The following is a 230,686-nucleotide window of genomic DNA, read 5'->3' on the forward strand; positions in this document are numbered from 1 at the left end:
TTGCTCTAAGCGTTTTGCTTTTTGTTCTAACCATAAAGAGTAATTTCCTTTCCATGGAATTCCTTCTCCGCGGTCTAACTCTAAAATCCATCCTGCTACATTATCTAAAAAATAACGGTCGTGAGTTACGGCAATTACAGTCCCTTTGTATTGTTGTAAATGTTGCTCTAACCAATGAATTGACTCCGCATCCAAGTGGTTGGTAGGCTCATCCAATAATAGAATGTCAGGTTTTTGAAGTAATAAGCGCGTTAATGCCACACGGCGACGCTCACCTCCAGAAAGATGTTCAACTGATTGGTCGTTTGGTGGACACCTCAAAGCGTCCATTGCTCTGTCTAATTGAGTGTCTAATTCCCAAGCATCAACAGCATCAATTTTATCCTGAACCTTACCTTGGCGGTCAATTAGTTTTTCCATTTTTTCAGGATCATTCAAGACTTCCTCATCCATAAAAGAATTGTTGATTTCTTCATATTCTTTAAGAATATCAACCGTTTCTTGAACACCTTCCATTACGATTTCTTTTACCGTTTTTGTAGGGTCTAATTCTGGTTCTTGAGGTAAATAACCTACAGTATAACCATCTGCAATTGTTAAATCACCAATAAATGATTTGTCAATTCCTGCAATAATTTTCATCACAGTAGATTTACCAGATCCGTTTAAACCGATAATACCGATTTTCGCACCGTAGTAGAACTGTAGAGAAATATCTTTTATAATTTGCTTTCCTGCTGGAGTGGATTTACTCACTCCCATCATTGAAAAAATGATTTTTTTATCGTCTGACATATTCGAAATTTTGAGTTTCAAATGTAGTCATTTTTATTGAGTTGACAATCTTGAAGAATGGACGTTTTTCTAGGTGAAAAAATCGATAGTTTAGCACTTGGTAGATTTATTTAACCTCTACAATTTTTTGTTTTAAGCACTTGCTCACTTGGTCAAAATCTTCTTCCTTGTCGGTAAGAACTACCAAAATGTCATTGGCTTCAATAACCGTAGAACCATCTGGAGTGATGAATAAGTCTCCTCTTTTAATCATGGAGATTACCGCAGAGTTTGGAAAACCTAAATTTACAATCTTGTTTCCTATCGCAATGCAATTATCTAACACATGTACTTCTTGCATCATCATTTTAGGTTCATTGGAGATGAATAAATCATGTTCGGTTACTATTTTCTCTCCTTCTGGTAAGTCTACTTTTAACCATTTCGCAAACATACTTAAGGTTGTACCCTGAAGAACGATGGAGGTGACAGAAATAAAGAATACGATGTTAAACATCATGTCCGCCTTATCAATTCCTGCGATTAAAGGATAAGTTGCAAAAACGATAGGAACAGCCCCCCTAAGTCCAACCCATGAAATGAAAAGTTTACGTTTTACTTTCATTTTGAATGGAATTAAACTGATAAAAACAGCCAGCGGACGAGCAATGAAAATTAAGAAAAGGGAAATTAATAATCCAATTCCCATAAATGGCATTACATGTGAAGGAAATACCAGTAATCCCAGCGTTAAGAACAGAATGATTTGCATTAACCAAGCCAATCCGTCATACATTTTGAGAATGGTCTTTTTGTAAATCAAATCTTGATTTCCTAGGTAAACAGCACAAATATAGATGGCTAAAAATCCGTTTCCACCTAAAGCATCTGTTGCCGAAAAGGTAATAAACATGAGTGCAATTACAAGAACAGGATAAAGCCCTTCAAAGCCCAGTTTAAGATTGTTGATGATGTATTTGCTCAAAATTCCAAAGCCAAATCCGGCTATTCCTCCCAAAATCATTTGTAGAAGGAATATTGGAATAATGGAGAGTAAACCTTGATCTTGATTGATTACCAAAGTTAGAAATGAAATTGTAAGTACATAAGCCATTGGGTCGTTACTCCCACTTTCAAGCTCTAGGGTAGGACGAATATTCGATTTTAGAGCTATACTTTTGGAACGTAAAATGGAGAATACAGCGGCAGCATCCGTAGAGGAAACAATTGAACCTAAAAGTAAACTTTCATAAATAGTGAAATCAGTTAACCAAAAAACGAAAAGTCCGAGAGACATTGCGGTGAAGAAAACTCCAATTGTGGATAAAACAACTCCTTCTCTTAAAATTGGTTTTACTGTTTTCCAGTTGGTATCTAATCCACCAGAGAATAAAATGAAGTTTAATGAAACAATACCAATAAATTGAGCAATTTTTGGATTGTCGAATTTAATTCCTGCTATTCCATCAGAACCAGCCATCATACCAATGGTGAGGAAAAGAAGTAAGGTTGGAACACCAAATCGAGAAGAAGTTTTCCCTATTACAATACTAATGAATAGTAACAATGAACCAATCAGTAAAATATTCTCACTCGTTAGAAACATATTAAAGTTTATCAAATTTGTGGCGCTGGAACTTTCCTGAAATCACCAATTCGTAAAAATAAGAATTTAAAACTAGTATAGTATTAGACCCTTGGGAACTGAAAATGGAATATTACAAATGACTGTAATTAGAGGAAAAGTCGTTCAAAATTGAAAATAGTGTACTTTTCCAATCAGCTTGTCTTCCTTCCTTAGTTCATATTCTTTATTCTATTTTGTTTTTCAACGCTTTCACTGTTTATCCTAATTTAGCTTTCATTGTTTCTTGTTTCACTTTGTAGCGAAAAAACAATCATCGTGAAAGCCCAACGCATTATACATTAAAGCTTAGAATCTACCTCTTTTTTCATCAAAAACGAATGAATTATCGTTATTACAATCAAAACGGCATATAGAATCTTATCGAAAAATGAAATATCTTCTACAAAGTATTGGAAGCCCAAAACGATAAACATGTAGGTAAAATGGGCGGCCAAACCACCCAAAATAAAGAATGTATAGATTCTTTTCTTGCGATACATTAGGGCAAGACCAAAGAAAACAAAAAGCCATATAAATAAATTATTGAAGTAGAATGTGGTAATGGAGATCAGAAATTCTTCGCCGTTAAAACCAAGATTTTGACCATTCTTGATTATCACTTCATCAACAGAAAAACCTTTATTCTCTTTAATGATATCTGAAGTGAGGAGAACAAAATAACTTACAGCATTCCAGACGACCAGTAATAACCAGGATAAGAGTGAAATTGAGAATGTGATTTGCGTAAAACCATCGGGCTTTTGCTTGCCTAAAATTATGTTTTTTAAACGTACAAATAATGGGATTGCATCTTCAGGTTTTAATTCTGTTAATGGTTTTTTCATTAAGTATAGAATAAAAAAGAAATGAAAATAGCTGCAATTATTCCAGCCGCATCAGCGATTAATCCAGCTCCAGCGGCATAGCGCGTTTTCTTAATTCCCACCGAGCCAAAGTAAACAGCCAATACATAAAATGTAGTTTCGGTAGAGCCTTGGAAGGTAGCTGCCATTTTACCAATAAAGGAATCTACTCCGTGTGTAGCAAAAGTTTCTAACATCATTCCCCGAGCTGCACCACCACTAAATGGTTTCATAAATGCGGTGGGTAAAGCTTCTATGAATTCTGTATTGGTTACAGAGGCTTGAATCAATAGCAATCTTATTCCATCAAAAAGAATTTCCATCGCTCCTGATGCTTTAAAAACTCCAATTGCAACAAGAATTGCGACTAAATAGGGGACAATTTTAATGGCTACATCAAAACCTCCTTTTGCTCCGTCAATAAACACTTCATAAACATTGATCTTTTTCCGAATTCCCAACCCTAAAAAGGTGATGATTACGGAAAATAAGAGCAAGTTCCCTCCAACACTTGAAACAGGTTCCACCATGTCGGGATTGTTGTATAGCCAAATCAATAATCCAACAATCAATGCGGTTAACGTTCCTAAATAGGCAAGAACGGTTTTGTTGAGTAAATTTATTTTCTGTTTAAAGGCAACAACAAATAATCCAACCAATGAAGCGAAAAACGTAGAAATTAAAATGGGTAAAAATACTTCTGATGGGGAGACTGAACCAGCGCCACTTCGGTAGGCTAAAATGCTTACAGGAATGATCGTTAATCCAGAAGTATTCATGACCAAAAACATAATTTGCGCATTTGAAGCGGTGTCTTTTTTTGGATTAAGTTCTTGTAATTGTCCCATTGCTTTTAAACCAAGTGGAGTAGCGGCGTTATCTAATCCAAGCATATTGGCACTGAAATTCATCATCATAGAACCCACTGCAGGATGGTCTTTTGGAACGTCTGGAAATAATTTTCCGAATAAGGGCGCAACTAAGCGGGTTAATGCATTGATCGCACCGCCTTTTTCACCGATTTCCATAAAACCCATCCAAAGACATAATGCACCAGTTAGGAAAAGGGCAATTTTAAAAGCCAATTCTGCACTTTCGAATAAAGCATCGACCATCTCCTTGAAAATAAGCATGTCACCAAAGAAAATCAATTTCCCTAGTCCCACAGCCAAAGCTGAGAAAAACAATCCAATCCATAAACGGTTTAATAACATGAGCGCTAAGTTCTTAAATTATGTGGAATTCAATCTGATTTGTGCAGAGAAATATTCACAAAGTTATCCATGATTACCGCTCCAAGATTTCCAGAAACTTCGGGAATAAACTGAACTCCATAAATGGGTTTGTCGTGTTTTTTCATCGCCTCATTAATACTGAAATCTGAACTGGCTAACAATTGAAAACCGGGAGGAATAGAAATGGTTCCAGCATTGTCTTTTATCAATTGGACTTCATACGGTAATTTATCAAAGATTCCTTCGGTTTGCAGAATACCAATATCCACTAATTCATTTCTGTAAGGTTCGAAAGCAGGTCGGGCATTAAAACAAACTCCTATTAAATGATGTCCGACGCCTATGCCCAAAACAGGAATTTCTAATTTAAAAACCTCCTCAATCTTCTCAATGTATTTTTCAACATTGGTTTCGTTGATTGAAATGTGAGCATGACTAATTATCGCTCCTTTCGGATTAATTTTTTGAAGCTCTTCTAGTTGAATGTCGTAAATAGATACAGTCTTATAATCGCTGTACTGATCCACTAAATCTTCCAATTTATAAATAGAACTATATCCGCAATCAACAATGAGAATCATATTTTTGGAGCTTTTAAAGTGTTAAATTCCCAAATGGCCGCTGGGTTAAGACGGGCTTTGACAACTAACTTTGAATTACTAATGGAATGAATGCTTAACTTTAATGTTTCCTCATTCGAATAGTTCAATAGAATTTCGTAATTAGAATCTTTTTCTGCTTTTTTGATTTTGTATTTACCTGTTTGTCCTCTGTTACTCCCTAAGTGGATTAACTCTTGGTCTCTAAAAGTGTTGTTTGAATGAAAGGTAAGTGTTTTTCTGTAATTTTCGAGCGATGAAAAATAGGGATCAGTTGAAATATTGCTCTTGGAAAGTATCCATACTTTTGCGCTATTACCATGAAGTAGCTGAATTGGAAAAGAAAAATGGGAATTGTTTTCGTTTTTACATGAATAGAGCAGAAGAATTGATATTATGAAAACCACATTTTTCAAAAGATGAGTTCTTTTTCGTTTATACGCTCTAATATGGCCTTAGAAGCCCTTCTTTTTAAATCTTCTGACTCGAATTTTCCTTTCAAATCTCCAATAGCCTCAACAAAATGATATTTTCCGTCCTTGTATCTCAGTAAAACATCATATCGATCAAATTTATCGTTGCCTAAATCATCAAATACTGCGACAATTAAATCATCTATTTCGTTGGGACGGGAAATTCGTTCAACTAAATAGCCTACTATACCATTCATTAAAACAAGTTTTCCCCTTTCTCTCACAAAAATTAAAAGCCTTCTGTAGGGATAGTTGTTAACTCCTGCTTTAATTTGCAAAAGAAAGGCGTCATCAATTTTCCGTTTGTGGTTGTAAGGGTAAAAATTGAAAAAACGCGAACTGCATGGCGTTGAACCATCACTTATTGAATCGCTGTAGTTTGGATTGCATAAATGGGTCTCAATCAATAAATCATAATAGATTTTGTCATCAAAACCTCCTATTTTAAATAAAGCATCGGTTTTTATGGTGTCTGGGTTGAAATTTTCGGGTAAATCATCGGGTGAATGAATTGGAGCGCTATCGCTATTTAGCTCTTTCTTTTGTTCTATTTCACCAGGGTACTCCATAAATGCAATGGTGTCCTCATTCTTTTCCTCTGAATCATCAGTACAAGAGAAAAGTAAAAATAGAATTGATATGGAAATGAGTCTCAGTTTCATATTTTTTCAATAGTTCCACCGAGGGTTACTTTTTGCGTTACCTTCGGATTACCCGTATAGCTTATTGTCCCACCGCTGGTTACATTTGCATTTAAAACTTCTATTGGAGCACATATGATTTCACCCCCTAAAGCAACGTTTGCATTCACTTCTTTAGAAATTAGTCTTACAGAAGCTATGGTTCCGCCTGTTTTAACTGTGGGTTCAAAGATTGGAGTTTCTCCATTGATACTTATGGAGCCTCCTTTTGTTACTTCCGCCTTTACTAGGGGTGCATAAACTTTATCCACCACAAATTTACCGCCGGAGTCTGCTTTGTAACTAACCGTGGAGGTAAAAGTTCCTGCATCTCTTACTTTCACCTGAGCACCTCTTCTTGCTTCTATTGCTGAAATTAAACCAGGGTGAAAGAGCGTTAATTCAATACCTACTTCTTCAACGAAACTGCCGCTATATTTTATCGTAAGCGTTTTTTGACTATAAGAAAAAGATAAATTGTCCAAGTTTGCTTTGGATCCAATTTTGTCAACGATGGCTTCTTTTCGATCTGAGCTTATAACTTCAAGGGGAAAGTTTCCTATCACTATCAAACGTTCAAAATTAGACAGTTCGAATGCGGTCACTTCCTGTGCATAATGGGATGAAAACAAGCCAAATGAAAAGGCGATAAATATTAAAAACTTCATTTAATCGCTAGTTTAGAATACGTAATTACTTTGGTTAACTGCATCGTTTAATGCGGTTAAATTGAGGTTGGTTCTAATGTTGTTGTTTGAAAACCATTCAACCATTTTTTCTGTAGGCATATTTCCGACCAAATCATCTTTTGCCATAGGACATCCGCCAAAGCCTCTTATTGCACCGTCAAATCTTCTGCACCCTGCATCATAGGCTGCTTTAACCTTCTCTTGATAAGTGTCAGGAGTGGTGTGTAAATGAACTCCAATCTCAGCATTTGGTAGTTCAGGAAGTATTCCATTCAAAATACTAGTGATTGTTCCAGGTTCTGAAACACCAATTGTGTCAGAGAGTGATAAAATATCGATTCCTAGTTCTTTGTTGAGTCTTGAAGCCCACTTTAGGACTGTTTCAGTGTTCCAGTCGTCACCGTATGGATTTCCAAATCCCATGGATAGATAAACAACTAGTTTTTTGTTTGAATTGATTGCTGTATTTTGAATGTTCTCCAGTCGATTCAAGCTTCCCTCAATGGATGTGTTTGTATTTCGCTGTTGAAATGTTTCCGAGATAGAGAAGGGGTAGCCTAAATAATCAATTTCTTCAAATGTAGCTGCGTCCTTAGCACCTCTTTCGTTAGCCACAATAGCTAATAATTTTGATTGTGTTTTTGAAAGATCTAGTTTGTCTAAAACACTTGCGGTGTCTCTCATTTGAGGAATTGCTTTTGGAGAAACAAAACTTCCAAAATCTACTGTGTCGAAGCCCACTTTTAATATTTCATTGATGTATGAAATCTTCGTTGTTGTTGGAATGAATTCACTAATTCCTTGCATAGCATCTCTAGGACACTCAATTATTTTTAAATTTTCCATAGTTACGAATATAGTAAAAGCTTATGATTTTAATAAGGCTTCGTTTATTTTCTTGATTAATTTAGGGCCTTCATAGATGAATCCAGTGTATAATTGTACAAGTGATGCGCCAGCTTCAAATTTTTCTAAAGCGTCTTCTGCAGAATGTATTCCACCAACACCTATGATTGGAAAACTAGCATTGGAATTTTTATGTAGATAACGAACAACTTCTGTAGATCTTTTTGTTAAAGGTTTTCCAGAAAGACCTCCAGCTCCTATAGATTCGACATTTTTTGTCTTTAAGTTAGACCTGTCAATTGTTGTATTTGTTGCGATGATACCATCGATTTTTGTGGTGGCAACAATATCTATAATATCGTCTAATTGTTCGTCGGTGAGATCAGGAGCAATTTTTAATAATATTGGTCGCTGAACGCTTTTGGAAGCATTTAACTTTTTAAGCGTAATAAGGAGGGCTGTTAGTGGCTCCTTGTCTTGAAGCTCACGCAAATTAGGCGTGTTTGGAGAACTCACATTGACAACGAAATAGTCTACGTATTGATAAAGTGCTTCAAAGCATTTTACATAATCATCGACCGCGTTTTCATTTGGAGTAATTTTATTCTTACCAATGTTTCCTCCAATAATAAGTTTAGTTTTTCGGTTTTTCAGTTCTTCAACCAGTGCCTCCAAGCCGTCATTGTTGAAGCCCATCCTGTTGATGATGGCCTCGTCTTCCACCAATCTGAACAAGCGTTTTTTGGGGTTTCCATCTTGCGCTTTAGGTGTAACGGTTCCTACTTCGATAAATCCAAAACCAGTATATTCTAAATCATTAAAAAGCTTTCCGTTTTTGTCAAAGCCAGCCGCCAAGCCTACTGGATTTTTAAATTTCAAACCAAATAGTTCTCTTTCAAGCCTTTTGTCTTCTAACACAAACCACTTTTTCCATAGAGCTTTCATTCCAGGAATGGAGAGTGTTGTTTTGATAAGTTTAAAAGTAAAATAATGGATTTTTTCTGGGTCGAAAAGAAAAAAGAAGCGCTTAATTGATGCGTACATATTAAACTGAGTTAATTGTTTTCACAAAAATAGAAATAAAAAAAGGTGAGGGGTCACCTCACCTAATAATATTTCATTTAATCCGATTTTAGAATTTCGTTCTACCGTTCCATCTACCTCTAGACATTCCTCTAGTTTTCTTGTAAGTGATGTTTCTGGTTACGGTCAGGTTTGTGAAAATATAAGCATCCTTATCATCCGGGTTTCCTCTTTGTTGTCCAGCAGTAAACCAAGTGTGATTTTCTATCGATGGATCTGCTGCGTAAACTGCATCTTTCCCTACTTTTTTGGCTAATACTTCAGGGTCGTAGTAATCCGTACTTACGTCATCTATGTAATCGGTGAATGTTTTGTTGAATGAAACTTCCATTCCCAATCTCCAGAATTTTCCAATTGCGAATTTTAAACCAATTCCCATGGGTATGGCTATACTAAATTTACCATATTCTTCCTGACCTCCTGGTAAACCTTGTCCTTCGGTTCTAAGCGGTCTTAAATTTGTCCAAGAACCATTGATTTGCGTCTGTGGATTGTAATAAAACCCTGATATTCCCGAGAAAACGTATAGCATATCGGCTTTCGTTGACCTTCCTTTAGTACCTAGTCGAGAGTATCTTGCTCCTCCTTCCTCTTTTGATAATACTATAAACTCAACACGTTGACTTAATTCTAAAATTGGGGATCTAAAAGATAGGTTTCTACTTCTTCTAATTACTTCATCTGTATTCGCATCTGCTCCAGAGACAATTCCAAATTGCAATTGGGTTGAGGTAGCCCATCTTGGATGAAATCGAAATCTATATCCAATTCCACCACCTATTCTAGTGCTAGATAAATCTAAATCGACCAATGATTTTTGCGTACCCTCTCTGTTTAATCCTCCTAAATCTCCTAAGAAATGAGTAGAACCGATATTGAAAAATACCTCATGTTTGTTTAGAGACCAATTTTTGGAATTCCCGAAACCACCACTGTTTTGGCCAAAGACGATGCTTGAGCTGAGCACAAGGAAAAAAAGTAGAATTCTTCTCATTTATTGTTTTTGACGAGTTTCTTAGTATTTAAAGATACAAATATATAAAGTAATCTTCAAAAAATCAAACTAAAATATTCAATTCAAGCCAATTATTGCTTAATTCAAATACGAGTTTTTTAATAATTGCTTTGTAGTTCACTACTTAATTAATCTGTAATTCATTCAAGTTAGCGTAAACACCGTTCTCTTTCACTATCAGCTCTTCGTGAGTTCCTTGTTCAACTACTTTACCATTTTCCATTACTAGAATAGTGTCCGCTTTTCTAATGGTTGAAAGTCTGTGTGCAATGATAAATGAAGTTCTATTTTCCATTAATCGGTCCAGTGCTTCCTGCACTAATCTTTCTGATTCAGCATCAAGTGCTGATGTAGCTTCATCTAAAATTAGAATGTTTGGATCTTTTAGAATAGCCCTAGCAATAGCAATTCTTTGTTTTTGTCCACCTGAGAGTTGTATTCCGCGATCACCAACTTCGGTTTCAAATCCTTCTGGAAAAGAAGAAATAAAGTCAAAGGCATTGGCTTTTTTTGCAGCCATTTCAACTTCTTCATCAGTGGCGTCTTGCTTTCCAAATAAAATATTTTCTTTTATTGAACCACTAAATAGAATAACTTCCTGTGGAACAAGTGCCATGTTTTTTCGTAAATGATTTAAATCGTAATCTTCCACATTGTGTCCATCTATCGTATAGGAACCAGAAGTAGGGGAGTAGAACCTTTGTAGTAAAGATGCAATTGTCGATTTTCCAGCTCCTGATGCTCCTACCAGGGCTATCTTGTCTCCGCGTTTAGCAGAAAATGAAAGCTCATTTAATACCTTAAATTCAGGTCTCTGAGGATAATGGAAAGAGACTTTCTTAAATTCAACATCTCCATGAATTGCTGCTTCGTTTTTACCCGTGTGAATTTGTTCTTCTGTTTTTTCTGCAATAATATTCATTAAGTGCTCAGTTGACCCGATTGCTTTTTGCATAGATGCATAGAGATCCGGTATTGATCCTATGCTTGCGCCCATGAATACGGTAAACATGACAAAAGCAAAGAAATCTCCTTTGTCTAGCGTAGCGTCTGGTCCTACAGTCATATGTAGTCCTTGCCAAATGATGAAAATAATGGCTCCGAAAAGACATGTAATTATAAAAGAAATGAATAGACCTCTCCAGTTTCCACTCTTAATGTTTAATTTCTTAATCGTTTCAATTGAATTTCTGTATTTCGCAATCATGAATAATTCATTCGTAAATGTTTTTACGTTGGTTATTCCCATTAAACTTTCTTCAATGATTGAGTTCGAGGTAGCTGAGTGATCTTGTGCTTTTTTGCTTAGTTTTCGTATGAATCTTCCAAAAACTACTGCTATTAATGCCATTACAGGTACGGTTGCTAGCATTATTAAGGCGAGTCTCCAGGAAACAATAGTAATGAAAATAATAGATCCTATGATGATGATCACTTGTCTGAATAATTCTGCAACCGTAGTTCTTAAGGTGTCTTGAATTAAAGTGATATCTGCTGCAATTCTACTTGTTAATTCACCAACCTTATTCTTGTTAAAGAAGTCCATTGGCATATATATCAATTTATCGAAAGCGTCTTTACGAATGTCTCGCATTGTTCTTTCTGTTACTTTTGTGAAGATAACGACCCTAAAAAAAGAAGCAACACTTTGTATTATTAGTAGGACGACGAGTAATAAGGCAACACTATTAATGTTATCTAGGTTTAATCCGTTGAGCAGATCTTGGTTGCTTGGATTTGATGTTTCTGATGGAAGGTCGCTACCAAGTAATTGCCCTAGTAGATAAGGAAATAGCAAGCCAGCAGAAGAGGAAATAATTAAAAACACCCAGCCCAGTAGGAAATAGGCTCTGTAGGGTTTGAGGTAGCTAAAGATTTTCTTCGCTTTTTGTACGGACTCTTTACTTAGTTTGATTCGTTCTTTTTTCTTGCCTTTTGGTTTAAGCATGCTTAATGATATATGTAATTGTAACTAAATTTAATTTGCAAAGTTAATGTAAGAAGTGTGGATATCGATTAAAAAATAATATTTTTGCATTTGCGTTTTGTTTAATACAAAAAAGCACTATCTTTGCCAACCTTAAATAGAAAGAGAATTTTAATTTATAATAAAATAGGTCATGAAAAGAACATTTCAACCATCACAGCGTAAAAGAAGAAACAAGCATGGATTCCGTAGTCGTATGGCTACTAAGAATGGACGTAGAGTATTAGCTGCACGTCGTAAGAAAGGAAGAAAAAGTTTAACAGTTTCTAGCAATAAGTTAGCAAAACGCTAGGCACTTATAGATAATATTGTTAATAGTCCATCAATTTCAGGTGGGCTTTTTTTGTTTAATAGTACTTTTTTTATTATTCCACTCAATACTACAGAATTATGTGGCTTTTGATAATTTTAAGTGTCATAATCTTGAAATTTGGTTGAAATAAGATTAATTTAGTGCCGAAATAAATAAGTCAAATAATGAATTTACACGAATATCAAGGGAAATCAATTTTAAAAAGTTTTGGAGTAGCTATTCAGGAGAGCGTTGTTATTGATAACGTTGCTGATTCTGTAGCCAAAGCAAAAGAATTAACGGAAAAAACAGGTACTGAATGGTATGTTGTTAAAGCGCAAATTCACGCAGGAGGTCGTGGGAAAGGAACGATTGAAGAAACAGGTTCTCACGGAGTTGTTTTAGCGAAAGGAATTGACAAAGTAGAGGAGGTTGTGAAAGGGATCTTAGGTGGTCACCTTGAAACAGCTCAAACAAACGGAGTAGCTAAAAAAGTGAATAAAGTAATGATTGCTGAGGATGTTTATTATCCTGGTGAGAGTGAAACTTCTGAAATCTATATGTCTGTCTTGATGGACCGTGATAAAGGTAGAAACGTTATCATTTATTCTACAGAAGGAGGAATGGATATCGAAACTGTTGCTGAAGAGACTCCACACCTTATCTTTAAGGAGGAAGTAGACCCACGTGTAGGTTTGCAAGGTTTTCAGGCAAGAAAGGTAGCCTTCAATTTAGGATTGAGCGGAAAAGCATTTAAGGAAATGACAAAATTTGTTAGTTCTTTATATAATGCATACATCGGTTGTGATGCATCAATGTTTGAAATTAACCCAGTGCTGAAAACATCTGACGATAAAATTATCGCAGTTGATGCGAAAGTAACTTTGGATGCATCTGCATTATACCGTCATAAAGATTATGCAGAAATGCGTGACAAAACAGAGGAAGATCCTGCGGAAGTTGAAGCGGATGAGGCTGGATTGAACTTTGTGAAACTAGACGGAAACGTTGGTTGTATGGTAAATGGTGCAGGACTAGCGATGGCGACAATGGATATAATCAAGCAATCAGGTGGTAATCCAGCGAACTTCTTGGACGTTGGTGGTACTGCTGATGCTGCTCGTGTTGAGAAGGCGTTCGAAATCATTCTTAAAGATGATAACGTGAAAGCCATCCTAATCAATATCTTTGGTGGTATCGTAAGATGTGATCGTGTAGCACAAGGTATTGTTGATGCATACAAAAACATGGGTGGAATTCCTGTTCCTCTTATCGTTCGTTTGCAAGGAACAAATGCTGTTGAAGCAAAGCAATTAATTGATGATTCAGGTTTAGACGTTCACTCTGCTGTTCTTTTACAAGAAGCTGCGGATCTAGTGAAGAAGGTCTTATCTTAAATCTTAGGATGTAACATATTAAAATTAGGGAGCATTCATTTGTTCCCTTTTTTCTTTTAGGAGACTTTTTTAGAAATTTTATTAGCTGGAAAATGATAATTTATAAAACAAAAGAAGAAATAGAGTTGATGAGAGCAGCTGCTCAGGTAGTGAGTAGAACGCTTGGGAAAGTTGCTGAGGCAATTGATGTAGGTGTGACCACACTGGAGTTAGATACGATTGCTGAAAATTATATTCGCTCTCAGAATGCTGAGCCTGGTTTCCTAGGTTTATACGATTTTCCTAATACTTTGTGTATTTCTGTAAACGATGAAGTTGTTCATGGATACCCAAGAAATGAGCCCATAAAAGATGGTGATATTGTCTCTGTAGATTGTGGTGCTATTTTAGACGGATATTATGGCGATCATGCCTATACTTTTGCAGTGGGTAATGTGTCGGAGGAAAAGTTAAGGTTGCTGAAAGTAACTAAAGAATGCTTGGAGATCGGAATAGCTCAAACTAGAGTAGGTAACAGATTGGGAGATATTGGTTACCATATTCAAAAACACGCCGAAGATAATGGATACGGTGTGGTTAGAGAGTTGGTTGGACATGGAATAGGACAAACTATGCATGAAGAGCCTCAAATTCCAAACTATGGTCGTAGAGGCAGGGGTAAAAAAATTAAAGAAGGGTTAACCATTGCCATTGAGCCCATGATAAATATTGGTACCGAGCAAATTAGGTATTTAGAAGATAATTGGACGATTGCAACAGGAGATGGACAGGCCAGTGCGCATTTTGAACATGATGTTGCGGTTGTAAATGGAGAACCAGATGTGCTGTCTACTTTCAAATATGTTGAAGAGGCATTAGCAAAGAAAGATAATGTCTCTTAACCTAAGGTTTGAGCTGAAATCGGCAGATGTAAAAATTGAACTGTTTTTAAAGAAAGTTGTTCATATTTTAATGTGCTGATGTTTTCGCATCAGACGGTTAAAAATTAGGGGAGCAACAACAAAAAGGAATGGTTTCAATTGTGATAAGTTTTTGTTCAGGTACTAGTGAGTAATTATGTAAATTTTTAAGGATATGGAAGCTTTACGAAAGTCGGTTATTATAGGTAGTTTGATTTATGGGTTGTATGGTTTGGTAAGTCTTTTTGATTTGGGGACTTTTATTCCACCAATTCCGCTTAAGCCTTTTCTTTTTGCTGCCTTTCTTATTGCCTATGTTTCTGTTTCACGGAATGACTTCTCTCCATTATTAAGAATTTCTCTTTTGGTTTGGATGGTGTCTTTGATTTTTGTTGGGCAATATTTCGTGGAAATCTTTTTTGATTATGAAATGGTCGACTTTTACATTAATAATGTAGAGCCTTTTGTGCTAATGGGAGCCATTGCCGCATTTATTGCGTTAACTTATATGTTAGTGCTTGAGATGGGGTATAGGTCAACAAAATTTTATTTACCACTTATTATTTCTTCTGCGATTATTCCTTTAACGATTATCTTGAAGGATCAAATTGTATTTGATTGGGGGATGATTTTAGTGGCTATTTTATTTTTTATATTCGAAAGGTTGGGTAAAAACGAAGAAAGAGAAGAAAAGTATGAAAAAATATTGTTGGTTTTAAATGGAGTTGCAGTAATAACTATCATTGAACGAATAACTTACATTTTGTAGGTATTTATTTTTAAAAAAAACATCTACTTTTTTCATTAAAATGATTTGAATAGTCTAAGTAATTCGTATTTTTGCAGTCCGCAACGGAACAGGTTGCGACAAACATTCAAACGGAATGTTTGGTTTTGAAAAACGGAGAGATGGCTGAGTGGCTGAAAGCGGCACCCTGCTAAGGTGTTATACGGGCAACTGTATCCAGGGTTCGAATCCCTGTCTCTCCGCATCGTGTCGACAAATTGAGTTTTAAGAATAGCAACTATTCGAAAAATAAACAAACAGTAAAGAGTTGATTTTAAATCAAATAAAAAAGATTTAAAAATAATTAAAAAAACTGCTTGTTAACTTAAAAAGAGTTACTATCTTTGCCGTCCGCAAGTGAAACATTAACATGCGTCACTTTGAAATAATAGAATTAGAATCTGCGCTTTCGCCCAAGAAAGTCAGATAGTTCGGTAAAACGTTACTGAATAAAAATTTTAATCAAAAGACCAGTTCGGGGTGTAGCGTAGCCCGGTCATCGCGCCTCGTTTGGGACGAGGAGGTCGCAGGTTCGAATCCTGCCACCCCGACAAGGGGATGATTGATTTCATCCCCTTTTTTTGATTAAAAGTGTGTTTCGCACTAGTTTAAAACTAGGGCTCGTAGCTCAGCTGGATAGAGCACCTCCCTTCTAAGGAGGCGGTCAAAGGTTCGAATCCTTTCGGGCTCACTAAGAATAAAAGCTTTCACGATAGTGAAGGCTTTTTTCGTTTTGTAGAAGTCTGTAAGCTTGAAAAGCTTACAAGGTTCTACAAAACGAAAAAAGACTAGTGTTCCTTAAGAACACAAAGCTTTTATTCGGAATTCGGAGCCGTTAAGGATCTATAATCCTTTCTTTCTGAATGGCTCATCATTTTTAGAAAAGCTTACAAGGTTCTACAAAACGAAAAAAGACTAGTGTTCCTTAAGAACACAAAGCTTTTATTCGGAATTCGGTGCCGTTAAGGATCTATAATCCTTTCTTTCTGAATGGCTCATCATTTTTAGAAAAGCTTACAAGGTTCTACAAAACGAAAAAAGCCTAGTGTTCCTTAAGAATACAAAGCTTTTATTCGGAATTCGGTGCCGTTAAGGATCTATAATCCTTTCTTTCTGAATGGCTCATCATTTTTAGAAAAGCTTACAAGGTTCTACAAAACGAAAAAAGACTAGTGTTCCTTAGGAACACAATGCCTTTTTTTAGAATCAATAGGGGACTGTTCTCTCTAAGCTTCTTAAGATTGCTCCAATTAAAGTTTTATCGTAATTTTTAAAGAATATCTTTCTGTTCATTGTACACAAATAAAAAGAGCCTCCTCACGGAAGCTCTTCTTTATATGGTTTCTTACTTTTAGCACGTAAGGCTTTAAATACTTTTCTTTGCCAGGTACCAAGTTGTTTTTTCAACGGAATCATCAACTAATCTTTCGTCTAATGCTTCCAGTGTGCTTGGTGCAGGCACAATTACTTTATCTCCGCGCTGCCAGTCTAATGGCATTGCTACTTTGTGTTTATCTGATGTTTGCAGCGCATCCAACGAACGAAGTATTTCATCCATATTACGACCTACGTTTAATGGGTAATACATGATTAAACGTATTTTCTTTTCGGGATCGATAAAGAAAACTGCTCTTACTGCAGCCGTTTCACTTTCATTGGGTTGCAGCATTCCGTAAAGCTTTGAAACATTCATGTCGATGTCTGCAATAATTGGAAAGTCAAAATATACTCCCGTGTTTTCTCTCACATTTTGTACCCATCCCAAGTGAGAATGAATACTGTCTATACTTAGGCCTAAAAGCTCTGTGTTTAAAGCATCGAATTCAGGCTTTCTTACTGCGAAACCACTCATTTCAGTTGTGCAAACCGGTGTGAAATCAGCAGGGTGAGAAAACATGACTACCCACTTGTCTTTGGCGAACTCTGACATTTTCATTTTCCCTTTTGTGGTCACCGCTTCAAAATCTGGTGCAACATCACCTATTCTTGGCATTGGATAAACTTTTTCAACGCATTCTTCTTGATTTTCCATCTCTATTTATTTTTTAGTTAATTATCTATTTCTTATTTATGCTAAGGTACTGGATTCTTTGCTCTTGCACGGTAACCTTTGATACTTTGGGAAGTACATACCAATTCGCTAAACATTAATAATTAACCTAAACGTTCTTCCCTTTCATCATTCTGTTCCAATATAAATAAGGCAACATGAATTTCTTAAACATCCACAGTCTCCAATGTTCTTTTGAGCTGTCCGTGATCAGCATTCGCTTTAACTTTGGATCCGGTGTAAAGTTTCCTTCGTAATCGAATTCAGCGAGAACCATTTTACCATAGTCTGTTACTAAAGGGCAGGAGGAGTAGCCCTTGTAAGATTTTGAACCTAATTTTTTATGATTAATAAGCATTGCTATATTATCCGTAATGATAGGTACTTGTTTTCTCACAGCAGCTCCAGTTTTGGCCGTTGGCAAGGCGGCTACATCACCAATCCCGAATATATTAGGATACTTTTTATGTTGTAAACTATGAATATCAACATCTAGCCATCCTGCTTCATTTACCAAATTGGACTCTCTTACAAATTTTGGCGCTACAGAGGGTGGTGCGGTATGAAGCATGTCAAAATGAATACCATAAAGGCCATCTTTCTTCGTTACTTTCACATCTTTGTAATTATATTGGAATGATTCATCGATGTATTTTCCGTCATTTTCCCCCGACATGACAATACAGCCACCGGCTTTGATATCTTTGGTTAAATCATACCAAGCGATTTGTTTTTCACCGTCAACTTTTACAAGTTTGTGATTGAATCGTAAATTAATATCCTTTCGCTCAACTACTTTCATTAGGGTGTCTGCAATGACCTTTGTTCCAAAAATAACTGTTCCAGCGGTAGCAAATAAAATTTCTGATTTAGATCTAATGTTATTTTTACGCCAATAGTCCTCTGCTAAATACATGATTTTTTGAGGAGCACCTCCGCACTTGATTGGGGTTGCTGGTTGAGTAAATAATGCAACGCCTCCTTTAAAGTTTTTCACCACATCCCAAGTGTGCTTTGGGTTGGTATAATTACTGCAAACAACACCTTTATCCATTGCGTCTCCCAATCCAGGAACAAGACTAAAGTCATAGGCCAATCCAGGAGCTACAACTAAATAATCGTAACTAATATCTCCAGAATTGTCGGTTTTTATGCTGTTTTTATCTGCTTCAAATTCAGTAACTTTATCCTTAATCCAATCAGCGCCTTTCGGAATCATTTCAGCCATTGGTTTTGCGGTTTTGTCAAAGCTATAAGTTCCGGCTCCAACCAAGGTCCAAGCTGGCTGATAATAGTGTGTATCAGCAGGTTCAATAATGGCTATGCTTTTCGATTTTTTTTGTCTTAAAAGTTGAGCGGCCGACATAATACCAGCGGTTCCACCTCCTATAATTAGGATTTCGTAATGTTTTTTCATTGAGCTTTTAGTTTTATGATTTAAATCATAAACTTAACTGCTTTAAAACCAATTTAATGTAACTATTGTTACTTTGAGTTGAATTTCTTAGTAATTCATTAACCGAAATGACGTTGTTTTTTTCTCGTTTATCCGCTAACTCTTAAAGCGATCATCCTTTCCATCGTTGAAAATCAAAATTTTCAACAAGGGAAAGGATCCTGCCAAATTAAAGAGGAAACCATTTTCTATTTTAATTTATTAAGCTGATGGTAAAATTTCCGACAAGCATTTGTATTAATTTTTCACTATTGTTTTAATCCACTGATTCCCCGTGTTATTCGTTATTTTTACGATGTAAAAACCAGATTCATAATTACTTATGTTAATTTTTGTTTGGATGTTAAAGCTTTTTGAAAGAACCGATTTCCCTTGCATGTTAATGAGCTGAATATTATTTTTACCTTGATTGTTTATCGTTATATTAATCTCATTGCTCGACGGATTAGGGAAAACATCCAATGTTATTGCTTCTGATTCCTTTTGTGTTGATAAATAATTTTCATCTTTTACATTAACTCCCACATTGTTGATAATCCAATTATTTGGATCTATTTCAGCACTGGTCACTTCCCCACCAATGCTTGGAATAACAAAGTGATCACTGTTACTGGAAATATTGATTCTTATGGTTGTATCCGCTAGTCCTATTCTGCTAAACTTAATTTCTAAAGGATTGGTGAATGTAGGGGTAGAACTAGAACTGGTGTGGCTAATTTCAAAATATAAGTCGTTACCTATTGTGTTATACCTTGTGCTATAAGTGGGGAAACCTTCACCAAAATACCATTGGTCAAACGCATCATCAAAATTAACAGTTGACATCATATTTAATTGATTTCTTACATCTAAGCCTATGGCTAGACTGTCTTTATAATTTATTTGAAATTCTTTTAGCGCTTGAAAAAACAATGAATCATCATTCATTAAAAATCTTAATGTATGAACGAAGGCTGCTCCTTTGTCATACGACAAGCGCCCGCTAAAAATGGCAGCTGCATTTAAACTATCGGTTACCCAAATACTACCACCCGGAATACTTTTTACATTATCATGCACATCATTCATATTTGCTGGTGCTTGAGCTGGATATAGATACTCAAGTACTAAATGACTTGCATATGAGGCGAAGCCTTCATTCACCCAAATGTCTGACCACGAAGCACAAGTTACATTGTTTCCCCACCACTGATGTCCTAGTTCATGTGCGGTTAAACCTTTTTCGAAAAATCCTTGAGTGGTCATTGTTTGGTGCTCCATACCACCACTCAAAGGTGCCATGCAATGACCGTATTTTTCGTCATCATAAGGGTATCTACCAAACAATTCAGCGAATAGCTCCATAAAGTTCACAGTTTCGTCTATATCACTTTGGAAATAAGGAAGTGTTGAAGGATTGTTGTAAATATAGTTTTGGATGACTACTGGATTTGGAGAGCCTACAGGGTTAGCAGTAACATTATACTCAACATATTCGGCAACCGCAACAGAGATCAAATAGTAGGCAATAGGGTGTCTGTGAAACCATTCGTAACGAGAAGTTCCATTTCCTAGATTAACAACATTTTCTAATACACCATTTGAGCCTGCTTTACAGTTATTTGGAACAGTGATTTTTACTGATACACTGTCTGCTTTATCTCTTAAATCTTGCTTAACAGGAAACCATTCATAGGCAGAAAAGGGTTCCGATAAAGACCAAGTAACTTGATTTCCCCAAGAAGGAGAGGAATCGTTCGACATTCCCGATCCGCCAAATGGAGTGGTGGAGGAGTTGGGAGGCGTTCCATTATAATCTACCGCAATTTTAAAGTTTTGGTTTTGTAATAAATTCACAGGAACCTTTATTGTAGAACCAATTCTATTGAAAGGAGTGGGAGAGTTGTCTACTCTAATTTCAGAAATAGTAAAGCTTGAAAAAAGCTCAAAAAGAACAGAATCTAAATTTTCATTAGTTATTCCATGAATCTCACTTGTTCCTGCAATATCTGTTGATAGGTTATCCATGGTCACATCTAAAGCATAAAAGTGCACATCGTACTTTTTAGCTTGTGCTATTTCCTGAAGATTCAAGTTTGGACTTTTTAATTGAGCGTTCAAAAAAGCGTCTCTTTTAGAGCAGTATCGGTGGTTTTCTTGGGATAATACCGAAAAGTTGAATAATATGGAAATGGTGATCAAAAGAAAACCGCGATTATATGTGTTCATAGCTACTTTTTTGTTTAAAAATTGAGTTTAAAATTATTGTTTGTTCTCCTTTTTGCCTGTAATGCTAATATGGAGAGGAATCGGGCTGAGCTTAAAGTTTCAACTGATAGCGTCTTTTTCAGAATTTGCTTAGCTCGCATTTGTTATTTACTGAGTTGGTACTTACTATTTTTACTGGCTCCTAAATTTATTTAAAAATGTGGTAAATCTCCTCCGGCGCACTACTTATTTGAATTTTAGTCGCTTTAAAATGATTAATTGTCTTCTTTATCGTCGTTTGTGAATAAGCCTTTAAACTTTTCCCAGAAAGTTCTATCGTCTTGTTCTTTGGCTATGTCCTTTAGACTTATGGTGTTGTCTACTTCTGCTTCATAGGCCTTGATGAAAGCATTTCTAAAGATATTCACAATTGTAGCTCCTATTTCAATGTTGGGATCATCTATTTTCCCTGAGATTGGAATTTTTGTTCCTGTTCTGTCCTTTTTTAAGTTTTTAGTGATGTTAAATGTTAGACCTACAAACGCTTGCCAAAAACCGTTTAAGACTGGCGTGTCATCTTTAAAATTGAGGACTTTAACTTCGTTTAAAATAGGTTTGACATAGCCTTTAGCTTCTCCATCCAACATTGCGAATTCAGAAGCAAGTGCAAATTCTCCACGTTCAAAATCGAAATTGGCATAAGCCATTGTAAAAGCATTCAACTCTAATAAATCTACTTTTTTGATGTCTATATTTAAGTCCATATCAGGTAAATCCTTCAGGATATTTAAATCTCCTTCAACATGGAGGTTTCCGTTGTTTAAAACCTTAGAAGTTAATTTCAAATGAGAAGGTAAGGCCTTCTCTTCGTCTGTGGAGTTTGTGAGGTTTTCAACAGCCAGTTGAATCTCTGTCAATTTTAAGTTTACTGGTGGCTCAGAAACCATATTTTCAAATTCAATTTGGCCTTTGTTAATTACAAATCGGTTGATTTTAAGTGGTATAAAGTCTATAATTGGTTCAACCCATGAAGCATCTCCTGTTTGTTCTTCCTCTTCAGTTTTACCATCAGCAAAATAAAGTTCTAGTTGATCTAGAATAATCTCACTAACAATGGAACCGTGAAAAATGGCTCTCCATTCAACAGAGATATCTGCATTCTTACAATAAACAAAAGGTTTGGTTACAGCATTTTCAGTAATTTTTATTTCAAACTCTTGTAAAACCATGGCACCACGAAAAATAGATAAATCAAGATCTCCCAATGTGCATTCATAACCTTCAACTTCATTTACTGCCGCTACTAGTTTATCTTTTAGAAAAAAGGGAAGCCAAATTCGAACGCCTATAATGAGTAGAATAAACACAAATAGTATGGTTCTTCTTCTTCGTTTTTTTGGATTTGAAGGGTAGATGGTTTCTTTTAATTGGTTCATAAATGTTATTTGTTAAATTTTTCCTTAAAGTTATTATGGGTAATTTGTTCGCTGACAATTAGTTCCTTTCTAAAATAGTAATTTTATTTAAAATTATAACAAGACAAAAAGACAATGACCTTTGGATTAATCAATTACTCACTCCAAGGAAAAATCACCGATTTGGATTTTATTGCATTTATTTTCAGTAGCTTGTGTTTTGTAGTGAGTGAAGATTCAGGAGAGCAAGAAATACGTAACTGATGATAAAAGCTGATTTCAATTAACACTTTTTATCTGTTTTATGTTTTTTTTTGCTCAGAAAAAAGTGCTTTTAATTTCAATCTAACAATTTACACTATTTAGCATTATGCGCTCGCTTAGGTGAGCACAAATCTCTATATTTGATGAAAAATTTAATTATTATGAAGAAAACATTGTTTTTATTAGGTGGATTATTGATTAGTGTAGCAACTACAGCTCAAGTAAAGACTCCAGCGTTGAGTCCAAAAGCTGAAGTTGAGCAAACTGTTGGTCTTACAGAGATTGAAGTAGACTATTATCGTCCTTCATTGCGCGGAAGAGACATGCATAAGGATATTTTACCAGAAGGAAAAAAATGGCGTTTTGGTGCAAACAAAAATACTACAATATCTTTTGATACTGAGGTGAATTTTGGAGGAACTAAAGTTGCTGCGGGAGAGTATGCAATGTATGCTTTAGTCGGAGAGAAAGAATGGACAATTACACTTTATAATGGAACTGACAATTGGGGATTGCCTGCAAATTGGGATGCATCAAAAGTTGTGGCTGAAACGGTTGTTCCTGTAACAAAGAACAAAAATAAAGTAGAAACTTTCACGATTTCTTTTGATAATTTGGATGTTGACTATTTTGATTTAGTAGTTGAATGGGAGCACACTAAACTACCTATTAGAGTTGATTTGCCAACTAAGGAATTAGCAACTGCATCTATTCAGGCAGCCATGAAAGGAAGTCCATCTGGTCGTGATTATTACGATGCGGCAAACTACTATTTAAATGCAAACATAGAATTAGAAAGTGCGTTGGAGTATATTAATAAATCAATTGCTATGCACGACAATGCACCTTTTTACTACATCAGAAACAAAGCCTTAATTCTTGGTGCAATGGGAAGAAATGAGGAAGCAATTGAAACTGCAAAATTGTCTTTGAAAATGGCTAAAGAAGCAGGAAGCGAGGAGTACGTTCGTAAAAATGAAGAGTCAATCAAAAAATGGAGTAAATAAAACTTGGCTGGAGGTCAGTTGATTTAATTCATTGATGAAAATCAGCCCTTTCGAAGCAGGCAGTATTTCGTTGATTGAGATGAAGTTGTAAAAAAAGGGGCGATTGTAAAATCGCCCCTTCGTCTTTTCTGATAGAGAAATATAAACCCTAGTCAATATTTTCAATAACCATTGCAGAGGCACCACCACCACCGTTACAAATACCAGCAGCTCCATATTTACCACCGTTTTGTTTTAACACATTAATTAGTGTTACAATGATTCTAGAACCAGAGTTTCCAAGAGGATGTCCAAGCGCAACAGCACCTCCATTTACATCAACTTTTTCTGGGTCTATTCCTAAAATTTTAGTGTTTGCTAAACCAACCACAGAGAAAGCTTCATTCAATTCCCAAAAGTCAACATCGTCTTTAGAAATACCTGCTTTATCCAATGCTATAGGCAATGCTTTTGCTGGAGCAGTTGTAAACCATTTTGGCTCTTGTGAAGCATCAGCATATCCAACAATCTTAGCGATTGGCTTTAATCCGTGTTTTTCAACAGCTTCTTTGGATGCCAAAATCAATGCAGAAGCTCCATCATTTAATGTTGAAGCATTTGCTGCGGTTACTGTTCCTTCTTTATTGAAGGCTGGACGCAATGTTGGTATTCTGTCTAATTTTACGTTTGTATATTCTTCATCCACTGAAACAACAACCGGTTCTCCTCTTCTTTGAGGTACTTCAACAGGAACTACTTCTTCTTTGAATTTTCCTTCTTCCCAAGCTTTTGCTGCTTTTTCGTACGAGTTGATAGCAAATTTATCTTGATCTTCACGTGAGAATTTGTATTCTGTTGCGCATTCATCTGCACAAGAACCCATGTGAACTTGACCATATACATCAGTTAAACCATCTTTAATCATTCCGTCGGCCATCTTAATATCACCTAGTTTCTGACCATTTCGTGAATTAACGTAGTGAGGAACTTGGCTCATGTTCTCCATTCCACCAGCAACAACTATATGGTTGTCTCCTGCAAGAATTGTTTGAGCAGCTAATGATAATGCTTTCATTCCTGAAGCACAAACTTTGTTGACCGTTGTGGCAGGAACTTGATCAGAAATTCCGGCAAACATAGAGGCTTGGCGGGCAGGTGCTTGACCTAAATTTGCTGAAAGAACATTTCCCATGAAAACTTCATTGATGTCTTCTGTTTTAATGTTGGCTTTTGCAATTGCTCCTTTGATTGCAGTTGCTCCCAATTGTGTCGCTGAAACAGTAGATAAAGCTCCAAGGAAGCTTCCCATCGGTGTACGCACAGCTGAAATAATATAAACTTCTTTCATGATTCTGTTAATTTTCTTTTTAATTGGCACGAAAGTACAAAATTCTTCACTTTTAACATCATTATAAGTGAATAACTGCTTGTTGTGTCTCTTAAATGTTTAACAATTAGGATTTATTTAAAAATATCATCAATTTTGCGCCGATTTTAAATTACTGACATTTATACAAAAATATTGAGAATGAATTTTAAAGAAATTACCTTCCTAGGACTATTAAGTATTTTCACAATTCCAGCAATCATAGCTCAGGATGATTCGGAGTTACCACCTACAATAAAAGAACCTTCGAATTGGAAACTGGAAAGTAAATTTTCTTTGAATGTTACGCAATCCACTTTTACCAATTGGGCAAGCGGTGGTCGAAATAATGTTTCTGGACTAGGTTTTATCAATGCGATGGCAGATTATAAAAAGGACAGAATAAGATGGGCAAGCTCCTTATCAGCAGGTATTGGTGGAATTCAATATTTTGATGAGGATATTGAAAAAACAGACGATGTTTTGGATGTTCAATCAACTTTGTCCTATGGATTAAAAGATCCTTGGTTTCTTTCCTTTTTAGGTGGTTTTAGAACTCAATTTATAGATGGTTATTCGAATCCAGGAGATTCTGTCCGTTCCTCAACTTTTATGGCCCCTGGTTATGTGAATATCTCTTTGGGTATTGAATATATTCCTAATGACAATTTAAAAGTGCTGCTTTCTCCTTTGTCAGGAAAGCTTACATTTGTTCAAGACCAAGCATTGTCTGACTCTGGTGCATTTGGCGTAGCACCTGCAGAATTTAATAGTATGGGAGATTTAGTGAAATCTGGCGAAACTTTTAGAGCTGAATTAGGAGCGTATTTACGTATCATCTATAAGAAAGAATTAATGGAGAATATAGGGTTGAGATCTCGTGTTGAGTTCTTCTCTAACTACATGGAAAACCCGGAGAATATCGATGTTAACGGAGAGTTGATTCTTGATTTTAAAGTAAATAAATGGTTTTCTGCTAACTTACAATTGAACTTGGTTTACGACGACGATGTGAAGATTGAAGACAGAGACGGAAATGTAGGTCCAAGAACACAGTTTAAACAAGTTATTGGTCTAGGAATTAATTATCGTTTAGCTAATTTTGAAGAAAAGAAAAAGTAGGGAAACCTCCTTTTTAAACTTAAAGCCTTGACGTAACTGTTGGGGCTTTTTTCTTTTAGGAAAATGATTTGCGCTTGCGACCTTGTGAAGCACACGCAAATAATATTGACTAAATAAAAAGACAAGTAAACTAAAGTTTGGAAGCGGAAATGGTGGCTAAAATAGGCAACTAAAAATTATTTTCACCAACTTGATTTTTGTATCGTAATTTGTTGTAAAATTGAACCATGAATGACAGCCAATGGGATACTGTCGATTAGTTTAAACAATTAAAATTTCGAGTCATGGCAAAAAGTCAAGATGCTAAGAAAACTGAAAAAAAAGCGCCGCTAAAAACTCCAAAGGAGAAAAAAGCAGCAAAGCGTGAGAAGAAAGCGGGCAAATAATAGCCCTTATAAATGAGGAGATGCTACTTCAAATTTGGAGTAGCATTTTTATTTCCGGAAATCATACCAGAACTTCATTAATTCACTCCACTTGATTATCTTCGTGCTTATGAACAAAATAAGGATTCCTGCGAAAAATAGTATTGATGGTACGCTTACAATTCCTTCCTCCAAAAGTTATGCGCAAAGAGCAATTGCATTGGCGGGTTTGTCGAAATCCTCTGTTGTGATACGTAATTTAACAGACAGTGATGATGTGCTTGCAGCGCAAGGGATTATTGCTGCTCTGGGAGCTATATTTGTTCGGTCGGGAAAGGATTTGATTTTAAAGAGTGGAATTGATATGAATTGCGATTCCGAAATTTCGATTAACTGCAAAGAGTCTGGCCTGAGCACGCGCTTATTTAGTTCCTTCTCACTGCTGTTTGATGAAGACTTTACGGTAAATGGAGAAGGTTCAATTGCCCAAAGAACTATGGAGATGGTGATTGATGGATTGGCGGCTTTTGGCAAATCGATTGATAGTAATAAAGGGAAAATACCTTTGAAAATTTCTGGAAAAACCTTAAAAAAGAAGGTCGAAATAGATGGAAGTATTAGCTCTCAATTTCTTACTGGAGTTTTGATTGTTACCTCTTTTCTAAAACGGGATACAGAAATTAGAGTACCCAAATTAAAGAGTAAGCCCTATATAGAGATGACCTTAGATTTAATGCGGTATTTTGGTTTGAAAGTGGAGCATAAGGATTTTGAGATTTTTCAGATTAAAGGAAATCAAAGTATAGGTGAGGAGCTTGTTTATGAAGTGGAGGGAGATTGGAGTGCGGCTTCTTTTCACATTGTGGCTGCAGCTGTAGGCGGACATATTCAGTTGAAAGGACTAAAGGCAGATTCTCGACAGGGTGACAAGGTGATTTTGGATGCGGTAAAGCGAGCTGGAGCTTCCGTAGAGTGGAGGAATGGTGATTTGATTATTCAAAAAGATGAGCTTCTTCCTTTCGAATTTGATGCTGGGGAATGTCCAGATTTGTTTCCTCCATTGGCGGTTTTGGCGGCTTATGCCAGTGGAAAATCGACTATTTCTGGAGTTCACCGACTAAAGCACAAGGAAAGTGACAGAGGAATAACATTGCAGCAGGAATTCGCTAAAATAGGAGTGAGGATTGATTTGAATGGTGATGAAATGGTCATTCATGGGAAAGGAACTCCTATTGTACAGAAAGAAGTTACTTTCTCTTCTCATAATGACCATCGAATTGCCATGGCGATGAGTTTGTTGAGTATTGGAGCAGAAAAATCAATTTACATTGAACACGCTGGGGCTGTAGATAAGTCATATCCTGATTTTTATAAAGACTTTTTAACAATTTAGGAGAGCTATTTAGAGTATAGTGAATTAAAAAAATCGACATTAGGGAAATATGGAAGCGGTAAAAAAAGAGGTGATCACGGCAATAGAAAAGGAACTGGATGAAAGACTTGAAATTTCAACTCAAACTTTCAATGATGCTTTAGAGGCCCGTAATAACGACACGAAAAGCAGCGCTGGAGATAAATATGAAACCAGTAGAGCGATGATGCAACAAGAAATGGACAACGCCGATGCAATTATTCACCAAGTAAAAATGTATAAGAATGAACTGCGTAGATTGCCCATCGAAGAGAAGTCTGATCGGGTAATTTCTGGTAGTTTTGTTGAGACCGACAAAGGATTCTATTTTATAGGATTAAGTGTGGGGAAAATCGAGGTTCAAAATCAAATTGTTTATGCTATTTCGACGGCTTCGCCCTTGGGTAAGTTGTTGTTGCATAAGGAAGTGGGAGATGAAGTGGTGTTGAATAATAGGGTGCAGTCAATCAAGCGCATCATTTAATTCTCTTATTAAAGAATAAAAATCAGCTACTGCGGGCTTTTGGCATGCGATAGCTGAGTTTAGATTATTCTTTTAGTTTATCTCAAAGGAACTGGTTGATTTGCTGTTGTTTTCAATATTCCTTTTGGTGTAACCACGTAATGCAGTGGAATATCGTATTCATTGGGCTCTAAATCATCATGAATGTCAAACATCGTGAGTCCAATGAAGAGGGTTTCGGGAGCGCATTCTGCTAGAAATCTATCGTAAAATCCTTTGCCGTACCCTAATCGATTTCCATGTTGATCCACGGCGAGTAATGGAACGATGACAACCTGAATTTTCTTAACGTCGACATCTTCACCTGTAACGGGTTCTGGTATTCCGTATGCATTGTCTTGAAATTGCGTGTGGTCATCCAAGATTTTGTGGGTCATATTGTTTTTATCAAAATTGGAAACTGGAATACACACCCTGTTGTTTCGTCTTAATCTTTTCACCAAAGGAATTGTATCTACTTCTCTTAAGCGGTGAATGGGCAAGAAACAATGAATCAATTTGTGATTAAACATCCAGTTTCTTAAGAAATTATTGGTGATCTGCTGTGAATAGTAGATGCATTGTTCCGACGTAAAGTCTTTTCTCAATGCTCTATATTGATTGCGAATTTCTTCTCTTGTCATTACATTCCTGGTATTAGTCCTTTGGCAGAGTTGGCCATTTCTTTCTCGTTTGCTGCATCCGCGGCTTGTATTGCACGATTTAAGGCTACGCTTAAAAGGTCTTCTAGATCTTCTTTTTCCATTTGGTCTAAAGAAGTGTTGATGGAGAGCTTCGTTAATTTTCTGTTTCCATTCATTTCTACCTCAATGAGATTTCCTCCCGCTTCGCCTCGTACAATTATTGTGTCTAATTTCTCTTTTGAAAGTTGTGCTTGTTCTTGCATTTTTTGCAATTTAGCCATCATGTCTTTTCCGAACATATTTTTTGATTTTTGTTTTACAAAGATATAAAATGTTTGTGATTTCGTGGGTTTTGGGTGATTCGCTGCCGCTCATGGTTTTCTCGCAGATTTTCGCGGATTTTATTTGTTGGGTGATTTTTTTGAATAGGTGTAAAGTTGTTTCCAAAAAAAAGCCCTCACAATGTGGAGGGCTTTTAATATTTTTGGGAATGAAGTTTATTGAAAAACACCCATGTCTATAAATTTATTCATTCTTTTTTCACATCTTTCTTCTGGGTCAAGCTTCGAGAGTAAAGTGATTTGACGTTTGACTTCACGTTTTACTGTGGCAAACATTTCTTCTTTATTTCGATGTGCTCCGTTGATTGGTTCTTTGATTACGCCATCAACCAACTTTAACCTTTTCATGTCCTCCGAAGTTAGTTTCAAGGCTTCTGCTGCTTTTTCTTTGTAATCCCAAGATCTCCAAAGGATTGAAGAACAAGATTCTGGTGAAATAACAGAGTACCAAGTGTTCTCCAACATAATGACTTTATCGCCGACACCAATTCCTAATGCTCCTCCAGAAGCTCCTTCTCCGATAATAATACAGATAATTGGAACTTTAATGTTCATCATTTCATAGATGTTGCGCGCTATGGCTTCTCCTTGACCACGCTCTTCTGCTTCAAGACCAGGGAATGCTCCAGGTGTATCTATAAAAGTAACGATAGGTTTGTTGAACTTTTCTGCCATTTTCATTAATCGCAAGGCTTTTCTGTAACCCTCAGGATTCGCCATTCCGAAATTGCGGTACTGACGCATTTTGGTGTTCATTCCTTTTTGTTGACCTACAAACATCACTGTTTTTCCATCAATAGAACCCCAACCGCCAACCATGGCTTTATCATCAGCTACATTTCTATCGCCATGTAATTCTTGGAAATCACCATGTGTAATAGCATCAATGTAAGCCAATGTGTATGGACGTTCTGGGTGACGCGATAATTGTACTCGCTGCCATGGAGTTAAGTTAGAAAAAACCTCAATGGTCTTTTCCTCTAGCTTTTGTTCCAAAGCCTTGATTTTATCTGTCATATCCAACTCTGCATCCTGACCAATTTCTTGTGCTTTAGCAATTTGATCTTCCAATGCTTTCAACGGTTCTTCGAAATCTAAATATGTTGACATTTTTTATATTCTTTTTGAGCGCGGAAAGTTACAAAAAATTGTCAGCTATTTCTAAATTTGTACCATGATATCATTTCCAATTTGTAAAATTAACCTCGGATTGAGCATTCTTGCGAAGAGAAAAGACGGCTACCATGAAATAAATTCTTTAATGTATCCCGTTCCTGTAAAGGACGTGCTGGAGATTGTTCCCGCCGATGAATTTAAATTTCAGTCGGCTGGTTTGCCTATTCCCGGAGAGACAAAAAATAATTTGGTTTTGCGTGCTTACGAACTAATGCAAAAAGAATTTAATCTTCCACCAGTTTCTATTTTTCTCTATAAAAATATTCCCATGGGTGGTGGATTGGGCGGCGGTTCATCCAACTGTGCAGAGACGCTAAAGGTTTTAAATGAACTTTTCGAATTAGGATTAAGCACAAAGGATTTACAAAAGAGGGCAGCTAAATTGGGGTCTGATTGTGCTTTCTTTATTGCTTCAACGCCACAAATTGCAAAGGGTAGAGGGGAAGAGTTAAGCTCTTTTGACCTCAATTTGAAGGGCAAAACTTTGGTTTTGGTGAATAATGGAACGCATATTAGCACAGCGGATGCTTATGGTCGAATTATACCGCAAACTCCAGTGACTCTGTTGGAAAATGTTTTAAATGAATCCATGGAGGATTGGAAAACTTCTTTAATCAATGATTTCGAAGCACCTACCTTATTGGTTTATCCGGAACTGGCGAAGATTAAGCAAGAACTCTATGATTTAGGTGCAATTTACTCGGCTATGACGGGTTCAGGGTCTACAATGTTTGGGATTTTTGATAGTGTGCCAGCATTGAATGGACAATTTAATTTTAAAAACGGTTTTGTTGAGGTAGTGGAATTGTGATTTTTTGCGCCGACGGGGCGCAATGTTGCCCGTAGAGGCGCAATGTTGCCCCGTAGAGGCGCAATGCATTGCGCCTCTACGGGGCAAAAAAATCACTGAATAATTATCTTGCGTGTTGATACAAATTGGGATGAATTGCTGAAAACAACGGTGTAAATTCCTTTGGCAGCCGAAGACAAATCTAACTGAGCATTTCCTAAAAGTGGCTTGCTTTCTTTTATCAACTGGCCTAAATGATCGTAAACCAATACGTTTAATTCCTGATTAATTCCTTTTAAATCAATAGTAAACCATCCGCTGCTACTGGGATTTGGGTAGATGTTAATTTGCTGATCTATTTTTTCTAGTGCGTTGGCGTTGAGAATGTCTTCGCTGTTTACTCCAGCAGTATACGCCCAAATCCCACCCAAATCTGTACCTACGAACATATCAAACCGACCATCCGCGCGAATTTTATCTATGTATGGTGCCGAATATGCTCCAGTTTCTATAAATGAATAATGGTCGGAGAGTAAGGTGAACGCATCTCCATCTGCTAGGTTATTGTCAATATCTCCGAAATAATAAATTGTTCCTTTCCTGTTTCCTGCAAATAAATGGGTGGTGTCGTTGTTTCTAAGAAAGGCGGGAACGGTATAATTGTCAGGTAAAAAAGCTTCGCCCATATCTACATTTCCCAAATCTGTTGTGATCAATTCAAAGGAAGGCATTGTGGAAGATCCTATGTTTTTGTAATAAGTAATCCCTGCTGATTTTCCACCGATTACAATGTCTAATAGTCCATCATTATTTAAATCAAAAAGTTGGGGAGAGGCGAAAGCGCTCACTTGGATGGGTTGATTTAAATGATCTGTCATATTTATTTGTTGAAGCACGAAATCTTCTGGTCCATTGCCTGTTTTAGTGTATAAATGGAGTTTTCCATTGGCAGATCCTAAGATCATTTCATTTTTTCCATCGCCCAAAAGATCGCCGAAAGTGGGATGCATTCTCAACCCATATCCCGCAGTTGACAGCGATAACCAATCATCAGAAATAAATGTAAATTCTGGTGTTGTTGCTGTTCCCGTGTTTTGATAATATTGAATCTTTGAAATTTTATCGGACGGATCTAGGTACCTGAAATTTGTTGAAACCAGTAAATCTTTGAGTCCATCTTCATTTAAATCTACCAATACAGGGATAGCTCCTTTACCGTTTTCAATCATTTGATCTTGCAAAAAGTTTTCCTTTACAAAAGAAAAGTTGGGATTTTGATTCGTTCCTAGATTTTTATAGAACCAAACACTTTCCGTATTTTCAGACCCTCCGCTGGCATTGGTTCCTACAATTAAATCTTTAACGCCATCATGATTGACATCTTCATAAAAAGCGGCTGGAAAAATGGGCAGATTTAAAGGGGTTGTGTTGCTCGGGAAATTCGCATCCATGCTGGTCATTAGGGCATCAGCTCCTGGAGCGGAACCGTTGATTAACGCTGTTAAATTACGGTGCGAAACATCTCCCAAAATTAAATCCATGGAGTTGTCGTTATTTAAGTCGAGCGAGAGTAAACTTGATCCGGCATGGCGTACACCATTTTGTGGTGGGTGGATGTTGGATGGGTCACAAGGGCCCACATTTGAATCGAGTTGAATGTTGTTGTCTGTATCGCTTTCTATGAATTTCCCCCAACAACGATCGCTCAATTCAAACTTGAGCGAATCGGGAATCCCATAATCTTCAATGGATTGGTTTTTGTGGAATTCGACCTGTTGACCATTGATGTTAAAAGTCAAAACATCCATATCTCCGTCTCCATCTATATCTTCAAATGCTGGAATATCGATAGAACTTACATATAAGTTTGAATAGTTTCCGTTAGAATAAATGGATTGTAGTATTTCGTGTTCCAGCGTCCATTGCAGTCCGATTGAAGAATTTCCTACATTTCGATACACTTTTACACCGCCTATTCCATAGGTAAAAAGGTCCTTTTTTCCATCTGCGTTAAAATCAACCAGAGCAACTTTATACCGAAGTTCCTCTGGAAATAGATCTCTGCTATTGTAGAGAAATTCATATTTTTTCTCTCCGTTTTCCTCCATGGCTTTAAATATGCGAATTTGGTTGGCGCTTCTATCAAAAATAAATAAATCATCCATTCCATCAAAGTTGACATCAATCGTTGAAAATTGCGCATGATTCAGACCTCCAGCCCAAGGAAAAGCGAGTGTATTTCCTCCTTTTTTTACTTGAATACTGTCGTTGTAAATGAATCCAAATTGTGAAAATGTAGTGTTGATGAATAAGAATAGAAATATTTGAAGTGTATATAGGGAAGGAGCGCTCAGTTTCATTTTTAAGAACTTTATTAAATAGTGTCTGGACGGAAACACATCAAAATTAAAAATATTTCTTTTTGCGATAGTTCCCTTGATTTTTAATCGCCTGATGCTAAGGCATCACCTCATAAAAATAAATTCAACTCTCATCAAAAATAATCTATTTTATAAAATTCGTCTGTTTCCGACCAACCACTAAATAGATTTCGATTAGGTAAAATTATGGAATAAAATCTTTCCAGCCTAATGATCATTTATAGCGCCATTGGTTTTGATTTTCAGAATGTATTCTCAAAACCTTAGCCAATTTCATTTTTTATCTCTTTTTCCACAGCTTGAAAGACCTTATTGATGAAATCGATTTTTTCTTCCAATTCAGAGGAAGATCTATTTTTTGATTCGTTTTCAAGCACATCAATGCTGGGATAGAGTTCTTCAATTTGAAAAAGCTTAATGCTGGTTTTTAATTTATGCGCAAGAAATGAAATTTGATCTAAGTCTTTATTTTTGAGTTTTTCATAAAGCTCATTGATGTGAGACTGAGTTTCAGTAGTGAACACATTTAATATTTCAATTTTGTCCGTTTGAGATTCCATCATGTCTAGTACATCTAAAGAGTAGGAGTAGCTCATCTTTTGAATTTTTAATTTGATTTTAATGTTGTTTGAAAAACGTGTTTTTGTATTAAGTTGATTAGCTCCGATTCTACATAGGGTTTGGTGAGGTAATCCACCATTCCTGCGTTATAACAACTATCAATTTCTGCTTTAAATGCATTAGCGCTTAGGGCTATAATGGGTGTTGTAATGTTCATTTCGTTAATTAGAGTCTTGGTTGTTTCTATACCATCTTTTAACGGCATTTGGATGTCCATTAGAATCAAATCAACTTCTAAACTTTTTAATTGTTGAATGGCCTCAACCCCATTTTTAGCTTCAAATATGTTGACTTTATATTTTTCCAATGTTTTTTTTGTAAGCATCAGGTTGAGGGTATTGTCCTCTACAATGAGTATTTTTTTATCCCGCAACTCTTTAGAAACAATACTTTTTGTGGTGGTGGTTGTGTTTGCTGCATTGTCGCAACCTACTGGAATATCCATTCTTATTGTAGTACCTTCATTTTGCTTGCTATCAATAGAGATAGATCCTTTCATTAATTTAATAAACTCATGGCTGATACTCATTCCTAAACCAGTGCCAGATTCCTTGCGAATATTAGAACTGTCTTCTTGAGCGAACTTAGTAAAGATGGTGGATATAAACGCTTGGCTCATACCAATCCCAGTGTCTTTGACGGTTATAATAAGACTTTGATTTTTTTCAACTACAGGAATAGCATTCACTTCAAAGCTTATGATTCCTTTTTCTGTAAACTTGACAGCATTTGAAAGTATGTTGATGATTATTTGCTTTATTCTTGTTCTGTCTCCAATGACTTGTTTGCATACGGAAGAAGATAGTGTGCGATTAAACTTTAGTCCTTTTTCCTTTGCAAGTGGAAGGAGAATAGAATTGATTTCATCAAAAACTTCTTGAAAATTAAATTTTGTTAGGTTTAAGCTCAGTTTACCCGCATTTATTTTTGAAAAATCTAATACATTGTCAATCAGTGACTGTAAATGATTTCCAGAACTTATTAAATGATTGATATACTTTTGAGCTTCCTCTTCCTGTTGGAAGCGTTTTAGCAGATTGGAGATACCTAAAATGGCATTCAAAGGTGTTCGTATTTCATGACTCATATTGGTAATGAATTGTTCCTTGGCCAAATTTGATTCCTCTGCTGTTTTTTTTGCTTCTTCAAGCTTTTGTTGTATTTGTTTTTGCTCAGTGATGTCAATAATTACACCAATTACTCCGTCTATTTTTCCATGCTCATCTATCTTTGGTGTAGAGTGTATAAGCCAAGTAGCTTTGTTTTTTGAAGGTTTATTCACAGTTATTTCGAATATCCTATCTTTACCACGCATTGCCCTCTCATGCTGATGAAGTAAACTGGCCTTGTCAATCTCGTTGAGCTGATATCTGTTTTCAATCAGTAGCTCTTTTATATTTTTACCAATTAAGGTATTTTTCATATCACCATGAATTTTCTGGAAACTTGTGTTGACATAGGATATATTTAGATTCTTGTCTATTTCTATAAGTCCTAAATCGATATTTTCTATGATTCCACGGAACCTTTTTTCTTGAGACTTTAGGTTTTCCTCTAGTTTATGTTGGAGTGTAATGTCAATAATGTATCCGTCCAACCTTAGGATTTCGCCATTGCTGTCTTTTTCTGCTGTAATTCTAAGGTTGATCCATTTTTTTTTGCCCTCTATGTCTAAACAAACAGCACGTTCAACATTTCCTTTATGTCTTATGGTTCTGGAAATGTTTATTAAATCATCCTTATTTAAGAATTTTAAAATTCTTAGGTTTTTGATGTGTCTTTTCACCTCTTTTACTGATAAACCAATCAGTTCTTTTATTGCTGGTGAGATAAAAAGAACCTCCCTATTCTCAAGGTTAACAGACCAGATAACATCATGAATATTGGTGACGATGTTGTCTATGATTTTTTGTGCATTTTCTAACTTTGATTTTGCTTGAACAAGGGCCGTGATATCATTGAAATAAAGGTTAATATGTCCTTTGTCTTTAATGAACTTTGGGTTAAGCGTATAGTGAGTTGTGTTTTCCGTGATGACATTGTATTGCCTTTCAACATTATTGACCTTGATATCTTTGATTACTTGATTGGCCAGTTGTTTGAATGCTATTTTGTTTTTACCATCTATGCAAATCTCTTGTTTTTCTATTTCATTGCTGGTTTGATTTTTTAGGATAATGTTTCCTTCTAAATCAATTCTAATTACCGGATCTGGACTTTGTAGTGGGAAGTCTGCAAGATTGGACAAAAGCTTTAAGTTTGCCTGTCTCTCTAAGTTTTGAGCAATATTGGAAGAGAAGGCGCTTAAGATTGAAATTTCGGACTCATCCCAAATCCGCTTTTTTTGACAATCATCGTAACCAACCATTCCCCAAAGTTTATTTTTTTGGTAGATGGGTATAATTAAAACCGTTTCTATGTCTTGAGAAGCTAAGTAGGGTTTCATCTTTGAAGTTTCCGGCAATTCAGAAATTACAGCTTGGTAGGGTTCGTTGATGATCATGTAGTCTATAAACTCATTAAAATCATCTACATTTAAATTTTGTAATTCTTTGTTGTTGATTTGAGGTTTAGCTGTTCCTGAATTCCACTCTAAGCGCTGAGAAGTTAGTTTTTCTCCTTTTTCGTTATCATGAAATTCAAATAAGTAAGTTCGATCAACATTAACCGCTTTTCCCAAGATTGGCAGAGACTTAGAAATAGAATCGAAAAAATCATCGTTGAAAGAAAGTATTTTGGTAGCCTCAGCAATTGCTTTTAACATCTGCTCTCGGCGAAAGAGTTTGTTTTCTGTTGCAAGTACGGTTTTGATGTCTTTACTAATTGCTAAGATATATTCCTTTCCTTCAAAGTTTTTAAGAAAAACATCAACTTCAACGGGAAAAACTTCTTTTGTTTCTAAATTGATGTTTTCCGTCCTAATAATTACATGGCCAAGATCTCTTATTTTTTTGACATGCTTATCCCAATCACTTTTGTTTTGAAGAGAAGTTTCAAAGTCCACAACATTAAGGTGTTGATACTCTCGGTGTATACCAAGTCTATTTTTAGAAACAGAGTTTAAATAGACCAGGTTTCCCTCAATATCTGAAACTTGAACTCCGTCGGTATACTGGTTTACTAATTCGAATATTAAACTTTCCATTTCTAAATTTTTATTTTCCCTTGTTTTATGTAGCGATAAATTGTTGATTTACCGACGGCTAATTTTGTAGCTGTTAAAACCACGTTGTTGTTGTTTTCTTCCAATTTTTTTTGAATGATTGCAATTGTATAGTCCTCCAGAGTGGTAGCGCTTTTGTAATTTATTTCAAAATTGTCTGCCATGTCTACTTGGAGGTCAGTCGCCATTATTTTATCTTCTTCTCCCATTAAAATGGCCGTTTCAATAACAGCTTTTAACTCTCTTACATTACCAGGGAATTTGTACTTTAGCAGTAGTTTTTTTGCACATGTATTCAACTCTTTAATTTTTATTTTATTCTTTCTAGAAAATTGCTCTATAAAAAACCTTGCCAAAAAAAGAGTATCTTTTCCACGTTCTCTAAGAGGTGGGAGGTCTATTGAAAACCCCATGAGTCTATAGTATAAATCTTCTCTAAACCTACCTTCTTTAACCTCTTGTTTAAGATCGCGATGTGTAGCGATGATTAACCTAAAGTCGAGTGGGATATTTTTATTTCCACCTACACGATTGAGTTCCATTTCTTGAAGCACACGCAATAATTTAGCTTGAACAGGCAGTTCCATTTCTCCAATTTCGTCTAGAAAAAGCGTGCCTCCTTTGGCTTCTTCAAATTTCCCTATTCTTTGCTGGTGTGCACCCGTAAAAGCACCTTTTTCATGACCGAACAGCTCACTTTCTACTAATTCTTTAGGGATAGCGGCCACGTTTACAGCGACATAAGCTTTTTTGCTTTTGTTGGAATTGAAGTGTATTGTTTTGGCGACTAGATCTTTACCTGTTCCTGTTTCACCGCTAATGATTACGTTAATATCTGAAGTAATTGCCTTTTCAATTTTGGAAAAAACATTATTAATTTCCGTGCTTTCCCCTTTTATAAAGGTTTTTAAATCATGTTTTTTATTGACCACTTTTTCTAGAACACTAATTTCTTCTTTTAACTCAATTTGCTTGGCTGCATTGTGAGCCACGTTCCAAATACGTTCAAGTGTGTTTTCATCTTTTACCAAATAATCATAAACCCCCATTTTGAACATGGATGCGGCTACCTGTATGTTATTTTGACCAGAAATAACCAATAAAATCGCCGCAGGCAGTTTTTCTTTGATGAGCGGAATGAGCGCATCGCCTTGCATGTCGGGTAGATTAATGTCTATGGTGATAATGTCTGGTGCGTTCCTTAATGACTCGAGTAGGTCATTTGCCGTATTGAATATACTCACCTCAAAGTCTGGATTTAAGCTTAATTTATATTTTAAGAATTTAGAGAAAGTTAAATCATCCTCGACACAATAAATCTTTATTTTTTTTTGGTTGTTCATTTAACGCCTGCAATAAGTTATGTACTATATTCCAAAATTGGGAAAATAATATTTGTCTTTTTTGATTGATGTTTTCTTGGGCAAATATAGATAATTAATCTTTAATAAACTTGTGTTCATAGAATTTTATATTGACTTTTAAAGACAATTGCAGCTGAGTTGTTGATTTTATATTTTCCTAATTTGGGAATTAGTACCTATGGTTTCGATACTTTTATTAGAAAAATACTTGGGCTTTCTTTTAAGACCGAATAAGTATTTTAGATCAACCCTGTATTCTTTTATTTAAAGGATTGCTTATGTTAAATGGGTTGCGCTATTTTGTTCTATAATTAAAGTGAAGATTTGGCGCTTTCAGTTAGCTCTTCTTAGTTCCGCAAGTGTTTGTGGGGTTTTAGGGGCTTGTAGACTGAGGGGCTTTCTGTTAAATGCTTATCGGGAACTTTACCAGCTATTTAATATGCTACAATAAAAAGCACTTACTTTAACTAGGCCAGATCCTTCCAGAGATGAAAATCTTGATTTTCAACTCTGGTCAGGATGACAGTTGGGGGCGCTGGTAAGCAAGTGAGGAGGGAACCTAGCTTAATGTCATCCTGAAGCGATTTTCTTTTTTCAACTGCTTGGAAATAGAGATTTGCGAAGGATCTTGTCAGTTCACCACTGAATCACATTATGCTAGGGTTAGATATTTGCTGGTAAAGTATCGGATAGGCATTTTCTGTTATTGGGAAAGATTCCCATGTTGGGACGTCATTTGTGTTATGTTGTTTTTTTTAAATGTTTTGAAATCAGATGGTTAGCGATTTTCGACTTTAGGGCATGTTTCTTTCTGAGGGCTCAGCGCAGAAAAGATGTAGTGGTTTTTTTCGCACAATAGAACGGTTAGGTTGCGATTGTTAGGACTCTGTTGCATTATCAATAAATGGAGTTCTTTCAATCGCTTTTTTATGATCAAAAAACAATTAACAATTATTTAAGTTTAATCACTTAATGTACTAATTTCGCCTCCTTAATCTAAGTGATCTCATTATTATTTTAATTATCAAAAAAAACATGAAAAACTCAATGAAACTATTTTTAGCATTTTTTGTATTTGGAATTATTTCCATCTACAATCTAAATGCGCAAGTTAGGCTTACTCACAGTAACTCACTAGTCCCAAGTCAAGGTATTAGTATTGCTTGTGGTGCAGGTTATACCGATGATAATAGGTATTATCGTGTCTTTGACTTGACCAACGACTTCAATATTAACGCTCCTTTTAGAATCGACTCCGTAGAGTTTGCAATTGAACTTTTAGAATTTGCTCCTGTGGGAGGTTACCCAGTAACCGTTAGGCTATACTCGGTGGATACTGGGGTTTTTCCTTCAGGCACAACTACCGTATTAGATTCAACAGTTGTTAATTTATACGATCAAAGTCTTACCTTGGTGGCTTTTCCACTTCAGGTGTTTGCCGCTGCAAATGATGTAATCGTGATGGAGGTAGATGTACCATCCGGTTTGGCAACTAATACACGATTTTATCATGGAGCAATAGCTGGGGGTGAGCCTTCACCCTCTTATATTGCTTCTGATGGGTGTGGTTTATCGGCGCCTGTAGACTTGTCTGATATAGGTTTTCCGAATTTGCATTACATAATGAGCCTAAAGCAAGGGATGTGTGCCACATCTGATCGTCCCGTGATTACGAGCTCTACAAGTGATGTTTGTTTTGGAGAGACCCTAAGCCTAAATATTGCTGGGAATCTTAATGATGCGGCTTATTGGGCGGTGTATGCCGACTCTTGTGGGGGTGATTTATTGGGGACAACAAATACAAGTTCTTTTGTTTTACCTGCCAACGATACCAATACAAAGTACTACGTTAGAGGTGAGGGGAATTGTTATGGTGTTGGAGCTTGTGTTTCGATATCAATCAATAGGATTCCAGAATTACTTGGTTCGTTTAACTCAGCCATTTGTACGGGACAATCTTTAGTAATTAACGGCACAACTTACAATGCTTCCAACCTTTCAGGAACAGAGGTTTTTACAAATGTTGGGAGCTATGGTTGTGACTCCACTGTGGCTGTTAATTTGACTTTGAGTAGTGCTTCCGTTTCAACAGGAACAGATATACAAGTAGCTTGTGATTCTTACACATGGATTGATGGAAATACTTATACTTCATCAAACAATTCTGCAACGCATACTTTGGTGAATGCAGCAGGGTGTGATTCATTAGTAACTTTAGATTTAACAATCAACTATTCAAATACAGGAACGGATGTTCAAATTGCGTGTGATTCTTACACTTGGATTGATGGGAACACATATACTTCATCAAACAATTCTGCAACACATACTTTGGTGAATGCAGCAGGTTGTGATTCATTAGTAACTTTAGATTTAACAATCAACTATTCAAATACAGGAACAGATACACAAATTGCTTGTGATAGTTATACTTGGATTGATGGAAATACTTATACTTCATCAAACAATTCTGCAACACATACTTTGGTGAATGCAGCAGGTTGTGATTCATTAGTAACTTTAGATTTAACAATCAACTATTCAAATACTGGAACGGATGTTCAAGTAGCGTGTGATTCTTACACATGGATTGATGGGAACACTTATACTTCATCTAACAATGTTGCAACGCATACTTTAACGAATGTCGCAGGTTGTGATTCAATTGTAGCTTTAGATTTAACAATCAACAATTCTACAACAGGAACAGATATACAAGTAGCTTGTGATTCTTACACATGGATTGATGGAAATACTTATACTTCATCAAACAATTCTGCAACGCATACTTTGGTGAATGCAGCAGGATGTGATTCATTAGTAACTTTAGATTTAACAATCAATTACTCAAATACTGGAACAGATGTTCAAGTAGGGTGTGATTCTTACACTTGGATTGATGGAAATACTTATACCGCTTCTAATAATTCTGCAACGCATACTTTGGTGAATGCAGCAGGTTGTGATTCGATTGTGACTTTAGATTTAACGATAGGAGAGTTCAATTACGCAGGATTGGATACTTCTGTGGTAATTTGCCTTAATCAAGCAATTGATTTAGCAGATCTTATTAGTCCTGATGCACAGTTGGGAGGTGTCTTTTTAACGCCGGCTGGAGATCAGATTTCAGGATCTGTAATTATTTCTAACGCAGAGAATGTTTACGATTATACTTACGAAGTGTCCTCTGAGGTTTGTCCAACAAGCTCTGCTACAATCTCTATTACTGTAGACGCTGGATGCGATACTTTATCGGTGAATGAAGAGGCGCTATTTGATATCTCAGTTTTCCCAAATCCAACTTCAAGTATTTTGACGATACTTAATCCTTCTAATGAAGCTTCTTTAAAGGTTGAAATGTTGGATATGAAGGGTCGTGTGGTACTCATTGAAAACAGCGCATTAAACAATGCTTCAAAAGTAACTTTAGCGATAGACAAGCTGGAGACAGGAGTTTATACCTTGCGTATTTACAATGCTCACTCAAAAAAAGTCTTTAAAATCGTAAAACGATAAAACGATAAAACAAATTAGAAAACGGCCCTCACCTGAGGGCCGTTTTTTTTATGCCTTCTGAAAGATGGGAGGGGATAAAATGGACAGAATAAAAATTGGAGGAAAATCAGGAATTTCCCTGATCTAAGGAAGGCTTGGTTAATTCGAATTTTGGGAAATTGTAAAGTGAGATATCAAACGCACTATTTTAAAGGTGCCTGCGCTCAGTAAATTCAATTGACCAAGTTAACCTTCATCCGGCCTTTCGTTATCCTATAATTAGAATGATCAAATCAATCCGCTTAGTTATTTTTCATTTTGCTAACGACTTGTGCTAAAATATTAAAATGAGGGTAAAAGCTATTTTTATGATTTTAGTTATTGATATATGCTTAACAGCTGCTTTTTAAGCTCAAGAGAGTTTCCCGCATTGCCAGCTAATAAGACTTTAGTTTGTATCACGTTTTTTTGTCATACTTCCTTAATGAGATGAATGGATGGTCAACCTTATAAAGGAAAAAGCTTGAGTTATAATTGAGAATTTAAGTTCAATAATTTCTTGATTTTATTTTCCCAATTTGGAATTTATTCCAATTATGGGAAATAATAACTTTTTTGTCATTATGTATTCTATTGTTTGATAGTATTTTATTGTTTAGGCGCATGTTTTGGTAATGGATAATCATGATTAATATCATGTAATAGTAGTGTTAGGTTACGATTGTTGGCGTTTTTTTAAATCTTTTTCTATTGAATTTTTGGATTCATTTTGAATGAGCTTTTTAAAAAATGCTGGCAATCGTTTTTTCTTTTTTTAGTGCTCCTAACATCTTGTAAATCATTCTTTTCATTAAAGAAGAAGCGAAGATTAGAGGTTTAGATGCAAGTCCTTGCTGTAAATCCCTCCAATGCGATAGATTACATTTTAATTAATAGAATGACTCTTTTTTATACTCAGCTTATGCTTTGGCTTTTCGATGAATGACCTCACCAAAGTACTTGTTCTATGACAATTATAAATTTTATCAACCACCAATAAATCATATAAAGGAGGGGAGGTGCTTACTTCTCCTCTTTTGATGGTTTTAAAAATATAAGCCAAAGGTAATTTAAAGACAGCCTTTTTGGTGACTATAAAACTTCAAATTATTGAGAGGTAATTCAATAAATTTCGAATTAGTTTCGCCTGTGAATGACCTCTATTGATTTTCAAATTAAAGTTACGGGAATGAGCGGATGATTGTATGTTGTGACCGCCAAGAAATCTATGAACACATAAATGAGCAAATGAGGATTTCCTTGCGTGTTTTATTTCTCCAAGATAAGCTGTTTAAATAGCCACCTTTTGCTCTTTAGGAGTTAAGGCTTGGTCAACTTTATTAATGATGTTTCAAAAAATGGACAGAAGCTTCTATAAGGCTTGGCTTGTACTCGTTAGTTTTGGTGTGCCTTCAAATGTAATGCTTTTATGCGATAAGGTTGGTCTTTAATTGAATTTGGGGTAACTTTTGAGTGCTTTTATTCCACAGACATGGTAATAAAATCAAAACAATATTGTTTGAAAACTTCATCATTAATTCTTTACTCTACGGTAAATGTATTTCTAATGAAGTTTTCATTAAACTAAATTTGCGGGGTATGAGATAAGGTAGAATTACCTTTGTAGCATTAGGCCTGTCCTCCTTCGATCACTATCACTTTATGTGTTTAGCTATAGTGTTAATTAACTCGTTTTCTATGAAAGGCTTAGCGACCCAGTCCACCATTCCTGCTTCAAAATATTCTTTTATTTCACTTTTATAGGCATGAGTAGTCAATGCTACTATTGGAGTTTTTAAGCCTTTCTCATAAATTAACTCCTTGGTTGTTTCAATACCATTTTTTAGAGGCATTTGTATGTCCATCAAGATCAGGTCTACTTCAAGATTCTCCAACATTTTTATGGCCTCAACCCCATTTCTGGCTTTAAAAGTTTTTATTCTATATAATTCTAATACCTTAGAGGTTAACACCAAGTTTAAAATATGGTCTTCGATAATTAAGATTTTTCTATTTTCAAGTAACTTGAAATTAAAATTCTTACTTGTGTATTTATCGTCCGAATGAGTATTGTGTTCTACATTTGTCATTATTGATTGGTTTTATGCTTAGGGTAGGAGGATTGGCGGCATTGGAGACGTCAATGTTTTCCCATCGGAGCTTCCTTAATTCTATTTTATTTATCATATTATTTTGTTTTTTATTTCGACCGAATGTTCTATTGCCTCTTGTACAATGAGACCTTTGTTGTCTAGAAAATAAATTTTTTAAGTACCTTATGAAGCGGTTTTACTTATTCCTATGTTCAAGTTTTAGCTATTGTATTTATTATCATGTGACGATCTAATCAATTTTAAACTACTCTAATTATCCTATGTTTAGTTCAAGGAAATAAGCCTTTTACAATGAAAGATTTAAATTTTTACGGCCTTGTTCAATAAACTCCAGTAACAATTTTGAATAGAACTAATTCAAACTTTTAAAATAGTTCTGAAGCCACGTGAAGTATAGCTAGTTTTAGCTGGGTTAAAGTGTATAAAAACTCTACCAAAGCTTGATTGTCCATACAGTGCTGCACCTGAATTTCGAATATATTCAGGAGTTTTAATCCAGGAGGATGATTTATTATCAAGGCTTTCTATGCTTTGTAAAAGGAGGTATTCTTTTTCAGTAAGTAGTTGTGCTCCATATTTTAAGCTTTCATCCATTGCGTTAGTGTTTTTCGTTCTCACTGAGCTAATTTGGGCCATGTAGTCGTAAAGTAGAGACCTTCTGTTTAGTGGACTTTCTTTGGAACAGTCCACAATGGAGTAGGTGTTGGTAATAGGGTTAAAGTCTATTACATCTGGCTCTCCTCCAGTGGCTTCCATGTTATATATGCTTTTTATAATTCTATCGCTTTTTATTATTTTTTTTTCGACATCTGTCCAAGAAATTGATTTGTGTCTAAAAGTATTCTCTTCAAACCTCTTTCTTAGTGTAATCAATGTGTTTTCTATTTTTCTTTGGTTCAATTCCATCGTGTTGTTCATTTTCTGAGGATTTTAAAGTTTTTCAAATAATTGATTTTCGGAGTTGATTTGTTCTCCAACACAATTGGTTAAATAGTCTTGCTCCGTCCACTTTTGCAAAAGATCGAAATGATTAAGTAGCTCCATGAAGTTGTGCGTATTTAATTTTATCACACTTTTTAATTGCTCGAATAGGGCTTTAGATATTACTTGATGCTCAAAGCCCATTTCTTCGTTAGGATAAATATTTAATAAGTTTTCTATTTCACTTTTCTTAAGGTTTTTATTCGTTTCTAAAATGTGTTTAATATCCAATTCTAGTTTTTTGATATTTGTGTGTACGCTAATCATTTTACCACTTACTTTTTTGCATGAACAAAGATAGCTATGGAAAAATATGCCAAACTTCACAAATGTTTAATTAGAAGTATATGAGAGTGTTAGGATTTATTCAGATTCTAATCCCATCTTTTAAATTCCCAAAATTGGAATAATTCCCATTGGTGTATCGTTGTGAGTGGTTAATTGGGTTTCACTTTTCAGAGCTTAAAGTTGCGAATGGGCCAATTAAGGTTTAAGGTCTACTTCAAAATAAAAACTATTTGCTCATTATGGTTTAGCCCAATGATATAATTACTTGGAGAATAAGCTAGGGCTAGGAGAGAATGTTAAACTTTACCATGACCAAAACATAGCTTCTGTTTTCAAATTCTCTTCGGAGCATCACCTCATGTCAAATACAATTTCTCCATCTACAATAGTTACCCAAGAATAGTTGGGTAAAAAGCTAGAACTGCTAGAAACAGTTTGATCAAAAACAGAAATATTGGCTGTTTTTCCCTTTTCAATTGTTCCGAAGTCTGCTTCACCAAAACAACCATAGGCAGCCCATAGTGTCATCGCCTTTAAAGTTGTTGGTAAGTCAACAGCTTCTTTTTTCAAAAAACCTTGAATGGGTTCATTATTTATGTTTTTTCTTTGGACTGCAGCGTGAATAGTGGCAAATGGATCGTAATGTTCTATTGGGAAATCTGTACCAAATAAAATCATCCCTGTTTTTTTCTGTAAGCTCTTGTATGCGTATGCACCATTGTTTAGTCGCTCTGTTCCAATATGATGTTCGGCCCATCGTTGGTCTGATGTGGCATGTGTGGGTTGAACAGAAGGCAGCACATTGGCCGAGGCAAAAAGTTCAAAGTCATCTGGGTGAATAACTTGCGCATGTTCTATTCTCCATCTGTGGTCTTGCTCATCCCTCATTAATGTATCAATTGTTTTTAAAACTAAACGATTTGCTGAGTCTCCAATGCAATGGCTGTTGACTTGGTATTTTAACGATTTTGCAATCTTGAATGCGCTTTGAATTTCCTGAGGGCTTTTTAATAAAATTCCTGATGTTGTAGTGTCATCAGCATAAGGTTCAATCATACAAGCGCCATGCGACCCTAAAGCCCCGTCAGCAAGCACTTTAAAACTTCGAATGGAAAGCTTATTGTTTTTGTAATGGCCATTTTCTTTTGCGAAAGCGATGTTTTCTTCTGTAGGAAATAGCATGGCATAAACATATATTTGTAAAGCCTTTTCCTCGGCTAGTTCAATAAATAGATCAAGGTCTTTTTTGTGAAGTCCAGCCTCATGAACGTGAGTTATGCCATTGGCCAAAAGTTCGTCTTGAATTTCTAAAATGGCTTTCTTTAAATCTTCTTTTTCAGGCTCTGGTATACGCGCATGAATCAAATCTAAAGCATGGTCAAGCAGTATTCCTGTCATTTCCCCATTTTCTATTTTTATTACACCACCATTCACGACAGTATTTTCTGTAATTCCAGCATACTCAAGCATGGCATTATTCACCAGCATGGCATGTCCATCAATTCGTGTTAGCGCGACAGGAATATTGGGAAAGCTTTCGTTAAGTAAATCATTGGTGGGCAGCTCTTTTTCATTCCATAAACTTTGGTCCCAGCCTCTACCAAACAATATTTTTTGAGGAGATTTGGCTTTGTGTTTTTCAAGTTTTGCAATCATTTCATAGTAGGAACGTGTTGCTGTCAGGTCTGCGTTTAGCCTTTGTTTGGCCAAACTAATGATATGTCCGTGTGCGTCGTGAAACCCCGGGAAAACGTCTTTTGACTGCGCATTAATAATGGTTTCTGCCGTATATTTGTTGAGTATTTGTCTTTCAGGTCCAACTTCAACAATTTCTCCATCCTTAATGGCAAGCGCTTCTGCTATTTCGAGTTTGTCATTCATTACATGCACCTTGGCGTTGTGAATGATCAAGTCGACCGTTTTTCCTTTATAACAAGAACTAACCACAAACAAGAGGATGAAAAGCGCGAAATATTTCATAATTACATTTTTTTGGAGTTGTAAAAATAATAAGATTTATAATGATGCGCGAAGAATGTAAAAGACTAAATAGAAATTGATTAAATTTGGCTCTTGTCTCTTTCAGCAGAAGCGGAACGCTGATGAGTCGAGGAGGGGCATTAACGAAACTTATATTTTGAAATACCTACATTTTATTTTGGGAATTGCCTTGTTTTTTGGGATTAGACAATTCGAAATTACGGCTTTTGATAGTTCGGCCTTGGGTTTGGCCTTGTGGATGGTGTATTGGTGGATCACACAACCTGTTCCGCTTTATCTTACCGCCTTATTGCCAATTGCAGTTGGTGTACCATTTGCGCTTATTCCTAACGATATTCTGGCACAATCTTACGGAAATCAGATGATTTTCCTTTTTCTGGGAGGTTTTATTTTGGCTTTGGGCATTGAAAAATGGAAGCTTCATGAGCAAATAGCCTTTTCAATCCTCAGGTTGTTTGGGAGAAGTCCGCAAAGAATAATCGGTGGTTTCATGGTTTCAACGGCATTGCTAAGTATGTGGATCAGTAATACAGCCACTGCATTAATGATGTTGCCGATTGCCATGTCTGTTATTCAGGCTATTCCACGTTTTAGAGAAAAGCGTTTATTTTCAATTGGATTACTGTTGAGTATTGCTTTTTCTGCTAATATTGGAGGTACGGCAACATTAATTGGAACGCCACCCAATATTCAAATGGCTGGAATATTAGAACAAGAATTTGGTATGTCTATCAGTTTTTTTGAGTGGTTTTTGATAGGAACTCCTTTTATGCTCATCATGTTGCTCATTACCTTTTTTACGGTAAGATTTTATTTTATTAAGAATGCAAAATTTGAAATGGGAGCCATTGAACCAAGAAAATTAGACCCTAACCAGAAAAGGGTGCTCTATTTATTTCTCACCGTTGTTGGCTTGTGGATGGGAAGAACTCTCTTGAATGATTATATGTCCATAGTCATCAATGACACTGTTATCGCCTTGTCTGGTGCAATACTTTTGTTTGTGCTTCCTTCTACAGAAAAAAGACCTTTATTGATTTGGGAAGATCTTACACAATTGCCATGGGGAATTCTCTTTCTTTTTGGAGGAGGAATGGCACTGGCTGCAATTTTAGCTGAGGCAAACATAGTTTCTTTTCTGGTAGATGTAATGAAGCCGCTTGCTGGTTTTCCCATCTTTATTTTGTTGCTGGTCATTTTTACGGTGGCACTTTTTGCTACAGAGCTTATGTCTAATTTAGCATTAGTGAGTTTGCTTATTCCTTTAATCGCGAAGTTTGCGCTTGAATTAGATTTGCCTTTGTTGGGAATTTCTGCCGGAGTGGCATTGAGTGCAAGTTGTGCTTTTATGCTGCCTGTTGCGACACCACCAAACGCCATTATCTATTCTTCAAACATGATCAAGATCAAAGAAATGGTAAAATACGGCTTCCTTCTGAATTTAATAGCCTCCTTAGTGGTAACATGTGTTATTTATGTCCTTTTTTTTATTTAACTTGGTAAGATATCATAAAAAGAAAAGCGCTTTCGTTGTAAAATAGCTATCGATTGACGTCTTATTTTTATCTTTGCTTCACAATTAATTTGCATGATTCAAACAAAATATATATCATTAATTTTTACAGCACTTTCCTTGTTATTATTGGGATCGTGTAAAATAAATAAGGGCTTCGAGGCGCTGGATTCTTATAATTATTTCGAGGCGAAAAAATACCTCGAAAAATCATTGAAGAAAAATGAGTCTCCTGCTGCTTTTGGTTTGAGTAAAATTTATTTTAGAACAGACAACCCTTTCCATAACTTAGACTCTGCTTATCATTATAGTTTACTGTCCGTCGAGTCTTATAAAGAGTCCAAAATAAAAAAGCAGGAAAAATGGAAGAAAAGTTTAGATTTTTCTTTGGATAAAGCAAAGCTTCAAAGAAAGCAAATCAGTGATCTTGCATTCAAAAGTGCAGTAACAGAAAACTCGGTGGTTTCCTATCAGTACTTTATCGCTAAATATCCTTGGTCCAAATTTCAAGAAGTAGCAGAGAAAAGAAGAGATTCTTTAGCCTTTTTGGAAGTTGAAGAAAATCAAAGCAGTAAAGCTTTAGAGGAATATTTGAACAAATACGAAAACAGTGCTTACAGACACAAGGCAAGATCCTTACTGTTTCTTGCCCAATATGAGGAAACTGTAAAAAGTGGCAACAGCAGAAGTTATGTGCTTTTTATTAATAAATTTCCCGATAACCCTTTGGTGAGAGATGCCCATTACCAGATTTATTTGATCGAAACGAAAAATGGAACTGTTGCAGATTATAGGAGTTTTATTAGGCGTTTTCCAAGTAATCCTTTTGTAGAAGATGCTTGGACGAACTTGTATCGCTTGTCAATTGCTGACTATCGAAAGGAAACCATAGAAAAGTTCGCTAAAGATTACCCAGACTTTCCATTTCAGCATTTAATCGCGCAAGATTTAAAACTTGTAGGAAAGCAATTGTTTCATTATGCTGAAAATGGTAAGTATGGTTTTATGGACGAAAAAGGAGGAAGGGTTATTGATCCCATTTTTGAATACGCTGGACAATTTAACAACGGTTTAGCAGTTGTTATAGAGAATGGATTGTATGGTTATATTAATAAAGATGGTGAGCATTTGATTGAAGCGAAATTTGAAGAAGCAATGGATTTTGATCAAGGACGAGCAATTATCGTGGAAAACGATAAGTATGGATTGATTGATGTTTCAGGCGCCTATATTTTAGCGCCAGATTATCTGGATATTGGTGAATTTTCTGATGGAATAGCTTATGTTCAAAACGAGGAGGGGTATCAATATTACACCTTGGAAGGAACCTTGGCCTTTTCAGCGGTCTTTGATGAAGCGTTTAGTTTTGAGAAAGGAATAGCAAAAGTGAGAAAAGGAGACGAAAAAGGATTTATTGGTTTAGATGGTGCATTCATCGTTTCAACAACTAACGGAAGTTTAAACCATTTTAAAGATTCTATTTTTATTCATGAATTGCGAGACAGTATGAACTTTATGTATGCCAGTGGGGCTTATGTTTTTGAGGAAGGTTTTGATAAAATTGGTGCATTAAACAGCAACAGAGCAATTGTTGAAAAAGACGGGCTATTTGGTTTTGTAAATGGTCAAGCGAAAGTAGTCATTCCTATTGAGCATACGCCTTATCCGAATTATATGCAATTCTCTCAATTTAAAAAAGGACACGTTATTCTTCAAAGATTAAATAAATATGCCATGATAGATAGTCTTGGAAAATCTGTTCTTCCCGCAATATTTAATGGAATAGGAAGTTATGGTGAGTTAATTCCGGTAAGCAAAGGTCAGGGCTGGGGTTACTCTAGTAAAGATGTTAGACTTAAAATAGAATATCAATATGAATATGCGTTTGGTTTTGAAAACGGAAATGCCATTGTAGAAAAGAATGATTTGACGGGATTAATTGATCTCAAAAATGAGGTCATCGTTCCCATTGTGTATGAATCAATCAAAAGAATTTCAAATACTACACTTTTAGTGAAGAAAGACGGACTTTATGGATTACTTTCAACTTCTAATGCGACTATCTTAGCAGCAGAATATGAGCGAATTTTGGAGATTTCTCCTCATTTTTTTCAGTTGATTAAAAATAAAGAGATTACCTATTTTGACATGACTAATAATCGAATAATTAGTTTGAGGGAATAATGGATAAAATTCTTGACTTTATTGAAAAACACAAATATGGCATTCTGATTACAATTGTAGTCCATGTTGCGCTGTTTGTATATTTTCAGTTGGCAACATACAAAGAAGCGATTCTTTTTGAACCTTGGAATTTTACCACAGCAAATGATGAGGTACAAGACGATATTGCAATAACACCAGATCAAATTGAAACACCTGAAGAGCGCCAACTTTTTAATCCGCAAGAGAAAGTCACTTCATTTGTTAAAGATCAGAATGATAGCAGAACAAGGTCTCTAAAAGAGAATGTTAATTACACTTCTTCTTTTCAAAAGTCCAGCGCAGAACAAATGGAAAACGATTATGAACAAAGTTTAAAAGACGAAATTCGACGTAAAAGGGAAGAACGTAACGCCAGAAAAGCAGAAACAAGCGCCGGAGAACAAAAAGTGGATAAGAAAAATGAAGATAAGAAAAATGACCACAAATCAAGTGGCTCTAGTAGTGAAGCGGTAGGAGGCAAAACGATGGTTTCATTTTCTTTGATCAATAGACATCCGCTAAACCATAATGATTGGTATGTTCGGAATCCTGGGTATACTTGTGGAAACGTGAACGGAACAGTTACTGTTTCTATTTCTGTTGATGTTGGAGGAGTGGTAACATCAGCTACAGTAATCGATGAACAAAGTCAAAACGCGAGTGCATGTATGTTGCAAAGAGCGAGAGAATATGCGTTAAAATCCAGATTTAACTATGCTGGAGATGCGCCAAAAAAACAAGAGGGTACAATTACATATAGATTTGTTTACAGAGAGTAAAAATGTATAATTAAGCCAATGAGTAAAATACAAGAAGTCATCAAACAATTATTTGCCGAAGGTCCTATCGGGATTTATTTCATGGCATTCTTAATTCCGCTCAATCCAAAACTATTGGGAATTGCTACAGTAATTATTATTGTGGAGCAATTGATTAGAAGTCCGAAAATTGACAAGGGTTATTTGAAAACACAACTATCATGGAGAAATCCAGGTATTTGGCTTTTGTTCTTTTATTTAATGCATGTGGTAGGCCTAATTAACACAGTCAACATGGGATTTGCAAATATGGACCTTGGCATGAAAGCTACCATGGGTATATTTCCAGTATTTTTTCTCTTCTATAAAACAGTGGTCAACTGGAACTTTTTTGTGAAATCTTTTATTACGGGTGCATTCATTTCAATAGCTCTAAATCTCTTGTTTTCCATTGAATATTATACAGAAATTGGACATTTCTATGCGCTTACAGGTGAGTATCTTTCTCATTTTATGCACAGAGGTTATTGGGCGGTCTACATGGTTCTCGCTTATTTTTTTCTACTGAAGTTAGCCATTTCAAGCCGAACAAGAAAATCCTTTACATGGAACTTAATTGGAGCTTCTGTTATGCTCATCTTCGTCATCATATCTGGTGCTAAGATTGGAATTATAATGGCGTTTTTTGTAAGTGCATGGGGCTTGTTTAAGCTTTCCAATCGCTTTGCCAGTAAAAAAATCTTGTTATTGTTTATCCTTGGATTGGTCGTGGTCATAAGCGCGGTGGTATATGTTACCCCAGGGATGGATAAACGCATGAGTTCAATGGTAACTGTGTTGAATAAACCCATTGAAAGCTATGATAAGGAAGAGGTGGAAAGCACATCAGCCAGAGTGATGGTTTGGGATTCATCCAAAGAACTCATCAGAGAGAATTTTTGGTTTGGCGTTGGAACGGGCGATGTTAAGGATGAATTAACCCAACGAAATATTGAAAAAGGCTATTCAGGTGTTGCAGAGAAAAGGCTAAATTGCCATAATCAATTTTTAAATTCGCACATTGCACTTGGCGTTTTTGGAAGTCTATTTCTATTTCTTTCCCTCGCTATGAATTTCCTCAAATTAAGACCCGATACCTTGCGCAGTTGGAGACTAGGGATAATCACTATTCTTTTTATTGCACTTTTACCAGAATCAATGATGGAAACTCAAGCGGGGATTATTCCTTATGCCTTCCTAATTAGTTTTCTGCCTTCATTTCAACCGAAGGAATCGCTTTAGCATCTCTTTTACCAATATTAAATATGGCATCTCCTTTATTCACTAAAGGCATTTCATTAACATTAAATATGAAACCATTTGTAGGAGATTTTACAGAGCGTTCAAACTTTCCGTAAGGATCTGATATGATGGCCAAAATACTCCCTTTTTCTACATAATTCCCGTTTTTTACCCTAAGATTTAAAACACCTGAACTACTTGCTCGTATCCATTTAGTTCTTCGAATGATATGTCCTTCTTCTTCCGGTGCTTCAACATCGAAATACCTCATTCCTAAGTGATGCATCACTCTCAAGGTTCCGTCTATTGCTGTTTGCACAGCAAAATTATCTATTCTATTGGCTTTTCCTCCTTCAAATAAAATGTATTTTTTTCCCAGCTTAGATACAGAATTCCTGATGGATTTAGCAATAACAGCAGAATCTATTGTGAATGGTGCTGCAAAAATTTTACATAATTCTTTAGATTCTTTGTCTCTAAAATCGCATCGTGTCTGGGGATAGTTGTTCCTTTGGGATGCGCCAGTATGAAAGTCAATAATTACATCTGTGAGTGGTGCAATCTCTTTCATGAATATATACGCAAATTGGCTGGCGAGTGATCCATTTTTTGTTCCTGGAAAAACACGGTTCAAATCTCGACCGTCTGGAAATTCTCTCGATAGATTTAAGAAGCCAAATATGTTAAATACAGGAATACAAATTACCGTTCCATAATTGGGCTTGTGCCAGCCTTTCTTAATGATTTGGCGGACTGTTTCAATTCCATTTATTTCATCTCCATGCAAACCTGCTAATAATAGTAAAGTTGGTCCCGTTTTATTGGAGTGACTCACAATTACAGGTATTTGAATTGGAGTATTGGTGTGTAATTTAGCCACTTCCAAAGTTAAGCGCACGGTTTTACCCGGCGCTATAGTATGACCTAATAACTTAAAAGGTTCACGCTTTAAAGTTTTACGCTTCTCTTTCATTTTTTCGCACTTCGTTCGATGAATTTTATAATTTCATCAGCAATATCAAGGTGTGTAGCTTTCTCAATTCCTTCTAATCCAGGAGAAGAATTTACTTCTAATACCAAAGGACCTCTGCTAGATTGAAGCATATCTACACCCGCGATTCCTAAATTTAAGGCTTTTGCTGAGCTTACTGCTGCTTTTTCTTCTTCAGGAGATAATTCAACCACACTCGAAGTTCCTCCTCTGTGAAGGTTAGATCTAAATTCTCCCTGCTTTCCTTGACGTTTCATTGCTCCCACAACTTTTCCATCAACAACGAAAGCCCTTAAATCTGCTCCACCTGATTCCTTAATGAATTCTTGAACGATAACACGAGCTTTTAGTCCGTTAAATGCCTCTAAAACTGATGTTGCAGCTTTTTTTGTGTCCGCTAAAACTACACCCAATCCTTGAGTTCCTTCAAGAAGTTTTATTACAACTGGAACTCCACCCACAGTGTCAATAATACTCTCTACATCCTTAGAGTAATTGGTGAACACAGTTTTAGGTAGTCCAATACCAGACTTTGTAAGCAACTGAAGCGATCGTAATTTGTCTCTCGAATCTGCTAAACCACGTGACTTTACAGTTGTAAATACACCCATCATCTCAAATTGTCTCACAACTGCAGTTCCGTAGAATGTTACAGATGCACCAATTCGAGGTATAATGGCGTCAAAACCTTCTAACATTTTACCATTATAATATACACGAGGAAGTTCCTCTTCTATGATAATGTTACATTTTAAATGGTCGATTACCTCTACTTGATGACCATGCTTTTGACATGATTCAACTAGTCTGCGGGTTGAATATAAATTTGCATTTCTGCTTAAGATTCCAATTTTCATTAAGTTGTTCTTGTTTTATTATTTCTTTTTCTTGTAAGATTCGTTTGATAAAGTAGTATCAATCACAAAGCGATTGGATAATAGTTTACGACCCAAAAGTACAGGATATCTCATTAATTCTCTGTTTGAAAGCGTAAATTCTGTAGTGTGTTTTTTTCCGAAGAGTATGATATTTCCCTGAACGATATATCTCACCTGCATTTCACCACTAGAACTGCGTACTTTTTTTTGATCAAATTCTAAAAAGTATAATGATTCACCTGTATAAGCGCTCTCATTTTCGTCTAAAAAAACTACACGTAACATTTTGTTAACCTCTTCAATTTCAGAGCAGTGAATAGTAGAGGTATATGCACCTGAATCAATTTTTACATTGACGTTAAGCAAATTAAATATAGGAAAATCAGCGATATCATCTTTTCCTATAATTGGTTTCTCCTTTTTTATAGATTTTTCTTTTTTTCTTAAAGCCATTTCTTTCGTTTAAAGTAAAATATCATCAACAAAGTTAATACAGCCATTGCAATCATGGTGATATGATATCCATATTTGTACTGCAATTCTGGCATGTTTCCAAAGTTCATTCCGTAAACCCCTGCTATAAAGGTTAATGGGATGAATATTGTTGATACAATAGTTAACACTTTCATTACATTATTCATTCTGTTTGATACACTGCTCATGTATAAGTCCAATAATCCTCCCACAGCATCTTTGAAAACAGTCACCGTTTCAATTACCTGAACGGTATGGTCATGCAAATCCCGTATAAAGAATTTTGTCTCTTTAAACATATAGGGAAGCTCTAATTTTTCAAATCGACTTACGGTTTCTCTTAAGGGAAAAACAGATCTTCTCAGATAAGAAGCCTGTCTCCTTACTTCATGTAAACGCGGAAGTATTTCGTCTGACGGATCTTCGAGTAATTCAATTTCTAATTCCTCAATAAGGTCTCCAAAATGTTCAATCGTTATAAAATAATTGTCAACTATTGAGTCCAGCAGTGCATAGGCTAAATAATCAGATTTTCTAGTCCTAATCTGTCCTACAGCGTCAAACAGTCTTTCTCTTACTCCATTAAAGACGTCGCCTTGCTTTTCTTGAAAAGTGATGAGTAATCGGTCTGCAAAAATTATGGTCACTTGCTCGTCCTCAATCTCTTCATTGTTCACGCTAAACATTTTGGCCACAATATGAACATAATGTTCGTAATCGTCAAGCTTTGGACGTTGACCAATGCTCAAAATATCTTCTCCTGATAGTTTATGCAAATTAAAGTGTTCAACCACTCTTTTAATATTATCTGTTTCATGCAGTCCATCAATATTCAGCCAAGATGTTTTATGTGTTTGATCTACTTTGGCTAATGCAGCCTCAATGTTGTCAAAGGAATTTTCTTCTATTTCATTTTCATCAAAATTAATTACTTGAAATGTTGTTTTATCCGTTTTTTGCTCTCCTGTAAACAAAAACATACCCGGAGCCATTCCTGTTTTCTTAATTCGATTATTTTTTTTCCTCTTCTTTTTTTGCTTGTGCTTCATCTATTGGTCTAGATATTTTTAATTCCTTCTAAAATAAACAATATTCTATGGACTCCACTTAAAGTTATCACTAATTTCAATTTAAAAAGTTTTATTTAATGTGACTTATCGAGGATTTTTCTGAGCAACAAAAGGGATTCCTCAATACTCGGTATTTTCGGAATGATCACCAATAATATATAAGCCCTTTCATTGCGAAGGAGTTAAATGACTGAGGAGTTCTCAGGCTTCGGACTGAATCTCTTTTTAATTATCATTAAATGCCTATCCGATACTTTACCAGTAAATATAACTAACCCAACAATAATGTGATTCAGCGGTGAACTGATAAGATCCTTCGCAAATTTCTATTTCCAACCAGTTGAAAATCTTAACTTTCAACCCTGGAAGGATCGGGTCAAGTTGAGGAGAGTTCTTTTTATCGTAGCACAATAAATAGTTGGTACGGTTCCAGATATGCATTAAAATTTAAGCTTTTTACACCATACAATTTATTTATCTGCTTTTCTTTGATTAATTTGGTCAGTGATTCCAAATATAATCTACGCTTTTTATATTTGTTGGCTAGACGGAAAAAGACGAATTTCAAAAAAGAAAGGATTGTAATTCTGAAGTGTTTCCTGCGAGGGCTTATTTAGGGATACGATAACACACTAATATGAATAAACTAATTTTAATACTTTTACTTTTCTTAATCGTTTCATTTGGGTATGCCCAAAGGGAGAAGCATGGCGACTATACTGCCACAGGATTAAATGAAATTGTAAACACCTTTACCACTCTCTCTAATAGTGTAAATGCACCCAGTAACAACATTGTTGTGAATGACAACAGTATGATAGGGGCAAATTTCACAAGTCCTTTAGAGGCGGGAGATTTGTTGTTGATCTATCAAATTCAAGCCGGAGATGTAAATGTAAATAGTTATCCTACAACTGCTTGGGGTAGTAATTATGTGGTGCAAAATTCTTGGTTTTCACAACCTGATCAATACGTTAGTAATTACATTGAATTTGGAGAAATGCTCAATTACAAAAACGCAGGAAACTTTGAGTTTGTTGAAGTTCTTTCCATTTCTGGAACTCAAAATGTAACACTGACCTGTCCGCTAGCTAAGAATTTTGTGACGGGAACAAACAATAAAACAATCGTTGTTCGAATACCCAGATTTAATAATCTAACTATTCCATCAAATACGAGCATAACAACTTCCGCATGGAATGGAAACACAGGTGGGGTAGTGGCTATAGAGGTGAATGGAACCCTAAGTATTACTGGGAACGGAGAAATATCTGCAGATTCCACAGGTTTTAGAGGTGGTGTTGCTGTAAATGATGGTGCCACTGGAAATAGTGTGGGTTCAATTACTGATATTAATTCTAGAGGCTTTTTAGGTTCTAATACTCCATCTCAAGGTTCTGAAAAAGGTGAAGGTATCGCTGGTGGAACAATTGAGTATGATGCTTTACATACCAGATATGGATACGGAGCAATCTCCAACGGTGGAGGTGGTGGAGGTTTTCATAATGCTGGTGGTGGAGGAGGCGCTAACGTTGGCGTTGGAAATTATTATGGATATGGAGTTGCCGATCAAGGAGTATCTGGAGCGTTTAATGCTGCATGGAACTTAGAAGATCCTAATATAGTTACTAGCCCTTCTGCTGGAGGTGGTCGTGGAGGTTATTCACATGTGCAGAACAGCAATAATCCGCTGACTGTTGGACCGCATAACGCTGCTTGGGGAAGTGAATTTAGAAGAATTACTGGTGGCGTAGGAGGTCACCCCCTTACTTATAGTGCAGAACGTGTTTTCCTCGGAGGAGGTGGTGGAGCAGGACATGGAAATGATTCCTATGGTGGAAATGGTGGGGCCGGTGGCGGTGCTATATTTCTTCAATTATATGGAGATATTATCGGAAATGGAACTATTTCAGCCAACGGAGGAAATGGTGCAAATGCAGAAGGATCACAACCTGGCCCTTTTTCAACAAGCAAAACAGGTGATGATGGTGCAGGTGGTGCAGGTGCAGGAGGTGCTGTTTTTATTAAGAATATTAATGCGATTCCTTCCACTATAAATCTGGAGGCCAAAGGAGGTAAAGGAGGAGATCAAGTGCTCAAAAGGGGTGGATTTAATTCATCCAACCAAGCGGATGGTCCAGGTGGAGGTGGTGCAGGAGGTTTGATATCTTACACTTTAGGAACTCCCACAGAGAATGTTGCAGGAGGTGTTGCTGGAGAAACCAATTCCTCTTTTATGAATAGCTTTCCTGTGAATGGTGCAACTGGAGGAGCTTCAGGCTTGGCTTCACAAACAACCACAGTTTTTGATATTGTGATTACAGATGATACCATTTGTGAAAACCAAACGGTAAGTCTAAGTGCTGTGGTATCAGGAAATTTAAGTCCTTCACCGTCATTGGCCTGGTATGATGCTGAAATTGGGGGAAATGTGCTTGGTTTTGGTGCTACATTCGTAACACCCGCCCTTTCTGCAACAACAACTTATTATGCTGGGACTTGTCCGGGAACATTTAGAACTCCAGTTACAGTAGTGGTAGCTCCTCAAATTGTAATTGCAGGAACTCCTCCAGCAATAAGCCCCGAAACTTGTGCAGGAAATGACGGCTCAATCACAGGTCTAACCGCAACAGGTGGTTTAGGATCGCTAACTTTTGATTGGAATGGAGGTAGTACAACATCAGAAGACCTGCTCAATACGGTTGGAGGGAACTACACCCTAACTGTAACCGATTTCGCAGGGTGTTCTGTTTCCGCTGGACCTTATACAGTGGCTTCTTCTCCTGGTCCTTCAATCGATGTTTCAAACGTTTTGGTGACTGATGAAAGTTGTTTTGGAAATGATGGTAGTATTTCAGGAATTACCGTTTCTGGGGGTGCTGCTCCCTTAACTTATCAATGGAATGGAAATGTCGCTGCAAATGCACAACTTTCAGGAGTGAATTCAGGAACTTATACTTTGGTTGTTACCGATAATTCGGGCTGCTCAAGTACCGTTGGACCCTTTAGCGTCTCTACATCTAATTCTATTTCAATTGATGTTTCCAATATTTCAATCAACAGTGAAACTTGTGTTGGAAGTGATGGTTCAATCACAGGAATAGTGGCTTCCGGAGGAACAGGAACTTTAAATTATAATTGGTCTCCCGGTTCAATGAATTCCATAAATTTAACTTCAGCATCTAGTGGGAACTATACCCTCACTGTAACGGATGGTTTAGGATGTTCTGCCACTTCTGGTCCCCATACGATTAATCAAACAGGAGGTCCAGTGGTTGATGTAACTAACGTTTTACTGAGCAATGAGACTTGCAGTGCTGCAAATGGAAGCATAACAGGAATAACGGCTACAGGTAATGGATTGACTTACTCTTGGTCGCCAGCAGGAGGAAATGCCATTGATGCCAGTAATCTTTCAAGTGGGGTTTATACCTTAACGACCACCGATCTTTCAGGTTGTGATGTAAGTGCAGGGCCTTATACAATATCGGATTCTCCTGGTCCTGTGATTGATGTCACCAACATCGTTTTATTTGATGAAACATGCGTGGGAGCGGATGCTTCTATCAATGGTATTACATTTACAGGTGGTGAGGCTCCTTTTGGCTTTACATGGAATGGAGTAAATTCAATCGATCAAGATTTAAGTGATACCGTTGGAGGAAGCTATACTTTAGTGATTACGGACAATAATGGTTGTTCCGATTCAGCAGGGCCTTTCGCTTTGTCTAGTGCGCCACAAATTTTGATTGATGAGGTAAATATGCTAATTCAAGACGAAAACTGTTTTGGAAATAATGGAAGTATAACAGGCATAAATGTTAGTGGGGGTGCGGGAACGCTCACTTACAGTTGGTCTTCTGGTGGAAATGCGGTTGACCTAACAAATGCCAGCAGTGGAACTTACACTTTAACCGTTACGGATGCACTTGGTTGTGTAGAGACATCAGGGCCACATACAATCAATCAAGTTCCTGCACCAACTGTTGATGATGCAAATATTAGTATTCAAGATGAATCTTGTGGTACAGGAAATGGAAGTATATCTGGTATAACGGCAATAGGTAATGGTTTAAGCTTCTCTTGGTCGCCTTTTGGTGGTAACGCTATTGATGCAAATAATTTGTCAAATGGAAGTTATACCCTAAATATTACAGATGCTTTTGGTTGTACCACCACATCAGGCCCTTATGTTGTTGTGAACACACCATCTCCCATAATAGATATTAGCGGAATGAATATAAATGCAGAAAACTGTCTGGGTAACAACGGGAGTATAACAGGAATAACAGTTTCCGGTGGAACAATACCTTATAGCTATAGTTGGAATGGGGTGATTGGAAGCTCTCCAGACTTTACCAATGCTTTTGGAGGTTCGTATAATTTTTCCGTTACGGATGCGAATGGATGTGCTGCAACAGCTGGACCTTTTACAATCCCCAGTTTTCAGATTCCAACAGTGGAGATGCTTACACCTAACCAATTAATCACAGAAGGAGATACAATTATTATACAGGCAAATGTTACACCTGCAAATGCCAATTTTTATTGGAGTCCGCCGGAAGGATTAAATTGTTCAAATTGTTTAGCTCCATCAGCAGCACCCGCTGTTTCCACTTGGTACACCATCACAGCTGTTTCTCCTGATGGCTGTGTAGAAACCGATTCCGTTTTTATAGAGGTTCAAAAGCCATGTGGAAAAGTGAAAGTACCAACAATTTTTTCACCAAACGGTGATGGGCTTAACGATGTTTTGTGTGTGTTAGGAAACTGCCTTCAATCTATGACTTTGCAAGTATTTAATCGATGGGGTGAACTTGTATTTGAGACCAATGAAATAAATGCTTGCTGGGATGGTAATTTTAAAGGTAAATCAGTGGGGACAGGAGTCTATATTTATAAGCTTCAAGGGATTGATATAACAGGAGCCTCGGTAAATTTGACAGGAAATGTTAATTTAATGCGCTAAAAATAGGTATTAGTACAATTGAAAGCTTATATTTGAGGCTTTAAAATGTTTATTTTTACTTAGTGAGTTATTTTAAAAGCTAAACTTTACTATTGATGAACCGGTCCAATGAAACGCAAATAGATGCCCACAGTATCTACAACGAGCTAAACAAGGAATTTACTGAATTTGGCAGTAAAAAGCTCATAATGTCCCATTTCGGGGAATTCTCTCAAGATTTGGTCAATAGTTTGTCAGAAGGACTTGAGCTTATCTTGGATGAAAAGGGAGTCCCAAGAATAGTCATTAAGAGAATGTTCTCAGTTATGATAGAGGGTTTGCAGAACATTCGATTACACGGAATAAAAAACAAGGGCAATAGGCAGTTGGGACACGTGATGATTGCAGAGAAAAATGGATCCTACTCTGTTTCTTTTGGAAATATCATTGATGAAGATGGTGAATTGATTTTAGTGAAGTACTTAACTAAACTAAATAAAATGGATCTGTCAGAACAAAAGGAATACTATTTAAATATTTTGGGCAATGGAGATATGACCAGTAAAGGTGGTGCAGGTTTAGGATTTACCACAATAGCGCTCAAATCAAAATCTAAAATAGAATTTCAATTTGTAGACTACGAAGAGGACACCTCTTACCTCGAAATGCGTGTTGAGATTATTTAAATCACAATTGCTAAACGAGTGCTTATCCTCGCTAAAATGCTCGCATTTTCTTTTTATTGTTAATAATAAGCTTCAACAGGAGACCAAAAGCACCTCCAAGGTCATAAGGAAGAGGTTAATCTTCTATTTCTAAAATCTTTTTCCTTAAGAAATTCGCTGCATATAATTCCGTTTTTTCGATATTTCGACCTCTGTGTTCTCCAAACAAAAAATGCTCTGCAAAAACTCCATCGGGAGTAGCGATTGCGATCCAAACCGTTCCCACTGGTTTTTCTTCAGAACCTCCTTCGGGTCCTGCTATTCCTGTAACGGCAATTACATAATCTGCAGAAAGGACTTCTTTTCCTCCAATAGCCATTTCTTTTGCTACTTCTTCAGATACAGCTCCATATTTTTCCAAGGTACTTATTGATACATGAGCTAACTTGTTTTTAAGTACATTGGAATAGGTAATTAAGCCACCTTGAAAAAATGCAGATGATCCGCTTTTGGCAATAAAAGAACTCGCAATTCCTCCACCAGTACAGCTTTCAACCGTTCCTAAAGTAGCGTTTTTTGATTTCAATAGCTCCCCAACGGCCTCAAAAATAGTTTCTTCGTTCATTCCATAAGCGTACTGAGGGAATCCATTTCTTAACTCGTCGAAATAAGTGTTTACTAAACCTGCTTCTTTAGTGCCTTTCTCTGATGTTAAGCGAAGTTTAATTAGTCCCGTCGAAGGTAAATAAGCCAAATGTAAACCATCGCGGTAAATTCGTTTTTCCCAATCTTCTATTTTTTCTGCTAAAAAGGATTCGCCAATTCCTTGAAGCATGAGCGTTTGATAATAATTTCCCCTCACACCAAAGGTAGCTTTTATACGTGGCAATACCTCTTCCTGGATCAGCGCCTCCATTTCGTAAGGAACACCCGGAAGGGAGACCAAAACTTTTCCATTTTTCTCAAACCACATTCCCGAAGCGGTTCCATGATTGTTATCCAAAATTAATGCGTCCTTGGGCAACATGGCTTGTTGAATGTTGGAATCTAACATTTCTTTTCCTCTTTTCTGGAAAAAATCTGTTACTCTGTCTAACACCTGCTGGTTGAGAACAAGTGAAGTGCCAAAGTATTCCGTCAGGGTTTCTTTGGTAATATCGTCGTTTGTAGGACCTAATCCTCCAGTGACAATAATGAAATCTGTTTCATTAAGATAAGCATCAACCGTTTGTAGAATGTCCTCCTTAACATCTCTAATTGTTGTGGACTTAAAAACCGAAATTCCAAACTTCCCTAACTCTTGTCCTAACCAAGCAGTATTTGTATTCACTGTCTGGCCTATTAGCAACTCATCACCTATACTTATAATCCCCGCTTTCATAAACTTCAATTGCATTTTAGAAATAAAAAAGTAAAATTATTCGTAAGTTTGACAAAAACCAATAGAAATGAATAAAGTTGTTAAATCATTTGCCCTAAGTGTTCTATTATTGACATTTTCATCTTGCGATGTGTTAAATAGTGCAGCGGGAACCCTTTTAGAAACACCTTCTGAAAATGAGGGAGCGAGAAGGCTTACAAATGAGGAAGTTATTGCAGGACTGAAAGAAGCCTTAACAGTAGGAATTAGAAATGCTGTTGATGTTACTGCAGTTACCAATGGTTTTTTGGAGAACAGTGAAATTAAAATACCATTCCCTGAAAGTGCCAATGCTATGAAGGAAAAGGCAATGGAGTGGGGCTTAGACAGTCAAGTAGAGAAGGTTGTCACTACTTTAAATAGAGCCGCGGAAGATGCTGCAAAAGAGGCTGCTCCAATATTTATTCAAGCAATTAAAAACATGACTGTACAGGATGGTTTTGCTATTTTAAAAGGTGGCGAAGGTGCAGCAACCGATTTCTTAAGAAAAAACACCACCAACGAATTAATTGTGGTTTTTGCGCCTAAAGTGCAAACTTCTATCGAAAAAGTAAAGCTAACAGAATATTGGGAGCCTGTTGCTAAACGATATAATCAAGCCATGATCTTTACAGGAGGTGAAAAAGTAGACACAGATTTAAATAAATACGTTACAGAACGTGCCATTGATGGATTGTTTGCAATGGTGGAGAAAGAAGAAAATTTAATTCGTAAAGACCCAACTGCTCGTGTTACAGATTTATTGGAACGTGTTTTTGGTTCTTTATCGAAATAATCACTTATTTATTGGTTGATTGAAAATCATAAATTTTTATTGGTTTCCATTCGTCAATTAATTTAAAAACAAGAATATATATGGCTGATTTTTTACCATCAGAATTAGTAATTACCCCTAAAGGTGGCGTTTATCATTTAGATATCTGTCCAGAGGACTTAGCGAAAAAGATTATCGTTGTAGGAGATCAAGATCGCGTTGAATTAATTTCCAATTACTTTGATAAAGTAACGCACAAAAGTCAGCACAGGGAGTTTGCTTGCCATACTGGGGTTTACAAAGGAAAAGAGCTCTCCATTATTTCCACTGGAATTGGGACCGATAATATCGATATCGTGATCAACGAATTGGATGCCTTGGTAAACATAGACCTCAAAACTAGAAACGAGAAAAAAGACAAGGTTTCACTGGAAATTGTTCGACTGGGAACTTGTGGAATATTACAAGATGAAATTCCCATCGACAGTTTTATCTTATCCACTCATGCACTCGGAATTGATAATGTTGGTCATTTCTATGAAAGGGAAGTAGACAACGAAACAGCTCAATTAGAAAAGGAAATAGAGGAGGAGGTAAAACTTCCTAGATATGTAAAACCATATTTAACGAAAGCTTCTTCTCGCTTAAATGAGCGATTGGATGGTGAAGGAATTGAAAAAGGAATTACTGTAACAAGCTCAGGATTCTATGGACCCCAAGGAAGAAGATTAAGACTTTCTTTGGTTGAATCGGAAATGCTGAATTCTTTTAGCGATTTTAAACATGATCAAATACGTTTTTCAAACTTGGAAATGGAGTGTTCTGCATTGTTTGCCCTTGGTTCTGCTCTCGGACACGAAACGACAGCTATTTGTCTGGGATTAGCCAACCGAAGAAAAAAAGAATTTACTAAAAATTATGAGACAAAAATCACTGAACTCATTGAATATGTTTTGGACAAAATTTAAGCTTAAAAATTCAATTTATTTATGTTCCATTTTCTTTATTGCATCGGCTTGCTCTGGTGATGATTTAACCGAGAACAATGTTGTTAAGCAAGTAGAAACGGCCAAAGAAACTTTATCTGAAGAGGAGAAAATCATTCGTCAGGTGGAAAACATCTTGGATATTAATGCTGCGGAAAATTATGATATACAAATTCAGTATAAACATATTGATCCGGATACGCTGAAAGATGCTTTGATTTTGGTGAATAGAAAAGAATTTGGTCATCAAAAAGCAAAAAATACAAATACTGAAAGATTCTTTGAATCTACAGGACATACAGGTCTTTATAATTTTGTTTTCCTGAAATTAGGAGGAAGCGATAAGTTGATTACCACTGCACCAGTTGGTTCCAATGCAGATTATCCGCTGACGGTTGAGTTTCTCGAGTTAACATCCAAAGCACACAAGGACTTTATAGTTGAATATCGAGTAAGAAACAGCTTGCACAGGAATTATTACACCGTTAGAAAGGATAAAATGTTCTTGACTTTTAGCTGTCCTGTCTTTGATAGTATTGGAGCTCCAAAACCTGTTGCTTATGATATTGTTCATACGGATAGTGAAGTGAGAATAGCAAAAGATATTGCGCTTTATGATGGAAGAATCAAAGATTATAATCCTGACGAAATTGAGAACATAAATTTTTATACGCCCAAAGAAATCATAAGAGATGGTGGACTTTATGTATTCTTTATTTTTGACGATAAGAAAATGAAGTATGTAACACCAATGTAGTCTGTAGAAGTGAATACTAGTCAATTTTGATTTTATGCCATTCGCACTTAAGTTGTATTATTCTTTCAGGTGGATAGCAGCTACTCTTTTTCTAAAAATTTACTCAATTCAGCAACCAAATCTACTACGCGAGAAGGTTTAGTAAGGAAGGCAGATGCACCTCTTTTTAAACATTTATTGACGTCATCTGGATTGTTGGATGTGGAATAAATAATGATTGGTTTGTGTCGAAATTCTGTTTGACTTCTTAAGAAATGTAAACAATCTAAACCGTTGAATTTCGGCATGTTGAGGTCTATAAAAATAGAGTGTATTGTGCTGTATTCTTTTAAAATAAATGATTTAGCGCTGTCGAAACTTGAAAATGCACTTAACTTGTAATTGGGGAAATGCATTTGAAGCACGGTTTGAAAAATTAATTGATCATCCTCATCATCATCAATTAAAACGCAAATATTTTTGGAGTCAATCATTTTTCACTGTTATTTTACAAAACTAAAACTACTGAAAAATAATTACTTTCTCCACTTATCAAAGTCAGTTCTTAGGGAAATCATGTTGTTGAATCCTGCGCTAGAGAAAATAAATAAACCATAATCTACCGTAAAACGTTTAAAGTTCATTCCAGCGCCAAATGAGAAACCTCCCATTCCTGGTCGATTCTGAACTAACATTTCACGTCTTTGGTTATAATCAAAAGCAGCTCTAATTCTGACTGTTTTGCCAATCAGGGTTTCTACCTGAACGATAAAATGACGACCTAGTTTTTCACCAAATCCTGCTGATTCTACAGGAACAATTTCTCCGGTTAGTGGGTCTGTAGTAGGCTCTGCATTGGGATCATTGTAAGTTAAATCCCATTTGTTCAAGTGGTGAGCAACCAGTGAAAAACGGAAAGGTGCATGTTCTAATTTATGGGAAATACCTAACATAGCCTGTATAGGTAAAGGAGCTCTTGTATCCTCAGTGTATGTCGTTAATTGAACACCTGCGTTTCTAACGACAGCAGAAACTGTAGTTCTTTTATCGAGTGACCTATACATTCCTGCTATATCCACAGAAAGTCCCATTGAATTATACGATTCTAATTGTGACCATATAAGGTTAAAGGTAGCTCCTATGGATAGGTTCTTATTTAAGGTTCGTCCAACACTTCCACCGAGTGCAAAATCGCCAGCAGAAAAAGTCCCAATATTTTCTCCGTTGACATCCGTTCTGTCCATTTTTCCATAAGCAACATATCTCAAATGTAGAGCTGCTGTTCCTACTTTATTGATGTCTTTGGCATAGGCCACCATTCCATGATTTATTCCACCAGCCAGTAAAGCCTGGTTAAAACCAATAGAATTGTCCATTTCCGAATTAAAAGAAGCTGGATTTTGAATTCCCGTATTAATGTCGTCATCAAAAGCGGTAATAAATTTCCTACCCAAGGCCGCTGATCTGGCATTATCGGGTAAATCAAGAAATGGAAAAGCATTTTCGCCTCCCGTTTGTCCAATCATAAAGAATGGAGTAAAACAAAGAATTATTATTAGTCGTGTCATCTAGTTTCAATCAACGCCCGAATTTATGAAAAATTGTAAATTAGATTGAGAAATGACCAATTTATTGTGATTCAAAGAATGAAAGATTGGGGGATTTAAGAATTCAAAAATTAAAAATAAGGAATGCCAATTTATTGAAACTGTAAATAAAGCCTATTGCTTTTTACCCCGACCACCCATTTCAATAATTTCCATGTTTTTAATTTCGCCACTAATTAATTCAAAACGCAGAAGTGTTTTTACACTATGAAAACCATGATTTCCGCAGGCTCCAGGATTTACCCATAACATTTTGAATCTTGGGTCAAATTTCACTAATAGAATATGGGAATGACCGCAAACAAATAGTTTTGGCGGCCCGTTTTTCTTTAATTCTGCCAATAGTGGAGTGGAGTACTTCCCCGGTTTTCCAGCTATGTGTGTCATTAATACCGACACGCCTTCACGTTCAAATCTCTGAAATTCTGGAAAACGTTGGCGAACTGCAGTGTTATCAATATTTCCATAAACGCCAACTAAAGGTTTAAAATTTTCGAGTTCATCGAGAACTGATGAATCTCCAACATCTCCAGCATGCCAAATTTCATCAACATCTTTAAAATATTCAAAAACGCGCTTGTCTAAAACGCTATGTGTGTCGGAGAGTAAACCAATTTTCATATTTACAAATAAACGAATAGATCATAGAATAAAGAACAAAAAAAGCTTCTGTTTTTATAAATGGAAGCTTTTGTTCTCAACTGAGAAAATAGATCTAAACCTAATGAAATCCCTTTTTTGAATTAGAAAACTCAAGAGTTAGACGTGATTAGTTTTGGCTCTATATGAAATACTGTGGATAAATGAAATTAATACCTTTGGAGGAATGTTGATTGATTTTATGATTAAGTGATTTTAATCCTTCTAAAATTTTAAAATGGATTCCTCAGGTGTAAAATTCATAAATTTCATCACCTATCGGAATGACAGTAGGTATGAGAATCATTGTGGAGAAAAATGGTCAAGCCAGCTTGACCATTTTTCTCCACACTAAAACAACACCTCCCTGTCATCCCTACAAAGCAAAGCGTCGAGGGATCTCTTTTATCCATTCTAATTGCCGGGACAATTCAAAATCCAGATTATTAATGTAAGAGGTGCTAGCTAATAATTAGCTATCTTTAATTCTTTAATCATACTTTTATAGTGCTTGGTCGGAAACAGACGATTTTTACAAATTGTATAGATTTTGAGAATAATTTTAAATGCCTATCCGATACTTTACCAGTAAATATGTCTAGGCCAGCCATAATGTGATTCAGCGGTAAACTAACAAGATCCTTCGCAAATTTCTATTTCCAACCAGTTGAAAAAAGAAATCCGCTTCAGGTTGATATTAAGCTAGGGTCATACTTCAAGTGAGAGAGGAAAAGCAAAAGTGCTAGAGCGCTTTTGCTTTTCCTCTCTCACTTGCTTCCCAGCGCCTACAACTGTCATCCTGACCAGAGTTGAAAATCTTAATTTTCAACCCTGGAAGGATCTGGCCTGGTTAATAGAGAGTACTTTTTATTTTAGTAAATTAAATAGCTGGTAAAGTTCCCGATAAGCATTTTATTTCTTTAGGAGATGCCTTAGCTTCAGCCGACAAGAAAAAAGATAAAATAAACTCAAAAGATTCAATTTTAAATTTGTTGTGTTTACGTCCAAGCATTTTAAGAAGGCATTCGCAAGATTTAATCAATTAAACCACTATAAACGTTAATAAACTTCGTGTTTTCAGTTGATATGGACTATAAATTACCCACTTTACGCCGTATAAAGCCTTAATTTTGTATTCCAAGGAATTGGCACTCTTCAATGAGCTGACTTGTGTTTGGCTAGCTTATCAATGTGAGATTACCGACAAGTCTGATTTTAAGTCTTATTTACAGAGAAATTTTATTTTTGAATTAGAAAACTCAAGAGTTAAGCGTGATTAATTTTGTATTCCAAGGAATTGGCACTCTTCAATGAGCTGACTTGTGTTTGGCTTAGCTTATTCAAGCTGAAATTACCGACAAGTCTGATTTTAAGTCTTATTTACAGAGAGATTTTATTGTTGAATTAGAAAACTCAAGAGTTAAGCGTGATTAATTTTGTATTCCAAGGAATTGGCACTCTTCAATGAGCTGACTTGTGTTTGGCTTAGCTTATTCAAGCTGAAATTACCGACAAGTCTGATTTTCAGTCTTATTTACAGAGAGATTTTATTTTTGAATTAGAAAGCTCAATAGTTAGACGTGATTAATTTTGAATTCTAAGGAGTTGACTTTTGTCAATGACTGAATACAAAATTGATTACAACGACACTATTGAACTTTCTAAACAAAAATAAACTAGACCTTTCCTAGCATTGCTTTCTTAACAGCTTCATCAGCAGGAGTTTTCCCTAACCAAATCGACCAAAGCGCTTTTTTAAACTCCAATCCTTTTGCTCCACCTAGGTGCTTCCCATTCATATATGCTTCAACACCGCTTTCTGGTTTGTAAAGCAATATTACTTCGTCACCTGATTTGAATTCTACATTAAAAAGTTTCATGAAGTCTTGGATTTCTTTCTCTGTGGCTTTTCCATCTGTAGAAGTTGCAAAACCTTCTTTTACTGTCTCCACAAATTTATCTCTTGTCACTTTATCTGATAGAATTTTCAAGCGGATAGCAGATTCTACATTTTGGTCAATTATTGTTTGTGCATTGCTCGTTCTTTCGGGAACATAAAGCGCTGCAACATATAAATTAAAGAAGTACTTGGTTCGTAATCCTGCGCCATTATATTCTACAACTTGATCACTAATTTTAAATTTTGTAGGAAAAGTTGCTCCAGATACAGTTACATTTTGGGCCGTTGCGGTAAAGGAAAGAATAACACCAATAAACAAGGCAACAATTAATTTTGATTTCATAGTTTTGATTTTAATGAATAATGCTTATTTTTAAACAAATCTTATTCCAAATTTACAAAAAATAAACTTATGAATAAACTATTTAGTCTATTACTCGGAGCCTCATTTTTAATCCTAACTTCTTGTGGAGGTGGTTGGTCGGAAGATCAAAAAAACACGGTTAAAAATGAATGCATCACAATGGGAGGTTATGATTGTGATTGTTATCTCGAAAAGGCAACAGAAACATTTAAGAACCCTGCGGAGTACAACAAGCAAGCTTCAGAATTAAAGGAAAAATTCAATTCAGCAATTGAAGAATGCGAAGTGCAAGTGGAAGAAAATGACGATAACTTAGAGTCGTTTTAAGAATTTGTAAATGAGGTTAATCAATTTTTAAAACCGTAAATACCTCAGCTAACTTTGTTCAACTATTGATATTAAAAAAATCCAGAATTTTATTGCTAAGATTCTGGATTTTTTATTCTGACGGGGAAAACAACCACGTAATTCTTCCTCGCTTAGCTTGCTGAATTTTAAAATTCCATTCTGTATTGTCAGTGGAAAAAAGCACATTCTCCCATTGTGCTCTATTTATGTTTTTTTCACTTCCCAAATAGATGATTTGTGAATCTGAAACCCAAATGATAAAAGCTTCTTTACTGCCATTAGTTTCTTCATTTATTCGAATAGATTTGCACTGTGCACCAAAGCAATCAAGCCAATTGTAAAATGCACTGATGGTTTTTACGCTGTCTGCGAATTTCCAAGAGAGATAGTGAAAAGAAACACTGTCTTTAATGAAATAGCTTTCTTCTTTTTTTGTATACCCTAATCGATCAGGCATAAAAAGCATTTTACGCTTCCGTAATTTGTTTTCTTCTTCAAAATTCAACCCAGGAAAATTTTGGATTAATTTTTTCTGGGTTGGGCTAAGTTCTACTTGAGCATTTTCTAAAGTATCTTCATCGTAATCATAATTTCCGGCTGATTGCGGCAGAACCTCATCCATGTTGATGATTTCAACTTCTGTGTTTTCAGAACAAGCGCTCCACAATAGCACAACAAAAATTAGAAGAAAAGCTTTCTTCAATAAACCGGTCATGGTATTCAATTTATATTCCTTCTAAAACGGAGATGGCGTGATCAATATTGTTTGGCTTGACATCTAAATGCGTCACCATACGAATGGTTTGTTCTCCAAAAGCCATAAAGTGTAAATCCTTTTTAGCGCATTCTGCAATAAGTTCAACTACATCCATTTTGTTAGATAGTTTGGCGACAACAATGTTGGTTTGAACAGGTAAAATCTCCTCAACCCAATTTAGTTTTTCTAAAGCTGCGCCCAACTGTTTTGCATGTTTGTGATCTTCTTTTAGTCTTTCAATGTTGTTTTTCATTGCGTAAAGTCCACCTGCCGCTATAATTCCTGCTTGTCTCATTCCTCCACCCAAAACTTTTCTCGCGCGTCTTGCCCTGTGAATGAATTCCTTATTTCCCAATAAAACAGAACCAACTGGAGCACCTAAGCCTTTGGAAAGACAAATTGAAATGGAATCAAATTGTGCTGCATATTCTTTTGGTGGAATATTATTTTCTACCAATGCATTAAATAAGCGAGCGCCATCTAAATGGAGTGGAAGCTGATTTTCTTCACACACTTTTCGAATCGCTTTTATTTCATTAAAATCATAAATTGCTCCACCACCTCGGTTCATGGTGTCTTCCAGAGAAACAAGAGAAGTGAGTGGATAATGTGGATTATTTGGGTCTTTTATTCCTCCTTCCACATCTTTTGCTGTGATTCTACCGCGATCTCCAGGTAATAAAAGGACAGAACTTCCACTGTTTTTGGCGATTCCTCCTCCTTCGTAAAAGTAAATGTGTGCGTCTTTTGAGCAAATCACCTCATCTCCAGGTCTGCAATGTACGTTAATTGCTATTTGGTTGGTTTGTGTCCCTGAAGAACAGTAGAGTGCTGCTTCCATACCGAAATATTCAGCTGCATACTTTTCCAATTCATTCACTGTAGGATCTTCTTGGAAAACATCGTCACCTACTGGAGCCTCCATCATAAAAGCCTTCATTTCTTTTGATGGCTTTGTCACTGTATCTGATCGTAAATCTGTAAGCATATTTTATTTTTTTCGAATCATCATTAATCCGTCACGAATAGGGAGGAGAACATTTTCAACCCGGTCATCATCTTGGATTTTTTTATTGAAGATTTTTAAGGCCTCCGTATCTTTGTCTTTTTTCTTGATTTCCTCAACTACTTTTCCAGACCACAAAACATTGTCTGCGATTAGAATAGCACCTTTTGGTAAATCATCTATTAATAAATCGTAATAATTTGAATAATTAGATTTGTCTGCATCAATAAATACCAAGTTGAAGTTTTTATCCAATTTTGGTATAATATCCATGGCATTTCCAACTTTCATTTCAATTTGATCGGAAAATCCAGCTTTTTCAATGTAACTTTTTACCATGTCTTCTAATTCATAGTTGACATCAATAGTGATGAGTTCACCATTTTCTTTTAATCCCTCCGCCATGCAAATCGCAGAGTAACCAGTGTAGGTACCAATTTCTAAAATGCGCTGGGGTTGAATAATTTTGCTTAGGAAACTCAATGTTCTTCCTTGTAAATGCCCCGAAAGCATGCGCGGTTGTAAAACGTTGATGTGGGTTTGACGGTTAAGTTCGCTTAATATTTCTGACTCTGGAGAAGTATGTGCATTGACATAATCCTCTAATTTTTCATCTAAAAATTCCATGTACCAAATGTACGAAAAAAAACAAAAAGGCAAACCATAAGCCGGGTCCTGTACACCATCCGAAAATGGCTGTTTGTCATTTATCTAGCCCCGAAGTCACCCTCGGGATCCATCGACCTACCCTCCAAGTTGAGCGAGCAGCCCTTTAGCCTTGGTTTACATGGTCTTTCAGTCCGTAAGGTTTACCTAGCCAACAATGTCACCATTGATGCGGTGAGCTCTTACCTCGCCTTTTCACTATGACCTAGGATTTAACTCCTAGGCTACTTATTTCTGTGGCACTATCTGTATTCGTCAACCGACGAACCCTTCCAGTTAAGAAGTACGGTGCTCTATACTGCCCAGACTTTCCTCTCTTCCGCAAGCGGAACAGCGACAAACGATCTGCCTTTTGTGCAAAATTAATGTTTATTTAATAACAATTGATTTAAAACTTTGTGCTTTTTGAGAGATGGCTTGTACGGTGTACACTCCCGGAGTTAAATTTGATAAATCTAAAGTTACCATCATTCCTGATGTTTCCTGTTCAAATACTTGTCTACCATCTGTTGAAAATACTTTAACAGAGTCAATTACTTCAACAGACTCTATATTTAGAATTTTATCTGTTGGGTTTGGATAAACTTTGGTTTCTAATGTATTGTGATCTAAACCAACAGGGGGTGAGTTAATGTAAGTAATTCTTGTAGGCACTTCATTTCCTGCAATGGTTTCTGTTTCTACTTTTAATACTGGTCTTTTTTTGTTTTTTGCCCACCATTCGTATTCAGAATTTGTACGGTTGATCGGAATCCATTGTTGAATAGGCCCTAGTTCAATGTAAATGGAATCCATCTCATTTACAACGTGTTTTATTCTTAGCGCATCGTAAGTTCCATCAGGAGTGGTGATTTGCCCGTATCCATCAACCTCACTTTGCCTTTTTCTATTCATTTTAATTCTTGCTTCGGCAGCAGGTGATAAATTGATATCGGTATATCCAGTGGAAGAGTAAATATCTCCGTAGTTAATTGGAAATTCATAGGCTGTTTCTATTGTATCACTTTTAAATCCAATTACTTGACCTTGAGTTTCTAAACTATATCCTGGTACACTTAGTTTATTGTTGTCTATTTTAATCATTCTATTTATAGAATTGATCTGAATAGGCAGAAAGCTTGTCAGATCTTCCATGGGTAATCCGTCAAAATTTTGAAAATAAGATGCCCTATATTCTGTCGGTGCAAATGGTCCAAACTGAATGTTGATAATGAATCCCGCGGAGGACATACTTTTTGCTTTTTCATACAGGTATTCGGTTTCCGTTAAACCAGAAAAGTCCCATGTAGAATTTGGACCTGTCGTGGAAAAATCAATTGCTAAGTTCGTAGAAGTAGAAATTCCAACTGAATCGCCACTTTGAAGAAAGTCAGTTTCATTGATAGTGATTTGACTTTTGAGACCAAAAGATAAGAAGGTGAATGCGGAAATGATATAGATTTTCATAAGCGTATTTTTGTTTCTGGAAAATTAAGGAATTATTCTGATAATTTTTAATCGAGAACCACTTAATCTATAAAGCTAAATCAGTCATTTTTGTTCATAAGTAAAAATTCTAATTTCAATTTATCGATTATTTTATCAAATTCACTCTCAATGACAACTGTCCATAAATTGGATTAGTTGTTGCCGATTCATTAAAATAAGCGCCATCTTTTATTCTTCCAGAAATATTGGTTCCCGCTTTTAATCCCATTGAAAATACTGGTGAAAACTTTTGTTCTATCCAAACATATCCTTGGGTGGAAAAGCTATTTAATCCATCTCTATTTCCAAAGCGTTTTTCGGTGTTTATCAATTCTTTGTTTTCGTAATTATTCAAGTCCATTGAGGTGGTCAGTAAATAATTAATTTGTGCTCCAACACCAAACGAAGTGTTGTTTAATTGATACCCTAGTTCAACAGGAATATAAACATCCACAAGGTTTTGATAAGATAGATCTTTCTGAAGCTGGACAACGATGATGTCGTTGATTTCTTTCCTTTGCGAAACGATTAAATCTGCGTTAGTCGTAATTTGTGTTCCCATTCCTGTGCGGAATAGAACATGATTCATGTCAATTTCCAAATTCAGTGACAAATCAAATAATCCCGATTCATAGGGTCGACTGGTTTTGTAATTCTCCATTAATCCACCACTAATTTTGGTGTAAAGAATATATTTTGGTCTTTCTTTTAACTCAAAATTGGAGGTAGTAATTTTCTTCGCCTCCATTTGCTGAATACGGTAAACGGACTGAATAGGCAAAGTAATGAGAGATTCACTTTCTTTCTTGTTTATGTTCCTTCCTAAATCGGACTTTTCAACAAATGTATTTTCCTTACTCCAATTTTTGAATGAAGCTGTTTGACTTGTTTTTGAATTCTGTTTTTCCACGTTAATGGTGCTTTCCGCGATTGAATTTTGGTGTTCACCAATAAAAGTAGGATTATCTTCAGGCTTTGAAATGTTTTTGCTTACTAATGATTGCTGACCATTGACTTTATTTTCCGAATTTTTGATTTCCTTTTGAGTTCCTCTATCTTCTGAAGTTGATGGCGTGAGATTATTAAATTTCTCCATTTTATTCAACTCCAAATTTTGCTTTTCCTGTACATAGCGTTCTTTCTCTAGAGGAGTTCGCATGTTTAATGTAAACAATGAAATTAAAAGAACAGCAAAAGCCGCTGAACCTCCTAAAGCCCAAAAAATGAATGCTCTTTTCTTTTTATCTCTTTCATTAAGCATACTGTTCATTTCTGCCCAATAAGCTGAATCGTATTGTGGAGCTGGCTCTGAATGAGCAGCATCACTAAACAATTGGTCTATATTTTTATTTTCTTCACTCATATTGCTAAATTCTGCAATTTAATTTTTTCTTGTTTTTCAAGTAATTCTTTAAGTTCTTTTCGCGCTGTGGATAAATGCCATTTTGAAGTACCGTCTGACATTTCCATAATTTCCCCAATTTCTTTGTGTGTGTATCCTTCAATTACGTATAGAATAAAAACACGTTTGGTTGCTGGTTTTAAATAATCGAGTAGTTTCATTATTGTGGCTTCTCCAAAATTACTTTCAGCTTCGTTCACCACACCTTCAGAATGATATTCTAATTCTCGTTCTTGGTGTCGTTTACTTATTTTTTCACGGTATTTTCTGTTCTTACGGTATTCGTCAATTAAGGTGTTGGTCATCACGCGTTTTGCCCAAGCAGCAAAGGGAACTTCTTCTAAATCTAATTTGTGAAGATTATCGATGATTTTAATAAAAGCCACGTTATATGCAGCACGAGCATCTGTCTCGCTGTTGTGATAACGTTTGCATATCGGAATCAAAAACAAATAACAAGCCTCATAGAGTTTCTCCTGGGCTTTGCGCTTGTTTTTTATACAAGCCTTGAGTAGTTTGACATCGATATGCATGTAGTTATTGACTCTTCTTATGTTTTCTTCGTTCTCCAAATTACTAAGAATAATGTATTAGAACACTTTTCATGGATTAAAACGGAAATTTTGGACAATTGGTTGGTGAAATCCAATTATATTTTCAAACTTCGCATTTCTTAAAATTAAAGAAAAAAATTCATGAGACTATATTTACTTCGACACGGTGATGCAGAAAAGGAATCTAAAGCAGGTAAGGATTTCGATAGAGGGCTCACTGAGTTAGGGAGAAAACAAGTTGAACGTGTGAAAAATAGACTAGAAAACGATTATTCTGATCGTGAGTTTACGGTTTTTTGTTCTGCAGCACAAAGAACAAGAGAAACTTGGCAAATTATTGCGCCAGTTGTCGAAGTGGAAGAACTAGAATTTTTGGATGACTTGTATTTAGCAGAAAGAACGCAATTGCTGAATTTCATCTGGAATGTAAACCATCCTACAGAAGATGTACTTATTATAGGTCACAACAAGGGAATCTCTGATTTGGCATCTTACCTGTTAGATGAGCGCATTATGCTACCAACAAGTGGATTCTTGGTTATTGACTTTCCCAATTGTCATGAATTAACTGAAACAAGTTTAGGATGCGGAGCAAAGTTAAGTAAATGCTTCCCTGTTGAGTAGAGAACATATTTATAAACAGGTTGGTGAAAATGCATTATTGCATCACTTTTTTAATATTTCGCTGATAATTTTTTGGGACACCTTTTTTATTCCATAAACTGAATGAATGATCTTCTGATTGTTGATGCTGCTTAAATTGAAGTTGTCAATTATTTGGTCTTTACAAACGATTGCAGTATGGCTTTCTGTTTCAGTGAAATTGGATGAAAAGCCTGACCTGTATTCAAATGCTGAAAGCGAATAGCTAATTATCCCACTTTTAGGATGGAAATAGATGGATTCTTCACTTCCTTCATGTTGTGAAATCAGTTTGTTCAATTTTATCAGTTTGATTCTATTTTTATGATCGGTGTAGATGAGCAAATCAACAATGTTGCTTTTAGGTGACGCAACATCTAATCTATAGAAATGGCTTAGTTCTGTGTTGGAACGGGTCTTAAAATAAATGCTCTGATTCTTATTCTGTTTTTCTTTAATGACTAAACTTTTTGCTTCTGCCGATACCACATTTCTCCATTTTAAAAAGTTGGAGAGTTCAAAATCTTTACATTCATTCTTTGATGGTGTAGGAGCATCGAAATCGAAATTTTTGATATGAATTTCATTTCCTTTGTAATCAAATTTCATTTCTTTTGATTTTAGTAAATCAGCAGAAATTATGTTAATGTGAGCGCTGTAATAAATGTAGCCAACGAATAGAATAAGGAATAATGAAATAGATGTAAAGAACCTTTTGTTGTTGATGTTTTTCATGATGAAACTATTTATTGACTTACTGTGAAATCTGGCTAATTACGTAATTTTTGAATAGAAACTCAATTTATATCCTAAATTTCAGAGGTTGAAATCATTGTAGTTCTAAATAAATTCTCGTTTTTGAAATGAACTCTCCTTTAGTTTCTCTCCAAAGAGAGAAATAGGCATAGACTTTGATTTGAGCGTTTATCCTTGAATTTGAATTTACAATGCCAATTTTTAGATCCGAATCCTCATCTCACCCCACGGCCTTGATTGTCATGGAAATCCTTTCTTTAGCTGGCAAATACAATTTACGTAGCCAAAAAGCGACCAGCGGAAGCTCTTTTGGGAAGTTGAAATTGTATGCTAGATGAAGAAAGATTGGAGTAGAAAGCCAGATGAGCCGCCCAAATAAGAATCAACTCAATTTTCTGTGTATTCAATAGGGTAGTGGAAGCCAAAAAAAATGGTTGCTGAATTTCTCCAACAACCATTTCAATATTAAAGTATTTTGAATCTTATAAACTCAAAGCACCGTTTGTGTCGCGCACTTTATCTGCTGCTGCGTTAAACTTCGCTTTTTCGTCATCTGATAATTCGATTTCTACGATTTCTTCAACTCCGTTTCTTCCAATCAATGCAGGAACTCCAAAACAAATGTCGTTTAGTCCGTATTCACCTTCTAAGTAAAGAGAACATGGGAACATTTTCTTTTGGTCGCATGCAATGGCTTGAACTAAACCAGAAACTGCTGCACCTGGAGCATACCAAGCAGAAGTACCTAATAATTTAGTTAAAGTTGCACCTCCAACACGTGTTTCTTGTTCAACAGACGCTAATTGGTCTTCGCTCAAGAATTGAGTAACAGGAACTCCATTTCTTGAAGCTAATCTTGTTAAAGGAACCATTCCAGTGTCACTGTGCGCTCCGATTACCATTCCGTCTACGTCAGAAATTGGACATTCTAAAGCTTCCGCTAATCTGTACTTGAAACGTGCGCTATCTAATGCACCACCCATTCCAATAATTCTGTGTTTAGGAATATCAGTTGCTTTGTGTACCAAATATGTCATTGTATCCATTGGGTTACTTACCACAATAATGATTACGTTTGGAGAATGTGCTACTAATTGTTCAACTACAGTTTTTACGATGTTTGCATTTGTACCAATCAATTCTTCTCTTGTCATTCCTGGTTTTCTTGGAATACCCGAAGTAATTACTGCAACATCTGAGTTTGCCGTTTTTGAATAATCATTTGTAGATCCAACAATTTGCGTATCAAATCCATTCAATGATGCAGTTTGCATTAAATCCATTGCTTTACCTTCAGCAAAACCTTCTTTAATATCTAAAAGGCAAACTTCTGCTGCGAAATCTTTCATCGCAATATATTCTGCACAACTTGCTCCCACGGCACCTGCTCCTACAACTGTTACTTTCATTATATTTTTATTTTATATTAAATAGAAAATTCTGACCACGAAATTAAGAAATTAATCAAAAATAGGAATAGGAAAACAGGATTTATTCTCAACTTACTTTTGTTATAGAGTCCTTTATAGCAATAGATTAAAGGAAAGTAGAAAATTAGTAATTTTGAGACCTGTCTTTTCATCCAAAAAAATGAATTTAGAATATCTTTTATAGATTAAGGCAACCCCATGAACTATTAAACGTTTTTAAAATGAAACAGAAGTGAACAACGACGAACTCAAAGAATTAATTAAACGGTGTGCCGAGCAGGAAAGAAGTGCCCAGGAGCAGTTATTTAAGCTTTTCTATGGGAAGATGATGGGAGTTTGTATGCGGTACACAAAAGATCGTGACCGGGCCCAGGAGGTTGTTCAGGAAAGTTTTATTAAGATCTTTGATAAGCTAGCAGACTTCGATTTTAAAGGTTCATTTGAAGGGTGGGTAAGAAGAATTATGGTAAATGCTTCTATTGATGCGGTACGTAAAAGAAATCGCGAAGCCTTTTCTACAGATGAGGAATACATTTTTAATGGGAGAAGTTCATTTCAAGAACATGATTTAGATGATGATATTACTAAAATTAAAGCAGAGTACGCAATGGAAGCAATTCAAGAATTGTCGCCAGCCTACAGAACTGTTTTTAATTTGTTTGTGATAGAAAATTATTCTCATCAAGAAATTGCTGATATTTTGAATATTAGTGAAGGAACATCGAAATCTAACCTGGCGAAAGCAAAGCAGAATTTAAGAAAGATATTAAGTGAAAAATTTGTCAATTTAGACCATGAAAGATAATTTAGAAAAAGCATTTAAGGAGAGCTTGGAAGAGTATGAAGTGGCGTACGATCCAAAAGCTTGGGATGCTGTAAACGCCCAAATGAATAAGAATGCCTCGAGTACAAGTTCAATAGGTAGTGCCTTAAAATGGCTATTGGCTTTGCTGATAATTGGAGGCGTTTCTACAGCTACATACTTTTTATTGGAGAAGGAAACTATAACTGAAATATCTGAAGTAACTGATACCAATGCAGAAATCAAATCGGATAACACAGCTGTTCAACAAACAGAGCCAAAATCTAAAAAGTTAATCACCCTAGATTCATCTAATGAAGGTGAGGATAAATCTGTAATATCGATTGAGAATATAGAGGAGACTGAAGTTGATTTCAAGGAAAACGTTAGAAGTTCAGACAAAGAAAGCGATGCAATCGTGGTTGAGGAAAAAGAAGCCAATGTAAACCATCAAAAACAAACAGAACCTATTCTCGTTGACAAGCGAAATGAAAGTACTGATGCAAAACAATACATAGCAGGAAATATTTCAAGTGCAATTGTATGTCCTGGTGAGACCATAGAGATAATGAATCCTTCTTCAAGTGAAAAAGTGCGTTTTGAAATCAATAGCAATTGGGTTGTTTTGCAACCAAATAAAACACATGTTTTTGCACCAACAGAGTCTGTTCAAATTGATTTTGTGAATGACAAAAACGAATTAATTGAGTCGAAATACATCAAAGTCCATGAAGCGGTAAATCCAGATTTCACATTCGAAGCGAATATTTTTGAAAAAGGTCTGCCAGTTGTTATTGTAGAGGCTTTTGGTGATTACAAATCTTATCAATGGGAGTTTGATGGAGAGATAGCTAAGCCCGGAGCCATCGTTAAACATAGCTTTTTTGACAAAGGAGACTACAGTGTTGCGTTAAAAGTAACTGACGCTAACGGCTGTAATGCTTTTACTTCTAAAACGATACGCATTAGGGAGAAATACAACTTGATGGCTATGGATGCTTTTAAACCGAATGGAGCAGACTTTAGAAATAGAACATTTATGCCGTATTCATTGAAAGAAAGAGATGTTCGTTTCCAAATGACGATTGTAGATCCGGTTGATAACGGAGTCTTATTTACTTCCACAGATGCCGAGAACGCTTGGGACGGAACAGACCAAAGGACAGGTAAAATGACGCCGAGTAACAAGACTTATATATGGAAGGTTCAGATTTTTAATCCCGTACCAAACGAAAGACCAATTTACGCTGGAACGGTTGTTCATAATTAAAGCGTAGGGGCGGTTTGCGTAGGGGCGGTTTGCAAACCACCCTTACACAAACCGCCTCTACACAACCCCCCCAAACCATTATTCCACGATTAATTTCTTAGTCAACATACCTTTTTCGGTTTCAATTTTTATAAAGTAAACACCTAGGTTTAATGAACTGATATTGATGTTAGCAAAAGATTCATTTACCTGTTGCTTTAGCACCTTTCTTCCGTTTATATCGAGTAATGTAATATTCTTAATTATAAATCCTTCCAAAGAAACTGCTATTTCATTTTGAGCTGGATTAGGATACATTAAAAGTAATTCTTCCATTTGTTCAATTTCAATACCCGCTGGACCGTTTAGTGGGTGACAAGGAATTGGATCGGCTGGTGTGTTGCAGATACAATACTCAGGCTCTCCACAAACTTCGCTTAGCAAAAATTGAGTGATGTATTGTTCTGTAGTGTCTAAGTAAGCGGAACTGGTTTGATGAGGAACATGTCCAGCACCATATTCAGCTTTAAAACAGTTTTTAATTCCTAAACTTTCAGCTTTCTTGTGAACGGTTTCGCTACCATCTACAACCAATAAATCAAAGATGGCAACAGAAATCATGTCTGTTCCAAAAGGAACGGTGTCATCTGTGTCTCCGTGAAGGCTTAAAACCGGAGTTGTATTGTTGTTCATGCAAGAGGTGTCACCCAGCGCACCTGCGAGACTCACCACAGCTTTCACATCGGAGGTATAGCCTGGATTTCCAGAATTCCCTTCCAGTCCGCCTGATAATGAAGGGTCAGTCATGTTAATGTAAGATGGAATTTCAGAAGTTTGGTCCAAATAACTTAAATGCAAAGCCACAAAGCCACCTGCGGAACTTCCCACTAAAAAAATATTGGTGGTATCAATTCCGTAAGGATTATTATCAACAGCGACAGATTTTTTAAAGAATCGGACGGCAGCCCTCGCATCTTGAGTTGCCCGCATCACTGCCTCAGAAGATCCCGACTCACCAGGTCCAGACGCCGTGAAAAGGTCTTTCATTCCAAGTCTATAGCTAATGGAAGAGGTTACGTAGCCTTTCTTGGCGTACATCTCAGCCAATGGCACAACATCAATTCCTGTCTTAGAACCCAAAACAAATGAGCCCCCATGAATAAAAATAATGAGTGGTCTAGAATTATCCGTGTCACCCGTTGGTCGATAGATGTCTAAAAATAAATCCTGATTTGTTCCATCGAAGTTGAGGTTTGCGCCATATTGAATATCGGCGGTTAAATCGAAATTGGTAAAAATTTCATTTTCATAACGTCCATTCGTGCAGTCCTGCGCTTGAACAGAGAAGAGGGCAGCGATTGCGGCTCCTAATAAGTAGATTTTTTTCATATTTATGTTTTTAAAATGAGTACTACACCAACTTGTTTTGGACAAGTTAACAACTGGTGTTTGGCTTAAATGTACTACAAAAAGTTAATTTTTAATTTGTTTGAACGGTTTTATTGGGTTGAAGTTTTGATGGAATAGTGGATTGTCTAACCTTCTTCATCAATGTTTTAGGTCTTTCACTACACAAACAGCATGCTAACTTAAGGTGCTGATAGTCTTGACCATTTATTCAAGAAAATATTCTAGTAATAAATAGCATAACAAAATAAAACTACTATCTTTGCGGCTGTGTTTAAAGTAACACGTACATAAAAATCATTAAATAATATTGGAATGTATTTAGCAACTGAAAAGAAAGAAGAAATTTTTAAAAAGCACGGGAAGTCTGAAAAAGACACTGGTTCTGCAGAAGGGCAGATCGCTTTATTCACTTACCGTATCAGCCACTTGACTGGTCACTTGAAGAATAATCGTAAAGATTACGCTACACAAAGAGCACTTCAATTGTTGGTTGGTAAAAGAAGAAGTCTTTTGGATTACTTGAAGAAAAAAGACATCATGCGTTACCGTGCGATAGTGAAAGAATTAGGATTGAGAAGATAATTTTTGATCAACATTTTCAAATAAAAAGGGGAGCAATCGAGTTTAATCGAAGTTCCCCTTTTTTGCTAAATTGAAAGTTAGGAAACTAAATTCTTTAATCTAAAATTAAGAAATTAAGTTTTTTAATTTTTGATAAGAAGTCTTTAAAGACAAGGCATGCGAAGATTTTTAATGCAGGAGTTTATTTTTATCAATGACTGCATTAAAAAGCAAGCATAACGCAGGATTTGAGGACTTATTATAAAAAATAATGTGTAAATAAATAAATATGAATATAGGAATAAAAAAGTCCATCACTATAGGAGGTAAAGATATCTCCGTAGAGACTGGAAAGCTTGCAAAACAAGCCGACGGTTCAGTAGTGTTACAAATGGGCAACACAGTGTTATTAGCTACTGCTGTGTCTTCAAAAGAAGCTAAAGAAGGAATCGATTTTCTTCCATTAACTGTTGACTACCGTGAGAAATTTGCGGGTGCTGGACGTATCCCAGGTGGGTTCTTGCGTCGTGAGGCTCGTCCATCAGATATGGAGGTTTTAATTATGAGATTAGTCGACAGAGCATTACGTCCTTTGTTTCCAGATGATTACCATGCGGAAACACAAGTAATGATTCAGATGATGGCTTACGATGGTGAGCACATGCCTGATACATTGGCTGGATTTGCTGCATCTGCTGCATTGGCTGTTTCTGACATTCCATTTAATGGACCAATGTCCGAAGTGCGTGTTGCGCGTGTTGACGGTGAATTTATTATTAACCCATTAAAGTCTGAACTTGAAAAAGCAGATATGGAGTTAATGATTGCAGGTACAATGAAAGACGTTGTAATGATCGAGGGTGAAATGCACGAAGCGCAAGAATCTGAATTGATCGAAGCAATTAAAATAGCACATGAAGCAATTAAAGAACAATGTCAGTTCCAATTAGATTTGGCTGCTGAAGTTCCTGCTTCTTCTCCAAAAAGAGAATACAATCACGAAGACAGTAATGCAGATTTAGAGCAAAAAATTCATGACTTTGCTTATGCGAAGTGTCAGGAAGTAGCGCGTCAAGGTTCTGCTGATAAAAACAAGCGTTCTGAAGGATTCAAAGCAATCAAAGAAGAAGTGAAAGCTTTATTTACTGAAGAGGAATTAGAAGAGTACGGAAAATTAGTGGGTACTTACTATTCTAAAACAATGAAAGAAGCTGTTCGTGATGTAATCTTGAATGAGCGTATTCGTTTAGACGGAAGAAAGTTTGATGAAATTCGTCCAATTTGGAGTGAAGTAAACTATTTGCCAATGGTACACGGTTCTGCTGTGTTTACACGTGGTGAAACTCAATCATTGACAACACTTACTTTGGGTGGTAAAATGCAAGAGCAAATGATTGATGCTGCAACGAAACAAGGTACTGAAAAGTTCATGTTGCACTATAACTTCCCACCATTTAGTACGGGAGAAGCTTACCCAATTAGAGGAACTTCTCGTCGTGAGATTGGTCATGGAAACTTGGCATTGCGTGCGTTGAAATACGTTTTGCCAGAAGATAATCCTTATACAATTCGTTTAGTTTCAGAGATTTTAGAATCTAACGGTTCTTCATCTATGGCTACTGTTTGTGCAGGTACACTTGCATTGATGGATGGTGGTATTCCAATTAAAGCTCCAGTTTCTGGAATCGCGATGGGATTAATCATGAACAAAGAAGGAAAATACGCTGTATTGTCTGATATCTTAGGAGATGAAGATCACTTAGGAGACATGGATTTCAAAATTACAGGTACTGCAAAAGGAATTACTGCTTGTCAAATGGACATTAAAGTAGACGGATTGCCTTATGAAGTATTGACAGAAGCTTTAGAGCAAGCGAAAGCGGGAAGAATGCACATTTTAGGAGAAATCTTAAAAACAATTTCTGAACCAAATGCTGACCTTAAGCCATCTGCACCAAGAGTTGAAACGATTCGCGTTCCTAACGAAGCGATTGGAGCAATTATCGGACCTGGTGGAAAAATCATTCAACAAATTCAAAAAGATACAGGAGCAACTGTAATGATTGAAGAGGATGAAAACACTGGAGAAGGAATAGTACAAATTTTAGCAGAAGGAGCAGAGCCAATGGAAGCTGCAACGAAATCTATTCGTTCAATTGCATTCCCTCCAACTGTTGAAGAAGGTGCAACTTATGAAGGTAAAGTAAAGTCTGTTCAAGCTTATGGTGTATTCGTTGAGATATTACCAGGAGTTGACGGATTAATTCACGTTTCCGAGTTTGCTAACGAGCGTATTGCTAAAATGGAAGATGTTGCCAAAGAAGGTGATTTGCTGAAATTTAAAGTAGTTGGTCGTGATCCAAAATCTAAGAAATGGAAACTTTCAAGAAAAGTTCTTTTAGAAAAAGAAGAGAAAAAAGATTAATCTTTAAGATCTAATTTTAAAATATAAACCGTCTCAAGTAATTGGGGCGGTTTTTTTGGTTCTATAGAATCAAAATTCTTATAATGTAATCAAAAAAATAATTGTATTTTAATCATTTAAAGTGATTGTTTTACTATCTTAGTTAAGAAATCAATCAGTTAATAATTTTTCAACACCTAAAAAATTGAAATTATGAATAGTGAAATTCTTATCTATCAAAACCAAGAGGGTAATGTCAAAATAGATGTTCATCTAGAAAATGACACAGTTTGGTTAACCCAAGCGCAAATGGCGAATTTGTTTGGTAAAGCGAAGTCAACAATAAATGAGCATATTAAAAACATCTATGAAGAAGGCGAGTTAATAAAAGAAGATACTTTGCAGAAATTCGGAAATTCCGAATTTCAACAGAAGCCTTTACATTACTACAATCTGGACGTTATTATCTCCGTTGGCTACAGAGTGAGATCTCTACAAGGAACTCAGTTTCGTATTTGGGCTACTCAGCGATTAAAAGAATATATTATTAAAGGTTTTGCTTTAAATGATGACCGATTTAAATCGGGCCAGTCCATGAATTACTTTAATGAGTTGCAAGACCGTATTCGTGAAATACGGATTTCGGAAAAGTTTTTCTATCAGAAAATTAAAGATATTTATACAACTAGTATAGATTATGACCCTAAGTCTTCAAAGACAATTGAATTCTTTAAAATAGTTCAAAACAAATTGCTTTGGGCAATTAGTAAACAGACCGCGGCAGAGATAGTTTTTGAACGTGCAGATGCTGATCTTCCGCTTCTAGGTATGTTTTCTTATGATAAAAAAGATAAATCCTCAATTAGAAAAGCAGAAATTAGTATTGCTAAAAACTACCTCAATGAAGATGAAATGAAGCTTTTAGGCCTATTGGTAGAGCAGTATTTGGCTTTTGCGGAAACTATGGCACAACAAGAAATTCCAATGTATATGAAAGATTGGGCGAACCGTTTAGATAGTATTTTACAGCTTAATGGTCGAGAATTACTAACACATGCTGGCAAAATTTCTCATAAAATGGCTGTAGACAAGTCAGGACTTGAATATGAAAAGTTTAAAGAAAAACAAAAAGTTATTGAAAAAGAATTGAGTTTAAAAGAATTAGTGGATGACATAAATAAACTACAAAAACGTAAAAGCTAAATCATTATGAGAATACGCTTATAGTTCTTCGCTTGGTTTTAACTTGAAAATAATTAGGGCCACTTAAAACAATCAATTATATTCATAAAATCCAAGCTCTTCACTTTAGGTTTCGTTTTGATATTAGAAGTAAATTTTAATTATATTTACCACACTTTGAAAAGAAGACTTCTATATCACTACCATAAATATTTCAGCATTCTTATTGCTGGTATTTTCACTTTCCAAATCTCTGCACAAGATTTTCATTTTTCTCAGATGAAATTTACACCAATGAATGTAAATCCTTCATTGGCTGGATTAAGTGGAAAGTACAATGCAATAGCAATCTACAGAACGCAGTGGAATAGTGTAGCATCTCCTTACACCACTCTTGGTGCTTCCTTTGATGCCAATTTGAATAGCCCTTCCAATAGAAAAGGGTTTCTCGCTGGAGGTCTAAATTTTTATCATGACCTTGCTGGTGATTTAAAAATGACTAGCTCCAATGTGAATTTCAACATTGCTTATCATTTAAGATTAAATCGAAACAGTACTTTAGGCTTAGGCGTACAGATTGGATATGCGCAACGTGGTTTAGGTCAGGTCAAAGGATATTTTGCAAGCCAATACGATGGGAATGATTTCGATCAATCCATTTCGAGTGGTGAGAATTTTGGAAGTAGAAATACTGGCTATGTGGATGTAGGAACTGGAATCGTTTTTAAGCATAACTCATTGCGCAAAGGAACTTTTAATGCCAATGGATTTATGTTTACCGCAGGTTTAGCCGCTTATCACTTAACCCGTCCTAGTTATTCATTTATTCAAGGTGGAAATGATGATCTTTTCATCCGTTATAGTGCTTTTGTAGAAACGGAGTTTAGACTTGATAACGCTTCCTTTACACTGTTACCCGCAGTTTATTACCAGCGACAGGGAAGTCATCAAGAAATCTTATTTGGTGCGTATGTCAAATACTATTTTATTGAATCCACGAATAAAACAAATATGAGAAATGATTTCTCTCTGGGCTACGGCGCGTTCTACCGCTTTGGTGATGCTTTCGTAAATAAATTACTTTTAGATTTTAGCAGTTACGCCGTTGGAATCGCTTACGATATCAATATTTCATCCCTTACTCAAGCCAGCAAAGGAAGAGGTGGAGTGGAGTTTATGTTCAGATATTACTTCGATGAAAGTTTGCAAAGACGCATTAGATAACTTACAAAGACTTTTCCCCTCTCACTTGCCTCCCAATGTCCACAACTGTCATTCTGACCAGAGCTGAAAATCTTAATTTTTAACTCTGGAAGGATTTGGTCTAGTTAAAGAGCGTACTTTTTATTGTAGCATATTAAATAGCTGGTAAAGTTCCCGATAAGCATTTAATACAATTCAAATAAATCCATAAATTTCCTGGCACATTGTCCGGTAAGTAGTGAGTTTTGTCTATTCCAACGCTCTATTGCAGACTTATTCAATGAATTTCACAATGGCTGGAATTAACTCTGGGTGAAGCGGTAATTTTGGATTGTAATATGTTTTTGTATTCTCTTCTAAATCCTCAGGAGCTACTTTCAAAATATGATTCATTCCTTCTATGATCACCAACTCAGCTTGCGCGTTTCCTCCTTGCTGCATGTGTGCATCTCTTTCAGAAACCTGAATATCTGTGCTTCCATGAATGATTAGTATTGGAATATCCAAAACACCAATTTCAACTTTAGGCGAATATTTCATCCATGAAATCAAATAGGGCTGAACACTTGGGCGAAATAAACCGGCTAATTCTGGAGAAACTTTTTCCACTTTTTTACCTTGTTTTAACTGTTTAAACAATCTTTTTATCTCTGGCTGAAGGGGGTGAGATTGGCCAGAAAGCTGATCTGTTAAAACTTCGTCTATTGATCTTCCCGTACCTGCCAGTGAAATAAATTTTGCAATAACATTTTTCTGAGCAGCTAAAATACCAATCAAAGAGCCTTCAGAATGACCCAATACGACAATGTTTTGGTAACCTTTTGTTGTTAAAAAATTAAGCCATGCAGTAGCGAAATCTACATTGTGTTCGAAAAGTAAATCTTCTTCAGAAATTTTTCCTTTACTTTCCCCTACAAGAAGTTTGTCGTAGCGTAAACTGGAAATTCCTTTTTCTGCAAGTCCTTCCGCGAGTAACTTGTAGCTATTGGTTTGAGAAATCTGACTATTCCCATTTCTATCCGTTGGCCCTGAACCAGGAATAATTAAAACTACAGGACTGTTCTTTTTACTTCCGCTGTGAATTAGACTTCCGTAGAGATTTCCATATTCTGTTTTTACTTTAACTTTTTTTTCAGTTTGTGTCCAACTATTTGTGCTGATTGAAATAAAGAGCACAACAAGTACTAGACAATTCAATTGCTTCATGGTATAATTATTATTTTAGCGCTTATTTTTGAACGACATCGTGTAATATTAAGGAATTTATTTTTGATGAAAAACATTTTCACCTATTTTTCTAATAATTTTAATCAGTCCATTTTAGCATTTGATGCTATTGAAATGGTAGTTTGTGAGACCTCGAATTGCTTAGAAAAAGCAGCGGTGTTTTTAGAGAAATTTAAACAAGATTACCGCTTTGGTTTTCTGACCTATGACCTTAAAAATGAGATTGAAAATTTGAGTTCCTTAAATCCAGATCGTATTGGATTTCCAAGTGTTGGTTTTTTTGTTCCACGCTATGTTGTTGAATGGGATAAGGACGGAAAACAAACATTTTTGAAAGGAGAAGAGGATGAAATAGCCAAACAATTCATTTCAAATTTTTTAAAACAGAAAGAAGCTCAAGTTCATAACAAGGTAGTACTGATTCCAGGATTAAGTAAGAAGGATTACATTTCTAAAATAGAAAAACTCCAAGAAGAAATTCAATATGGTAACATTTACGAAGTCACTTTTTGTCAAGAGTTTTATGCTGAAAATAGTGAAATCGAACCATTGTCGACCTATTTTGCATTAAATCGAGCGACTAAAGCTTCTTTTTCGTGTTTTGTGGAATGGGATGGGAAATATTTACTTTCTGCAAGTCCAGAGCGCTTTCTAAAAAGAGAAGGAAATAGATTGATTACACAACCTATAAAAGGAACAGCCAAACGTGGCGCAACTCAAGAACAAGATTTACAATTAAAAACAGAATTACTAGCCAGTGAAAAAGAGCGAGCTGAAAATGTAATGATTGTAGACTTAGTAAGAAATGATTTGTCTCGAATTGCGGAGAGAAACTCAGTTCATGTCGATGAACTGTTTGGCGTTTATACATTTGAAACTGTTCATCAGTTAATTTCTACAGTTTCCGCTACCATTGATGAAAAAGTATCTATTCTGGAAATTCTTAAAGCATTGTTTCCTATGGGAAGTATGACAGGTGCACCTAAAATTAGTGCAATGCAATTAATAGAGGAGCATGAAACTTTCAAAAGAGGTTTGTATTCGGGAAGTGTGGGCTATTTCAAACCCAACGGAGATTTTGACTTCAATGTCATTATTCGAAGTATTTTATACAACGAAGAAAGTAATTCCATTAGCTGTCCTGTGGGCGGAGCAATCACTTTAAAGTCTACGCCAGAAGCAGAATATGAAGAATGTATGATTAAAGTTAAAGCATTAAAAGAAGTTTTGTTTTCAAATGACTAAAGCTCCGAAATATTGGGTAGCTTGCAGCGGAGGAGTTGACTCTGTGGTACTTTTGTATTTAATGCATGAAGAGAAAAAGGACGTCGGTATTTTGCATTGTAACTTCCAATTGCGTGATGAATCATCTCAAGGTGATGAAGCTTTTGTGAGAGAATTAGCAGAAAAACTTGAGCTTCCTATCCGTGTGAAGGTGTTTGACACCAAAAAGTACGGTAAAAAGCAAAAAATCAATACGCAGTTGGCCGCACGAGAATTGAGGTACAATTGGTTTGATGAAGTTATTGAAAAGGAGGGAGGAATTATTCTTCTGGGTCATCACTATGATGATCAAGTGGAAACTTTTTTCTTGCAATTAAGAAGAGGTGGAAAAGTGAGAAGTTTAGCTGGAATGCCTGTTTATAGAAAGGGCTATTTGAGGCCTATCTTAAAATATTCGAAAGCAGACCTCATTGAATTGGCGAATAAACAAGCTTGGCACTGGCGAGAAGATATTAGTAACGCATCCAACGATTATACGCGCAATTGGTACAGAAATGAAATATTACCTTTGTTAAATTCTAAAGCTTTTCCAATGGAAAGTGTGGTTCCCTTAGTGAACAATTTCCAGCAGATTTTTGAATTTCTGAAAACTTTACCCATTCCCAATTCTATCTTAATTTCTGATTGGATTCGCTTAACAATATGGGAAAAACAACATGTTTTAGTTGAGCAAAATATGGGGGAATATTCTACTTCTGAAATTGACAAGCTTATAATTGCCGAAAAAGGAAAGTTTATAGGCAATACTCAAATGAAGCTTTGGAATGAGGGAAATGAATTGGTTTTTGTTGCTCAAAACGAAATAAAATCTCAATTTGAGTTAAATAGCTCCGTTCTTCCAATTGATGAAGTAGAACTAAATCAAAAAGATTTGTTTTTGGATGCGTTCAAGTTGAAAGGAGGACTTTCTTTTAGAAATTGGAAATCGGGAGATCGTTTTCAACCGCTTGGAATGAAGGGAGAAAAGAGTGTGGGCAAATTTTTAAGAGACCGAAAAGTGGCAGCGCATCAAAAAGCCAAAATTCAAGTTTTGGTCAATGAAAATAATGAAGTAATTGGAGTATTTGGTTTCGGTGTCAGTGAAACAGTAAGGATAGATTCAGAAACAAAGAATGTTAAGCATATTCAATTGTCTGAAATTTAACTTGCTTTAGCCCTTTGTTTTCGAGTATAATCAATTTGCATTGAACATGGTTATAATTTTTTTAGTAGTTTAGGCTGAGAATTTAAATGCTCTACTTTCCATGAATCTAAAACTTCTAATGAAATTACTTTTGTTTTCCTTTATGGTTTTGCTGCTGTTCTCCTGTGGAACGAGTTCAAACGGTGTTTTTGAAAAACGAAAGCATTTGAAAGGATGGCATTTTAAGAAGAACAAGAAGTTTGATTTAGGACTTTCTTCTAATAAGAAAAAGGAGGAGATTAGGATTGAGAAGAATGCTCCGAATAATACGAATAAAGTCAGTTCTTTCGTAGAGAAGGAAAGGAATAGTCAAAATAAGGAGTCAACGCCATTCAGAAAAGAGAATAAAACGGAGCGACTTGAAAAGGAAAAGAAATACTGGGATGAAAAGCCAGATATCCTGCTCGTAAAAGATGAAAATGAAGCTGTGGGCAAGGACTTGAAAACTTTTAGTTCTATGGGAGTGATTGCCCAAGTATTCATAAAAAAGGAAGGGGCTGAGTTAGACATCAATAAGCGCACTGTGATTAGTGATGATAAAGTACTTTCCTCTAATCAAATTTTGATTCGTACATTTTTTGTAGTGGTTGGTTTTGGAATTCTGTTTTTGGCCTTCTTTATTTTAGCTTGGGCAATAGCTTATAACGATCCAATTTTGGGACTTTCAGTATTCGCTTTTGGAGTTGTTTTATGCTTTACTTTCGTTGATTATTTAGTCCAAAGATTGCATAGTAGACCAGAAGACAGAAAGAATTGGACCTTTTTTAGAAGTTTGAAAAGAGTGCTCATTCTTCTTTCGGCTTTGGTATTGACAATTTATACCATCAATTTTTTAACGACTGTCAAAGAGAATATGAAAAATTAATTACACTAACGAGTTATTCATTTATGAATTTTTTGATCACTCCTAACACTTAGTTTTTCTATCTAGTGCTTGGTCGGAAATAGACGATTTTTACAAATTCTATAGATTTTGAGTTTATTTTAAGTTTGCTGTGTTTCCGTCCAAGCACTATCTAAGTCGTTTTGACAAGATTTAGGAATGTCCATTAACTTGGGGGCAGAGCGTATTCAGTTTTTATTTCAACAGCTGAGGTTTACTTTTCCTGCATTTCATTGATTATTTTGTACATTTATCTTAAACCAGAAAAAACACTACCTATGAACGTCAAAGTCTACTTTAAGTTTGTACCCATTCTACTTTTGCTGTTTGTATTATTTTCTTGTTCAACAACTTCAAATGGAGTATTTGAAAAAAGAAAGCACTTAAAAGGTTGGCATTTCAAGAAGAACAAGAAGTTTGATTCAGGCAGTGCGCATGTCAAGGAGGACAAAATATTCAGACGTAAAGAAAAATCCACGAATCCTGAGGAAAATTCCGTTTTGACAATTGCAGAGCTTGAGGAAATTGAGATAGTTGAAGACGGGAAGCCAAAACAGAATGAGTTCGAAATAATTACCGAAGCGTTGTATCCTGATATTCTACAGCCTGATGATGAAAATAATATAAGAGATATTGGACTAGAAAATACAATAGATAATTTTAGTGTCAATCCAGGTCTCTCAACAGTAAATGAGACAGAAGTTAGTCGAACGAAAAGGCACCCAATTGTTATTGTTTTGGGTATTTTAGTTTTTACCTATCTATTTTTGTTGGGTTTAGGTATTGCAATGATTTTAGGTTTTTTACCAGCTCTTTTTGGTGGATGGTTTATCTTGGGTGTACCAATCTGGCTGGTCAGCGGATATGTAGTTTTCGCCTTTTACCTCTATTTAATCACTAAACTTTTCGAGCGGGAGGATGGAACAGGAAGTTTAACTTTAAAGCAAGCCTTTAAAAAAGCCATTTGGCCTTTTGTTATTTTAATACTTGCTTTTATGGCGCTGATAATCGGTTTTGGTTGGTCTATTTACTAATTAAGGCTTTTAAAAAACAAATTTTCCTCTATGGGATTTTATTCTTTCAATCACTTTTATAGTGGATGTGTTTTTTAGGTTTATAATTTTAATTTTCAGTGCTCCTTTATTGTTTTATGGACCACTAAGGTTTTATTCTTCAGTGTTTTCAAAAATATTTTGTACATTTAGCTTGATTCAAAAAAACACTACTTATGAACGTCACGGTCAACTTTAAGTTTATATCCATTCTACTTTTGTTGTTTTTACTGTTTTCGTGTTCAACTTCTTCAGTTGGAGTATTTGAAAAAAGAAAACATTTAAAAGGCTGGCATTTCAAGAAAAACAACAAGTTTATACTTGGGGGTGGCAGCATAAAAAATAGAAAGGAACTCAAAACTAGCGATCGAAGGCTAAAAATTCAAAATTCAAATTTAGCTGCAGAATCGATGAGTGAGGTAAAAGATTTAAAGACATTGATATTAAAACAGGAATCAACCTTAGACACATTCGAAATCAGTAGTATTTCTCTCACTAAATCTCCTTTTTTTAAAATACCGCAGCCCAATGCTTTAAGCAATAATTTGAATGTTTCAAAAAAAAAGGAAACGCTAGTTAAAGCCCCTTTAGACTTAATGCCTATTGCTTCAAGTACCGAAAAGAATCACAATTATTCTGTTGGAAATAATGAAAAGAGAACAACTTCAAAGCTTTGGAATTATAATAATGCATTCTTCTTGTTTTTTTTAACCCCTATGTTATTTATAGGAAAGAAATCGAGGGAAGTACAACATTGGGCAGCTAAAAACACCGCTAAATCACGCAGCTTATTAACAGGCCTAAAAATTGGTCTTGCAGGGACAGCAGTCGGGTTGGGGTATTTAACAGAAGCGCCACTTTCTCAATCTCACTTATTAATATCAGCCTCAGGAATTGCTTTGAGTTATGGATTTTGGGAGTATTTCAAAACTCAAAAGACTTTAAATTCTTTCCGGAAAATCGCGCTATTGAGCGCCGTAAACACATCGACAAGTTTTGGTTTTTATACACTTGGCGGAATGTTGTCTAGCGCTATGCAGTTTTCCTCGTGGTCATTTTCGAATGGATTAATGCAGTCGGCTACAGAAGTAATAGAAAATGAAAATCTATACAGCGGAATTGAAATTGTATTTGGAATTTTAATCCTGACTGTGTTTGCAGCGGCCTTAATTACTGTAATAAGTTTCTTAAGTTGCACCTTAATTTGCAGCGGAATTGAAGCCGCAGGGGTTATGCTCTTAATTGTGGGTGTTTATTTTACGCTGGTATTTTATATCTATTTAATATTAAAACTGTTCCGGAAAAAGGGAGGTGGAGATGTTTGGTCGATTCCAAAAACACTTTTAATGACCTTGTTTATATTAAGTGGACTAGCAGCTCTTGTTTTCGGAATTGGGTTATTAGGTGGCGCTTATGGTTAGAGATTACCTATGGTTACTGCACAGTTTAATCAAAATCTTCAAAGGGCATTAAAGCCAAAAGTTCCTTTTCTATATGCGGTTTAAAAATATCATGTCCATAAGGAATAGTCTTTAAGGCATTGGATTGATCTATTTTATCGAGAAAATTGCGTGCACTTTTAGGAGTGATAATTTGATCATGCTCTCCAACGATCACCTTGAATTGAATCGAATGTTTATCTAATGTTTTTCTCACCTCTTCATTAGAAGGTCGCAAATCTCTAAATGCACTCCATGTTTTATAGGCTGTTTCAAATTTTTCAGGGTCAGAAGTGTAATAATCTAGAAAACTCACATGTTTAGGATGAATAATCTTCCCTTTGGCTAAAACGCGTGAAATGGACATTAATTCTTCCGGTTTTTCTACCCAACGTTTAAACAACTTTCTCGTCCACCACTGACGTTGAGACCAACTATAGAAATTATTGTCATTCATTCCGTCTGGTGCAATTAAAAACATACTTTTCACACGTGAAGCAAATGACGGAAATGCACTCAAAGTAAAACGTCCGCCTTGAGAATAGGCAACCCAATGAAAATCCTTTACTTTTTCTTTTAACAATAATTTTTCTAACAATTTTTCAACATGTTCAGCAGTAATTAAATCTTGATGAATTCGGTGGGGAGAAAAGGTAGAATAACCATGTAAGAAGAGGTGAACAGAAATTATTTTTCGTGTATTTTTCTCTAAGAATTTGAAATCATCTGCCGACCTTCCATTCCCGTGGAAACAGAGGATAACGGTGTTTCCATCACCATAAACCTCATAAGAAAGTTTAATGTCTTCAAGTGCTACACTTTTAATTTCTCGCTTCATTTCAATCCACTTAATTTAGCTATTGCTCAACATAATTTAATCATGGTAAAATGCTATTTCAAACTTAAACAGAGATTTCACCAAAAAACAGTTGTAAAAATACTGTGCATGCCTATAAAAGTAGTAAAAATGAATTAAATTTGTGTCCGATTTGTATAACGCTTTTACATCATAAGCATAAAGAAAAATTGGAATGCCTAAGAACGAGAAAATTAAGTCAGTTTTAATAATTGGAAGTGGACCTATCGTAATTGGTCAAGCATGTGAGTTTGACTATTCAGGATCGCAAGCTGCAAGATCTTTACGAGAAGAAGGAATTGAGGTAACCTTAATCAATTCGAATCCTGCAACAATTATGACCGATAAGGTTGTAGCAGATAATATTTATCTGAAACCATTAGAGCCAGAGAGCATTCTAGAAATTATTGCCAACCATAATATTGACGCTGTTTTGCCAACAATGGGTGGACAAACAGCCTTGAATTTAGCCATTAAATGTGATGAGTTAGGGATTTGGGAGGAAAACAATATCGACATCATTGGGGTGGACATCGCTGCAATTGAAATTACCGAGAACAGAGAGGCTTTCCGTGATTTGATGGAGCGTATTGACGTGCCAATGGCACCTCAAAAAACAGCAAAATCTTTCCTTGAAGGAAAAGGTGTGGCGCAAGAATTTGGATTCCCGCTGTGTATTCGTTCTTCTTACACTTTAGGTGGAGCAGGAGCAGGGGTTGTTTATGATGAAAAAGAATTTGACAATTTATTAGATGCTGGATTACACGCTTCGCCAATTCATGAGGTGATGATTGATAAAGCGCTTTTGGGTTGGAAAGAATATGAATTGGAATTGTTACGCGACAGCAATGACAACGTTGTAATTATTTGTTCTATTGAGAACTTTGATCCAATGGGAGTTCATACAGGAGATTCAATCACTGTGGCTCCAGCAATGACGATGTCTGATACAACTTTCCAAGAAATGAGAAACATGGCCATCAAAATGATGCGTTCTGTGGGTAATTTCGCTGGAGGATGTAACGTACAGTTCGCTGTTTCACCAGACGAAGAAGAAAAAATCATCGCTATTGAAATTAACCCTCGTGTTTCTCGTTCATCAGCATTGGCCTCAAAAGCAACAGGGTATCCTATTGCGAAAATTGCAGCTAAATTGGCGATTGGTTATACTTTAGATGAATTAGATAATCAAATTACGAAAACAACTTCCGCTTTATTTGAGCCAAGTTTAGACTACGTAATTGTGAAGATTCCACGTTGGAACTTCGATAAATTCCCTGGAGCAGATCGTAAGTTAGGTCTTCAAATGAAATCTGTTGGAGAGGTAATGGGAATTGGAAGAAATTTCCAGGAAGCACTTCAAAAAGCTTGTCAATCCCTAGAAATTGGAAGAAATGGTTTGGGAGCTGATGGAAAAGAGTTAACAGATCAAAACGCAATTTTAGAAAGTTTAGAGTTCCCAAGCTGGAACAGACTATTCCATATATATGATGCTATTAAATTGGGAATTCCGTTTAATCGTATTCATGAAAAAACAAAAATCGACGTTTGGTTCTTGCGCCAAATTGAGGATTTAATCAAATTAGAACGTAAGATTGAAAAATACAACCTTTCTAATTTGCCAAAAGAATTACTTTTTGATGCTAAGCAAAAAGGATATGCCGATAGACAAATAGCTCACTTATTGCGTTGTTTAGAATCAGAAGTGTATGCAAAGAGAGAAGAATTAGGCGTTCAACGTGTTTATAAATTGGTAGATACATGTGCAGGGGAGTTCCCAGCGCAAACACCATACTATTACTCAAGTTTTGAATTAGAAAACGAAAGTGAAGTAACAGAGAAAAAGAAAATCGTTGTTTTAGGTTCTGGTCCAAATAGAATTGGTCAAGGAATTGAATTTGATTACTCTTGTGTTCACGGAGTAATTGCTGCAAAAGAAGCAGGGTACGAAACGATTATGATTAATTGTAATCCTGAAACGGTTTCTACAGACTTCGACACAGCAGATAAATTGTACTTCGAACCTGTTTTCTGGGAACATATTTACGACATCATTCGTCATGAAAAGCCGGAGGGTGTAATCGTTCAACTCGGTGGTCAAACTGCTTTAAAATTGGCCGAAAAATTAGAACGCTACGGAATTAAAATCATGGGAACAAGTTATGACGCCCTTGATTTAGCCGAAGATAGAGGACGTTTTTCTGCATTATTAAAAGAGAATAATGTTCCTTATCCAGAATTTGGAGTTGTTGAAAGCGCAGAACAAGCTTTGGAGCTTTCTGATGACCTTGGATTCCCATTATTGGTTCGTCCTTCTTATGTTTTGGGAGGTCAGAAAATGAAAATTGTAATCAATAAAGAAGAATTAGAACACCACGTGGTAGACATTCTTCACGATATGCCAGAAAATCAAATCTTATTGGATCACTTTTTAGGAGGTGCGATAGAAGCGGAGGCAGACGCCATTTGTGACGGAGAAAACGTTTACATCATTGGAGTTATGCAGCACATAGAACCAGCTGGAATTCACTCAGGAGATTCTTACGCAGTATTGCCACCATATAACTTAGGTGATTTGGTAATGCAACAAATTGAAGACATTACAAACAAGATTGCCATTGCATTGAAAACCGTGGGATTGATTAATATTCAATTCGCTATAAAAAACGACAAAGTTTATGTAATCGAAGCAAATCCTAGAGCGTCGCGTACGGTTCCATTTATCGCAAAAGCGTATGATGAACCTTATGTTAACTACGCCACTAAGGTGATGTTGGGAGACAAGAAAGTAACAGATTTCGATTTCCAACCAAGGAAAGAAGGGTATGCGATTAAGATTCCAGTTTTTTCTTTCAATAAATTCCCTAATGTGAACAAAGAATTAGGACCTGAGATGAAATCTACTGGTGAAGCGATTCAATTCATCAAGGATTTGAAAGATCCATTCTTTAGAAAGATTTTTGCAGAACGTAACTTATATCTATCGAAATAATAGGGTTCTTTAGTTAGAACTGGAAATAGTATTGAGAAGTCCAGGCGATGATGTCTGGACTTTTTTTATTTGCTAGAGAAGGTCGAAAAATAAATGGATGTTTAAATTTTAGAATTATGATGTTATTGAGTGTTCCTGGAACGATTAGAATGATTTTAATCATCATTGCCGTATTTGTTATTATTCGATTTATAGGTCGCTTATTGAATGCAAAGAGTAGTGCTGAAAACGAAAAACGATATAATCAGAACAATGATGCTTTTAAAAGAGCCAAGGAAAAAAGTGAAAGTGAAAAGGGAAAGGTACACATTGTAGAAGGTGGCTATCGAGAAGCGGAAGATGTAGATTTTGAAGAAGTAAAAGATAGCGAAAAAAACAATTGATTTTTTTACTTCCTTAAAGACTTGTTTTTCAATACGATTTAAAGAGCGCTAAAAAAAACTTTATATATTTTCAAAAAAATCATTGCGGAAGAAAAAAAGTTACTTATATTTGCACTCGCCTAACAAAACAAGTAAGGCACTTACAACGGTAAGTAAGACACAAAATATTGAAAGTAAATTGCGGAAGCAAATGAACAATGCAAAATTTAGTAGCTAGGTAAAATTAGTTATAGTTGACTGTCGTCAGCGTTCTTCGAAAGAAGAAATATAAATTTTGGTCCGGTAGTTCAGTTGGTTAGAATGCCTGCCTGTCACGCAGGAGGTCGCGAGTTCGAGTCTCGTCCGGACCGCATTTACAAAACGCCTCTATGGCTGGAGGAATAGAATCCCCTAGGATGTATCAATGTTCTAGGGGTTTTGTTTTCCTTTTTGTGTTGAAAGTTAAATTAATGATATTTAGTTGACATCGGTTCAGACTTATTTAGGTAAGTAACAAATCGAAATATATGAACAATACAAAATTTAGTAGCTAGGTAAAATTAGTTATAGTTGACTGTCGTCAACGTTCTTCGAAAGGAGAAATATAAATTTTGGTCCGGTAGTTCAGTTGGTTAGAATGCCTGCCTGTCACGCAGGAGGTCGCGAGTTCGAGTCTCGTCCGGACCGCTAAAAGCCCCTTTGATGTTTCCATCTTAGGGGCTTTTTGTTTTTTATGGGGTGTTGGATTGAAGTAATTTTACATTTATCAATAGAGACAGAAATCCAGAACTTATTCATTTCAAGCTTTGTCTTAAATTTCATTTAAGAAATTTCCATGAGCATGGTGTGGACGATCTGTAAACTTAGCAAAGCGATCTCATGACCACAGGGAGTAATTGTCCGCTATCGCTCATTAATAAAGGCGAAAAAGAAAAAAAGAAGCCTAATCTTTCTTTTAAAAATGTGTTTCTCTTTTTTCTTAAATTTTAAGATTTTCAATAAGCATTGAGCGCACGGTTTGCAAACCGTCCGTACCATTCTTATGCTTAATTGCTAGCAATTAAGGGTGCAAAGTATGATTCTCATCTTTGATTAATGGATTGTTTTTTTTAAAATTCATTTCTGAAATTTCCTTGGTAGGCAATCTTCTGAAAAGGAATTAAAAATAGGGAATAAGTAAAGCGAGATATTAAGAGCATCTATTATACTTATGGAAATGAGAACCAATATTCGAATAGTATTGATAAACATATTACAGGCTTCTCAATAGCGTCCAGTGCAGGTATGATTTCTAACTTCACCAAAACATATCGACTTTAATTTCAATTCGATGTTGGTCTATTACAACAATCAGTCTTATCGGAATTGGATATTTTTTCTACTATTGTTGAACCAATTGGTTTTAGAAGCACGACTAATGTTGGTGTATAGTTTGTAAGAAGCACCTAGAAGTTAACTTCAGTTCGGCAGGTTCGCACCGCTCTGCATCGCGTTAAGGGCTTCGAAACTCATAATTCTCCAATTCCTAATTAAACTATTCTCCCTTCAAAAACTTAGGATTTATATACAATTCTCCATCTTTGAGCTTCTGCCAGTAGATTTCCATATCTGTTTTAATTTCACCTGACATAATGTAAAGACCGATGATGTTAGGGAAAGACATGGCTAAAATCATCATGTCGGCAAAACTAAGAACAGCGCCTAAACTCACGGAAGCTCCTACAACAACAAAAACTAGATACAAAACTTTATAGATCATTTCAGACTGTTTGCTTTTTCCGAAGAGAAAAGTCCAAGAACGCATTCCGTAGTAAGACCATGAAACCATCGTAGAAAATGCAAATAAAAATACGGCCACAGCCAAAACAGAAGGGAACCAAGAGACCACGCTACCAAAAGCATCAGCAGTAATTTCTACCCCACCCATTCCAGAGTTTGTTTCGTGCATTCCAGTGAAAATTAAAACTAAAGCGGTCATGGTACACACAATCATGGTGTCAATAAAGGGTTCAACCAAGGCAGTAAATCCATCGGCAATTGGATTGTTTGTTTTGGAAGTACTGTGAGCAATAGCCGCCGATCCTACTCCGGCTTCACTAGAAAATGCCGCACGTTGTAAACCAATAATTAGCACTCCGATAAATCCACCTTTTAACGCTTCGGCAGAAAATGCACCATCAAAAATAGCAAGAAACGCTCCTCCCAAATATTCAAAGTGGTGACCAATTACCACCAAACAACCCACAACATAGAGAATGGCCATTACAGGAACAACTCTTGCGGTAACTTTGGCTATACTTTTAATTCCTCCAATAATTACAGCGCCCACCAATAATGCGAACCCAATTCCAAACCAAAAACCATGTCCTTCTAAAAAAGGAATTTCTTCAGATACAATTTTAAAAGCTTGATTGGATTGCAACATGTTACCGCCTCCAAACGAAGCACCTATTCCAAGTAAAGCGAAGAAAACGGCTAAGAATTTCCCGAGTTTTTTCATGTTTTTCTTTTCTAAACCATACCTCAGATAATTCATGGGACCACCAAAAATTCTACCTTCGTCATCAATAATTCTGTACTTAACTCCGAGTGTACATTCAGCAAATTTTAAGGACATTCCAAAAAATCCAGCAACGAACATCCAGAAAGTTGCCCCAGCACCTCCCAAAGAGATCGCTACTGCAACACCTGCGATATTTCCTAGTCCTACAGTGGCAGAAACTGCTGTTGCCATCGCTTGGAAATGGGTAATTGTGCCTGGAGCATTAGGATCATCATATTTTCCTCGTGCCAATTCAATGGAGTGTTTAAACCCCGTAATGTTCACAAATTTTAAACGTAGTGTAAAGAAAATACTACCAAGAATCAACCAAACAACAATGAAAGGGATGTTGTTGGTTCTTATTTCTCCGTTGGGATGGAGAATGGGTTGCTTAGTATCGAAATTAATTACTCCTAAAGGCGGAGATTTAAAAGTTCCTGTTTCGGGTTTTCTTGAGACGGTTTCTCCTTCTTTTGCCAAATGTTCCATTTTACCGTTGGCTAATGCATAAATTGGAATTTCCTCTTCGTTAATAGTTTTTAGAATGGCTATTTTATCTCCCTGCTCAACATAATTGCCTTCCGCAACCAACCATTCTTTCAGCTTGAAATCACTTTCTTTTGAAACTTCCACCAAAGGGAGCTCAATGTTTTTGTGTTTGCTATAAACCACAGGATCATATATTCCAATTACTGAAAATGCATCCCAAAACAGAATCGCTCCCATCACATCCACCGCGGGTTGTACGCCACTGTTGAATATCTCGGTAATTGATTTCGCTTTTATTTTAAACTCCTTATTTACCGTCTGACCATTGGCGTCGCTTACTTCAACCGTGTGTTTCATTCCTTCAATTAAACCCACCGATTCAGTAGATTTTAGAGAAGTATTTTTATCACTCCACTTGTATTGATAGGGAGCTGTCCCACCTTTTACGGTAATTTTGGCTATTCCATCATTAATTTCTTTTGAGGGATTAGAAAGTTCTATTTCTATTTCCATTTTTGATGAAGAAACAGAATTAGATTGGGCATTTAATAAATGGATGGAAAAAAGTAAAAAAAAGAGTAAAAAGCTGTATTTTTTCATGAAAAATGTAATTTTCTGTTGTTTTTTTAGCGATTTGGTAAAATAATGATAACCGTAAGTTCTCCCAAGTTTAAGGTGATTTTTTTTCTTTTTGCGGTGTTTATTCCGTTCCAAGCTTAAATTTGAAGAAGGCACTTAAGTTGCTCTAAAAACATTTTTATTACTTTTACCTTATGTACATCATAATCGCTACTTCTATTTTAATTGTAATCCTACTTATTCTAGTTTGGATCATCTACAATCAGCTCATTGCCGCAAGGGAATCTGTTAATGAAGCTTTGTCCGGCATTGATGTCCAGCTCAAAAAGCGTTTTGAATTAATACCAAAGCTCGTGGAAATGGTAAAGGGCTACAGCAATTACGAAGCGGATTTGTTGAAGAAAGTAACATCATTGCGTTCTTCGGGTGTTGAAGATATTTTGCAAAAAGAAAAAGAAGATGCTGGATTAAACTTGGTGAGTCGGTCTATAAAAGTGACTTTTGAAAATTATCCACAACTCAAAGCCAACGAAAATTTTCTTGAATTGATGAAAGAACTTTCCAAAGTGGAAGATGAATTGGCCATGTCGAGGCGTTATTTGAATGGAACCATTCGAGATTTTAATACCAAAATCGGAATTTTCCCAAATAACATATTGGCAGGACCTTTTGGATTTAAAGAAAAATCCTTCTACGAAATTGAGGCTTTTGAACGTGAACCACAAAAAATATTCGAATGAGATACTTCTTAATACTGCTTACTTATTTTTTGCTATCATCCTATACTAGCCTTGATAGGTTTGAAAAAATTTACTCATTTCATAGTGATATTCAAATTCAAAAAGATGGAAGTGTGTTGGTGACTGAAAAAATAAAAATACTTGCTTTAGGAGTGGATATCAAAAGCGGGATTTACCGTGATATTCCTTTGAATTTTCGGTTGCCAGAGGGTAAAATTCGTCAAAAATTAAAAGTTAAAAGCGTAATAAGAGATGGGGAAATAGAGCCTTATAAGACGGAAATGATTGATGGGGGAATTAGAATTTATATTGGTTCTGCTGATTATCATTTGCCACGTGGGAGCTATGATTATGAAATAAGCTACACCCTTGATCGCGTAGTATATTGCAATGATGGTGAATGTCATGTCATGTGGAATGTGAACGGAAACCAGTGGGAAATGGGGATAGACACTTTGTCGGCAACAGTTTCTACACCTGGAAATACCGAAATTATCGACTTTGATGGTTGGACAGGAAGATATGGAGCTGATGATAAGAAAGATTTCGTGAGTAAATCTATTGGGATCGGAAAACAGGTATTCATGACAGACAAACTCAAATGGGGAACCAATTTAACTTTGTTGGTTTCTTTCGATGAGGGGGTTATGACTGAAGCTTCCTTTAGTACAAGTCTTCAGTACTTTTTTCGTGACAATTCAATTTTAATTTTAGCTGTTTTTGGATTTATAGTTTCTTTTCTGATCAATTTTATTCTTTGGTTAAAACATGGAAAAGACCCGAAAAAGGGAACTATTATTCCTCAATTTTATCCACCCAATGATTGGAGTCCAGCAGAGGTTTTGTATCTAATGAATGAAGGAAAAGAGGATGATAATATGTTTGCTGCTCAACTTTTACAATTGGCAGTAAAGGGACATATTAAAATTGAAAAGAAAGATACAAAAGATAAAGAAGATCTTTTTGTGATCAGTTACGCCGAAAATTCTACCAAAAAACAAGCATTAACAACATTGGAACAAGGTTTTTTGGATAGACTTTTAGGAACAAAAGAATTCACTGTAATTCAAAATAAATACAACCCTAGGGTGAGTATTTCATTAAATTATTTGATTACTCAAATTGAAAAGAAACAAGCTGGACTTTACTTTAAAAAGAACCTCAAATTGATTCTTCCTCAATACATTTTTCCTGTTCTAACCGTCATTGGAATGGTCATCGCCTATAAGAATTTCGAAGGTCCAGCCTGGTTAATTCTAATTGTTGGAATGTTGATGCTTATCATGAATATTGTCTTTTTACGACTTTTCTATCAGCCCACAAAAGAAGGACGGAAAATGTTAGATCATATTTTAGGATTAGAAAGATTTATAAAATATGCTGATGAACAACGCATCAATGCCATTAATAAACCAGATATGAATTTCGATTATTTCGAAAAGAATTTACCCTATGCCATAGCTTTTGGAAAAGCAGATGAATGGGGAAAGAAATTCCCAGCTCATGAAATTGAAACGCAATACAAATCGAGTAACTATTATGTCAGCGGCTATTCCTTTAGAAGTTTAGGATATTTCGCTGCACTCTCAGCAGTTTCTTCTACAGCATCGGTAGCGCCTTCCGCAGCAGGGAGTTCAGGCGGCGGATTCTCAGGTGGCGGCGGATTTTCTGGCGGTGGTGCAGGTGGTGGTGGCGGAGGAGGTTGGTAGTAAGAAGAAAATCAGAAATTCCTTAACTGACTAATCTGCTCATTGATATTTTCAAGCTTCGCATAAACAAGGCTGCCATCTTTTTTTAGAACATAAATTTTATTGTTTAACTCAACGAAATCCATAACAATACCTTCCGCTAGAATAGGGTAGAAGGTGTCTTTATAGTGATAAAGTAAACCCTCTCCATACCAGTGCTTGCTCGATGGAGCATTACAATCCACGAGTTTGGTATTGTCGTTAATTTGTGGTTTATGCGTTGCGGAGGAGAAAGCTCCTGAGATCATCATATTTCCGTTCATCACCTTACTTTTTGTGAACTGGATTTTTCCGTATGAGTTGGGCGATTTAGCGATACGATTTTCAAAGGGAATGGATTTCCGGCCCGAGTTGAAATATTTATCATAGCCAGGAAGATGAATCGATGAAACGTACAATGTGTCTTCAACTGCACTTAGGGTGAAGTGCTGAAGATAACTGTAATATTGGATGTTGTTCACAGCCTTTAGGGTATCATTTTTATATTGAAATATTTGACCTCTGCTCAACAGAAATAATGAGGTTTTACTGGCTATCATCTTGTCGAAACGATGCGAATTTTGAAATGCTCCATAAAATGACTTTACAGAATTCCCCTCGATAATTGCGAAGTCAGTATTTTTAGTGCTATTTACACGGTTGAAATCACCCAGAACATAAAGTTTGTTGTGAAGGGACTGTATGGAATTTACATTTCCATTAAAATGAGCCACTTTCTCCCATTGCTGATTATTCAATGTCAAAATCTGATGAGGGAACTCTTCTAGCGGCAGAAAAACAGAGATATATGCTTTGTTTTCACAAAACTCAAGATCTAAAATTTGTCCTGAAATTTGATTTCCAATTCTTTCCCATTTTTCTTTTTCAAGGGAGTATCGATTGATTTCATGCAGTAGTCCATTTTCATCAGAAGCAGAAACCGTATAAATCACGTTTTCTATTTTATGGTCAACTATTTTTGTGATTTTGCTAATATCATTAATTGCTATATTTTTCCATTTAACTGGAGATTTTGTAGCACAAACTTGAGTGGGCGGACCATAGGTGGGTTGAATTAAAGCCAGTTCAAAGAGTGATAAACCTGATGCTTTTTGCCAAGGAATAAGTTGTGAATGTTTGATGTTTTCTAAATAAAATAACAACTGATTTTCAGCTATTTCTTTTGCTACTTTTTGAGCGCCACTTTCCTTCATTAGAAAACCCACTGCACAGTAAGTATTTTTGGAGTCAATGAATATTGGAACACGATAATTCGTTAAATTATTTATCGGAAAAACACCATGCTCAGTGTAGCTTTTTAAACTCTGGATGTTTGAATTTCTGTTTTCTAACTGATTTTCATTCAGGTGATTTAAAGATTGACTTTCCAGGTAGGAAATCACATTAAATAAATGCAATTGGATGAGTTCTTGCTCTGAATTCGGCTTAAAAGTAAATTCAATTTTGTTCTCTAAACCTCTCCAATTACTGTTGACCTCCATTAGCAACTTATGGGTCTCTTTTTGCTGCTTTGTAATTCCAAAAATCGGGAAACTTGTTAAAGCCATAAAAACAATGATCACATAACTATTTATTTTTTGCTGTGCCATCTTCCTTGTAATTTTTAATGTTGTAAGTTCCCATTAGTATTTCTTCCATTTTAATATTTCCAGAAGGATAAAACACCTCTCGTTTGTATAAATTTTGTTTCGTAAATCCATCAAAAGTATCGTAAGTATTTCGTTGAATTAAAGTCCCATCGGAGGAATATAGATTGCTGATTACCCTGTATTGATTGGTTTGATCGATTTTTTTTGACTCTTCCCTAATTAGTCCATTCTCTAAATAGTGAGTATATTTCTTGGACTTATTATATCCTCCAAAATCAATTTTTGTTTTTAGTTTCCCAGAAGAAAACCAAACATACTTTTCGGAAATAATTGACGCCCATAATTCGTGTTTCACTGGCTTATCATTTTCAAAATATTCCCAGTAACCGTATTTCGTGTTATCCGAATTGCTCCAGATAGATTTATAAATCGATTCAGCATTAAGATTGTAACTTGTCAATAAACGCAAGCCTTGAGCGTATTTATCTTTGTGTATTGAATCGAATTCTTTCACGAAATACAAGGGATAGTTATCAGCAAGAGTATAATATTCTGCTTTCACAGCTCCATTCGAATAAAATGCCGTGCTGTCTAACTCTAAGCGGTTTTTGATCTCATTTTCCGTGTTAACTGCCTTAAAATTGGGCAAAGTATCTTGTTTTAATTCTTTAAAATACTTCATTTCTTTTAAGTTGAATACTCCTTTTTTGAAAGGAAGAATGAGTTGCGCATCTTGTCCCAATTTAGAGATTTTTATGGTCATCAATTCGTTTTCTGTTATGTCGAAACCTTCATATCTGTAGATGATCAATTCGTAGTCTAAATTTGGATTCAGCCTTAAAGAGCTGGATTTGAGTTCATGGTTAAATTTTGGTTTTAAATCTGCCGTGTCTGAGGAAATAACCTCAATATAAAATCTACTGTGATAGGCTAAAGATTTAAAAATACTTTTTGTTTTTAAGTACTTCGAGCCAGGATATTTGTGGGAAGTCTGCATCGGATAACAAACTCCTCGGTCGTAAAACTGTATGTGCAGCTCAACAGCATCTGCTTTCTGACTTAATCCATGCGTTGAAAAGAACAGAAAAATGCCGACTAAAATGTAAAGAATATTTCTAATCATGTTTTAAGGTACAACTTTGTGTCAAAAGGGTTCATAATTTTATTTTCTATTTTTTCAGTCAAAGCTCATTCTTATAAAATCGGCAAAGGGAAAGTTTGCTTGTGGATTTGTCACTATTTGCAAATTAAATTAATATTTTTGGTCATCTCTTTCTAAAGTAAATTCAGAGTGGCGCAAATACAAGGTTTGATTTGAAATTAAAAATTCGCATGCTGTGTTAATTGAGCCTTGTAGTTATAGGGCAGTGTTTTAAATGAGAAATTTCCTTTGGGGTTAGTTTGTTTTAGAACTAGAGATTTTTTAATAAAGTTATTGTTATGCATTACATCAATTAGATATGAGAAGATTTATAGATTCCGCTGGTTATTATGTTACCGATGAACCATCATTTATGGAAAAGGAACACGCCATGACTGAAGAGTTGGCAGAGGTTCTAGGTAAACTCCATATGGATGTGGTCAAAAAGAAGTCAGGTACCGTAGATCGATTATTGAAATTGATTAAAAAGCATCCTCGAAATCCACAACTCAAGAATTTATTGACTTCTTATTATTTTTTAACCGATCAACAGGAAAAAGCTTATGATTTCAATAGAAAAACAGTTGAGGCACATCCCGATTATTTTTTTGGAAGACTTAATTTAGTTTCGGAATATGTCAATAATAATAATGATTTTGAGAAAGCACCTGAACTTTTAGGCTATGATTTTGATTTGGCTGAATTGTACCCTGACCGAGACACTTTTCATGTCTCCGAAGCAATGGGAATGGCGAAATATGCGGTGATGTATTTTGCATATAAAAACGATTTTCAAATAGCTCAGGTGTTCATCGAGCAAATGAAAGATATAGACGAGGATGATTTTGAGGTGGAGAATGCCGAGGAAATCTTATCGCAAGCTGTGCTGGAGCATTTAGCAAATGAGATGCATTATGAAGATGATTTTGAAGATGATTCGGATTTCTATAGAGTACAGGTTCCGAAACAAAAACCAACCACAAAAACAGATGCACCGGTTTTTAATCATGAAGAGATAAAATTGCTCTATGACTATGATCTTGAAATTCCTTTTGAAGAAATTCAATTGATTTTAGATTTACCAAGAGAATCATTAATTGAGGACTTAGCTAAGATGCTGAATGATGGAATTGAGCGATTTAGTTATTTTGAGAATGATGAAAATGAAGAAGAGAAAAGCTTTTTTGTTATTCACGCAATTAATTTATTAGCTGAACTAGGAGCAGAGGATAAATTAGTGGATATTCTAAATGTATTAAAGCAAAGTAATGAGTTTTTAGATTTCTACTTTGGGATGTATATAGATGGTCCGTTCTGGCAAAATATTTACAAATTAGGAAAAGATAAACTAGACGATCTGCAAAGTTTTTTAAAAGAGCCCGGTGTTTCAACAACTTCTAAAATACTGATTTCTTTAACATTAAAGAGGATTGGAGAAATAGATGCATCAAGAAGAGCTGAAGTCATTCAAAGTTATTCATCTGTTCTTAATTATTTTATCAAAGCAGATAGGGAGGCAAATGTTTTGGATTCTGACGCAATTGCATTTGTGATTGCAGATATAATGGACTTAAGAGCAAAAGAATTACTTCCTGCCATTGTTGAGCTGTATAATTTGGAGTATGTGGCCCTTTGGATTGCAGGAGAGATTGATGATGTGAAAGTTAAATTGAATTCCGATGAAAAGGAAAGCTACCAAGGGAGGATTTTTGCCCTAGTAGAGATATATGAATCGTATGTTGATGATTCTTTCGATTATATTGACGAAGACGATTTTGATTATAATATTAATGAAGAAAAACTCCTAAAAGATTGGGGTGAACTCGATGACACTGAGATTCAAGATATACAAAACAGCAGAATCAATGACGAACCCTTTATAGCCGATAAAAAAGTAGGTAGAAATGAGCCTTGCCCTTGTGGTAGCGGAAAGAAGTATAAGAAATGTTGTTTGTAAATTTTAAAATTGAGACAATCAAAAAAGTTGCTAAGAGATGTTCTCGTAAAAGTAACTTTTTTGATATTTGGTTTACGTGATTGTGTGTTCTAAAAAATTCATTTCAACACTTACTGATTTATTTCGTTAAAGTCTTGCCTTCTCTTCTCATTATGATATAAATATAGACACTAATCAGTGACGAAAAGAAACACCAAACCGAAAGCACATGATTTTCATAGAAAAAGAGCGTAATCGCATAAGAAGTTGCGATAAATACACCTAAAAGCCACATGCTCTTAACATTTGAAAAGAATAAGGAAAGAATAGTTGCTGCGGCATATAAAATTGCTCCGTACTTATAAATTGTTTCAGGATAATCGTTGTGATAAGCGATATGGTGACCTAATATTTTTGCCTCCATGTTGTAGGTCAAAAGAAAGTAGGCCAAGGTTGAGCTGACCAATATTCCAACACCAGCAAGAAATTTTTGGATTCGTTTTCTATCACTTTTTTTATCTAACATCAAAACACCAAAGGGAACAATAAAAGGCCATATAATTTGAGCGAAAAAGATAAAAACATAGGTGGCGACGCGCTGTAAGACTATGTGATCGGGGTCGGGGAGTGTTAACCAAAGCACACCTTCGGCAAGTTGCTGCACTCCAAATACAAGTGGAATACTTGCAAACCATAATTGACTTTTATCATTGGTTTTTTTTATTGTTGCAACTCCAATAACCGTTAAAACGGCGGCTGCTCCAAAACTTGCTTCTGCTGAAAAACACATATTTGATCTTTTAAGTAATAGTTCCTATTCTAGAAATGTACTGATTTAATTTTAGTTAGACTTTATCAAATTCTGTGTTTAACTTACTTTTTGATTTCCAAACATTTTCAAAGTGTTAGTGCGAGATTGTATCTCGTGCTAATACTTTATAACTCAAAAGAATCGCAATTGTATATCATATTTGATTTCGCCCAAAGTTTAGTGATGATATTTCTACTGAAGTAATAGGGTGGACTTCTTAACTCGTCAAAAGTATTTTAGGGTAAACATGCGGATAAGAATTTTTTGACTTAAATAACTTTAAGTTCATACAATTATCACCTCAATCCAATTTGCTGATATTTTTTCTCTAAAATTTCAATATAAGCAGTCTTTAGATTATTTGAAAGGAATGAATTATTGATCCATCTAATTGCTTTTGGATAGTTTCTTGTCATTCTTTTAAAAACACCTTTGATTTGTTTATCAGTAAGGGATAGCTGCTTTCCCAACTCAACAAAGTGAACTTGTTTTAATTTCTTTTTTTTACCACAAAGTGTAAGTGCAAGTTCCTCCTTGTCTTCTGGGAAAATGATGTTAACATTCAGCAGATCATAAGCAGGGGATAGAATCCATCCAAATTGACTTTCAATCAACGAGAAATTCTTTAAATGCATATCATTATTCCCAGTTAGAAAAGAAAACAATGTTAATTCAAAATATAAAACTTTGTCCAATAAAGTATTTTGAGAATATAATTCAATAGCTTTTCCAACTTTTTCCATTGAACTGATATACTTGTCAAATGCTTCGGTGATTTGAAACATATCAATCATGTGAATCTTCTGATTATTTACAGTTCTGTCAATTCTTTTGGTGATATAAGATATTTCACCAGACGCTAAACGAATTAAAGATGAAGGAACAATCCGAATGCCATAAGCTTCAGCTATTCGCATGGTGACATGTTCATTAGCTGGCATTTCAGGGAATCTGTCATTTGGAGGTTTGAAAATATATTGACCATTCAAAGCTCCTACAACAGTCAATCTTGTATCTGATTTTTCTTTTACAGATTTAACCAATGACATGGATAGTTTTGGCTGAACTCCCGGAATTGCAATGTTTTGTAAAACAATTTTTTGAGCTAATTCTTCCATTTGATTGAGTGAATATTCTATTTCTGGTGGAGTTGGTGTTCCAAAAAATGAGTTCGAACATTTCTTGTGAAAATTTACTCCATCAGCTATCAATTCATAGCAATACAAGCATTTATTCTTCATTTTTTGAATTTAAGGGTTCAACACTTACTGCTCCAATACAATTTTGACAGCATGACAGTAACAAGCCCATTCTATCTTTGGGATTAATTTTCCAATTTTCTGAGGCAATATCTAGTAACCAACCTTCAGGAATCAAACCTTCAAAAAATGGAAAGAGTTGATTGTTTTTATAGACTGTATCGCAAACTGGCATTGAGAATGTAATAAAACTTTTCGGGTGCTTATTTATAAATTGTTGATCATACTGAAAAAGATATTCGCCATCATTATTTTCAGTAATTATTCCAGCGAAAAACTCCTTGTAAAATACCTTACCTTGTCTCATGTGCTTTATTTTTTCATGTTAACAGGAGCTAATTCATGACCAAACATTTGTAAAACTAAATTGACTTTTTCCATATTTAGATTTGTTTTTCCTTGTTCAATTTTACGAATCACAGTAAGTGCAACCCCTGATCGTTCAGCAAATTCTTCTTGCGTTAGATTTATCTCTTTTCTGCGCTCTTTAACAAATTCTGATAACTGTTTCATTATACGTAATTAGATATAATTTAGAGTAAATATAGTAAATTATATTTAAAAACATATAATCTGTTTAAAAATAGAAGTATTATATGTTTAACCATATAGTTTTGATTATTTCGATCAATTCATCCCTTTCGGGTATAATATTCGACTTAATAGGTGTTTTGTACCCGAATGGGTATAAAAATATGGTTTCTGTCTAAATCCATCTGATTGAATATATGCTCTACATTGAATATTTTCTATTTCAAATTCAATATAACAATTTCAATTACTTCCTTTTTTTCTTGAGTAGTTTTTTAGCTAAATCAATAGACATGCAAGCAATATTACCATAAGACCTTTCTCCATTTTCTGTTAATTGGCAAGCGTTTACAAAATTGAAATAGGCTTTAATAGCGTTTTTGTCGTTTTTCGCTTTAATTAAAATGTTGTAGGACGAAGTGCGAAGGTCTTCCCTCAACAAATTGTCAACATAAGATTTCAACTCTTGGTCAGTCACAAAAACCTCTGCATCTATCTTTTCTCGAAAAGCCTTCCGACTTGCTTTTGTTCGATAGGTCAAGTCACTCAGAATTCCATTTTTAAAAGCAGCATAATCTTTCTCAATTTTGGCAGGCCAAGCCATTAAGGAGTTCCCTTCTTCATCAGCAGGATAAAGCCAAATTCCTTTTCTTAATCGCTTTTTTGTCTTTCTGGGTAGTCTGAATTTTTTCATTCTATAAATTTCTAAAGATTCTTCTTCAAATCAAACAATTACTTTGTAAATCGCACCTAAATCTTAAAATGCTTATCCATTTGGAATTTGATTGTTTGCCTGTGCTGAAAGCTAAGCTGTTCTTAATTCTATCAAAGGCAATAATAAATTATCTAAGTAAATTCACGCTCCCCATTTCTTCCATATTTTCGTCTGTTCTTAATTTCTTAAAGCTGATTTTCCAAACGTAGGTACCTTCTGGAACGAAAATGGTATTTTTTGCGCCATAAGTTCCGTCCCAACCGTAAGCCGGATCATTACTTTCGAAAATCATTTCTCCCCAGCGGTTATAGATTTCTAATTTGTAATCTAAAGGATCAAATCCGGAAGTAAATACAGGTTTAAATGTTTCATTGTATTTGTTTCCATCTGGAGTGAATGAGTTCGGAACATAGTAAATTAAATCTTCAAAATACGGTAGTTCTCCGATAATGGTATCGGCACACCCCAGCTCACTGTAGGCGATTAATTGCACATTGTAAACTACTTTAGGGTCATTATTATAAACGGAATAAACGTGCGTTGGATTGATTTCATTGCTAAATGAACTATCTCCAAAATCCCAATCATAAGTCACAGCTCCTGAAGATTCGTTGGTAAATTCTGCTTCGTTATAGAAAGTAGAAAGCTCTTCTGGTGTCACAGAGAAATCCGCGATTGGATAATCGTCAATGCAGATGTAATTATCTTTTGTAAGATCAGCTGTACAACCTTTATCAGATTCAACTTCCAAATTAATATCATAACAACCTGATTCGTTGAACGCATAATTGATATTACAGCCATCTATCGTCTGATTTCCATTAATTGTGAAGCGACAGGTATTTCCAACTCCAGGCGTCAGACTCGTGATGTTTATCTCATCACCAACACAACCTTCTGTTACATTGGCAAAGAAATCTACCACTGGATTTGGGTGAACGGTAACATCAACTTCATCTGTTGCCGTACAATTTAGAATCGAAGTTCCTGTCACAGTATAAGTCATGGTTCCTACTGCTTGAATAAATCCAACTCCGTCTGTAACGCCATTATCCCAAGTAATTACCGCTCCATCAGGATTATTGGCTGTAAGTATTACAATATCACCTTCGCAAACTTCAACATCTGGACCAGCACCAATAATTGGAGGTGCAGGATCTGTTAAAGTTATAGTCACGGTTTCGGTTGTTGTACACACATTACATTGGTCATCAATTATTGTGTAATCAACATAAGTTCCTTCTGCTAATCCTGTAATAATATATTCTCCGGCAGCATCTGAAGTAAATGGAACAGCCTGACCGCCATCAAAACTAATTTCATAATCAGTTAATGGATCAAAACCTGAAAGTGTAATTGTTCCATCTGTTCCGCCGCAAGTTGTAGGACCTGTCGTAGAAGCAACAATTGTAGTTGGAGGAGTATAAGAATCAATTGTAATTACGTGATTCACATTAATAGAATTTCCACAATCGTCTGTCACGCTATAAATTCTAGTAATTATTTCTCCATTACATAAATTTCCATCCGAACTTTCAGAAACAAAAGCAACGGTAGGATTTACGGTGCAATTATCGGCTTCATCTGTTATTACCGCAATGTCAACTGCTGATACATCACTATTACATTGTACTGTTGTTGGAGTTGCATCACTTGCTGTTGGCACAATATCATCATCAATAGTGATTAGTTGTGTGACGTCAATATTATTTCCACAATCATCCGCTATGTTGTAAGTTCTTGTGATAGTTTCTGGACAAGTATTCCCATCAGAAACATCGCTTACGAAAGTCACAGTTGGAATAGTTGTACAATTATCCGCTTCATCTGTAATTAAAGTACTATCAGGAAGTGGAACATCGCCAATACATTGAACCGCAATAGAAGCAGGTGCTGTTCCTGTTGGATTAATGTCATCATTTATCGTGAATTCTTGGGTCACATCTATGCTATTTCCGCAGTCATCTTCGATATTGTAAGTTCTAGTAATAATTTCTGGACAAGTATTCCCATCTGAAACATCAGAAACGAAAATTACTGTTGGATTAGCAGTACAATTGTCTGCTTCATCCGTGATTAATGTCACATCAGCAGCTGGTAAATCAGTAATACATTGCAGGGCGACTGGTGCAGGAGCAGTTCCTGTTGGCTTGATTGTATCGTTTATCACAATATCTTGCGTACAAGTGACGATAACCCCACAAGTATCCGCAATTTGGTAAGTTCTAGTAATTGTTTCAGGACAAGTTAAACCATCTGAAACATCACTAACAAATGCGAAAGAAGTGGAGTCAATTATTCCTCCAGTTGGAATAGTTGCAGAACCTCCAACAGCTATAAATGCATTGAAATTGGCATAAGGCGGCTGTTCTGTAATGTCACAAATTGCTTCTAAGTCTGCCGGACAAGTGATGTCTGTAATTGCAGGAGAAACAGTGACCATTAATTGGTCTGATGAATAGCAATTTACCCGTTCTGCGGTAATAGTGTAGTAAGTTATTCCATTAGGTGGAACAAAGCCAACGCCATCTGTAACTCCATTATCCCAAGAAAGATTCGCTCCTTCAGGATTGTCGGCATTTAGGGTGATTGTTGTTCCTTCACAAACTATCTGGTCTGGACCTGCATTGATATAAGCAGCCGTTGGATCATTAATGTTTATGGAAACATTTTCTGTATTTGTACAAGAAGGACAATCTGCATCTGAAACGGTATAATTTGTATAAGATCCCGCAGGGAGCCCTGTGATTACATATTCTCCAGCGGCATTTGTAGTAATTGAATTTGTAGCACCACCATCATAGCTCATTTCATAATTTGTGTTTGGATCAAGTCCTGAAATTGTAATCATTCCATCCGTTCCTTCACAAGTTGTTGTTCCTGTTCCTGAAACGGTGAAAGTAGGAGTGTAGGAGTCAACAAGAATTGTGTGATTCACATTAATACTATTCCCACAATCATCTGTAACGCTATAAACACGCGTAATTATTTCTCCATTACATGAATTCCCATCTGAATTTTCTGAAACAAAAGCAATAGTTGGGTTTGCCGTACAATTATCTGCTTCATCTGTTATGACTGCTATATCAACTGCTGGAACATCTGTTAAACATTGAACTGTTGTTGAAACATTACTCGCTGTGGGTAAAATATCATCATTTATTGTGATGGTTTGAGTTAAATTAATATCGTTTCCACAATCATCTGCAATATTATAGGTTCTTGTAATGATTTCTGGACAAGTTGCTCCATTTGAAACATCTCCAACAAAAGTTACTGTTGGATTTGCTGTACAATTATCCCCTTCATCAGTAATTAAATTCACATCAGCCGTAGGAACATCACCAATACATTGAACAGTTAAATCTGCAGGAGCAGTTCCTGTTGGATTTGTATCGTCGCTGATTGTGATGGTTTGATTTACATCTGTGAAATTTCCACAATCATCCGTAATTCTATAAGTTCTCGTAATAATTTCAGGACAAGTATTTCCATTTGAGACATCTCCAACGAAAGTCACTGTTGGATTTGTAGTGCAATTATCTGCTTCATCTGTAACAACTAAAATGTCTGGAGTTGGAACATCACCAATACATTGAACAGAAATTGGAGTAGGATTACTAGCCGTTGGAGCGATATCATCATTTACCGTAATAGTTTGAACAACGTCAATATTATTTCCACAATCATCAGCAATGTTGTAAGTTCTTGTGATTGTTTCAGGGCAAGATGCTCCATCAGAAACATCAGAAACGAAAGTCACTGTTGGGTTTGCAGTACAATTATCTGCTTCATCCGTGATTAAGTTAACATCTGCAGCAGGAACATCGCCAATGCATTGAACAGTAATGTTCGCAGGAGCAGTTCCTGTAGGATTAGTATCATCATTTATCGTAATTGTTTGAACAACGTCAATGTTATTTCCGCAATCATCGGCTATGTTATAAGTTCTAGTCACAATTTCTGGACAAGTATTTCCATCAGAAACATCAGAAACATGTGTGACGATTGGATTTGTGGTACAATTATCAGCTTCATCTGTAATTGAATTGACATCTGCCGCTGGTAAATCCGCAATACATTGAATGTTTAAATCTGTTGGTGCAGTCCCTGTAGGCAGGATATCGTCGTTAATTGTTATTGTTTGTGTAACATCAGTGAAATTCCCACAATCGTCCGTAATTCTGTAAGTTCTAGTGATGATTTCAGGACAAGAATTTCCATTTGAAACATCTGAGATAAAAGATACTGCTGGACTTGTTGTGCAGTTGTCTGCGGCATCCGTTACAGCAGAAATATTTGGTATGGGAGCATCTCCAATGCACTGTAAACTTAAAGCAACAGGGTTGCTAGCTGTCGGTGCAATATCGTCATTTACTGTGATGGTTTGAGTAACATCAATATTGTTTCCACAGTCGTCTGCTATGTTGTAAGTTCGAATAATGACTTTTGGACACGAACTGGTGTCAGAAAAATCATTAACCCAAGTAATCGTTGGATTTGTCGTACAATTATCTGTTACATTGGTAATGGAAGCAATGTTTGGAACTGGGATATCAGTGATACATTGAAGGGATAAGTCAGCAGGTGCCGTTCCTGTTGGCGCAATAGTATCGTGAATGATTATGGTTTGAATAAGATCAATACTATTTCCTTCTTCGTCTGCAACATTGTAGGTTCTTGTGATTGTTTCAGGACATGAATTTCCATCTGAAACATCACCGAGATGAGTAATGATTGGATTTGCAGAGCAATTATCAGATACATTTGTAATTTCGTTAATATCTGCTGTGGGAACATCAGAGGCACATTGAGCGAAAATATCTGCCGGAGCAGTTGCGCTTGGAGGGATGGTATCTTGAACCGTAATTGTGAAATTTAGCGTATCAAAGCAGTATCCATTGTCTATATTGAGTGTAACCTGCGTTGTTGAATTCCCTGTAAAAGTTGGATCCGGGCAGGTGTTACAAGAAAAATCTGAAGCAGGAAGCCATTCGTAATTATTGATTGGATCAAGATTGTATTGAAGTGTTGCAGAAGGGCAAATTGTGGTGTCGGTAATGGAGGGTGGATTAAAAGGGCAAGGACAATAATCTTGTTCGATGAGATTGGTGATAATCGTAGTCGTCATATTGACATTTGTGGAAAAGATTAAGCTGTCAATTTGAAAAGTGGTTGGAGTAGTTGACAGCGTGTGAAAAGACTCTGAAATTACGTCGTCGCTGCATAGCAAATCAGGTGTGCCGTTAATTGCAAGGAAAAGTATGTTTTGGTTGTTCGCAGAATTATTAAAGTTACATGTTAGAAAGGTTTTGTTTTGGTTCTGTGAGTAGACAAGAGATTTAGTTGATGCATGTAAAACTTCTTGATCAAATTCATCGCCAATAGATTTCGTATATAGGGTAACTCCATTACTGTCTATGCCAATAACGCTCATTTGTTTGTCATTTAGACTCGTTATTTCTGAATTCATGTATAAAATGTAATGGTTAGGATTTACAATTTCTGTTGTTACACCAAAATCATAACCTGTACCACCATAAGTTTTAAACCATATCATGTTGAAATTGGTATCCAATTTTGCAATAAAAGCATCATCTCCTCCTTGTCCAAAAGAATTTGTTTTACCAGTCACAATATAACCGATATTTGGGTCAAAAACGACGTCAGAGGCCAATTCAATATTTGCACCTCCGAAACTGTATTCACTTAAAATGTTTCCGGTTGAGTTCATCCTGACAAGGGAAACACCCCTCAATCCAGGCCCGATAGATTCACTATTAAAATTTAATAGAATTTCATTGTTAGGAAGTGCAAGAATACTCCAAATATGATCGTTAAGTCCTTGACCTATTATTTTGGACCAAATTATATTTCCTGTAGGGTCAAGTTTTAAAGCTAAACCATCGGTTGAACCAAAGGTCGAGGAATTTACACTTGCGCCAAGATAAATGCTACCATCATCGTGTTCAAATATATCGCGTGTGGCATCTATATCTCCAACGGGGTCTCCTATTTGTTTTTGCCAAATTACATCCCCCAAAGAGTTCAGCCGCATAACAATTGAGGCGCGAGTTCGGCTAAGCGAGTAAGTTCTAAATGAACATAGAATATCTCCATTCGCAGCTTCGAATAATCCCATAGGAGTTCCGTTTTCATTGCCAGGAAGCCCGTATGCTTTACTCCAAATTACCGTTCCGGTGTTGGACAAACGCGTCAATATAATATCTTCACCCCCAGATCCAAATGATGTTGTGGTTCCTCCGATTACCACATCAGAATTGGAACACTCAATTAAAGCTTCAACTTTTTCAGTATTTGGACCACCAATTATCTTTGTGGATATTTGAGAAAAAGAAAAACTGCATAATGAAATAAATAAAAATAGTAATGTAAGTCTCATAGCTCAAAAATAATATTCTTAAGATTAAAACGTCTGATTCTTGGGGATAGTTGTTTTTATTGTACTGTATTTGGTCAGAAATAGACCAATGTAAAAGAGTACTATTTCCAAGCCATTACAAGTGAGTTGGTTAAAAACTAAAACCCTTGAAAAAAAGTATTCCAAGGGTTTTATTCTAATCACACATTGAGCTATTGATTCGTACTACCTGTTTAAATCGCAATAAGGACTATCGTTTAACCTTGATTTTTCCCCTAAAACAATTCACCTTGGTTGCCGAATGTGAACATAAAAACTCAGTTTTTTATTTTCCGAAGGATTTGCTTTGGATTACTGATTGGATTGCAGATAATTCATTTTTGATTTATGTTTGATGAATAACTAAATCCAAACAGCGATTCAAAACAATCTGGTTAATTCTCCGGTTTATTTCTTTGCTGAAAGTATGATAATTTTCATATTCTTCTATTGTGAATTGCCCAATGATTATTCCAATTATCTCTCTTTTAAAAGCTTGGTTTTTTGAGAATAAAGCCACCAAAGCCGCCTCTTTCTTTAAATCGGGTAATTGATCTAATCGAATTTTAGAGGATTTTAATTGCCTGTGTAAATGCACAAGCAATAATTCACTTTGCATTTTTATTATGGGTCGCAGTACCTTGTTTTGAAAATCTTCCTCTGGAGTTGCAATTCCTTCTAAAATTTCCTGGGGTAAATCTGGACGTTCTTTCTTCTCTCTATTCATACAGCGATCCTAAAATTTTATCGACAAAACTCATTCCTTCATTGTCTAATTTTTTCTTTGCTAATTGTTTGTACTCAACAAGTCCCCAAAGAATTAACTCTTTCATGAAAATGGAATCTTTTTTGTTTAGATTTGGAGCGTATTTATCTAATACAGCGTCCATTGGTTTTACCTTCTCAAATTGTTGAGCATAGTTTTCATCTTTTGAATTAAGTGCCAATTCAAAATCGTTTTCATTCATAAACCATTCTACCACAGCGTCAAATTCATCTGTAATGCCTGGTCTTTTCAGTTTTTTAAGCGGACGAAACAGTTCGTTAAATGTTGACTTAACAGCTAGTCCAATCAAGTTACTTGCTACGTTTTCGGCACCAATTTGTTCTCCCTCATAAACCAATTCCACTTTCCCATTAATTGCTGGAGTGATGGCTTCAAAGTCAGTCATGCGAATGGTAGTTTGGTTTTCACCATTGGCCAACATTCTTAGTTCAGCTGCAGAAACTAAGTTTTCATACATTGTTATACTCATTCTTGCAGAAACACCGCTATTGGCATCGATATAAGGGGATTCTCTAGCCTCAAAAACGATTTGCTCCAAAAGCGATTTCGCAATTTCTGGTACATAAATGTTTTCGTTTTTGACCTCAGAAATCACTTCTTGTTGTGTTATTTTTTTAGCAATTTCAATAGACTTTGGATAATGTGTCAAAATCTGAGAGCCAATTCTGTCTTTTAATGGTGTTACAATACTTCCGCGATTGGTGTAATCTTCTGGATTGGCAGTAAAAATAAAATTCACATCCAATGGCAAACGCATTTTGAATCCTCGAATTTGAATATCTCCTTCTTGAAGAATGTTAAACAATGCTACTTGAATTCTGGCCTGCAAATCTGGAATTTCGTTAATTACAAAAATGCAGCGGTTAGCCCTTGGGATCATTCCATAGTGAATTACGCGTTCATCGGCATAACTCAGTTTTAATGTCGCTGCTTTAATTGGATCAATATCACCAATCAAATCTGCTACTGTAACATCTGGTGTTGCTAATTTTTCGTAGAATCGTTCGCTTCTGTGCAGCCATTCTATTTGTGTTTCATCTCCGTTTTCATTGATGGTCGCTTTACCGTGATGAGAAATAGGATAGAAGGGATCATCATTAATTTCAGAACCTTTGATATAAGGAATGTATTCGTCTAATAATGAAATCATCGAACGGGCAATTCGAGTTTTCGCTTGTCCTCGCAATCCCAAAAGATTAATATCGTGTTTCGAAAGAATAGCAGTAATAATTTGTGGAATTACCGTATCTTCATATCCCAATATACCTTCAAAAATTGTTTCTTTATTTTTTAGTTTGGTAATTAAGTTTCCACGCAATTCATCTTTAATTGAGCGAGAGGTATAGCCTGACTTTTTAAGTTCGCCGAGGGTTTTTATTTCTAAGTGATTCATATTTTGAACTATTTTTTTTAATTGAAATTATCTGAGGTTTCGTTTTTTGTTTTTTTCGTAATCTTCAAAAATCATTTGTCCTAATCCTTGAAGCCCAGTGTAGAATGCTTTTCCTTGATTGGCTTCGGTAAATTCTTCAACAAAGGATTGCAGATATGGGTCTCTGGCAATCATAAATGTCGTGATTGGAATTCCTAATTTTCTAGCTTCTTTGGCTTTATTCATGCATTTTCCAGTAATATGAGGATCCAATCCATTACTGTTTTTATAGTATTCTCCGTTGGGTAAATTTAAACAACTTGGTTTTCCATCGGTAATCATAAATATTTGCCGATTCGCTTGTTTCTTTCTTCTGAGAATATTTAGCGCTAAGTTTAATCCAGCGACGGTGTTGGTGTGGAAAGGACCAACTTGTAAATAAGGCAAATCTTTCACCGTGATTGGCCAAGCGTCATTTCCAAAAACAATAATATCTATACTGTCTTTGGGATAACGGGTTTTAATTAATTCAACCAAAGCCATGGCTACTTTCTTAGCTGGTGTAATTCTGTCTTCACCATACAAAATCATACTGTGGCTTATGTCTATCATTAAAACTGTGCTCATTTGTGCAGAATGATGCGTATCATTAACGACTAAATCCTGTTCTGTTAATCTGAAATCATCGATTCCATTATTTGTGAAAGCATTTTTCACACTTTCAGTAATGGCAATCTGATCTATACTGTCACCAAATGAATAATTACGTATTTCGCCCGTTTTGTCTTGTCCTGCTCCTGTATGTTTGGTTTTATGATTTCCTTTTCCTGATTTTTGTAAATCTCCAAATATCTGATCTAAGGCCCGTTTTCGAATGACTTGCTCTGTTTTTGCTGTAATGACCAAACCATGCCCATCTGGTTTATCTTCATCGTCTTTGATGTAACCGTGTTTCTTTAAGTCTGCAATAAAGTCTTCTTTCGTGTATTCATCAGTATATAGATTGTAGTCTTTATTTAACTGATCCATCCAATTCAGGGTTTCGTCTACATCTCCAGAAGTATGAACAATCAGCTCTTGGAATATCTCAAGCAATCGTTCGAAAGGCGTTTTTTCTTCCTCCTGATATTTGGTGAAAGTGAAGCTAGACTTTTTCAGTATTTCTTTGTCTTTATCGGTCATATTTTTGTCTTGTGAAAGTTCTTTAACTAAATTCCCTAGGGTTAACAATTATTCATGAATTTAGTTTAAACAATGGAATCAGGTATTTTTTCTTACATACAAAAAAATGAAATAAACCCATTAAAATCTCCAACTTCGTAAACAAACTGGATTATGAAATGTTGTTTTGGTGACAAATAATTCTAGAGCAGTCATGAAAAGACCAAAAATAGCGATAGTGGGAGCGGGACTCACGGGGCTAGTAGCCGCCAAAGAGCTTTCAAATAAAGGAATTGAAGTTTCCGTTTTCGAGAAGTTGAATCAACCAGGAGGTAGAATGCGAACCGAAGAAATTGAGGGTTGGAAATTGGATGTTGGATTCCAAGTTTTATTGACGGCCTATCCTTATTTGAAAAAGCACGTCACACTTTCTGAGTTAGAAAACCAGAAATTAGAAGCAGCCGCAACTGTTTTTCGAGAAGGTAGAACTACCGCAGTTGGAGATCCTTTTAGGGTGAAAAATATTCTCTGGAAAACTGCATTTTCAGATATAGGAAGTGTTAAAGATAAATGGCTGATTTTTCAACTGAAAAGGTATGTTGATCAACGCTCTATAGATACTCTATTCGAAGAAAAGAACGACACTACAATTGGATTTCTCAAGAAATTCGGATTTTCTGAGCAAATTATCAATAGATTTTTTAAACCCTTTTTTGGTGGGATTTTTTTAGAAAATGAACTCACTACCTCCTCTCGCATGTTTTTGTTTGTTTTTAAAATGTTTTCTGAAGGCAATGCAGCGATTCCAAAAACAGGAGTTGGTGCTGTGGGAAAACAATTAGAGGCTAAAATAAAAAATGCAAATGTTAATTATAATTGCGAAGTTTCAAAAATTGAAGGGCAAAGCATTTATTTCGAAAACGGAGACAAAGAATCTTTTGATTTTGTTATCAATACCATTCCAAATTATGGGAAACGCAAAAGTCATGATCTTTGGCAAAATTGTTATAATATGTATTTTGAGCATTCAAATCCCGCAATAATTAAAGAAGCCAGAATAGGTCTTAATGCGAACAAAAATCAACTCATCAATAATATTTTTTATCCAAGCGTTAGTCAGAATCCAAAAGGAAAAGAGGGTAAAGCATTAATTTCTGTTACAGTATTGGATGCTAAAGAATTGAAGGATCACAAGTTGGTTGAAAAAGTGATTCAGGAATTAAAAAATGATTTCAATGTTAGAGATCCAAGATTGGTGAAAATGTATGAAATACCATACGCTTTGCCCAAAATGAATCCGCCTGTGAATGCAGTTTCTTTTGATAAAAATGCCAAAACTTTTGAGCTTGGAGATTTTTTAATGAATGGTTCCCAAAATGCAGCTTGTAAAATAGGAGAGGAGATAGCCTCTCACATAGTGTCGCTTGTTGATTTGTAATTAAAGTTTAGTATAAAGTCTTTCTATATCAACTTGCTATTGAAATTGGCTGGATTATATCAAAATTATAAAGTTAATTTTCACATGATTATTACATTTTTCAAGCGATTCTCGGGTATTCATCATTAGGTTGGTTAACATTCTTTTGAGGTTAAAAACGGTTAAATTTTCTCAAATTTAGATGAATAGCCTTATTTTTGAAATTACGAGCGCAAAATAAAATTTGTGATTACTATGCTACTGTCTGGCCAAACGTTCAGGTAAAATGGCACATAACGAATTTTTATTTTTGCAAAATATGAATTCAAAAATACTACATGGAGTTTAGAGTTTATCCCAATGAAAAGTCACCAAAATTATTTAAAAGCAAATTAGTTGAAGCCTTAACTAAGACGAATATTTTTGTCATTAATTCAATGTATATCCTTCTGGGAGCAGGTTTAGTGCTGACTTATTATTTCAATGTAAATTCAGATGTTTCTTTAATTTTGGCTTGGTTTTTTGTTGGTTTTTTTTCTTGGACCCTCGCCGAATATTTAATGCATCGTTTTTTGTATCATAAAATCAAAGATTCTTCCTATGATAAAGGAATTCAATATTTATTCCACGGAATTCATCACAGATATCCTAGGGATGATGATCGCTTGGTTTTACCAGTAGTGCCCAGTCTTTTTTTGGCAGCGCTCTTTTTAGGCTTGTTCTATTTAATATTTAAAGAAGAAGCCTTGGTTTTTGGTGCTGGTTTTCTAATTGGCTACTTAATTTATATTACTATCCATTGGACTATTCACAAAGTAAAACCACCCAAAAATAAATTCCTTGGTTGGTGGTGGAAACATCATAATATTCATCATTTTCAGCAGCATGACAAAGCCTTTGGTGTTTCTTCACCTTTGTGGGATATTGTCTTTGGAACTATGCCCGAAAAAGGTAGAAAAACGGTTACTATTTTAGTCGACAAAAAAGAAAAGTAATAGCCGGGTAAATTCTGTTTGCATTAGCAGTTTGATCAGTAGAAACTCTATGAAAATACTGTTTAAAGTAATACTTGATGGAATTTATTACCTAGCAGACAATGAGGGGAAATATACTGTAATGAGGGGAAATATGCTGTTATGGATTTATGAATTTCTAATTGCATAAGAACTTTTTACTTAAAAAAAAACGCTATAAAAGCGTAAGAGGGAACTGGACGAGCGTCCGTGTTCCCTCTTACTAATCAACCTAACCTAACCACCTAAATCGGGGTAAAGTTACTGAAACTTTATTTATAAATCACAATTATTTAAAGGTTAATTTAGAATAAATTAAAATAAAATATGTAATTGATTCGTAATAAGTCCTTTAAGGTTTAATCTTTTTTTTTAAATATTTCACAAAGGAATAAAAGATGATTTTTTAGCTTGAAATCGCCCCCTTATTTGTGCTTTGTTTCGAATAAACTATTTTACAAATGTGCTGGTATTCGTTCAAATGCGCGTGTACAACGTACCCCTAACTTATTTAAAAACCTCAGCCATCATGCAGCGTGCACTTCCTCCGCCCAGGGTTTCAATGGTTTTTAAATCACTGCTGAGAATGGAACAATGTTTTTTTATTTCATTAATCTGGTCTTTATTTAAACTTTCAAATGCTTGTTGACTCATTACCAGATGTTTTTGTCCATTATAGCCTTTTACTTGGAGCATATTTCCAGCGAAAGAGTGCATTTGTTGCTCTGTAATTTCAATAATTGCTTTATTGTCCTCTTTTAAGTTTTGAATGACTTCTTGCTTTTCATTCTCATTATCAATGGTGTCTAAACAAATTACAGCAAAGCTTTCTCCTAAAGCCATCATTACATTGGTATGATAAATTGCTTTTCTTTGGTCAGCCACCGTTTGATATGCTGTAAATAAGATAGGAGAATAGTGGAAGTCTTTACAAAATTGTTCAATTAACTTTTTGTCGGCACGAACCGATAGGGCACAATAGACTTTTTTGTTTACACGATCTAACAATAAGCTACCAGTACCTTCTAAGAATAAATTGTCTTTTTCAGCAGCGGTATAGTCAACTATTTTATTGAACTGAATTCCTTCCTGCCTCAATTCATCTATGACATCCATTCTTCTTTCCCTTCTGCGATTTTCAGCAAACATAGGATATAGCGCAACCGTGCCGTTTTCATGGAACGAAATCCAGTTATTTGGAAAAATTGAATCTGGAGTATTGTTGTCTTTGAGATCGTTAATTACCTTAACTTGAATTCCTGCGTTCTTTAATTTGTTTACAAATTCATCAAATTCTTTCTGAGCAAGTTCTGTGATCTCCAAAGGAGTATTACTCAGTTCTTGCTGAAAATAATTATTGACAGCTGTTTCTTCATTCATTCTGAAATCTGCCGGACGAATCATTAATAATTGATTGGTTATCTGCTGCATATTTGACTTATTTAAAATGCAAGGATAATAAAAGGCCTTGATTTATTATTCTTTGGCAAATTTAAATATTGTTTTGTTGTGAACAAGTCTGAATTTAGCACAGTTCTTCATGCGAAAGTTCCTTTTACTTAGATTCCCCAGAATCGGCTTTTTGTCATAGCCTACTTTTGTACATCAACTCATACAACTGTATTCAAAAATCAGTTCAAATAATCAATTATGACTAGCTATTTAAATCGGAATAAGCTTTATCGCTTAATCCTAACTGTTTTTTCTTCAAAAGAACTTTAATAATAATTGGATTAGGAGAATTCCTTCCCTCAAAAAACAATAAATTTTCCGAAGGATCTGTTATAATTTATTCCAGTTGATTATGAAAAGGCAGTGTTTTGATTGTCAATATAAAATTTTAAATCTCCTAGGGAACAAAATTAGATTTTACAATTTGCGACTTAAAAGGATAGGCCTGTAATCAATTTTATAAAACTCGATAAATTCCGACCGGTTGCAAAATATACGGCAAACTGCGTATTTTAGAATTATTGGTTTGACTCTAAATTTGTCCAAAACAATATTATGAAAGGACGAATACTTTTAATTTTCATTTCTCTAGCTTTTTTCGCTTGTAAAAAGATACCCGAAAGAGCTCATTTCGACATTGAGTTAATTTCAATAAATAATGATACAGCACTTGTAAATCAAGGCATAGAGTTGGATTATGATGAGATACACGTATTCAAATATTATTTTAAATCAGATGTTCCATTAGATTCAATTTATGTTCAGCTTATAAAACATCCGAGTGAGAGAGTGACTAAGTTTGAGGAAGAAAGAATCTCACCTAAGCTAAATCAGGAGTCTGAATCAGGTTTCTTCGTTTATACCTTAAATCCTTTGGAACAGTGTGAACCGCCTGTTACTGGTCCACTTTCTAAATTTGAATTCATAAAAGTCGTGTTCATCAATAGGTTAGGGGTTGTTTCAGAGCATCTTGTTCAATTTAAAATTATTTGATTATGAAAAAGTTAGTACTGCTTTTCATCGTTTTCCCTTTTCTTTCTTTTACTCAAATTTCTGATTGGTATAAAGTTGATTTGAGCAGATTGGGGTACAAACATAATTCATATAATTTCGAATTAATTCCGGGTAAGTCCAATACATCTAATCACAATGAAAATTTTAATGTTTTAAATGTGAAAGGCGGAAGTAGTGAATTGTCTGTTGATATTTTTACTAGACATATGTTTTTTAGTCTGGACGGTAGCTCTATATTAGATGTTGGGATCACTCTTTTTCAATTCAAAGAAAAAGAGCGATGGTGGGACAACAATGATTATTATGTGCTCTTCTCTGATATACTACCTGTAAAGCTTGCGTTTGGAACCAACATAAGTAAATATTTCGGAGTTTATTTAGGCGGTCAGTATTCTCTTTCAAGTTTGGGAATCGACTTCAAGAATACTGAAAAGTTTTCTGCAGAAAAGTTGAGAATGGGAGGGAATGCTTATGGAGTTGGTGGACATATTATTGGAGCATATTCTCTTTTTAATTTGCGCTACAGTTACACCTATGATTGGACGTCTCAAGGCGGTTACTTCACTGGTAATAGGATAAATAATGAAATTGTTTTATCTATTGGTTTTGCCAAAGTGGGATTGTTTTTAAAGTATAAGCATTCTTATAATATGGCGAATGCTGGATACCTTCCTGTAGACCGTTCAAAATTGTTTAAAAGTAAATATGAGAATGAAGAATTTAAGTGGCAATCCGCTCAATTTGCAACAAAATCAGAGTTTAGTGTTGGGATTTACGGAGCGGGACTGTTTAGTAAAATCAATAAAATAGGAGCCCAAGCGGTGGGCGATGTTGAAAAAGGACTATTGAAAGAACGTCAGCAAGATAAAAGACGCAGAATAGAGTATAAAGAGCAGTAGTGTTAAGGTTTTTGTAGTGTTAAGCCTTAACCAGGCCCAGTTCATGGATGTGAGCTGGGCTACTTTTTTTGGTGATCTAGACCGCTTCATATTCCTAATGTCTTCAATTCTTTCATGGCTCTTTCTTTGTAGAATCCACCCTCTTCAATAATTTCTTCGAGTAGGTGTTTGGCTTTTAATACGTGTTTTTCTTCTATTTCTGCTCTTGCAGTAAACCACTTGGCTTCTTCACGGAAATTGCCGTAACCTAAGCTATATGATTTGCTGAGTAATGCAGTCGCTTTATCAAATTGACCTAAATTAAAATAGCATAAACCTCCATAGAAATTTGCATTAACATCTTTTGGGTAGGTATCTAAAATTTTTAGATAATGCTTGAGCGCGATCTTAAATTGACCTTTACTAAAAAATGCTGAAGACTTACTTAAATAGTCGATATAAGTTATTTCTCTTGTTTGAACTGCCTGGAAATCTTGTTGATCATCTTTTGAAGATTGGTTTGCGGGTGTTCCAATTTCTAGAGAGTTTATTACTTTTATCGGACGGTTTCTATAGGATCTGTAATCCACATTTTTTAAGTCAAAGAGATAAACCTCTTGGGCTTCTTTATAGACCAATGAGTTTTTATTTCTACCCTGAGATTGAGGTGTAGCAATTCTTCCTGAAGACTGTATAGGAAGCTGGATTTCCTCTTCTGCATCGTTTGTTTTCAATTCATCTGAAGCTGGTTTTAATTCCTTTTTCTGAGTAGTTTCATTATTTTGCTCCAAGGTTTTAATTTCTCTATTCTTGATTAATTCTTTAGAGGTTATTTGTTTGTCTGGAGAAATAGTCGTGTAAACATCTATTTCCTTACTACGAGAATCTATCTCTTTGTTTTCCTCAACAATTAATGGCTTTTTTTCGACAGCTGTATTTCCTTGATAAGTGAAAAAGATCAAGGCCAACATAGTTAATGTAAATAGAACGAAGGTGAATGTCATACCATTTTTTGAGGGGGCTTTTGGAGCATTGTTATTCACAAATTGATCCATCTTTTTATCTAATTGAGACATTCCACTACTCACCGAGCTAGTGCTTTTTTTCCAGCCTTCTAACCCAAGATTATTGAATCCAGAATCTGACGCTTTAGATTCTATATCGTGCGCATTTCCTGTCTTAGATTTATAATCATCGATCTCTTGACGTGTCAATGGTTCCTTCGGGCCAAAGATTCTATTAAGCAGATTTAAATAGATCATGTTCCTTTAGTTTTATTTTTAAGTTGCGCTTTCCATTTTGAATTGCACTTTTTACTTTATTGAGTGTTAGATTTAATTTTTCACTAACTTCCTTATAAGACATTTGTTGAATATAAAATAGCTTTATGGCCTCGTCTTGCGGCGGATCTAAGTCATTAATAGCTATTTCTAATTGATTCAACTGTATTTCTTTTAATTCTTTTTCTTCAAGTTCTTCTTCATGCGCAACAATTTCTTCATTGAGTTCTGAAGCTTTTATTTTCTTTTTTCTCAACAACATTAGGCAGCTGTTTTTCGAAAGAATAAAAAGCCAAGATTTAAAATACTTGATTTCGTGTTTAATTATTTTATCTCCCAATCCCATAAAGATTTCCATTACGATATCTTCCGCATCATTTTTGTTTTTCAAATAGTTGAGACAAGTTCCCATAACTAAATGACCATAGCGCTTATAGAGTTCACCAATGATTTTTTTATCAAGGTTTGCCCGATAACTGACTAGTAATTTAGCGTCAGAATAATCTTTATATTTTATCCTTGTAATGTTCATCCACTAATTGAGATTCCTTAATTTATATTATTCCATAAATATATTGGAATTAATTCGTGAACAGATAAACAAAGTCACATAAATTCTGTTGGTTAAATACAGTATAAAAGGTATTTTAAGATTTTTTAATATGGAATTCTGATGAAATCAAATTGTTCTTAGTATCTTGAAATCGAGAACAGACTAAAGAACATAATTATGGCAAGAAAAGAAGAATTACAGAAAGAAATCAATGATTTGACAAACGAGATAAGAGATAAAATGCCTTCAACATATAAACATTTAATGGAATCTCCGGGTACCATTCCAAATGAACAAAACGAAAACAGCGATAACTTTGAAAAACTGTTAGAAAAGTATAAAAATCAGTTGATTGGAATCTTAAAGAAGGACGATAATAAGTAGTAAATAATTAATAATAAATAACATAAATAAACAATACATAAAATGAAAGAATTTAAAAGTTTAGGGTTTGACTCAGAAGAATCAGAAAGTGTAGTAAATAACTTGAATTTGCTTTTGGCTAACTTACACGTACATTATCAGAAACTTCGTAATTACCACTGGAACGTAACAGGAGGTGAGTTTTTTGATATTCACGAAACTACTGAGGCAGAATACACAGAAGTGATTACAGAGATTGACGAGATTGCAGAAAGAATTAGAGTATTTGGTGCCACTCCATATAGTTTGATGAAAGATTATTTAGAAGTTTCTGAAATTAAAGAAACGGGAACAGATTTGAGTTCTAAAGAAATTGTTCAAGAAATTTTGAGTGATTACGAAATCTTATTCTCTTTCATGGTAGATACCATTGAAACTGCCAGAGAAATAGGAGACATTTCTACAGATGATTTGATCACAGGTTTCATGAGAAGAAGAGAGAAAATGCACTGGATGTTAAGTGCTTTTAGTAAAGAAGACTAACATAAATAATACAGACAAAACAAAATGGCACTTTAAACGGTGCCATTTTGTTTTGTTTATAGTTCAAGAAAGGAGTGAAGCCTCACTTTAAAATATTACAGTAGCCTAAACGCTACGAAGGAATTACGCTTTGAACAGGAATTTAGTCCACCTAACATTGACTGCAATTACAAGAAAAATCTTGTTAACTGAATAAGTCATTTTCCAATATTCATGAAATTACAAGTGCCCTAACTTTTGAATAGTTTCAACTGGGTTCTCAGAGCCAAATACAAAGCTTCCCGCCACGAGTGCGTCTGCTCCTGCATCTACTAATAATTTTCCAGTGTCTAAATTTACACCACCATCTACTTCGATTAAGGTTTTGGCCTTGGTCTCTGTGATCATGGATTTTAAACTTCGTACTTTTTCAACGGACTGAGAAATGAATTTTTGCCCACCAAATCCTGGGTTAACAGACATGATTAAAACTAAATCAATATCATGAAGAATGTCTTTAAGTAAATCAACGGGGGTATGTGGATTTAAAGCAACACCTGTTTTCATTCCAGCTGATTTTATGCGTTGTAATGTTCTGTGGAGATGAGGACAGCTTTCGTAATGTACAGTTAAAATGGCTGCACCAGCATCTTTAAAGTCATCTATATAATCATCAGGAGTGGCAATCATCAGGTGCACATCCAAGGGTTTAGTTGCGTGTTTGTGAATTGCTTTCATCACTGGCAAACCAAACGAAATATTAGGAACAAATTGTCCATCCATAATGTCGATGTGCAACCATTCTGCGCTACTACTATTTAACATTTTTACATCACGCTCTAGGTTAGCGAAATCAGCTGATAATACGGAAGGAGAAACGATTGTGCTCATATTTTTTCTTTTTGCAAAGATACTAAAAACTTATTTCTTTACAGTCGATTTTATCCTCTGATCAAATATGGAGTAGGGAACTGATTCAATTTATCCGAAGCTTCTAAATCTAATGTCTCATTTCCTCTTATTTTGCTTTGATTATTACCATCTTTCATGATAGACATCAAGTTTATAGTTCCATAAGACATATTAATTGATTAGATTGCCCTTGGTTTGTTATACTATTTATCAAAAATTTCCCTTGTTCTGTTACACTGTTGTCTCAAAATTGCCCTTGGTTTATTACATTGTTTTCTGAAAATTGAGTTTGTTTTGTTACGTTTGTCAATGATAACGAATAATTTACTGTAATTCATAGTACTGAAAAGAGAAAGGTTTAAGAATTTAGAAGCTTGGAAGGAGAAGAGAAACAGAAAGCCTTTAATATTGCGTGGTGCTAGACAAGTGGGGAAAACAACCCTTGTGAAAAAATTTGGAGAAACATATCAAAACTTCATCTATTTAAATCTAGAGAAATCAGAGCACGCTAACTACTTCTTGAAAACGGATAACATTAGTGAGATTATCAATACTTTATTTCTAGCCAATGGAATTAAACTTAAGCAAAAAAATGATACCCTTTTGTTAATTGATGAAATTCATGAAGTTCCGAAAGCAATTCAGTTATTAAGGTATTTTTATGAAGAATCTCCCGATTTACATATCATAGCTGCCGGTTCATTACTTGAATTTGCTTTGGATAAGGTTGAAAGTTTCCCGGTTGGCAGGGTTGAGTTTTTATATTTAAATCCATTTAATTTCAGAGAATATCTTTTGGCTATCTCAAATAAATCAATTGTAAAAGAATTGGATACTATTCCAGTAAAATAATATGCACACGATATTTTGATGAAAGAATTCCATCAATATGCAATCATTGGTGGAATGCCAGAAGTCATTAAAAGCTTTATTGAATCTAATGATTTAACAATTTTACCTGAAATATATGAGAGTATTTGGGCATCTTATAAAAGTGATGTAGCAAAATACTCTAAAGGTAGCGTTTCAACGAAGGTGTTAAATCATATAATTAATACAGCGCCTTTTTATCTTGACGAAAGAATCAAATTTCAAAATTTCGGAAATTCTAACTATAAATCAAGAGAGGTTGGTGAGGCCTTTAGAGATTTGACAAGCGCAAAAGTGATACAATTAATTTACCCAACTACTTCAACAGATTTTCCTGCAATTCCAGATTTAAAGAAGTCTCCACGTTTGCAAATATTAGATACAGGCTTGGTTAATTACACATTGAAAATTGCACCCGACTTAATTCTTAACGAGGATTTAAGCGAAAGCTACAAAGGTTCTTTATTACCTCATATAATTACACAAGAGGTTATTTCATTGCAAACATTTAAATCTGAATTGCCTAACTTTTGGGTTCGTGAAAAATCACAATCAACAGCTGAGCTTGCTTTAATATTAAATCATAAAAACATATTGATACCAATTGAATTCAGATCAGGTAAAACAGGAACTTTGAGATCTTTACATGAGTTTATTGATCGTTCTAAACATCCTTATGGTGTTCGGATGTATGGTGGAGAGTTTAGTGTGATAAAATCAAAAACACCTAAAGGAAAAGAATATTATCTCATGAATTTACCTTATTATTGGGGAACAAAAATCCATCAATATGTTGAGTTTTTAATCGCAAACTATAAATAGTAACGGTTCTATACGATTTTGTGGGGTTTTGTATTATATCTATTTGTTTTAAACCAAGGACTTACGTGTTTGGCTATTAATATGCCGTCCCTCCGAAACTAATCAGTTGAAATACAGACCACCATGTGCTTGCTTGTGAAAATGTAATTATAATTTTGATAAATACTTTAAAATATAAATCGTATAGGTTACATTTAATTTCGCAGTAGAACCATTAATTTTTCTAAGGATTAAAATTGATTACCCGCAGTATTTCATATAGAACCATAATAACTAAAGATTATAGCTTCGATTTCATAAGGTTTATTTCTTGGATACAAAAAAAATGCGGCTCCGAAGAACCGCATTTAAGTTGTTTAAAAAGCAGTGTAATTAATCCACTTCAAACTTCTTAGCATCAATTTTACCATTAATCTCTACATCTTTAATTGTCGCTGTCATTCCAACAGATTCGACCATTTGTGATGTCTTTTTTGGGAATAGGAATCCTTTGTAATCAGTAAATTGACTGTACACAGAAACAATGCTTTGAGGTCCTTCTTCTGTAACTTCAAGTGTTTCAGAATACGCTTTTAGTGAAGTTTCCTTATTGTAATGTGTTGTCGTAGTTGTTTTACCAATTGTATATCTTATTACATACATTTCAACTCCGTCTTTAACTTCAATTCCCAATAGCTCAAAATCTTCTTCGTTATCCAATAAGCTATATTCAGGGAAAATAGAGGCTGTCTTGTTTTTGTTGGTCACCTCTTCTTTCGTTAATTCAACAGTATCAAAACCACCTTGCTGATTCATCATCTTTGTTACTCCTGCAGAACCATTGAACTTTTCTTCTTGGAGAACCATTCCGTTGAATTCCATTTTAGATGCAGTCATATTTGGTGCCTTGAAATAAGTTGTCATTTTTAATTCCATTGGAGCTTGATTAGGAACAACAACGGCATCTCTTTTCATTGTTTTTACTTTGCTGATTTTTTTATTTGCTTTCTTCATTTTCGAAGTTTGGGTAACAGCCATCAAGTAATTTTCAAATACCTCTTGCTTAGAAATGTCCGCTGGTTGTAGTGTATTTTCGATTTTTGGATCACCAAAAGCATCAAAGATTTCTATGTTTCCATCAGCGTCAAATTGTTTTAAATTTTCTAATATCTCTTCATTTCCAACAACAATGATGTTTAAATTATTTGGCTTTACATAATCTGTTGCCATTTTCATAATATCTTCTTGCGAAACATTGCTTAATTTTTGAAGATAAGTTTGATAATAATCGGCAGGCAAATCATTTCTGTAAGTACTCAAAGCAAAGTTGGCAATTGTACGAGGAGATTCCAAAGTTCTAGCAAAACTACCAGCCATAGAAGCTTTGTTTAATTCTAATTCCTCTTCAGTGACCATTTCTTCCGTGATTCTATCGAACTCATATAAGAATTGCGTAATTGCAGAATCAGATACCTCATTTCTAAAACTTCCTTGTGCATTTATATAACTTCCTTTTCTATCTACATCAAGATTGGAATAAGCTCCGTACGTGTATGCTTTATCTTCACGTAAATTTTGCATTAAACGTGTTCCAAAACCGCCACCACCAAACAACTTATTTAATGTTGATAATTTAATTTGGTCTTCATCTCCGGGTACCATATCTATTGGAAAAGAAATGCTGATAACAGATTGAACTGCTCCTGGTTTTTCAACAAAAATCACTCTGTTTCCTTGAGGCAATACACCTTTACTGTATTCTTTTTCAAAAGGAACACCGCCTTCCCATTCTCCGAAACGCTCGCTGGCAATTTTTCTAGCTTCTGCTTCATCAATGTCACCTACAATAACTAGGTAACTCCCTGCGGGTGTGTATTGCTTCTTATAAAATTCGACAACATCGTCACGCTTGATGTTTTTCAATGTTTCTTCGGTCATAATTTCACCGTATGGGTGATTACTTGTAAAGATAGCCTTGGCCATGGCGTTTGATACCATTGAACTCGGATCAGTTTTTACTGAGTATAAACCAGATTCATATTGTTTCTTAATGCGCTCAAATTCACTTTCTGGAAAACTTGCGTTCTTCATGACATCTGTCATCAAGTCTAACCCTTTCTCCATGTGTTTTGTCAAGACACTGAGGTATATTCCAGAACTGTTTGCCGATAAATAAGCACCAATAAAATCTGTTTCATTGTCAAACTCATCTTTAGTTCTGTTACTTGTTCCAGACATTAAAAGATCACCTGCAATATCTGATAAACCAGCTTTATTTCCTTCTAGTTTAGGATCTGATCCCATGACTAGATTAAATGACACCTTAGGGATTTTATCATTCGGTGAAAGAATTACCTTCATTCCATTGTCTAAATCAAAAACGATAGGCTCTGGGATATTAATTTCTGGCGCAGGACCTGGAACCGGAGCTTTTGAACGATCAACTTGTCCAAATGCAAATACAGACGTAAGAGCAATTGCTGTTCCTAATATTATATTTTTCATTTTCATCTTTTCTTGAATATTATTGTTCTACTAAATCTGTTATTTCTTTGGTAAATAGTACAATACCAATCTTGCGTCTTTAGTGAAATACTTTTTAGCAACTTTCATTAAATCTTCACGTGTAATATCTTCATAAACACTTAATTGTTCGTTTATTAGATTTGTGTTTTTAAAGTACACATAGTTATCCGCTAAAGTTTCTGCTTTTCCAGCAACCGAACTGTTTGAAGAATAAAAGTCATTTTCAAATTGATTTTTTACTTTTTGGAATTCTATTTCAGAAACTAATTCACTTTTTGCTCTTTCAATTTCAATATCTAAGGCATCTTTGAGGTCATTAATTTCAACATCTTTTGCCGCAATTCCTGCGAAAAGAGCAATTCCTGGATCTTCTAATGGGAAAGCAAATGAGAATGCAGTCACAGCTAATTCTTTCTCTTCCACAATATTTTTGTTCATTCTGGCACTAGTACCACCGGAAATAATGGCATTTAACATTTCTAAAGCATAGGCTTCTTTCGTGTTTTGTTTTGGCGAATGGTAACCAATAAATACAGCTGGTAACTGAATGTTATCATAAACAGTATCTACGATTTCCTTTTCTAATTTAGGCTCAACAATATTTGGACGTGGAATTACTGTCTCTTTTTGCTTGTATTCGTTAATCATTGCTACGCCATCCTTTGATGTTGTACTAAAGAAATCATCTGAATTGAAAATAGCCTTACCTTTGCCGTAACGGGCGGTGAATGCTTCATTGTCCAAATTTAGATAATCACGGTAAAGATTGATTGCCTGACCTTTAGGGATTGTTGCGAAATATTTGTCTATTAGAACTTTAGCTTCTTCAATGTTAATGTCACCAGCAATGGAGAGGGTAGCGTTTGAAGGAACATAAAAAGTTTTGTAAAAATTAATAAAATCCTCTTCCTGTGCCGCATCTAAGTGTTCCATGTAACCAATTGGAGTCCATTTGTAAGGATGTTTTTGGTACAAAAGGTCAAAAGCTGAAGCCATGAATGAACCATAAGGTTGGTTGTCTACGCGTTGCCTTTTTTCTTCTTTTACAACTTCGCGCTGTGTCTCAATACCTTTATTATCAACTTTGGCGTGCAGTAATCTTTCAGATTCTAACCAAAGTCCTAACTCTAAGTTGTTTGAAGAGAAAATTTCGTAATAATATGTTCTGTCTTGCGATGTGTTGGCGTTTAAGGTTCCTCCATTTCTCTCAATGTATTGGTCAAATTCACCTCTCTCTATGTTTTGACTTCCTTCAAACATTAAGTGCTCAAAGAAATGTGCAAACCCTGTTCGATCAGGATTTTCATTTTTTGAACCAACGTGATAAAGTACTGATACCGCTACAATAGGAGTGGAGTTGTCTTCATGAAGAATGACGTGCATTCCGTTATCAAGATCATACTCAACGAAGTCTATTTTATTTTTTTGAGCATGTAAACCAAATATAAACGTAGTTGCTAATGCTGCAGAAAATATTCTTTTCATTATATAAGTTTTAGATATTATGTTCAAAGAAACGTATTTTTTCTCACTTCATAAATTTCTTAATGACAAAAGATGAAATAAGGAGATGAATGGTGTTTAAAGTTTATTTGTCAGTACTTTATTTTTAATTTTGCTAAAATTCAATGTTTTAATTCTTCTATTATGCGATTAATCTTCTTCTTATTGTCTCTATTTACGCTGGTTTTAGGACAGAAAGCTTTTGCTCAAGACTCTTTAAAGGTAGGGTATGTGAATTCGGCACCATTTATTTACGAGGAAAATAGCAGGCTCCAAGGTCCAATAAGTTGGTTATGGTATAATATTGTTGATGACAATGATTTTTATTGTGAATATGTTCATGTTGAGTCTAATGACTTGCTAAACGAACTCAAATCTGGAAATATTGATTTGGCACTTTACCCTTTAACAATTACCAGCAGTCGCTCTAAGTATGTCGATTTTTCAGCGCCCTTCTATTTGGCCCATAGTGGACTCGTCACAAAAGAGCTCTCATCTTGGAAGAAAACCATCTTATTTTTAGAATCTTTTTTCTCCTTAAACTTCTTTCGGGCGTTAGGTTCTTTAGTTTTTATATTATTGATTTTTGGATTTTTAACTTGGAGGTTTGAACGAATAGGCAATCAAGAAGAGTTTGGTGAGGGCATAAAAGGACTCTGGAGCGGATTTTGGTGGGCAGCTGTAACTATGACTACCGTTGGTTATGGAGATAAGTCGCCGCGTACGACAGGTGGAAGAATCGTTGCCTTAATTTGGATGTTTACCGCCGTAATTATTATTTCGGGGTTAACAGCGAGTATAACTTCTTCATTAACCGTAACGGAATTAGAAAGTCAAAGCAATACAATTGATAGTTTTAAGAAGAAAAACTTGGGAACTGTAAAGCAATCCAGTTCACATGAGTGGATGAAGGACAACTTTTATAACAATTCAATATTGTATGAGCGTAAAGAAGATCTATTGCCTGCTTTAATGAATGAGGAGGTAGATGCAGTAGCCTACGATTTACCATTGTTAAGAGCATTGGTGAAAGTAGATACGCTAAATAGTTATGAAATTTTACCATTGTCCTTTAATCCGCAATATTATGCAATTGGTATGAAGCCCAATATTAAAGATGAGCTCCAAAAAAGAATCAATACCCATCTTTTGAAATATACCGAAAGTTTAGAATGGAAAGTTGTTTTGGGCGAATATGATCTGACTATCGATTAATTTGAAAATGCAAGGAATTGAAAAGTTCAAAAATTCAAAAAGAAGATATAATTTATGACTTTTTTAAGACATTAATTTCATTGCAGATAAATTGTAGAATTCGACAAATTGCTCCAAAAAAAAAGGACATTCAAAATGAACGTCCTTTTTTAAAACTATTTTATTTAGCTTCTTAATGGTTTTGTAGTTTTCCTATCAATGAAGTTAAGCTGCTAATCATTTTCTTTGTTGCTCCGCTAATTGCTTGCTCAACTGTATTTTCTTGACTTGATACTGCAACTGGCTTTAATCCTTGAGGACGAACTTCTAAGATACATTTCTTATCGTTTGCACCTCCTTTATCCCCATTTTCATCAGAAAGGTGAACCTCTACGCGCGTTACTCTGTCATCGAATCGACTTAAATCTTCTTTTATTTTGTTTGAAAAGTAAGATTCAATTCTTTCTTTTCCTTCGATGTTGTTGTCTGTGTTAAAAAATACTTCCATGTTAAATAATTTGTGAATGTTGTTGACATTCGGTTAGTAAAAAAAAGTAAGTTACATACCTTCAATTTGATAACACAATATAAGGTTTTTAACCATACAATTTACCAAAAATCCGATTAATTTATAAAATATTATCTTTTGATAAGCGCTGGCATTCTTTCATGTCTATCCCCTTGAAATAAGCCTTTTTTGAGGAGGAATTCAAAAATTAGGAGCTCTTTAATTTGTACTAATACCATTAAAACTAAATAGATATTCTGTGTAGCTTTTATCTTTGGTTAAGGTATAAACTCCTTCAATTTGTTCTGTGAAAATTTCAATCATAGTTGTTCCAAAATAGTCGCTTACTTCACTCTCTATCCAAGAGCCGTTATCTGTAAATCGAACCTTTAAAGCTTCCGAGTTGTCCTCTTTAATAAATTCAATCGATATTTTTGGATTTTCTTGTGAGTGAAAGGCGTATTTTAAACTGTTTGTAATGAGCTCATTTAAAATTAGGGCCAAGGGCATGATGGAATTTAATGTGCTCGTTATTTTCTCCTCTGATTTAATTTCAAGTAAAACATGATTTACCTTTGGATATTGCGAACAAATATCAATAAATAAAGATTCTGTGTAATCCTTAAGGTTCACAATTTTACTTTCCGGTGATTGATACATCTTTCTATGTACAAGTGCAATAGAGGCTATTCTGTCCATGGCTTCCTTCAACGCCTCCCGGGTTTTGTCATCATTCGATACGTTAGATTGTAAACTCAATACACTAGAGACAATTTGCAGGTTGTTTTTAACCCTGTGATGAATTTCTTGTAGCAATACCTGCTTTTCTTTCTCGCTTTTTTTGGATTCTGCTAGTAACTTTTTAAGCTGACTTTGTACTTCTCTTTTATGTTTAAGACGCGCTTTAAGTTTTCGATTTAATGAGTAAATTATGATCAAAAGTACGATTAAGGTGATCATCAGTATGGATGTCCATATAAAAAGACTTGTGGAATATTGTTTCTTGTTTTTCCCAGCGATCCATTTTTCTCTTATTTGATGTTTTGTTTCAGGTGAAATTTGTTTGATAACTTTATTGACTATTCCTGTAAAAACAGACCATTTTGGATTGACTGCAAAACAAATTCCATTATCCTTAAAAGGTGTTGTTCCTACAATTTTTAGCTTATCAAAACCATAATGATTAATATAATAGGAAACAACATTTAAGTTTCCTACGAAAGCATCAGATTCTCCATTGAGTAATGCCAATAATGAGCGTTCAATACTCTCGAATTCTTTTATATTGATCCCTTTATCGTAGTCTTTTAATAATTCTTTGGTGTAATAATTTTTGGAAATACTTACTGTTTTGCCACTGAGATCACTCAGTTTTGAAAAATAGGGAGACGAACTGCTGGCTACAATAACAATAGGGTCTTCAATATAGGGTACGGATAGGTCAAAGTATTCAGCTCTCTTTTTTGTATATACACAACTTGGAATAACCATGATTGAGCCATTCATTAAGCCGTCAAATGATTTCTCCCAGTTCATTTTTGGTAGAGCTACCATTTTTATACCTGTCTTTTCTTCCAGAATTGTTATGTAGTCATTTACTATTCCACCATATTGTCCAAATGAAAACAGTTCATAGGGTTCCCATCTTGTATCGTAACCAAATTCTATTATTGGATGCTCTTCAATCCACTGTTTTTCTTCTTCTGTAAAGTTTATTTCTTGCGCAAAACTAAAAATAGAAAACAGAACTGCGATGACCAACAAAAGGTGTTTATTGTATGATTTCATTTAAGCGTATTAGTTTTATATGCTTAATATTACAGAAAATATATCAGAATTGTTTAAAAAAAAGAAATTTTATTTTGATTTGAATGTTGATTCAAAAGGCAGTCGTTGAAGTATTGATCTTCCCAAGGTTAATTCATCAGCGTAATGCAATTCAGAGCCCACGGAAACTCCCCTAGAGAGTGTCGTGACAGTGATGTCGGATGGTGATATCTTTTTATAGATATAAAAGTTTGTCGTATCACCTTCCATAGTTGAACTTAAAGCGAAAATAATTTCATCTATTTTATCTTCCCTTACTTTCGTGAGTAGTGTAGGGATGTTTAAATCTTCTGGACCTTGACCATCCATTGGAGAAATTACACCGCCTAAAACATGATAAATTCCTCTGTAACTGCGTGTTGCTTCTATAGCCATGATATCGCGAATGTCTTCAACCACACAAACTGTTCTGTGTTCACGGGCCGGATTTGCGCAAATTACACATTTCTTATCGTCCGAAATATTACCGCAATTCTCGCAGTATTTTATGTTTTCTTTTATTCCTTTGATGGCATTTGAAAAGCGGTCTATTTCCTCGGGTGAACGTTTAAGTAAATCAAGCACCAAACGCAAAGCACTTCTTTTCCCTATGCTTGGCAAAGAAGCAAACTGTTCTACAGCCTCGTTTAAATATTTTGAAGGTAAATCCACGGCTGCAAAAGTAATTAGCTTTTATGAAAATAGCTTCTTTTTTATCGAAAATTGAATGCCAGTTTTCTACTAAAACAATGATTTGTCTCACAGAATTCTATTCAACCTACCTTTTTAATAAGAATTGCTTATTTTTGCCGACTTATAATGAGTTATGGAAAATCGATGTGACATCCCTGCGGATAAATTGCCTTTTGAATTCATGGGGCTTTGTCTTCAAGAACCAATGGCAATGGTAACAAATTTGCTCATTGCTATTACTTGTTTTATTATTTTTTCGAAGATGAAAATAGTTGAAACCAATTTTCAGAAAAACTGGAAAATGTTCTTCTTGATTTTTGGACTCAGTACATTTTTTAGTGGCTTTGGTCACGTGTTTTTTCAATATACAGGATATTACGGTAAGTTTCCAACATGGACTTTAGGATTGGTTTCTGCATTTTTCGCCGGTAAAGCAATGATTAGTTTAAATGTAATTAGACCGAAATTATACAAAGCTATGATTAGGTTTTTATATGCCAAATTCATTGTTTTTACAATTTTAGCGCTTTCACTTCAATCTTTTGTGTTTGTAATGGCTGATGCAGTAATTACTTATCTGTTTTTCTGTATGGGATTTGGAATTTATTATTGGAGAAAAGGATTAAGTTCATTTAAATATACAGTTTATGCGGTTTTGATTCTGATTCCTTCAATTTTTATATTCACACTTCAACTGAATCCTCATCTTTGGTTTAATAAAGAAGATTTAAGTCATGTTTTGATGACAACTACAGTTATTTTCTTTTACTTTGGGGTAATACGATTAAATCAAATTGATTTAGATCATCTCATTTCAACAAGGGAAGTTAAATATGTCAACAAATAAAAATAGAATAAATATAGTTAATAAACGTGCGCGTTTTGAATATCAACTACTCGATAAGTATGTTGCAGGAATTCAATTGGGAGGTACGGAAATTAAAAGTATTCGCCTAGGAAAAGCGAGTATTCTTGAGGCATTCTGTGTAATTGAAAATAACGAAGTCTATCTTCGAAATATGCACATTGCGGAATATGGAAATGCATCTTTTTATCAGCACAAAGCAAAAGCGGACAGAAAGTTATTGTTGAATCGAAAAGAAATCAATAAGTTGGACAAGAAGATGAAAACGAAAGGTTTTACTATCGTTCCACTTCGAATTTTCATCAACGAAAAAGGCTATGCGAAAGTTGAAATTGCCCTGGCACAAGGTAAAAAACTGTATGACAAACGTCAAGATTTAAAAGAGAAAGACGACCAAAGGGCGATGGATAGAATCAAAAAAGCGTACTAATCCTAATTTTCAATGCAGACATTCCTAGATTATTTATTGCCAGTTTCGATTGCCGTAATAATGTTTGGGATTGGTCTGGGTCTTACTGTTAGTGACTTCAAACGCGTTCTTGTCTCTCCTAAAGCTGTTCTTTTTGGATTATTCGGACAATTAATTCTCATGCCGCTGATTGGTTTTGGAATTGCTTTTGCCTTTGATTTAGACCCCATTTATCAATTAGGAATTGTGCTAATAGCCGCTTGTCCAGGAGGAACTTCTTCCAATATTGTAACCTATATGTTGAATGGTAGGGTAGCACTTTCCGTTTCCATGACGGCTTTTAATAGCTTTTTAATCATCCTTACCATTCCTTTTATTTTAGATCTTGCTTTTTCATTGTTTTGGACTTCCACTAAGGAAGTAAATTTATCAATGATTGATACTTTCAAAGATGTTTTATTAACCGTATTTATCCCTGTATTGCTTGGCTTAATAGCAAGACATTATTCTCCTGTTTTTGTCAATAAACTAAGGAAACCATTGCGTTTTATTTTGCCAGGAATTATGTTTTTTGTGTTCTTGCTCGTGCTTCTCAACGAAAAAGAAAATGGCGATAAATCCATGTTAGAATATTGGGATTTATTACTACCAGCACTTTGTTTAAACGTTTTAGTGATGTTTGTTGGATTCTTCACTTCTGGCTTTGCTGGAATAAACCACGAAGGAAAATACACGATAGCCATAGAAATGGGCTTGCAAAATTCTGCCTTAGCAATTTTCTTAGCAAACAATGTAATCCAAATCGACGGACTTTCATTGATTGCTGTTTTGTACGGTGGCTTTTCTTTCTTTTCAACTTTAATTATTGCTTGGTTGATGAAGCGTTACATGGGAAGGGGAGAGGCAGTGAAAGTTGGTTAGACTTTCCTCAATATTCTAATAACTTTTCTTAAACTTCTGCTCCACAGAAAAATTAATCAAATTCATGAAATTTTCGTGAACTCCTAAAGTGATTTCTAATTTCAATTGTTCGATGAGTTTTAAAATTAAATCTGGCTTAAACTGTAAATCTGGAACGGAAATGTATTTTTCAAATAGTCCGCCAAGGGTTTTGTAATACAATTGCTCAAAGGCATTCTGATTTTCGGGCTTTTCTTCAACGTATTTGTAGGAATGAATATTAAACGATTCAAGTACATTTCCAACATAATCTTTGTGCAAGATTTGCTTTGGATTAACGATATTTAGTTCTTTAATTTCGGGATTCAAAAATGCATATAAAATGGCTTTTGAAACGAAATCGACCGGAACGATATTTAAACCGCTCTTTTTGTCAATCCAAATTCTGAATTTATCGACTGGTTTATTGGCATATTTATCTAAGAATATCGGCCAAGAATAGAATACGTCATATTTTGGCGTTTCAAATAACGGCTTGTCTATCAATCGACCACAAATAATACTTGGTCTTAAAATTTGAGATTTGATGTTCTTTTTTAAACAAACTTCCTTTACATAGCGCTCACTTTCATATTTTGATTGCTCATATGGATTTCTAAACTTATTAACAGAATAGTTTTCAATTTTGTCATTTACTTTACTGTTTTGAATTCCAAAAGAATAAGCAGTGCTTATATAAAGAAAACGATTCACTGATTTCGGCAATTGTTCCAACAAATTCTTCGTCACCAAGTAGTTTTGATTGTGAACTTTAGATTTAGAATCGGAGGTGTTCAATAAACTTGTAGAACCAGCGCAATGAATCACTGTATCAAAATTATATTTCGCTAAAGCCTCTTCAGAAATGCTAGATAAATCTTCAGAAATTACGGTTACTTTTGCCAAACATTCTTCCAAAGTAAATTGATTCAAAAAAGCAGGACGAGATTCATCTTGAAGAATGTATACCAAACGTTGTTGAGCAGATTTTTCACTGTCTCTAATCACCACAAAAAGATGGTTTACAGTTTTCTCAACAAGTGCTTTCTGAATCCATTCAAAAATGATGTGACTTCCTACAATGCCTGATCCTCCAGTTAATAAACAATTCATATAATTAGTAATGCTTTAAAGTATTGATTATTATTTTTTAATATTGAAAATTCTCAAGTTCAATTTTATCGTCGCAAAATTACGGTATTAAAATAAAGGAAAAGCTAAGCTGAAGGCTAAAAATGAAGTTGAAATAGAGTTTTTCTATAAACTCGCTTTTTTTCGATGGTCGGAAACATAAGTGTTTTTGATTTTGACCTGCTTCCGACAAGATAATCAATAATTATACTCCTCAAGAAAACTGAGCTTTTGATGTTTTCTTGAAAAATCGAATTAATTATACAAAGCCTCTATTTGGTCCTTATAGCGCTCAATTACCAAGCGTCTCTTTAATTTTAAAGTCTGCGTTAATAATCCATTCTCCACTGTAAATGCTTCTTCTGTGAAAATGAATTGCTTTGGAATTTCATAACCTCCGTATTTTTCTTTTAGACTTTTACGAATCTCTTTTGCCATAAATTCTTGAACATTGGGCAGGTGAATGAGTTTTGTAACATCTGTTTTAACGTCCAAAAATTGAGCAGTCTTGCGTAAAACAGCTTGATCTGGAACAACAATACAAACATTAAAAGGTCTTCCTTCACCATATATCATTGCAGCTTCCACATAAGGCAACAAAACAATGTCTTCTTCGATAGCGGAAGGAAAAACATATTTCCCGTTTTCGAGTTTGTATTGTTCTTTGAAACGACCGGTGACATATAAAAATCCATCTTTATCTAGTTTTCCACGATCTCCAGTTCTTAGCCAACCATCCTCGGTGAAAACCTCTTTGGTTTCTTGCGGTTTGTTGTGATAACCCACCATGAGATTTGGTCCTTTCACTTGAATTTCACCATCTTCACTATCATCATCAACCATGGATTTGTCAATGCGAATATCAATAAATTCCAAAGCACTTCCAACACTTCCAATTTTGTTGCTTTCTGGGCTGTTCATGGTAATTGCAGGAGAAGTTTCACTCAATCCGTAGCAGTTGTAAACATCAACTCCAATATCGGCAAAGAAATAGGTTACTTCATTATTCATTTGTGCACTTCCCGTAATACTTCCTTTGAGCTGACCTCCAAATCGTTCTCTTATTTTCGATAAAACCAATTTATTTCCAATGCCATACATGAGTTTTGTCCCCAATCCTACTTTTCCTTCTTTCAAACGATATTCTCTGGCAGCTTTTAAGGTTTTATTGAAGAGTTTTAACTTGAAACCACCTTCATCTTCCATTTTTTGATGAATTCCAGCATATATTTTATTGAAAACACGCGGAACAGCTATTAAGAAAGTTGGTTTTACTTTTACAAAATCATCTGCCAAAGTATCCATGTTTTGCATAAATCCGATTGCTCCACCAAAGTAAAGCCAGTTGTACAGTTCAGCGGTTTGACCATAGCTGTGTGCCCAGGGTAAAATGGATAAACTTACCGCATTTTCATCGAGTTCATTTTTATAGCGTCTGTAACCTGCTCTTGCGTTTGAGGCGAAATTTCCGTGCGTTAACAAAACTCCTTTTGGGTCTGAAGTAGTTCCAGAAGTATAAATTAAAGCTGCAATATCACTGACGTTTGGAATAATTGAAGGAACATTCTCTTTCTCACCTAGAGCTTCCAAATATTTCATGCTTTGCTCTCCAGTTGTATCAATAACATAGATGTGTTCCAAAGTTTCGATTTCATTCTTGAGGTGTTTAATTTCCTCATAAATAGCAGGGGAGGAGACCAATAAAAATTTCACCGCCGCGTCTTTTATAATGTATTCCCAAGTGCTTTGATTTTCACTTTCGTACATGGGAACAAAGCGGGCAACTAAACCGTAAGATGCAAATGCTGCAACCGCCCATTCTACTCGGTTACCCGATATAATTCCAACAGCATCTCCTTTTTGAATGTTTAAGGAAGCCAAAGCACTTCTGAAATTATTTACACGTTTTTTAACGTCAGAATAAGTAATCCAATTAAATTCTCCAGATTTTATGTCTTTTGTACCAAAAAGTCTATTGTTGGCAAATTTCTCAGTAGCCGACTCAAAGAGCTCAACTAAATTATCAGGTTTTTCTATTGTCATTTCAGTGTTTTATATTTGGCTATTCAATTCAGAATAAGAGCAGTAATGGAATAAGAGCAGCGCTTATTTTTATTGCTTTAATTATTGTTTTAACTGGATTTTAAACCATGTATAAAGATAATAAACTTTTGGGAGCTATTGTGAATGCTAGTGCTGTAATTCATGGATAACCATGCTTGAATTTCGCTTAAATCTTTTCTTTATCTACCTCTCTTTCTTTTTCTAAGATTAGCACTTTGTATTTCTGCTAATTTATTAACTCCTTCGTATCCTAATTTTTCCACAAAGATATTAAAGGTTTTTTCTGCTAATTTATATTCTGTAAATTCATGAAGTGTAGATTTTTGATTTGTACTTTTAGTTAATACAATATCATAAGTTCTTGCCCTAATATCCCTAGCAACACCTTGACTAAATATATTGGTAGTTTCATTGGTGTATTTTAATTTAACTTTATTGAAATCAGAAGATTGGAATGAATACCCAATTGTTAATCCGAAAAATGATTTGTAAGACTTAAATTTCTTTAAATCCGCACTGAATATGACACCTGATTTAGTAAACAAAAGTGCAATTCCTACAAATAGAATTAAAATAGCAATCATCCAATTAAAATAAATCATAGCTAGTCCAAAACCGATAATGAAAATGGCATAAATTAGGTAATTCATTGAGTACCCTTCTGAAATGTTTAAATCTTTTTCCAATTGAGGTTTAAATTTAATAGTTGTATTATTCTATTGATTGGATCATTGTATGGAATTTAATTTAAACCAAAAAAAAAGCGTTCAACCTTCCGATTAAACGCTTTTTGATATAATATGTTTTGTTGTTTACTTCAAAGTAGCGATAATTTTATCCGCCAATTCAGTTCCAATTCTTGATTGTGCCTCGGCAGTTTGACCTCCAATATGCGGAGTACAAGCAATCCTTGGGTGACTCAATAAGTCTATTCTAGGAGAAGGCTCATTTTCAAACACATCAAGTGCAGCAGCTGCAACTTTTCCATTATTGAGTGCTTCTAATAGGTCATCCTCGTCGATCACACCACCTCTTGCAACGTTAACAAGGCGAACTCCATCTTTCATTTTTTCGAATTCAGCTTTTCCAATAACAGCTTTGTTACCATCTTGCTTAGGCACATTCATTGAAATGAAATCGGCTTGACTGATCGCTTCATCTGCATTGGTAGTCGTTTCTATTTTTGCCACCACTTCACCAATACCTTCAATTTGGATAGGAATCTCAACTTCCTCTTTATAAAGGGAAAGACCAACTACTTTCATTCCTGCTCCTAAAGCATAGCTTGCTAAAGTTTGACCAATACGACCAAATCCGTATACTAACAGTGTTTTTCCTCTTAACTCAGTTCCTTTACTGTACTGCTTTTTTAGTGTTTTGAAGTCTTCGTTACCTGTTTTTGGCATGTTTTGATAAGAATCGTAGGTCATGCGCGCCAAAGCATACATTGTTCCCATAGTAAGTTCCGCCACAGATTGTGAAGAAGCGCCTGGTGTATTTTCAACTGTTAAACCTTTTTCTCTTGCGTAAGCTACATCGATATTGTCCATACCAACTCCACCACGTCCAATGAACTTCAACTCAGGACAAGCGTCGATTAAGTCTTTTCTGACCGTGGTTGCTGAGCGTACGAGTAAAGCTACATAATTCTCTTTGTTGATTGTTTCAATAAGCTGGTCTTGTGCAACATGCTCTGTTACAACAGTGAAACCAGCTTCTTCTAATTTTTTTATTCCTGCTGACGATATGCCGTCATTTGCTAATATTTTCATATCAATAAGTCTAGTTTTATAATGATTTCATAATGCTAACAAGTGCCTCAACACTTTTTAACTCCAAGGCGTTGTACATTGAAGCCCTATAACCACCAACAGAACGGTGACCTTTAAGACCCACTATGTTTCCATCATTCCACAATTGATCAAAACGTTCTTTTTTACTATCGTCAGTTAGACGGAAAGTAACATTCATTAGTGATCTATCTTTTACTTCTGTAGTCCCTTCGAAATTAGGATTGTTGTCAATTTCGTTATACAATAAATCTGCTTTGGCTTGATTCTTTTTTGCCATTTCTTCAACACCTCCATTTTTCAATAAATGCTTCAAGTTTAGGTTAGAAACAAATACTGAATAAACAGGAGGAGTATTAAACATACTGTCTTTTTTAGCGTGAACAGCTAGATCCAAATAAGTTGGGATATGCAGAGAAGATTTTCCTAAAATACTGTCTTTTACAATATATAATGTTGCTCCTGCTGGACCTAAATTCTTCTGAGCTCCTGCATAAATTAAATCAAATTTAGAAACGTCAATTGGCTGAGAAAATATATCAGAAGACATATCACAAACCAATGGAACATTTGTTTCTGGAATAGATTTAAATTGTGTACCCACTATTGTGTTATTTGATGTGTAGTGTAAGAAGTCGATATCTTCTGGAATTTCACTAGCATCAGGGATATAGTTAAATCCTTTGTCTTCTGAAGAAGCTATTTGAATTGCTTCTAAACCAGCGTTTGCTCCTTCTTTTACTGCTTTTGTTGCCCAAGTACCAGTGTTAATGTATGCAGCTCTTTTGTGTTTTCCAGCAAGGTTGTAAGCGGCAATTAAAAAACCTAAACTAGCCCCTCCTTGAAGAAAAAGAACTGTATATCCCTCAGGTACATTTAATGCTTTCTTTACATTTTCTCTTGCTTCTTCCATAACTTTAACGAAGTCTGCACTTCTGTGCGACACCTCCAATATAGATAATCCGTTAAAGTCAAGAACTGCTGCTGCGGCCTCTTTGAATACCTCTTGAGGTAATATACATGGACCTGCTCCAAAATTATGTTTCATGTTGCTTCTTTTTTTTACAAATATGTTAATAAATATGCATTTTTACGTGGGAATCGCTGTTTAAAACTTTGAAAAAATGAAATAAAAAAAAGAGTCGACAAACTTGACGACTCTTGATATAATTTTATGGATTTATTTTTCTTCTTTCTTATCTGCAACTTTGGCTTTAGCTTTCGGTTTTTCTTCCTTTTTAGCTGTTGTTTTCTTCGCAGCAGTTTTAGCTGCAGTAGTTTTCTTTGTAACGGGTTCTTTTTCTTCCGTTTTGTTAGTTTTTGCTTTTTTTGCCGTAGTTTTTTTAGCGCTTGTAGTTTTCGCTATTTTCTGTTCTTTTGGTTCATTTAGAGGTATAGTGAAATTTGTTCCAGCTTTCCTTGGTCTAGACTTACCAAATGAACTTCTAAATCGTTTTCCTTTTGCCGTTTTAACATCGCCTCTTCCCATATTCTATGTTTTTAATTGGTTCGTTTGCTAAATATACAAAAAATAACATGTCTTAATGAAGTTTTGTCGCTATTTAGTTTCCTTTGATTCTAAACAGGCCATAGAAGGCATAATGCAATAACAATACTCTCTTTTTCGTCTATTCATTCTCGGCAATTCTTCTCATGAAATCCTTAACCACATTGTCTGAGTTTTTAATGATCTTTTTACACCATTCAATTTTTAATTTCGTTTGTTCTTCATGAGATAATTTCCAATTTAAATCTGATTGGGCTTCTAACCTTGTACGAATTGTGTTTATCGTTAATGCGGCTGACACTGAAATATTAAAACTTTCTGTAAAACCAACCATCGGGATTTTTACATAATAATCAGCTAAATCAAGTGCTTTTTCAGACAAGCCGGTTTGTTCTGTACCGAAAAGGAATGCAATTGGCTCATCAATAGGTACAGTGTTTATTGTGTATGCATCTGTGTGCGGAGTAGTGGCTGCTATCTTGTAACCTCTATCTTTTAAAGATTGAATACAATTTGTTGTGGGGTACAGCTTATCTGTATAGTGATAGTCGTTAACCCACTGACCTGCACCTAAAGCAATGTCTTTGTTTACGTTAAAAACATTGTCACTTTCTATGATGTGCAAATCTTGTATTCCAAAACAATCGCAACTTCTCATTACAGCACTAGCATTGTGTTCTTGGTATAAATTCTCCACTGCAACGGTCACATGTTTCGTTCGCTCTGCGGCAATGCGTTCAAATTTTTCAATTTTCGCAGGAGTAATAATTGAATATAGTGCTTTTAGTAGCTTTTCTTCCATTGGATTAATGTTTGAAACAAAAAAAAGGGAGCTTTTAGGGCTCCCTGCAATTTTTTTAAAGAATTGCTGTCTAGTTAACAGTAGTTGCTAACTCAGAACCAGCTTTAAACTTAACAACTTTTTTAGCTGCAATTTGAATTTCTTTTCCAGTTTGTGGGTTTCTTCCAGTTCTTGCTGCACGCTCAGAAATAGAGAAAGAACCAAATCCAATTAAAGAAAGGCGATCACCTTTTTTTAATGCATCAGTAGTTGTGTTGATAAATGCGTCTAAAGCTTTTTTTGAATCTGCTTTTGACAATCCAGACTCTGAAGCCATTGCTTCGATCAATTCTGCTTTGTTCATAGTTATGGTTTTATTTGTTAAAAATTATACTTAAGCAAATATAGCGGAATATCCACTACTCACAAGTGTTTCACTGAAAAAAAATCAAAATTAGTCGATTAAATCTTACTTTTTTATCAAAAAAAGTGCTCAAAACCTTTAGATATAGCGCTTTTGAACACTTTTAGATAAGTTTTTTTAAAAAATTAAGTCGTTTTTAATCAGTGTTTTAGGTGTTTCGTAGGAAGGGTTGGTGAAGCTGGATAAGCTGCTCCAGGTAAAATCTAGCTTAAAAACATTTTAATTTAAAGGAAATCAATAAAATATATTGAATTTAATCTACAATTTGCCATTCGTCCAACGGAAAACCAGCTAAAAATGAAGTAGCATTTAATCTTTTCTTTCCCTCTAATTGAACTTCAATTAAATTTAAAGCCCCAGATTTGGTTTTTAAAATCAACTTCTTATTCTCGTTTAGCAATGCAAGTTCACCATGGTTTTGTTCATCTACAACTTCCGAACGGAACAGTTTCAGGGTTTTTATTTCACCGCTTTCCTTGTGTGTGAGTTTTATCCAGGCAGTAGGATAGGGTGACATCCCTCGGATAAAATTATGAATTGCTTTAACGGGCTTCCTTAGATCTAATAAACAATCCTGTTTGGAGATTTTAGGTGCTGATTTTAAATCTCTATCTGGCTGTGGCTGTGGTTGTGCATTGCCCAATCTGATAAGTTCAACGGTGTTTACTACAGTTTGAGCACCCAAAACCATCATACGGTCATGCAATTCCCCAGCTGTTTCGTTTTCTCCGATAGATAATTTATCGCTCAGTAGGGTTTGACCGGTATCAATTTTCTCATCAATAAAAAATGTCGTAACTCCTGTTTCTGTTTCTCCATTAATTACAGCCCAATTGATAGGAGCTGCACCTCTATATTGAGGTAAAAGTGATCCGTGCAGATTAAAGGTCCCCATTGTAGGAATTTCCCAAACTACTTTTGGCAGCATTCGGAAAGCAACTACAATGAAAAGATCTGCCTGAAAAGATGTTAATTCTTGTATAAACTCTTGGCCTTTTAATTGCGTTGGCTGTAGCACAGGTAAGTTATGTTGAAGCGCACATTCTTTAACAGCGCTTCCTTGAAGCTTTCTTCCACGTCCAGCAGGTCTATCAGGCGCCGTTACTACTGCTTTAATACTATACGACTCCTTAATTAGTTTTTCTAATATGGTTACCGCAAATTCAGGTGTTCCCATGAATACGATATTTAAATCTTTCTTTTCTTTCATTAGTATTCTTTTTTTCGCCAATTAAAAATAGATAAATATAAAATAGATAATCCTCCTAAAGAGATAAAGTATAGGTATTCCACAGTCCAGATTGCCGAAATACTCCAATTCCATACCTTAATCGTAAGATAAGCATATACGATATAAACAATCATTCCGAAGATTTCAATTAGCAAACTGACTCTAGTGTTCCCAGATCCATTGATGGTTTGGAAATAAGGTGTGGATAATCCAAAAATTAAAATAGAACCAAAAACCATTCTTAAAATGTATGCACTGTCTTCTAAATAAGCCTCCTCGGGATTTATAATAGAGATCAATTGTTCTGGGTAGAGCAGTGCTCCATGAAAAATAGCCAGTAGGAACAAAATGGTTAAAAACTGAATTCTCTTTACAACTTTAGGAATGATTGCTTTGTCCTTTGAATCCATGTACTGTGCAACATAGGTTTTAGTTGTTGCTCCAAATCCAAAAATGGGTACAAATGCCAAGAAATAAATAGATCGAATATTCTGAGATACCGTTAAGTCATAAGTGCTCATTTGCTCTATCCAAGTAAAGAATATAGTCCATGTGGCCAAAGCGAAAAAACCTTGAATAACTAAGGGCATTCCAACGCTGAAGAGTCGACCGAGACTTTTTATGGTTACTTGAAATTTTGAGAAAATCCCATACATGCTCCTTTCTTTTGAGGAGAAAAGAAAAACCAATAAGACTAAAGCTGTTAATCCTTCTGAAATAACTGAAGCTAATGCCGCTCCTTTAACACCCATAGGTTCTACATCCCAAAAACCAAAAATGAAGAGATAATCCAAAATGATATTTGAAACAGCGAAGAAAGCAGTGCTAACCATGATTACCCACGTTTTTCCTGTGGCCATGAAAAAACTATTCAAGGCCAGCATTAGCACACCCATAAAAAAACCATAGGATCGAACAGATAGAAAGTCAATTTGCTCTTGGGCTAAAGCTTTGTTTTTGGAATATCCCATGAGCATATCCCCAACATGATTCTGTGTTAAGTAAAAGAAGCAAATGGCAAAAAGGAAAATAACGAAAAGTGCAGATTGAAACGTGGCGTTTAATGCTTTGTTTTCTCCTTGCCCAATTCTACGGGCCATGATGATTTGAGATGCATCGCCAAGTCCAGTTAACCCCATGAAAAGGGTGACATAAATTAATCCTGCATTTCCGCTTGCGTCAAAACTTAAGGTGCTGTATCTACTTAGGAAAGCTGCATCAGTGATCATTACGATTGATTGGATGAAAGTTCCTAACATCAAAGGTAAAGCGACTTTTAAGATTTGTTTATATGAGATCGACAGCTGCATGATGAATTTCAATAAGTCGCAAAAATAAACAATCGATTGCTCGAAAGCATGGATTAATTGAAAACAATAGCCGAATTAGGCTTTTTAATGAAATTCGTTTGAATATCGCAAAGAAGAACTTCTTCAAAAAACAGATGAGACAAAGCTATTTTTAAATCGGTAAATTTAACCTAGATCATCCTGTCGTTAACTTTTACTGTTTAATTATCTTTTCTTTTTGAATTACTTTGCCATTTGTGAGTACCTGAATTGTGTATACTCCACTGGATAAAGGAAGCATGGAGAAGACATATTCGTTTAGTCCTTTTTTAGCAGCGAGGGTTTCTAGTTTTTTTACTAACCTTCCGCGAGCATCATATATTTCAAGATAAACAGTTTGTCCTTCATCTATATTGAATTGAATGGCCACTTGATCTATCGTTGGGTTAGGGAAGGCATTTCCCGAAGGACTATTGTCTGGAGGAATTACATAAAGCAAAGTGTCAAAACAACCCCTTGCATCTCGAACAATACATTGGACGGTGTCTTTCACACAAAGGCCTGAAAATTGTTTGTCTGAAGTAAAGGCCTGACCGTTCCATGAATACTCCAGAGGTTCAGTTCCTCCAATAGTTGATGCTTCAAGTGTATTGTCGCAAGAATTATAGTCTACAACATTAATTTTAAGCTTTAATCTATTGGTGTCGGGGCTATAAATTTGTGCTAAAAACCCAGAGTTTCTCGAATTCTCAAGTGCCAAATATCCGAAGGAATAAATTTCACCAGTGTTATGTTTTCGCTGTAAGCCGTAATAATCTCCCCAGCGCTCATAACTTCCATTCAACCGGTTAACAAAATTAGCGCCTGCTTTAATTTTCAGGACAGACGAATATTGTCCTTCATTATTATAAAAAACTGTGGAGTTACCAGGGAAATCAGTAAACGAGCTATGGTTAAATCCTATAATTACTTCCCTGTCGCAGTTTTCATTGCCCGACCAGGCGATGTTTGGATAACCAAAATCTTTTTGAGGATCTCCTATTATTGTTCCGCTAACAGTGGGAGAGTTTTCAATATCAACAATTACTCCGTGATAAACTGCGCAAAAACCTGTGGAAGGGTCTATGGTATTACTTACAAATTGTATTTCATCATCAATAAGAATTGCACCCAATACACGGGCGTCATTCGTTTGAAGTCCGCTTGTTGCATCGCTTGTATCTGTATCTGTTTGCCTAGCATTTGGAGGTACGCCATAAGGTACATCGGAAATTATAGAAGAAATAGATAAGGCTCCGTTTTCTAGTGCTAAAAAGAACAGTGTGTCATTCTGAATATCAAAGTTTCTATTCGAAAGAAGGAATTGTTGTTCTGTATTTCCTTTTGCTCCTGTAACTAAATGAAGATTTCGAAGATAGCCACCATCATATGTAATATTATCGTAAAGTGTGGCTTGCATTGTGGTATCTCCTGCATACACTTTAGATTTGTCCATCTCCCAAATAATTGAACCATCAAAGCCTGTTTGCCATGGTTCGTTTGGAACTATTAAGTTTCCAGTAAAATAAACTTTATCGTGTGTTACAGAAATTGTAGGAAAGTCTGTCCATCTGTTGTTGTTTAACGGATTTCCAGGTAAATTATAGATATACCAAGGATCACGCGGATCATTACTTGAACTAAAACACATGATAACTTCGCTTTCTGTGGGGGTATTATCCTTTAGGAGAGCCAAAATAAACCTGTCCTCCTCTGGGTCGTAAGCTAGTTTAGGATCATAGTAATTACTGCTTGAAAACCCGTCTACGAAGTTTTTTAATGAGATCACCTGATTATCAAAAAGAGTCGTACCTGTGCTCATATCATAGGCCCAAACTTTACTGTTCATCGCTAAAAGTAATATACCATCATTCGAAATTGCTAAAGTATTGTCACTTGGAATTCCTCCGAAAACCGGATACTTTGTTCCGTTTTGAAGGATATATGGTGCAAAAGAATCACCAATTACAGGTTGTTGAATTGATTTCAGATAATTTGATTGAAACGCTTTTTTTTGCTGACTGAAAAATGCTTTACTTTTTATCTTTTGCCTTAATAGATAAGATCTTGACGATGGGCCATCTGGTAAGGGCATTTCTAAATTGTTGACGGCTTCAAAAAAAGGACTTTGTTGAGAAAATTCAGTGATGGTTTTTGATTTTGTAATGGTGAAACTGGATTTTCTATAATCCTGAGCGAATAAAGTACAGGAAAAGACAATAAAGAAAAAGAGTATAGTGCTACGCATGTTAAAATTTTTGATACCCTAAAAATACTGATTTAGATTGTATAAAAAAAGTCTTACTTTATTAACTCATAATGTTTTATGAATTAAATCTAAGGAAAGGTTTAATAAACGATTTAAAACGTTTTAGCCCTATTCTTATTTTTAAAAGAAATATTTTTAATTCATTTTATCTAGAGAAACCTGCTATTACTTCGTTGGGATTGATTTCTATTACATCTCCTGGCTGCATACTGCCTAATTTCAAATCACCAATTGAATGCCTCACTAATCTTAATGTTGGAAAGCCAACTGCAGCCGTCATTTTTCTCACCTGTCTGTTTTTTCCTTCTCTAAGAGTTAAAGCTATCCAACTTGTAGGTATTTCTTTTCTCATCCGAATAGGAACGCTTCTTTCGGGTAGTTGAGGTGTTTTTATTTTCTTACATTCTGCCTTGGCTACACGGTGTTTTTTGCCATTGTGTTTTATCGAAATAGTTCCCGCTGCTAATTCCTTGCACGCTTCTGGAGTAATGTCATGGTCTACTTGTACAAAATATGTTTTCGGTAATTTATTGAGTGGATCCAATACACGATTCTTAAATTCATTGTCATTTGTCAATAACAATAATCCCTCACTTGTTTTGTCTAAACGCCCAATAGAATATACATCTTTCGGGAATTTGTGTAAATCGCCCAATAAACTTGCGTTTTCATCACCTGTAAATTGAGATAACATGTTGTAAGGTTTGAAAATTGCGAAATATCTTTTTTCCATGAATGCAAGATTTTTTTCAAAAATGAACAGAATTAATTGAAAAATCAATTACTAAGTTCCATAAATGGCCTATTCTTTTATATTTTTAGCCAAAAGAAATAAAAATGGTTCTACAATTCACAAAAGAAAATGGCGTAGCAAGGTTAAAGTTTAACCGCCCAAACAAATACAATAGTTTTAATCAAGAATTGGCTTTTGCTGTTCAAAAAGCGCTTGATGACTGTAAAAACGATGATGCAATTCGTGTAATAGTGCTCACGGGTGAAGGAAAAGCTTTTTGTGCTGGACAAGATTTGGCCGAAGCAACAGACCCAAATGGCCCCCCTTTAAAAAATATAGTTGGAGAACATTACAATCCAATTGTTACACGATTGCGAGAAATTGAAAAGCCAGTTATTGCTGCAGTGAATGGCGTTGCGGCTGGAGCAGGAGCAAACTTGGCGTTGGCATGCGATATTGTAGTTGCCAAAAAATCAGCGGTGTTTATTCAGGCTTTTGCTGCTATAGGTCTAATTCCCGATTCTGGAGGAACATTCTTTTTGCCTCGATTGGTTGGTGCACAAAAAGCATTGGCTTTAATGATGACTGGAGATAAAGTGACTGCAGAAGAGGCTGAAAAAATGAACATGATTTATAAATCTATAGATGATCAAGAATTTGAAGAAAATATCGACAAAATGACCTCTAAAATGGCGAAAATGCCTACCAGAGGATATGGGTTAACCAAAAAAGCAGTGAATGAGTCCTTCAATAACACATTGCGGGAGCAGTTAGATGTGGAAGAGAGACTGCAAGCTGAAGCAGGAGCGACAGAAGATTTTAAAGAAGGTACACAAGCTTTTTTAGAAAAGCGTAAACCCAATTTTAAAGGCAGGTAAATTACCGTTTAATACCTGTTTGTTGATTGTATAAAACATATTTAAGAAAAGAAATGAATTTAATAAAAGTTGGAGTTTTAGGTGCAGGAACTATGGGTGCAGGAATTGCTCAAGTTGCTGCACAGTCCGGACATAAAGTGGTGTTGGTGGACGTGAATGAAAAAGCTATTGAAATTGCAAAATCAAAATTGAGTAAAATTATTGCTCGTTTGGTCGAAAAAGAAAAATGGACAGAGGATTTCGGTAGTGCTGTTTTGGGAAGAATAAATTTTTCTACCCAAATGGAAGATTTCGAAGGGTCAGGCTTGATTATAGAGGCCATTGTAGAGAATATCGAAGTAAAACATGGCGTTTTCTCAAAACTGGAGTCAATAGTGGATGAGCAATGTATTTTAGCTTCGAACACCTCTTCACTTTCCATAGCAGCCATTGGTTCTGTATTAAAAAATCCAAGTAGAGTTATTGGAATACACTTTTTTAATCCAGCGCCTTTAATGCCGTTGGTTGAAATAATTCCAGCGGTACAAACAGATGAGCATATCACGGAGCAAGCCAGAAATATCGTTGATTCATGGAAAAAGGTGACTGTTCTGGCTAAAGATACACCAGGATTTATAGTGAATAGGGTGGCGCGACCATTTTATGGCGAGGCGTTAAGAATTTATGAAGAGGGAATCGCTGATTTTGCAACCATTGATTGGGCGATGACTGCTCTCGGAGGTTTTAGAATGGGACCATTTACCTTGATGGATTATATTGGAAATGATATAAATTATACAGTTACAGAATCTGTTTTTAAGGCATTCTATTACGATCCAAGGTATAAGCCATCTTTCACTCAAAAAAGACATGCGGAAGCAGGGTATTTAGGTAGGAAGTCGGGGAGAGGTTACTTCGATTACAGTGAAAACGCTACAGCCATTGACCCCAAAAAAGATGAGCTTTTAGGAAAGGGGATTCTGGATAGAATATTAGCGATGTTAATCAATGAAGCAGCAGACGCACTTTTCTTGAATGTTGCCACGAAAGAAGATATTGATTTGGCCATGACAAAAGGTGTGAATTATCCTAAGGGGTTGCTGCAGTGGGCTGATGATTTAGGCCTAGAAAATGTGCTAAATACTCTTCAAGCATTGTTTGAAGAATATGGCGAAGATAGATACAGACCAAGTCCAATACTAAAAAGAATGGTTAGAGATGGAAAAAGATTTTTCCCACTTGTCTAAAATACCGCCGAATGTATAGACTTAGGCTTATCTAGCAGCTAATGGGCGAAGGAAATGCCTTCATTTTATTGCTTTTCTGATGAGGTCAAAAACAGTAAAGTACAGGATGCATTTTTAACAGCTGTCATAAGTAAAACGCCGCTTTGTAATTTCTCAAAGTGGCGTTTTGCTTGGGCTAAATTCTGAGAATAGAATACTGCTCTATTTTCGTAAAATTGGTCGAGATCGCTTTTGGTGGTAATTTCTATTAAAATTCTACAAAGGTTGAATGCTAGAAAGTTGTTTAACTAGTTTTATGAAGAACTAATGATGTACCTAAAAATCGACTTCTCGATATTTTAATTTGTTAAGAACTAAATCTTGTTAAGATGATAGATCAACTCATCGATTTTTAAAGGTTTGTTGTGTCATTCCCCTTTCTCATTCCAACAAAGTAAAATGCTACGAGTGTTCTAACCACTGACTCCATCTATTACTATTTTCAAATGCTCTCTTTACCAAAACTATTGAACAATAGACAGCTATTGAAATCAAGTTAGCACTTCTATTTAAATTACATTTCTCTTAATTTATACATCATCTCTCGAACTTTATCACGCATTCTTGCTACATGAGCATAATTTTGAATTTTGATGGCTTCTAACCTTTCTTTTTCTAGCTCAATAATCTGATTTTCAATTTCTTTTTTACTCATAGCTTTTGTTTTAGTTGGTTTGCTTTAAATTACAAAAATTCATTTTATTTTCATCAAAGTTAATTTCCGAGGACGTAATTTATTTACGTTGTATCTCTCTTTTTATTACTTAAAATTAAACTTGCACTTGGGTTAATTGACATTTCAAATATAGCAAATGATTGTAATATAATCATTGTTTTGATTAAAAATTAATTTTTTTAGTTGTAAAAGGCTTCACGAGTTAGTCCAAGCGTAATAAGCTATTTTTAGGTGAAGGATCCGAATTTTAGTGTTCTTTTGTTTCTCAATTCTTGCGGATATAAGGTTAAATATATAAGTGTAGTTTATGCAGTTAATGAACACTTAGAGGTACTCCAATCAATTGCATCTATTAATTTAACCTTTACCAATAGACGAAATATTCCAGTTAAATCGAGTAATGCACGAGCTTTAGAAATTGATGATTTCAAAAGCATAAATGAAGAGTATATTTCATTTCCTTACTATTGTCATTTCCTAGCCTAAAGTCATTGATAAAGTAAAAGATTAGTATTTGGATTTTTTGTGATTCATTGAAACTGATGATTTTATTGTTCTGCCTCCCAGCGAATAAGATTTTTGAGGATCATTAGTTTTGCTTAAAATATTTTCGTACATTTGATTAATATATAAACAAATAAACGCCGAAATATGGAAATTTACTTGTCTTCTAACTTGAAATTATTGAGAAAGAACAAAAAAAAATCTCAAGAAGAGGTTGCTCAAGAATTGGGGTTAACACGTTCATCCTATTCTGGTTATGAGAATGGTGTCGCGGAGCCAGGGATTGAGAATCTCGTAAAAATGAGCAAGTTTTATCATATTCCTATGGACGATTTGTTAAAGAAGAATTTGGAGGATTTAACCGAAAATGACTGGGAAGCTATTCAGGAAGGAGTCTATTCCGATATTAAAGGAAGAAAGTTACGTGTATTGACAGCGATGGTTTCTGAGGCTAATGATGAAGTGATTGAAATGATTCCACAAAAAGCAAGTGCAGGCTACACGTCAGGATATGCCGATCCAGATTATATTAAAGTGTTACCTACTTTTCAATTGCCTTTTTTAAAGAAAGACAAGAAATACCGTTCGTTTCCAATTATGGGAGATAGTATGCCTCCTGTGTCTTCTGGTTCATATGTGGTAGCTGAATACCTCCAAAATTGGGAGTCTATTAAAAATAATCAACCCTACATCATCATTACTAAAGAAGAAGGAATCGTATTTAAAATCGTTAATAAAATTCCAGGAAAAGCCAATTTCCTTCAGCTCTCCTCCACAAACCCTATGTATGAACCTTACTTGATTGATATAAATGAAGTAATTGAAATTTGGAAGTTTGTAAACTATATTTCTCATGACCTGCCCGAGGTTACGATCTCCAATGATGATATGCTGAAGTCTGTAAAATCTATCCAAAAACAAGTCAATGAAATGAGACTCTTTATCAATAAGGATATGCATTAAGTCTTTGGTAGGAATATAATTTTCTGAAACGATAAATCCATAATTTTGTATTTGAAATAAAATCCGGGATGTCTTTTTTGTGTCGTTTGAAAAAAAAGTGAAATTTCTCGCGAGCCCTCTTGAAAAGTTGAAATCAGGGGTTTTGTAAGGATAGTTCATGCTTTTTCACTTTGCTGTAACTCTTTTTCTAAGCTGGCTATTTGGTAATACTGACTAATATCATTTTGTTTTCCAATCTAAATCATTCTTACTAAGCTTTATTTTGCTGAGTTTTGCCCAAGTGGAAGCAAATTTATTATACATACAAGAAGATGAACTCAAACCAGAGTTTCAAAAGCGTTTATGTTTTTTTAGCAGAACAACGGAACCGCTATTTATTATCATTCAATTGAAAGTGTCTTCTATTGCATCTGAACCCATGATTAATAATCTTAAAGAAATCAGGAAAGACAAAGCTGTTAAAAAAGTAGATAATTGGATTAGCATCTGCTTTGCGAAGCATCAGAAATTGGTAGTGAAAGTTATTGATGGTCTCCCTAAACCTTCAAACACAAATCTTGATTTTACGGGTATAAGAAAACTTTCTGTTTATAGATCTTCCGCATTAGGGGATAAAATATCACCATTTCTAAAAGGCCAGTTCTCATCAGAAAACTTAGAATTTAAACTCTTCACCTGAATTATTATCTTCTTTAAAATAGCCAAGGTGACTGCGAAGTGAAAGACTCAATATTCTTTCATGTAAATTGAGCACAGTTTTTAAATCATCATAAATTGAGCACAGTTAAAGAGTAGGAAAATAGTCAGCACTTCAGTGTTTGGCGTCTAGTTTAAAACTATAAAATAGATTCTCTAAGGAAATAGCGCTTGATTCTAAAACAAAAGCAATACTGGTGTAGATTTATTTCTACATTCCTTGGTGATAAATCCTTTCGAAATTATATTTTGTGCTATTTTTGAACTTACTAGTAGTTATTTTGTTTCCTATTAAATGAATTAATGAACTTTAGATGAAGCGTCCTATTTTATTAATAATTGAAGATGAGTTTGATATCAAAGAATTGTACCGGTCTATAATGGAAAGGACCTTTGATTTTGATATTGTTGAAGCTAGTTCTATAAAAGTTCTACAAAATGTGCTATCAGAAATTATTCCCGATTATGCATTGTTAGACTTGTCACTACAAGATGGCTCTGGATTCGATGTCATTCCTGAATTAAAAAAAGCAAACCCAAACATTAAATTTTTAGTCATTTCTGCATTTTCTCATTGTAAAGAAAAGAAAAGAGCTGCAGAATTGGGAGCTGTGGGACTACTTGCTAAGCCTTTTGAAAGTGCAGAACTAATAAACCACATTAATGGGATGCTTAAATCGTAAAGAATGAAAAAGCACAAAATTCTTATTATAGACGACGATGTAGACATTTGTATGTTGCTTAAACGATTCTTTGAACGAAACAACTACGATGTTAAAGTTGCTTTTAAAGGTGCTGAAGGAATTGAGTTTCTAAAGAACCAAAAAGCAGATATCGTTCTTACGGATTTTAGGTTACCAGACAAAGATGGCTTCCAAATGATTGAAGCAATCAAAAATGTAAATCCTAATATCCCAGTAATTGTTATTACTGGTTATTCAGACGTAAACCAAGCGGTTAAGGTTATTCGATTGGGGGCCTATGAATACGTTACGAAACCAATCTATCCCGAAGAAATATTATTGCTCGTTCAAGATGCTTTATCAAAGCCAAAAACAGATTTGGTAGAAAACGAAGAATTAAATGAAGGAGAAGGTAAGGAAGAAAAATCCGAAACGAAGTTAAGGGAATCGAATGAAAATGAGCGATTCTTTTTACCCACAAGCTCATCAGCGAAAAATACCCAGCGTTTAATCAATTTAGTAGCACCTACGAATATGACTGTGGTTATATTGGGAGAGAGCGGCACGGGTAAAGAAGTTGTTGCCAGAATGATTCATGAAGGCTCAGCAAGAAAAGACAAAGCATTTGTCCCGGTTGATTGCGGCGCTCTTCCTCAGGAGTTGGCATCTAGCGAGTTGTTTGGTCATGTGAAAGGGGCTTTTACTGGGGCTACATCAGATAAGAAAGGTAGTTTTGAAATCGCAAATGGGGGAACATTATTTCTGGATGAAATAGGAAATTTATCTTACGAGAATCAGGTGAAGCTATTGCGTGTATTACAGGAGAGGGTAATCAGAAAGGTAGGGAGTGAAAGAGATACTCCTGTTGATGTCCGTATTGTTGTTGCCACCAATGAAGATTTAAAAATAGCCATGCAGAAGGGGACTTTCAGAGAGGATATATATTATAGAATCAATGAATTCAAAATAGAGTTAAAGCCTTTGAGAGAAAGCAAGGAAGACCTCTCTGGTTTTGTTCAGTTTTTCTTGAATAACGCCAACAATGAGTTGGATAAGTTTGTAGAAGGACTTGAGGAGGAAGTTTGGGAAATTTTCAATGAATACTCCTGGCCAGGTAATTTACGTGAGCTAAAAAATGCTATAAAGCTTTCTGTTCTAATGGCCGAGAATAAACTGATTTCTAAAAGTAATTTACCCATAGATATTTTAAATCTACAATCGCTCAGTGGGAACAAAAATGCCCATTCGGACGTTAACATCGACAAGAAAAAATCTTTAAATTTAAAAGATGTAACAGCGGAGGCAGAAACGGCAGCCATTTTGAAAGTATTATCTATCGCCAACAACAATAAAACAAAGGCTGCAGATATCCTGGGTGTTGACCGGAAAACGCTGTATAATAAATTAAATCTTTATGGATTGTTAGAAGAATGATAAAGAACAAGAAATACAGTTACTATAATTATTTTTTGATGTTATCTCTGGCTTTAATTGCTGGCTATTTCATCACTTCTCTGCTTTTTCTAAATCGAACCTTTAAATCGGGCGAAGAAGCAAAACAGTTTGGAATGACTGTTGAAAAAACCAATTCTGTAATACAGCAAATCACTCAATTAGAGACCTCTTCTTACAGTTATGTCATTACAAAAACGAAGGAGAGCGAGGCCATCTATACGCACAAGAAAATAAGACTTATTGAATATGCTAAAAGTTTGGGCGCACACTGTACAGCGCATCATTTTGCTAATCACGAAACAGAAAAACTGAATCGATTAATTTCACAAAGAATTGAGGCACTCGATCTTTTAATGATGAAGGACTCAATGTCAACAGAAGCGCTTATGCAACAGCTTTCTTTTGGGAATGAAACAACGATGGAAATTCTAAAGACCCTAAAGAAAATCCGTGCAATGAATAATGAAATGCAGGAAAAAAGTCAGCAAGAGGCCAAAACGGCCAATCGCAATGCTATGGTTCTCATGACTTTATTTGGTGGGATTATGCTTTTAATTGTTTTCATTAGTTTCTTCAAAATGCGAAAGGAAATACTGAGAAGTGAAAGATATTTAAAAGAAATCAATCAAATAAATCTTGAACTAAGTTCAGTGAATGAAAACTTAGAAAACTTTGCATTTATTGCTTCTCATGATTTGAATGAACCTTTAAGAAAAATTAAAACCTTTGGAGACCTTATAGAAATTGAACTTTCAAACGAACATTTCGATCAAAAAACTGTCACTTCGCATGTTAGCAGAATGCAAGCAGCAGCTTCCAGAATGCAGGAATTAATCGAAGACTTACTTTCTTATTCGCGTATAGCTCGCCAGTTTGATGTTCGGCAAGAAATTAATTTAAGAAATGTTGTAGATACCGTGATTAGTGATTTAGAGGTCAGTATTAGAGAGAATAATGCGGTAATTCATACACACGATTTACCGACTGAAATTCATGCTGATGAAATACAAATGAGGCAAATTTTTCAAAATATAATCAGTAATGCCATTAAGTTTAGGAAATTGGATATTGATCCTATAATTGACATCAATAGCGAAATTGTAAAAATGAATGAAGTTCCAATTAAAGACGGAGGTCTTGGGGATTTTGAAGAATATTGGAAGATATCAATTACTGATAATGGAATTGGTTTTGATGAGAAATATTTAGATAAAATATTTGCCGTATTCCAGCGATTGCATGGTCGATCTGCCTATGAAGGCACAGGAATTGGTTTGTCCATCTGTAAAAAAATTGCCGAAAATCATAAAGGCCATTTAACCGCATATTCAACAGAAGGAGAAGGGTCTACTTTTATTATTTATTTACCTGTAAATTAGTTTTATGAGTGTCAAAGTTTTAATAATCGATGATGATGAGGATGATTATGTCATCATGAGTCATTATTTGTCCAAAATTCAAACAGAAAAGTATGAAATTTTTTGGTGTAATGATTATGATTTTGCGGAAGAAGAAATCCTAAAAGGAGATCATGATATCTATTTAATAGACCATTTTTTAGGAAAAGGAGAGGGAATAGAAATCATTGAGCGAATTCGTGACAGAAATATTCTAAAACCGATGATATTACTTACCGGGTCAAGCGATTATTCGGTAGATGAAAAAGCTATGGCAAAAGGAGCTTCAGATTTTCTTGTGAAGAAAGAGGTACGGGTGGATACCATAGAAAGGGCGATGCGATATGCAATTGAAAGGTACAATCAGCAACGTAGCATAAGGGCACAGGAAAAGAAATACAGAAGTTTATTTGAGTTAAGTCTTGAACCATTTTTAGTCTTGGATGATCAACTTCAAATTTCTGAATATAACGCGGCATTTCTTGATGTTTTTCATGACCAAAATACTCCATCTCACTTGCTAAGAGGGAAAGCCTTTCAAGCGCTATTTAAGTACGAATTTGACTATGCAGCCCTGCTGCAACAGCTACAAAAGGATGGTTTTGTGAAAGGGTTTAAGACCACGCTGCTTGATCAGGAAAAGGATATTGTGGCCACGCTTTCCATTGCACATTTGCCTAAGGGTGATGATGTGGATCTCAATGCATACCACGTTGCGATTAGTGATTTAACCACCATAATGGAGCAAGAGGCAGAACTGAAAAAAGCTGAAAAAATGAGCATGTCTGGTCGTATGGCGAGAATGATTGCTCATGAAATTAGGAATCCCTTGACCAATATTCGATTGGCAGTGGGTGAATTATCTGCATTTTCTGATGCCATAGAAGACAATAGCGATGCAAAGTCTTTGGAACAAATGATAGAAAGAAATACGATAAGAATTTCTGACTTAATCGATGATATGCTTAAATCTGCCCGTCCACCGGAATTAGAAATTGTTCCTTCTCAATTGAAAAAGATTATTAATGCAGCCATAGATTTTTGTCAGGACCGTGTAGAGTTACTCAACGTTAATTTGGTCAAAGCGTTTTGTGAACAAGAAGTTACGGGAGAATGGGATCCTGAAAAGCTAAAAATTGCATTGGTAAATATTATTATTAATTGCATTGAAGCGATGGATGAAACTGAAAATCCTGAATTGTTAATCACATTGACACAGCAGGAGGGGAAACCAGTAATATACATAAAAGATAATGGTAAGGGGATGGATGAAGAAACACAGCTCAATTTGTTTGATCCTTTCTTTACCAACCGTAAAAACGGACTTGGTTTGGGAATGACAGCCACTTTGAACATTATTAATATGCACAAAGGAAAGATTACTGTTAATTCAGAAGAAGGTAAAGGAACGGAGTTTAAAATTAGGCTTTAAACCATTTTTTCTTTAGTTTGGAGTAATCCAACTTTAATGAGAATATGACCAGTATGGCGACATGTGCGGGTATGATATATCGAACAATGGCTCCGGAGACAGGGGTTGTCCAGCCCACAATCATAGCGATAAAACTTGCGAATAGAGCTAAAGTTATAATGAGTCTTTTCTCTTTCAAAGGGAGCGTTTTAGGAAAGATGAAGAAAGTGAGGAGTCCCAAAAATAGGTAAAGTAAATTTTCCAAGAATGCAGGGTATTGCAGCCAGGAGCTTTTTTTATTGGGAATGGGCTGCATGAATGAATTATAAATGGCCTCTGGAATATTTTTCAGCATTTGCCAAAAATCATCCTTAATTAGCGTGACATTTACCTTGCTGCCAGACTCTTTTAGCGTTAAATGCACGGGATAAGAAGTTCCTACCTCCTTTAACTGTATAGGGAATCGCTCATGATTTTCATTCTTTTTTAAATAATAAGCACCAACGGGCTTGAGTAGAGTGGCTTGGCCGTTTTCGATGGAAAAATGACTGCGATTGGCATAATATATATAGTAGTAATGCTCCTCATCACCATGAAGATAGAGTCCACCATCTCTTAGGTTGATAAAATCTTCTTGCTGATTTGCGATAACATAAGCTGCTTTATCAGCGTAGCCTGAACCCACCAAAACTGTAATTCCAAATAGGGCATAGGTGATCAGTGCTAACCATTGTTTTTTGAATAGTTTGCTAAACACGAAAAAGTAAACCAAGGCTATCACTATGCAGATAAAAACATAAGGTTTGAAAGCTATTGTGAGTGCGCTGCCAATAAGAATTCTCCAGGTTTTTCTTGTAATAGAAATCTCATCAAAAAGTCCACGAATAAGCAGGCTTAAGCCTAAAACCATTAAAGGTTCTTTGATGATACTACTCCCCCAAAACGCCAAGCTAGGAGCTAGGGTGAGCATGGATAAAAGCACAAGAGGTGGAATGTTTGATTTCTTTTTAAGCCACTGAAATAAATCAAAGCCACCTATGAATGAAGCAAAACTGAAAATCATAAAATGAATAACAACTTCACCTTGTGAAATAAACAAAAGCAAGGCGTTTATTCTAATCACATGACGAGAGTCGTTGGGAAGGTATCTTTCGCCTCCATTCCAATGCATTGTGCTTTCAAGGTACTTGTTGATGAGTTCTGGACTATCGTTTAGTCCAAATATAAATTGAAAAAAATCATAAGGAGAAGCGTAAAAAACATTGTGCAAAGTCACACTCTCTTTGAAGAAAACTCCCGCATCAGCAGTGAGCTCGCCACCTCCATAATGATAGGTGTATACATAAAGGAAAAAAAGAGCATAAGCGATCTTCACCAAAAATAAAAGTGGGAGTGTGTAGTTCGGAAGCACTGTAACGTACTTTTTATTGATCCAAAAACACAACATTAAAAGAAGGGTAGTATATGTGATAATCAGTAGGATTCCCAAGAATTATAAAATTTGGGTAAAAATAGAAAACAAATTGAATATTTAGCATTTACATTAGGTCGAATGCAGGACATTAACAATTAACATTGAACTGGCGAAAAGAAATCTGAACAGTTCAAACAAATGTTAAATGTTTCCCTATTTTTGTTCCGATGATTGACAGTTATAGACATAAAGCATTAAGACGGCAACTAATTGAAGAGTTGAAAGAAAAAGGAATTAATAATCAAGCTATTTTGGACGCTTTTGATAGAGTGCCCAGACACTTTTTTTTAGATTCAATGTTTACGAATCAAGCTTATTCTAACATAGCTTTTCAGATTGGAGCCAAACAAACCATTAGTCATCCTTATACTGTGGCTTTTCAAACTACTTTACTACAGCTTGAGCGTGGTCATCGTGTTTTGGAAATTGGAACCGGAAGTGGATTTCAAACTGCAATTCTTTGTGCTTTAGGCGTCAGAGTAGTGTCCATTGAACGCCAAAAGGAACTCTATATTAAAGCCAAACCAATTATTGCTCATTTGGGATATTCACCCAATTTATTTTATGGTGACGGTTATAAAGGAAAAGCTTCCTATGCTCCTTACGATTCAATTTTAGTAACTTGTGGAGCGCCCTTTATTCCGCAAGAATTAAAGGACCAGTTAAAAGTGGGAGGACGGTTAGTTATTCCAATAGGTGAGGGGAAAATGCAAATCATGACAAGGCTAACGAAGTTAGAAAATGGTGAATTCGAAACTGAACGATTTGGAGATTTTAGTTTCGTTCCTATGTTAACCAAAACGGCTAAATAATGAGGGAGCTGAAACCTCTTACCATCTCCAACAGTATAAAATCAGCCCCGTCTGTTTTGTTAACTCCAGAAATGGAAAAGTTCTCTTTTATCCAACCCTTGTATCAGGACTTTGTTCTTGCTCAAACTTTATACACCACTATTCATAAACACTTTAAAGTTGAAATGTTGGAAGCGGGAATGTTTAAGCTAAAGGAGGTAAATTATTTATTGGCTGAAGAGCCTGAAGGGGTGTTGAATGTAGATGATTGGCTGGATTGTATTTGGAGTTCGAAACGTAAGTTTAATCATCTTTTGAATCCCAATGTTTTATTTAAAATGTATTTAATTGATCTCTTCTTTCCCCTGTTTTCCAAAACAAGAAAACTATTATTACCTGGAAAAAAAGACAGATTTGTTGTGGATGCTTATCCTATTATATCCAAAAATGAGGGCGTTAATTTTCGTCCTATTAATTTCAATGATTTAGGCACTAATAAAGTGGAATTCAAAAAGCTATTTACTTATTTGTTGAAAGATTTGCCTCAAATAATAGATGAATTTTTAGTTTTACATCACGATAATTTATACAAAGATTTAAAATACCAAGTGAGCTTATATCCTTCGATCAGAAATAAATATTGGAATGAGCTCAAACAGTGTTTTGAACCTGAATTTAAGACCTATGCGCGTGCAGAGGCCGAAAACTATCTTCTGAAATTGTAAACATGGAGTCATTTTATTCTGTTATATATTACAAAACAAACCCGCTCACAGATGAAATGTTGAGCATAGGATTACTCGCAGGTGGGGGAGAAGGACCCTTTATGTATGTCTCGAATGCCCGTTTGGATTTACTGAAGAAGATACTGCATCCCAATACTTTTCTTTCAGTGCGCAGACATATTAAATTTCTTCAAGAAAAAGTTGGAAATCATAGAAATGAAGCAGCTGGTATTCTATTGTTTGATCCTGTATTCTCAGTTGAACAAATGGAAACCTTGGCTCAAAGGTCTAAAAATGCCATTGCTTATAGTCAACCAACAACAATTAATGAGTGGTTAGACGCTAGTTTTTTTGCTGAGTTAACAAAAGCTTTTTTCGGTGAAAATTTAAAGCCCGTAGCAAAGAAAAGACCTGTTTTTCATTTAAAATGGAAGGCTTTTTATCATTCGGCAAAATTTAAAAATTGGGAGCGTGACCTTCCACTTTCCAAAATTATAGCTTCTTCGCCTTTAAGCATCTCTCTTGATTTGGCGAAACCCAATGGAGAGGAAGTGATGAAAGGTATAGATTTTGATTTAAGTGAAACAAGCCTTAATAGAAAATTATATGAATTGGAATTGATCGTAAATGCATTGCCTAAATGCGACATAACGATTGTTCACCCAACACCAAAAAAGAATTCAGGGAAAGAGCTATTTCAGACAACTAAAGATAAATTTCCAAAAATAGTCTTTCGCGGATTTAGTGAATTTAAAAATTTGAAGTAAATTCACATGATGAAGCGTTTTATCAAAAAATATTCGCCTTATTTTATTGATGTTTGGCAATACTTGGTCATTGTCATACTCTTCATTTTGGCCCTTTTGTTCTTTCTTTAGTACCCTAATATAATTCAATGAAGTACTTATTTCTATTCTTTCCCTTCCTATCGCTTATAAGTTGGTCCCAAAACTATAATTTGGATTCCTTATCTCACCTTGATTATCAACAACTTCATAATTCCGACTTAAACGACGTTTGGGGATATACCGATGAATTTGGAAATGAATACGCCTTAGTGGGAGCCGAAAAAGGAGTGAGTGTGGTTGATATTTCAGACCCACAAAATCCTGTTGAGGTGTATTGGCATACTGGTATGACTAGCGTTTGGCGCGATATTAAAACATTTGGTGATTATGCCTACGTAACTACGGAAGCAGACGATGGCTTACTCATTATTGATTTATCCCCCTTACCCAATAGCCCCATAACAAATACTAACAATTATTTTAATATTTCAAATTACTGGTCTTCAGCTCATAATTTGTATATCGATGAAAATGGAGTGGCTTATATTTTCGGGAGTAATCGCGGAAATGGAGGTGCTATAATGTTGGATGTATTTACTAATCCAATGCAACCCATGGAGCTTGGAACTTATGATAATTGGTACATTCATGACGGTGTTGTGGTTAATGATGTTTTATATGCAGCCCACATCAATGACGGTTTTTTTACAATTGTGGATGTTTCAGATAAACAGAATCCGGTGATTCTTGGTAGTCAAGTAACCCCTTCAAGTTTTGCGCACAATATTTGGCCAAGCGATGATCAAAATTACGTTTTTACTACCGATGAGCTCTCAAGATCTTTCATTGCGGCCTATGATGTTTCTGATCCAAGCAATATTTTCGAAGTCGATAGAGTACAATCAAGTCCTGGGAGCGGTGTAGTGCCACACAATGCGCATGTAAATGGCGACTTTCTAATCACTTCCTACTATGCTGATGGTGTTGTGGTTCATGATATTTCAGAGCCTAGTAATCTCGTTGAAGTGGCCAGATATGACACATATCCAGGAACCGCTAATTTCACTATTGGGAACTGGGGAGCATTTCCTTATTTTGCTTCAGGAACCATCATTGCCACTGATATTGAAAATGGACTTTTTATTTTAGGACCTCAGTATGACTATGCTTCAAGAATTGAGGGTACCATTACGAATCAGAATAATGGAAATCCAATTCAAGGCGTTGAGGTAAAAATTTTAGGAGATAATCAAGTAGAAAGATCTTTGGTAAACGGCAACTATAAAACGGGAATAGGAGTAGCTGGAAATTATACGATAAGATATGAGAAGTACGGTTTCCTTCCCCAGGAAATTCCCATTTCACTTTTGGCCAATTCCGTAATTGTGCAAGATGTTCAATTAGAACCATTGCCGCAATACAGTGTAACGATTAAGGTGGTAGACGATTCTAATAACCCTATGTTAGGCGCTGATGTAAAAATAGTTCATGAAGGTGTCTCTTTTGACTTACAAAGTAACGGACTAGGAGAAGTAAGTCAAAATGTGAGTTACGCAGATACCTTCTTTGTGGCAGCGGGGCAATGGGGAAAGATCACTGAGTGCACAAATGTTCAGTTTTCCCCTATTGAAAACCAGTTAACGCTTGTTTTAGAAACTGGATTTATGGACGATTTCACCTTTGATTTTGGGTGGTCAGAAACCTCCTCAGCGCAAGAAGGAGACTGGGAAAGGGGTATTCCTTTTATAAATTATGCGCCAAATAACAGAACAAGTCCAGATAATGATAGTCCAAATGATTGTGGAGGATTTTGTTTTGTTACCGGAAACCAAAAGGAAGAATACGTTAAGAACGGCGAAGTCATATTGATTTCCCCTGTTTTTGATTTAACTAATTATACAGCTCCTTTTCTAAATTATGAACGTTGGTTTTATCATAAATATGGCTATGAACCATTTAATGATACATTGAGAATTGCCATTTCAAATGGAACAGAGATTATAGAAATAGATAAGCAGGGTTACGATGAAGCAATTCTTGATGTTTGGATTCCTAAATTATTCTTAATTTCGGATTACCTTGCACCCACCTCAACCATGCAAATCTTTATTCAAACGTCAAATTATGACTTAACGGATAATATTACAAATGCCGCTTTTGATAATTTTTATATTACCGATGGCAGTCCTCTCAATGATAACAAAGATGTTTCTGTTGATCCAGAAATAAAGGTGTTTCCCAATCCTTTTCAAAATAAAATATTTATTGACGGAATAAGGCCGAACTCTCAAATTGAATTATTCTCTATTGAGGGAAAAAACATGAAGCTTGAAATTAGTATTACGGATAATTCTGCAGTAATAAATGCAGTTTCTTTAAGTGCTGGTGTTTATTTATTACATGTGGATGGTGCTGTGCAAACCATTGTAAAAAGGTAACAAGATGTTCTATACTTAGAGCTTCAATTTTCATTCTTTTTATTTTACCCTCATTTATTGTTGTCTCACAAACCTATTTTAGGGCTATGAGCGACTGGATAATTTAGTCGAACTTAGGTCCTATGAAGGAAAAAGCACTGAAACATTAGAAGTGGATCATCGCGCGCTGTTTTTTTATCTGACTCTGCAAGATAATTTCACCATGACTATAACTTATCTCTGTAATCTCTTAGGAACGCTCAATTAGACTCCGCTGCAACTGATACCGTAAAGCGGTGGAGTAGGGTAATTTTAAACTGGATTTTTGAAAACGACATAAGCTGTGGTTTTTAAGGCTCCTATCCAATTAAAAACCAAAAAATAATATTCCTTAGTGTTCCTGAGGCTTTTTAAAAAATATTTGCCATTCAATGAGTAACCAAAGAATGATAAATACAAATTGAACGTTTTGAAGTTCAATTCTTAAGTTGATGTGCAATAGGAAGAAGAAAATGAGGTACAAAGTTACTGGGTAGAGAATACGGACAATAAATTTCACTCCTAAAGATAACTTACTCACCTTTTTTCTTAAGTTTTCGAGTAAATTCATATTATTCACCTTTTTCTTGATTTTCAATAAATTGAAAGGTTAACACGCAAGCCTCGTGTAACTTATTTGGCATTTCTTCTTCGGTGTATGGCTGATAGGTATTGAAAGTATGATTTGCTTTATTAATTATAATTAATTTACCTTCAGTCCAAAGTCCTAAAGCTTCAGATTCAGTAATAGAAACCGAGTCGTCAGCATCACCATGAATATGAAATGTGGGAACCTTAATATTTCTTGCACATTTTTCAATATCTAATTCATCTTTGTTTTCTAACCAATCTTCATACAAAACAAATTGATGTGGCATGTCTTGTTCAGTGCGCGAATTACGAACAGTATAGAAACCTTTTTCTCTCCAATTATCTAAAGTTTCTCCTTTAGGAAACCTAGTTCCAATGTCTGAAATACTGGCCCAAGTAGTAACAGATGATACTCTTGGGTCTTTCGCGGATAAAATCGCAATTCCACCACCTCGACTGTGTCCAATAAGGTGAATGCGCTTATTTTTTAGATCAACTTTTTGTTCTAACCAGTCTAAAGCATGTTTCAGGTCTTCAACTTCGTAGGTATATCTATTTAAAGAAAAGGCTTCTAAATCAGGAAAGTCAATTCCTTCATCAACAGTACCTCCGTTGTGACTCATGTTGAATTTACAAAATCCCATTCCGTTAGAAACGAAATACTGCTGAACCAAATTCCACGCTCCCCAATCCTTATATCCTTTGTAACCGTGAATAAAAACCACAATATCAGTATATTCAAAACTGTCTGGTGCTTCAAAATCAATTTGGGAATTGCGACCATTAGCCCCTTGGTAAACCATATTTGTAAGCTTCATTTTTACTTTCCTTGTTTTCTGTAAATCTAATAGATTTTCGTATACTTATGAATGCTTTTCTCGGAAATATAATAAGGCCAGCTCGAAACATACGATTTTTTAATTTAGATGTATTTATTTGGGACATTATTGGGAACTATAGAACTTAAGTTTAATTGACATTTGAGCTCTGCTAAATCTACTTAATATTTCTTATTCCTTCCATCTTTTCCTCTTTTAACCAACCGCTATTAGGATTATCTTTATATTTTTGAACATCATGAGAAATTGGGTTGTTATATTGTTGCTTGCCGTGCTTTTTCATTCTTGCGGAATCTCCATGGGTGACCGCATTGATAATGGAAATTTAAGTGTTTATTTTCTGGAAGGAATCAATAAAGAAAAAGCCATTAACTTTGCTAAGTATTGGAAAAACAACGGCTTTGTTGGTGAAAGACAGCAAGTTATTCAATTAGAAAAAGAGAATAAACGGGTTGTTGTTAAATTAATTGAACGCGAACTTTATCATAACGACCCAATCACCATTAATGAAGAAGCAATGTTACAGGAGTTAGAAAGGACCTTGAAAACGGAAATTTTTCACCAAGATGTGGAAATAATGATTACCGACAATACCTTTCGACCAATAATAAAAAGATAATTATATGAAAATTTCAGGATCAATATACTCTGATAAAAATAGATCTCTTAAAGAAACCATCCTCGATTTGGAAGCACATCAAGTGGATTTGTTGCATGTAGATTGCAACGATGATGTTCGTGTATTTGAAGATATTGAGAAAATTAGAACATGGTGTAATATGCCAATTGACTTGCACATTATAACAGAAACACCAGAAAAATATTTTGACCTGCTAAGAGAGCATCCGGTGGAGTATGTTACATTTCAATTTGAGCAGTTGACAGAGCAACTTGAAATTCCATCAGACATAAAAGGTGAAAAAGGATTGGCACTAATTACTCCAACTCCCGTGTCAGCATTTGATGCATACAGTTCCTTTGATTTTGTATTGTTCATGGCAACCATTCCCGGTCAAAGTGGAGGGGTTTTTGATCCGGAAAACTTTCGAAAAATAAGAGAATTCAAAAAGAAATATCCAAACAAGAATGTTCATGTAGATGGAGGAGTAAATGGAGAAGTGTCATTTATTCTCAGAAATATGGGAGTACATTCCTCTGTTTCTGGAAGCTTCTTGTTTAAAGGCGCTAGTGTAGGCCATGCATTGATGGATCTCACAAAACGGGCAATTGAATCTAGATTCATGATCAAAGATTTCATGATTCCAATTGAAGAGTGTCCGACTGTGGATTATGATACAATGACTTTTAAACAAGTGTTGGAGTCCATTGACGATGGAAAACAAGGTTTTACTTTGGTAGAAAAACAAGGAGAATTTGAAGGGATTATCTCTAACGCCGATGTGAGAAAAGCACTGATTAAAAATTTCGATAACATAACAGGTTTGCATGTTCGAGAAATGATCAACAGTAACCCAATTACAATTGATGCAGAAGCCAATGTGGATGAAATGTTGCTTGTGGTAAGAAAGCAGAGTTACCCAGTGATGTACATGCCCGTAATTAACAAAGAAAATAAAGCAAAAGGTATAGTTACCTTTATCAACTTAATTAAAGGAGAAATATGATTTTAAAATTAAATACATCAGTAAAAGGAGCTGAGGCTGCACAATTAGCAGAGGAAAACAAGGCGTTCCATATCACATATAAAGGGAGTGAACACTTAATAACTTCTTCTTCATTGAAAGAAGTGCCTTCAGCCTTAGCGGCTAAAGTGGATGACCACTGGGTTTTTGCAAATGATATGCAATTGGCTTCTCGTGAGTTTCAAAAAGAAACACGTGAAATTAAAATTGGAGATATAACAATAGGAGGGGACACGAAGAATACAATTCTAATTGGTGGACCTTGTTCCGTAGAATCTTTGGAGCAAATTCAAGAGAGTGCACAATTGATCAAATCTTTAGGCTTAACAACTTTGCGCGGAGGGTGCTACAAGCCAAGAACATCTCCATATAGTTTTCAAGGTTTAGGATTGGAGGGCTTGAAGTTGCTTGCGCAAATGCGTGAAGAACATGGCTTAAGTGTTATTACAGAAGTAAGAGATGCTACCCACGTGGATGAAGTGATTGAACACAGTGATATTGTTCAGATTGGGGCAAAAGCAATGTATGATCAAGGGATTTTGCGAGCGTGTGCTAAAATAAACAAACCTGTTTTATTGAAACGTGGATTTGGAACAACGCTCCAAGAATTTGTTCAAGCAGCTGAATTTATTTTATCTGGTGGAAACGATCAGGTTATTTTGTGTGAACGTGGAATTAGAACTTTCGAAACAAAAACAAGATTCACGCTGGATTTATGTGGTGTCGCATATTTACAAGAGTATACTAATTTGCCAATTGTTTTAGATCCAAGTCATGCCTTAGGCTATAGATATGGTGTTGAAAAATTAGCAAAAGCCTGTGTTGCTATGGGGATCGATGGTTTAATTATCGAAGCTCACCCAAATCCTTCAGTAGCTAAGTCTGATGCAGCACAACAATTAACTCACGAACAATTTAAAGCCATGAAATCTGCAATAGAACCTGTGGCAAGTAGTGTTGGTTATAAAATCGTATAATGGAACTATTAGCGGAAAATTTAGAAGCAATTTTAAGGAAAGGCAATAGCAGCTTGAATCAATACTTGGAAGAAAACGAGGTGTCTAAAGTTGAACATTTGACTTTGGGCACGCTCGAGCTCTTTTGTTATAGAAATGATATAGATTTCGTAAATCTGCTTTCATACAAAATGAACGTTGACCCTCAAAAGGCAAAGCGCATTAAACTATTGATTTTAGATGTTGATGGGGTAATGACAGATGCTGGAATGTTCTTTACGGAGAATGGAGATCAAATTAAAAAGTATAACGCCAAAGACGGAATGGCCATTATGGCTTTAAAAAAATCGGGTGTTGATGTAGGAATCATTTCTTCAGGATTTAAACTAGAAATGGTGAAAGCAAGAGCAGAGCTATTGAGAATCGAACATTTGTATGTTGGAAGAGATCCGAAGATTGACATTCTTAAAGGTTGGTGTGAAAAACTAAACATCAACTTATCAGAAGTTGGAATTATCGGGGACGATATCAACGATCTTCAAGTAATGAAAAGTGTTGGTTTTTCTGCAGCTCCTTCAGATGCTGTCCCTGTGGTGAAGGCAAACGTTGATTTAGTTTTAAACAGTAAAGGAGGGCGTGGTTGTGTGCGGGAGTTCATCGATCATTATTTATTAGACGAACCACTCCAAGGACATTAAAATTTATTCCGTTGTGCAAGAACCTTTAACTTCATCTTTTTTTGAACTTGGGTTCTTTAGTTCTTCGGAAACTGTTTGAGCTGCTAATAATTCAGACTTCGTTCCTAACTCGGCCAAAGAAGAATCAAATGATTGCGTTTTGTTCAGTTCTTGTTTGATTTTCCATTTCGGTATTTTCCTTACTTGTAATTCCATTGTTTTTTATTTTGACTAGTGTAAAGCAATAATAGTTCCAATTTTAATAAATAATTTGATTTATTGCTTTTTAAAATAAGACTATTTTTAACAAAAAAAGCATTCTCATGTCGAGAATGCTTATAGTCATTGTTTTACGATTTGTTAGTCTACCTGCATAATTAAAACGCCTAATTGGGTGTTTAATCCCATTATTGGTGTTGCAGCATAAGTCGAATTGTCATAAACTTTGGTTAGCGGTTCCTTAGTGTTTACCAATTCCTGTTTGTCTAAAATTTTTCCTTCATCCTTTTTATTCGTACTTAAAATAGTTTTTCCCGTTATATGGTTGACCAAAATTAAGCGCTCAACTTTGGCATTATTGAGCGATTGAACAAAGTACTGGTTTACTTGATTCATATTTTCAGCAATCATTTCGCTACGCACTGCCAAAGCTAAAGTACTCACTAACTGTTTTAAATGTTCTCCTTCAAGTACCTTTAACTCATCTTCGTGCGCTGTTTCAATCTCAGTTATTTGCTTCTCATAAGTAGAAATTGTTGTTCTGTTGGTGGCATAACCCCAAATGAGACTTACAGCAAGAAGTAATAAGAGGAATAGACTTAAAAAGTGTCTTTTCCAAAACGGCTTTTTCTTCTCTACTTTGCTATTCATAGCGGAAGAGTCAGACTTATCCGTACCTTCTCCAATCAATTTATCGTGTTCTTCAGTTTTCATTAATCAACTTTTTTTAGTGTAATACTTCCTTCTGTGGATTCGAGCGTTAAAATTAGTTTGTTGTAAGAGTAAATTGGTTTACTTCTTAAAATATTTAAAATTTCGTTTTCGATTGTAGAAGTTTCTCCGCAATACATCTTAGTTGACGATAAGGGCTCAATAATCATTTTGTTGTATTCAAAATTCAAATTACCATTCACTTGATTACATCCAGCAAAACCACTCATTTGTTTTGTTACTAAATTGAACTCAAAATGTGGTAATTCTTTTGGGAACTGTTTAGCATCTATCGCACGACCATTTATTTCATGAATAGCCCAAATGTCATGGAGTTGTGGTGTACCTCTGTAATATCCACATCCTTCATAATCTAAACCATTTTTCTCATTGGTTTTTCTAATCATTATGTTTACTTTCCTACCATTGCGCATACACTCAGCAATATCAATATTAACACGAATAACATGCGTTTTGCTTTCGGCGGTGATATTTACGATGTCTGCACCTTGAGCTACTACTTTTTCATTGTTTTCAGCCATAAATTGAATGTCATTCTTTGTATCTGTGAAAACTAATTTACCGTCAAAAGTTATGGATAGTTTCCAAGTATTATCTTTAGATTCGGCATAGAAATCAACTCCGCTAATATCCTGATGTGAAACTTCTGTTTTCAAATCTTCATTACTTTTAGTTTCTCTTTCTTTTGAATTGCCACATGACCAAAGAGATAATAGGGTTAAGGACAATAATATTGTTGTAATTTTTCTCATTTTTTTGTTCTATTTATTTACTATTAAATATAGTTATTCTTATCTAACTTAAGCCAATCAATTGTAGAATTAGCGAAAATGTCTTCTTTTACTTGCTGAGACAGATCACTATCTTCGATAAACTTGCCTATTTCAAGATCTCCCAAAGGGAATGGATAATCGGAACCTAAACAGATCTTTTTGCTGCCTTGCATTTTTAAAAGATACTTCAACATGTCAATATCGTGTGTAATACAGTCTATCCAGAATTTCCCTATGTATTCTCTTGGGTTAACAGGATTATCTATTGCTACTAGATCAGGTCTACAATTAAATCCGTGTTCTACTCTTCCAATTGTTGATAGAAAGGAACCACCTGCATGGGAGAAACAAACCCGTAATCCAGGTAAACGCTCCAATGTTCCACTAAAAATCAAAGAACAAGCTGCACGAGAAGTTTCAGCGGGCATACCAACCAACCAAGGCAGCCAGTATTTACGCATATCATCAAACCCCATCATGTCCCAAGGATGAATCATAACTGCCATTCCTAGGCGGTCACATGCTTCAAAAATCGGAAAAAATCTTTCTTCGCTTAAGTTTAATCCATTAATATTAGATCCAATTTGAATCCCTTTCATTCCTAATTTGGCAATTCGTTCTAATTCTTGAATGGCTAATTCAGTGTCCTGCATCGGTATTGTTCCTAATCCTATATAATGTTTAGGATAGCGATCTACTAAATCAATAATGTGGTCATTTAAATACTGACTAACTTCCAATCCATCTTTTGGGTTTGCCCAATAAGAAAACAAAACAGGAATTGTACAAACAACTTGAACCGATGTATTAAACTCTTTGTATTCAGTAATACGGACATCTTCTTCCCAACAGTTTTCTTTAATCGTTCTAAAATATTTACCTCCTTGAATCATGTCTGCTTTTCCATCATCTCTTTCTTCTAAAAAGATAAAATCCCCATATCCAAACTTTTTTGTCCAGTCAGGAAGTTTCTTTGGGATGATGTGGGTGTGCATATCGATTTTCAACATAGTTATTGTATTATGGTTTTCATTAATTTTTAGCATGTTAATTCTCTACAATCTCTTTTGTCCAGCAGATGAATTGTTTGTTAAATTTTGTTCTGCTCTTCTCTAAAGAACAAAGTCAAAATAATAATTGGTTTAATGCGACAAAATACCAAAAATATACGTGAATAACATTGCTGAATCAAGAAATAGAACAGAAAATTGATGTTATTTAATAAATCTGAAGCAATCTTCCTAGCTCTGAAGTTCTAGGGCCTTTTGTTTTTCAAATCTTGAATAAAAGCTCTATTTTTGAAAAATGAAATCGATATTTAATTTTTTTCTGGTTCTTGGAGTAGTTATTTTTATGCACTCCTGCGGCCCTGCAAGATTTGTTGAGCCCCTGAGAAAGCATCAAAATGCAATTGCTTTGGATGTAGGTGGACCAATTATCAAAGTTCCTGACCTTGCGGTTACACCCATACCATTTTCTTCCATCACTTATGGACGAGGTGTTTCAAATAAATTAACGCTTCATGGCAGTTGGTATACTACAGCCGCTATTTTTGGGGTGGCACAAGTTGGAGCCGGAGCAACTTATGGTGTTTGGAAAAGTAAAAGAAAAAAACATGGGGTTTCAACTATGCTAGGGTTTAACACAGCTGTTGATTTGTTTGAAAATAATTTTAAGTTTTGGCCACAGTTAGATGCCCATTATTATTTTAAATACAACTATAAAGAAAGAAATCAAGAAGATTTACTAACGAATGGTCGAAAAGTTGCTAATCTTTTTTACGCTGGTATTGGAACTTGGTATGAATTAGCAAGTAAAAAGGCACATGGTGAAAGACAAGAAACTGTTGTTGTACCAATGTTAAATATCGGGCATGACTTAAATTGGAAAAGGTGGACCTTCAAAACAGAAGTTAAATTGATAGCACCATTTTCATTAAATGAAGACATTGTTGTCGACTATTTTAGTTTAACAGGAAAGAACGGTGCCACGGGGCTGTACTTAGGGCTAATCCACAAATTTTAATCGAATGAAAAAGGTAGTATTAATAAGCATCGTAGGAGTTTCATTTTTGTTTTTGGGTTGCAAAAAACGACTCGATAGCTTTCTATTTAATAATGATAATTCTATAACTGAATATAAATTAGATAGTTATGGCGGGGATTTAGCATTGGAAGTTCCTATAGATTATCTTGTTCCCGATTCTGATATTCATTTATTTGAGTACGAAATCGTGGATGAAGGAGCTAAATTGAAAGTGTCGGCAATATTTGTAGGAGATTTAAATAAAATAAAAAGTGATACAGTAATTTTGTATTGTCATGGAAATAAAGATCATATGGACCATTATTGGCCACGACAAAAGCTCTTGAGTCATGTTGGAGAACAAGGTAGATACGGTGTCTTGATGTTTGATTACCCTGGATATGGACTGTCGCAAGGGACGCCATCTGAGCAAAACATATATGAGGCAACCAATGGAGCAATGAAATGGCTTTCTAAAAATGGTTTATCAAATGACAGATTGATTGTTTATGGTTATTCTTTGGGTAGCGCGCCTGCCACAAAATCTGTCGGTGACAAACCATTTGTGATGGTTCCAAGTAAAATTATTCTTGAAGCTCCTTTCGCTAGCAGTGAGGTTATGATTCAAGACGCTGCCATTTTAGGAATGCCTTCATCTTTTTTTGTAAATGCAAAAATTGATAATGCGGAACAAATCAAAAAGTGTACTGTTCCCTTGTTTTGGTTACACGGAGTAAATGACGATTTTTTATCAATAGATTCGCACGGAAGATTGGTTTATAATAATCATAAAACAAGTTGGAAGATAAAAAATGAAGTGCCAGGTGCAGGTCACAGTGATGTGCCCACTTTCATAGGTTATTCAGATTATCTGAATGAAATTTTAAACTTTATTGTTAATTAGCCCATTGACAAAAATGACCTGATTTTAGATGGTGATTACATTTTAGCGATATCTAAGTTCCCAACGGTGAAATATTCGTTAATTTGCGCTTAATTGATACAGAAACTGTTGCGAATGTATTAATGTATGTTTGAGCAATGAAAATTGAATATAATAAATGAATAGGCAACCAATAGGAAAGCCCACCGTTAATTAAGTGCAGTAAGCATGTATTTATTTCTTAGAAGTAAATTGATTGTTTTTTTAACTTTAGAAATTTTTTAATTATGATGAGTAAGTTTTTTACATTAGTTTTTATGACACTTGTAACAGTAAGTGTTGCATACAGTCAAGTATACGAAGGTGTTTACGAAAATTCAAATGAAGAGGTGAGGGCTAGATTGGACCAGAACAAAATTTCAGGAATTGATATTTTGACTGATGTTGTCGCTCATCACGAGTTTAAGGTAGCGAGTTTAGACGATAATAAAAGAACGAAGTTATTCAACTTAGCGAAAAGCAATCAATACACAGAAGAGTTCCTTTTTAATGAAGAATTAAATTCTTTTACTCTTCTTAGCTCTGCTCATATGACGAAAGAAATGATCGTTGACCTAATAGAATCTTCAAACTTAACGTTAGTTGAATATGCCGTGGTGTATTCAATTGTCGAATAAAAAAATATTAGTATGAAAAATATAAATTGGTTTATCTGTTTTTTAGTCTTTTTTGCCACTGTAACTGTTAATGCCCAGATCACGCCGGGTAATAACTGTGACGATGCAAGTTGTAGTACCCAAGGTAGCTATTCTAGCCAGACTGGTTCACCAAGCATGGGAACGTTTGGCTGCTTGTTTAGTACTCCAAATGCCAACTGGATTGCCATTAACACCACAACAAGTGGAAGTATTCATTATGTACTAACGCAAACAAATTCTAACGGTGGCGGAATCGATGTTGATTTTGCTGTGTATGGACCATATACTAGCGTATCAGCGGGTTGTCCTATCACAGGTAGTACACCAACAGTGGATTGTTCTTACTCTGCAGCTTCTGTAGAAAATATTGATATTCCGAATGCTCAGGCAGGAGATGTGTACATTATTCTGATTACGAATTATAATGGGTCTGCTGGAACAATTAGCCTTACTCCTAATGCTAACAATCCTTCTACCGCAACTGTAGATTGTAATATTAACTTTACAGGTGTCGTTACTTCTACTCCAGCTTTATGTGGACAAGCTACAGGAAGTGTTAGCGTTGTTCCTTCAGGAGGTTTTGCACCATATACTTACTCGTGGAACACACCAGGTAATCCAACTACTGCCTCAGTTTCAAATGTACCTCCAGGAACATACACCGTTACAATAACTTCTTCGCCAGATCCAGTTTCAGGTGCATCTTATATACCTACAACACTAACAGTAACGGTAAATGACCAAGTAACTACTGCATCAGCAACCTCAACAACAGTGTCTTGTCCAGGAGGAAGTGATGGAACAGCAAGTGCAAGCTCTACAGCTCCTGGTACGCTTTCTTACCAATGGAATGATCCAAATAACCAAACTACACAAACCGCTGTAGGATTATCAGCAGGTACTTATGAATGCGTTGTTACTTCGAGTACAGGGTGTGTAAATACCGCTCAAGTAACAGTTGATGAAATTCCTGGTATGCAATTACAAATAACGAATCAAGTGGATGTAACTTGTAATAGCGGTTCAGATGGAATTGCGGAAATTGCAGTGACAGACGGTTCTGTACCTTACACTTTTGATTGGACAGGTTCTAATTCTACCTCTGAATTAGCAGATGATTTAGCTTTAGGTACAACTACCGTAACGGTTACAGATAATCAAGGTTGTGTGATTACAGAAGATATTTTTATAGACCAACCTGAAGCCTTGGAAATTGCTCAGATGTCTCAAGATACAATAATCTGTATTGGGGATTCAGTTCGACTTTTTGCTCAAGGAACAGGAGGAAGTAGTCCTTACATTTATAGTTGGTCGAGTAACAATCAAAATGTTGCAAGCGGTAATGAAATTTATGTAACACCTACAGGACCATTTACAGAATACTGTTTGACATTAAGCGAACAATGCGGTTCGCCTGTTGATAACGCATGTGTGATTGTAGAATATCCCGCAGAGGTCAATCCAAACCTATCACCAGACATAACAGGAGCATGTTACCCTGTTGAAGTTCAGTTTGATAATACAACAAATACTTCAGAAACTGTGAACTACACGATTTGGACCTACAGTGATGGGGCAAAAGATACGGTTCCAGGTGATAACCCTGCAGTACACGAATTTGGAGAAGGTATGTTTGGGGTGGATATGGAAGTTGTTACAGCCAGAGGTTGCCGATACAAAAACTCATTTCCTAATTTAATTGAAGGGTATCCTTATCCAGAGGCTGGTTTTTATGTTAATCCAAATCCAGCTTCTATTTTTGAGCCTAAAGTAACAGCTTACAGTCAATCTAGTAACGATATTATTTCGTATGAATGGTTTGCAGAAGGAGCAAAACCAGAATATTCCTCAATTCAAAATCCAACTTTTACTTACTCAAATGAAGTTCAGAACTATCCATTAATTCTTGTTGTAGAAAATGGGTTTGGATGTACGGACACTTTGCAGAAATTAGTTAGAATTGAAAATGAAGTATTAGTATTTTCACCAAATACATTCACACCAGATGGTGATGGCGTAAATGATACATGGAAGGTTGATATTCAAGGAATCGACGTTCAAAATTTCCAGCTTGAAATCTTTAATAGATGGGGTGAAAAAGTATTCGAATCTTTAGACCCTGAAGGAGAGTGGAGTGGAACGTATGGTGATGGAAGAATCGTTAAAGACGGCGCCTACATTTGGACTATTAGGGCATATGATTTTGAAAATGATAATAAATATGAATTCAAAGGAACTGTTACTGTATTGAAGTAAGCCCTTCAACGCAGCACTCAGTCAATAATTTAAGACCGCTAGAAATAGCGGTCTTTTTTATTTTACAATCAAGAATTATGAGTAAAATCTTAAGCGCTATTAGACAATTAAAGGCGATTTCGAGTTAATACTAAATAAGTCTTTATATTTGTATTTCATATAAAAGTGCCCAATGGATTATTTAACGCAAAGCGAGGAAAACTACATCAAAGCAATTTACTATTTACAGAAAGATGTTGAAAAACCTGTAGGAACAAATGACCTTGCGAATAGAATGGAGACAAAAGCCAGTTCAGTTACTGATATGGTGAGAAGGTTGTCTGAAAAATCGCTTATAATCTACGAGAAATATAAAGGGTGTGAATTAACAGAGCTTGGAAGGGAAGTTGCGCTAAAAACAATTAGAAAACACAGGCTTTGGGAAACATTTTTAGTAGAAAAATTGAACTTTGGATGGGAGGAAGTGCATGAAATAGCTGAACAATTGGAGCACATTCAATCTGTGGAATTAACCAATCGTTTAGATAAATTTTTAAACTTTCCCAAGTTTGATCCACATGGAGATCCAATTCCTGATCGTAATGGAATAATTGCACAAAGAGAGGAAACATATAAGTTGATAGATTTAGAGCTGGATATTCCTGCAGTTGTAATTGGGGTTGCAGATAACTCAGCTTCTTTTCTAAAGTATTTGGATAAACACGGTATTCAGTTAGGCGTGGCAGTTCAGGTGAAAGACCGTTTTGAATTTGATAATTCTACAGAGATTTTATTAAATGGTAAAGACCTAAATCTTTCTGCAGAGGCTTCCTCAAAAATAACAGTACAAGTGAAATAAATTGAGCTAATTCATTTGAAAATTATTACCGAACATTAAAGAGAACATGGATTTATCAAAAACAATTTTGACCGACTTAAAAGAGCAGGAGCATACTTTACCTTCTCTGCTGCAAAAGAATAAATTAAATCTTATTTTATTTTACAATACCAATTGTTTGGGTTGTACTGGTAGGGCCATTCCTTTAGCTTATAAACTAGATCAGGAATATTCATTTTTATCCTTAATCGTTATTCATTCAAATTTTAGAAAAGAGCTCTTCACTAAAGACGAAGTTTTATCCGTCTTTACCGGTCAAGAAAGCCCAATACCGATTTACAGAGAACTGCGACATGAACTGTATGATACTTTTAATTGTGAAGGAACTCCACATTGGGTTTTAATGAATGATAAGGAAGAAATACTGCATTCATTCTTTGGTTCTCAGGAGGGGGCGCAAATAAAGTTACAATACGCCATTGATGAATTTGAAGCAGAGTTTTCATAATTCTTCTGTTTACAACTTTTAACATTGCGTAAAAAAAAGAATTGTTTTTAATTCTAAATTTGCCTCACTAATTTCAGTCAAGTAATATGATTGAGTATTCAAACGCATTAATGAGGTACCTAGTAATATTAAGTGTTTTTTTTACATTCGTAAATACCTTAACTGCTCAGTCAGTGAAAGACACTATTGATTCTCCAAACGGAAAAATTTTAATTTATGAAAATCACACATGGGAATACCTAGACGATTTAGAATTTGATGGGGTATTAAATGATTTTATCCACAATTATTTTTCAAATGATTCTCTTTTAAATTATCAATGGCCTTGGGATAGTGAATTATGCTACTCTTCTAATAAATCAAACGATTTATCCCTAATGAAAGACACATTGTGGTTGTGTGTAACAGATTCTATTTATTCAGATTTTGTAATGCCTTTTGATGGAAAAGTTACCTCAAGATATGGTTATCGACGAGGTCGTTACCACAATGGAATTGACATAGATCTTTCCACAGGTGATTCAGTAGTTGCTGCTTTCGATGGAAAAGTCAGGTATGCCAAAATGAATAAATCTGGATTCGGAAATCTTGTTATTATTAGACACTTTAATGGTTTGGAAACTTTTTATGCTCATTTATCGGAAATGAGTGTAGTACCTAATCAATTTGTGAAAGCAGGCGATTTAATAGGACTGGGAGGAAACACAGGGAATTCCTATGGTTCTCACCTTCACTTTGAAGTTCGATTTTATGACGCCCCTATGAATCCCGAAGAGATTATTGATTTCAAAAATAAAAAAGTAAGAGACGAAAACCTCTTTGTTCACAATGGATTATTTAGACCCGGAGCATCACCAAGTTATATCAATCACAATTTATCGGCCTCTGCCGGACATACAATGGCGGCGTCATCGGCGAGGGTTGCTGAACCCTATTACCGTATAAAAAGTGGAGATACTTTGGGGCATATTGCTAGACGCAATAAAACAACCATTAGTCAACTGTGTAGGTTAAATAACATTAGGCCAACAACAACCCTTAAAATTGGCAGAAGATTACGTGTAAGGTGATAAAACCTAAAACTAGGAATTTTTAGGAATACGATGATCTTTTGTTTATCTTACTAAAATGCAAATGAAAAAGAGAAAACTAAAAGTCATTATTTCTATTGATGGAGGAGGTATTAGGGGTGTATTACCGCTAATGGTTCTGAATCATATCGATGCTCTAATTAAGCAAAATAATCTTGGAGAAAATCTTTGTAGTAATATTGATTTAATCGCTGGAACGTCTACAGGCGCAATTATTTCAGCAGGTTTAATCGTTAAGGAAAATAATAAAAATCTATACTCAGTTGATGATTTGTTAGCACTATATACATTAAGAGGTCCACAATTATTCAATTTATCCAATCCGTCTAGTGAAAAATCGGAAGGCTTAAGACTAGTTCTTAAAAGACGATTTAAAGATATTTTACTTTCTGATTTAGATATCAATTATGCATTTGTGAGTTATGATAAAAACACAAATCTTCCCTTTGTGTTTGGTCGAGACAATGGATTGTTTTCTTCAGTTTCACTGAGTACAGCACTTGCTGCATGTAGTGCAGTTCCAGGGTATTTTCCTCCAGTAAAAATCAAAGAATTTGAGTTGATTGATGGAATTATGGCTGCCAAAAATCCAGCCCAAATCGCATTTGAACATGCCAAGACTTATTTTCCAAATGAGACCTACTTGTTGCTGAGTTTTGGTACGGGACAATTAAAAGGGGATATGTATGACGAGATGGAAAGAGCTGTTGATGCTGTTGATAGCTCTTTGAAATCTGTAGCGGAGAATAATAATCACCTTATTTATTACAGATTTCAGCCAGAAATTTTAACGGCAAAGCCACAAATGGATAACGCCACTCCAAAAAATATACAGGCTTTGGTAGCGGATGGAGAAACTTTTATTGCAAAAAACAAAGCACTTTTTAATTCCTTAATTGAGGACTGGAAAGAAAATCAATAATTTTAAACAAGAAAAAAGCCACTCTTTTCGGAGTAGCTTTTATCAAAAATATTCTTCTCATCTGAGTTTTATTTTTCAAACAATCCAATCGCTTCAATATGGCTTGTGTGTGGAAATTGATCCACTAGACTAATCTTTTTCGTTGTATAGCCATGTTCTTCAAGTGTTTTAATATCTCGTGCTTGGGTTGAAGGATTACAAGAGATGTAAACAATTCTTTGGGCTCCCAATTGAATTACTTTCAATAGTGTTTTTGGTGCAATTCCAGCTCTAGGAGGGTCTAAAACAATTGTATCTATTTTACCCTCGTAATGTGGATATGCTTTGAGAAACTTCCCTACATCCGCAGCAAAAAATTCTACACCAGTGATGTTATTTCTTTTTGCATTTCTTTTTGCATCTGCAATTGCTTCTGCTACTATATCTACACCAATAATTTTAGTGTCGTCTGTTCTTTGTGTTAGCAATTGACCAATAGTTCCAGTACCACAAAATAAGTCCATAACGACCTTTCCTTTTAGCGATCGATCACCTTCAAAAACATAATCTAAGGCTTTATTGTAGAGTCGTTCGGCGCTCTTTGGATTTGTTTGGAAGAAACTCTCCATACTTATTTCAAAAAATAATCCATTAAGTTCTTCGATCACATGGTCTTTACCAAATGCTAAAATACAATCACCGTTTTCAATTTTTGCACGATCTGCAACATTATCGTTAATGGTGTGCTGGAAGCCTGCGATTCTATCTCCCATTTTATCCTTTAGGAAATTGGCTACCGCCTCTAAATCGAAATCTTCAATTCCTTCAGAAGAAGTAACAAGATTAATCAGCAGTTTATCTTCGTAAAAAGATTTTCGCACAACGATGTGTCGGAAAAAACCATCTTTTCTTGGAGGATGCCAAGCAGGTAGTCCTGTTTCGAATAAAAAGCTTCTAAATTCTTTTAAAAAGTTTTCCCATTGTGCATCAAATAATCCAGAAGCTTTGTTTAGGCTTTCCACTTTCCACCATGTTCCGCGGTGCTTAAATCCTAATGCAAATGCATCATCAATTTCCTCATCGCTATCTATATCATGTTCAATTCTAGAGAATGAATACTCCATTTTATTTCTATAATGGTAGTGCTCGGGAGAGGGGATAAATTCATCAAAGAGTTCCTCTATATTCTGAAGATTTCCTAAACGACGGTATACCTCTAAGGTTACCTTCTTCTTTTGTTCTTCCTGAATAATTGGAGGTACGTGAATGTAAGGACCTCCGCTAATTTCTTGATATTCAGAAGGTATTTCTTGCGGAGATCTTTCCAGTACTTTTAACAAGCTACACTCTGCATGTTTCTTTCTTTTCTTTACGATTCTAGCCAATACTTTTTGACCAGGAAACGCATTTTGTACAAAAAGAACAAAGGCTCCGTTTTCGTCATGAATACGAGCAATACCTTTTCCACCAAATGCCATGTCTTCAATAACAAGCTCTATTGTTTCTCCACGTTTAATCAATGAGAATAAATTTTATATGTAAATATCTAAAGGGATTAAGAGGGACTACATCAATCCTCTAATAATTCCTTTTTCACTATTTTTTACAAAGTCTACAACGAGTTTTTTTAGCTCGTGGTCTGCAATTTCAGTTTCAAGGCATTGAAGGCCGTTGGTGATATTATTGTTCTGTACGAATAGAATTCGGTAAATATCTTCAATCACCTTAATTTCACTGTCAGAAAAATTCCTTCGGCGTAATCCTACAGCATTAATACCAGCGTAGCTCAATGGTTCGCGGGCTGCGCGTACAAATGGCGGTACATTTTTACGGATTAAACTAGCTCCTGCAATGAAGGAGTGAGCTCCAATATGAACAAATTGCTGGGCTGCGGCCTTACCTTCAATAATCGCATAGTCATCTATGGTGACATGACCTGATAAGCCCACATAATTTGCTAAAATTACGTTGTTACCTAAAGTACAATCATGAGCCACATGAACATAACCCATCAAAAGACAATTGTCACCAACAGAAGTTTTCATTTTATCTGTTGTTCCTCTGTGAATGGTAACACACTCTCGAATCACTGTATTATTTCCTATTTCTACAGTAGTATATTCCCCTCCAAATTTTAAATCTTGGGGAACAGCGCCAATTACGGCGCCTGGATATATTCTACAGTTATTTCCAATTCGAGTACCAGGATAAATGGTAACATTTGGTCCGATATGACAACCGTCTCCGATTGTTACATCTTCGTATATAGAGGTAAAAGCCTCAACTGTAACATCGGTTCCGATTTTAGCTTCAGAGGATACAGACGATAGATTACTGATCATTTTCTACTTTATCTTTAATTACTTGAGCCAACATTTCGGCTTCAACCGCTAATTTTCCGTTAATATAACCTTTTCCGCCCATATTAACTAAACCACGACGCATAGGAGATAATAATTTTAATTCAAAAACAATTGTATCACCGGGAATAACTTTCTGCTTGAATTTTACATTATCTATTTTCATAAAGTAAGTAGAGTAGAGGTGTGGCTCGTCTACTTTACTGAGTGCAAAAATTCCTCCGCATTGTGCCATGGCTTCTACTTGCAGAACACCTGGGAAAATTGGATTTCCTGGAAAGTGACCTGTAAATTGAGGCTCGTTCATTGTAATGTTCTTTACTCCAACGATAGTATCTTCTGTAATTTCCATTACCTTATCCACCAATAAGAATGGGTAACGGTGTGGAAGCATTTTCTCTATGTCATTAATATCGTAAAGTGGGTCTTTTTCTAGATCAAATTTACGAGGAGCATTTTTCTGCTTTTTGATTTGTTCTTTCAGAACTTTTGCAAAACGTGTGTTTCCAGAGTGACCTGGTCTAGCGGCTAAAATATGCGCTTTAATGGGTTTACCTACCAAAGCTAAATCACCCACAATGTCTAATAACTTATGACGTGCGGGTTCATTTTGAAATTTCATTTGGTAGTTATTCAAGGTTCCAATTCCTTTGTACTTTACCTCTAATCCTTCTTTTCCAAGTAATTTGGCTAGCCTATCTAACTCTTCTTGACTAACGTCTTCACGTTCTACCAAAATGATTGCATTATCAATGTCTCCACCTTTAATCAAGCCGTTTTTAGCTAAAAACTCCAGTTCTTTAAGAAAAACAAAAGTTTTACAGGTAGAAATCTGCTCTTTAAACTCTTCTATTTTATAAATTGTGGCATGCTGAGTACCTAAAACAGGAGAGTTGTAATCAACCATTACAGTTAGCCTGTAAACACTATCGGGTACAGCTAAAAATTCGATTCCTTTATCCACATCCTCCCATGGAATAACTTCATCTAATTCCAAATATTCTCTCACTGCCTTTTGTTCTTCATAACCAACAGATTCGATGGCTTGAACAAAAGGATATGAACTACCATCCATAATTGGAATTTCTGGACCGGAAATCTTAATCAAAGCATTATCTACTTGCATTCCATAAAGTGCTGCCAAAACATGCTCGGTTGTGTATACTTTGGCTCCGTTTTTTTCTAAGGTAGTTCCTCTTTCAGTAGAAACAACTAAATCTGCATCAGCCTCAATAATTGGTTCTCCTTCAATATCTGTTCGTTGAAATTTGTATCCGTGATTATCTGGTGCGGGGCACAATTCAATAGTTACTTTTTCACCGGTGTGTAGTCCTACTCCGATAAGCTTTATAGCGCTTTTTAATGTTCTTTGATTTTCAATCATAGCCTAATTAATAACCGATTTCGGTAGATTTTATTTAAGTTTTTCTTCAATTTCTTGTAAACGTTTCAATATAGATGGTAATCTTCTAAACCCAACAAAAGATCTTTTAAAATCATCCATTGGGATTCCAGGAGATCCCATTAAAACGGTATCTGGTTTTTTGACACTGCCAGGAATTCCTGATTGTGCAACAATTTGTGTTCTATCTGCAATTTTAATGTGTCCACTAATTCCAACTTGCCCGCCAATTAAAACATTCTGGCCAATTTTTGTAGAGCCAGCTACTCCAGCTTGCGCTGCCATAGCAGAGTTTAATCCAATTTCTACGTTGTGCGCGACCTGTACTAAATTATCAATTTTAACACCGCGTCGTAAAATGGTTGAGCCTAAGGTAGCACGATCAATGGTTGCATTTGCTCCAACATCAACGTGATCTTCAAGTATAACATTTCCAATTTGAGGAACTTTTTGAAACTCACCTTTTTCATTTGGAGCGAACCCAAAACCATCAGACCCAATTACTGCGCCCGCATGAACTAAACAGGATTTTCCCACCACGCAGTCATGATAAATGGAAACGTTAGGGTGAAGTGTTGTTGAATCTCCAATTTTCACATTGTCACCAACGTAAGTATTGGGATATATTTTTACATTATCTCCAATCACAGCATTTTCTCCAATGTAGGCATTAGCACCTATGTAACAGTCTTGTCCTATTTTTGCTGATTCGGAAACGAAGGCATTTCTCTCAATTTGTGGTTTTTTTTGATTCATTTGATCATAAACCTCCAAAAGTTTTGCAAAGCAACTGTAAGGGTCTTCTACCTTAACTAAAGTTAGTGAGCTAGGTAATTCTTTTGATGGATTAAAAGATTTAGCAACAATTGCAATTGAAGCTTTCGTTTCGTAAATATGAGGTTCGTACTTCATATTTGATAAGAATGTTAATGTGTTGGGTTGACCTTCCTCTATTTTAGAAAGACCGGATACCTTAACGTGTTCATCACCTTGAACCTCACCATCTAAGATACCTGCAATTTGTTCTGCTGAAAATTCCATTCTTCAAAAATATAAAAAGAGTTTGTTCAAACCCTCTTGATTCGCTTTATTTTTCCACAATTCCACTTTAATGGTGGAATTTGACCAGTATTTTATTTCTAAATTGTTTTGTGAGAAGGGTAGCATAAAAAATACTTTTCTACCGGTTCTGAGAGCGCATGAATGTTTAGGTTATCCGCTGCCTGACTTACATCTTTAACGCTTCCATCTTTCATTAGAAGATTAATATTCTCCTTTTGTTCGTTGTAGGCATTGTTTCTTAAAATATCAGTATGTATAAAATAGTTCGTGTCCTCTTGATCAAGACCAAAGGTATTCTTCACTTGCTCCTTTTCATATTGAATTCTATCCTCTGTAAAAGGAGTTGTTGAAATCTCAATTTTAAATAGCTTTCGGTTAATGAGCTGCTTGGCTAACAGGGCAATTACTCTATCCTCATTAAGCTGCCATACTTTTACAGCTCCCATGATATCGAAATCATCTAACAAAGCAAACTGATTCAATAGATTTTTATCTGAGTGAAAGTCGGATAATTCTATATCTCTTTCTAGAAATAGTTTAAAGGCAGGGCTTGCAAATAGCTCTTTTCCAAATTGTACTAGTTGCTTGGCCCGACGCAACAAGTGTGTTAACATAACTTCTGAAGAAACTACGGTTTTGTGCATGTAAACTTGCCAATACATTAATCGGCGAGCAACCAAAAACTTCTCTATTGAATAAACTCCCTTTTGTTCTACAACCAATTGATTATTTACAACATCTAACATCGCGATTATTCTATCACTCCCAATTACTCCTTCGGACACACCAGTATAAAAACTGTCTCGATTAAGATAATCCATTCTATCCATATCTAATTGGCTAGAAACTAGTTGGTGAAGAAATGATTTATGATATTTGTCCTCAAATATTTCTATGGCTAAGTCAAGTTTACCATCAAACTCTTTGGTTAATCTTTGCATGAACAATAGAGAAATCTCTTCATGACTTACACTTTTTACAATATCTCGTTCTAGGGTGTGGCTGAAAGGGCCATGTCCAATATCGTGCAATAGAATAGCTATAAGTACTGCAGTTTCTTCTTCTTCTGAAACATCCACACCTTTATAACGCAAGGCATGTATCGCCTTAGTCATTAGGTGTGTAGCACCTAGTGCATGATGAAAGCGGGTGTGAAGCGCCCCAGGATAGACCAAGTGAGACATTCCTAATTGCTTAATTCTTCTTAACCTTTGATAAAAAGGATGTTCTATTAAATCGAAAATTATATCCTTAGGAAGGGAAATAAAACCGTACACAGGGTCGTTTATAATTTTCTTCTTGTTATTTATGTTGAGGTTTGGACGCAAATCTTTACTTTTATAATATCATGTAAATTTAAAAATAATCAGACAATGCAAGTGAAAATTCTTTGGGCAGATGACGAAATCGACTTATTAAAACCACATATTATTTTTTTAACACAGAAAGGGTATGAGGTGGAAGCCGTTCATAGCGGGGGTGAAGCAATAGAAAAATGCGAGGAAACAGCATACGATATCGTTTTTCTAGATGAAAATATGCCTGGAATTTCAGGATTAGACGCTTTAGCGAGAATTAAAGAGCTTAGACCTTTGGTTCCTGTAGTGATGATCACGAAAAGTGAGGAGGAAAGCATTATGGAAGAGGCAATAGGAGGCAAGATTGCTGATTATTTGATTAAACCTGTAAACCCCAATCAAATTTTATTGAGTTTAAAGAGAAATCTTGATCAAAGTAAATTAGTTTCAGAAAAGTTGAATACCAACTATCAAAGAGAGTTTAGGCAGATTGGAATGGATTTAGGCGACCGAATGGATGCCGAAGAATGGAGTGCAATGTACAAGAAGTTGGTGAATTGGGATTTGGAATTTTCAAAAATGGAAGACCAAGGAATGCAGGAGGTTTTCGATATGCAGCTGAAAGAAGCCAATTCTTCATTTTCGAGGTTCATCGAGGAGAATTATCTGGATTGGTTAAATGGAGTAGAACAAGGACCGCAAATGCTACACACTTTGTTTAAGGACAGAGTGGCACCACATTTAAAAGAGCCAGTCTATTTATTAGTAGTGGATAATTTACGCTATGATCAATACCAAGTTTTACGTCCTGCATTAAGTAAGTATTTTTCTTTTGAGAAAGAGGATATTGTTTATTCTATTTTACCCACAGCTACCCAGTATGCTAGAAATGCATTTTTTGCTGGTTTAATGCCTGGAGAAATCAAAAAGAAACATCCAGATTTATGGGTTGGGGAAGATGAAGAAGGAAGTAAGAATGGAAACGAAGAGGAGTTATTAACTAAGCAATTACAACGACTTGGAAGTGATGTTAAACTGGGGTACAGGAAGATAACTAACCTTGAAGCAGGTAAAAAACTTTATGAAAACTTTAATCAATTAAAAAATAATGATCTTAATGTGATTGTTTACAATTTTGTTGATATGCTTTCACATGCCAGAACGGATATGAAAGTTATTCGGGAGTTGGCTGATGATGAAGCTGCATATCGTTCGTTGACATCGAGTTGGTTTGATCATTCGCCATTACAAGATATAATGAAAGAAATTGCGAAAACGGGAGCAAAAGTTATTTTAACTACAGACCACGGAACAATTAAGGTGAATAACGCGGTTAAAATAGTAGGTCCAAGAGAAACGAATACCAATTTGCGTTACAAAATTGGGAAGAATTTAAATTACAAGGAAAAGGAGGTTTTTGAGGTTAAAGATCCAGACGAGGCCTATTTGCCTAAAGACAATATTTCTGATACCTATGTCTTTAGCAGAAACAACGATTTCTTTGTTTATCCCAATAATTATAATCACTATTCTAAGTATTATAACGATACTTTTCAGCACGGTGGAATTTCTTTAGAGGAGATTTTAATCCCTTTTGTTGAAATGAGGGGTAAAAAATAGGAATTACAATTGAAATGCGAAGGGACAAATTTAGTACCTTCGTATTCTTTTTTTATAAAATACCTCCGTTTATGAAGTTTTATGCCAGAACCGAAGAAGATTTAATAAATATAAGCACTGAGTTTCTAGAATTAACAAAGGAACATAAGTGCTTTGCTTTTAAAGGGAGTATGGGGGTCGGAAAAACCACTTTTATTTCATATCTTGCTAAAGCAATGGGGATTGTAGATCAAGTAAGTTCTCCTACTTATGGCTATGTTAACGAGTATAATAGTCCTTTTTATGGCTCAGTTTATCATTTTGATTTATATCGAATTGAGGATGAAAATGAAGCCTACGATATAGGAATTGAAGAGTATATTTATGGAGATAGCATCGTTCTGATTGAATGGGCGGAAAATATTTTGAACCTTTTACCCGAAGATTGCGTATGGGTTAATATGACGAAAAATGATCGTGAAGGTCGAGTGATTGAAGTAGAGATATGAAAACAGATCCAGAAATTTTAAAGAGCTTATTGAAAGAAGGTAGATTGCTTCCTCAAGAAGAAATGTTGGAAATTGCTCGCAAAAAAGGCAGTTTAAAAATCGGAATACCCCGAGAAGATTCATTTCAAGAACGGAGAGTAGCCTTAGTTCCGGAGGCTGTTTCCTTATTGGTGGCCAACGGTCATGATATTAAGATTGAAACAAAAGCAGGAGAAAATGCTAATTTTTCTGATCGTGCATACTCCGAGGCTGGCGCTGAAATAGTTTATGACAGAAACGAGGTATTTCAATGTGATATTGTATTTAAAGTTTCACCTCCTATTGAGGAAGAAGTGGAAATGATGGGTATGGGACAAACCTTGATTTCCGCTCTTCAAATTAGCATGCAGCCAAAACAGATTTTGCAGAAAATGATGCAAAAGAAAATTACGGCCATTGCTTGGGATTATATGAGAGACGATGAAGGTCATTTTCCTGTTGTAAGTGCCATGGGTGAAATTGCTGGGAATACTTCAATTCATATCGCTGCCGAACTACTTAACGCTTTTAAAAATGGAAAAGGTGTTATGCTAGGGGGCATCGCTGGAGTTCAGCCAACTGAGGTAGTTATTTTAGGCGCAGGTACAGTGGGGGAATTTGCTGCTCGCTCTGCAATGGGACTAGGTTGCTCTGTTAAGGTTTTTGATAATTCCTTAGGGAAATTAAGAAGACTTCAGTCATCTGTTGGCCAAAGAATTTACACTTCTATAATTCAACCAAAAGTATTGAGTAAGGCCTTGATGAGGGCTGATGTAGTTATTGGTGCGGTGAGGTCTCCTTTTGGTAAAACTCCTTGTATCGTTTCTGAAGAAATGGTTGGAAATATGAAAACTGGGTCTGTAATTATAGATGTAAGTATTGATCAAGGAGGTTGTTTTGAAACTTCAGAATTAACAAATCATGAATCTCCAACATTTGATAAATATGGCGTGACTCATTATTGTGTACCTAATATTGCCTCACGCGTTTCACGAACTGCATCTTTCGCTATCTCAAATATTTTTGCTCCTGTATTAATTAAAATGGGTGAAAAAGGAGGCGATAAAGAATTGATAAAGAGAGATCACGGTTTTAGAAGTGGTGTATATATGTACAAGGGGACTTTAACTAGCGAGGTCTTGGGTAAAATCTTTGATCTTAATTACAAAGAAATCGAGCTTTTATTAATGGGAATGTAAGTATCCTCCTATTTTTGCACTTTAAAAGATTTTATTATGCAAGGGATTTGGAAAAGGCTTAGGTATTATTTGATAGGATTCCTTATTGGAACAATATTCGTTAGTATTTTATTTAAGGATAGAGGTTGTTCATGGACACCTACCAACAGGGTGAAAAATTCAATTCAGGACAAAATAATTGTCTTTCCAGAAAATCAAATTCAGTCTTTGAATCAATTGGGTTTGAATAAAGACAATATTTACAGATTTTTGGTGAATGCTGATGTTGATTTCTCCAATAGTTTAAAAGATAAATTTCCAAAGGTTTATATTGTTGAAAACAATGATTCTATTCATCAACGTTTACAGTTTTCATTATATGAAGATAGCTATATAACCGTAGTTCACCCATTGAAAAAGGAAGAGAAGCCAAAAAGGTACGAGCATTTGGAAGGTTGGGGTGAAATGATACGGTTGCCAAAAGATTCATCTCTTGTTTTTATCGATAAATCAAATTACACGCAATGTAAAGCTAGGGGATTGGCGACCAAAGATCAGCAAGAAATTACGAATGCGATGAAAGCGACTGGAAGAGTTGATTTTTCTAAAAGCGATTTAATGCTTACAAAAGCTGTTCAACAAATTCAGTTTATTCAAAATGACACTTTGGAAGTAAACGCCAAAACAATTTGGTTCGAATCTAGAATTACATTTAAAGATTTTGATTGGGACTATAAATTGGAATGTGAATAAAAATTATCCCGTTTGGCATGGCCAAATATCCCGTAGGCTTGCCCAATTTGGGCATGCCTACGGGATATTTTTATCAGGATTCATAATCCCTGCATTAATTTTTACATCAACATGATTTTCTTTCGGTGTAATAGGACATGAATATCTATATGAATAGACACAGTATGGATTATAAGCTTTGTTGAAATCAACGATTACAACCTTGTCTTTAATAGACATTTCCAAATCCAAATATCTCCCTCCTCCGTAAGTCAAGTTTGGCGCATTTTTATCGACGAAAGGAACGAATACATAGTTTTTATATTCTGAACCTTTCAAACCTAGATTTTTGTATACCGCTAATTTGAATTTCTCAGTATTGTGTGCAAAATGAAGATAACCAATGCGTTTATATCTTGGTGTTCGGCTTGTTGTTGTTGGCATGTTGAATGATCTGCCCTTGTCCTTTGTAAATTGTGCTGTAATAACCCAGGAGGAATCGATAGGAAAATGATTGAGTGATTGAATAGCTTCTCTTTCTTCGGCGTTTAGCACTGAATCTGTTTGCAATAACTTTTGTTCAAATTGTAATCTGTCTTTTTCAATAGCTTTGTAATAATCACTCTGAGCAAAAGTAGAGATTGTCAAGGGTAGAAACAGGAGTATAAATAAGACTTTCAATTTTGACATAGGTATTTGAATGTTTAACAAGTAACGATGTTCTATTTTCGTAAGATTTAAGAACAGCGCTTTTATTTATTTCTCGCACCAAAAATAGTGCTTCCAATACGCACCATGTTGCTTCCTTCTCCAATAGCTATTTCATAATCTCCACTCATTCCCATGGAAATTACAGAGAAACTATCATTAAATTTAAAGTAGTGACTTCTGAAAACTTCGAAATAATTATTGAGTGTTCTGAACTCATCCTGCACGGTTTCTTTGTTATCCGTAAATGTAGCCATTCCCATAACACCTCGAACATTAATATTTTCTAGCTCTACAAATTCTCGATCTTCAAACATTTCTTTAGCCTCATCAAATGTGAAACCTGATTTAGAGTCCTCCTGAGCAATATGAAACTGAATTAGAACATCAATAATACGCCCTTCACTTTTGGCACGTTTATTAATTTCTTTGAGCAATTTAAAAGTATCAACACCGTGAATTAAGGATACGAAAGGCGCTATATATTTTACTTTTTTGGTTTGTAAATTTCCAATCATATGCCATTCAATATCCTTTGGCAATGATTCATATTTATCCACCAACTCTTGCACACGGTTTTCTCCAAATATGCGTTGTCCGCTTTTGTAGGCCTCTAGTATATCTTCGTTTGGTTTTGTTTTTGATACAGCAACTAAGGTAACTTCTGATGGTAGATTAGCCTTTATTTTTGATAAGTTTTCTGAAATCATTCGTCTATTTTATAAATTGTTAATCCACTGCGCATTTTTGGCTCAATGTAGGTAGACTTTGGCGGCATAATGGCGTTTTCATCGGCAACTGCTTTTAGTTGTTCCATGGTTACAGGATAGAGCAGAAAACCTACCTGATTAACACCAGAATTTACAGAATGTTCTATGGCTAAGATTCCGTCTTCACCACTTTGAAAAGATATATTTTCATCCGTTGTTAAGTCATGTATTCCAAGTACAGGGGAGAGGATGTATCTCGTTAGTATTTCAGCGTCTATACTACTTACAGCATCTAATTTACTGTGTTTGTCAACTCTTAATCTCAGTCTAAACCAAGTTCTGTCAATAAACATGTGAATGTCATGCAATTGTTCTGGAGGTTTTGGTCTTTTAAGCTCTTCAACTTCGAAGTGCGTTTCCACCAGATCCAAAAGGCTACTTTTTGAATGTCCGTTCAAGGTATTGCACAAACGGTTAAAAGGCATTATATTTAAACGTTCTTCATCGATAAAAAAGCTCAGGAAAGAAGTGTAATTTTTATCGGCATGATAATCTCCCTTTGCTGCAATTAAATCATGTAATCTAACAGATGATGCAGATCTGTGATGTCCATCGGCAATATAACAAGTTTCTATTTTATCATAGGCTTCCTGAATTTGCAATAGTTCCTCTGCTGTTGTTATCCATAATTCATGGGTGGATTCATCCGTTGTAGCAAATTCATATTCAGGACGTTTTTTAGTGATTTCTGCCAGTACTAAATCTAGTTCTTCGCTCTTCTTGTGACTTAACAAAACGGGTTCTGCATTAAAACCTACGATATCTAAATAATTCGTAAACATGGCCTCGCGTGAAGCAAGAGTAGCCTCATGTTTCTTGATCTTATTTTCTTTGTATTCTTGAACACTAGCCCCACCAATTACGCCTAAATAGGAGTGGTTGGGTGTGGATTGCCGGTATACATATAAGGCTTTCTCTTCATCTTGTTTCAATATTCCTCTTGCGGAAAATTCTTCATACTTGTCTTTGACCTTTAAAAAACGCTCTGGCGTGTTGGGTAAAGTTCTGGTATTATCGTTTTCAAAAAATTCGGGATGAATAATATGAATAAAAGAGAATGGATTAGATTCTAATTTGGCTTCTAGAATCGAATGTTTATAGGTTGATACTGCTCGAGAAGCCACTAAGTGAGCTTTACTTCGAACTGGGCGTATGGCTTTAAAAGCTTTAATTTTGGTCATAGTTTAAACATTTCAGATTTGCTTAAGTCTGCAAGATGAACAAAGATAAAAATTTGTTTGAATCACTGTCGAATTATCCCCTGTTCTAAATTTTTTTAATCAAATCCTGTGCACTGCCCATTCTTTTTATGAGTGAGTGCTTGTAAATCTTTTTTAAGCTGTAACTTTGCAGCATGAAGACAAAAACGCTGAAGAAAAACAAAGTGAACGTTGTCACTTTAGGGTGTTCAAAGAATATATATGACTCAGAAGTGTTAATGGCACAGTTGAAAGCTAATAAATTCGAGGTAGAACATGAAGCAAAACAAGATGATTCTGAAATTGTAATCATCAATACATGTGGATTTATAGATAATGCAAAGCAAGAATCTATTGATACTATTTTACGCTATGCACAAGCAAAAAAGGAAGGGCAAGTTGATAAGGTTTACGTAACAGGATGCTTGTCTCAGAGATATAAAGAAGATTTGGAGCAAGAAATTCCAGAGGTAGACGCTTATTTTGGTACACGTGAATTGCCACGTATGTTGAAAACATTAAAAGCGGATTACAAACATGAATTGGTTGGAGAGCGACTGCTAACAACACCTTCTCATTATGCATATTTTAAAATTGCAGAGGGATGTGATCGACCTTGTTCTTTCTGTGCTATTCCGATTATGCGTGGTGGACACAAGTCTACACCTATTGAAGATTTAGTGAAGCAAGCAGAAGGCTTAGCAGTAAAAGGGGTTAAAGAATTGATGTTGATTGCTCAAGATTTAACATATTATGGATTAGATTTATATAAGAAACGCGCTTTAGCAGAATTGGTAGACCGTTTAGCTGATGTGGAAGGAATAGAATGGATTAAATTGCATTATGCATTCCCAACAGGTTTCCCAATGGATGTGTTAGATGTAATGAAAAATAGAAGTAACGTATGCAATTACTTGGATATGCCATTGCAACATGGTTCAACAAGAATGTTGAAAGCCATGAGAAGGGGAACAACGCGTCAAAAAACAGAGCAGCTAATCGCTGATATTCGAGACAGAGTTCCTGGTATAGCAATAAGAACTACTTTGATTGCTGGGTACCCTGGTGAAACAGAGGCAGATTTTCAAGAAATGTATGATTGGGTTGAGAAATCAAGGTTTGAACGTTTAGGTATCTTTACTTATTCGCATGAGGAGAACACTCACGCTCACAATTTTGAAGACGATGTGCCTGCAGCTTTGAAGCGTGAACGTGCTGATGCGATTATGGAACTACAATCTGGAATTAGCTATGATTTAAATCAAAAGCACATTGGTCAAGTAAGAAAAGTTCTATTTGATAGGGCGGAAGGCGAGTATTTTATAGGGAGAACAGAATTTGACTCTCCAGAGGTAGATAATGAGGTTTTGATTAAAGCAAAAGATAACTATGTTAGAATTGGCGATTTTTCACCGATTTTAATTACTGCAGCAGATCATTATGATTTATATGGTAAGTTAGCAGACTAGTTTTAAAGGTTATTATATACAAACAAAAAAGGCGCAATTAAATTGCGCCTTTTTTGTTTGAAGAAGTATTAGTCTACTTCTTCAATTTTTCTATGTTTTGATCTATAAAATCAGAAACAGCATCAGTTATTACTACCTTGTTGCCAATGTATAATTGGTCAGCGTAACTTTTAACAATAAGTTTCCAATCCATACCCTCTTTTATTTCGTCTTTGTTTGTAAGTAATTTTTCTGACACTTGATTGTATAAAAAATCTAATGATAAACTCACGAGATACTTTTTTAGTTCAAAATCGCCCGAAAATCCTTGATCAACTTCTTTCTCTACTTTTTTCTCCAAGAAACTAAATAGATTACTCGGTTTTAAGTAAGATTTTATGTTGGTATCAAGAGATGCTTTGGCCAGAAGAACTTCCGCTTCAATGCGCTGTTCTTCTAAAAGTAAATCCTCGTAGGTTTGAATTGTTTTCATAGTTTCTTTGTCATTATACGTGTGAAAATGTTTAATAAATAATGAAGGGTATGTTTGTTAAAAATACGCATCAAGAGAATAGCCAGAAAAGGGATGGCTCCCACAATTAAGAAGCCTAATGCATAACTTTCTAGTACACCACCTAAGTAGATTGCTAAAGCGAAACCAAAGAATGCTAATCCCATCATCATTAAAATGATTTTAAGAAATCCGTAAGTAGCGTTTGCTAAAACAGCTGTAACTTTTTTGATTCCTCTGACCTTAATTAGGGCCCAACTAGATTCTAATAACTTTTTGGCTTCTTGCAATCCTTCTTCAGTGGTTTTATTTCCCATGATTTTCTTTAGTAGTTAATAATTCTGATATGTAGTTTATGATTTCAACTGTGCTTTTTTTAAAAGCTCATCACTTTTTTCAACTACTGCATCTTTAGCAGTGTTTAATGCTTCTTTGGTTGCATCTGTTGCTTCACCAAATTTTTGTGCTATTGCATCACGGGTTTCTTTTCCACTAGCTGGTGCTAATAATAATGATACTCCTGCTCCTACAACTGCTCCTGCTAATGCTGCTACGATTATTTTTGATTTTTCGTCCATAATAATTTTTGTTTTTTTATTTGTTAATATCTGTTTCAATAAAGGTAGGGATTTACTAAAGTTATTCAAAGTTTGAAATCATAAAAAAAATTAAAATGGCGATTGTGTTTCCAATTGAGAACCAGTTGTTAAAAAGCCTTAATTTTAGTCTTGATTTAAGATCTCTTAATTTTCGATGCAGTATAGATTGATGTTTAATTTAAATGTTTATCGGGAACTTTTCCCCTCTCACTTGAAATATGAACCTAGCTTAATGTCATCCTGAAGCGAATTTCTTTTTTCAACTGGTTGGAAATAGAAATTTGCAAAGGATCTTGTCAGTTCACCGCTGAATCACATTATGCTAGGGTTAGATATATTTACTGGTAAAGTATCGGATAGGCATTTTAATTTATTTATGAACAGCTTTTATTTTGTCAATCTCGGATCACCTGCAACACTTAGTTTTTTAGATTGAATCACTTTCATACTGCAAAAACCAAATCGCTCTGTAATTTCTCCATAACAACCATAAATTCCCATCCCCGTGATTGGATATTGATGAACAACATCCGTAAAATGAACTGCATCAAAGTAATTGCCTTCCTTGTCAATGAAAGTACTCAAGCGCATTAATTTCCCCTGAGATGTTTTGTTGAAACGGGTATTTACTAATTTCCCATATAAAAGCACTTTTTTATTGACATATTGATTCATTTCCTTGGCTTTTATATGGGGTTTAAATTCTTCGGTTGTCAAAGAAAAGTAATCATGAATGGTAAAATCTAGCAACTCCATTTCATCATAAACATCCTCTAACCAGTGAGAATTCAATTGGGGAATTATAAAGTCTTGATTCTGCGCACGAAATAGTTGTTTCTGTTCCTGAACTTGTCGTTGTTTTGTTGCGTTTAGTCTAAAAGTAGCTTTCCAGAGCAGTTCTGTTTTTGGTGTTGAAACAAAACGAAAGGCATTAATGCGAATTAAAATGGTGATTTGCTCTATTGATATACTGACGCGGTCCATAAAATCATCTAAAGACTTGAATTTTCCATAAACTTGTCTTTCATTTAAAATCCGTTGAATAACCAGTTGCTCTAAGCTCTTTAAATAGCCAAAGCCCAAGTAAATGGTTTTGCCGATTACTCTATTTACATGTTCACTGTTATTAATGCAAGGCAATTCGATTTTTGCACCACGCATTTTAGCTTCGTGAATATAATGTTCAACAGAATAAAATCCGCCGCCATTGTTTAGCACGGCTACCATAAATTCGATAGGATAATAACATTTTAAGAATAAACTTTGGTAGCTTTCTACTGCATAAGATGCCGAGTGACCTTTAGCAAACGCATAACCTGCAAAGCTTTTGATCTGGTTCCAAATTTCGAAAATCAACTTATCGTCATGGCCTTTTTTTCTGCTGTTGGCAATGAATTTGTCTTCCACAGCTTTAAATTCCGCAGCAGAACGTGATTTTCCGCTCATTCCTCTCCTCAGCACATCTGCTTCACCTAGAGTGAGATCTGCAAACTTATTCGCTACTTTCATCACGTCTTCTTGATATACCATCACACCATAAGTTTCTGGCATAATTTCCAGTAAAATGGGATGGGCTTCTTTTCTTTTTTCAGGGAATCTGTGCCTTTTGATAAATTCATCTTTCATTCCTGAACCAGAAACACCAGGTCTAACAATAGAACTCGCAGCGACTAAACCAATGTAATCTTCCGTTTGTAGTTTCTGCATTAGTCCACGCATGGCAGGAGATTCTACATAATAAGCTCCAATTGCTCCGCCTGTTTTTAAAAGATTATTGATGTTTTCATCCTTTTTAAAACGCTCAACGTCTGTGATGTCAATTGCTGGAGCATTCGGGTTATTTTTTTTAATTATTGCTAAAGCGTCTTTAATCTTCGCTAAACCACGCTGACCCAAAATGTCAAATTTGAAAATACCGACATCATCAGCAATATTCATGTCGAATTGAACCGTCGGAAAACCCTTAGGAGGAAGACTTGTGGCGGAATAGTAATGAACTGGTTTGTCTAAAATTAAAACTCCGGCAGAATGTACACTCACATAATTGGGGAAACCTTCAATTAACTTTCCGTATCTTAAAACAAGTTTAGAAATATCATCAAGTTCACCTTTTTTAGTGCCTTTACTCAGTTTATCGATTTCTTCTTTGGGTAGTCCAAATACTTTTCCCAATTCCCTCACAACCGCTCTGTATTTAAAAGTAACGTAAGTCGCCATTAGCGCTACATTGTCGAAACGATCAAAAATATATTGCGTAACGGTATTTCTATCCTTCCACGAAAAATCAATATCAAAATCGGGTGGGGAAGCCCTAAAAGGATTGATGAATCTTTCGAAATATAAATCCAATTCTACGGGGTCTACATCTGTGATTCCAATAATATAAGCTACGATACTGTTTGCGCCACTTCCTCTTCCCACATGGAAGAAGTTGTTCCTTTTTGCATATTGAATGATGTCGTAATTGATTAAGAAAAAGGAAACGAATTTTAATTCGATAATGACTTTCAATTCTTTTTGAAGTCTATCCAATACTTTTTGGCTCGGGTTTTTATAACGTTCGTGAATTTTTTCATCACACAAATCCAACAGCATTTTGCAATCTTCTTCAAAACTGTTTAGGTATAAGTTTTGATTTTGATTTTCACGTTCATCATCAAAGCCAAAATAGACATTACACGCCTTGAGTAATTTCTCAGTATTTGAAATGATAAAAGGAAACTCTTTGAAATACGCTTTCAGTTCAGATTTAGAATGCATTTTATCGCTTTGCAAACATTCTTCGGAAGTGGGGAGTTTACTCAATAAAGTATTGTTGTCAATTGCTCTAAGTAATCGGTGTGCATTGAAATCCTTTTTATCTCTAATGGTAACTTGCTGCTGAATGACTAGCTTATCTTCAAATTTTCTCACGTAGGAAAACCGGAGTTTATTTATTTCAGCAATAGAAACACCGATAAATTCATGTTCTGAAAATGTGTTGAGATTGAGTTCTAGAACTTTCTCAAAGGGATAGATAATAAAAACATCTTCTAGTTTTTTTGGTTTTTCAGGAATAGCTGTTTTAGATTCTAAAAAAGAGGACAAATAACGATTGATGTTTTCAAAACCAGTATTGCTTTTTGAAAGTGCCACAAATTGCTGCTTATTCCCATTTCTAAAATCGACACCAATTACTGGTTTTATATTCAGTTTTTTTGCTTCCTGTATAAAATTCATACAAGCAGAAGTATTGTTGATGTCGGTTAGCGCAATTGAATTCATACCATTATCGATTGCCAAATGCAGCAATTCGATTTCGGAGAAAGTTCCGTAACGCAAAGAATAATATGTGTGACAATTAATGTACATGTTTTTAATGTCTCCTGTGTGCTAAAACCAAAGGCGGTTCACCATTAAATGGATTTTTAAATCTCCCGATGGTTTTTGCGCCCATGGAAGATGCTCTCATAATACTTAATTCACCATATTTATCACGAACGGCATCCATGGCATTGTAGAGTTTGAGCATCTGTTCGGTATCATCAAAAAGATTGATTTGATAATTTCCACTTACAATGTCGGAAACCTTTACACCGACCAATCGAATGAGTAATCTTCTTTGATATAATTGCTTGAACAACTCTAAAACCTTAGGAATAATAATATGGTCGGCACTTGTGTATGGAATCTTTATTTGCTTGTTGTAAGTATTAAAATCGGAATATCTAATTTTCACACTAATTGTTCCTGCTAGTTTATTCCCTTTTCTTAATTGATAAGCTAAATTCTCTGCCATTGCGAAAATGGTTGTTTTTAGTTTTACCATATCAATGGTGTCTTTATTGTAAGTTCTTTCGGTAGATAAGGATTTGCGTTCATGGAAAGCAACAATAGGTTGATGGTCGATTCCATTTGCGCGCTTCCAAATTGTTTTTCCATTTTTACCTAAAACACTAATCAGCATTTCGACAGGCATTTCTTGAACAACTTTTACTTTATCTACACCAAGATTTCTTAAAATAGTGTAGGTTTTTGTTCCCACTGAAGGTATTTTTTTAATAGACAAAGGTGCCAGGAAGTCTTTTTCAAATCCTGCATTGATGAGTAATTGGTTGTTTGGTTTTGCTTCGCCAGTGGCTACTTTAGAAACAATTTTGTTTTGTGACATTCCAAATGAAATCGGTAATCCACTTTCTTTGATAATGCGCTGACGTAATTCAGAAGCGTATTTGTAACTCCCAAAAAAAGCGTCCATTCCAGAAAGGTCTGCATAGAATTCATCAATACTGGCTTTTTCAAAAAGAGGAACACTTTCCTTAATGATATCTGTAACGATATTGGAGTATTTGGAATAAGTACCTGTATTTCCTCGAATGATAATTGCTTCTGGACACAATCTTCTCGCAATCTTCATGGACATACCTGAATGTACACCAAATCTTCTTGTTTCATAACTACAAGCTGCCACAACACCTCTGTCTCCAGTACCACCAACCAATAGCGGTTTTTTTTGTAATTTACTATCAATCAGTCGTTCGCAGGAAACGAAGAAGGTGTCTAAATCGAGATGTAAAATATTCTTGCTCATAGTGCAAAATTAGCTACAAATCCGTACATTTGTTGCTCAATATTGTAGCATTATGAATAATTTATCGAAAAACATAAAACATTTAAGACGATTAAAGAAGTTAACACAAGAGGTTTTAGCGGAGGAATTATCTGTAACGAGATCAAGAATAAGTTCTTATGAAGAGAACAGATCTTCGCCCACAATTGAGTTTTTGATTGACTTTTCGACCTATTTTAAAATTCCAATTGACATTATCATCAAAAATGATTTAACAAAAGCGAAAGATGTTTCATTTATAGAAGTGGGAGATAAAAGGGTTTTGTTTCCGATTACCGTAGATAGTGACAATGAGAATTTAATCGAGGTGATCTCTTCGAAAGCATCTGCCGGATATTTATTAGGATATGACGATCCAGAATATATTGAGCAATTAGAGAAGATAAAACTCCCATTCTTACCTACAGGAAAACACAGGGCTTTTCCCATCAAAGGAGATTCTATGTTACCGATGAAAGATGGTTCTTATGTAGTGGCAGAATTTGTGGAAAATATCAAAGAAGCAAAAAGTGGTCTGTCCTATATTGTAGTCACAAAAGACGACGGAATGACGTATAAAAGACTGGAAAACCAGGTAGAGGAGAAGCAAACTTTTTTACTGAAGCCAGATAATCCGAGTTACCCACCTTACGAAGTGCCTGTTTCCGAAGTTTTAGAATTGTGGAAATTTACGTGTAGCATCAATACACAAGAATATGAGGAACACGAGTTGAAATTAAGTAGTATTATTCAGATGTTTAATGGGTTGGGAGTGGAGTTGGAGGCTTTGAAGAAGAGTTTGGGGTAGATTTTACCGCTGAGGGTGTTTTTTACCGCGGAGGGCGCAGAGATTTCGCAAAGTTCATAACGCGTTTTCTCAGCATTCATAACACCAAAAAGTTTTCTCCGCGAAATCTTAGCGTCTTCTGCGGTTAATTTTAAAGCTTATTCGCAACACGTCGTATCCCTTGTTTTAATAAAAGAACATTAAAATTGATTAATAATCCCAATTTATAATTTCCCAGCCTTAAATATGTGATTGTTTGCGCCATGTGGAGATCATTTAAACCCTCTACACTTTTAAGTTCAATGACGACTTTGTTTTCAACTAATAAATCAATCCTGTAGCCACAATCGAGTTTCACTTCTTCAAACACAAGAGGGATCGGCTTTTCTTCCGCTACTTTTAGTCCTTCTTTTTTTAATTTGTAAAACAGACATTTTTGATAAGTACTTTCTAGTAATCCTGGGCCTAAAGCCCGATGGACTTCAATTGCGCATCCGATTATTTTGGTTGCTATTTCATTTTTTGACATAATTTAAGGTGATTAAGGTTAATATTTAAACCGTAAAACGGTCCACTCTAAACTAAGATAATGAAATATATGAATTTAAAAAGTGCATTCAGCAGAAAGATAGCTTTAACAATTTTAACCGCAGTGGATGTTTACCGCGGAGGGCGCAAAGATTTCGCAAAGTTCATAACGCGTTTTCTCAGCGTTCATAACACCAAAAAGTTTTCTCTGCGAAATCTCTGCGAAATCTCCGCGTCCTCCTATGTTTGTAATTCAATATATTTGAAGATAAATAAGATGAAAAGGAATGAGAGCTAATTTGTGTCCAAACAACCTTAAAGGTATGTTCACGCAAAGAAATTGCCTCATTCCTTCTCAATTTCTTAGAGTTTGAACAGAATGTAAGGAATACTGCAATGTGGTGTATCCAGAATGACCGATCAGGAGAAAAAACGGAGGGAAATGATTCATCTTATTCTAATATTAATTAAAAATTCATATTATGGATATTGTAAAACAAGCAGTAGGCATTGATGTTTCTCAAAAGGAACTAGTGGTTTGTTTAGGTAGAATGGATTCAGATTTTACACCAGAACTCTACGCTCACAAGGTGTTTAATAATACTGAACATGGCTTTAAAACATTATTGCTTTGGGTTAAAAAACACACTTTAGAGTCTGTTAAACTTCGTTTTGTGATGGAAGCTACTGGAGTGTATCATGAGTCTTTTGCTTACTTTCTAGATGAAAAAGGTTATGAATTAAGCGTAGTTTTACCCAATAAGATCAGTAATTATATTCGTTCGTTTAACTTAAAATCAAAAAATGATAAATCTGATTCTAGGGCTATTGCAATGTTTGGGTTGAAAAGAAAACTTGACAGTTGGAATAGGCCTAAACCAATTTATAGAGAGATGAAGCAGCTTACTCGGGAACGAGATCAAGTACTTCATGAACGAACAATGGTTAAGAATCAACTACATGCAGAAAAAGTAGAAGCTCACCCTAACAAGCGTTCAATAGAGCGTTTAAACGAACGAATTAAACTTTTAAATAGTCAAGAAAAAGAAATAAAAACAGAAATAAGTGATTTAATAAAGACGGATAATTTGATTCTTGAAATAGTTGGCATCATCTGTACCATACCAGGAATAGGCTTGGTAACCGCAGCAATTATTCTAGCTGAAACCAATGGTTTTGAATTGATCAAAAATAAAAGACAATTAGTTAGTTATGCTGGATTAGATGTAAGAGAGAGGCAGTCTGGAACCTCAATAAATGGTAAAGCTCGAATAACGAAAAGAGGAAATAAACATTTAAGAAAAGCACTATACTTTCCAGCATGGACCGCAATAAGACATGATGAAAGATTTAAATTAACCTTTAGTAGACATGTGTCAAAACACGGTATAAAAATGAAGGCAGGAGTTGTAATACAAAGAAAGCTACTAGAATTGGTGTTTGCCTTGTATAAAACGAGAAAACCTTATGATAAAGAATATTTAAATGAATATGAAGAAGGTATGGAGAACAAAGTAGCTGTAGTATAAAAAATCAGAGGGTGGATTTATGAAAAAATCCTACCCTCTTAATAGGCTAGCTCAAAACTGCCATGAAAACAAATTTACGTAAAAAAAGCTAATGAAAATTTGTTTTCTAACACAGAATCTTTGCAGTAAAAAAAACACGCCCTTTGCGGTTAGATACACCCTAAATAACCACCCGAGTAGAATACTTCAACTCCTCCAACACAATCTGAGATTCAATATCACTAATGTTAGAAATCGAAGCCACATCATTCACCAAGAAGTCACGGTATTCTTTAATGTTGGAAAACCTAGCCTTTGCCAAAAAGTCATAAGAGCCAGAAATATGATAAAATTCAGTGATTGAAGCTAATGACTCCATTTGTTGAACGAATTCCGTTCGTTTGGAAGCGTGGTGGTCTTTCACAGTAAGGTTTAAGAATACTACAATGGATTTTCCAAGTAAATCAGCATCCAATAACGCAACATATTCTTTTATATAGCCCGCTTTTTCCAACTTTTTTATCCTTTCGTAGATCGGTGTTGTGGTTAATGAGAGTTCAGAAGCCATTTCTTTTGCCGTTTTTAAACAGTCCGTTTGGAGAATTTCAAGGATTCTTTGATCTATACTATCCATGTTTAGTTATTTTAACTACAAATATACAGTATAACAGTAAAATATACTAACTTTTATCTATTAGTATTTTATATCACTTTTTTGAATCAAATTTGCAGCGATTTAATCTTTTAATAAGATGAGATTTTTTAACCAATTTTTTTTCTGAAATAAAAAATGAAAAACAAATATCAAGATTTAATAGAGCAAACGTTCGACTTTCCACAAGAGGAGTTTAGCGTTGAAAATGGTGAATTGTCATACAGAGGAATTGACATGAATGCGTTGATTGAAAAATATGGAACTCCTTTTCGTTTTACTTATCTTCCTGTAATTGGAAAGCAGATTGAACGTTGTCGTAATTGGTTTCATTCAAGCATGAAAAAGCAAGATTACAAAGGGAAGTACGAATATTGCTACTGTACGAAAAGTTCACATTTTAACTTCGTATTGGAAGAGTGTACAAAACACAAAACCAATATTGAAACGAGTTCAGCTTTTGATATCGATATTTTAATTGCTTTACACAAAAAAGGAAAGCTAGATAAAGACACTTATGTTTTGTGCAACGGATACAAGACGGAAGTTTATATTAAGAAAATCAAAGAATTATTGGAATTGGGCTTTACGAAAGTGATTCCTGTAATTGATAACTTTCAAGAATTTGATATTCTAGATGAACAAATTGATCAAGAATTAGAAATCGGAATTCGTATTGCATCTGAGGAAGATCCAAAATTTGAATTCTATACTTCTCGTTTGGGAATTGGATATAAAGATGTTGTTTCATTCTACAACTGGAAATTAAAAGATCACAAGAAATTTAAACTTTCAATGTTGCATTTCTTCGTGAATACAGGAATTCGTGATAATGCATACTACTGGAACGAGTTGCACAAATTCGTAAGCGTATATGAAAACTTGATTAAGAATGACGCAGATATTACTTATTTGAACGTTGGAGGAGGATTCCCAGTGAAAAACACTTTGGCTTTCGATTTTGATTATGAATATTTGGTTGATGAAATTATAGGACAAATTAAAATGTCGGCTGACCATGTAGATGCACGTCACCCAGATATATTCACGGAATTTGGCTCTTTCACAGTGGCTGAAGCAGGAGGAATGGTGTACACTATCTTGGATCAGAAAAAGCAAAACGACAGAGAGAAATGGAATATGATCAATAGTTCTTTCATGACAACCCTTCCAGATGCTTGGGCAATTAGTAAACGTTTTATCATGCTACCAATCAACCGTTGGAATGAGAAATACGAACGTGTTTTCTTGGGTGGATTAACATGCGATAGTGATGATTATTATAACTCAGAACAACATACAAACGCAATTTATTTACCGGTTTATAATAAGAAAGAACCAATGCACGTTGGGTTTTTTAACTGTGGAGCGTATCAAGAATCAATTTCAGGTTACGGGGGAATTAAGCACTGTTTGATTCCAAGTCCAAAACACATTTTATTGAGTCATGATGAAAACGGAAAATTAGTAGATGAACTATTTGCTCCACAACAAACAAGTGAAGAAATGCTTAAAATCTTAGGATACTAATGAGAACATTTGCAGGAATCCCTGAAGAATTAGGGAAATTAGAAAACGCAGCGGTAGTGATTATCCCTGTGCCTTATGACGGAACTTCGACCTACGGGAAAGGTGCCGACAAAGGATTTGAAGCTTTAATGGACGCTTCAGAAAATATGGAATTGTACGATATTGAAACAAATTCTGAGGTGTATGAAAAAGGAATTTTCGTTGCTCCAGCAGTTACAGAGGACAAATCACCAGAATTAATGTGCGACGCAGTAGAAAAAGCTACTGATGAATATTTAGAGACAGGGAAATTTGTAAGTCTTTTTGGTGGTGAACATTCCATTTCTATTGGAGCGATTCGTTCATTTAAAAAGAAATACGAGAATCTTACGGTTTTACAATTGGATGCGCACTCAGATTTACGTCCAGAATTTCATGGTTCAGCTTGTAATCATGCTTGTGCAATGCATGCCGCTTCAAAAAACACGAATTTAGTTCAAGTTGGAATTCGCAGTATGGATTCAGTAGAATTACCATTCGTAAACGAAGACAACTTCTTTGATATGTATCGCATTAACTCCACTTCTAATTGGATGGATGAGGTATTAGATCAACTAGGAGAAGAAGTGTATTTGACAATTGATTTGGATGTTTTTGATCCTTCAATTATGCCATCCACAGGCACACCAGAGCCAGGCGGATTGTATTGGTACGATGTAATTACTTTGGTAAGAAGAGTAGTAGAAGAAAAAAACTTAGTTGGTTTTGATATTGTTGAATTGGCTCCAGTAGAAGGAGTGCCAGCGCCAGATTTCATGGCAGCAAAATTATTATATAAAACATTAACTTATAAATTTAATTCATAATGGGAAAAGTTAGAGAATTTATTGAATACAATTACAGACATTTTAACGCTGCAGCACTTGTAGATGCTGCGAAAGGATACGAAAAACACCTTGACGAAGGAAAGAAAATGTTGGTTTCACTTGCTGGTGCGATGAGTACGGCCGAATTAGGGATTTCTTTGGCAGAAATGATTCGCCAAGATAAAATTCATATGATTTCAACTACAGGAGCAAACTTGGAGGAGGATTTAATGAATCTAGTAGCGCACAACAGTTACAAGAGAATTCCAAATTACCGTGACTTAACACCACAAGACGAGTGGGATTTATTGGAAAACCACTTGAATCGCGTAACTGACACATGTATTCCTGAGGAAGAAGCATTTCGTCGTTTGCAAGATCACGTTTTTAAAGTATGGAAAGATGCAGAAGACAAAGGAGAACGTATGTTCCCTCATGAATTCTTGTTTAAACTAGTGAATTCAGGAGTTTTAGAGCAGTATTATGAAATTGACCCTAAAAACTCTTGGATGCTTGCAGCAGCGGAGAAAAACTTACCAATTGTTGTTCCAGGTTGGGAAGATTCAACCTTAGGAAACATTTTCGCTTCTTATTGTATCAAAGGAGAATTGAAGGCTTCCACGATGAAATCAGGAATTGAGTACATGATGTGGTTGGCAGATTACTATACAAACAATGCTGGAGAGGAAGGAATTGGTTTCTTCCAAATCGGTGGAGGAATCGCAGGAGATTTCCCAATTTGTGTTGTGCCAATGTTAGCGCAAGATTTGGAGCGCGAGGACACACCATTCTGGAGTTATTTCTGTCAAATTTCAGATTCTACTACAAGTTTTGGTTCGTATTCAGGAGCAGTTCCAAATGAGAAAATCACTTGGGGGAAATTGAGTATTGACACGCCTAAGTTTATTATTGAATCGGATGCAACGATTGTAGCGCCTTTGGTATTTGCATATTTGTTGGATCAGTAGATTTAGGATTTAGGATTTCACCACATTGTAGAGACGAACGGCCGTTCGTCTCTACAATGTGGTGAAATGATTCTAAATAAAAAAACACATCAATCCATTTATAATCCGAGAAAATCTTAGATTGGAGATTTGCGCCATAGATTTATCGAGTTTCTATTTTCTGTAATGGTTTCTAGTTGTTTTTTAGTTGCGACTGGACCTTTCAAAAGTAATTCCTCAAGAATTGAATCTGACTTTTCAGTCATTTTTCCTTTTTCAATTTCATTCAGAAGTTTATTCAACTGATTTTTAGGTAGTGTTTTTACTATTTTCACTAATTGATTAAATCCTATTTTTACTTGAACTTCCATATTATCAAATATATGAAAAAATCTTGTTTCCAATTGAAATCCACAATCTATGTCTAATTAGAAGTTGTGTTTCAGTTTGTTATAGTCCCTATGATACGGCAATAAATATAATTTATTGCCAAATCATAGTGAATTTTTTGTATATTTGTCGAAACACATTATCATCGAAAACAACACATTACATATAGATCAACTAAAAAGTTCTTTCAATAAGATTGACAAAATCACTATTCAAGATTTATTTGATTTCTATAATCAGTTTGAAGACAGCATCAAACGTACAACTATTGACTGGAGAATACATCAACTTACAGAAAAAGGTATTTTACATAGAATTTCTAGAGGTGTTTACTCGGTTTCTGAGAGGGAAGTGGAAAAATTTGAACCAGAGGTGAGTCAATCTTTAAAACAGCTTTCAAGAATGGTGCTGAAAAAGTTCCCATTCATAGATGTTTGCTTATGGTCGACTAGGTGGCTAAACGAATTCATGCTTCACCAACCAGGAAAGTTTTATACAATTCTCGAAGTAGAAAATGATGCAATGGAGGCAGTCTTTTACGAATTAAGTGCTAAAAGGAAAGATGTCTTTCTTAATCCTTCGGAAGAAATAATGAATAAATATGTCATTAATGCAAAAGAGCCTATACTGATTATTAAACTCGTTACAGAGGCACCAACAACTAAAGTAGGTAGTGTAAAAACCTCAACTTTAGAGAAAATCCTTGTGGATATTCAATGCGAACCAGCTGTTTACGCTACTTTTCAAGGTGCGGAAATGAATAATATCTATCAAAACGCCTTTGAGAAATATCATTTAAATGAAGTAGGAATGTTGCGTTATGCAAAAAGAAGGGGAAGAAAAGAAAAAATTAAGACATTGATAGGTAGTTTGGAAAAATAGCAGTAACTTGTTGTAAGTACCTAAATCAAAAACATGATACATAAGGATTCATTATCAGAAGATTGGATAGTTGGAATTGCGAAAAAATATAATGCTGACCCTATTTTAGTAGAAAGGTGATTCGTGCGCTATATCTTTTGGAACTACTGCAAAAAGCTGAAATTGACTTTGTATTTAAAGGAGGAACGGCACTGATGTTGTTGCTTTCAGAACCAAAAAGATTTTCTATTGATATCGATATTATTATTTCGGAAAAGCTCCACAGAATAGAAGATGTCTTTTCTATCTTAATCCAAGAATCAGAGTTTATTCATTTCAAAGTTGATAAAAGAACAGATCTTTCGAAAATTGAAAAAGCGCATTATAAATTCTATTACAAGCCCGTTACAAACTCTAGATCAAAGGAAGAATATATACTGTTAGATATTCTTTATGAGAAAAGTCACTATGGTAAATACATTCAAGGAATCGAGGTTACTTCCGTATTTATTAAGTCAATACATGAAAATATAACTGTAAAAATGCCAATTTCTGAAGCGATTTTAGGTGATAAGTTAACGGCATTTGCACCAAGAACAACAGGTATTCCCTATTATAGAAATAAAGAAATTGAAATTATTAAGCAATTATTTGATATTGGAAATCTATTTGACATTGTGGAGAATATTGAGGCTGTCTCTATGGTCTTCAATCAATTTGCAAAAACAGAATTAGCTTATCGTAATATTTCAGATTGTACTCCACTAGACGTGCTGAAAGATATTTACGAAACCTCTTTGGTTATTTCTACTAGGGGAATGGGAGGAATTGGCAATTTTGAGGAACTTCAAAAAGGTATTCGGAACATTAAGAACTTTATTTTTTCCGAAACCTTCCATTTGGAACGAGCAATGATACTTGCTTCTAAAGCTGCCTATCTTTCTGCAATCATTCAATCGAGAACCGAAGATATTTCTCGTTTTTCTTCACCTTTAGAAATTGTATCATGGAAAATAGAACAACCCTTTGAAACAAAATTGAATAAGCTTAAAAAGACTAACCCTGAGGCTTTCTTTTATTGGTATAAGGCCTATGAATTGGTGAGGTAAATTTAAACAGCAATTCTTCAAGGAGTGATTTTGATTTTTTAGTCATTTAACCTATTCCAAATCCGCCCTATTTCTTCTTAATAAACCCTTGCAAATTCAAACCACCTAGCAATCGATCCAAATCATGGCGAAATCCTAAAATAAAAGTTCAAATTACCAATGAAAAGCTCAAAGAGCTAAAAGGCAAAAACAAAAAAGTACGCAGCGGAGAACTGCGTACTTAATTTAAGTTTTAATCTTCATTTAAAACTATCTATTCGAAATTGCATACCGTTTTGATTTAGGAGGTAAGCAGGGCGTTCCTTTCATAAAACACCTTTGTTGAATAGCAAGAGGTTTTCGTAATTTTTATGCTTTTGGGATAACCGCATCATTTAAGAGTTGAAATTCCAAAGATCATGTCTCCAATTTTTTTCTGAATTGCTTTTCCTAGCTTAACGCTACCGCATTCTTTACCTCAATCGAAGTAAAGGACCTAGATTCTCCAGTCTTTGATAAGTACTTTCTGGTAACTAATTTCCCAGTAATTGCCATCTGAGTTCCTTTCTTTCCTGATTTTGCAATATAATTTGCCGTGGGTCCCCAAGCATGGATGTTGTGCCAAAATGTTTTGTCTTTTTTTGTTCCATTTTTATCAACATAGCGTTCATTGGTTGCCAAGGTGAAACGTACTTTTTTTGCACCACTTTCAAAATTTGTGATTTCTGGATCGATGCCTATATTTCCGATTAATTGAATTTGATTTCTCATGATTTCTGATTTTTATGCCCAAACCCCATAGAATAGGGCAGAGCTGAATTAATTTGATTTAACTTTTTTCTATCTGTCCAGTCTTGCTTTAAAGAATGACCAAATCATTGATTTCTATTTCCGTAAAAGACTGCGTTTTGCCTTTGTTCTTGTAGAAACGTGATCTCAATCTTCCTTCGATGGCCAAGGCTTGACCTTTAGCTCCCAATTGCTCTAATATTGGAACCCATTTTCCCCAAGCGGTTATTTTGTGCCAATTCTTGGTGTCTTTGGTGTTTCCTTCTTCATCCAAATAGTTCTCTTTTGTGGACAAAGAGAATTTAGCTATTTTTTTGCCTCCGTCCATTTCAATAAAAGTTGGATCTGATGACATTTGACCGATTAAATTAACGTGATTCATTTGTTGAACTCTCATGATATGATGTGTTTTAAGGTTACTATTTTGTGACAACCAAACATTTTCTGACTGTCCTGTTAAGAGTACCCGAGATTTTCCCGAGTACTCATTAATTTTTCAACTTACCGTTTATTATTTACTTGCTTGAGCTTTGTCTTTGTCGCGGTTCATTAACATAAATTCCCGCAAAGAAATTTCTGTTTTGTAGCGTTTTTCACCTTCTTTCGTCTCATAAGAGTCGTTCACTAACTTCCCTTCCAAAACTATTTCAGTTCCTTTCTTAAGCAGCTTCTCACAAAGCTCTGCGTTTTTTCCCCAGGCTACTACATTGTGCCATGTTGTGTTTTGCACATACTCACCTTTTTTGTCTTTGTACACCTCTTTCGTTGCAACGCTAAAACGTGCTACTGAGTTCTTGTCACCAAATTGTGTGATTGCAGGATCAGCACCTAAATTCCCGATTAAACTAACTGTGTTTCTTAAATTGTTCATGTCTGTAAATTTTAATTAATAATGGTTTGAACATTTTCTCAAGCTGTCTCTCAGCCATCGACACTGCAAAGTTGGGGTAAGCAGCAAACTTTATTTGGTTATTAATCATTTGTTGTCGAATAATAGTCGCTTGTAAGTGGTTATTATCGGTTATAGCATTGATTTCATTGATGTTTTGGGATTAATAGATTTTTGAAGATTTTTGAAAATAAATGAAATAAAATCAAAATACTCAGAAACTAGAGATTGAAATTGGTGACATTAGTGCGGAAGAAACAAAATAAACACCTACATTTTATCATTGATTAGTTATTGCTTTCAGGATTCCCGCTTAAAGAGGTTTGCACACAGGCTTTTTTAAAAATCATTTCAAATAAACTGCATTCACAATTCCAACTTTAAATCGTAATTTTGCACCATGAAATTTGAAGATTATAAAATAGCGAAAGTAATAAAGACTGAAATTAAAAATCTAGGTTGGTCGAGACCTACAGATATTCAGTTTAAGGCCATTCAACCAATTCTAAATGGAGAAGATGTCCTGGCAATTGCGCAAACGGGAACAGGTAAAACAGCGAGTTTCGTGATTCCTATTTTAAATTCAATTCATAATCAATTAGAAAAGAATGATGAGCATTTTGTTCGTGCATTGGTCATGGTTCCCACAAGAGAATTGGCCGAGCAAGTGGAACAGGTTTTCGTTGAAGTAGGGAAGGGCGTTAATGTACGTTCTCGCTCTTTGATGGGAGGAGTTTCGCAAGATGATCAAATCACAGATTTGGACAATGGAATTGATGTGGTGATTTCTACTCCCGGAAGAATGTTTGACTTGATTTCACAAGGAGTTTTGAAAGTTGATCGTTTGCAAACTTTGGTTTTAGACGAAGCCGATCACATGTTGGATTTAGGATTCATTAAAGACATCGAAGATTTAATGCGTCACATTCCTCAAAAACGTCAAACTTTGTTCTTTTCTGCAACGATTGATAAGAAGATTAAGAAAATCGCGTATAATTTGGTGCGAAATGCTATTCGTATTCAGATTTCTCCTAAGGATCCTGTAGCCAAAAACATCGAACATGCGGTGACTTTCGTTGAAATGGACGACAAGCGATTCTTTTTGGAAAATATCATTAAAGAAAACGATGATTTAAAAATAATGGTGTTTGTGCGAACGAAAGTTAGAGCAGAACGTGTGAAAAAAGCAATGGAACGTGTCAACATTGAAGCGGTAACCATCCACGGAGATGTGGAACAAAAAGACCGTTTTAAAGTTTTAGATCAATTTAAAAACAATGAAGTTTCCGTTCTGATTTCAACAGACGTTGCAGCGCGAGGAATCGATATCCCTGGAATTGGAGCGGTAATTAATTATGATTTACCCGAAGAACCAGAAAACTATGTTCACAGAGTAGGAAGAACGGGGCGTGGAAAAGAAAAAGGTGTAGCCATTTCATTTTGTAGCGAAGAAGAAAAGATTCTACTTTCAGCAATTGAAGCCTACAACGGTACTGAAATCGCTGTTTTCGATTTATCAAAAAAAGATTATAGCGCGATTTTGGAAGATTCTGAAGATGGAACAGATAATTGGCGAAAATTAATTGAGGAAGAAGAAAAGAGAACGGGTAAAGGAAATGAATGGTAAAATCAATTATGAATTGCTCAATTACGAATTACGAATTACGAATTTCCTTAACCAGAGATGAACGCTTATAATTAGTTCTTAAAGTAAATCCATTCTGAAAATAGAATGGTAATTAGGGAATTTGAGAGTGAAATAGAATTCTGGGAAACAACCACTAAGCATTTCAGTTGATTTCATTTTTGAATTGATCCAATTTCAAATATTCAACCATTTCTTACTTTATAACTTTCATCCGAAGGATTAAAAATCGAAGTAACCCCAATTCGTAATTCGTAATTATTTCATTCGTAATTGTTAAAATATAAGTAAAAAGCAGCTCCAAAGGAGCTGCTTTTTACTTATATTTTAACCTTCGCAACTCACGCATTCAACCAAGTTCTTAACCACAAACTCTTTTCCAACACTTTGACTTCTTTGGTAATACAAAGTTTTAACGCCTAGTTTCCAAGATTCAATAATTAGTTTATTGATGTCTTTTACTGGTAAATTAGAGGGAATATTTAAATTCAAACTTTGAGACTGGTCAATGAATTTTTGTCTAATCGAAGCTTGTTGAATGATCTCTAATTGACTAATTTCTTTAAATGTTTTGAAAACAGCTTTTTCTTCAGCAGTTAATTCATTCAAATGCTGAATACTTCCTTGATTTAGCATGATGCTTCTCCACGTTTCCTCGTTGTCTAAATCTTTTTCTACTAGTAATTCCTTCAAGTATTTGTTTTTTCTTACAAAGTTACCTTTTGCTAATCCAGCTTTGTAGTAATTACTGCTTAAAGGCTCAATTCCTGGAGAAGTTTGTCCTAAAATAGCGGAAGAAGATGTTGTAGGAGCAATGGCTAAAAGTGTGGTATTTCGCATGCCATAATCTTTTAGCAATTCTGGTTCGCCATAAATATCTGCCAACTCTCTTGAAGCTTTCTCCGCTTCATTTTTAATGTGAGAAAAGATGGAAGATGTTAATTGCTTGGCTTGCATTCCTTCAAATGGAATCATGTTTTTTTGAAGATAAGAATGCCATCCCATTGCGCCTAAACCAAGTGCACGGTGACGCTTTGCAAATCTATTTGCTGAAGCCAAGTAGTAATTATTTTCTGTTTTGGCGATAAATTCCTGTAAAACGGCATCTAAGAAATAAATGGCCAATTGAACTGCATTTGTATCTTTCCATTCGTCATATAACTCTAAATTCATGGAAGAAAGGCAGCAAATAAACGATTCCTCTTCGCTTGAAGGCAACATAATTTCTGAACATAAATTACTTGAATTAATGCTCATGCTTTTGTCTTTGTAGACTTGAGGTTTGTTTTTATTTACATTGTCTGTGAAGAACAAATAAGGCAATCCTTTTTGTTGACGTGATTCCAAGACTTTTGCCCAAATTTCTCGCTTTTCCATGTCGCCATCAATCATTTCTATCATCCAATAATCTGGAATACAAACACCAGAAAATAGATTTTGCAATGGACTTCCGATGTCTTTAATTTGAAGAAATTCTTTAATATCAGGATGGTCGATATCTAAATAAGCAGCGAATGCACCACGGCGAACACCACCTTGAGAAATTGTATCCATCGCTGTGTCAAACAGTTTCATAAAAGAAACCGCACCGCTACTTTGTCCGTTATCGGTTACGGCGCTACCACGTGCTCGCAATTCACCAAAATAACCAGAAGTTCCTCCACCAATTTTGGTTTGCATGATGACTTCACCGAGTTTGTGTGTAATTTCTTCGATTCCGTCAGGCACGTGAACATTGAAACAAGAAATAGGTAATCCGCGTTCTGTTCCCATATTTGCCCAAATTGGTGAACTTAAACTCATCCATCCTTTTTCAATAAGGTCGATAAATGGTTCTTTTAATTCAGGTTTGTATAAGCGTTTACTTGCAGCAGTAGCCACACGTTCGATTGCTCCTTTTACCGTTTCTCCTTTTAATAAATATCCTCGATTTAAAATTTGCTCACTTTCATCATTGAGCCACCATAAGTTTTCCATAATACCGTTTTGAAGTAATTTTGATCAATTTTTGAAAAGAAATAACAGTCGAACTTTTGCTTTTCTCCCGTTGTTAGAAAAGCGAATTAAATTTTGCTCGATTGAATAAATCTGATTTTAGAATAAGTCCGCCGCGCTAATACTTTTATCGTGCTTTGTATATTCTGTGGGACGTTTAGCAAAGAAATCATCTAAAGAATTGGCAAAAATTTCTTCTTCAAACCATGCCATTGGTCTGTATTGTTCAGTTGAAATATGATACAGTTTTTCAATGCCCAATTCTTCAAGACTTTCATCTACTCTAAATTTCATAAAGTGAATTAAATTTTCTTTGCTTATCGCATCGATTTCTCCGTCTTCAAAAATCCAATCTAAAATTTCAGATTCAACTTGAATGGAATTTCTAACAATTTCTTTAATTTCTTCTACTGTTTCTTGGTCGAAGAATTCTGGGTATTCTTCTTTAATTTTATTCACAAGAAAAACTCCTGCTTTCGCGTGGACTTGTTCGTCAATTGAAGTCCAAGAAATGATATTGCTCACGTTTTTCATGAGTCCTTTAAAACGAGTAAATGAAAGAACAATTGCAAACTGACTAAACAAAGAAACGTTTTCAATGAGAATAGAGAATAAGATCAAAGAAAAGATGTATTTCTTTTTGTCATCCGATTTTGAATGTTGGAGCGCTTCTTCCAAATATTCAATTCGTTTTTTAATCGCTGGAATTTCAATGACATGCTGGAACTCTTCATCGTAGCCTAAAACCGCTAAAAGTCTTGAATAAGCCTCTGAGTGTCGGAATTCACATTCAGCGAAAGTACTTCCTAATCCGTTTAATTCAGGTTTAGGCATGTGTTGATATAGATTTCCCCAAAAAGATTTCACTGAGACTTCAATTTGTGCGATGGCCAACAGACTTTTCTTAATGGCTTGTTTTTCTCTTTCGTCGAGATGAGAATGAAAATCTTGTGTGTCGGCAGTAAAATCCACTTCAGAATGTACCCAAAAAGTTCTGTTGATGTTTTCAATGAAATCCATTACTTCTGGATATTCAAATGGCTTGTAATTCGTTCTTTTGTCAAAAATGCCCATTTTAAAATAGTTTAATTATTAATAAAACAAAGGCATAAAAAATAGGAGGGAAGATGGAGAATTAACTCGCTTCGGAACCTTGTTTTTCATGCGAAAACAAAATTCTACTTGTTAAGATTGAGTATCTGACTTATGGCTTTGACCACTTACAGTTGCGCAACAGTTCATGAATTTCACATGATTCCTCTAATTTTCATTTGACATTATTATTGATAACATCAAGATGTCCTAACAAATGGATTTTGGGTCAAATATAGATAAGAATGTGATTTTGGATTTGAAATTTAGGACCTAGTTATAAACAAAATTTGTTGATAAGTAGGGTATATAGTTGATTTTCAATTTAGTTATGAATGACACGAGATAATTGGTGAACTAGAGAGAAACCAGTTTGAACTTGACTCTAAAAGTAGTTGAAGTCATTGCAATATAGACGGTTTTCTTTTGGAAATAAAAAAACGCACTGTAAGAGTGCGTTTTATGATGATATTTGCACTGTGAGAGTGCGAATGGATATTTTTGAATCTTAAATCATCTATTCACAACTGCCAAAATTGCTTTTAAAATCCTCGCTCTATCTTCATCTGTTAGATTAGAACCACTTGGTAAACACAATCCAATTTCGAATAATTCTTCGGCTACTTTTGTTCCGTAATAATCATATTTTTCAAAAACGGGTTGCATGTGCATTGGTTTCCAAAGTGGCCGAGTTTCGATATTTTCTTTATCCAAGGCTAATCTTAAATCTTCTCTTGTGAATCCTGCTTCGTTTGGGTGAATTAATACCGCAGTTAGCCAACGGTTACTGTAAATTCCTTCTAATTCATCTACGAATTCAAATCCTGGAAGATGTCCCAAGTTTTCCTTGTAAAATTCATAATTAGCACGGCGCAATTTTACATGTTTGTCCAAAATCATCATTTGTCCACGGCCAATACCAGCGGTGATGTTTGACATTCTGTAATTGTAACCTATTTCACTGTGCTGATAATGAACGCCAGCGTCTCTTGATTGAGTGGCGAAAAATATTGTACGTTTTTTGATTTCTTCATTTGGACAAACCAAAGCGCCTCCACCAGAGGTTGTGATGATCTTGTTTCCGTTAAAAGAAAGAATTCCGAATTGAGCAAGTGTTCCACATTCTTGACCATTGTATTTACTTCCCAAAGCTTCCGCGGAATCTTCAATTACAGGAATATCATATTTCTCAGCAATTGCATTTATTTCATCCGATAGATAAGGCATTCCATATAAGTGAACAGCAATTATAGCCTTGGGTTTTACTCCATGTTTTGTTATCGTTCCTTCAATGGCGTTTACCAAATCTGTTGGACACATGTTCCAAGTTCTGGTTTCACTGTCAATAAAAACAGGATGAGCGCCTTGATAAACTATCGGGTTAGCAGAGGCAGAGAAAGTCATTGATTGACAAATGACAAAATCGCCTTGTGAAACGCCAAGCATAATTAAAGCGAGATGAATGGCAGCAGTTCCCGAGCTTAGGGCAGCGACATGTTTTTTGTCTCCTAAATATTTCTCTAAATCTCCTTCGAATCCATTTACGTTGGGACCCAGTGGAGCTACCCAATTTTCGTCAAATGCTTGCTTTATAAATTCTTGCTCGTGTCCGCCCATGTGTGGAGACGAAAGCCATATTTTTGAGTTCATATTGTTTTATTATCTAGTTTTATTCGTGTTCTTGACAAGCAAAATATTTCTTAATAACTCTTTTAATACATCAAACCAAAATGCCAAAGAGGAATCGTATTCAAATATCCCTTTTCTATATTATCTTTCACTACATAGCCGTTTTCTGCATTTATCAATTGTTTTTGTCCTTTATTTTTTCCTCCAACTTCAAAATCTATTTCATTCATTTTGAAATCCGACAAGGCTGAAGACGTAATTTCATGATTTACTTTCAACTGATTTATGAAAAAGGTCTCTCTGAGATTCCCAACATTTTGATTTTCTTTGGCTAGAGCATAAACTAAATTAGTGTTATCTAAGTATATTTTGTCAATTTTTCCTAAGGACCTAATTCCTCCTGTGTTACTTCTTAATTGTGCTAACATTCCTGCTTCTTCCATGTACAAGAAATAATCGGCGATATTATTTCTGCTAATATTTAGCATTTCAGCAATTTTGCTCATGTTTGGTTTAAACGGAACACTTTCTGCCACCACAGCCAATAACTGTTTCAATTTCCTGCCTGTTGCCACATTCATTTCTGCATAAGTTGGGATATCAATTTCAAGCGTTTGATTAACGACTTGTTGTAATTTCAAATTAAAATCTTCCTCTTTGGCAAAGGGGTAATATCCTTTTTTGAGATATTCATCAAAGAAAGCTAATGGATTTGGGATATTTGGTGTTTCGACTTCGTGATTTAAAATTTGCTCTAAAGTGAATTCAGGAACATCTATTCCTTGAAAAAGCATTAAATATTCTCTAAAAGATAAGCCTTGCATTGAGTAAATTACTGCCCTTCGGCTTAAATCTGCATTTCCTTTTTTAATGTCTAAAACGGAAGAACCCGTGAATACGACGTTTAAATCTTTGTGATAATCATAAATTAATTTTAATTCTCGTGACCAATCTGAGTATTTGTGAATTTCATCGATAAATAAATATTTCCCACCTTTCTTTGTAAAAGTGTCCGCTAAATCTAACAAACGATTTTTCGCAAAATAAAAATCTTCCATGGTTACATATAGTGTTTGACTTTGCGGAAGATTTTTTTTGATGTATTGAAGAATCATTGTTGTTTTCCCTACACCACGCGGACCGATTAATCCTAAGAATCTATTTTTCCAATTAATTCTGTGATACATATAACGTGTAAAGTCCGTTTCTGTCTCAGAAATTAGTTTGTTAGAATGCTTGAATAACGAATCCATGATATGTTTTTGATACAAACTTACTAAAAATGCACTGTCACAGTGCAATTTTTTAAAATATTTGCACTCTCACAGTGCAAAATAACTAATTCTACCATTTGCTTTCATCAAAACCGCCCAAAACTGTTTGGAAAATCAACTGAAGATCCAGTTTTAAACTGTGGCGTTCTAAATAAAGTAAGTTGATTCTGATTTTATCAGGATAAATCACATGGTCATTATAGTGAAAAGGGTCGTCCTGTTCTGCCAATAGTTCTTCTTCGTTTTTATATTTTAAACTTGCAGGACCTGTAATTCCGGGTTTTAATTTTAAAATATCTCTGTCTCTTCCTGTCAGTAAATCTGCATAACCAGGAACATCAGGTCTGGGACCTACAAAGCTCATGTCACCGATTAATACATTCCACAATCCAGGGAGTTCATCAATTTTATAAGCACGTAGTTTCTCTCCCAAAGGTGTAATTCTGCTTTCTCCTTTCACCGAAATACTAGATCCGCTGTGAGAAACAGACATGGAACGGAATTTAATCATCGTGAATAATTTTCCATGTTGCCCCACACGTTTTTGTTTGAAAAAAGCTGGACCACCGGGCATTTTTATCTTGATGAGCATTGCAACGATTAATAAAAGTGGCCAAATCAGCAAAAGTCCGAACAAGGCCAGGAAGAAATCCATTATGCGTTTGAGTATCATTTCTTTTTTGTTATTAATTGAGTTAACCCGACCAAAGATCCTGTACCATAAGAAAGGTGCAGCGTAAAAAAGGCTAAAAACAGGGAAGTGAAATCAAGTTTGTTTTTCGCTGATATTTTCGCACTAATACTGCTGATTAAAAAAGAGTATGCCAATAGTGAAACAACAGAAAGCCAAATAAATGGTAACCAGAAAAGACTAAAAATAATTGGAATAAGCATAGACATGACAAATATAAATGGGATAAAATGTCGAATAGATAGAGAGTCTAAATTCCTCGTATATTTCATCATTAAAATATTCCACTTTCCATTTTGGAAGTTATTTTTGGCTAAATCAGTAAAATTTTCACGGGCGTAGTAGGTACAAAAAGTATCAGGAACCAAATATATTGTTCCGCCATTTCTTAGAATTCGTTTGTTCAGTTCTATGTCTTGATTTCTTGTCAGTTTGGGATTATACAATCCATATTCTTCAAAAACCTCTTTTTTATAACAACCAAAAGGAACAGTATCGGCAACGGTGATTTTATCAATTCCAATACGAAATAATGAATTTCCTACACCAAACTTATTACTCAAAACTTCTCGAATCGCTAAACTTTTTGGTGTTTTATTAATGACATCTGTTTTGCAAACCGCTCCAACATTCGTAGCATCCAACTCAATTAATGCCTTGCTCAATACAGAAACATAATTGGATTCGAAATGAGCATGTGCATCAATTCTCATGATAATATCACCTTTTGCAGCCTTAATTCCATAATTCATGGCATAAGGAACCGTCTTTTCAGGATTGTCAATAAGATGAATAAATGGATGTGTTTTTTGATAAGTTTTTATAATCTCACGCGTTTTATCGGTGCTTCGACCATCAACAAAAAGCAATTCAATAGCTGTTAGCTCAATATCCTGAGCAATCATAGAAAGAATACAGTTAGCAATGTACTTTTCTTCGTTATAAGTTGGACAAATTATTGAGATTTTAGGCATTTCTATAGACACTTTTTGCGATTATTCTCCGGTTTTCTAGCATATAAATGTACCATTCTATTTTGAATTTTAATATTTCAAATTACATTGAAGTTACGAAGGTAAATCTATTTTTGATTTTAAAACTTTCCATGCCTCTCCAGCACTAA

Annotated in this window: 202 protein-coding genes, 5 tRNA genes and 1 other RNA gene (2 of these 208 cut by a window edge); 91 read left to right on the forward strand and 117 right to left on the reverse strand. The window is 35.3% G+C overall.

Features of this window, described 5'->3' with window-relative positions; all coding sequences use genetic code 11:
• The 12 genes from ettA to DIT68_RS00555 form a co-directional block, all read right to left on the reverse strand.
• A protein-coding gene (gene ettA / locus DIT68_RS00500) for an energy-dependent translational throttle protein EttA (RefSeq protein ID WP_109357859.1) crosses the window boundary here: on the reverse strand, positions 1 to 795 show its beginning. The gene continues 894 nt to the left of window position 1, outside the view; only the first 795 of its 1,689 coding nucleotides appear in the window; it begins with the start codon at positions 793 to 795; its stop codon lies beyond the left edge, outside the window.
• A gap of 106 nt (positions 796 to 901) precedes the next feature.
• Positions 902 to 2,380: a potassium/proton antiporter gene (locus DIT68_RS00505; RefSeq protein ID WP_109357860.1), complete on the reverse strand. Its 1,479-nt coding sequence runs from the start codon at positions 2,378 to 2,380 to the stop codon at positions 902 to 904.
• Positions 2,381 to 2,700: 320 nt separating this feature from the next.
• Positions 2,701 to 3,246, reverse strand: a complete 546-nt coding sequence (locus DIT68_RS00510; protein ID WP_109357861.1) for a hypothetical protein — start codon at positions 3,244 to 3,246, stop codon at positions 2,701 to 2,703.
• Positions 3,246 to 4,478 carry a nucleoside recognition domain-containing protein gene (locus tag DIT68_RS00515; RefSeq protein WP_109357862.1) on the reverse strand — a complete coding sequence of 411 codons (1,233 nt, stop codon included), beginning with the start codon at positions 4,476 to 4,478 and terminating at the stop codon, positions 3,246 to 3,248. The genes DIT68_RS00510 and DIT68_RS00515 overlap by 1 nt, the downstream gene beginning before the upstream one ends.
• Positions 4,479 to 4,507: 29 nt before the next feature.
• Positions 4,508 to 5,080, reverse strand: a complete 573-nt coding sequence (locus DIT68_RS00520; protein WP_109357863.1) for a glutamine amidotransferase-related protein — start codon at positions 5,078 to 5,080, stop codon at positions 4,508 to 4,510.
• Positions 5,077 to 5,505, reverse strand: a complete 429-nt coding sequence (locus tag DIT68_RS00525; RefSeq protein ID WP_146194078.1) for a hypothetical protein — start codon at positions 5,503 to 5,505, stop codon at positions 5,077 to 5,079. The genes DIT68_RS00520 and DIT68_RS00525 overlap by 4 nt, the downstream gene beginning before the upstream one ends.
• 5 nt (positions 5,506 to 5,510) lie before the next feature.
• A complete protein-coding gene (locus DIT68_RS00530; protein ID WP_109357865.1) occupies positions 5,511 to 6,233 on the reverse strand; it encodes a hypothetical protein in 723 nt (240 codons plus the stop codon).
• A complete protein-coding gene (locus DIT68_RS00535; protein ID WP_109357866.1) occupies positions 6,230 to 6,919 on the reverse strand; it encodes a GIN domain-containing protein in 690 nt (229 codons plus the stop codon). Before DIT68_RS00535 ends, DIT68_RS00530 begins: the two co-directional genes overlap by 4 nt.
• A 12-nt stretch (positions 6,920 to 6,931) precedes the next feature.
• A complete protein-coding gene (locus tag DIT68_RS00540; protein WP_109357867.1) occupies positions 6,932 to 7,786 on the reverse strand; it encodes a hydroxymethylglutaryl-CoA lyase in 855 nt (284 codons plus the stop codon).
• Between the two features lie 21 nt (positions 7,787 to 7,807).
• Entirely contained in the window at positions 7,808 to 8,830 is a 1,023-nt protein-coding gene (locus DIT68_RS00545; protein WP_109357868.1) for a quinone-dependent dihydroorotate dehydrogenase, read from the reverse strand.
• 88 nt (positions 8,831 to 8,918) lie between these two features.
• Positions 8,919 to 9,863, reverse strand: coding sequence for a DUF6089 family protein (locus tag DIT68_RS00550; RefSeq protein ID WP_109357869.1), 945 nt, complete (start codon positions 9,861 to 9,863; stop codon positions 8,919 to 8,921).
• A 145-nt stretch (positions 9,864 to 10,008) separates the two neighbouring features.
• Entirely contained in the window at positions 10,009 to 11,832 is a 1,824-nt protein-coding gene (locus tag DIT68_RS00555; protein WP_109357870.1) for an ABC transporter ATP-binding protein, read from the reverse strand.
• Positions 11,833 to 12,004: 172 nt separating this feature from the next.
• Here DIT68_RS00555 and rpmH point away from each other — a divergent pair, with 172 nt between their 5' ends.
• The 7 genes from rpmH (at position 12,005) to DIT68_RS00590 (ending at position 15,937) form a co-directional block, all read left to right on the forward strand.
• Positions 12,005 to 12,163, forward strand: a complete 159-nt coding sequence (gene rpmH, locus DIT68_RS00560; RefSeq protein ID WP_107037836.1) for a 50S ribosomal protein L34 — start codon at positions 12,005 to 12,007, stop codon at positions 12,161 to 12,163.
• Between the two features lie 185 nt (positions 12,164 to 12,348).
• Complete coding sequence (gene sucC, locus DIT68_RS00565; protein ID WP_109357871.1) at positions 12,349 to 13,560, forward strand: ADP-forming succinate--CoA ligase subunit beta; 1,212 nt, start codon at positions 12,349 to 12,351, stop codon at positions 13,558 to 13,560.
• A 92-nt stretch (positions 13,561 to 13,652) separates the two neighbouring features.
• Positions 13,653 to 14,441, forward strand: a complete 789-nt coding sequence (map, locus tag DIT68_RS00570; protein ID WP_109357872.1) for a type I methionyl aminopeptidase — start codon at positions 13,653 to 13,655, stop codon at positions 14,439 to 14,441.
• Between the two features lie 193 nt (positions 14,442 to 14,634).
• Positions 14,635 to 15,228, forward strand: a complete 594-nt coding sequence (locus tag DIT68_RS00575) for a hypothetical protein (protein WP_109357873.1) — start codon at positions 14,635 to 14,637, stop codon at positions 15,226 to 15,228.
• Positions 15,229 to 15,362: 134 nt separating this feature from the next.
• Positions 15,363 to 15,449: transfer RNA gene (locus DIT68_RS00580), tRNA-Ser, on the forward strand.
• A 273-nt stretch (positions 15,450 to 15,722) separates the two neighbouring features.
• Positions 15,723 to 15,797 (forward strand) — tRNA-Pro (locus tag DIT68_RS00585).
• A 66-nt stretch (positions 15,798 to 15,863) separates the two neighbouring features.
• A tRNA-Arg gene (locus DIT68_RS00590) sits at positions 15,864 to 15,937 on the forward strand.
• A gap of 675 nt (positions 15,938 to 16,612) precedes the next feature.
• Here DIT68_RS00590 and DIT68_RS00595 read toward each other — a convergent pair.
• The 4 genes from DIT68_RS00595 to DIT68_RS00610 all read right to left on the reverse strand — a co-directional run bounded on the left by DIT68_RS00595 (position 16,613) and on the right by DIT68_RS00610 (position 22,375).
• On the reverse strand, positions 16,613 to 17,278 hold the full coding sequence (locus DIT68_RS00595; protein WP_199223359.1) for a peroxiredoxin: 666 nt from the start codon (positions 17,276 to 17,278) through the stop codon (positions 16,613 to 16,615).
• Positions 17,279 to 17,405: 127 nt separating this feature from the next.
• Positions 17,406 to 18,713 (reverse strand): NAD(P)/FAD-dependent oxidoreductase, encoded by a 1,308-nt coding sequence (locus tag DIT68_RS00600; RefSeq protein ID WP_109357875.1) that lies wholly within the window; start codon positions 18,711 to 18,713, stop codon positions 17,406 to 17,408.
• 276 nt (positions 18,714 to 18,989) lie between these two features.
• Positions 18,990 to 20,960: a M1 family aminopeptidase gene (locus tag DIT68_RS00605; RefSeq protein ID WP_109357876.1), complete on the reverse strand. Its 1,971-nt coding sequence runs from the start codon at positions 20,958 to 20,960 to the stop codon at positions 18,990 to 18,992.
• Between the two features lie 254 nt (positions 20,961 to 21,214).
• Positions 21,215 to 22,375 (reverse strand): DUF748 domain-containing protein, encoded by a 1,161-nt coding sequence (locus tag DIT68_RS00610; protein ID WP_109357877.1) that lies wholly within the window; start codon positions 22,373 to 22,375, stop codon positions 21,215 to 21,217.
• Between the two features lie 404 nt (positions 22,376 to 22,779).
• Between DIT68_RS00610 and DIT68_RS00615 the strand changes: the two genes are divergently transcribed.
• Entirely contained in the window at positions 22,780 to 23,625 is an 846-nt protein-coding gene (locus DIT68_RS00615) for a DUF2911 domain-containing protein (RefSeq protein WP_158276077.1), read from the forward strand.
• 148 nt (positions 23,626 to 23,773) lie between these two features.
• On the opposite strand, the gene DIT68_RS00620 is transcribed toward DIT68_RS00615, so the two are convergent.
• Positions 23,774 to 24,952: an acetyl-CoA C-acyltransferase gene (locus tag DIT68_RS00620; RefSeq protein WP_109358314.1), complete on the reverse strand. Its 1,179-nt coding sequence runs from the start codon at positions 24,950 to 24,952 to the stop codon at positions 23,774 to 23,776.
• A gap of 180 nt (positions 24,953 to 25,132) precedes the next feature.
• Between DIT68_RS00620 and DIT68_RS00625 the strand changes: the two genes are divergently transcribed.
• The 3 genes from DIT68_RS00625 (at position 25,133) to DIT68_RS00640 (ending at position 28,352) form a co-directional block, all read left to right on the forward strand.
• Positions 25,133 to 26,092, forward strand: coding sequence for a DUF3078 domain-containing protein (locus tag DIT68_RS00625; RefSeq protein ID WP_109357879.1), 960 nt, complete (start codon positions 25,133 to 25,135; stop codon positions 26,090 to 26,092).
• A gap of 495 nt (positions 26,093 to 26,587) precedes the next feature.
• Positions 26,588 to 27,850 (forward strand): 3-phosphoshikimate 1-carboxyvinyltransferase, encoded by a 1,263-nt coding sequence (gene aroA, locus DIT68_RS00635; protein WP_109357881.1) that lies wholly within the window; start codon positions 26,588 to 26,590, stop codon positions 27,848 to 27,850.
• Positions 27,851 to 27,899: 49 nt separating this feature from the next.
• Positions 27,900 to 28,352 (forward strand): 3-oxoacyl-ACP synthase, encoded by a 453-nt coding sequence (locus tag DIT68_RS00640; RefSeq protein WP_109357882.1) that lies wholly within the window; start codon positions 27,900 to 27,902, stop codon positions 28,350 to 28,352.
• Positions 28,353 to 28,429: 77 nt separating this feature from the next.
• Here DIT68_RS00640 and DIT68_RS00645 read toward each other — a convergent pair whose 3' ends face one another.
• The 3 genes from DIT68_RS00645 to DIT68_RS00660 all read right to left on the reverse strand — a co-directional run bounded on the left by DIT68_RS00645 (position 28,430) and on the right by DIT68_RS00660 (position 30,465).
• Complete coding sequence (locus tag DIT68_RS00645) at positions 28,430 to 29,014, reverse strand: 5-formyltetrahydrofolate cyclo-ligase (protein WP_109357883.1); 585 nt, start codon at positions 29,012 to 29,014, stop codon at positions 28,430 to 28,432.
• On the reverse strand, positions 29,014 to 29,313 hold the full coding sequence (locus DIT68_RS00650; protein WP_109357884.1) for a YbaB/EbfC family nucleoid-associated protein: 300 nt from the start codon (positions 29,311 to 29,313) through the stop codon (positions 29,014 to 29,016). The genes DIT68_RS00645 and DIT68_RS00650 overlap by 1 nt, the downstream gene beginning before the upstream one ends.
• 198 nt (positions 29,314 to 29,511) lie before the next feature.
• Entirely contained in the window at positions 29,512 to 30,465 is a 954-nt protein-coding gene (locus tag DIT68_RS00660; protein WP_109357886.1) for an acetyl-CoA carboxylase carboxyltransferase subunit alpha, read from the reverse strand.
• A 64-nt stretch (positions 30,466 to 30,529) separates the two neighbouring features.
• Here DIT68_RS00660 and ispE point away from each other — a divergent pair, with 64 nt between their 5' ends.
• Positions 30,530 to 31,342 carry a 4-(cytidine 5'-diphospho)-2-C-methyl-D-erythritol kinase gene (gene ispE, locus DIT68_RS00665; protein WP_109357887.1) on the forward strand — a complete coding sequence of 271 codons (813 nt, stop codon included), beginning with the start codon at positions 30,530 to 30,532 and terminating at the stop codon, positions 31,340 to 31,342.
• A 92-nt stretch (positions 31,343 to 31,434) separates the two neighbouring features.
• Here the strand turns inward: ispE and DIT68_RS00670 are convergent, their stop codons facing one another.
• The 4 genes from DIT68_RS00670 to DIT68_RS00685 form a co-directional block, all read right to left on the reverse strand.
• Entirely contained in the window at positions 31,435 to 33,681 is a 2,247-nt protein-coding gene (locus DIT68_RS00670; protein ID WP_109357888.1) for a T9SS type A sorting domain-containing protein, read from the reverse strand.
• A gap of 284 nt (positions 33,682 to 33,965) precedes the next feature.
• Positions 33,966 to 34,298 carry an Hpt domain-containing protein gene (locus tag DIT68_RS00675; protein WP_109357889.1) on the reverse strand — a complete coding sequence of 111 codons (333 nt, stop codon included), beginning with the start codon at positions 34,296 to 34,298 and terminating at the stop codon, positions 33,966 to 33,968.
• Between the two features lie 11 nt (positions 34,299 to 34,309).
• The gene (locus tag DIT68_RS00680) at positions 34,310 to 37,468 is read right to left on the reverse strand and encodes a response regulator (RefSeq protein ID WP_109357890.1); all 3,159 of its coding nucleotides are present in this window, start codon (positions 37,466 to 37,468) and stop codon (positions 34,310 to 34,312) included.
• Positions 37,469 to 37,470: 2 nt separating this feature from the next.
• Positions 37,471 to 38,829, reverse strand: a complete 1,359-nt coding sequence (locus tag DIT68_RS00685; RefSeq protein WP_109357891.1) for a sigma-54-dependent transcriptional regulator — start codon at positions 38,827 to 38,829, stop codon at positions 37,471 to 37,473.
• A gap of 1,068 nt (positions 38,830 to 39,897) precedes the next feature.
• On the opposite strand from DIT68_RS00685, the gene DIT68_RS00690 reads away from it, so the two are divergent.
• Entirely contained in the window at positions 39,898 to 42,366 is a 2,469-nt protein-coding gene (locus DIT68_RS00690; RefSeq protein WP_158276078.1) for a T9SS type A sorting domain-containing protein, read from the forward strand.
• A gap of 1,673 nt (positions 42,367 to 44,039) precedes the next feature.
• On the opposite strand, the gene DIT68_RS00695 is transcribed toward DIT68_RS00690, so the two are convergent.
• From DIT68_RS00695 to DIT68_RS00710, 4 genes are all read right to left on the reverse strand, one after another.
• Positions 44,040 to 44,474 (reverse strand): response regulator, encoded by a 435-nt coding sequence (locus DIT68_RS00695; RefSeq protein WP_109357893.1) that lies wholly within the window; start codon positions 44,472 to 44,474, stop codon positions 44,040 to 44,042.
• 381 nt (positions 44,475 to 44,855) lie between these two features.
• Positions 44,856 to 45,416, reverse strand: coding sequence for a DUF4256 domain-containing protein (locus DIT68_RS00700; RefSeq protein WP_109357894.1), 561 nt, complete (start codon positions 45,414 to 45,416; stop codon positions 44,856 to 44,858).
• Between the two features lie 12 nt (positions 45,417 to 45,428).
• Positions 45,429 to 45,746: a hypothetical protein gene (locus tag DIT68_RS00705; RefSeq protein WP_109357895.1), complete on the reverse strand. Its 318-nt coding sequence runs from the start codon at positions 45,744 to 45,746 to the stop codon at positions 45,429 to 45,431.
• A gap of 372 nt (positions 45,747 to 46,118) precedes the next feature.
• Positions 46,119 to 47,747, reverse strand: a complete 1,629-nt coding sequence (locus tag DIT68_RS00710) for an amidohydrolase (protein WP_109357896.1) — start codon at positions 47,745 to 47,747, stop codon at positions 46,119 to 46,121.
• Positions 47,748 to 47,904: 157 nt separating this feature from the next.
• Here DIT68_RS00710 and DIT68_RS00715 point away from each other — a divergent pair, with 157 nt between their 5' ends.
• The 4 genes from DIT68_RS00715 to DIT68_RS00730 all read left to right on the forward strand — a co-directional run bounded on the left by DIT68_RS00715 (position 47,905) and on the right by DIT68_RS00730 (position 53,525).
• Positions 47,905 to 49,263: an SLC13 family permease gene (locus tag DIT68_RS00715; RefSeq protein WP_146194079.1), complete on the forward strand. Its 1,359-nt coding sequence runs from the start codon at positions 47,905 to 47,907 to the stop codon at positions 49,261 to 49,263.
• 93 nt (positions 49,264 to 49,356) lie between these two features.
• Positions 49,357 to 51,465, forward strand: a complete 2,109-nt coding sequence (locus tag DIT68_RS00720; RefSeq protein WP_109357898.1) for a WG repeat-containing protein — start codon at positions 49,357 to 49,359, stop codon at positions 51,463 to 51,465.
• The gene (locus DIT68_RS00725) at positions 51,465 to 52,265 is read left to right on the forward strand and encodes a hypothetical protein (protein WP_109357899.1); all 801 of its coding nucleotides are present in this window, start codon (positions 51,465 to 51,467) and stop codon (positions 52,263 to 52,265) included. Before DIT68_RS00720 ends, DIT68_RS00725 begins: the two co-directional genes overlap by 1 nt.
• Positions 52,266 to 52,283: 18 nt before the next feature.
• Positions 52,284 to 53,525: an O-antigen ligase family protein gene (locus tag DIT68_RS00730; RefSeq protein WP_109357900.1), complete on the forward strand. Its 1,242-nt coding sequence runs from the start codon at positions 52,284 to 52,286 to the stop codon at positions 53,523 to 53,525.
• On the opposite strand, the gene DIT68_RS00735 is transcribed toward DIT68_RS00730, so the two are convergent.
• The 4 genes from DIT68_RS00735 to corA are packed head-to-tail and all read right to left on the reverse strand — an operon-like array spanning position 53,485 to position 56,917.
• Entirely contained in the window at positions 53,485 to 54,498 is a 1,014-nt protein-coding gene (locus tag DIT68_RS00735) for a succinylglutamate desuccinylase/aspartoacylase family protein (RefSeq protein ID WP_109357901.1), read from the reverse strand. The genes DIT68_RS00730 and DIT68_RS00735 overlap by 41 nt on opposite strands.
• On the reverse strand, positions 54,495 to 55,373 hold the full coding sequence (rimK, locus tag DIT68_RS00740) for a 30S ribosomal protein S6--L-glutamate ligase (RefSeq protein ID WP_109357902.1): 879 nt from the start codon (positions 55,371 to 55,373) through the stop codon (positions 54,495 to 54,497). The genes DIT68_RS00735 and rimK overlap by 4 nt, the downstream gene beginning before the upstream one ends.
• An 18-nt stretch (positions 55,374 to 55,391) precedes the next feature.
• Positions 55,392 to 55,847: an ATP-dependent zinc protease family protein gene (locus tag DIT68_RS00745; protein WP_199223360.1), complete on the reverse strand. Its 456-nt coding sequence runs from the start codon at positions 55,845 to 55,847 to the stop codon at positions 55,392 to 55,394.
• Positions 55,838 to 56,917 carry a magnesium/cobalt transporter CorA gene (corA, locus tag DIT68_RS00750; protein WP_109357903.1) on the reverse strand — a complete coding sequence of 360 codons (1,080 nt, stop codon included), beginning with the start codon at positions 56,915 to 56,917 and terminating at the stop codon, positions 55,838 to 55,840. The genes DIT68_RS00745 and corA overlap by 10 nt, the downstream gene beginning before the upstream one ends.
• Positions 56,918 to 57,575: 658 nt before the next feature.
• Between corA and DIT68_RS00755 the strand changes: the two genes are divergently transcribed.
• Both DIT68_RS00755 and DIT68_RS00760 read left to right on the forward strand, forming a co-directional pair.
• Positions 57,576 to 61,907: a T9SS type B sorting domain-containing protein gene (locus tag DIT68_RS00755; protein WP_109357904.1), complete on the forward strand. Its 4,332-nt coding sequence runs from the start codon at positions 57,576 to 57,578 to the stop codon at positions 61,905 to 61,907.
• A 95-nt stretch (positions 61,908 to 62,002) separates the two neighbouring features.
• Positions 62,003 to 62,572, forward strand: coding sequence for a SiaB family protein kinase (locus tag DIT68_RS00760; RefSeq protein WP_109357905.1), 570 nt, complete (start codon positions 62,003 to 62,005; stop codon positions 62,570 to 62,572).
• A gap of 115 nt (positions 62,573 to 62,687) precedes the next feature.
• Here DIT68_RS00760 and DIT68_RS00765 read toward each other — a convergent pair whose 3' ends face one another.
• Positions 62,688 to 63,932: a competence/damage-inducible protein A gene (locus tag DIT68_RS00765; RefSeq protein ID WP_158276079.1), complete on the reverse strand. Its 1,245-nt coding sequence runs from the start codon at positions 63,930 to 63,932 to the stop codon at positions 62,688 to 62,690.
• 67 nt (positions 63,933 to 63,999) lie between these two features.
• Between DIT68_RS00765 and DIT68_RS00770 the strand changes: the two genes are divergently transcribed.
• The 3 genes from DIT68_RS00770 to DIT68_RS00780 all read left to right on the forward strand — a co-directional run bounded on the left by DIT68_RS00770 (position 64,000) and on the right by DIT68_RS00780 (position 66,468).
• Positions 64,000 to 64,746, forward strand: coding sequence for a DUF4197 domain-containing protein (locus DIT68_RS00770; protein WP_109357907.1), 747 nt, complete (start codon positions 64,000 to 64,002; stop codon positions 64,744 to 64,746).
• 80 nt (positions 64,747 to 64,826) lie between these two features.
• Positions 64,827 to 65,693, forward strand: a complete 867-nt coding sequence (locus tag DIT68_RS00775) for a nucleoside phosphorylase (protein WP_109357908.1) — start codon at positions 64,827 to 64,829, stop codon at positions 65,691 to 65,693.
• Positions 65,674 to 66,468, forward strand: a complete 795-nt coding sequence (locus DIT68_RS00780) for a hypothetical protein (RefSeq protein ID WP_109357909.1) — start codon at positions 65,674 to 65,676, stop codon at positions 66,466 to 66,468. The genes DIT68_RS00775 and DIT68_RS00780 overlap by 20 nt, the downstream gene beginning before the upstream one ends.
• Positions 66,469 to 66,548: 80 nt before the next feature.
• Here DIT68_RS00780 and DIT68_RS00785 read toward each other — a convergent pair whose 3' ends face one another.
• The 4 genes from DIT68_RS00785 to DIT68_RS00800 form a co-directional block, all read right to left on the reverse strand.
• Positions 66,549 to 66,941: a response regulator gene (locus DIT68_RS00785; RefSeq protein WP_109357910.1), complete on the reverse strand. Its 393-nt coding sequence runs from the start codon at positions 66,939 to 66,941 to the stop codon at positions 66,549 to 66,551.
• Between the two features lie 42 nt (positions 66,942 to 66,983).
• Positions 66,984 to 68,015 carry a type IX secretion system protein PorQ gene (porQ, locus tag DIT68_RS00790; protein WP_146194080.1) on the reverse strand — a complete coding sequence of 344 codons (1,032 nt, stop codon included), beginning with the start codon at positions 68,013 to 68,015 and terminating at the stop codon, positions 66,984 to 66,986.
• A 153-nt stretch (positions 68,016 to 68,168) separates the two neighbouring features.
• Positions 68,169 to 68,675, reverse strand: coding sequence for a metallophosphoesterase family protein (locus DIT68_RS00795; protein WP_109357912.1), 507 nt, complete (start codon positions 68,673 to 68,675; stop codon positions 68,169 to 68,171).
• Positions 68,676 to 70,369: 1,694 nt separating this feature from the next.
• Complete coding sequence (locus DIT68_RS00800) at positions 70,370 to 70,936, reverse strand: chalcone isomerase family protein (protein WP_109357913.1); 567 nt, start codon at positions 70,934 to 70,936, stop codon at positions 70,370 to 70,372.
• A gap of 69 nt (positions 70,937 to 71,005) precedes the next feature.
• On the opposite strand from DIT68_RS00800, the gene DIT68_RS00805 reads away from it, so the two are divergent.
• Positions 71,006 to 71,284: a hypothetical protein gene (locus DIT68_RS00805; protein ID WP_109357914.1), complete on the forward strand. Its 279-nt coding sequence runs from the start codon at positions 71,006 to 71,008 to the stop codon at positions 71,282 to 71,284.
• Between the two features lie 112 nt (positions 71,285 to 71,396).
• Here DIT68_RS00805 and DIT68_RS00810 read toward each other — a convergent pair whose 3' ends face one another.
• The 7 genes from DIT68_RS00810 to DIT68_RS00840 all read right to left on the reverse strand — a co-directional run bounded on the left by DIT68_RS00810 (position 71,397) and on the right by DIT68_RS00840 (position 77,175).
• Positions 71,397 to 72,020 carry a hypothetical protein gene (locus DIT68_RS00810; protein ID WP_109357915.1) on the reverse strand — a complete coding sequence of 208 codons (624 nt, stop codon included), beginning with the start codon at positions 72,018 to 72,020 and terminating at the stop codon, positions 71,397 to 71,399.
• Positions 72,021 to 72,030: 10 nt separating this feature from the next.
• Complete coding sequence (locus DIT68_RS00815) at positions 72,031 to 73,050, reverse strand: threonine aldolase family protein (RefSeq protein ID WP_109357916.1); 1,020 nt, start codon at positions 73,048 to 73,050, stop codon at positions 72,031 to 72,033.
• A 3-nt stretch (positions 73,051 to 73,053) separates the two neighbouring features.
• Positions 73,054 to 73,695 (reverse strand): O-methyltransferase, encoded by a 642-nt coding sequence (locus DIT68_RS00820; protein ID WP_109357917.1) that lies wholly within the window; start codon positions 73,693 to 73,695, stop codon positions 73,054 to 73,056.
• Positions 73,696 to 73,716: 21 nt separating this feature from the next.
• Positions 73,717 to 74,087, reverse strand: an RNA gene (rnpB, locus tag DIT68_RS00825) — RNase P RNA component class A.
• 16 nt (positions 74,088 to 74,103) lie between these two features.
• Complete coding sequence (locus DIT68_RS00830) at positions 74,104 to 75,180, reverse strand: T9SS type A sorting domain-containing protein (protein ID WP_109357918.1); 1,077 nt, start codon at positions 75,178 to 75,180, stop codon at positions 74,104 to 74,106.
• 127 nt (positions 75,181 to 75,307) lie between these two features.
• The gene (locus tag DIT68_RS00835; RefSeq protein ID WP_109357919.1) at positions 75,308 to 76,564 is read right to left on the reverse strand and encodes a hypothetical protein; all 1,257 of its coding nucleotides are present in this window, start codon (positions 76,562 to 76,564) and stop codon (positions 75,308 to 75,310) included.
• Positions 76,561 to 77,175, reverse strand: coding sequence for an RNA polymerase sigma factor (locus DIT68_RS00840; RefSeq protein WP_146194081.1), 615 nt, complete (start codon positions 77,173 to 77,175; stop codon positions 76,561 to 76,563). Before DIT68_RS00840 ends, DIT68_RS00835 begins: the two co-directional genes overlap by 4 nt.
• Positions 77,176 to 77,298: 123 nt before the next feature.
• On the opposite strand from DIT68_RS00840, the gene DIT68_RS00845 reads away from it, so the two are divergent.
• Complete coding sequence (locus DIT68_RS00845; RefSeq protein ID WP_109357921.1) at positions 77,299 to 77,781, forward strand: SixA phosphatase family protein; 483 nt, start codon at positions 77,299 to 77,301, stop codon at positions 77,779 to 77,781.
• A gap of 42 nt (positions 77,782 to 77,823) precedes the next feature.
• Here DIT68_RS00845 and DIT68_RS00850 read toward each other — a convergent pair whose 3' ends face one another.
• Together DIT68_RS00850 and mdh are read right to left on the reverse strand one after the other, a co-directional pair.
• Entirely contained in the window at positions 77,824 to 78,534 is a 711-nt protein-coding gene (locus DIT68_RS00850; protein ID WP_109357922.1) for a hypothetical protein, read from the reverse strand.
• A gap of 503 nt (positions 78,535 to 79,037) precedes the next feature.
• Positions 79,038 to 79,964 carry a malate dehydrogenase gene (mdh, locus tag DIT68_RS00860; RefSeq protein ID WP_109357924.1) on the reverse strand — a complete coding sequence of 309 codons (927 nt, stop codon included), beginning with the start codon at positions 79,962 to 79,964 and terminating at the stop codon, positions 79,038 to 79,040.
• A gap of 253 nt (positions 79,965 to 80,217) precedes the next feature.
• Between mdh and DIT68_RS00865 the strand changes: the two genes are divergently transcribed.
• Both DIT68_RS00865 and DIT68_RS00870 read left to right on the forward strand, forming a co-directional pair.
• Positions 80,218 to 80,790 (forward strand): RNA polymerase sigma factor, encoded by a 573-nt coding sequence (locus DIT68_RS00865; protein ID WP_109357925.1) that lies wholly within the window; start codon positions 80,218 to 80,220, stop codon positions 80,788 to 80,790.
• Complete coding sequence (locus DIT68_RS00870) at positions 80,780 to 82,057, forward strand: PKD domain-containing protein (protein WP_109357926.1); 1,278 nt, start codon at positions 80,780 to 80,782, stop codon at positions 82,055 to 82,057. Before DIT68_RS00865 ends, DIT68_RS00870 begins: the two co-directional genes overlap by 11 nt.
• Before the next feature lie 78 nt (positions 82,058 to 82,135).
• Here the strand turns inward: DIT68_RS00870 and DIT68_RS00875 are convergent, their stop codons facing one another.
• On the reverse strand, positions 82,136 to 83,425 hold the full coding sequence (locus DIT68_RS00875) for a T9SS type A sorting domain-containing protein (protein ID WP_109357927.1): 1,290 nt from the start codon (positions 83,423 to 83,425) through the stop codon (positions 82,136 to 82,138).
• Between the two features lie 333 nt (positions 83,426 to 83,758).
• Between DIT68_RS00875 and rpsO the strand changes: the two genes are divergently transcribed.
• From rpsO to DIT68_RS00895, 4 genes are all read left to right on the forward strand, one after another.
• Positions 83,759 to 84,028, forward strand: coding sequence for a 30S ribosomal protein S15 (gene rpsO / locus DIT68_RS00880; protein ID WP_109357928.1), 270 nt, complete (start codon positions 83,759 to 83,761; stop codon positions 84,026 to 84,028).
• Between the two features lie 268 nt (positions 84,029 to 84,296).
• Positions 84,297 to 86,432 (forward strand): polyribonucleotide nucleotidyltransferase, encoded by a 2,136-nt coding sequence (locus tag DIT68_RS00885; protein WP_109357929.1) that lies wholly within the window; start codon positions 84,297 to 84,299, stop codon positions 86,430 to 86,432.
• Positions 86,433 to 86,624: 192 nt separating this feature from the next.
• Positions 86,625 to 87,614, forward strand: coding sequence for a RhuM family protein (gene rhuM, locus DIT68_RS00890; protein WP_109357930.1), 990 nt, complete (start codon positions 86,625 to 86,627; stop codon positions 87,612 to 87,614).
• Positions 87,615 to 87,770: 156 nt separating this feature from the next.
• The gene (locus DIT68_RS00895; RefSeq protein ID WP_158276080.1) at positions 87,771 to 88,817 is read left to right on the forward strand and encodes a PorP/SprF family type IX secretion system membrane protein; all 1,047 of its coding nucleotides are present in this window, start codon (positions 87,771 to 87,773) and stop codon (positions 88,815 to 88,817) included.
• 252 nt (positions 88,818 to 89,069) lie between these two features.
• Here the strand turns inward: DIT68_RS00895 and DIT68_RS00900 are convergent, their stop codons facing one another.
• A complete protein-coding gene (locus DIT68_RS00900) occupies positions 89,070 to 90,002 on the reverse strand; it encodes an alpha/beta hydrolase (RefSeq protein WP_109357932.1) in 933 nt (310 codons plus the stop codon).
• Between the two features lie 66 nt (positions 90,003 to 90,068).
• On the opposite strand from DIT68_RS00900, the gene pabB reads away from it, so the two are divergent.
• The 5 genes from pabB (at position 90,069) to DIT68_RS00925 (ending at position 95,846) form a co-directional block, all read left to right on the forward strand.
• The gene (gene pabB, locus DIT68_RS00905; RefSeq protein WP_109357933.1) at positions 90,069 to 91,268 is read left to right on the forward strand and encodes an aminodeoxychorismate synthase component I; all 1,200 of its coding nucleotides are present in this window, start codon (positions 90,069 to 90,071) and stop codon (positions 91,266 to 91,268) included.
• Positions 91,261 to 92,451 carry a tRNA lysidine(34) synthetase TilS gene (gene tilS, locus DIT68_RS00910; RefSeq protein WP_109357934.1) on the forward strand — a complete coding sequence of 397 codons (1,191 nt, stop codon included), beginning with the start codon at positions 91,261 to 91,263 and terminating at the stop codon, positions 92,449 to 92,451. The genes pabB and tilS overlap by 8 nt, the downstream gene beginning before the upstream one ends.
• Positions 92,452 to 92,569: 118 nt before the next feature.
• Positions 92,570 to 93,355, forward strand: a complete 786-nt coding sequence (locus DIT68_RS00915) for a ZIP family metal transporter (protein ID WP_146194082.1) — start codon at positions 92,570 to 92,572, stop codon at positions 93,353 to 93,355.
• 296 nt (positions 93,356 to 93,651) lie between these two features.
• Positions 93,652 to 94,407, forward strand: a complete 756-nt coding sequence (locus tag DIT68_RS00920; protein ID WP_109357936.1) for a DUF4199 domain-containing protein — start codon at positions 93,652 to 93,654, stop codon at positions 94,405 to 94,407.
• Positions 94,408 to 94,601: 194 nt separating this feature from the next.
• On the forward strand, positions 94,602 to 95,846 hold the full coding sequence (locus DIT68_RS00925) for a hypothetical protein (protein WP_109357937.1): 1,245 nt from the start codon (positions 94,602 to 94,604) through the stop codon (positions 95,844 to 95,846).
• Positions 95,847 to 95,871: 25 nt separating this feature from the next.
• Here DIT68_RS00925 and DIT68_RS00930 read toward each other — a convergent pair whose 3' ends face one another.
• Entirely contained in the window at positions 95,872 to 96,702 is an 831-nt protein-coding gene (locus tag DIT68_RS00930) for an alpha/beta fold hydrolase (RefSeq protein ID WP_109357938.1), read from the reverse strand.
• 193 nt (positions 96,703 to 96,895) lie between these two features.
• On the opposite strand from DIT68_RS00930, the gene carB reads away from it, so the two are divergent.
• The 4 genes from carB (at position 96,896) to DIT68_RS00950 (ending at position 100,761) form a co-directional block, all read left to right on the forward strand.
• Positions 96,896 to 99,712, forward strand: coding sequence for a carbamoyl-phosphate synthase large subunit (gene carB / locus DIT68_RS00935; RefSeq protein ID WP_109357939.1), 2,817 nt, complete (start codon positions 96,896 to 96,898; stop codon positions 99,710 to 99,712).
• A gap of 116 nt (positions 99,713 to 99,828) precedes the next feature.
• Entirely contained in the window at positions 99,829 to 100,095 is a 267-nt protein-coding gene (locus tag DIT68_RS00940) for a hypothetical protein (protein WP_146194083.1), read from the forward strand.
• A gap of 276 nt (positions 100,096 to 100,371) precedes the next feature.
• Positions 100,372 to 100,445: transfer RNA gene (locus DIT68_RS00945), tRNA-Asp, on the forward strand.
• A 242-nt stretch (positions 100,446 to 100,687) separates the two neighbouring features.
• Positions 100,688 to 100,761: transfer RNA gene (locus tag DIT68_RS00950), tRNA-Asp, on the forward strand.
• Positions 100,762 to 101,608: 847 nt separating this feature from the next.
• Here DIT68_RS00950 and DIT68_RS00955 read toward each other — a convergent pair.
• Positions 101,609 to 103,705, reverse strand: a complete 2,097-nt coding sequence (locus DIT68_RS00955; RefSeq protein ID WP_109358316.1) for an amino acid carrier protein — start codon at positions 103,703 to 103,705, stop codon at positions 101,609 to 101,611.
• A gap of 173 nt (positions 103,706 to 103,878) precedes the next feature.
• Between DIT68_RS00955 and DIT68_RS00960 the strand changes: the two genes are divergently transcribed.
• Positions 103,879 to 104,424 (forward strand): LemA family protein, encoded by a 546-nt coding sequence (locus tag DIT68_RS00960; protein ID WP_109357941.1) that lies wholly within the window; start codon positions 103,879 to 103,881, stop codon positions 104,422 to 104,424.
• Positions 104,421 to 106,133, forward strand: a complete 1,713-nt coding sequence (locus DIT68_RS16230; RefSeq protein WP_158276081.1) for a DUF2207 domain-containing protein — start codon at positions 104,421 to 104,423, stop codon at positions 106,131 to 106,133. The genes DIT68_RS00960 and DIT68_RS16230 overlap by 4 nt, the downstream gene beginning before the upstream one ends.
• A gap of 11 nt (positions 106,134 to 106,144) precedes the next feature.
• Here DIT68_RS16230 and DIT68_RS00970 read toward each other — a convergent pair whose 3' ends face one another.
• Positions 106,145 to 107,761 carry a hypothetical protein gene (locus DIT68_RS00970; RefSeq protein WP_109357942.1) on the reverse strand — a complete coding sequence of 539 codons (1,617 nt, stop codon included), beginning with the start codon at positions 107,759 to 107,761 and terminating at the stop codon, positions 106,145 to 106,147.
• Positions 107,739 to 108,884: a hypothetical protein gene (locus DIT68_RS00975; protein ID WP_109357943.1), complete on the reverse strand. Its 1,146-nt coding sequence runs from the start codon at positions 108,882 to 108,884 to the stop codon at positions 107,739 to 107,741. The genes DIT68_RS00970 and DIT68_RS00975 overlap by 23 nt, the downstream gene beginning before the upstream one ends.
• A gap of 337 nt (positions 108,885 to 109,221) precedes the next feature.
• Here DIT68_RS00975 and DIT68_RS16380 point away from each other — a divergent pair, with 337 nt between their 5' ends.
• Positions 109,222 to 110,859: an SEC-C metal-binding domain-containing protein gene (locus tag DIT68_RS16380; RefSeq protein ID WP_199223361.1), complete on the forward strand. Its 1,638-nt coding sequence runs from the start codon at positions 109,222 to 109,224 to the stop codon at positions 110,857 to 110,859.
• A gap of 118 nt (positions 110,860 to 110,977) precedes the next feature.
• Here the strand turns inward: DIT68_RS16380 and DIT68_RS00985 are convergent, their stop codons facing one another.
• From DIT68_RS00985 to DIT68_RS01025, 9 genes are all read right to left on the reverse strand, one after another.
• Positions 110,978 to 111,628 (reverse strand): DUF6629 family protein, encoded by a 651-nt coding sequence (locus DIT68_RS00985; RefSeq protein ID WP_109357944.1) that lies wholly within the window; start codon positions 111,626 to 111,628, stop codon positions 110,978 to 110,980.
• 317 nt (positions 111,629 to 111,945) lie between these two features.
• Positions 111,946 to 112,890, reverse strand: coding sequence for a HipA domain-containing protein (locus tag DIT68_RS00990; RefSeq protein WP_109357945.1), 945 nt, complete (start codon positions 112,888 to 112,890; stop codon positions 111,946 to 111,948).
• Positions 112,880 to 113,215: a HipA N-terminal domain-containing protein gene (locus tag DIT68_RS00995; protein ID WP_109357946.1), complete on the reverse strand. Its 336-nt coding sequence runs from the start codon at positions 113,213 to 113,215 to the stop codon at positions 112,880 to 112,882. Before DIT68_RS00995 ends, DIT68_RS00990 begins: the two co-directional genes overlap by 11 nt.
• A 5-nt stretch (positions 113,216 to 113,220) precedes the next feature.
• Positions 113,221 to 113,421 carry a type II toxin-antitoxin system Y4mF family antitoxin gene (locus DIT68_RS01000; protein WP_109357947.1) on the reverse strand — a complete coding sequence of 67 codons (201 nt, stop codon included), beginning with the start codon at positions 113,419 to 113,421 and terminating at the stop codon, positions 113,221 to 113,223.
• 265 nt (positions 113,422 to 113,686) lie between these two features.
• Positions 113,687 to 114,133: a hypothetical protein gene (locus tag DIT68_RS01005; protein ID WP_109357948.1), complete on the reverse strand. Its 447-nt coding sequence runs from the start codon at positions 114,131 to 114,133 to the stop codon at positions 113,687 to 113,689.
• A gap of 148 nt (positions 114,134 to 114,281) precedes the next feature.
• Positions 114,282 to 120,557 carry an HYR-like domain-containing protein gene (locus DIT68_RS01010; protein ID WP_109357949.1) on the reverse strand — a complete coding sequence of 2,092 codons (6,276 nt, stop codon included), beginning with the start codon at positions 120,555 to 120,557 and terminating at the stop codon, positions 114,282 to 114,284.
• A 364-nt stretch (positions 120,558 to 120,921) separates the two neighbouring features.
• Complete coding sequence (locus DIT68_RS01015) at positions 120,922 to 121,302, reverse strand: glyoxalase (RefSeq protein WP_109357950.1); 381 nt, start codon at positions 121,300 to 121,302, stop codon at positions 120,922 to 120,924.
• On the reverse strand, positions 121,295 to 122,755 hold the full coding sequence (locus DIT68_RS01020; protein WP_109357951.1) for an AAA family ATPase: 1,461 nt from the start codon (positions 122,753 to 122,755) through the stop codon (positions 121,295 to 121,297). The genes DIT68_RS01015 and DIT68_RS01020 overlap by 8 nt, the downstream gene beginning before the upstream one ends.
• A gap of 27 nt (positions 122,756 to 122,782) precedes the next feature.
• Positions 122,783 to 123,916, reverse strand: coding sequence for a vWA domain-containing protein (locus DIT68_RS01025; protein WP_109358317.1), 1,134 nt, complete (start codon positions 123,914 to 123,916; stop codon positions 122,783 to 122,785).
• A gap of 193 nt (positions 123,917 to 124,109) precedes the next feature.
• Here DIT68_RS01025 and DIT68_RS01030 point away from each other — a divergent pair, with 193 nt between their 5' ends.
• Positions 124,110 to 125,333 (forward strand): FAD-dependent oxidoreductase, encoded by a 1,224-nt coding sequence (locus DIT68_RS01030; RefSeq protein WP_109357952.1) that lies wholly within the window; start codon positions 124,110 to 124,112, stop codon positions 125,331 to 125,333.
• A gap of 317 nt (positions 125,334 to 125,650) precedes the next feature.
• Positions 125,651 to 126,307: a sterol desaturase family protein gene (locus DIT68_RS01035; protein WP_109357953.1), complete on the forward strand. Its 657-nt coding sequence runs from the start codon at positions 125,651 to 125,653 to the stop codon at positions 126,305 to 126,307.
• Between the two features lie 525 nt (positions 126,308 to 126,832).
• On the opposite strand, the gene ctlX is transcribed toward DIT68_RS01035, so the two are convergent.
• Positions 126,833 to 127,756 carry a citrulline utilization hydrolase CtlX gene (ctlX, locus tag DIT68_RS01040; protein ID WP_109357954.1) on the reverse strand — a complete coding sequence of 308 codons (924 nt, stop codon included), beginning with the start codon at positions 127,754 to 127,756 and terminating at the stop codon, positions 126,833 to 126,835.
• 576 nt (positions 127,757 to 128,332) lie between these two features.
• On the opposite strand from ctlX, the gene DIT68_RS01045 reads away from it, so the two are divergent.
• Together DIT68_RS01045 and DIT68_RS01050 are read left to right on the forward strand one after the other, a co-directional pair.
• Complete coding sequence (locus DIT68_RS01045) at positions 128,333 to 128,770, forward strand: hypothetical protein (protein WP_109357955.1); 438 nt, start codon at positions 128,333 to 128,335, stop codon at positions 128,768 to 128,770.
• Between the two features lie 2 nt (positions 128,771 to 128,772).
• A complete protein-coding gene (locus DIT68_RS01050; protein WP_109357956.1) occupies positions 128,773 to 129,690 on the forward strand; it encodes a hypothetical protein in 918 nt (305 codons plus the stop codon).
• Positions 129,691 to 129,776: 86 nt separating this feature from the next.
• On the opposite strand, the gene DIT68_RS01055 is transcribed toward DIT68_RS01050, so the two are convergent.
• Together DIT68_RS01055 and DIT68_RS01060 are read right to left on the reverse strand one after the other, a co-directional pair.
• Positions 129,777 to 130,931: a tetratricopeptide repeat protein gene (locus DIT68_RS01055; protein WP_109357957.1), complete on the reverse strand. Its 1,155-nt coding sequence runs from the start codon at positions 130,929 to 130,931 to the stop codon at positions 129,777 to 129,779.
• The gene (locus DIT68_RS01060; protein WP_109357958.1) at positions 130,909 to 131,481 is read right to left on the reverse strand and encodes an RNA polymerase sigma factor; all 573 of its coding nucleotides are present in this window, start codon (positions 131,479 to 131,481) and stop codon (positions 130,909 to 130,911) included. Before DIT68_RS01060 ends, DIT68_RS01055 begins: the two co-directional genes overlap by 23 nt.
• 198 nt (positions 131,482 to 131,679) lie before the next feature.
• Here DIT68_RS01060 and DIT68_RS01065 point away from each other — a divergent pair, with 198 nt between their 5' ends.
• Both DIT68_RS01065 and DIT68_RS01070 read left to right on the forward strand, forming a co-directional pair.
• On the forward strand, positions 131,680 to 131,886 hold the full coding sequence (locus DIT68_RS01065; protein WP_109357959.1) for a hypothetical protein: 207 nt from the start codon (positions 131,680 to 131,682) through the stop codon (positions 131,884 to 131,886).
• Positions 131,887 to 131,928: 42 nt separating this feature from the next.
• Entirely contained in the window at positions 131,929 to 132,408 is a 480-nt protein-coding gene (locus DIT68_RS01070; RefSeq protein ID WP_109357960.1) for a Dps family protein, read from the forward strand.
• 219 nt (positions 132,409 to 132,627) lie between these two features.
• Here the strand turns inward: DIT68_RS01070 and rpe are convergent, their stop codons facing one another.
• The gene (gene rpe, locus DIT68_RS01075) at positions 132,628 to 133,278 is read right to left on the reverse strand and encodes a ribulose-phosphate 3-epimerase (RefSeq protein ID WP_109357961.1); all 651 of its coding nucleotides are present in this window, start codon (positions 133,276 to 133,278) and stop codon (positions 132,628 to 132,630) included.
• A gap of 50 nt (positions 133,279 to 133,328) precedes the next feature.
• Positions 133,329 to 133,469 (reverse strand): hypothetical protein, encoded by a 141-nt coding sequence (locus DIT68_RS16235; RefSeq protein WP_158276082.1) that lies wholly within the window; start codon positions 133,467 to 133,469, stop codon positions 133,329 to 133,331.
• A 172-nt stretch (positions 133,470 to 133,641) separates the two neighbouring features.
• On the opposite strand from DIT68_RS16235, the gene DIT68_RS16465 reads away from it, so the two are divergent.
• Positions 133,642 to 134,151, forward strand: a complete 510-nt coding sequence (locus DIT68_RS16465) for an ATP-binding protein (RefSeq protein ID WP_255411148.1) — start codon at positions 133,642 to 133,644, stop codon at positions 134,149 to 134,151.
• A gap of 18 nt (positions 134,152 to 134,169) precedes the next feature.
• Positions 134,170 to 134,991 carry a DUF4143 domain-containing protein gene (locus DIT68_RS16470; RefSeq protein ID WP_233244128.1) on the forward strand — a complete coding sequence of 274 codons (822 nt, stop codon included), beginning with the start codon at positions 134,170 to 134,172 and terminating at the stop codon, positions 134,989 to 134,991.
• 372 nt (positions 134,992 to 135,363) lie between these two features.
• Here the strand turns inward: DIT68_RS16470 and DIT68_RS01085 are convergent, their stop codons facing one another.
• Complete coding sequence (locus DIT68_RS01085) at positions 135,364 to 137,475, reverse strand: M16 family metallopeptidase (RefSeq protein ID WP_158276083.1); 2,112 nt, start codon at positions 137,473 to 137,475, stop codon at positions 135,364 to 135,366.
• A gap of 39 nt (positions 137,476 to 137,514) precedes the next feature.
• Complete coding sequence (locus DIT68_RS01090) at positions 137,515 to 138,981, reverse strand: M16 family metallopeptidase (protein WP_109357963.1); 1,467 nt, start codon at positions 138,979 to 138,981, stop codon at positions 137,515 to 137,517.
• Between the two features lie 162 nt (positions 138,982 to 139,143).
• Here DIT68_RS01090 and DIT68_RS01095 point away from each other — a divergent pair, with 162 nt between their 5' ends.
• Positions 139,144 to 140,214: a substrate-binding periplasmic protein gene (locus DIT68_RS01095; RefSeq protein WP_109357964.1), complete on the forward strand. Its 1,071-nt coding sequence runs from the start codon at positions 139,144 to 139,146 to the stop codon at positions 140,212 to 140,214.
• Positions 140,215 to 140,386: 172 nt separating this feature from the next.
• Here DIT68_RS01095 and DIT68_RS01100 read toward each other — a convergent pair whose 3' ends face one another.
• From DIT68_RS01100 to recR, 3 genes are all read right to left on the reverse strand, one after another.
• The gene (locus tag DIT68_RS01100) at positions 140,387 to 140,701 is read right to left on the reverse strand and encodes an HPF/RaiA family ribosome-associated protein (RefSeq protein WP_109357965.1); all 315 of its coding nucleotides are present in this window, start codon (positions 140,699 to 140,701) and stop codon (positions 140,387 to 140,389) included.
• 219 nt (positions 140,702 to 140,920) lie between these two features.
• On the reverse strand, positions 140,921 to 142,489 hold the full coding sequence (locus DIT68_RS01105; RefSeq protein ID WP_109357966.1) for a histidine kinase dimerization/phosphoacceptor domain -containing protein: 1,569 nt from the start codon (positions 142,487 to 142,489) through the stop codon (positions 140,921 to 140,923).
• A gap of 69 nt (positions 142,490 to 142,558) precedes the next feature.
• A complete protein-coding gene (gene recR, locus DIT68_RS01110; protein ID WP_109357967.1) occupies positions 142,559 to 143,179 on the reverse strand; it encodes a recombination mediator RecR in 621 nt (206 codons plus the stop codon).
• A gap of 154 nt (positions 143,180 to 143,333) precedes the next feature.
• Here recR and DIT68_RS01115 point away from each other — a divergent pair, with 154 nt between their 5' ends.
• The 3 genes from DIT68_RS01115 to DIT68_RS01125 are packed head-to-tail and all read left to right on the forward strand — an operon-like array spanning position 143,334 to position 145,395.
• On the forward strand, positions 143,334 to 144,047 hold the full coding sequence (locus DIT68_RS01115) for a DUF6962 family protein (protein ID WP_109357968.1): 714 nt from the start codon (positions 143,334 to 143,336) through the stop codon (positions 144,045 to 144,047).
• Positions 144,034 to 144,495, forward strand: a complete 462-nt coding sequence (gene smpB, locus DIT68_RS01120; RefSeq protein WP_109357969.1) for an SsrA-binding protein SmpB — start codon at positions 144,034 to 144,036, stop codon at positions 144,493 to 144,495. The genes DIT68_RS01115 and smpB overlap by 14 nt, the downstream gene beginning before the upstream one ends.
• 12 nt (positions 144,496 to 144,507) lie before the next feature.
• The gene (locus DIT68_RS01125; protein ID WP_109357970.1) at positions 144,508 to 145,395 is read left to right on the forward strand and encodes a bile acid:sodium symporter family protein; all 888 of its coding nucleotides are present in this window, start codon (positions 144,508 to 144,510) and stop codon (positions 145,393 to 145,395) included.
• A 15-nt stretch (positions 145,396 to 145,410) separates the two neighbouring features.
• On the opposite strand, the gene DIT68_RS01130 is transcribed toward DIT68_RS01125, so the two are convergent.
• The 12 genes from DIT68_RS01130 to DIT68_RS01185 all read right to left on the reverse strand — a co-directional run bounded on the left by DIT68_RS01130 (position 145,411) and on the right by DIT68_RS01185 (position 158,671).
• Positions 145,411 to 146,526, reverse strand: a complete 1,116-nt coding sequence (locus DIT68_RS01130; protein WP_109357971.1) for an SDR family oxidoreductase — start codon at positions 146,524 to 146,526, stop codon at positions 145,411 to 145,413.
• A 273-nt stretch (positions 146,527 to 146,799) separates the two neighbouring features.
• Positions 146,800 to 148,587, reverse strand: coding sequence for an AMP-dependent synthetase/ligase (locus DIT68_RS01135; protein ID WP_109357972.1), 1,788 nt, complete (start codon positions 148,585 to 148,587; stop codon positions 146,800 to 146,802).
• 200 nt (positions 148,588 to 148,787) lie between these two features.
• On the reverse strand, positions 148,788 to 149,258 hold the full coding sequence (locus tag DIT68_RS01140) for a hypothetical protein (protein ID WP_146194084.1): 471 nt from the start codon (positions 149,256 to 149,258) through the stop codon (positions 148,788 to 148,790).
• Between the two features lie 162 nt (positions 149,259 to 149,420).
• Positions 149,421 to 150,380 carry a D-2-hydroxyacid dehydrogenase gene (locus DIT68_RS01145; RefSeq protein ID WP_109357974.1) on the reverse strand — a complete coding sequence of 320 codons (960 nt, stop codon included), beginning with the start codon at positions 150,378 to 150,380 and terminating at the stop codon, positions 149,421 to 149,423.
• A 16-nt stretch (positions 150,381 to 150,396) separates the two neighbouring features.
• Positions 150,397 to 151,446: a 3-phosphoserine/phosphohydroxythreonine transaminase gene (serC, locus tag DIT68_RS01150; RefSeq protein WP_109357975.1), complete on the reverse strand. Its 1,050-nt coding sequence runs from the start codon at positions 151,444 to 151,446 to the stop codon at positions 150,397 to 150,399.
• A gap of 132 nt (positions 151,447 to 151,578) precedes the next feature.
• Positions 151,579 to 151,887, reverse strand: coding sequence for a 30S ribosomal protein THX (locus DIT68_RS01155; protein WP_109357976.1), 309 nt, complete (start codon positions 151,885 to 151,887; stop codon positions 151,579 to 151,581).
• A gap of 139 nt (positions 151,888 to 152,026) precedes the next feature.
• Positions 152,027 to 152,707, reverse strand: a complete 681-nt coding sequence (locus tag DIT68_RS01160) for a TrmH family RNA methyltransferase (RefSeq protein WP_109357977.1) — start codon at positions 152,705 to 152,707, stop codon at positions 152,027 to 152,029.
• A gap of 70 nt (positions 152,708 to 152,777) precedes the next feature.
• Positions 152,778 to 153,050 carry an HU family DNA-binding protein gene (locus DIT68_RS01165; RefSeq protein WP_109357978.1) on the reverse strand — a complete coding sequence of 91 codons (273 nt, stop codon included), beginning with the start codon at positions 153,048 to 153,050 and terminating at the stop codon, positions 152,778 to 152,780.
• A gap of 313 nt (positions 153,051 to 153,363) precedes the next feature.
• Positions 153,364 to 154,320: a methionyl-tRNA formyltransferase gene (fmt, locus tag DIT68_RS01170; protein ID WP_109357979.1), complete on the reverse strand. Its 957-nt coding sequence runs from the start codon at positions 154,318 to 154,320 to the stop codon at positions 153,364 to 153,366.
• Positions 154,320 to 155,651: an MATE family efflux transporter gene (locus DIT68_RS01175; RefSeq protein WP_109357980.1), complete on the reverse strand. Its 1,332-nt coding sequence runs from the start codon at positions 155,649 to 155,651 to the stop codon at positions 154,320 to 154,322. Before DIT68_RS01175 ends, fmt begins: the two co-directional genes overlap by 1 nt.
• A 193-nt stretch (positions 155,652 to 155,844) precedes the next feature.
• Positions 155,845 to 157,917: a T9SS type A sorting domain-containing protein gene (locus DIT68_RS01180; protein ID WP_109357981.1), complete on the reverse strand. Its 2,073-nt coding sequence runs from the start codon at positions 157,915 to 157,917 to the stop codon at positions 155,845 to 155,847.
• A gap of 166 nt (positions 157,918 to 158,083) precedes the next feature.
• Positions 158,084 to 158,671, reverse strand: coding sequence for a pseudouridine synthase (locus DIT68_RS01185; protein WP_109357982.1), 588 nt, complete (start codon positions 158,669 to 158,671; stop codon positions 158,084 to 158,086).
• A gap of 104 nt (positions 158,672 to 158,775) precedes the next feature.
• Between DIT68_RS01185 and DIT68_RS01190 the strand changes: the two genes are divergently transcribed.
• Positions 158,776 to 159,549 (forward strand): enoyl-CoA hydratase-related protein, encoded by a 774-nt coding sequence (locus tag DIT68_RS01190; protein ID WP_109357983.1) that lies wholly within the window; start codon positions 158,776 to 158,778, stop codon positions 159,547 to 159,549.
• A gap of 62 nt (positions 159,550 to 159,611) precedes the next feature.
• Positions 159,612 to 160,775, forward strand: coding sequence for a 3-hydroxyacyl-CoA dehydrogenase NAD-binding domain-containing protein (locus DIT68_RS01195; protein WP_109358318.1), 1,164 nt, complete (start codon positions 159,612 to 159,614; stop codon positions 160,773 to 160,775).
• 553 nt (positions 160,776 to 161,328) lie between these two features.
• Here the strand turns inward: DIT68_RS01195 and DIT68_RS16240 are convergent.
• Entirely contained in the window at positions 161,329 to 161,469 is a 141-nt protein-coding gene (locus DIT68_RS16240; RefSeq protein ID WP_158276084.1) for a hypothetical protein, read from the reverse strand.
• A gap of 672 nt (positions 161,470 to 162,141) precedes the next feature.
• Here DIT68_RS16240 and DIT68_RS01200 point away from each other — a divergent pair.
• The 6 genes from DIT68_RS01200 (at position 162,142) to DIT68_RS01225 (ending at position 168,620) form a co-directional block, all read left to right on the forward strand.
• The gene (locus DIT68_RS01200) at positions 162,142 to 162,957 is read left to right on the forward strand and encodes an XRE family transcriptional regulator (protein WP_109357984.1); all 816 of its coding nucleotides are present in this window, start codon (positions 162,142 to 162,144) and stop codon (positions 162,955 to 162,957) included.
• A 280-nt stretch (positions 162,958 to 163,237) separates the two neighbouring features.
• A complete protein-coding gene (locus tag DIT68_RS01205; protein WP_146194085.1) occupies positions 163,238 to 163,636 on the forward strand; it encodes a hypothetical protein in 399 nt (132 codons plus the stop codon).
• A gap of 331 nt (positions 163,637 to 163,967) precedes the next feature.
• Positions 163,968 to 164,336 (forward strand): response regulator, encoded by a 369-nt coding sequence (locus tag DIT68_RS01210; RefSeq protein ID WP_109357986.1) that lies wholly within the window; start codon positions 163,968 to 163,970, stop codon positions 164,334 to 164,336.
• Between the two features lie 3 nt (positions 164,337 to 164,339).
• Positions 164,340 to 165,770 carry a sigma-54-dependent transcriptional regulator gene (locus tag DIT68_RS01215; RefSeq protein WP_109357987.1) on the forward strand — a complete coding sequence of 477 codons (1,431 nt, stop codon included), beginning with the start codon at positions 164,340 to 164,342 and terminating at the stop codon, positions 165,768 to 165,770.
• Positions 165,767 to 167,170 carry a sensor histidine kinase gene (locus tag DIT68_RS01220; protein ID WP_109357988.1) on the forward strand — a complete coding sequence of 468 codons (1,404 nt, stop codon included), beginning with the start codon at positions 165,767 to 165,769 and terminating at the stop codon, positions 167,168 to 167,170. Before DIT68_RS01215 ends, DIT68_RS01220 begins: the two co-directional genes overlap by 4 nt.
• A 4-nt stretch (positions 167,171 to 167,174) precedes the next feature.
• On the forward strand, positions 167,175 to 168,620 hold the full coding sequence (locus DIT68_RS01225) for a hybrid sensor histidine kinase/response regulator (protein ID WP_109357989.1): 1,446 nt from the start codon (positions 167,175 to 167,177) through the stop codon (positions 168,618 to 168,620).
• Here the strand turns inward: DIT68_RS01225 and DIT68_RS01230 are convergent.
• Positions 168,610 to 170,088 carry a hypothetical protein gene (locus DIT68_RS01230; RefSeq protein WP_146194086.1) on the reverse strand — a complete coding sequence of 493 codons (1,479 nt, stop codon included), beginning with the start codon at positions 170,086 to 170,088 and terminating at the stop codon, positions 168,610 to 168,612. The genes DIT68_RS01225 and DIT68_RS01230 overlap by 11 nt on opposite strands.
• A 152-nt stretch (positions 170,089 to 170,240) precedes the next feature.
• On the opposite strand from DIT68_RS01230, the gene DIT68_RS01235 reads away from it, so the two are divergent.
• The 4 genes from DIT68_RS01235 (at position 170,241) to DIT68_RS01250 (ending at position 174,815) form a co-directional block, all read left to right on the forward strand.
• Positions 170,241 to 170,885, forward strand: coding sequence for a protein-L-isoaspartate(D-aspartate) O-methyltransferase (locus tag DIT68_RS01235; RefSeq protein WP_109357991.1), 645 nt, complete (start codon positions 170,241 to 170,243; stop codon positions 170,883 to 170,885).
• Positions 170,885 to 171,589 (forward strand): hypothetical protein, encoded by a 705-nt coding sequence (locus DIT68_RS01240; RefSeq protein ID WP_109357992.1) that lies wholly within the window; start codon positions 170,885 to 170,887, stop codon positions 171,587 to 171,589. Before DIT68_RS01235 ends, DIT68_RS01240 begins: the two co-directional genes overlap by 1 nt.
• Before the next feature lie 2 nt (positions 171,590 to 171,591).
• On the forward strand, positions 171,592 to 172,356 hold the full coding sequence (locus tag DIT68_RS01245; protein ID WP_109357993.1) for a hypothetical protein: 765 nt from the start codon (positions 171,592 to 171,594) through the stop codon (positions 172,354 to 172,356).
• A 128-nt stretch (positions 172,357 to 172,484) separates the two neighbouring features.
• The gene (locus DIT68_RS01250; protein WP_109357994.1) at positions 172,485 to 174,815 is read left to right on the forward strand and encodes a choice-of-anchor B family protein; all 2,331 of its coding nucleotides are present in this window, start codon (positions 172,485 to 172,487) and stop codon (positions 174,813 to 174,815) included.
• 370 nt (positions 174,816 to 175,185) lie between these two features.
• Here the strand turns inward: DIT68_RS01250 and DIT68_RS01255 are convergent, their stop codons facing one another.
• Together DIT68_RS01255 and DIT68_RS01260 are read right to left on the reverse strand one after the other, a co-directional pair.
• Entirely contained in the window at positions 175,186 to 175,404 is a 219-nt protein-coding gene (locus DIT68_RS01255; RefSeq protein WP_109357995.1) for a hypothetical protein, read from the reverse strand.
• 1 nt (position 175,405) lies between these two features.
• Positions 175,406 to 176,242, reverse strand: coding sequence for an alpha/beta hydrolase family protein (locus tag DIT68_RS01260; protein ID WP_109357996.1), 837 nt, complete (start codon positions 176,240 to 176,242; stop codon positions 175,406 to 175,408).
• 259 nt (positions 176,243 to 176,501) lie between these two features.
• On the opposite strand from DIT68_RS01260, the gene DIT68_RS01265 reads away from it, so the two are divergent.
• Genes DIT68_RS01265 through DIT68_RS01280 form a run of 4 tightly spaced genes read left to right on the forward strand, consistent with a single transcriptional unit; the run spans position 176,502 to position 179,560 of the window.
• Complete coding sequence (locus DIT68_RS01265) at positions 176,502 to 176,882, forward strand: hypothetical protein (RefSeq protein ID WP_146194087.1); 381 nt, start codon at positions 176,502 to 176,504, stop codon at positions 176,880 to 176,882.
• 4 nt (positions 176,883 to 176,886) lie between these two features.
• Complete coding sequence (locus tag DIT68_RS01270) at positions 176,887 to 177,888, forward strand: CBS domain-containing protein (RefSeq protein WP_109357998.1); 1,002 nt, start codon at positions 176,887 to 176,889, stop codon at positions 177,886 to 177,888.
• Positions 177,885 to 178,883, forward strand: a complete 999-nt coding sequence (aroF, locus tag DIT68_RS01275; RefSeq protein ID WP_109357999.1) for a 3-deoxy-7-phosphoheptulonate synthase — start codon at positions 177,885 to 177,887, stop codon at positions 178,881 to 178,883. Before DIT68_RS01270 ends, aroF begins: the two co-directional genes overlap by 4 nt.
• Entirely contained in the window at positions 178,883 to 179,560 is a 678-nt protein-coding gene (locus DIT68_RS01280; RefSeq protein WP_109358000.1) for a KdsC family phosphatase, read from the forward strand. Before aroF ends, DIT68_RS01280 begins: the two co-directional genes overlap by 1 nt.
• Before the next feature lie 3 nt (positions 179,561 to 179,563).
• On the opposite strand, the gene DIT68_RS01285 is transcribed toward DIT68_RS01280, so the two are convergent.
• The 4 genes from DIT68_RS01285 to DIT68_RS01300 all read right to left on the reverse strand — a co-directional run bounded on the left by DIT68_RS01285 (position 179,564) and on the right by DIT68_RS01300 (position 182,273).
• Positions 179,564 to 179,755: a hypothetical protein gene (locus tag DIT68_RS01285; RefSeq protein ID WP_109358001.1), complete on the reverse strand. Its 192-nt coding sequence runs from the start codon at positions 179,753 to 179,755 to the stop codon at positions 179,564 to 179,566.
• 144 nt (positions 179,756 to 179,899) lie between these two features.
• Positions 179,900 to 180,472, reverse strand: coding sequence for a hypothetical protein (locus DIT68_RS01290; RefSeq protein ID WP_109358002.1), 573 nt, complete (start codon positions 180,470 to 180,472; stop codon positions 179,900 to 179,902).
• Positions 180,472 to 181,242, reverse strand: a complete 771-nt coding sequence (locus tag DIT68_RS01295; protein ID WP_109358003.1) for an META domain-containing protein — start codon at positions 181,240 to 181,242, stop codon at positions 180,472 to 180,474. Before DIT68_RS01295 ends, DIT68_RS01290 begins: the two co-directional genes overlap by 1 nt.
• Positions 181,243 to 181,265: 23 nt before the next feature.
• A complete protein-coding gene (locus DIT68_RS01300; protein ID WP_199223362.1) occupies positions 181,266 to 182,273 on the reverse strand; it encodes an amidohydrolase family protein in 1,008 nt (335 codons plus the stop codon).
• A 295-nt stretch (positions 182,274 to 182,568) separates the two neighbouring features.
• Between DIT68_RS01300 and DIT68_RS01305 the strand changes: the two genes are divergently transcribed.
• The 8 genes from DIT68_RS01305 to DIT68_RS01340 all read left to right on the forward strand — a co-directional run bounded on the left by DIT68_RS01305 (position 182,569) and on the right by DIT68_RS01340 (position 190,463).
• The gene (locus DIT68_RS01305; RefSeq protein ID WP_109358004.1) at positions 182,569 to 183,288 is read left to right on the forward strand and encodes a hypothetical protein; all 720 of its coding nucleotides are present in this window, start codon (positions 182,569 to 182,571) and stop codon (positions 183,286 to 183,288) included.
• Between the two features lie 4 nt (positions 183,289 to 183,292).
• Positions 183,293 to 184,192, forward strand: a complete 900-nt coding sequence (locus DIT68_RS01310; protein WP_109358005.1) for an alpha/beta hydrolase — start codon at positions 183,293 to 183,295, stop codon at positions 184,190 to 184,192.
• Positions 184,193 to 184,488: 296 nt separating this feature from the next.
• On the forward strand, positions 184,489 to 184,848 hold the full coding sequence (locus tag DIT68_RS01315; RefSeq protein WP_109358006.1) for a hypothetical protein: 360 nt from the start codon (positions 184,489 to 184,491) through the stop codon (positions 184,846 to 184,848).
• Between the two features lie 12 nt (positions 184,849 to 184,860).
• A complete protein-coding gene (locus DIT68_RS01320) occupies positions 184,861 to 187,125 on the forward strand; it encodes a T9SS type B sorting domain-containing protein (RefSeq protein ID WP_109358007.1) in 2,265 nt (754 codons plus the stop codon).
• 172 nt (positions 187,126 to 187,297) lie between these two features.
• Positions 187,298 to 187,963 carry a metal-dependent transcriptional regulator gene (locus tag DIT68_RS01325; RefSeq protein ID WP_109358008.1) on the forward strand — a complete coding sequence of 222 codons (666 nt, stop codon included), beginning with the start codon at positions 187,298 to 187,300 and terminating at the stop codon, positions 187,961 to 187,963.
• A gap of 46 nt (positions 187,964 to 188,009) precedes the next feature.
• Complete coding sequence (locus tag DIT68_RS01330) at positions 188,010 to 188,450, forward strand: hypothetical protein (RefSeq protein ID WP_233244129.1); 441 nt, start codon at positions 188,010 to 188,012, stop codon at positions 188,448 to 188,450.
• A gap of 110 nt (positions 188,451 to 188,560) precedes the next feature.
• On the forward strand, positions 188,561 to 189,520 hold the full coding sequence (locus DIT68_RS01335) for a peptidoglycan DD-metalloendopeptidase family protein (protein ID WP_158276085.1): 960 nt from the start codon (positions 188,561 to 188,563) through the stop codon (positions 189,518 to 189,520).
• 64 nt (positions 189,521 to 189,584) lie between these two features.
• Positions 189,585 to 190,463 carry a patatin-like phospholipase family protein gene (locus DIT68_RS01340; RefSeq protein ID WP_158276086.1) on the forward strand — a complete coding sequence of 293 codons (879 nt, stop codon included), beginning with the start codon at positions 189,585 to 189,587 and terminating at the stop codon, positions 190,461 to 190,463.
• 68 nt (positions 190,464 to 190,531) lie between these two features.
• Here DIT68_RS01340 and rlmD read toward each other — a convergent pair whose 3' ends face one another.
• The 5 genes from rlmD to DIT68_RS01365 all read right to left on the reverse strand — a co-directional run bounded on the left by rlmD (position 190,532) and on the right by DIT68_RS01365 (position 196,594).
• Positions 190,532 to 191,962, reverse strand: coding sequence for a 23S rRNA (uracil(1939)-C(5))-methyltransferase RlmD (rlmD, locus tag DIT68_RS01345; protein WP_233244130.1), 1,431 nt, complete (start codon positions 191,960 to 191,962; stop codon positions 190,532 to 190,534).
• 45 nt (positions 191,963 to 192,007) lie between these two features.
• Complete coding sequence (gene lpxA, locus DIT68_RS01350) at positions 192,008 to 192,784, reverse strand: acyl-ACP--UDP-N-acetylglucosamine O-acyltransferase (protein ID WP_109358011.1); 777 nt, start codon at positions 192,782 to 192,784, stop codon at positions 192,008 to 192,010.
• Entirely contained in the window at positions 192,774 to 194,186 is a 1,413-nt protein-coding gene (locus tag DIT68_RS01355; RefSeq protein ID WP_109358012.1) for a bifunctional UDP-3-O-[3-hydroxymyristoyl] N-acetylglucosamine deacetylase/3-hydroxyacyl-ACP dehydratase, read from the reverse strand. Before DIT68_RS01355 ends, lpxA begins: the two co-directional genes overlap by 11 nt.
• Before the next feature lie 30 nt (positions 194,187 to 194,216).
• Entirely contained in the window at positions 194,217 to 195,245 is a 1,029-nt protein-coding gene (gene lpxD / locus DIT68_RS01360) for a UDP-3-O-(3-hydroxymyristoyl)glucosamine N-acyltransferase (protein WP_109358013.1), read from the reverse strand.
• A gap of 98 nt (positions 195,246 to 195,343) precedes the next feature.
• Positions 195,344 to 196,594, reverse strand: a complete 1,251-nt coding sequence (locus tag DIT68_RS01365; protein WP_109358014.1) for an HD domain-containing protein — start codon at positions 196,592 to 196,594, stop codon at positions 195,344 to 195,346.
• A gap of 45 nt (positions 196,595 to 196,639) precedes the next feature.
• On the opposite strand from DIT68_RS01365, the gene porX reads away from it, so the two are divergent.
• The 4 genes from porX to DIT68_RS01385 all read left to right on the forward strand — a co-directional run bounded on the left by porX (position 196,640) and on the right by DIT68_RS01385 (position 200,621).
• On the forward strand, positions 196,640 to 198,184 hold the full coding sequence (gene porX / locus DIT68_RS01370) for a T9SS response regulator signal transducer PorX (RefSeq protein WP_109358015.1): 1,545 nt from the start codon (positions 196,640 to 196,642) through the stop codon (positions 198,182 to 198,184).
• Between the two features lie 71 nt (positions 198,185 to 198,255).
• Positions 198,256 to 198,672, forward strand: coding sequence for a tRNA (adenosine(37)-N6)-threonylcarbamoyltransferase complex ATPase subunit type 1 TsaE (gene tsaE / locus DIT68_RS01375; protein ID WP_109358016.1), 417 nt, complete (start codon positions 198,256 to 198,258; stop codon positions 198,670 to 198,672).
• Complete coding sequence (locus tag DIT68_RS01380) at positions 198,669 to 199,889, forward strand: alanine dehydrogenase (protein ID WP_109358017.1); 1,221 nt, start codon at positions 198,669 to 198,671, stop codon at positions 199,887 to 199,889. Before tsaE ends, DIT68_RS01380 begins: the two co-directional genes overlap by 4 nt.
• Positions 199,890 to 199,925: 36 nt before the next feature.
• A complete protein-coding gene (locus DIT68_RS01385; RefSeq protein WP_109358018.1) occupies positions 199,926 to 200,621 on the forward strand; it encodes a hypothetical protein in 696 nt (231 codons plus the stop codon).
• A gap of 57 nt (positions 200,622 to 200,678) precedes the next feature.
• Here DIT68_RS01385 and DIT68_RS01390 read toward each other — a convergent pair whose 3' ends face one another.
• From DIT68_RS01390 to DIT68_RS01400, 3 genes are all read right to left on the reverse strand, one after another.
• Entirely contained in the window at positions 200,679 to 201,290 is a 612-nt protein-coding gene (locus tag DIT68_RS01390; RefSeq protein ID WP_109358019.1) for a DUF1684 domain-containing protein, read from the reverse strand.
• A 62-nt stretch (positions 201,291 to 201,352) separates the two neighbouring features.
• Positions 201,353 to 202,018: a YggS family pyridoxal phosphate-dependent enzyme gene (locus DIT68_RS01395; RefSeq protein ID WP_109358020.1), complete on the reverse strand. Its 666-nt coding sequence runs from the start codon at positions 202,016 to 202,018 to the stop codon at positions 201,353 to 201,355.
• Positions 202,015 to 203,259 (reverse strand): DUF1015 domain-containing protein, encoded by a 1,245-nt coding sequence (locus DIT68_RS01400; protein ID WP_109358021.1) that lies wholly within the window; start codon positions 203,257 to 203,259, stop codon positions 202,015 to 202,017. The genes DIT68_RS01395 and DIT68_RS01400 overlap by 4 nt, the downstream gene beginning before the upstream one ends.
• Positions 203,260 to 203,432: 173 nt before the next feature.
• Between DIT68_RS01400 and rimO the strand changes: the two genes are divergently transcribed.
• Positions 203,433 to 204,746 (forward strand): 30S ribosomal protein S12 methylthiotransferase RimO, encoded by a 1,314-nt coding sequence (rimO, locus tag DIT68_RS01405; RefSeq protein ID WP_109358022.1) that lies wholly within the window; start codon positions 203,433 to 203,435, stop codon positions 204,744 to 204,746.
• Positions 204,747 to 204,819: 73 nt separating this feature from the next.
• On the opposite strand, the gene DIT68_RS01410 is transcribed toward rimO, so the two are convergent.
• The 5 genes from DIT68_RS01410 to dinB form a co-directional block, all read right to left on the reverse strand.
• Positions 204,820 to 205,218: a hypothetical protein gene (locus tag DIT68_RS01410; RefSeq protein WP_109358023.1), complete on the reverse strand. Its 399-nt coding sequence runs from the start codon at positions 205,216 to 205,218 to the stop codon at positions 204,820 to 204,822.
• Positions 205,215 to 205,553 (reverse strand): hypothetical protein, encoded by a 339-nt coding sequence (locus DIT68_RS01415; protein ID WP_109358024.1) that lies wholly within the window; start codon positions 205,551 to 205,553, stop codon positions 205,215 to 205,217. Before DIT68_RS01415 ends, DIT68_RS01410 begins: the two co-directional genes overlap by 4 nt.
• A gap of 36 nt (positions 205,554 to 205,589) precedes the next feature.
• A complete protein-coding gene (locus tag DIT68_RS01420; protein WP_109358025.1) occupies positions 205,590 to 205,853 on the reverse strand; it encodes a YtxH domain-containing protein in 264 nt (87 codons plus the stop codon).
• A gap of 369 nt (positions 205,854 to 206,222) precedes the next feature.
• On the reverse strand, positions 206,223 to 209,186 hold the full coding sequence (locus tag DIT68_RS01425; RefSeq protein WP_109358026.1) for a DNA polymerase III subunit alpha: 2,964 nt from the start codon (positions 209,184 to 209,186) through the stop codon (positions 206,223 to 206,225).
• A gap of 4 nt (positions 209,187 to 209,190) precedes the next feature.
• Positions 209,191 to 210,405 (reverse strand): DNA polymerase IV, encoded by a 1,215-nt coding sequence (gene dinB, locus DIT68_RS01430; protein WP_109358027.1) that lies wholly within the window; start codon positions 210,403 to 210,405, stop codon positions 209,191 to 209,193.
• A gap of 52 nt (positions 210,406 to 210,457) precedes the next feature.
• Here dinB and DIT68_RS01435 point away from each other — a divergent pair, with 52 nt between their 5' ends.
• Entirely contained in the window at positions 210,458 to 211,231 is a 774-nt protein-coding gene (locus DIT68_RS01435) for an XRE family transcriptional regulator (RefSeq protein WP_109358028.1), read from the forward strand.
• 130 nt (positions 211,232 to 211,361) lie between these two features.
• Here the strand turns inward: DIT68_RS01435 and DIT68_RS01440 are convergent, their stop codons facing one another.
• Positions 211,362 to 211,739, reverse strand: a complete 378-nt coding sequence (locus tag DIT68_RS01440) for a GxxExxY protein (protein ID WP_109358029.1) — start codon at positions 211,737 to 211,739, stop codon at positions 211,362 to 211,364.
• Between the two features lie 481 nt (positions 211,740 to 212,220).
• On the opposite strand from DIT68_RS01440, the gene DIT68_RS01445 reads away from it, so the two are divergent.
• Complete coding sequence (locus DIT68_RS01445; protein WP_109358030.1) at positions 212,221 to 213,267, forward strand: IS110 family RNA-guided transposase; 1,047 nt, start codon at positions 212,221 to 212,223, stop codon at positions 213,265 to 213,267.
• 160 nt (positions 213,268 to 213,427) lie between these two features.
• On the opposite strand, the gene DIT68_RS01450 is transcribed toward DIT68_RS01445, so the two are convergent.
• On the reverse strand, positions 213,428 to 213,880 hold the full coding sequence (locus tag DIT68_RS01450; RefSeq protein ID WP_109358031.1) for an Lrp/AsnC family transcriptional regulator: 453 nt from the start codon (positions 213,878 to 213,880) through the stop codon (positions 213,428 to 213,430).
• Between the two features lie 156 nt (positions 213,881 to 214,036).
• On the opposite strand from DIT68_RS01450, the gene DIT68_RS01455 reads away from it, so the two are divergent.
• The 3 genes from DIT68_RS01455 to DIT68_RS01465 are packed head-to-tail and all read left to right on the forward strand — an operon-like array spanning position 214,037 to position 217,241.
• Positions 214,037 to 215,428, forward strand: a complete 1,392-nt coding sequence (locus DIT68_RS01455) for a type III PLP-dependent enzyme domain-containing protein (protein ID WP_109358032.1) — start codon at positions 214,037 to 214,039, stop codon at positions 215,426 to 215,428.
• The gene (speB, locus tag DIT68_RS01460) at positions 215,428 to 216,273 is read left to right on the forward strand and encodes an agmatinase (protein ID WP_109358033.1); all 846 of its coding nucleotides are present in this window, start codon (positions 215,428 to 215,430) and stop codon (positions 216,271 to 216,273) included. The genes DIT68_RS01455 and speB overlap by 1 nt, the downstream gene beginning before the upstream one ends.
• Positions 216,273 to 217,241, forward strand: coding sequence for a deoxyhypusine synthase family protein (locus DIT68_RS01465; protein ID WP_109358034.1), 969 nt, complete (start codon positions 216,273 to 216,275; stop codon positions 217,239 to 217,241). The genes speB and DIT68_RS01465 overlap by 1 nt, the downstream gene beginning before the upstream one ends.
• A gap of 116 nt (positions 217,242 to 217,357) precedes the next feature.
• Here DIT68_RS01465 and DIT68_RS01470 read toward each other — a convergent pair whose 3' ends face one another.
• Positions 217,358 to 217,591, reverse strand: coding sequence for a hypothetical protein (locus DIT68_RS01470; RefSeq protein WP_109358035.1), 234 nt, complete (start codon positions 217,589 to 217,591; stop codon positions 217,358 to 217,360).
• Between the two features lie 115 nt (positions 217,592 to 217,706).
• Here DIT68_RS01470 and DIT68_RS01475 point away from each other — a divergent pair, with 115 nt between their 5' ends.
• Together DIT68_RS01475 and DIT68_RS01480 are read left to right on the forward strand one after the other, a co-directional pair.
• Complete coding sequence (locus DIT68_RS01475) at positions 217,707 to 218,492, forward strand: DUF6577 family protein (RefSeq protein WP_233244131.1); 786 nt, start codon at positions 217,707 to 217,709, stop codon at positions 218,490 to 218,492.
• Between the two features lie 116 nt (positions 218,493 to 218,608).
• Complete coding sequence (locus DIT68_RS01480; protein ID WP_233244132.1) at positions 218,609 to 219,580, forward strand: nucleotidyl transferase AbiEii/AbiGii toxin family protein; 972 nt, start codon at positions 218,609 to 218,611, stop codon at positions 219,578 to 219,580.
• A gap of 429 nt (positions 219,581 to 220,009) precedes the next feature.
• Here the strand turns inward: DIT68_RS01480 and DIT68_RS01485 are convergent, their stop codons facing one another.
• The 3 genes from DIT68_RS01485 to DIT68_RS01495 form a co-directional block, all read right to left on the reverse strand.
• On the reverse strand, positions 220,010 to 220,330 hold the full coding sequence (locus DIT68_RS01485) for a single-stranded DNA-binding protein (RefSeq protein WP_109358036.1): 321 nt from the start codon (positions 220,328 to 220,330) through the stop codon (positions 220,010 to 220,012).
• A gap of 88 nt (positions 220,331 to 220,418) precedes the next feature.
• Positions 220,419 to 220,745, reverse strand: a complete 327-nt coding sequence (locus DIT68_RS01490; protein ID WP_109358037.1) for a single-stranded DNA-binding protein — start codon at positions 220,743 to 220,745, stop codon at positions 220,419 to 220,421.
• 114 nt (positions 220,746 to 220,859) lie between these two features.
• The gene (locus tag DIT68_RS01495; RefSeq protein ID WP_109358038.1) at positions 220,860 to 221,219 is read right to left on the reverse strand and encodes a single-stranded DNA-binding protein; all 360 of its coding nucleotides are present in this window, start codon (positions 221,217 to 221,219) and stop codon (positions 220,860 to 220,862) included.
• Between the two features lie 418 nt (positions 221,220 to 221,637).
• Between DIT68_RS01495 and DIT68_RS01500 the strand changes: the two genes are divergently transcribed.
• Entirely contained in the window at positions 221,638 to 222,864 is a 1,227-nt protein-coding gene (locus tag DIT68_RS01500; protein ID WP_109358039.1) for a DEAD/DEAH box helicase, read from the forward strand.
• Between the two features lie 345 nt (positions 222,865 to 223,209).
• Here the strand turns inward: DIT68_RS01500 and DIT68_RS01505 are convergent, their stop codons facing one another.
• The 7 genes from DIT68_RS01505 to DIT68_RS01535 form a co-directional block, all read right to left on the reverse strand.
• Positions 223,210 to 224,859: a ribonucleoside-diphosphate reductase subunit alpha gene (locus tag DIT68_RS01505; protein ID WP_109358040.1), complete on the reverse strand. Its 1,650-nt coding sequence runs from the start codon at positions 224,857 to 224,859 to the stop codon at positions 223,210 to 223,212.
• A 117-nt stretch (positions 224,860 to 224,976) separates the two neighbouring features.
• Positions 224,977 to 225,951: a ribonucleotide-diphosphate reductase subunit beta gene (locus DIT68_RS01510; protein WP_109358041.1), complete on the reverse strand. Its 975-nt coding sequence runs from the start codon at positions 225,949 to 225,951 to the stop codon at positions 224,977 to 224,979.
• Positions 225,952 to 226,482: 531 nt separating this feature from the next.
• The gene (locus tag DIT68_RS01515; RefSeq protein ID WP_109358042.1) at positions 226,483 to 227,619 is read right to left on the reverse strand and encodes a DegT/DnrJ/EryC1/StrS family aminotransferase; all 1,137 of its coding nucleotides are present in this window, start codon (positions 227,617 to 227,619) and stop codon (positions 226,483 to 226,485) included.
• Positions 227,620 to 227,681: 62 nt separating this feature from the next.
• Entirely contained in the window at positions 227,682 to 228,851 is a 1,170-nt protein-coding gene (locus DIT68_RS01520; RefSeq protein WP_109358043.1) for an ATP-binding protein, read from the reverse strand.
• 91 nt (positions 228,852 to 228,942) lie between these two features.
• The gene (locus DIT68_RS01525) at positions 228,943 to 229,545 is read right to left on the reverse strand and encodes a sugar transferase (protein WP_109358044.1); all 603 of its coding nucleotides are present in this window, start codon (positions 229,543 to 229,545) and stop codon (positions 228,943 to 228,945) included.
• A complete protein-coding gene (locus DIT68_RS01530; protein ID WP_233244133.1) occupies positions 229,542 to 230,537 on the reverse strand; it encodes a glycosyltransferase family 2 protein in 996 nt (331 codons plus the stop codon). The genes DIT68_RS01525 and DIT68_RS01530 overlap by 4 nt, the downstream gene beginning before the upstream one ends.
• Before the next feature lie 93 nt (positions 230,538 to 230,630).
• A protein-coding gene (locus DIT68_RS01535) for a glycosyltransferase (RefSeq protein WP_109358046.1) crosses the window boundary here: on the reverse strand, positions 230,631 to 230,686 show its final stretch. Its footprint extends 988 nt past the window's final position; only the last 56 of its 1,044 coding nucleotides appear in the window; the start codon falls outside the window, past its right edge; the stop codon is at positions 230,631 to 230,633.

This window comes from Brumimicrobium oceani (assembly GCF_003143775.1).
GTDB lineage: Bacteria > Bacteroidota > Bacteroidia > Flavobacteriales_D > Crocinitomicaceae > Brumimicrobium > Brumimicrobium oceani.

Excerpts from the sequence above, each read along its gene's own strand:
- DIT68_RS00505 (WP_109357860.1), bottom strand. The coding sequence starts at position 2,380 with ATGTTTCTAACGAGTGAGAATATTTTACTGATTGGTTCATTGTTACTA.
- DIT68_RS00510 (WP_109357861.1), bottom strand. The coding sequence starts at position 3,246 with ATGAAAAAACCATTAACAGAATTAAAACCTGAAGATGCAATCCCATTA.
- DIT68_RS00515 (WP_109357862.1), bottom strand. The coding sequence starts at position 4,478 with ATGTTATTAAACCGTTTATGGATTGGATTGTTTTTCTCAGCTTTGGCT.
- DIT68_RS00520 (WP_109357863.1), bottom strand. The coding sequence starts at position 5,080 with ATGATTCTCATTGTTGATTGCGGATATAGTTCTATTTATAAATTGGAA.
- DIT68_RS00530 (WP_109357865.1), bottom strand. The coding sequence starts at position 6,233 with ATGAAACTGAGACTCATTTCCATATCAATTCTATTTTTACTTTTCTCT.
- DIT68_RS00535 (WP_109357866.1), bottom strand. The coding sequence starts at position 6,919 with ATGAAGTTTTTAATATTTATCGCCTTTTCATTTGGCTTGTTTTCATCC.
- DIT68_RS00540 (WP_109357867.1), bottom strand. The coding sequence starts at position 7,786 with ATGGAAAATTTAAAAATAATTGAGTGTCCTAGAGATGCTATGCAAGGA.
- DIT68_RS00545 (WP_109357868.1), bottom strand. The coding sequence starts at position 8,830 with ATGTACGCATCAATTAAGCGCTTCTTTTTTCTTTTCGACCCAGAAAAA.
- DIT68_RS00550 (WP_109357869.1), bottom strand. The coding sequence starts at position 9,863 with ATGAGAAGAATTCTACTTTTTTTCCTTGTGCTCAGCTCAAGCATCGTC.
- DIT68_RS00555 (WP_109357870.1), bottom strand. The coding sequence starts at position 11,832 with ATGCTTAAACCAAAAGGCAAGAAAAAAGAACGAATCAAACTAAGTAAA.
- rpmH (WP_107037836.1), top strand. The coding sequence starts at position 12,005 with ATGAAAAGAACATTTCAACCATCACAGCGTAAAAGAAGAAACAAGCAT.
- sucC (WP_109357871.1), top strand. The coding sequence starts at position 12,349 with ATGAATTTACACGAATATCAAGGGAAATCAATTTTAAAAAGTTTTGGA.
- map (WP_109357872.1), top strand. The coding sequence starts at position 13,653 with ATGATAATTTATAAAACAAAAGAAGAAATAGAGTTGATGAGAGCAGCT.
- DIT68_RS00575 (WP_109357873.1), top strand. The coding sequence starts at position 14,635 with ATGGAAGCTTTACGAAAGTCGGTTATTATAGGTAGTTTGATTTATGGG.
- DIT68_RS00595 (WP_199223359.1), bottom strand. The coding sequence starts at position 17,278 with ATGGAAAATCAAGAAGAATGCGTTGAAAAAGTTTATCCAATGCCAAGA.
- DIT68_RS00600 (WP_109357875.1), bottom strand. The coding sequence starts at position 18,713 with ATGAAAAAACATTACGAAATCCTAATTATAGGAGGTGGAACCGCTGGT.
- DIT68_RS00605 (WP_109357876.1), bottom strand. The coding sequence starts at position 20,960 with ATGAACACATATAATCGCGGTTTTCTTTTGATCACCATTTCCATATTA.
- DIT68_RS00610 (WP_109357877.1), bottom strand. The coding sequence starts at position 22,375 with ATGAACCAATTAAAAGAAACCATCTACCCTTCAAATCCAAAAAAACGA.
- DIT68_RS00615 (WP_158276077.1), top strand. The coding sequence starts at position 22,780 with ATGAAGAAAACATTGTTTTTATTAGGTGGATTATTGATTAGTGTAGCA.
- DIT68_RS00620 (WP_109358314.1), bottom strand. The coding sequence starts at position 24,952 with ATGAAAGAAGTTTATATTATTTCAGCTGTGCGTACACCGATGGGAAGC.
- DIT68_RS00625 (WP_109357879.1), top strand. The coding sequence starts at position 25,133 with ATGAATTTTAAAGAAATTACCTTCCTAGGACTATTAAGTATTTTCACA.
- aroA (WP_109357881.1), top strand. The coding sequence starts at position 26,588 with ATGAACAAAATAAGGATTCCTGCGAAAAATAGTATTGATGGTACGCTT.
- DIT68_RS00640 (WP_109357882.1), top strand. The coding sequence starts at position 27,900 with ATGGAAGCGGTAAAAAAAGAGGTGATCACGGCAATAGAAAAGGAACTG.
- DIT68_RS00645 (WP_109357883.1), bottom strand. The coding sequence starts at position 29,014 with ATGACAAGAGAAGAAATTCGCAATCAATATAGAGCATTGAGAAAAGAC.
- DIT68_RS00650 (WP_109357884.1), bottom strand. The coding sequence starts at position 29,313 with ATGTTCGGAAAAGACATGATGGCTAAATTGCAAAAAATGCAAGAACAA.
- DIT68_RS00660 (WP_109357886.1), bottom strand. The coding sequence starts at position 30,465 with ATGTCAACATATTTAGATTTCGAAGAACCGTTGAAAGCATTGGAAGAT.
- ispE (WP_109357887.1), top strand. The coding sequence starts at position 30,530 with ATGATATCATTTCCAATTTGTAAAATTAACCTCGGATTGAGCATTCTT.
- DIT68_RS00670 (WP_109357888.1), bottom strand. The coding sequence starts at position 33,681 with ATGAAACTGAGCGCTCCTTCCCTATATACACTTCAAATATTTCTATTC.
- DIT68_RS00675 (WP_109357889.1), bottom strand. The coding sequence starts at position 34,298 with ATGAGCTACTCCTACTCTTTAGATGTACTAGACATGATGGAATCTCAA.
- DIT68_RS00680 (WP_109357890.1), bottom strand. The coding sequence starts at position 37,468 with ATGGAAAGTTTAATATTCGAATTAGTAAACCAGTATACCGACGGAGTT.
- DIT68_RS00685 (WP_109357891.1), bottom strand. The coding sequence starts at position 38,829 with ATGAACAACCAAAAAAAAATAAAGATTTATTGTGTCGAGGATGATTTA.
- DIT68_RS00690 (WP_158276078.1), top strand. The coding sequence starts at position 39,898 with ATGAAACTATTTTTAGCATTTTTTGTATTTGGAATTATTTCCATCTAC.
- DIT68_RS00695 (WP_109357893.1), bottom strand. The coding sequence starts at position 44,474 with ATGACAAATGTAGAACACAATACTCATTCGGACGATAAATACACAAGT.
- DIT68_RS00700 (WP_109357894.1), bottom strand. The coding sequence starts at position 45,416 with ATGAACAACACGATGGAATTGAACCAAAGAAAAATAGAAAACACATTG.
- DIT68_RS00705 (WP_109357895.1), bottom strand. The coding sequence starts at position 45,746 with ATGATTAGCGTACACACAAATATCAAAAAACTAGAATTGGATATTAAA.
- DIT68_RS00710 (WP_109357896.1), bottom strand. The coding sequence starts at position 47,747 with ATGAAATATTTCGCGCTTTTCATCCTCTTGTTTGTGGTTAGTTCTTGT.
- DIT68_RS00720 (WP_109357898.1), top strand. The coding sequence starts at position 49,357 with ATGATTCAAACAAAATATATATCATTAATTTTTACAGCACTTTCCTTG.
- DIT68_RS00725 (WP_109357899.1), top strand. The coding sequence starts at position 51,465 with ATGGATAAAATTCTTGACTTTATTGAAAAACACAAATATGGCATTCTG.
- DIT68_RS00730 (WP_109357900.1), top strand. The coding sequence starts at position 52,284 with ATGAGTAAAATACAAGAAGTCATCAAACAATTATTTGCCGAAGGTCCT.
- DIT68_RS00735 (WP_109357901.1), bottom strand. The coding sequence starts at position 54,498 with ATGAAAGAGAAGCGTAAAACTTTAAAGCGTGAACCTTTTAAGTTATTA.
- rimK (WP_109357902.1), bottom strand. The coding sequence starts at position 55,373 with ATGAAAATTGGAATCTTAAGCAGAAATGCAAATTTATATTCAACCCGC.
- DIT68_RS00745 (WP_199223360.1), bottom strand. The coding sequence starts at position 55,847 with ATGGCTTTAAGAAAAAAAGAAAAATCTATAAAAAAGGAGAAACCAATT.
- corA (WP_109357903.1), bottom strand. The coding sequence starts at position 56,917 with ATGAAGCACAAGCAAAAAAAGAAGAGGAAAAAAAATAATCGAATTAAG.
- DIT68_RS00755 (WP_109357904.1), top strand. The coding sequence starts at position 57,576 with ATGAATAAACTAATTTTAATACTTTTACTTTTCTTAATCGTTTCATTT.
- DIT68_RS00760 (WP_109357905.1), top strand. The coding sequence starts at position 62,003 with ATGAACCGGTCCAATGAAACGCAAATAGATGCCCACAGTATCTACAAC.
- DIT68_RS00765 (WP_158276079.1), bottom strand. The coding sequence starts at position 63,932 with ATGAAAGCGGGGATTATAAGTATAGGTGATGAGTTGCTAATAGGCCAG.
- DIT68_RS00770 (WP_109357907.1), top strand. The coding sequence starts at position 64,000 with ATGAATAAAGTTGTTAAATCATTTGCCCTAAGTGTTCTATTATTGACA.
- DIT68_RS00775 (WP_109357908.1), top strand. The coding sequence starts at position 64,827 with ATGGCTGATTTTTTACCATCAGAATTAGTAATTACCCCTAAAGGTGGC.
- DIT68_RS00780 (WP_109357909.1), top strand. The coding sequence starts at position 65,674 with ATGTTTTGGACAAAATTTAAGCTTAAAAATTCAATTTATTTATGTTCC.
- DIT68_RS00785 (WP_109357910.1), bottom strand. The coding sequence starts at position 66,941 with ATGATTGACTCCAAAAATATTTGCGTTTTAATTGATGATGATGAGGAT.
- porQ (WP_146194080.1), bottom strand. The coding sequence starts at position 68,015 with ATGACACGACTAATAATAATTCTTTGTTTTACTCCATTCTTTATGATT.
- DIT68_RS00795 (WP_109357912.1), bottom strand. The coding sequence starts at position 68,675 with ATGAAAATTGGTTTACTCTCCGACACACATAGCGTTTTAGACAAGCGC.
- DIT68_RS00800 (WP_109357913.1), bottom strand. The coding sequence starts at position 70,936 with ATGAAATCAAAATTAATTGTTGCCTTGTTTATTGGTGTTATTCTTTCC.
- DIT68_RS00805 (WP_109357914.1), top strand. The coding sequence starts at position 71,006 with ATGAATAAACTATTTAGTCTATTACTCGGAGCCTCATTTTTAATCCTA.
- DIT68_RS00810 (WP_109357915.1), bottom strand. The coding sequence starts at position 72,020 with ATGACCGGTTTATTGAAGAAAGCTTTTCTTCTAATTTTTGTTGTGCTA.
- DIT68_RS00815 (WP_109357916.1), bottom strand. The coding sequence starts at position 73,050 with ATGCTTACAGATTTACGATCAGATACAGTGACAAAGCCATCAAAAGAA.
- DIT68_RS00820 (WP_109357917.1), bottom strand. The coding sequence starts at position 73,695 with ATGGAATTTTTAGATGAAAAATTAGAGGATTATGTCAATGCACATACT.
- DIT68_RS00830 (WP_109357918.1), bottom strand. The coding sequence starts at position 75,180 with ATGAAAATCTATATCATTTCCGCATTCACCTTCTTATCTTTTGGTCTC.
- DIT68_RS00835 (WP_109357919.1), bottom strand. The coding sequence starts at position 76,564 with ATGAGTGAAGAAAATAAAAATATAGACCAATTGTTTAGTGATGCTGCT.
- DIT68_RS00845 (WP_109357921.1), top strand. The coding sequence starts at position 77,299 with ATGAGACTATATTTACTTCGACACGGTGATGCAGAAAAGGAATCTAAA.
- DIT68_RS00850 (WP_109357922.1), bottom strand. The coding sequence starts at position 78,534 with ATGAAAAACATCAACAACAAAAGGTTCTTTACATCTATTTCATTATTC.
- mdh (WP_109357924.1), bottom strand. The coding sequence starts at position 79,964 with ATGAAAGTAACAGTTGTAGGAGCAGGTGCCGTGGGAGCAAGTTGTGCA.
- DIT68_RS00870 (WP_109357926.1), top strand. The coding sequence starts at position 80,780 with ATGAAAGATAATTTAGAAAAAGCATTTAAGGAGAGCTTGGAAGAGTAT.
- DIT68_RS00875 (WP_109357927.1), bottom strand. The coding sequence starts at position 83,425 with ATGAAAAAAATCTACTTATTAGGAGCCGCAATCGCTGCCCTCTTCTCT.
- rpsO (WP_109357928.1), top strand. The coding sequence starts at position 83,759 with ATGTATTTAGCAACTGAAAAGAAAGAAGAAATTTTTAAAAAGCACGGG.
- DIT68_RS00885 (WP_109357929.1), top strand. The coding sequence starts at position 84,297 with ATGAATATAGGAATAAAAAAGTCCATCACTATAGGAGGTAAAGATATC.
- rhuM (WP_109357930.1), top strand. The coding sequence starts at position 86,625 with ATGAATAGTGAAATTCTTATCTATCAAAACCAAGAGGGTAATGTCAAA.
- DIT68_RS00900 (WP_109357932.1), bottom strand. The coding sequence starts at position 90,002 with ATGAAGCAATTGAATTGTCTAGTACTTGTTGTGCTCTTTATTTCAATC.
- pabB (WP_109357933.1), top strand. The coding sequence starts at position 90,069 with ATGAAAAACATTTTCACCTATTTTTCTAATAATTTTAATCAGTCCATT.
- tilS (WP_109357934.1), top strand. The coding sequence starts at position 91,261 with ATGACTAAAGCTCCGAAATATTGGGTAGCTTGCAGCGGAGGAGTTGAC.
- DIT68_RS00915 (WP_146194082.1), top strand. The coding sequence starts at position 92,570 with ATGAAATTACTTTTGTTTTCCTTTATGGTTTTGCTGCTGTTCTCCTGT.
- DIT68_RS00920 (WP_109357936.1), top strand. The coding sequence starts at position 93,652 with ATGAACGTCAAAGTCTACTTTAAGTTTGTACCCATTCTACTTTTGCTG.
- DIT68_RS00925 (WP_109357937.1), top strand. The coding sequence starts at position 94,602 with ATGAACGTCACGGTCAACTTTAAGTTTATATCCATTCTACTTTTGTTG.
- DIT68_RS00930 (WP_109357938.1), bottom strand. The coding sequence starts at position 96,702 with ATGAAGCGAGAAATTAAAAGTGTAGCACTTGAAGACATTAAACTTTCT.
- carB (WP_109357939.1), top strand. The coding sequence starts at position 96,896 with ATGCCTAAGAACGAGAAAATTAAGTCAGTTTTAATAATTGGAAGTGGA.
- DIT68_RS00940 (WP_146194083.1), top strand. The coding sequence starts at position 99,829 with ATGATGTTATTGAGTGTTCCTGGAACGATTAGAATGATTTTAATCATC.
- DIT68_RS00955 (WP_109358316.1), bottom strand. The coding sequence starts at position 103,705 with ATGAAAAAATACAGCTTTTTACTCTTTTTTTTACTTTTTTCCATCCAT.
- DIT68_RS00960 (WP_109357941.1), top strand. The coding sequence starts at position 103,879 with ATGTACATCATAATCGCTACTTCTATTTTAATTGTAATCCTACTTATT.
- DIT68_RS16230 (WP_158276081.1), top strand. The coding sequence starts at position 104,421 with ATGAGATACTTCTTAATACTGCTTACTTATTTTTTGCTATCATCCTAT.
- DIT68_RS00970 (WP_109357942.1), bottom strand. The coding sequence starts at position 107,761 with ATGGCACAGCAAAAAATAAATAGTTATGTGATCATTGTTTTTATGGCT.
- DIT68_RS00975 (WP_109357943.1), bottom strand. The coding sequence starts at position 108,884 with ATGATTAGAAATATTCTTTACATTTTAGTCGGCATTTTTCTGTTCTTT.
- DIT68_RS16380 (WP_199223361.1), top strand. The coding sequence starts at position 109,222 with ATGAGAAGATTTATAGATTCCGCTGGTTATTATGTTACCGATGAACCA.
- DIT68_RS00985 (WP_109357944.1), bottom strand. The coding sequence starts at position 111,628 with ATGTGTTTTTCAGCAGAAGCAAGTTTTGGAGCAGCCGCCGTTTTAACG.
- DIT68_RS00990 (WP_109357945.1), bottom strand. The coding sequence starts at position 112,890 with ATGAAGAATAAATGCTTGTATTGCTATGAATTGATAGCTGATGGAGTA.
- DIT68_RS00995 (WP_109357946.1), bottom strand. The coding sequence starts at position 113,215 with ATGAGACAAGGTAAGGTATTTTACAAGGAGTTTTTCGCTGGAATAATT.
- DIT68_RS01000 (WP_109357947.1), bottom strand. The coding sequence starts at position 113,421 with ATGAAACAGTTATCAGAATTTGTTAAAGAGCGCAGAAAAGAGATAAAT.
- DIT68_RS01005 (WP_109357948.1), bottom strand. The coding sequence starts at position 114,133 with ATGAAAAAATTCAGACTACCCAGAAAGACAAAAAAGCGATTAAGAAAA.
- DIT68_RS01010 (WP_109357949.1), bottom strand. The coding sequence starts at position 120,557 with ATGAGACTTACATTACTATTTTTATTTATTTCATTATGCAGTTTTTCT.
- DIT68_RS01015 (WP_109357950.1), bottom strand. The coding sequence starts at position 121,302 with ATGAATAGAGAGAAGAAAGAACGTCCAGATTTACCCCAGGAAATTTTA.
- DIT68_RS01020 (WP_109357951.1), bottom strand. The coding sequence starts at position 122,755 with ATGAATCACTTAGAAATAAAAACCCTCGGCGAACTTAAAAAGTCAGGC.
- DIT68_RS01025 (WP_109358317.1), bottom strand. The coding sequence starts at position 123,916 with ATGACCGATAAAGACAAAGAAATACTGAAAAAGTCTAGCTTCACTTTC.
- DIT68_RS01030 (WP_109357952.1), top strand. The coding sequence starts at position 124,110 with ATGAAAAGACCAAAAATAGCGATAGTGGGAGCGGGACTCACGGGGCTA.
- DIT68_RS01035 (WP_109357953.1), top strand. The coding sequence starts at position 125,651 with ATGGAGTTTAGAGTTTATCCCAATGAAAAGTCACCAAAATTATTTAAA.
- ctlX (WP_109357954.1), bottom strand. The coding sequence starts at position 127,756 with ATGCAGCAGATAACCAATCAATTATTAATGATTCGTCCGGCAGATTTC.
- DIT68_RS01045 (WP_109357955.1), top strand. The coding sequence starts at position 128,333 with ATGAAAGGACGAATACTTTTAATTTTCATTTCTCTAGCTTTTTTCGCT.
- DIT68_RS01050 (WP_109357956.1), top strand. The coding sequence starts at position 128,773 with ATGAAAAAGTTAGTACTGCTTTTCATCGTTTTCCCTTTTCTTTCTTTT.
- DIT68_RS01055 (WP_109357957.1), bottom strand. The coding sequence starts at position 130,931 with ATGATCTATTTAAATCTGCTTAATAGAATCTTTGGCCCGAAGGAACCA.
- DIT68_RS01060 (WP_109357958.1), bottom strand. The coding sequence starts at position 131,481 with ATGAACATTACAAGGATAAAATATAAAGATTATTCTGACGCTAAATTA.
- DIT68_RS01065 (WP_109357959.1), top strand. The coding sequence starts at position 131,680 with ATGGCAAGAAAAGAAGAATTACAGAAAGAAATCAATGATTTGACAAAC.
- DIT68_RS01070 (WP_109357960.1), top strand. The coding sequence starts at position 131,929 with ATGAAAGAATTTAAAAGTTTAGGGTTTGACTCAGAAGAATCAGAAAGT.
- rpe (WP_109357961.1), bottom strand. The coding sequence starts at position 133,278 with ATGAGCACAATCGTTTCTCCTTCCGTATTATCAGCTGATTTCGCTAAC.
- DIT68_RS16235 (WP_158276082.1), bottom strand. The coding sequence starts at position 133,469 with ATGTCTTATGGAACTATAAACTTGATGTCTATCATGAAAGATGGTAAT.
- DIT68_RS16470 (WP_233244128.1), top strand. The coding sequence starts at position 134,170 with ATGAAAGAATTCCATCAATATGCAATCATTGGTGGAATGCCAGAAGTC.
- DIT68_RS01085 (WP_158276083.1), bottom strand. The coding sequence starts at position 137,475 with ATGAAAAATATAATATTAGGAACAGCAATTGCTCTTACGTCTGTATTT.
- DIT68_RS01090 (WP_109357963.1), bottom strand. The coding sequence starts at position 138,981 with ATGAAAAGAATATTTTCTGCAGCATTAGCAACTACGTTTATATTTGGT.
- DIT68_RS01095 (WP_109357964.1), top strand. The coding sequence starts at position 139,144 with ATGCGATTAATCTTCTTCTTATTGTCTCTATTTACGCTGGTTTTAGGA.
- DIT68_RS01100 (WP_109357965.1), bottom strand. The coding sequence starts at position 140,701 with ATGGAAGTATTTTTTAACACAGACAACAACATCGAAGGAAAAGAAAGA.
- DIT68_RS01105 (WP_109357966.1), bottom strand. The coding sequence starts at position 142,489 with ATGAAATCATACAATAAACACCTTTTGTTGGTCATCGCAGTTCTGTTT.
- DIT68_RS01115 (WP_109357968.1), top strand. The coding sequence starts at position 143,334 with ATGGAAAATCGATGTGACATCCCTGCGGATAAATTGCCTTTTGAATTC.
- smpB (WP_109357969.1), top strand. The coding sequence starts at position 144,034 with ATGTCAACAAATAAAAATAGAATAAATATAGTTAATAAACGTGCGCGT.
- DIT68_RS01125 (WP_109357970.1), top strand. The coding sequence starts at position 144,508 with ATGCAGACATTCCTAGATTATTTATTGCCAGTTTCGATTGCCGTAATA.
- DIT68_RS01130 (WP_109357971.1), bottom strand. The coding sequence starts at position 146,526 with ATGAATTGTTTATTAACTGGAGGATCAGGCATTGTAGGAAGTCACATC.
- DIT68_RS01135 (WP_109357972.1), bottom strand. The coding sequence starts at position 148,587 with ATGACAATAGAAAAACCTGATAATTTAGTTGAGCTCTTTGAGTCGGCT.
- DIT68_RS01140 (WP_146194084.1), bottom strand. The coding sequence starts at position 149,258 with ATGAATTACCTAATTTATGCCATTTTCATTATCGGTTTTGGACTAGCT.
- DIT68_RS01145 (WP_109357974.1), bottom strand. The coding sequence starts at position 150,380 with ATGAAAATATTAGCAAATGACGGCATATCGTCAGCAGGAATAAAAAAA.
- serC (WP_109357975.1), bottom strand. The coding sequence starts at position 151,446 with ATGAAACATAATTTTGGAGCAGGTCCATGTATATTACCTCAAGAGGTA.
- DIT68_RS01155 (WP_109357976.1), bottom strand. The coding sequence starts at position 151,887 with ATGGGAAGAGGCGATGTTAAAACGGCAAAAGGAAAACGATTTAGAAGT.
- DIT68_RS01160 (WP_109357977.1), bottom strand. The coding sequence starts at position 152,707 with ATGGAAGAAAAGCTACTAAAAGCACTATATTCAATTATTACTCCTGCG.
- DIT68_RS01165 (WP_109357978.1), bottom strand. The coding sequence starts at position 153,050 with ATGAACAAAGCAGAATTGATCGAAGCAATGGCTTCAGAGTCTGGATTG.
- fmt (WP_109357979.1), bottom strand. The coding sequence starts at position 154,320 with ATGAAAGAAAAGAAAGATTTAAATATCGTATTCATGGGAACACCTGAA.
- DIT68_RS01175 (WP_109357980.1), bottom strand. The coding sequence starts at position 155,651 with ATGCAGCTGTCGATCTCATATAAACAAATCTTAAAAGTCGCTTTACCT.
- DIT68_RS01180 (WP_109357981.1), bottom strand. The coding sequence starts at position 157,917 with ATGCGTAGCACTATACTCTTTTTCTTTATTGTCTTTTCCTGTACTTTA.
- DIT68_RS01185 (WP_109357982.1), bottom strand. The coding sequence starts at position 158,671 with ATGGAAAAAAGATATTTCGCAATTTTCAAACCTTACAACATGTTATCT.
- DIT68_RS01190 (WP_109357983.1), top strand. The coding sequence starts at position 158,776 with ATGGTTCTACAATTCACAAAAGAAAATGGCGTAGCAAGGTTAAAGTTT.
- DIT68_RS16240 (WP_158276084.1), bottom strand. The coding sequence starts at position 161,469 with ATGAGTAAAAAAGAAATTGAAAATCAGATTATTGAGCTAGAAAAAGAA.
- DIT68_RS01200 (WP_109357984.1), top strand. The coding sequence starts at position 162,142 with ATGGAAATTTACTTGTCTTCTAACTTGAAATTATTGAGAAAGAACAAA.
- DIT68_RS01210 (WP_109357986.1), top strand. The coding sequence starts at position 163,968 with ATGAAGCGTCCTATTTTATTAATAATTGAAGATGAGTTTGATATCAAA.
- DIT68_RS01215 (WP_109357987.1), top strand. The coding sequence starts at position 164,340 with ATGAAAAAGCACAAAATTCTTATTATAGACGACGATGTAGACATTTGT.
- DIT68_RS01220 (WP_109357988.1), top strand. The coding sequence starts at position 165,767 with ATGATAAAGAACAAGAAATACAGTTACTATAATTATTTTTTGATGTTA.
- DIT68_RS01225 (WP_109357989.1), top strand. The coding sequence starts at position 167,175 with ATGAGTGTCAAAGTTTTAATAATCGATGATGATGAGGATGATTATGTC.
- DIT68_RS01235 (WP_109357991.1), top strand. The coding sequence starts at position 170,241 with ATGATTGACAGTTATAGACATAAAGCATTAAGACGGCAACTAATTGAA.
- DIT68_RS01240 (WP_109357992.1), top strand. The coding sequence starts at position 170,885 with ATGAGGGAGCTGAAACCTCTTACCATCTCCAACAGTATAAAATCAGCC.
- DIT68_RS01245 (WP_109357993.1), top strand. The coding sequence starts at position 171,592 with ATGGAGTCATTTTATTCTGTTATATATTACAAAACAAACCCGCTCACA.
- DIT68_RS01250 (WP_109357994.1), top strand. The coding sequence starts at position 172,485 with ATGAAGTACTTATTTCTATTCTTTCCCTTCCTATCGCTTATAAGTTGG.
- DIT68_RS01255 (WP_109357995.1), bottom strand. The coding sequence starts at position 175,404 with ATGAATTTACTCGAAAACTTAAGAAAAAAGGTGAGTAAGTTATCTTTA.
- DIT68_RS01260 (WP_109357996.1), bottom strand. The coding sequence starts at position 176,242 with ATGAAGCTTACAAATATGGTTTACCAAGGGGCTAATGGTCGCAATTCC.
- DIT68_RS01265 (WP_146194087.1), top strand. The coding sequence starts at position 176,502 with ATGAGAAATTGGGTTGTTATATTGTTGCTTGCCGTGCTTTTTCATTCT.
- DIT68_RS01270 (WP_109357998.1), top strand. The coding sequence starts at position 176,887 with ATGAAAATTTCAGGATCAATATACTCTGATAAAAATAGATCTCTTAAA.
- aroF (WP_109357999.1), top strand. The coding sequence starts at position 177,885 with ATGATTTTAAAATTAAATACATCAGTAAAAGGAGCTGAGGCTGCACAA.
- DIT68_RS01280 (WP_109358000.1), top strand. The coding sequence starts at position 178,883 with ATGGAACTATTAGCGGAAAATTTAGAAGCAATTTTAAGGAAAGGCAAT.
- DIT68_RS01285 (WP_109358001.1), bottom strand. The coding sequence starts at position 179,755 with ATGGAATTACAAGTAAGGAAAATACCGAAATGGAAAATCAAACAAGAA.
- DIT68_RS01290 (WP_109358002.1), bottom strand. The coding sequence starts at position 180,472 with ATGAAAACTGAAGAACACGATAAATTGATTGGAGAAGGTACGGATAAG.
- DIT68_RS01295 (WP_109358003.1), bottom strand. The coding sequence starts at position 181,242 with ATGAGAAAAATTACAACAATATTATTGTCCTTAACCCTATTATCTCTT.
- DIT68_RS01300 (WP_199223362.1), bottom strand. The coding sequence starts at position 182,273 with ATGTTGAAAATCGATATGCACACCCACATCATCCCAAAGAAACTTCCT.
- DIT68_RS01305 (WP_109358004.1), top strand. The coding sequence starts at position 182,569 with ATGAAATCGATATTTAATTTTTTTCTGGTTCTTGGAGTAGTTATTTTT.
- DIT68_RS01310 (WP_109358005.1), top strand. The coding sequence starts at position 183,293 with ATGAAAAAGGTAGTATTAATAAGCATCGTAGGAGTTTCATTTTTGTTT.
- DIT68_RS01315 (WP_109358006.1), top strand. The coding sequence starts at position 184,489 with ATGACACTTGTAACAGTAAGTGTTGCATACAGTCAAGTATACGAAGGT.
- DIT68_RS01320 (WP_109358007.1), top strand. The coding sequence starts at position 184,861 with ATGAAAAATATAAATTGGTTTATCTGTTTTTTAGTCTTTTTTGCCACT.
- DIT68_RS01325 (WP_109358008.1), top strand. The coding sequence starts at position 187,298 with ATGGATTATTTAACGCAAAGCGAGGAAAACTACATCAAAGCAATTTAC.
- DIT68_RS01330 (WP_233244129.1), top strand. The coding sequence starts at position 188,010 with ATGGATTTATCAAAAACAATTTTGACCGACTTAAAAGAGCAGGAGCAT.
- DIT68_RS01335 (WP_158276085.1), top strand. The coding sequence starts at position 188,561 with ATGAGGTACCTAGTAATATTAAGTGTTTTTTTTACATTCGTAAATACC.
- DIT68_RS01340 (WP_158276086.1), top strand. The coding sequence starts at position 189,585 with ATGAAAAAGAGAAAACTAAAAGTCATTATTTCTATTGATGGAGGAGGT.
- lpxA (WP_109358011.1), bottom strand. The coding sequence starts at position 192,784 with ATGATCAGTAATCTATCGTCTGTATCCTCTGAAGCTAAAATCGGAACC.
- DIT68_RS01355 (WP_109358012.1), bottom strand. The coding sequence starts at position 194,186 with ATGATTGAAAATCAAAGAACATTAAAAAGCGCTATAAAGCTTATCGGA.
- lpxD (WP_109358013.1), bottom strand. The coding sequence starts at position 195,245 with ATGGAATTTTCAGCAGAACAAATTGCAGGTATCTTAGATGGTGAGGTT.
- porX (WP_109358015.1), top strand. The coding sequence starts at position 196,640 with ATGCAAGTGAAAATTCTTTGGGCAGATGACGAAATCGACTTATTAAAA.
- tsaE (WP_109358016.1), top strand. The coding sequence starts at position 198,256 with ATGAAGTTTTATGCCAGAACCGAAGAAGATTTAATAAATATAAGCACT.
- DIT68_RS01380 (WP_109358017.1), top strand. The coding sequence starts at position 198,669 with ATGAAAACAGATCCAGAAATTTTAAAGAGCTTATTGAAAGAAGGTAGA.
- DIT68_RS01385 (WP_109358018.1), top strand. The coding sequence starts at position 199,926 with ATGCAAGGGATTTGGAAAAGGCTTAGGTATTATTTGATAGGATTCCTT.
- DIT68_RS01390 (WP_109358019.1), bottom strand. The coding sequence starts at position 201,290 with ATGTCAAAATTGAAAGTCTTATTTATACTCCTGTTTCTACCCTTGACA.
- DIT68_RS01395 (WP_109358020.1), bottom strand. The coding sequence starts at position 202,018 with ATGATTTCAGAAAACTTATCAAAAATAAAGGCTAATCTACCATCAGAA.
- DIT68_RS01400 (WP_109358021.1), bottom strand. The coding sequence starts at position 203,259 with ATGACCAAAATTAAAGCTTTTAAAGCCATACGCCCAGTTCGAAGTAAA.
- rimO (WP_109358022.1), top strand. The coding sequence starts at position 203,433 with ATGAAGACAAAAACGCTGAAGAAAAACAAAGTGAACGTTGTCACTTTA.
- DIT68_RS01410 (WP_109358023.1), bottom strand. The coding sequence starts at position 205,218 with ATGAAAACAATTCAAACCTACGAGGATTTACTTTTAGAAGAACAGCGC.
- DIT68_RS01415 (WP_109358024.1), bottom strand. The coding sequence starts at position 205,553 with ATGGGAAATAAAACCACTGAAGAAGGATTGCAAGAAGCCAAAAAGTTA.
- DIT68_RS01425 (WP_109358026.1), bottom strand. The coding sequence starts at position 209,186 with ATGTACATTAATTGTCACACATATTATTCTTTGCGTTACGGAACTTTC.
- dinB (WP_109358027.1), bottom strand. The coding sequence starts at position 210,405 with ATGAGCAAGAATATTTTACATCTCGATTTAGACACCTTCTTCGTTTCC.
- DIT68_RS01435 (WP_109358028.1), top strand. The coding sequence starts at position 210,458 with ATGAATAATTTATCGAAAAACATAAAACATTTAAGACGATTAAAGAAG.
- DIT68_RS01440 (WP_109358029.1), bottom strand. The coding sequence starts at position 211,739 with ATGTCAAAAAATGAAATAGCAACCAAAATAATCGGATGCGCAATTGAA.
- DIT68_RS01445 (WP_109358030.1), top strand. The coding sequence starts at position 212,221 with ATGGATATTGTAAAACAAGCAGTAGGCATTGATGTTTCTCAAAAGGAA.
- DIT68_RS01450 (WP_109358031.1), bottom strand. The coding sequence starts at position 213,880 with ATGGATAGTATAGATCAAAGAATCCTTGAAATTCTCCAAACGGACTGT.
- DIT68_RS01455 (WP_109358032.1), top strand. The coding sequence starts at position 214,037 with ATGAAAAACAAATATCAAGATTTAATAGAGCAAACGTTCGACTTTCCA.
- speB (WP_109358033.1), top strand. The coding sequence starts at position 215,428 with ATGAGAACATTTGCAGGAATCCCTGAAGAATTAGGGAAATTAGAAAAC.
- DIT68_RS01465 (WP_109358034.1), top strand. The coding sequence starts at position 216,273 with ATGGGAAAAGTTAGAGAATTTATTGAATACAATTACAGACATTTTAAC.
- DIT68_RS01470 (WP_109358035.1), bottom strand. The coding sequence starts at position 217,591 with ATGGAAGTTCAAGTAAAAATAGGATTTAATCAATTAGTGAAAATAGTA.
- DIT68_RS01485 (WP_109358036.1), bottom strand. The coding sequence starts at position 220,330 with ATGAGAAATCAAATTCAATTAATCGGAAATATAGGCATCGATCCAGAA.
- DIT68_RS01490 (WP_109358037.1), bottom strand. The coding sequence starts at position 220,745 with ATGAGAGTTCAACAAATGAATCACGTTAATTTAATCGGTCAAATGTCA.
- DIT68_RS01495 (WP_109358038.1), bottom strand. The coding sequence starts at position 221,219 with ATGAACAATTTAAGAAACACAGTTAGTTTAATCGGGAATTTAGGTGCT.
- DIT68_RS01500 (WP_109358039.1), top strand. The coding sequence starts at position 221,638 with ATGAAATTTGAAGATTATAAAATAGCGAAAGTAATAAAGACTGAAATT.
- DIT68_RS01505 (WP_109358040.1), bottom strand. The coding sequence starts at position 224,859 with ATGGAAAACTTATGGTGGCTCAATGATGAAAGTGAGCAAATTTTAAAT.
- DIT68_RS01510 (WP_109358041.1), bottom strand. The coding sequence starts at position 225,951 with ATGGGCATTTTTGACAAAAGAACGAATTACAAGCCATTTGAATATCCA.
- DIT68_RS01515 (WP_109358042.1), bottom strand. The coding sequence starts at position 227,619 with ATGAACTCAAAAATATGGCTTTCGTCTCCACACATGGGCGGACACGAG.
- DIT68_RS01520 (WP_109358043.1), bottom strand. The coding sequence starts at position 228,851 with ATGGATTCGTTATTCAAGCATTCTAACAAACTAATTTCTGAGACAGAA.
- DIT68_RS01525 (WP_109358044.1), bottom strand. The coding sequence starts at position 229,545 with ATGATACTCAAACGCATAATGGATTTCTTCCTGGCCTTGTTCGGACTT.
- DIT68_RS01530 (WP_233244133.1), bottom strand. The coding sequence starts at position 230,537 with ATGCCTAAAATCTCAATAATTTGTCCAACTTATAACGAAGAAAAGTAC.